Source organism: Spirosoma migulaei (genome assembly GCF_054776855.1).
Genome location: NZ_BAAHBG010000027.1, coordinates 404,014 through 634,699 on the forward strand (window position 1 = coordinate 404,014; position 230,686 = coordinate 634,699).

Here is a 230,686-nt window from a genome sequence, read left to right on the forward strand (position 1 = left end):
ATCAATGTTCGAAAGCCAACCCAGCTACCGGTGTGCATCAATACCTTCCCCTTCTCTTCAACCATCCACCCAAAGCCGTAGGGATAGGTGGTGGCATCATTCAGTTTGACGGGTGTAAAAGCCTCCTGGAGCGTACTCGCCTTCACCAGTTTTTCGGTATACAGCGCTTGGCTCCAGGTCAGTAAGTCGTCGGCGGAGGAGTACACATTACCGTCGCCAACAACGCCATCCAGCCGGATGAGGTCATTCGGAACGTTTTTCCCATTTTCGCGCCCGAAGCCAAACACCCGATTTCGGGGCGTAGTACTGCTTTTATGGTAATAGATGTACGTATTTTTCAGCTTAAGCGGGCGTACTATATTCTTGTCAAAAAATGTCTCAATGGGCATCCCACCCACTTTGGTAATGATCGAACCAAGTAGCACATAGCCCGTATTGCAATACTCCCAACGATCGCCGGGTTGAAAAAGAACAGCGGGTTGGTATTGATGAAGCAATTGAAGCATGCTATCGTTGGTCAGTGTATCAAGCGGCCCCGTGTATTTCTGCGCCAGGTCGAAATATTCAGGCAAACCGGATGTATGATTAAGGAGATCACGCACCGTGATTGTTACATACGGAAAGTCAGGCAAATACGTTTGAACCGGCTCATCGTACCCCAGTTTGCCCCGCTCCTGCAATTGCATAATCATCATGGCGATAAACTGCTTCGACACGGAGGCCAGGTTAAAGGCAGAGCTGGTTGTCAGGCGTTCATTGGTTGTGATGTTGGCCGTACCCAATGCTTTGGTGTAGCGCACTTTTCCCTGTTCAGCCACCAGCACGACCCCATTGAACATAGCCCGGTCATGGAGCACAGTGAGAGCCGAGTCGAGGGTTTTCAGGCGATTGGCTAAAGCAGGGCTACCCGATTGCCCATAAACGACCGAACAGCTGACCAGCAAAACAAGCGTGAGGAAGCGTAAAAAATGAGTCATAGTATATTGGTTTTGGCAGGTGTTGGCACAATGGTCGATTGTTTTACGGTGTATAGCGCAATGGCACTACTATGAACACGGACCATTGGAAGTGTAGCGACTTGTTGCAAAAACAGTGTGTATTCTTTGATATCCTGCACAAGCACTTTCAACTGATAATCAATGGTACCGGCCAGATGGTAGGCTTCCAGTACATCGGGCATCTGTCGAATGCTCTCTTCAAAACCACTGATATTGTCTGGCGTATAGTCGGGCATCGACACGTTGCAGAAAACTACCATGGGCCGACCTACTTTTTCGGGGTCGACTAAGGCTACATAACCGGCAATCACCCCGTCGCGCTCCATGCGCTTGATCCGCTCAAAAATAGGCGTCGTGGTCATGCCTAATTGTTCCGCTAACTCTTTAATGGTCAGCTTGGCGTTTTGCTGTAATAAGGTCAGCAAACGCAGGTCCGTATCATCCAGCATATCCAGTGTAGACTAGTTTTCTTTTCAATATACAAATCTGTCGCTCAAAAAGAATAATATTCTATAATTTCTGACAAGTCATTATTTTATTCAACTAATTAAACGATTATAAGAACGAATTCATAGATTTATCGAAATTTTTAGAACAATTTGGAGATGAGTAATCGGGCTATTCTACTTACGGATGGCATTTTAAGCACCCCGAATGCCAAAACGGCTCACGGACTAATTCGTGGATCGGACCGATATACCATTGTGGGTGTCGTGGATGCACCAACCGCCGGGCAGGACGCTGGTGCTGTCCTTGATGGACAAGTACGCAACATTCCCATATTCGCGTCGGTCGATGAGGCTCTTGCGCAGGTTGGGCCTGTGTCTTACGCCATTGTTTCGGTTGCAACGAGTGGGGGCGTTTTGCCACCAACCATGCTGACGGATATTCGTCGTAGTCTGGAAAAAGGATTGTCGGTTGTCAATGGCCTTCATGAATTCCTGAGCGAAAAACCCGATCTGGTTGCGCTATCCCAACAATTCGGCGGGCAGCTCATTGATGTTCGACGCCCCAAGACCCGCCAGGAGCTCCACTTCTGGACGGGCGAGATTAACCAGATAACCGCTCCAATTATTGCAGTCATCGGCACCGACTGCGCCCTCGGTAAGCGCACTACGACTCGCCTGATTCGGGAAGCCTGCGGACGGCAGGGTATCAATGCCCAGATGATCTATACCGGTCAAACCGGCTGGTTGCAAGGTGTGCAATACGGGTTTATTTTCGATTCAACGCTCAACGATTTCGTATCGGGCGAGCTGGAGCATGCACTGGTTTCCTGCTGGCGCGAAACTGGTGCCGATGTACTGTTAATTGAAGGACAAGCCGCCCTCCGAAACCCCAGCGGGCCCTGTGGCTCCGAGTTTTTAGTGTCGGGAAACGCCCGACATGTGGTGCTGGTTCATGCCCCCACCAGAATCTTTTACGACCATGAAGAACACTGGGGCCGTATACCACCCGTTGAAACCGAAATAAATCTGATCAATGCCTACGGCGCAACCGTTATTGCCCTGGCCTTAAATACCGAACATTGCAGCCGGGAAGAAGCCTTTGCCTATCAAAAACAATATGCAGACCAACTGGGTATTCCGGTGCTATTACCACTGGAAGAAGGTGTCGATGCAATTGTGCCTAGTATACAGACCTTAACTACCACCGTTCATGCGCATTAATGCCATTCGTGCCTATTGCCGGGATTTGACCCTAACCAAACCCTATACCATTGCTTATCAAACCATTTCGACCGTTGAGAACGTCTTTCTTGAAATTGAGCTGGTTCATGGTATTGTAGGCATAGGGGCATCAAATCCATCGCCCGAAGTAGTCGGAGAATCCCCCGATCAGGTTTTGCAAAATCTCCAAAGTGAGTGGGTAAACAGCTTAGTGGGGCGCGATATCCGGCTGTTTAATTCGCTGATCGACGAAGCCCGTCACCAGTTTCCAAATGCGCCGGGTACGCTGGCCGCGCTGGACATTGCGCTTCACGATGCGTTTGGCCAGTATCTGGGTGTCCCTATTGTTCAATTCTACGGTCAGAAAATCCGGTCGATGCCTACTTCCGTGACTATAGGCATCATGAACCTAGGCGATACGCTGGCCGAAGCAGCCGCATTTTATCAACAGGGGTTTCGTGTCTTAAAAGTAAAAACTGGCCTTAATGTTGACGAAGATATCGAGCGGATTGTCAAACTCCGTGAGATTTATGGAAAAAACCTAACCATTCGGGTTGACGCCAATCAGGGATATTCACTGGCTGACTTACAGAAATTTCTTGCTGCCACTCGTTTTGTCGATGTAGAATTAGTGGAACAACCCCTTCCTGTTGGGCAGGAGCTGGAATTATTGGCTTTACCCGATGAGACAAGGCGTTTATTGGCAGCTGATGAGTCGTTGAAAGGCCACAAAGCCGCCCTGAAACTGGCACATCAACCCCAGCCATTCGGTATTTATAATATCAAACTGATGAAGTGTGGAGGCATACGGGCCGCACTTGCCATAGCTATTATTGCTAAACCTGCTAACATTTCCCTATTTTGGGGATGTAATGACGAAAGTCGGGTGAGTATCGCTGCTGCCTTGCATGTAGCCTTTGCCTGTTCCAATACGCGCTATATTGACCTCGACGGTAGTCTGGATCTGGCTGAAGACATCGTAACGGGGGGCTTTATACTGAAAGATGGACTGATGCGCCCAACAAACGAACCCGGCCTTGGCCTTACCAGTCTGTCCTAGCTTCTGTATCTCTCAACCCATGCTCCCCTACTTCCCGTTTGGTCAACAGTTCAACGATAAGATGGGCACTTTCCCGCTGCTCGAAAGCGACCGGCTTGTGGAAGTCGATGAGCACTACCCAGCGGTGATTGCCCTCAAGCGGAAGCTTCTGACAGCGTTGCCAACGTACTACTACCAGGCGCAATCGGGTTATGAAACAGCCCAGTGGGAGGTTGTAAAGCTGATCGTTGAAAACCTGGTTCAGTTCTATCCTACTTCGTTTAGTCTTCGTCAGGAAGGCAATCGTTGGTATTGGCTAAACCTACGTTTGAACGAAGAAACAACATTTACATTTGGCGATAAACAAACCCTACCCTATGATCCATTGGATTGGGTGGGGCGGCAGGTTCAGGAAGATTTGGTTCTGCTGGCGGGCGACGATGCCCGATTAGTAGCGGGTCAGCTTTGTTTTGGGAACGACTGGAGTCTGGATGAGAAAATCGGGCTCCCTTTCTGGCAAATTCATGCACCCATTGTTTCGATAGTCGAGCCGATGATGCGAGCCGCCCAGCAGTTAATGACACGCCTGCCCGTGGGACGCCCGGTTTGGCGACTGAACTGGAGCGTGAAAGTAAGCGACCAACTGGATATGACAAGTCGACACAAGCCAAGCCTGGATCAGCTCCTTAGGGACACATTACCCTACCTAACCTCCGAAACGATTGGTGAGCAACTCTACCTGCGAATAGAACGGCAAACCCTTACCCGATTGCCCTTATCTGGAGCGGTCCTGTTTGGCATCCGAACCTACCAGAGCCTGCTTGCTCATGAAGCCAGCGACCCGGAGCGCGCCAGTCGTATGGCTAGTGTATTCAGCACTACCCCCCCAGCTATGATTGCCTATAAAAGCATGACGGACTTTTTACCCGCCTTGCTGGCTTATTTGGGCAAAACGTGTCGTAAATGACGTTTTTTATTCTTGTTATGGTGTCGGGTTCTCAAGCTTACGGTGTATACCCATCCTTGAGATGCCGTTAGGCATCAAATGTTTGTAACAAAACGGTCACATTCGACCATATGGGTCGCGTAGCGATCGAATCACACCCCTTGTTAGATCGCTACTCGATCAGAAAACAGGGTAAAATTCGGGTATCCCTACAAACATTAGATCGCTACGCGACCGAAAAAAGATGTGTATACACTGTAGGTTGAAGAATCCGACATTTTGTTCTAACTGTTATGTCGGGTTTGAGAACCCGATACTACAGAAACTAAATTAATCCGTATTATTACGATTTCATAAATTATTCTTTCGGCCATCTCCTCAAATAGCCAAATAATCGACATGAATAAACTTTCGCGCACAATCGAGTTACGTCCTGCCATTTTATTGGTTGTGAGCGGCATTGTCGGATCGGGAGTTTTCAAAAAGGTTGCACCCATGGCAGCTGAGCTAGGGTCCCCCCTTCTGGTTATGGCTTGCTGGATTGCCGCCGGGGTTGTTAGTCTGGCGGGGGCACTTACGTATGCCGAGATGGCAGGTATGTTTCCCCAATCGGGTGGCGAGTACGTTTATTTCAAGAAAGTGTACGGTCGTTTATTCGCTTTTATGTACGGATGGGGGGCATTCACGGTTATGCGAACCGCCACGATTGCTGCATTGGCGCATATTTTTGGTCAATCGCTGGTTTCCTTGATAGGGCTGGACAATGGAGTGGTTGAATTAGCGGTAAAATGTGTAGCAACTGGACTCATAACGTTTCTAAGCCTGATTAACTATAGGGGCGTCACATTTGCTGAGGGACTGAGCCGGGGACTTATTTATTTAACGTTTGGTGCCGTAGCCATCATTGCGGTTGTTGGTTTTGCGGCTAAAACGGGCAGTATTGCTAATCTGACAGAATCCATCTCTGTAAAAGCAACCACTGCTCACGGAAGTTTACTAGGATCTCTTGTCGTTGCATCGCTGGGTGCCTTTTGGGGCTACGAAGGCTGGAATCAGATTGCCTACATTGGCGAGGAGGTCAAAAATCCGCAACGAAACCTACCGATTGCCCTGGGCGTCGGAACGAGTATCGTTGTTGGAATTTACGTGCTGCTGAACATCGTTTACGTGTACGTACTCCCCATTGGCGACCTGGCAACGCTGGCCAGTACCCCCGGAAAAATTGCGGCTGTTGAAGTAGTCCGTCAGGCGGCTGGTTGGGCTGGTGCCCTGTTTATTTCCATCCTGATATTGGTCACCACATCCAACTCAACCAACGCGTCCATTTTAATGCCAGCACGGGTTTTCTTCGCCATGGCTCGCGACGGCTTATTCTTTAAAGCTGCTGCCGTTATCCATCCTCGTTATAAAACGCCATCGGTCGCCATATTGCTTCAAGCTGTTTGGTCGGTCATTCTGGTGTGGTCAGGTAGCTTCGATCAGTTAACAGACATGCTAGTGTTTGCCTCCTTTATTTTCTACGGTGCTACGGCCTTTGGTGTGCTGTTATTACGCTACAAACAACCCGATTTACATCGCCCCTACCGGGTTATTGGCTATCCCGTTGTACCTGCTTTTTTCTGTTGCTGCTGTATACTGCTGGTCGTGATGACCCTCATCAATCAACCCCGGGAGGCATTAACAGGGTTAGGCCTGATTGCCACCGGACTGCCCTTTTATTGGTATTGGCAATCCAAACCACCCGTGCCTGAGTCAGATCCCGTTGACATTATCGATATTGTTTAAGCGTATAACCATTAGACGAATCCGCTTCTTCTCTTTGTTACCAATCAGGGGTTTCGTGATTACGAGTTAGCCACCTGTTTCGGTTTTATGCAGCTTTCCTTGATAAACCCACTCCGCCTTCACCTTGCTGTGGTGGCACTGTTCCTAACGATCAATTCCCAGGCGCAATCGGCTTTGCCCCAAAGCCAGCGACTCCAGTGGTGGCGCGATGCCCGATTTGGCCTGTTTATTCACTGGGGACCCGTATCGCTCACCGGAAGAGAAATAAGCTGGTCGCGAAATGACTATGGCAAAAGCAAATACGACTCGCTGTATCGCCGGTTCAACCCCATACACTTCAATGCCAGGGAATGGGTGGCTCAAGCCAAAGCAGGCGGCATGAAATACGTAGTACTCACCGCCAAACACCACGATGGATTCTGCCTATGGAATACGCAAACCATACCCTATAACATCATGTCGACCCCATTTGGCCGGGATGTCTGCAAAGAACTGGCGGATGCCGTTCATGAAGCGGGCCTTTCCTTAGGGTGGTATTTTTCACCGGCCGACTGGAAAGATCCGGACTGCCGAAATCCGGTCAGTAACGATGCGTTTAACGCCCGCATGATGACTCAACTTACTGAATTGCTGAGCAATTACGGAAAGGTAAGCCTGTTGTGGTTCGATTATGAAGGCTCACCATCGCCTGCCAATCCGAAACCGATTTATGAACTCGCTCATCGACTTCAGCCAGGTATTATTCTGAACAACCGACTAGAAGCCTTTACGCCCGATGAATCACACAGTCAGCCGGGGAAGTATGGCGACTACACCACGCCTGAAGGGTTTGTTGCTGGGTTTGGACAAACACCCTGGGAAACCTGTACGAACATGGGGCATCAGTGGTCCTGGAAATTTGGAGATACCCCCAGGAGTCTACGCGAATCGGTCCATACGCTGCTTCGTTGCGTGGGTGGCAATGGCAATTTACTGCTCAATGTTGGTCCGGACAGTCTGGGGCAGTTTCCTCCCCTATTCGCGAACCGCCTGCACGAACTCGGGGCCTGGATAGCTCCCCGGTCAACCGCTATTTACGGTACCCTGGGCGGCCCCTATACACCCACCGGGTCCTACGTTTGTACCCGGAAGGGCAGCACCATTTACGTGCATATTTTGTCGGGTACGGATGGAATGATTACGTTGCCGCCCCTCCCCGCGATTCTAAAAAAGGCCACTTTGATGGATGGTCGTTCAATTGTTTTTAATCAGGGAAAGGAGAAGTTGCAACTTACGGTTCCGGCCGCTATGCGCGATTCTATTGCGACGATCATTGCGCTTACTGTAGATAGACCCACTGCGACCATACCATTGATTCGGCCGTTCACGAAAACGGGGTCACTTGCTTACACGAAGCCAGCCAAGGCCTCCAGCGAACTCAGTCATTTTTTACACGATGCCAGTGCTGCCCTGGACGATGACCCCAACACGTACTGGAAATTAGGTCGCCGGACAGACGCAAACTTTGAAGCAGCCTATGGAAAAGACCTCTCGTTTCAATCGGTAACAATACAGGCCATGTATAATCCGACTGGCTGGCTGGAAGTCGACCTGGTAAAACCGCAACGAATTGGGGAAATCGTTGTCAGCGATTTCTCATCGAAGCCCAATTCGAAGCCTATCGCTCAAATCGGACGATTTTCGATTCAGTATCAGCAGGGAAACGAATGGGTAACCCTATCCACTGGTCAGCAACCCGGCAGTAACTGGAGGCAGACAGTTTCCCCGGTGATGGCGCAGCGACTTCGGCTCGTTATTCAGGAGTCCACGGGCAGTATCGGCATCCGCGAATTTCAGGTGTTCCCACCTAAGGGCTCAAATTGATGCTATGGTTTCTCTCAATTACTCGATCACCGGATAATCTTTATCGATCCAGTCGGTTTTGAGGTTTTTGCTCACATTCAGCAGCTTGTGATTCTTGAACCCCAGTTCATTGAGCTTCGTAAACGCCGGGCGAACGTTTGGGCATTTTGCGAACGGGCAGCATCCGCAGTAGATCACTATATCGCGGTTCTTTGGCTCTTTGCTTAGCAATTTCTCCAACTTAGCCAGATTCTCAGCTTCGCTACCGGGTCCAACGCCGATTGATGTTTTAATAGTAGCCGCCGGGCCGATGCTGATAATGAGTGGCTTGGCCGCTTTCGCATCCGTAATGGTAGCCGCCAGATCGGCAGGTTCGAGCAGCTGTTCCGGGCGCCAGGGCTCGGCGTTTTTCCAACCTACCTGGGCAATAACGAGGCAGAGAATGAGGGCAAGGCCAACCAGTGAGGGTACTACTTTTGTAAGTTTCATAGCTATATAATTAACGCAATACGCGTCTGTTGACAATGTTCGACTAATGCGGGCCAAAAATACGCGAAATGCCCGGCAATCAAGTCATAATACGTTACCAAATCCTCGATTGCCGTATCTAATCCCGAGGGGTAAGCCGTTCGGCGGGAGACGCCTTTCAATGAGCGGTCAATGCCGTCAAGAAACTGATAACTCGTTAGCCAATCCTGCCGAATCATGTAATCGGCCATGCGAGCGGCACTAGGCGGTAGTACGAATCGATTTTCCTGTAATGTCTGATAGAAATACGGAATAAACTCCGCCAGCACCTCGCCTGTTAGCAACTGAAAATTGATGGCCAGAAAGTGGTCAAAAAAAATATCGACAGCGGCTCCCGCATATTTGTGGCAGCGCGGATGCAACAGATCCCGTACAGCCGCAACATCGGGATGGCCGTCCGTAAACGTATCAATGGCGCGGTGCAGACGAACGCCAGCAACTACACCCGCTGTCAGGTTATGACGCGGGCTGGCCGGATCACCTTTGATAAAATCACCACTAAAATTCCCGAGAAGTAATTCTGTTTGTCGGCCCGAAAGATACGCGTGCGCCAGAATGTTCATGCCGCCAATTTCTCTGTAGATGGCACCACACCAGATACATAGCGCTCCACGGTTACGCCAAACCGACGCAGAAAATCGACGCCCTCATCGGAAGGTATACCTTTGTATTCAGCGTAGGAGTTCAGGTAAACAACCCGGGCAATTTTCATACTGTAAATAATTCGGGCGCAGGCAATACAGGGCGATAAGGTCACGTAGATGGTTGAACCTTCAATTTCAGAGCCATTTTTAGCTGCATACAAAATCGCATTTTGTTCTGCGTGCAACGCCAGCGAGCAGGAGCCTTTCGAGTCGCGGGGGCAACCTATACCGGGAAATTCTTCATCACAATTGTGGGTACCCGCCGGAGGACCGTTGTAGCCGATGGAAATAATCCGGGTATCGCGGGTCAACACGGCCCCTACCTGCGCCTTGATGCAATGCGACCGTTTGGCCAGATTCACGGCCAGGTCCATGAAAATATCATCGAATCGCGGTCGGTCTACCGTTGGGTTGGCATGAGAAATTGGGGTATCCGTTGAGGGTGTCATCCCGTAAAGGTACGTGCGGATTCAGGTAAATAATAGGTTAAGGGAGCATTTAACTAACTAATGTCACTTATCTTGGTTTTAGTTAACTAAAGGCACAGTTTTTGTTCTTATTTTCAAGTATCCATACAACTCCTTCAGCTTGCCTTCATGAAGATTTTTTTTCTGTTTTTTTCCAGCCTGCTTATCTCCTTTGCCACCCATTCTCAACCGATTGTTCATGTTACACCATCTGGCGCTGGCGACAAGAGTGGTACATCCTGGTCGAACGCGATACCCGGTACGCAGTTACCAAACCAAGTAGCTACTGCATCTGCCGGAACGCAATTCTGGGTAGCGGCCGGAACGTATAAGCCCACTACTACAACCGACCGATCACCTTTTCAAATTGCATCTGGGGTTCAGTTGTATGGCGGTTTTAGCGGTTCAGAAACTAGCTTATCATCTCGTCGGCTAACACAGCCTTCAAGTACCACCCTATCAGGAGATATAGGTATATTAAATAATACTAGTGATAATAGCATTTCCGTAGTCGAGTTTGTTCAAGTATCTGAAAACACTCGTCTGGATGGTGTAGTCATTACCGGTGGGAATGCAAAAGAGACTTTTCCATATGGCGGTGGAATTTCCAATCGATCCTTCCCGAACCTTCCAGCTAATAATTATAGTGCCCCAACCATCAGTAATTGTACAATTACTGGTAATTCCGCCTATTTTGGTGGTGGCATCTTTAGTGCAACTTTTACTGACAACAGCAAGAGTCCTTCTATTATTAACTGCATCATAGAGAATAATACAGCAGAATACGGTGGAGGTGGAGTTGCCCTAATTCGGGGTAATCTTGCAATGGTTAACACCAAAATCGTCAATAATACGGGAGGTGGCTTTGTGAATGGCCTTGACGGGTATGACGGTAATCCTACTCTTGTAAATTGTCTAATTGCTGGTAATTCCTCCCTAAGTGGTGGTGGAATTGTTGACAACAATGGACATATGGTGCTCACAAACTGCTCAATCGTTAATAATCATGCTCAATTGTATGGTGGTGGCATAGTAAGTGATACCAGTGCTGCCAGAGCAACCCCGCATCTACTACTTACAAATTGCTTTATTTGGGGAAACACTGCTTTGTATGACAGAGGAATTCAAACGAATATAAGGCATTTTTCAGTTACCTATTCTATAATCCAGGACGGCTATCCTGGAATAGGAAACCTTACTACAGACCCCCTCTTTGTCGACAGAATCAACTACGATTTTCGACTAAACCCCAATAGCCCCGCTATTAACGCGGGTGATCCAACCAGTACAGGCCTTCCTATCACAGACCTTGCCGGGTTACCCCGCATACAAGGCGGACGAGTAGATATAGGTGCCTATGAGTTCACCTCCTGTTTCGGCTTTCCTTGTCTGCCTTTTTTTGTGGAGAAGAAAAAATAAAGCCATCACAACCTACCTAATAAACCTACAGAATTGCCCCTAAAAATTGTACTGAACACAAGGCTTCTTCTGTCAGCCTGTGTGAGCCGGATTACTAGCTGTTTTAATTGAATTCTCCACGTGGCCTGAGCAGCAGGCATACCTGCGATAGGCGTAAAAACTTGCTTTTTAGCGTGTAGCCAGCCCTAGGTGCATCGTTTCATGCATCGTGGATTTCGTCGAATCTCGCCCAACCATGTAATCCTATAAAGTTGTTTATCGGCCCAAAAAAGTAATTAGTCTAGCCTTGGATGTCCCAAACTTGTTAGCCTAACCGAGAAACAAAAATCGCCGTTCCCCTTGTTTTAGTATACCAAATAATCTAAAATTGCGACTTTATATTATTGTGTTAAGTGTGCACAACAGAATATGAGTTAAAGGCGGGTTGCCGGCGGCACAGTCACTCGTCTTGGTTAGGCTTTAGGCGCACATTTCCGAGCTACTTGTGATAGGTTGAACATTCTAGTTGAGCATGTTTTAAACGTAGAGCTCAGCTAGCAGAAAGAAAGTAAGTGCTCACAGTCTTGACTATAAGTCAGCTCGGTTTTAAAATTATGTCAGGTGTATATGAAAGAAAAATTATCGACTGCTTCTGAATTAATCATTTCTATTTTAAGTGTCTGTTATCTGGTGGGAATGATTACTACAAATTTTTATTTAGCTAAGTACAATATTTCCAATTCTGATTTTATAGAAATAAAATACTTTTTCATTGGCGGAATTTCACTCTACCCCTTTGTTATATTTATCATATTGCTAAATGGTTTTAATTATATAATATTTTATGACACATATAATCACTTCAATAATTATTATTTAAATTTATTAATTGTTATAACAAAAAAAATTATATTATTATTTTTTTTGTTTTTATTATCAATTGTTTCCTATCTATTTTTTGTTGGCCCTAAAACTATGGTAAAAAAAGTAGGCGAAACAGTAATGAGCTTCAATGAATTAAAAGCTTTATTGGTTCCTCAATTATTTTTCCTTGGAATACCAATGATAATTTTATATTTTTTATACAATGAATATTATACTGATAGAGAGTCAATTAAGAAATTAATTTTACTAAATAATAGTAAGATTGAAATTCCGGATTTCCTAATTACTGAAAAATATTCTGTCATAAACCTTTACATAAAAAACTTCACCAAATTAAACATAAATGACGAGAAAATAAGTGACTATACTCGAGTTATAGTATCTATTTTAATCGGCATTTTTGTGTTTTTCATGTTTAGCTATTTAGATTTTTTCGCTAAATTTATTATCCCTAATATTTCGCAGTCTTTTGGCGGTGCTTATCCAGTATGTGTAAGAATAATTAAGGATGATGCTTGCAAAGAAACTTTGCAAGGTACTTATAATAATATTCAAGCGAACGAAAGCGAAATTGCCGATACTTATCTGTTCATGGAGTTATCTAATAAATTGATAATTTCTGATAAAAAAAAGGATGAAAACCCTATTGCTGTTTATAAGGATGCTTGTGTCAAAGCAATAATTTTCGAGTAAATCATTAAATACCGTTCTATCAGAATTTAGGCCGTTGTGATTGAGCAACATCTAAGTTAGCCTGGCATGCGACAAGCTGCACGTCAATTTGGTTGGTTGCCGTTCAAGTGTTATAAGGCAGCCTTCGGACGGCAAACAGGGCAGCTTCGAAATTAGGCTTGGGCTCATTGGCCGGATTCCTATTGACAGATGTCCCACTTAGTTTGTGCCAGCACTTGCTTGATAATTTGGTGAAATTTAATCCTGGAATTGCAATTATGTATAAATGGCTGACATTATTTTTCTGGGTGATAATAATTGGGCAATCATACTGCCAGACTGCGATAATTCCTATCCGCCCTTGTAGTGATTTGATTAAAAATGACCCAGCTATTGGATTGTATATTTGCAAGAATGAAACTGCACAATTTTGTTTTGATGTAGTTTATAGTCAGATTTCTGACGCAAGAACAGGGACCATCACGTATGCAATTCCAACAATCGAGATAACGCCAGGATTACCTATAGATTTTTCTCCGGGGGTTGCCCATGTTACCCCATTAAATACGGTAAGCGGAAGGACGGTTTATTCCATTAGATTCACGACATCATATACATTGATTGATAGAAATGGAGCAATTTTACGAACTACACAAGGTTATGAAGGTAGTTTTAGTCTAACCGTTATTGACCCAAAACCCACGGTTATTTCCTCTAAAGGCCTCTTATTGTTGGATGAGACCGCTATACTTACTGGTGATGGGTGTGTTACAGATAATGACTACGAATGGAAAAACGATTGCGATAATTTCTGGACTAAATCATCCATAAATAAAATAACGGTAGGTGTAGGAACATTTAGAGTAAGGTGCGATACTAAAGTTTGCAATGTTGGTCAAAGTGATCCTAGTAGTCCAATAAATATAATTAGCGACACCCCTCCTCCAAGCACTCTTAATTGTCAAAATCCTTTAGCTGAAGATATTTATAACTTCACCAGGAATGGTCGGGATAATAGAAAAGATTACCATCAGTATAATGTGGTGACCTCTGTCTGTAAAACAAATTCAGGAAATTCTAAGTGCACGGTCGAAAATGTTTGGAAGTCATTGAAGGATAATGTCTGGAACAATGCACCAATTCCTAAAGATGCAATTCCTTATGGCGCGGGAGGTATGGCTTTGTCACAATTATTGTTTACTACGGTGGATCAAAAAGTTAATAACTGTGCTCGTGTCGTTTTACCAGCTGTTACTTCAGTTGCTATCAATCTGTTACTATTAAAGCAGTATGGCGGATCATTGGGAGGATTGTTCAGACGATATTTAAATCAAAACATCACAGGAAATCCTATAACTCAAATCATTGATGAACATACACATTCAATATCTAATTATACTGAAATAGGGCATTTTCTTTACCCCGGCAGAGTTGTTAGAACAATTGTAGAAGAATGCGGGGAAATTAAACTAAAAACGGTTGGCGTGGGACGTTCTTACTTAGGAGATACATCCGAAGGACAAGCAATGGGTGTGGCTAATACCACAGCAGGCGCATGGCTATTTCAACAAGTAGATTCAAGATTTTTAAAATCAATCAACAAGTAAAAAAAATGAGATTTATCGTTACTATATTTCTATTATTTTTTTCTTTGTCTAAGTCAATGGGGCAAGTAGAAAATTTACTAAACACAACATGGAAGTATAGTAGATTAATTTTAGTTACCTCTACTGACTCTTTAGATTTATATAATTCAGACTCTACAACTAATACCTATGATGTAAGGAATATAAAAATAACATTCAAAAATGAAAGTTTATATAGTGGAATCGATATATTCAATTCACCAAAGTCAGGTAATTGGTCTTTATATAAAGACCAATATTTAGTTATGGATGATGATACAAGTCAAATCCTGGATAATAGTTATAAAGGTCTGAAAATTAGAAATTCTTTGAACTATAGTAATGATGATTTAAATATTACCGGTGAACTTATAACCATACTTCATAAAATAGTGCCAGCAGTAAGCTTCTGTGAATCCCTTAAATCTGGGGACTGGGTTGATTCTTCCATTTGGTCGTGCGGACATGTACCAACATCAGATGATGTGGTAGTAATTAATTCTAATCATTCTATCACCGTTTCTACTACTTCAGCCCAAGCACAACGTATTATTTATCACGGCGGAATAATTAGATTTTCCTCCTCCGACAGTAAAATTTTTGTCAAAGGGATAGATTGAATAGGCCTTCATTGACGACTTACACATTCTGCAAGAGAACGGATTAGAACGTGTTTGAGACTTATTATAGGCTAAGCTCGAGCCATTTTTGTATCGACCAAGATGCACAAAGCACTAAACAACGGAAACTACTGAGCGACGCTCATTGGGCTGCAATTTCTCCTTTTTACGACTTGACGCCAACGGAGTTATGGTTTACGGCGAATCATCAACTAAAGGAACATTTCCTTGGCATGACCGCTTTCCAAATAAACCTGATAATCAAGTATTGCACTTAGCGCAGCTTATTCAAGTTGAATTTCCCACATATGGAGAAAAGCAAGTGAGTAGCAATGACACAATGGCTAATTTTTTATTCGCACGGATTAACAGGCGCTCATCAAGTTGTATACACCCATTCGTGAGATTCATAACGACAAGAATGCGTTTGAGTCCTTAACAATCGACAGCCGGAGCGGCATTTTTGACTTATCCTGTACCGATGAAAACGGTACTCAGTTCATTAGATGCAATTAGGATACGCGCCCTGCTTTATTCAACGCATTTAGTTTTATGCATTACACAAGTTTAATACTTCGGAGTGAGCAGGGTGAAATCATTTATACTCAAATGGCATTTATATCAACTTCTGCGAGCGTGGGGTTGAAACGGCCAAGTTGGGCGTGCAAGGCGGGTTACTGGCCAAAGGTTGCATATCCCTGCGGTAAGATACACATTCGGCAGATTGCGGCTGGTAGCGCGAATACCCCACAAGTCAAGGTTTGCTGGGTAGCATCTTTGCGACAGAGTTAATTGAAATGCCTAATTTAAGAGATACATGTTGGGTGTGCTGGTATTTATAGTTGGCTTAGGAAGCAAAACGTTCAACTCCCAACCTGGTCTATTAATGGAGCAGAATAACGACCATTTAGTTTCAAAAGGAAATCCTGGAAGAGTTTAAAAATATTAACCAAATTGCAAAATCGGATTAGCCAACAGGGTTTCTAGCTGCTCCGCTTGCGGTAGCTTTTGGTCGACAGGCTGCTCTCTCCCAAAGGTACGAATTCGGCAGTTCAAGAAGTTAACTTACTCGTAATCAATGCATTTAAATATAGAAACAATTAAAAAATAGCAGTATGAAACGTAAACTCGTATTCGTTTTATTAGTTCTGGGCCCATGTTTTTCAACATTTGCTCAACAAAAGCAGGCTCCTAAATCCGAAAACCAAGCGGACGTTGTCGAAAAAGGTCTGGTTAAGGTGTCCATTTTATACCCTTATGCAGAAGGTAAAACGTTCGATATGGATTATTACGAAAAAAGTCATATGCCATTTGTAGCAGGTTTGTTAGGGTCTAATTTGGTACGTTATACCATAGAAAAAGGTATTTCAAGTGGAATCCCCAACTCTCCATTACCATTCATGGCTATTGGAAGTTTTTATGTTAAGAGTCTACCTGATTATCAGGCGGCTATCGCCCCAAATAGAGAGGCTATACGGGCAGATTTTCCGAAGTACACCAATATCAGTCCTACAATACTGATTAGTGAAGTGGTAAAGTGATTTTTAAACTTTTCAGAAACGCCCGGTTTGTCCAGTTGGGATTTGCTCTTCGGCGTTGTGTGCGCCATAGGTCATGTGTTAACTAGTTCATGTTCATTGACTAACCAACATCCATACACTATGAACTCAAGCATAGAATTTCTGAACCCGGACCAATTACTAAAAAATCCTGCTTTCTCTCAGGTAGCCATTACAAAAGGAAATGGAAGTACAATTTATATTGGCGGCCAGAACGCAATAACAAAAGACCTGGAAATAATTGGGAAAGGTGATATAACCTTACAAACAGAGTATGTTTTAAAAAACATTGAAACTGCTCTAAATGCCTGCGATGCCACGATAGATGACTTGTTTAAATTAACAATTTATATTGTTCAAGGCCAGGACGTACGAAAGGGCTTTGAAGGCGCTCAGGGCTTTCTGAAAAAATTAAGTAATCCCCCTGTAATTACTGGAATCATTGTTGCCGGTTTAGCCAATCCCGACTATTTAGTGGAAATTGAAGCGGTTGCCTTCAAAAGAGAAAAATAGGTAAGGTGAACTGACCAAAATTGCCCTACAGCTACGATTGGTATGGGTGCAACAATACAGCACATGACATGCGTATACGGTATTGAAAATACCTAATCGGTCAAAACCAGGGCATTCCAGAAGGTCTGTCTTTATCAAACGATGCTGATCAGAAATCAGCGGTGGAAGAATCTAATCCTTCTGGTAATTCACCTAACGAAAATCATGAAAAAAAATAACCAGCTGGCATGGACACGGCGGACATTTATTAACACCTTAACCGGAGCAGGAACAGTACTGGCCATGAACCCGCTGCTGTCATGGGCTGGCGATGCAGCCCATCCAGATGAGATCGATCCACGGGTAACCACAATCGTAGCCAACACGATTGGCGTTGATACTCACAATCATATCGATGTTCCGCTAGATGCTGCCGAGTTGCCGGGTCCAACAGTCGATCTGGCGGGCGAGATGAAGAAGTCAGGCTTATCGGCTATCTGCATGACATTTGCTGTTGACTATCAACAGTTACGTAACCCTGGCGATGCCTATAATCGGTTCATAACCGGATTGGATGCAATGGACCAGATGCTGCAAAGCAACAACCTAAAGCGTTCAATGAATCTGGCCGACCTGCGTTCTGCTCATACGAAGCACCAGCCAGCACTTATTCAATCGGTTGAGGGTGGTCACTTTCTGGAAGGGCATCTGGATAGGCTTGGGGTAGCATACAGCCGAGGCTTGCGGCACCTTGGACTGCTTCATGACAACGATGCATCCGTGCCTTTGGGTGACGTTTACACAAAACCCGCTCAGTATGGTGGACTAACTGCGTTCGGTGCCGATGTCATCCGAGAATGTAATAAGCTCGGTATTCTTGTAGACCTTACCCATTGCAGCAATGATACAATAAATGCGGCCTTAAAACTCACAACCCACCCGGTGCTCATTTCTCATACCGGGCTCGATACACAACTGGGACAGAATGAAAATATGGCTAAAATGATGCGCCCACGGCTCATCAGTAAGGAACAGGCGAAACGGGTTGCCAACGCAGGTGGAGTTATTGGGGTATGGACACATCTGGCAGATTCAACACTAGCCTATGCCCAGAATATCAGAGCTTTGGTTGACGTCATCGGCGTTGACCATGTCTGCATCGGCACCGATACCAAACTGACTCCGGCTTACCGATCTGCCGCTAGCTTTGGTTCCAGACCGGGTGGCCTAGCTCCCCAACCGGGCGGAAGTAATCCCGGTACGCCACCTCAGGATGGTCGACCAGGTGCTAATGCTAGTCAAAATGGCCCCGGCGGTAGAAATAGCGGCCGAATTGGCGAACGTACGAACGAAGCCTGGCAGGATCAGCAGGCTGGTTTCTATTACGCGGTCGTTGATGCGTTACTTAAGACAGGCTTTAGCGAAGACGAAATTGGTAAAATAGGGGGCGGTAATTTTTGCCGGGTGTTTGATTCTGCCACTTCGGGTCATAAATAAGTCAACAACACGGTCAATCTGATGAAACCCTAACCGTATTTTTATACCCATGCAATCAGACGCCGAACGGATCAGTAGTTTATATCAACGGAATGCCTTGCAATGGAATAAGGAGCGAAGTCGTAGCCTGTTTGAGAAAGCGTGGCTTGATCGTTTTCTTGCGCTCAACCCACCCGGTGCTTCAATTCTTGATTTAGGATGCGGTATGGGCGAGCCGATTGCAAAATACTTACTTGAGCAAGGTTGCTCGGTAACTGGCGTTGATACTTCCCCCACGTTCATTGACCTATGCAGGAACCGCTTTCCTGAGCAAAACTGGATAGTAGCTGACATGCGAACCGTTGTTATTAAGAAGAAATTTCAGGGCATTTTAGCATGGGACAGTTTCTTTCACCTTACCCATGCTGACCAGCGTTGCATGTTCCCCGTTTTTCGAACGTACGCTTCCCAGGGTGCAGCCTTACTCTTTACAAGTGGTCCTGCCTACGGCGAAGCAATTGGCAACTATCAGGGGGAGCCGCTTTACCACGCCAGCTTAGATTCTGCTGACTACCAAGCCCTTCTTCAGGAACAAGGCTTTACCGTTGTCGAGCACATTACAGAAGATCCCACCTGCGGGTACCGTACGGTCTGGCTGGCCCGATTGAATGAACTGGTAGTCGATCTGGACTAAGGCCGTATTTTACCATTTATACCACGCTTCCTTGGCTGGCATACTTTTACCAGTAAATAGATTTTATCTATAGGTAGATAAAAACAATAGATGAAAACTATAGCAAAGATTAGTCTAGATTTGGCTCGTTAAACAATTAAACTCTACCGAAAATGGAAAATATCGAAAGGCAGGACACACAGGATCCATCCGTTTGGGACGTCAACGACCAAAGTAAAGTTAATACCGTAGGCAAATGCCCATTTTTGCATGGTGAGCTAAATAAAAGTGCTGGCGGTGGCACCCGAAATCGTGACTGGTGGCCAAATCAGTTAAAGTTGAATATCCTCCGTCAGCATTCGTCGCTGTCTGATCCGATGGGCGAGCAGTTTAACTACGCCGAGGAATTTAAATCGCTCGATTTGGCGGCCGTTAAGAAGGATATCGTGGAGTTGATGACCACATCTCAGGATTGGTGGCCAGCTGATTATGGTCATTATGGCCCTTTCTTCATTCGGATGGCGTGGCACAGCGCGGGCACTTACCGCATTGGCGATGGCCGCGGTGGCGCGGGCGCGGGTACGCTTCGCTTTGCCCCACTCAACAGCTGGCCCGACAATACAAACCTCGACAAAGCCCGCTTGCTGCTTTGGCCGATCAAACAAAAATACGGACGGAAACTTTCGTGGGCCGATCTGATGGTTCTCACCGGCAACTGCGCTCTTGAGTCGATGGGCTTGAAGACGTTTGGCTTTGGCGGTGGGCGTGAGGATGTTTGGGAGCCAGAAGAAGATGTATACTGGGGTTCCGAAACCAAGTGGTTGGGCGATACGGTTCGGTATGCCAACCCCCATGAGCGTACGCTTGAGCAACCCCTCGGCGCAGCTAATCTGGGTCTCATCTATGTGAACCCCGAAGGCCCGGCAGGCAATCCTGATCCGCTTGCCTCTGCTGTTGATATTCGTGAGACCTTCGGTCGTATGGCCATGAACGACGAGGAAACCGTTGCCCTTATTGCGGGTGGGCACACCTTTGGTAAAACTCACGGTGCTGCTGATCCCGGCAAGTACGTTCATTCAGAACCTGAAGGTGCAACCATTGAGGAGCAAAGTCTGGGCTGGAAAAACACATTTGGCAGTGGACATGGCCCCGATACCATAACCAGTGGTCTTGAGGTAACCTGGACCAAGACCCCCACCCAATGGAGCAACGATTACTTTGATCACCTGTTCAACTACGAATGGGAGTTGACGAAGAGCCCAGGTGGAGCGCACCAATGGCAGCCAAAGAATGGGGCCGGGGCTGGTACTGTGCCCGATGCCCACGATCCGTCAAAGCGCCATGCTCCCATGATGCTGACGAGTGATTTGGCGTTGCGGGCAGATCCTGCGTACGAGAAAATTTCAAGACGTTTCTACGAGAATCCGGATGAGTTTGCCGATGCGTTTGCTCGGGCGTGGTTCAAGCTAACGCACCGCGATATGGGCCCGATCGAGCGGTACCTTGGCCCGGAAGTACCTACCGAAGAGCTTCTGTGGCAAGATCCTATCCCCGCTGTGACCCATCAACTGGTGAGTGATCAGGACATCGCTAACCTAAAGGCTCAGATTCTTGCTTCTGGCCTGTCGGTGTCGCAACTGGTATCTACTGCCTGGGCTTCGGCGTCTACCTTCCGTAACTCTGATAAACGAGGTGGTACTAATGGTGGTCGTGTTCGTCTGGCACCGCAGAAGGATTGGGAAGCCAACAATCCGGCGCAACTGGCTACCGTGCTGGAGAAATTGACCAGTATCCAACATGAATTCAACAATGCGGCTGGTGACACGAAGATTTCGATTGCCGATCTAATCGTATTAGGAGGAAATGTAGGTATTGAGCAGGCAGCTAAGAATGCGGGTCACGAGGTAACGGTACCTTTCAGACCAGGACGTGCTGATGCATCGCAGGAACAAACTGACGTGCAGTCATTTGAAGCACTGGAACCAAGTGCCGATGGGTTCCGCAACTATCTGAATCCAAGACATAAGTCTGCGGCAGAAGACATGCTGATTGACAAAGCCCAACTGCTGACGCTGACTATTCCTCAGTTAGCAGTTCTTGTTGGCGGCATGCGTGTGCTGAACACGAACTTCGATCATTCGAAACACGGTGTCTTCACGCAACGTCCAGAAGCGCTCACGAATGACTACTTTGTCAACCTACTCGATATGGGTACCACCTGGCGGGCAACTTCGGATGCCCAGAACGTATTCGTGGGTAGTGACCGGAAGACGGGCGAACCCAAGTGGACTGGCACGCGTGTCGATCTGATCTTTGGCTCTAACTCCGAACTTCGTGCTATTGCGGAAGTATACGGCTGTGGTGATTCGCAGGAGAAATTCGTGCGGGACTTTATCGCAACCTGGGATAAGGTAATGAATCTGGGTCGATTCGATCTGGCCTGATTGCGAAAGCAATGGTTATTTGAATTCTAGTGAAAAAAGGTGGTCTGGCAACGGGCCACCTTTTTAGTTCCAGTAGCCTAGTTCACGTTCATACCTGCCTTGAGTTTAAAGGGGATGATTGATCGGCAACCTAATAAGAAACTCAGCACCTTCGCCTTCACGACTCGCTACACTCATCTCGCCACCATGTCCCTTGGTGACAATGTCGTAGCTCAAACTCAACCCTAACCCAGTGCCCTCGCCTGTAGGCTTTGTCGTAAAAAATGGGTGAAATATTTTCTGTAGTATGCTTTCAGGGATGCCCATACCGTTATCTGCCGTTCGAATTTCAACCTGCCCATTTCGAAAGCGAGTACTAACGGTGACTCTTGGATAATAGGCGCTCGCTTCTCCCCTTTGCTTAGCCTGATCCTGAACGGAATAAAAGGCATTGTTATACAGATTCAGGAGTACTCGGCCCATATCCTGGGCCACAATATCAACCTTACCTAAGGTAGGATCTAAATTTGTTACCAGCTCACAGGTAAAACCCTTGTTTTTGGCCCGCTGCCCCTGATAGGCCAGCCTTAGATATTCCTCGGCGAGGTCGTTGATATTCGTAGAAGTTCGCTCACCTGTGGAAGCCCGGCTATGCTCCAACATGCTTTTAACAATGGCTCCAGCCCGTTTGCCATGATGCGTAATCTTCTGGAGATTTTGGGTTAAATCGTCGCTGATATCCAGTGCATCATCGGTTCGTCCGGCCAGAATTTCTTCCCTGAGTTCATTCACTAATTCGGTGCTGACCTCCGAAAAATTGTTGACGAAGTTCAGGGGGTTCTGTATCTCGTGGGCAATGCCGGCCGTCAATTCACCCAGACTGGCTAATTTCTCTTTCTGGACAAGCTGGGCTTGGGTGGCTTTTAATTCTGTAAGCGCTTGTTCTGCTTTATCCCGTTGCAGATTGATTTCGTCGCGCTGGTGCTGAAGCAGCACATTGGCTTTTTGTTTATGGCGATTAGTCCGGTATAGCAACAAAGCAATGACTATAAATACCGATATAATGCCCAGCAACACATAAGTTATGATCCTGCTTCGATAAGCCTCCTGTGCCTGTAATAAATCCTGTTGCCTGAGTTTTTCAGTAAACTCAATGTTCTGAAAATTCCTGACTTTTTCTGCGCTCTCTAAACTGTCTTTAGCCACGGAGGCCAGTTTGAAGTAAACTAACGCCTGTTGCGGATTGGCGGTCTCATACAGCTCTGACAGTAGTTTGCCCGCATTGAGAATATTGACCGGTGTATTGGCTGCCTGCGCTAGTTGTAATGACTGTTTTGCGTAGCCAATTGCAGAATCTGGCTGATTGAGTTTTCGAAAGACCTCCGCCATTTCGAGATAGGTCAAACTGAGCGTGCGGTCATTTCTGACGGCAACAGACGTAGGGATACTTTTTTTGTAGTAGGTCAGCGCCAGTGCGTTTTTCCCCATCCGCTTGTAAATATTGCCCAGATTAATCAGCTCAATTTGAGCATCACTTGTGTTGAGTCGAAGCGTCAGTTCGTAGGCGGCCCGCGTGTAAACAAGAGCCGAATCCAACCGATTCAGGAAGGCATAGTCAGCACCAATGTTCGACAGCGCTGTGCGCGTCAAATCTGTATTGCCCAGTTGCTCGGCAAGTGCACGCGTCTTTTTAAAGTAGTCAATGGCTTTGCGCGAATCCTTCCGTTCAGAATATAAAACACCGATGTTATTATACGTTCGGGCTAGAGCGTCAATATCGTTGATTGCTTCGGCAACCTGGACGGACTCCAGATGGGCTTCAAGCGCTTTCGCATAGTTGCCAGTAATTCGTAAAATAGCTCCGATTCGATTCAGGATACGAGCCTCTCCTCGCTTAAACCCAATTTTTCGGGATATAGTAAGCCCGTCCTGAGCTAGCTGAATAGCCTCAAACGGTTTCGAATACATTAAGGAACGACCTAGTTGATCGAGTATCAGTACACGGGTAGTGTCGGCAAGAGGCTGAGAAAGTCGCTGCGTAAGGCTGTCGGATAGACTTTGCTGGGCAAAGGCTCCCTGACACCACAACCAGATAAAGACAAGGAATTTGATGGACTTCATACCCGCGAAGGAATGCTGCTTTATAAAGTTAAGCGAAGCAAGTTTCGGCTATTTTTACTGAAAATCAACCAGATCCATGAAAAGTAGTCTCCTGCTTGTACTTTTATTTTTTTATGGTCGCTCAGTTTCTGCTCAGAAGTCTACTAAGCCTTCCTCTCCGCCCAGACTGCACGTAATTTACATGCTCGAGCAGGAAGATCGTAATCTTGGTCTGATAAACCTTCGCAACGAAGAACTCATGAACCAGATCACCAAAACAGTAGAATGGGGATTGGGATATCCAATGAAACTAACCTACCTGTCGAAGAAAGATTTCACCCGTACCGCACTCAATAAAACCATTTCGTCGCTCAAGACGGGTGCCAAAGACATTATTATCCTATATTATTCGGGGTTTGGAATTATGTCGCCCCAAAACACGGGTAATTTCGCCAATTGGAAACTAAAGGACGCGGCTGTAGAAGGTTTATCAGTTAGCGAAGTACAAAAGTGGCTGTTAGCAAAGAATGTACATCTACGCCTGCTGATTGCTGATTGCAGTGCTCAATTCGTGATAAAAGACAATATTCAGGGTACTATTGGTTTAGACAAACGGGACCCAAGAAAGCAGATTATTCAACAATTATTTCTGAATAACTGTGGCCTGGTGAAAATGGGTAGTTCGTTACCTCTGGTTCCATCCTGGATGGATGACGAGGGGTCAGTTTTCACAAAATCATTAAATAGCGCCTTCCAGGAACTGTTATTAACCAATAAGCCAGCAGAAATAGCAACGGTTTCGTTTCAGCGGTTGATCACCCGTACAGAAAGCTATGTGCATGTTGGTTTAGCTGGAAAACCATTTAATCAGGCCCCCGTGCTGGAAATAAAATCGTGCCGTACCACTATTCTACCCATTGTACAGCGGGCGTCGATCGACCCAATAGCCACCGAAACGCTCAATAGCCTGCTGAATGCTATGGCAACGAATCGGGATTCACTCCAACGAATCCCGATTCGTGAGCAACTCCTGGGGCTGAGTCAGGTTGATGCTATGGTAGAAGTCGGTCGATTCTTTCTGCCTGATGATAGTTTTATATGGAAGGAAGAGGAAAGACTCCATAAAAAATGCACCCTGAACGAGTACCTGGATCAGCTAAACAAGCCCCTGAGTTACGTTGAGGATGGTAAATCAATTGAACTTATAGGCATATTGAAAACAATATCCATAACGACTAAAGAGGTCGATCCATCGGTGCCGAAGCCGATTAAAAGCTTGACAATTCGTGAAGAGTATATAAGATAGTCACGTCTAAACCTGCACCGATGAAATCAATTTTTCTGTTCTTGCTCTTACCATTCTGGCTGTATGGACAGGGGCTGCATAACGACGATACCAAGTACCAGAATTTACTTCAGAAGCGCTCTGGCCAGGCAATTAACAAACTACCGCCCCGGGTCGATTTGTCTGCGTATGTTCCCTCGGTTATTAATCAGGGAGAGAATGGAACCTGCGTAGCCGTATCAGTAGGCTACTACATGCGTACCCTGTTAGAAGCTCAAAAGAGGGGACTAACCGACAAAAAGGCGATTGATGCACTCCGGTTTTCTCCCTCTTATCTCTACAACAACGTCAAAGACGCAGGTGATACCGATTGCACAGGAGGACTCGATATTGGTGACGCTCTGGAGTATATTAAACAAAACGGCCTACCCTTACTGTGGGAGGCTCCTTTTCCGAACTGCCAGCAACCAACTGCCATGAAGGTTAACCCAGACTCCAGAATATTGGATTACGTGAAGTTGTTCGGGTTGTCGGATGAACAACAAGCGAAGACATTAGCTACCAAAAAAGCACTGTCGGAGCTTTCACCGGTTGTCGTCGGGATGCAAACGACTCCTTCGATGAATAACCTGTCCCTCCGTAATACGCTTGGGTCACGAACAAAGACCTTTTTACCCTGGGTACATTCGGGGAACGCACGAGCTAATTTTACGCGCTGGCAACCCGAATTATCAACGTCACTAAGCATTGGCCATGCCATGTGCATAGTTGGTTACGACGATACCATGTTTGGTAAGGGGGCGTTTAAACTGGTCAATAGCTGGGGAAGTACCTGGGGAGATAAAGGCTATTTCTGGATTACCTATGCTGACTTTAATCAATATGCCAAATATGGCTATCAGGCTTACCTACAACCCGCTGGCGACAAATCAAACATCATTCTCTCGGCCGATTTAACCATTTCGCTGGCTACGTTCGTGACCGGTACCGAAGAAGCTGTTGAGCGAACAAAAGCGGGTACAGAACTGGCAGCTTACTCGGTTATAAGACCTCAGCGAACAGGTACGCCGTTTATATTCAGTGTTGCCGTATCGAAGCAAACGTACCTCTATCTGATTACGGCTAATGCAACCGATAGTGTAACTACCAGGCTCTTTCCTGAAGATGGCTTTAGTCCGCTTATCGGTCGCGATACCCGGATGGATTTACCAAAAGACAAGCTGCTAAGGCTTGAAGGGAGTACAGGTCTGGAATATTGGCTGTTTCTGTTCTCGGAAACAGCGATCAACATAGATGACTATGTCAAAAAAATAAACGAACAAAAAGGATCCTTCTCCAGCCGTGTTCTGGCGGCTTTTGGGAGCGCCTTAACTCCTTATCAACAAGTTAATTACAAAGAGAAGAAAATGGGATTTTTCCTGACGAATCAAAATCGGGGCCGTATTGTACCGCTATTGGTAGGCATGAACCATATAAACTGATTATACCTTTCTGGCGCGGGAGCCAATCAAATAGCCAATGATGACTCCAATAACTATACCTATACCTACAGACAGGAAGTCAATTCCAGATGAATTTCCACTTCCGGTATCTCGGTGTGCCTGAGCAAATGCAACTACGGTTAGTAAAAAAAAGCAAGCCAGAGAGAGCGTTAATTTTTTCATAGTTTGATCGAGTTGATGTAACTGTGTCTTCCCAGGACAATAAACGAATTTTTTCTCTCAGTATACCTATCCATTAATTAGTTAAGCTAATCAATCCGCTGCCCCCGTGTAGGCGTAGATAGCTTACCATGCAAACAATTAAAATTATTTTGGTCGTGTTGGGGTGGTTGATTCCCCTAGTAGGTTTAGCACAACGCATCGACAATACGGCGTCGTTTCGGCAAATGGGCTCCGATAACTACTTCCGGCTACATTACGACAACGATTATTTCACGACCACTGACTATTACTATACACAGGGCTACAATTTTGAAGTCGTCAATCCGGCGCTCCGTAAAAATCCCCTTACGAAGCTGCTCATTAAAGCCAGAGCTAGCCACGTGCAGTACGGTCTGGCACTCGAGCATTTCGGCTTTACACCCACTACAATCCAAAGCGACGCCATCTTGGTTGGTGACCGTCCTTTTGCGGGCTGTATTCTGCTCAAAACGTTCAGTATAGCAACTGATACGTTGCGCCGGGTCAGAGTATCGTCGGTGTTGAGCACCGGAATGATTGGATCTGTTGCTTTTGGGGGCGAAATGCAGGCGGCTATTCATCGACTCATAAATGGTGTTGAACCCCACGGCTGGCAGCATCAGATTCGCAACGACGTGATTCTGAATTACAACCTCAATTACGAGAAACAACTCTATGCCTATCGGAATGCGCTGTCGGTCAGCGCTAATGCGCAGGCACAGGTTGGCACCTTCGCGGATCGGTTGCAAACGGGGTTTGTGGTGATGGCAGGTCGGTTCGATTCGTCGTTTGGTACTACCTCGACCCAAAGGCGGTTACCGCTTCAACTGTATGTATATGCCCAACCGCTGGTCAGTTTAGTCGGCTACGATGCCACTCTGCAAGGCGGCCTGTTTAACCGCACCAGCCCGTACGTGATTCCTACCGACCAACTGGCGCGCACTACCTTTCAGGCGAACTATGGAGCTGTGCTCCGGTACAAAAAACTGTATCTGGAATATTATCAGTCCTTGCTGACCCGAGAGTTTGAAACGGGCAAGCCCCACCGTTGGGGTGGTATTAAAATCGGTGTATCATTCGGTACATTTGCCCAATAGACAACCCTATTGAGTTCAACGGACTGCCCAAGGGCGAAAGTTAGTAACTCATTGTCTGGTACCTAACACGACATGAAGCCAACAACAGTGCTTATTTCCGGGGCAAGTATTGCCGGCCCCACCCTGGCCTTCTGGCTTACTCGTTTTGGCTTTCAAACCACCATAGTGGAACGGGCAGACTCACTCAGACTGGGTGGCCAGAATATTGACATAACCGGGGCCGCCCAAAAAATTGTCCAATTGATGGGTATCGAAGACGACATTCGTGCGGCAAACACAGGTGAGTTGGGCGTATGTTTCGTAGATGAACACAACATTAGTAAAGCCGAACTCCCGAAAGGTGAATCAACTGTAGGAACTCGTGAACTGGAGATTCTTCGGGGAGATCTGGCTAAACTGCTTTTCGACCTGACGAAAGATAAGGTCGAGTATATATTTGGCACACAGATCGTTCAGTTGACGGAAGGAAAAACTGGCGTTACTGTAGCATTTCAGAACGGTATTGAACGGCAGTTTGACCTTGTCATTTGTGCAGACGGCATCCGTTCAAAAACGCGTACGTTACTCTTTGGGGATGAACCCACTATTCGGCCGTTAGGTCTTTACATTTCGTATTTTACCATTCCACGCTCAGCAACCGATACGAACTGGGCACGTTGGTACAACGCACCAGGGTCACGGGTAATCTTCATTCGGCCAGACAACGAAGGCACAACCCGGGTTTCCTTTTCATTTTTGTCAGACCCGAAAGGATACGAACGATTGCCAGTTTCTGAGCAGAAGGAAATTCTAAAAAAGAAGTTTGCCGATGCAGGCTGGGAGGCACCCCGAATTCTAGCCGAACTCGATGCCAACCAGGATATTTATTTTGATAGCATCAGTCAGGTGATGGCCCCTCGATGGTCGGAGGGTCGATGTGCTATGGTGGGAGATGCCGCCTTTTGCCCTTCTCCCCTTAGTGGAATGGGAACCAGTCTTGCCATTGTAGGAGCTTATGTGCTTGCCGGTGAATTAGCAAGAAACGCCGATTACAGGCAAGCGTTTGCTGCCTATGAAAGCCTCCTGCGTCCCTATGTCAATCAGGTGCAGAAGTTGCCTCCGGGCGCACCCTGGGCAGCACATCCAAAAACCAAATTCGGCATCTCTTTATTTTACGCAGGAATTAGGCTCATTTCCAGCCGGTTGGTCAAACGAATTTCCGATTTGTTTAGTAGTAAAACTAAAGATCCAACCGAAGATAAAATCATACTCCCTGATTACTGGAAAAACACGAGCGTCTGACAATAAATTGACTCGGTAGTTATAAAAACTTACTAACCACTGCAATTTGGAGCTGGTTGGGCCATCCTCTCTTCCCGTATACACAACTTTATAAGGTCAATAATCGCATGACCTGAAACGATGCTCGTTTCATATAATCGGCGGCATTTGCGATGGCTTCTTCTAAACTGGCTGGGCCGGGCATGATGGAAAAGGCACTTGTCAAACCCAGCTCAACCAGTTCATCTGGCTTGAGTTGTAAAGAGCCACACAACGCTACTACGGGAATACCTCGTTCTCCCGCCAATCGGGTAATTCCTGCAATGAGTTTACCCTGTAAGGTCTGATTGTCGATCCGCCCTTCGCCCGTGAGAACGAGGTCTACGCCCGCCATTTTTTCGGCCAACTGGGTATCTTTCATCAGCAGATTAACCCCTTCGGTCAGGCGACCCTTCAGGAATAAAACAGCACCGGCACCTAATCCACCCGCGGCACCCGCACCAGGCATGTCGGCTAAATCAATGGCAAACTGGTCATGAACAATCTTCGCCCAGTGTTTCATTCCCGCATCCAGTCTGGGCAAATCAGCCGGTTTGGCTCCTTTCTGAGGACCGTATATATATGTTGCCCCTTGTGGGCCGACCAGCGGATTCGTGACATCACAGGCGACTTCGACCATTCCTTCCCAGGCAGATTCAGGTGGAATAATCGTCTGGATTTCGCCCAGATTCCCCCCACAGGGGCGTAATAGCTGGCCTGATTGATCAAGAAATTGCCAACCCAACGCAGCTGCCATGCCCGTTCCGGCATCGTTGGTAGCACTACCGCCAATTCCCAGCACAATTCGTTCAACCCCTTGCTGGATGGCGTGCGCGATCAATTCACCAGTGCCAAATGTATTGGCCTGAAATGGGTCGAGCTCTGCAAATTGAAGCAATCGCAGGCCCGATGCCTGGGCCATCTCGATAAACGCAGTTTTACCATCACCCGAAATACCGTAACCCGCTTCGACCGGATGGCCCAGCGGGCCCTGAACGGTTAGGGTATGCCATACGCCCTGGGTAACCTGTGTAAGTACATCGGCCGTACCTTCTCCCCCATCCGCCATTGGAACAGATAACACTTCGGCCGTTGGATTGGCCAGTAAAATCCCTTCGGCCATTGCCGCACATACTTCCGAAGCAGTCAGAGAACCCTTGAACTTGTCCGGCGCCAGTAAAATCTTCATTGTCAATAATTGTGTATCCTTTGGTTAGTGAGTAAGTTGGCAGCCAATTCGATTTACTGCCTTCTCTAGAATTATGTCCTTACTTAAAGCAGCCATTATTGGTGGTGGCAATATTGCCGATACGAATCATATTCCCGCGCTTAACCAGTTATCCGATCAGGTTGAGGTTGTAGCCGTTTGCAGCCGCGACTTAACAAAAGCCCGTGCCCTGGCCGACAAACATGGTATTACCAACGCCTTTGCGGATACTGGCGAACTATACAGTCAGTGCGCACCGGATGTGGTAGTCATTTGCACGCCCAACAACCTTCACTATCCACAAACGATGGAGGCCCTGAACCACAACTGTCACGTTCTCTGCGAGAAGCCCCCTGCTATACATGCTAAAAACGCCCGCGAAATGGCCGAACTGGCCGCTCAGAAAGGCCTTGTTCTGGCGTATAATTTCCAGCTTCGGCAAACGAGTGAATGGGCGTTATTGACGCGCTGCAAAGATGATGGACTGTTGGGCGAAATCTATCATATCAAAGCACATTTTCTTCGTCGGCGGGGAATTCCGGGCTGGGGTTATTTCACCAATAAGGCCATGCAGGGTGGTGGCGCATTAATGGACCTGGGCGTTCACGTGCTGGACTTGGCCTTGTGTGCTCTCGGTTACCCTACTCCCGATCAGGTTTTGGGGAATACATACGATTTTATTGGAAAAGCTGGTGGCAAAGGATTACTGGGTGCCTGGAATCCCGCTACGTTTGAGGTTGAAGATGCAGCAACAGCCTACATTTCGTTTCCCAACAAAGCGTCGATCATGCTGTCGGCTTCGTTTGCGCTCAATACGCAGGTGGATAAGGATCGCAATCTGGAACTGTTTGGCAGTAAAGGCGGGGTAAAGTTATTTCCGTTCAGCCTTCATACCGAAGTGGCTGGCGAGCTGGCCGATATTCAATTTCCGTATCTGGAGGAAGTTGATATTCAACTGAAAAACACAGCCGCTTTTCTGGATGCATGCCATGGCAAACCGTCAAACGTTTGTACGGCGGAACAAGGCGCCATTTTACAGGAAATCATCGAACGGATTTACCAATCGGCAGAGCGTTAATCGTATCTAGTCAAAGTGGTCGGAGATGGTCAGAGTAGTTCTTCTAACTATCTATAACTACTCTGACCATCTCCGACCACTTTGACTATCTATGACCACTTTTGACTACACCAGCTCTTTCTTCGAGCGTAGCCACTCGGGTTTGGTAGTCGTTACGCAGGCTTTTAATTCATTTAGCATGGCATACAGACCGTAGTAGGTTCGGTTCACGTACAGGCCGTCCTGGGATCCTCTGGCTACTTTTGAATTTTTCAATTCCTGCACATTGGTCAGCCCTTCGGCAAAGGCATAGACTTTCGTAAAGTACGAATCGTCGCCAAAATCAAAGGAATCGACGGCAAAGGGTTCAGCCAGCATGAGGGTCATTTCTTTAAATAAATCAGAGAAAAATACCCGCTCTTTCGGCGAATCAGCATCCGTCAGGAACTCCAGATTTTCAAAAATCTCTTCGGTGAGATCGGGGTCTTCGAGTGTATCAGGATTGACAAGCCGGAAGTAGTTATCGTAATAAAAATCCGGAATCACCTTTACACAACCGAAGTCGATAACGCCCATTGTCCCATCTGCCCGCATCAGGAAATTACCCGGATGCGGATCGGCATGAACCTGTCGGAGCGAATGAATCTGAAAATCATAAAAGTCCCACAGTGCCTGCCCAATACGGTTCCGAACAGCCTGAGAAGGGTTGGTTTTCAGAAACTCTTTCAGATGAAGCCCATCGAGCCAGTCCATGGTCAGGATCCGCTTGGAGGATAATTCGGGGTAGTATTTCGGGAATACCAGATCAGGAATATGCGCACAGGCCTCAGAAATATCAATTGACCGGCGAAGTTCCAGATCATAATCCGTTTCCTCCAGCAGTTTCGACTCTACTTCACCCATGTAGCGGTCAATATCGCGCTCATTCAAATTCAATAGTCGAACAGCCAGTGGTTTGGCAATCTTTAAATCAGAACTGACGGCATCGGCAACACCCGGATACTGGACCTTAACCGCCAGCTTTTTACCGTCTTTAAAGGCCTGGTGCACTTGTCCGATACTAGCCGCATTCACCGCCTGAATATCGAACTTATCGAATAATTGTGCGGGTGTCTTGCCAAAATAGGTCTTGAACGTTTTCACCACAAGCGGCCCCGACAACGGAGGAGCTGAGTACTGCGCCATGGTAAACTTATCGGAATAAGCCACGGGAAGCAGGCCCCGGTCCATGCTCAGCATCTGGGCCATTTTCAGAGCTGAGCCTTTCAGCTCACTGAGTGCGTCGTAAATATCGGCCGCATTGTCTTTGTGCAGTTCATCCTTCGACAAACTCGGGTCGAGTAGCTTTTTGCTGTAATGCTTAATATAATTCCCGCCCACTTTTACTCCGGCTTTCACAAACTGGCTGGCACGGGCAACTTTGGTGGTCGGAACGGAGGTTTGGCTTTTCATAATGTAAAATGATCAATGCATAATGTATAATGCACCGGGCTCTTTGCCATTGTCCATTTTACATTATGCATTACACATTAATTATTTATTTTGGTACATAAACTTGGCGAAATCGAACAGGGTATCCAGGGGCGAACGGCCAATGAGGTCGAAGGCGGTATTGACTGATTTTTCGATAGCCGAATCAGTTTTTTCAAAGTTTTTGCTCACATCGCGTACCCAGAAGTCCAGCAGGTAGAGGGTCTGGCCCCATAGTGCGTTCGGATAACGGTCGGTGATAAATGGGCGGGGTTCTACTTCTTTACTTTCCCGGCCTTCGGCCAGCAAATCGCGGGCATAATCAAAAAACTCCTCTTTGAATAAGCTAAGCACCTGCGATTGGTTCGTACGCCCAAAGCCTTGTACTTTCCTCCCCATGCTCCCTGTCCCTTGCTCCATGCCCATACGTCCATAGCTATATACGACAAAACTGCGCTGGGCTTTTAGTAACTCGATCCAGGTGTAATAGAAGGCCAGCAGTTTCTCCCGAACAGAGTAGCCCTGATAGGTTTCGTCGGCTTCAACAGTTGTTTTGGCTTCTTTAAACAAAGTAAGCCAGATGTCGGCTTCAATGGCATCAAAGGATGCATACTCGGTATAGAAGTCGGCTTCGGCAATTTTCAATTTCTTGACAAACTGGAAGACAGAGGTGGGTTGTTTCCCGTTTTCAAGTACGTACTCCGTGTAGGCTTTACGGATTTTTTCGAGCGTTTCCATATACAAGAGCAACGGTCTGTACATCAGAAAAGTTTGTCAACCTTTCCACAATATCCTACTGTTTACATCTGTTTTTCTTGTAAATTTCGGATACAATTTGTCCTATTGATTTTCGCATGAAGAACTGCTCTGTTTTCCTGCTTCTTTTATTGGGCGTTGGTCTGGTTTCTCCGGCAATTGCTCAACAAGCTTATGAAATAGCCATCAACAAACCAGCCGAAATCAATGGCATTGAATACGGCTATACAATTCGTAACGAATGCAAAAAAGAACTGAGTCACTTAGGTACGTTCAAACGGTACGAACTTACGGTCTATGCCACTAATAAAAGTGGAGTGACTAAACTCTTCAATCCCCGGCAAACGTCTTTTGGTGTGCGGGATCAGGACCTGCTGGCCCGGTTCGACTGTTTAAATGCAACGGGAGCGAAACTGACTTCGAAAACAATTACCCTCCGTGCCCGACCAACGTCAACCTCCTACACAGCCTCGGCTAAAAATATGGATGGAGGAGAGGGCAAAACCCTTTCGACCACGTTACCTACCCAGCCAAGTCACACCTTTGAAAATGGCGAAACGCTAACCAATAACATCGTTGTGATTGTACCCGATGGAGAAGAGCCTCACCTACAGGTTCGTATCAAGTCTCTCGATAAGTCCCCTATCCGATAGCCTGCTTTCGAAATTCTTTAATTTTTTTTCCGAACTTCGCCTTTCAGTTATCGTATTTGTCACTAGAAGCCGTACTCATGAACTTGTCAACCCGCTTTACTCTATTCTGCATTGTATGCCTGAGCACAGGTCTATTGATAAATAGCCAGTGTTTTGGCCAGTATGGGGGCTATGGAGGGGGTGGATACGGTGGTGGCATGGGGGGCCGGATGGGCGGTATGAGTGGTATGAATCAGCAGCAGATGCCCAGCAGCCCACGCTCCTCGGTACCGAATATTGCTGGTGATATGGCCATGAAGGAAACTAAATGGCTGAAAGATCACCTGTCTCTGACCAAAGATCAGTTGAAAGAAGTCAAACACCTCAACAATGAATACGCCAGCCAGCAACAGGATGCTATCAAAGATATTGTTGGTGCCAGTGGCGGTGGTCGGCCTTCTCCCGAAACGATCAAACAGATCCGGGAAGTGATGCTGATGTTCAATGAAGAAAAAGAAGAAAAACTAAAGCCTATCCTTACGCCCGAACAATGGACTATGTATCAGTCCCAAAAACCGGATATGCAGAAGGAAATTGGTGGATTCCGGCCACCCGCCCCTAAGAAAGACTCGCTGAGCAAGGCACCCAGCCAACCCTAGTTCCATACAATCATTTTTGCTGATCCAGGCTAATTTTCCTTAAGTCAATAAGTCTAATTGCTGATTTACTACGTAAGTGTGGCGGTAACCCTAATTTTACTCGCCCTGCTTATGAAACGCTTATTAATTTTACTTTTCCTACTCAGTTGCTCAAGCCATACTGGATTCTCGCAGAAAGCCACAAGTCTGCACCAGGCCATTCGGTATATTAAACTAGCCATTACCCTTCGGGAAGTCGATAAGCCGGATGCCTCCATCAACCTGCTCCAACGGGCTTTACCCGCAACAAAAACGAGTAGTTTGTATTGGGAAGCCGTCACCAATGAGCTATTAGGCCTTTCGTACCAGGATCTGAAGGATACAACTACAGCCTTACGCTACCTCGAACGGGCTGGTGCTCAGTATCTCAAACTCAAGTATGTGGCCAGTGCCTGGGGTGTCAATGAAATTGCCCGAAGTCTGTCGAATAAAAATCTGTATGCTGGTATCCAGATTGGTTTGTCAAGCATTAAACTGGCGATCCTCAAAACGAAATACGAAACTGATTTTTATGAGAAAGACATAAAGTCGATTGCGGATATTGCCAACCCTTCTCAAACGTTGTTCGCTGATGCATCGGGTGGGTTTCGGGCGGAGCAGGATGCGTTACGATCCTGTCTGGACTCCATTAAGCGGTACAACATTCCGAATGAGCGCGTCTTTATCGTTCTGAGTAACGACGTCCGGGAGGAATTGGCCCGCAACCCCGACAGCCGCCGAAAAGTGTACGATCAATTGTCGCGGGCACTTCCCAACAGTAATCTAAAAATCGACACCTCATTGACCGCCAACCGGGAAGCGGAGTTATTTACCACGGGAGCAATTCCACGTAAGGTATGGCCTACAACCTCGGCTCTGGACCTCGGCAAGAACAGTACCGTTGGCGGCTATTTCGAACAAGGCTCTACCCCTGCGTCCAAAACGTTTCATGGAATTAACCTCCCAGTTGGTACGAACTCGTTGGTTGCCCAGATCGAAGCCAAACGCTCACTGACTATGGATGCTTACAAAAAGGAAGCGCCACGGGTCATTAAATCAATGGCAGACTCTATTTTTAGCAACCGCTTTACCACCAACAACAAAGGGCTACAACAGCGGAATACAGTAGGCGTTGGTGGGGATATTGTTTGGGCACTGGTTACTTACCTTCATCCTGAACGAGCCAATGTTACGGCTGTCCCTATTACACTAGACGATGTAGAACGGTTTAAACGCCTGGTCCTGACAGACTACAAAGAGCTAACGAAACCTAATCTGAATGCCGTAATTGACCCGGCCACCCGTAGCAAAGTGGAGAAGGACGTAACCACCTTACAAAACTTGCTAACAGAGAAACAACTTATTGCTGGTGCCTTATGGCTGGACTCTATCATGAAAGCGTATTCGTCAACTTCAAGCCCAAAACGTTTCGTATTTGTCCGAAATGCGGATATTGGCTGGGTAACCGGCAAGTTTTTAGAAACGATCAATTATGAATACGAGTCTACCATTGCAAAAGGGGCATTGTACACACGATAGAATTAACTTACTGACCGAATTGAAAATATAAAGACGGGCTGCTTAACTAATTAAAAGCAGCCCGTCTCAGTTAAATCCAGCGTATGGTTGCTAACGTAGCAGTAATCGTAAATTAAATTCAAACCCTGGCAGTACATCTTCACCTGTAATAGGCTGCTCAAAGTTGGTATGCCTACTAATGGTACCATCTGCCCGATAAATCATTACTTCCTCATTTTTAGGATCAATAAGCCAGCCTAATAATACATTATTGGTAATGTATTCCTGCATTTTTTCTTTTGCATTCGCAATTGAATCCGTTGCTGACATTAACTCAACTACAAACTCAGGAGCAATTGGCGGAAACTTCTCTTGTTGACTAGCCGTTAGCGAATCCCAACGGGCATCACTTATCCAGGCAGCATCGGGCGAGCGTACTGCTCCATTCGGGAATTTAAATGCTGTCGATGAGTCAAATACGAGTCCACCAAACGATTCAGACCAAAAATCTAATCTAGATATAATTTTTGTATTTCGATTCCCAGTTTTTCTGCCTGTATTTGGCATAGCAGTAATAATTCCGTTGGGTTCGCGCTCAAATTTCAGATGTTCGTTTTGACGACAAAAATCGTAGAACGCATCATCGTCCATCTGATAATTGGCAAACTCGACGGTTGTAGGCCGTTGTTCTTCCGGTAAATTTGCAATACTGATTGTCATTGCCGTAGTATCTTAACATTGTAAATATAACCAAAATCAATCCAGATCGGCCACATACGCTCCCATTTGCCGTACGGAATAACAGGCAATTCCACGTTGCCTGGCCTCGCCTAAGAGCTTGTCTGTCAGAGGGGTTTTATTCGAATCATCAAAAATAATGTGCCGAGCTACAACGCGACCGTTGAGTTGATCCCAATGCTGTAAGGCATTTCGACGGATGATCAGGTAGTCCACCACAGCCGGTAATCGCCACCGATTTTGACCAGACAGTTTATTAACCAATAAGAGTGTCTTACCATGCCAAACCCACAACGCATACGCAGGTGTTCGGTAGTAGTTAGGTATGTCAGTCAGTGAGTCCACTGCATTGTCGGATCGTTTCACATGGGCAATCGTCAACTCCTTCACACCCCACTGCCCAAAGGTATTTTTGAGATAAAAATCAAACGAACGTGTATCGTTTGTATCCATATCGGTTAGCAGGGTGCTTCGATGGCCATAGGTCAGGCTCACAGCAGTTCGATGGGGTAAAAAATGAACAGCTACTTGTTGCTGATTTTGCTGACTATACTCCTCCCAACCGGTTATCATCGCCAGTAAAACCGCAGCCGCAGCCGTTGCCCAAACATAAACACGATTTCGGGTTAACAATAGAGCCGCACCACATAGAATAACCGTATAAATCAGGAGCATGGCTATAGGTGATAGCCAGAGCCCATCCCAGGCCGCACCGGGCAATTGACCCGTCTTGGTAACGGCGTAGTTGAGCAACCAGGCCGTTTTCTGCAACAACCACCCTACTGTATCATTCAGATAAGGAACCCAACTACAAGCTAAGGTAGCCATAGCCAATGGCAACAGAATCTCCGACATCACGATGACAATCGGATTCGCCACTAGAAAATACGTTGGAAACTGGTGAAAATAGAAGACACCTAACGGAAACGTAATTAACTGTGCAACAAGGGCAACCGCCGTTAACTCCCAAAGTTTATTTGCCCATTTATAACGAAAGGTTATTGACTGATAGAGCGAAGACTGCCAGGCACTAATGCCCGCCACAGCCAGGTAAGACAACTGAAATCCCGCCGAAAATAAGGCGTAAGGATCAAAGCAAAGGATGAAAAATGCGGATGCCCCTAACGTATTCGGGATCTGCTGTTGCCGACCCGACGCATTGGCCAGAATCACCATCGTAAACATGGCCGCTGACCGAAGCACAGGGGGCGAAAAACCCGTGACAAGAGCATAAAACCACAAAATGGCTAGTTGAAGGCCAGCCATCAGAAGTTTACCATGCCGTCGTTTAGCCAGAAAGCCAAGCAATACGGTTAGCACCTGAAACAGAATACCCACGTGCAAACCCGATACGGATAAAATATGTACGGCTCCTGCTGCCGAATACGCCCGGTAGAGCTCAGTGTCAAGGTCATCCCGACTACCCAGAATCATCGCGTTCACAATTCCATATTCGGCTCGGGCACCTACCTGATGGGTAAACACACTATCGGCCCAGCGATTCACACGGGTGGCCAGTTGAGTAATTCGGTTGGGAGGGTCCAGCCCCAGAATCTGCCGTTGGAAGGGGCGCAGGTATTGCTGGTGATAAATATTCCGGTAGCTGAGGTACCGTTTGTAATTAAACTCACCAGGATTCAGTGGCGGATCAATGGGCCGGGGTGAGCCTGATACCAGCCAAACCTCGCCATAGCGCGGCATAGGCTGGTCCGCCTTGTCGAGGTACACAATTACCCGACCACTTACAGGCTTCCAGGATGTAGTTGTTGATTGGCTAGACCTTGCAATCGGTTGTTGATCCAGTACCACTTGATGAACTATGGCCCGGCCAAACGTGGCCTGGCGAATTTCCAGTTCAACACGGTAAGTTTTTGACCGCTCCTCTGGCTGAGCCGAAACGACACCTTCGTAGGCTTGTAACGTATCAGCTAAGTGACTGATGTTATCGGGTCGGTTGCTGGCGGTTCGTTGATAGGTAATAGCCCAGCCTAAACCTGCCAGCATAAGTAATCCACCTATACCCGCCCATGATTGGATTGGCCTGCCTATGTTTCCGACTGTACGAAAAAAGCCAGAAATGAACAGTCCCAGGCCTATAACCAGCCCCCAAATGGGTAGCATTGGCCAATTGGGCAGGAACACATAGAGGCTAATACCCGCAATCAGAGCGGCTACATAGCGAACAAATGGCTGACCCTTCATTCCTTAGCATACGCAGAGCCCGGAAGTACCATTTTATAATGCTGGATACCCGCTTCTTCGAACATGGGGCCAACCGCAACGAACCCAAACCCACTATATAGCGGCATCGCTGTTACCTGCGCATGTAAGTAAATGCGCTCGATCGGTTCAGGCTGCTGGCTGAATACGTTATCCAGGACAGCTTGAACTAATGCCTTACCGACACCTTTCCCCCGAAAAGCGGCCAACACAGCGAACCGCTCTAATTTAACACCGTTCGATGTTCGACGCCAACGGGCTGTTCCGCAAGGGATACCTTCTGAAAAGGCTAGAAAATGAGTGCTACTCTCCTCAAACTCATCATATTCTTCCGCTGCCGAAACATGCTGTTCTTCCACAAACACCTTTCGGCGAATAGCAAAGGCAGTGTCAAGATCGGCAGGTGTTGAAATAGGTAAAACGTTAATCATAAAAGAAGTTTGTAGTTTGATGTCTGAAGTTTGACGTTAGCGCGAGTACTCGCTCAGTTTAATTCTTACAGATCCCCTCGGCTCTATATAGTACAAGATGAACAAGAGTATCTAGTAGAAACCAAAGAAGTTAGTTTGGCCAGGCACTAGTAAAAATAGTGTTTACTAATGCCTAAACTTCAGACATCAAACCTCACATGTTAAACACTACGGCACCAGCAAACGCTTACTGGCGATTTCGCTGTCGGTTTTTACCCGCACAATATACACACCTGTTGGTAATCCACTTACTGAAAGTGATACCCGTGTACTGGGGGAATCGGTATAAGCCGTTGTTCGTAACTGACGACCTGCTGTATCGTATAAATCTACACTGAATGACTGAAACCCCTTGAGCTGAACATCAACCGTAGGGTCAGTAGTGGCGGGGTTTGGATAAACCGTCAGGGTCAGGTTTTCTGTTTCGGGTAAGGGCGACTCAACCGATTTGATCAATCGGGCCCGTCGTGGACTCAGTGCCAGTACCGACCGCATCCGGGCGACCTGACCTGCCGTAAACAGATTCATGCAGGCATCTGGCCAGTAATTCATGTAGTCTTCCATCAAATCACGAACCTGTCCCTTCCCATCACAATTGGAATAGGTTTGCTTACAGGTCTGCTGAGCGGTTGATCCGTCAGCCATGGGGGGTGTATCGGCTACATAATCCTCATTGCATCCACTCCCATCTCCCCACGGATGGATCAATCCCAGCCAGTGACCGATTTCGTGCGTAACCGTTCGGCCCAGTAGGTACAATGACCGACTAACCGTACCTGTTTGCCGGCCAAACGTCCGGTGATCGATAATCGAGCCATCGGTGAGGTCATTCGCCGTTGTAGGCAACCCCTTCAGCGTGTCAGCCATTGTTGGAAACTGCGTGTATCCCAAATAATCATCCTGAAGGGTTGTCACCCAGATGTTCAGATACCGATCGCTGGGCCAGTAGGCAATTTGCGACAATAGCGAATCGTCGTTAAAAATATTGAACGATGCTTTTTGAGGGTAGTAATGTCGTGTAATACCCGTAGTTGGTTGCCCGTACGGGTCTTTGGTAGCCAGGAAAAACTCTATGCCTGCATCGGCCCCAATGGGGCTGGTGTTGTAGCCCTTAGTGCCTGCCTTACGTCGGTAGTCCTCGTTTAATACGGCAATCTGGGAGGCTATTTGTGCCTCAGAAATATTTCCATTGTTAGCTCCCCCAATGGCTAATGAGGCTGTGTTATGAACCACGTGCACAACAATCGGAATACGGTAAATCGTGTTGTCTGCTTGTTGACGAAGTGATTTTTGCTTCGCCAGTGCCTGCTCAACCCGATCGTTCAGCTCTGTCAGTTGCCGAAATCGGTTGGGGTCCCGTTGCTGTAAGATTCGTTCATGTTCGACCGTTGCGCATCGGTTAACGATCGGTTCCTGAAGGGACTGCGCCCCCACCCCAGATGTCAGTAAACAGAAAAGCGAACCGGCCAGCCAATGCCAGCCGGTTCGCCTGTTACTCATCAGGCTGTTATTGCCCTGCTTTATCATACGCTGTTATAATTTCACGAACGAGCCGGTGCCGTACCACATCACGTCCGTCCAGCTCAACGAACGAAATTCCTTTGATGTTTTTCAAAATCTCCACCGACTCAATCAAACCGGACTTTTGCCGGTTGGGTAAATCAATCTGCGACCGATCGCCCGTAATGATTGCCTTTGAGGTTGGCCCCATCCGGGTCAGAAACATTTTCATCTGCATCGGCGTCGTGTTTTGCGCTTCGTCGAGCAGAATAAAGGCATTGTTCAGGGTCCGTCCCCGCATATACGCCAGTGGTGCTATCTCAATGATCCGATTTTCGGTATAAAACTTAAGCTTTTCAGCCGGAATCATATCGTCGAGCGCATCATAAATTGGCCTTAGGTAGGGGTCAATTTTTTCTTTCAGATCACCTGGTAAAAAACCCAGGTTCTCCCCTGCTTCAACCGCCGGACGCGTAATTATAATTTTCTTGACTTCTTTGTTTTTTAACGCCCGTACCGCAATGGCAACCGCTGTGTAGGTTTTACCCGTACCCGCTGGCCCAATGGCAAACACCAGATCATGTGTTTCGGCAGCCTCAACAAGCCGTTTCTGATTATCGGTTCTGGCCCGAACCACAACGCCCCGATTACCATAAACCAGTACTTCATCATCATTGGGTATAACGGGTGGAGCTGTGCTACCACCATTAACGGGCTGCCCACTATGGCTGATGTAATTCTGGATATTTTCCTGGGTTATTTTACCATACTTCTGATAGTGTTCCATCAGCGATTCCAGAATGTCGCTGATGCGGCTAATCTCGGGTGTTGTCCCTTTGATTCGGATTTCGTTGCCGCGTGAAATAATTTTGCTCATGGGAAACGCAGCTGCCACTTCTTTAATATTGTGGTTTTCTACGCCCAGAAAGTCGATGAGCGATACATTGTCGAGGGTAATGACTTTTTCGACCAAACGATGAATAGGTTTACGTGTGATTTCCGAAAAGTAAGCGATTTCTTTGCTTCTACAACACGTTTTACCAAAAAATTATTCGCTGCTCTTATTTTCCTGCCGGGTACTACTTTTTTGTACAAAACCCATATTTACTGGTTATAAATACTTATCTTGCTGACATACAGTTCGCTGCTTAGTTTCTGTATCATGTACGCAAATCCCGCCCACAACCGTTGCTTAAAAAAACGAAAATTTTTTTGGCGTTATAGCATCAACATTACCAGAATGTTACGAACGTTTTGGTACAGTCGAGGTCTATACGTTGGCTTAACCGAAGTTGCCTTTTGCGAGGATGATTGCGTAAACTTGCAGTAAGTCATGGAGAACAACGCCCGCCCAAATCAACACCTTCGTAAACCATCGGCTTTCGCCGGAGGTCGGCAACAAGCCGGAAATCATTGGCTCGACACGGGTCTCGGTAAGCTTCCACCGCAGGCATTAGATCTGGAAGAAGCAGTCCTGGGTGCGTTAATGATCGAAAAAGACGCCCTATCCTCGGTTGTCGACATTCTGAAGCCTGAGACGTTTTATAAAGAGGCCCACCAGCGCATTTATCAGGCTATTCTGACCCTGTTCGGCAACTCGGATCCAATCGACTTATTAACGGTTACGAATCAGCTTCGTAAAACTGGTGAGATTGAACTCATTGGTGGAGGTGGTTTTGTGGCCGAACTTACGTTCCGGGTTAACTCGGCGGCCAACATCGAGTACCATGCCCGTATCGTATCGGAGCAGGCCCTTAAACGGGCGCTGATTGCCATGTCATCGACGATTTTGCGCGATGCCTACGAGGATACTACTGACGTATTCGAACTCCTCGACCGCACCGAACAGTCGCTCTTCAAGATTTCGGAATCGAACATCAAGAAGAACTATGCGGACATGAGTACCATTGTTCGGATGGCGCTTAATGAACTCGAAACCAAAAAAAATCAGGAAGGCTTAACGGGTGTACCATCGGGTTTCACTAATCTCGACCGTGTTACATCGGGCTGGCAACCTACGGAACTGATCATTTTGGCAGCCAGGCCAGCGATGGGCAAGTGCCTGGGCAAAGGCACCAAAGTTGTCATGTTCGATGGCTCGCTTCGTAAAGTTGAAGATGTTCGTGAAGGCGACCTGCTGATGGGCGACGACTCAACGCCCCGGCGAGTGCTCTCTATTGCCCGTGGTCAGGAACGAATGTACTGGGTAAAACAGAATAAAGGCATCGATTATCGGGTAAATGAAAGTCATATCTTATCACTGAAACGGAGCCGAAACGAAGGCGGACATACAAAAGGAGATGTGCTTAACATCACGGTTCGTGATTACCTGACGAAATCCGATAAGTTTAAAACCAACTATAAAGGCTATAAAGTTGCGGTTGAGTTTCCTGAGCAAACCGTTCCACTCGATCCCTACTTTGTAGGGTTATGGCTCGGAGATGGGCATGCCTATAGCTCTCGTATTACAAATGTAGATAGCGAAGTTGTTGATTACCTGCAAACCTACGCCGATGATCTTGGCCTGAAAATGGTCACATATCAGCAACCCAACCGGACAGCTAATTATGCGATTACGTCTGGCCAGCGTGGAGGTGCCCAATATGGACAGCGTCCGGCCAGATTCAATATACAAGAACAATTACGTGGCCTCTCCATCATTGAAAACAAGCATATTCCGCATAGATACCTCATCAATTCGACAGAAAACAGATTAAAACTGCTGGCCGGACTTGTTGATAGCGATGGTCATTATCAGGAAGAATTCAATTGCTACGAGATTACCCAGAAGAATAAGGAACTGGCTGAGCAGTTAAAATATCTTTGCGATACCCTTGGTTTTCGCTGCTCATTAAAGGAAAAACAAGCTACGATTGCCAAGATTGGCTATGCGTCAACAGTCTATCGACTCCGCATCTTTGGTAACCTGGATTCAATTCCGGTACGTATTGAGCGCAAAAAAGCTCGTCCACTTAAAGCAAGGGCCGACTGGCGCGTAACCGGCATTCAGGTTGAGTACGATAAGGTTGATGACTACTACGGTTTCTCAATCGACGGTAATCGCTTGTTTCTACTTGAGGACATGACCGTGACGCATAACACGGCTTTCGTCGTTTCGGCCCTCCGAAACGCGGCTGTTGACCACGGAAAACCAGTTGCGATTTTCTCGCTGGAGATGTCGTCGGTACAGTTGGTGAATCGTCTGATCTCGGCCGAAGCGGAAATTGATTCGGAGAAAATCAGGAAGGGTACGCTGGCTCCGCATGAATGGACGCAGTTGCACCACAAGATTCAACGACTGACTGAGGCTCCCATTTTTATTGACGATACCCCTGCCCTATCCATTCTGGAACTACGGGCAAAATGCCGACGTCTTAAAGCGCAGCACGATATTCAGATGGTCGTGATTGACTATCTTCAGCTCATGTCCGGCGATTCATCGGGCCGAATGGGTGGTAACCGTGAGCAGGAAATTGCCTCCATTTCGCGGGCACTCAAGAATCTGGCGAAAGAACTGAACGTACCGGTTATTGCCCTTTCGCAGTTGAGCCGGGCCGTTGAAACCCGGGGAGGTGATAAGAAACCACAACTTTCCGACCTTCGTGAATCAGGATCTATTGAGCAGGATGCCGACATGGTTTGCTTCCTGTATCGTCCTGAATACTACAATATTACGCAGGACGAAAATGGCAACTCTACGGTGGGTATTGGGGAAGTAATTATCGCTAAAAACCGGAGTGGCTCCCTTGATACGGTCCAGCTTAAATTCATCGGTAAGTTCACCAAGTTCTGCGACCTTGATTCCTACTTCGAGCCGGTTCAGGCGCAGGGTTTTGCTCCTGATGTGAATGGGCTAAGCAGTTTTGAGGCTCCACCGTCGGCTGGAAGTGTTTTCAAAAGCAAAGCTAACACGATGACAAACTTCGGCAATGCCGATCCAAGTCAGGAAACTCCGTTTTAAGAATCTGAGTTTTTTTAACCACAGAGGCACAGAGAGCACAGAGTTTTAATGTACTTATATTTTTACAGGTAAAACGCTGTGCTCTCTGTGCCTCTGTGGTTAAACTATTTTTAGTTTGCTCATTTCAAGCTATTCATCATTTTCTCTTCTCACTTACCATCTCACAAACATGAAATTAATTGGTGTACTCGCCTGCCTGCTTATCTGTTTCAGTACCACTACCGAAGCCCAAAAATTGAGAGGCCTCGACAAAAGTCCGATGGACATGGCCTATTATCCGGACGATTTTGCCCATGATCGCAAGTTTGCCCCAGCTAAAGTCGGCGATAAGGTGTTTGCCCGCGTAACGTATAGCCGACCGGCTAAGAATGGACGAGAGGTATTTGGCAAACTAACCCCGTATGGGAAAGTGTGGCGGGTAGGCGCTAATGAAGCTACGGAGGTGAAGTTTTTTACGGACGCCACCGTTCAGGGTAAAAAGATCAAAGCAGGGGTCTATTCGCTTTACGCGATTCCTACTGAAACCGAATGGACGCTTATCTTCAACAGTGACTTAGATCAATGGGGCGCCTATAGTTATAAAGAAAATCTGGACGTGTTGCGCGTAACAGCCCCGGTTAAAAAATCAGACGAGCTGGTTGAAAACCTAACGATCCAGTTCAAAAAGGCGGGCGAAAACGTCAAGGAATCAATTATGATGATTGCCTGGGACAATACGCTGGTTGAAGTACCAGTTGCATTCTAGGGTATTAAACACATTGCTTTATTGAACACAGAGCCACGGAGAACATAGAGAATTATCAATTGTATCTCTGTGTTTTCTGTGGCTCTGTGTTCAATAACATTTATCAGAAGTTTGGCTTCAGCAGATATTTGTTGTAGAACTCGTCAATGACTTTGACAGCCTCCGTGGGCGTATCAACAATACTGATCAACTTCATATCTTCTGCATTAATATTATGTTGCTCTTCCAGCATGACATTGGTAATCCAGTCGATTAGCCCCTGCCAGTATGACTTCCCAACCAATACGATTGGAAAACGGGCAATTTTTCGGGTCTGAATCAGGGTCATTGCTTCGAACAACTCATCCAGTGTGCCCATGCCGCCAGGCATAACAACAAAGCCCTGCGCATATTTGACAAACATCACCTTCCGAACAAAAAAGAAGTCGAAGTTGATACTCTTATCGGGGTCGATATAAATATTGCTATGCTGTTCAAAGGGCAGTTTTATATTTAGTCCAACCGATTTTCCACCCTGTTCAAAGGCACCTTTGTTCCCAGCTTCCATTATGCCGGGACCACCGCCCGTAATAACACCATACCCATGCCGAACCAGTTTGGCCGCTATTTCTTCGGTCATTTTGTAGTATGGGTTGTCAGGCTTGGTACGGGCTGAACCGAAAATGGACACGCAGGGTCCAATCTTAGCTAATTTATCAAAGCCTTCGACAAACTCAGCCATCACCTTAAAGATGACCCAGGAGTCTGCGGTTTTTATCTCATTCCAGTCGTGATCCTGAAAGGCTTCTTTAATGCGTTGTTCGTCGGGTGTTAGCAGTAACTCGTCGCGCTTGGGTAAATCATTGGCAATTCGTTCGGTGCTCTGCGTTTCAGAGCGATGAACATTCTCTTTCGTTTCGTCCATTTATGTACTAAAAAAGGCAGTGGGCGCGAATCGTACTCACTTATTTTAAGATATACCAGTCTCCTAAACTAATTAAAAATTTCGTTGTCAGCCATGCCAACGAGATTTATTACTGAGAAGGAATCTATTAACAGCTTTGTCAACAAAATCGTTTCATGCATTTATGAATGCCCTTTAGCCTCCCAACTGCAATGACCTGGCACACAAAAGGGCTCGACTAGTCGAGCCCTTTTGTGTGTAACTATACCTTATAGCCGCTTACTTTCGTCTGCTTTCCAGGAAGTGCTCGATTCGGTCCATGGCAACGGTCAACTCATCGATTGTTGGCAGACAAACAATTCGGAAGTGATCATTTTGTTTGTAATTGAAGCCATTTCCAGACACAACGAGCACTTTTTGCTCAGTCAACAGATTCAGCACAAAATCATCATCATCGTCCAGGCGGAACTGGCTCAGATCAATTTTCGGAAAAATGTACAAAGCACCTCTAGGCTTTACGCAGCTAACGCCCGGAATGGCCGTCATCCGCTCATAAGCGAGCATCATCTGTTTGTATAAACGACCCGTTGGAACCACCAGATCATTGATACTCTGGTAGCCTCCCAAAGCCGTCTGAATGGCATATTGTGTAGGCACGTTCGCACACAACCGCATACTGGCTAACAGGGTCAGCCCTTCAATGTATGATTTGGCTCGTTTCCGAGCACCGCTCAGAATCATCCAACCGCCCCGAAAACCAGCCGCCCGGTAATTTTTCGACAATCCGCCCATGGTGATGCAGAGCGTATCATTAATCATCTTGGAGATTGGAAAATGGACAGCTCCATTGTATAGAATCCGGTCGTAAATCTCATCCGAAAAAACGATCAGTTTATGCCGCTCGGCAATACGGGCGATTCCTTCCAATACGGCTTTGTCGTACACAGCACCCGTTGGATTATTCGGGTTTATGACAACGATAGCCCGAGTGCGGGGTGTAATTTTTTGTTCCAGATCAACCAGATCGGGGTTCCAATCGGACGCTTCGTCGCAGACATAGTGAACAGGCTTGCCTCCACAAAACGCTACAGAAGCCGTCCAGAGTGGGTAATCGGGTGATGGAACCAGTACTTCATCCCCTTCATTGAGGAGCGCCTGCATGGAGAGCATAATCAACTCACTTACCCCGTTACCAATGTAAATATCGTTGATTTCGATACCTGGGAGACCAATATTCTGGGTATGGTGCATGACCGCCTTACGGGCCGCAAATAGCCCCCGCGAGTCGGAATAGCCCTGCGCATTGCGGATGTTCAGAATTATATCGTGGACGATTTCGTCGGGGGCGTCGAAACCGAAGGTGGCAGGATTGCCAATGTTCAGGCTGATGATTTTGTAACCCTGACTTTCGAGTTCAAGTGATTTCTCGTAAATAGGGCCCCGAATGTCATATTTCAGATGGGTAAGCCGATCGCTTTTAAGTATTTCCATACCAGGCACTTCTACTACTTCGTCTATGCACGCTAATTCCATGCCGCAAAAGTACGGAACTGTCTGAGAAGTTTAGGTATGTCGCTCGTATAGAAAAAATTGCGTGCTGCCGTGGAGTCGGTTACTACTAACCGACTCCACGGCAGCACGCAATTTCAGATAGAAACCGTTAGTTAGGCACGAATAACACGGCGTCGGCCACTACAACTCCGTCGGCCTCTTTCGTTGATACCTCAACATAGCTTTTCTGACCCGGCGTTAGCGTAAACGAACCGAGTGGCACCCACTCACCCGATGTCTGGCCTTCGACCCGGATATCAGCCTCACGGATAGTTACGTCTTTGCGTTGTTTACCATCCGAAACGGTAATGGTTGTTTTACCAGATGCTCCCATAAGCTTCGGAAAATAAATATAGATATTGTAGTCCCCTGCTTTTGTTACAGCAGGGCTAAACTGAACTGTTTTCACCTCTCCATCAGCAGCTTTCGCGGTAAAATAACTTGGCCCGTAAGCGCCTTTAGGGTTGTTGTCGCGAGTCCAGTCACCCGTACGGGTTGTATGGGCTGTATCATCGTTATCCACCAAAATTTCTGACGTACTGCCATCCGCCAAAGGGTTGGTTTTTAATTCCGCCTGGAGCTTCTTCACATCAATGGCCTGTACCGATGTTTTTCCATCAATGGCCATGCTCGCTGCCACCGCCGACGACTGGGCCAGTACCATAAATACGGGTTCCATACGGATAGATCCATACGCAATATGCGTGGCTGAGAGGCAAACCGGTACGAGCAGGTTTTTACATTCGTTTTCTTTCGGAATCAGGCATCGGTACGAGATCGGATATGGAGGGAAACCGCCTACCTGAACATCGCCCTCGTTTTTAACCATTTTTAGTCCGTTCTTCTCGATCACGATCCGCTGGCAATTGTGTGAATCCATTGTGTACGCAGCCATTCCCACACCGTCTGTCACTACGTTGCGCCCCTGACAGTTGGCCTGGGTCATCACATAGTAGCCAATCATACGCCGGGCTTCCCGCACATACATTTGGGTTGACCAGTTCCCGCTGTCTGTATATTCGTCTTTAGGGTAGCCTAGTTTGCGCATTTCAGCCTGAATATCAGGGCGCATCCGTGGATCATGGCCGATAAAATAGAGTAAGCCTTTGTTATACAATTCATGCTGCCGCTGAATGTCGGCCCTACGCTGGTAACTGCCTTCGGGAAAGTCATAATTCATGCCGATCATGTCGGTCGAAAACGGGCCATTATTATTGATATCCGTTTTCTGATTCGGCATCCAGTCAGGCTTCAGGATGGTGTTAAACGCCAGCTTGGGGTTTTTCTCTATAGCCCGCAACAACAATTCATAGTGGGTTGAATCGTAGCCTTCTGGCTTCGTGATCGGGATCATGTTGGCCGGATTGCTGGTCAAACAGATACGGAAATTATAGGTCTGAACCTGTTTATTTCCGCTACCGATGGGCTGCAAAGCCGCCGGACTAATACCCCAGCATAAACCGCTCTCGGGTTTGCCGGGAATTTTATAGGGGTCTACCCCATCGGCAAATTGATGCTTGTCGAGCAGTTGAACACCGTTGTAGGTTTCCCCGTACAGCTTGTTGTCTTCGCGGCCAACGGTATAGCTAACGCCCGCCTTGGCCATCAGGTCCCCTTCGTAGGTACAGTCGAGAAACATTTTAGCCTTGATCACCCGATTCCCTCCACTCCCCGACGAGGGCTCCAGGGTTATGCTTTGAATCGATCCGTTTTGCTTCGTTGCCGACACGAGTCGGTAGGCATACAGGACGTTAACATCTGCCCGTTTAACGTAATCTTTAAACAGATCTTCCGCAACATGGGGCTCAAAAATCCACTGTTCAAACTTACCGTAGTGTTTACCGATCCGCCGGTAGTAATCCCGGGCAATACCCGAAATGGCGTATTTATTTCCAATGTCTGTATAGCCCAGTCCGCCCGTAGTCAGGCCACCCAGGTGCCGTCCGGGCTCAATCAGGATCACAGATTTCCCCATTTTCTTCGCCGTATAAGCTGCAATAACTCCCGCCGATGAACCACCATACACACAGATATCAACGGTAACCGGGGAATTCTGGGCAACTACAGTTCTAGCTACTAATGGAATGCAGACAAAGAGAATTAGTAGTTTTTTCATACTTGATTTGAAAGGGTTTATTGAACACAGAGCCGCAGAGAACACAAAGATTTTTTCAATTGAACGGAGAAATTATACTTCCTCAATCAATTAGAATCGTATCCTTTGTGTTCTCTGCGGCTCTGTGTTCACTATCTTTTGCGATTACTAATAACCCGGATTCTGGGTCAACAAGGGGTTGACATCCCGTTCGGTTTGAGGAATTGGGAACAGATAATGATGTTCGTCAACGGCAATCGTTGGATTCTGCTCTTTCATGGCGCTGATCAACCGTTTGGTTCGCGCCAGATCATACCAGCGATGCCCTTCGAAGGCCAGTTCCAGCCGTCGTTCCAGCAATAAACTATCCCGAAACTGAGCCTGACTCAGGTTGGCAGTCAGATTTGGCAAACCCGCCCGGTTCCGAATCCGGTTGATAGTTGAATAGGCATCCGTATTATTCGGTGTTTGCTCGTTCAGTGCTTCGGCATACATGAGCAGAACATCGGCGTACCGAATGATGGGATAGTTATTGCCACCGTCGTTGTTACCGGTAGCACTAGGATCTAAGTACTTGTAAACGTAGCAGGGAAACAACACACTGGCAGGAGCCGCGGGTGTACTCGTTGCCGTATATAGCTTAAGCGTTACATTTCGGCGTTTATCATCAGCACGGTAGGCCTTATACAGATTGTCGGTAGCAGGATCATCTCCGAAACCAGCTACCCCATTCACCCGATCGAAGTTGGGCCGCATATACCCCTGCATCCAACTTCCTTCATTGAAGCCACCACTCAACGCCTGCATTTCAAAAACCCCTTCTTTACCATTTTTATTGGCGATCAGAAACGCATCCGCAAAATTCGCCCAAAGGTCGTATACACCCAGCGCAATCACTTCTTTGGCTTTAGCCGATGCATTGGCCCAGTCCTGGCGTGTCAGGTATACTTTGGTCAGAAAGGCTTTTGCAGCCCCCTTAGTTGCCCGTCCTCTGTCGGCAGTAGAATAGGTCGTTGGCAAAACGGTTTCGGCTTCCGTAAAGTCCTGAATGATCAGTTTGTACACGTCATCCACAGATGCCCTGGCTACAGTCAGATTATTCAACGATGTCGTTTCGGCTGTTATCAATGGCACGCCCCCAAACAATCGAACCAGTGTGAAGTAATAGAACCCACGCATGAACTTAGCCTCAGCTATATAGCGCGCTTTCAGATCGTTGTCCATGGCTATGCCCGGTACAAGCGCAATGACCGTATTGGCCCGATTAATGGCTGAGTAAACCGTTGACCAGAGCGACTGAAACGTAGAGGTAGCCGGTGTAAACGTATATTTATCGAGATCGTTCTTGGGCTGATTAGCCGTCGAGCGACCGTTACCCCATTCGGCATCGTCGGTAGCCTGGTCCTGCAAAATCCACATCACCTGCCCATACATATTGGCGTTGTTCAGGGGATCATAGATTGCACTTACAGCCGCTTTGGCATCATCGGCATTCTTGTAAAAATTAGCGGGTGTAAAACTCGATTCTGGTGTTTGATTCAACACCTCACAGGAGGTCATGGCGCTAATCAGGCAAAGGAGGAATACTATCTTTTTCATTGTCCAATTATGAATAATGTAAAATGGATAATGAACAATTTATAATGTAAAAATCACAAATAACCCGGTAATTGATCATTGTACATTTTGCATTACACATTGTCCATTTGTTTAAAAACCCACGTTCAGGCCAAATAGAAGCGTTTTAGCTGCGGGGTAGCTGGCGTAATCGAATCCCTGACTCCGGCTATCCTGACCAAACCGGTTCACTTCCGGGTCGTAGCCCGAATAGCTGGTCCAGGTCAGGAAGTTTTGTGCCGTTGCATACACCCGAACCGATTGGATTTTCAGGCTTTTGAGAACCGACGCGGGCAGATTGTAGGCCAACTGAATGTTCTTCAGGCGGAGATACGACCCATCCTCAATCTGCCGGGTTGACACGCGGTTGGCAGGGCGGGTGGTAGACGCTCGTGGGATGTCCGTATTGGTATTGGTGGGCGTCCAGCGATTTAACACATCCCGGTCCTGGTTTGTAGTGGCGTTCAGGTATTCCAGTTCATAGCGGTTTGCATTCAGGATATTGTTTCCGTATACGCCCTGAAAAAAGGCGGTCAACTCGACTCCTTTGTACGAAAATGTATTGCTGATACCGCCAATGAATTTGGGTTGCGCCCGACCAATGATCGTCCGATCGTTATCGTCTATTTTCTTATCGCCGTTCAGGTCTAGGTATTTACGATCGCCGGGCTTTTTGGCCTGTGGATCAGCAAGCGCGGTAAGTTCATCGGTCGTTTGATAGAGCCCGTTCGTCACGTAGCCAAAGAATGACCCCAATGGCTCCCCTACCCGAATGATACCGGAGTTAAGGTTCTGGCCGATGTTGGCTACGTTGCCGGCAAAAATCTGTGGTGCACCGCCAATATCCAGCACTTTATTGCGGTTGAGGGCAAAATTCACATCCGTTGTCCATTTGAATGCGCCATCAATGTTACGCGACGAAATACTCAGTTCAACCCCTTTATTCTCCACCTTACCCAGGTTTTTAATGGCGCTTGAATACCCTGATGTGCTCGGCAGGGTCACATTCAGGAGCAGGTCTTTCGTACGTTTCAGGTATACATCGGCGGTCAGTGTGATACGGTTATTGAGGAATCCCACATCCACACCCATGTCGGCCTGGGTTGTTGTTTCCCACGATAAATCCGGGTTCGCAATCTGGTTTGGTCCCAGCCCAGTTGACACGGTATTACCAAAAACGTAATTCTGAGTTCCCAGCAGCGAATAGGCCGGGTAGTTGCCAATACCATCCTGGTTACCCGTCGATCCATACGTAGCCCGAAGTTTCAGGTCGTTGATAACGCGGTTGTTCTTTAAAAACGCTTCTTCCGAAACCCGCCAGGCCAGGGCCGCCGATGGGAAATAGCCATTCTGTTTGTTGGACCCAAAGCGAGAGGAACCATCCGCCCGGAACGAGGCTGTCAGCAAATATTTATCCTTGTAGCCGTAATTAATGCGGGCCAGGTACGATTGAAGCCCCCAGGTGCCAATACCCGATTCGGGAATGAGCGGTACCGAACCAGACGCCAGGTTACCTGATCCCAGGTTATCGTTCACGAAATTACGAGACTGCGCCCGGCTACTTTCCGTCCGGTTGGCCTGCTGCGTATAGCCCAGTAAGGCACTTATGTTATGGACCGTATTGAAGGTTCGCGTATAGGTCAACAGGTTCTCATTCAGCCAGGTCGTTGCCTGGGAATTATAGATCGACGCGGCTCCGCCCTGCGCCAACCCACTTGATACCGAGCGAGGTAGGTAAGAATCCTGTTTTTGCAGTATCGCATCTATGCCCAGCGACACCCGCAAGTTCAAGCCATCAATGATCTGATAATCGCCGAAGACACTGCCAAAAATACGATAAGCCGTTGTGCGGTTTTTATTATCACGGGCTAGTGCAACGGGGTTGTCGGCCGTGAAGGTGAGCGCCGGATCGGTTAGCAGATAGGTGCCGTCCGGATTCCGTACCGGCAATATCGAGGGAAATTGTAAAGCCGCCATCGTTACCAGACCTGCACTCCCTAAATCCCCATCCGAACGGGCCTGATTCGTAACGGTCCGGTTGACGGTCAGGCTATTCCCAATTTTAATTTTATTGGTCAGCTTCCGATCCAGATTGATCCGGAACGAGTACCGGTCAAAATCGGAATTGACAATAATGCCGTTCTGTTTGAAATACCCCCCCCCAATGGAATATTGGGTTTTTTCATCGCCCCCACTCATCGACAATTGGTAGTTGGCAATGGGTGCCTGCCGAAAAATCTCATCCTGCCAGTCGGTGCCAACGCCAAATGCATCGACCTGTGCCTGGGTATATACCGCCGGACGGCCCTCGTTTGTATTGGCATCGTTCACAAACTGAGCGTACTCCCGTGCGTTAAGCACTGGGTATTTCCGGCGTACCTGCTGAACACCGTAGTAGGTTTCGAAATTGATGGTCGATTTGCCCGCCTTCCCGCGTTTGGTTGTAATGATTACCACACCGTTGGCACCTCTTGACCCATAAATGGCCGTAGACGACGCATCTTTCAGGACCGAAATAGACTCAATATCACTTGGATTGAGGGTACTCAGGACGTTAAAATTTGACCCACTGTTGGCGCCATCATTTTTAAACGGGATGCCATCAATCACATACAAGGGTTCGTTATCTCCCTGAATGGAATTACCACCCCGAATCCGGATGCTTGTTGTACCCCCCGGAGCCCCCGAGTTCTGGGTAATCTGTACCCCGGCAGCCCGGCCCTGTAGTGCCTGATCGAGCGAAGTAACGGCTACTTTACGGATCTCCTCCACAGGCACTGTAGCAACTGAACCCGTCAGGTCACTCTTTTTCACCTGTCCATAGCCTACCACAACCACCTCATTCAGCGATTTGGTGTCGGGCAGGAGTTGAATATCAAGAGTCGATTGGTTGCGGATAACTTTCTCCTGGCTGGTATAGCCTACGAAGCTAAACACCAGTGTTATGCCTGAGCCGTCGATACGGTCGTTTGGTATAGTGAGCTGATAGCGCCCTTGTGCATCGGTTGTTGTCCCCCTCGGCGAGCCTTTCACTACCACGCTCACACCCGGCAGTGCCTCTCCGGTTTCGCCCGTTACGCGTCCTGATACCCGGATATCCGTTGGCACCTGCTCTGTCAACTGGGCGGCCGACAGATTAGTCAAACCGGATAACTGAACGGGGCCAGCCGTTGTTTGAGGTGGTAAGTCGGGCAGGCTAATGATGGCCCTATCGCTGTTTTTAGGCGCTAAAATCAAATAGGCTCCCGAACGCAGCTTCTTGAATTTCAACCCATTGGGCTTAAGTAATGCGTTTAGATTCGTTTCCAGGCGGGCATTCAAATCAAGCGGTTCAAGCGGACTTAGGTGGCGCGCTACTACGGATTCTTCAAATAAAATATCGACGCCGTAATGTTCTTTCAGTTGTAACAGGGTCTGTTTGAGCGGCTGATTTGCCATACTAAGACTTTTGGTCTTGCCCGGCTGCGTAGTAAGCGCTTGTTGAGTTGTTCGGGCAAAAGCCAGGGTTTGCGCTACGGTATGTCCGTAACCGACGCTGAGTAACCAACCGGTTATCAGTGTGAGTGGTACTGATTTTCTCATTGAGTGAGTTGGGGTTCGGAAGCAGTTGAAAAAATAAGGTTCTGGCCACGATGGCTAACTCGAAGGCCAAGGAGTTCGGCCAGGGCATCTGCCAGTTCATCGGAAGAGCCTGCGCGAATAGTACCGGTCAGGGTCCGTCGGGCCAGGGCTGGGTCGGTGAGTTGAACGTTAACGCCAAATACATACTGAATTTGGCTGGCGACTTCCCGCAGGGGCGTATTGTTGAAACTAAACAACCGATACCGCCATTGGGCAAACTGAGTCGTGTCGAGTTGGGTCTGGAGTCGTAAAGACCCTCGTCCATCGAGCGTGACCCGATCGCCGGGCTTCATGAGCAAGTCCTGAACAGGTTGATTATCGGTGGCATAATGCAGGTTAACACGACCTCGCTTGAGTACCACTTCGGCACGCTCAACTCCACTCCGAACGGAGAATTCGGTGCCCAGTACTTCCACATCCAGTCCATCCATAGCCTGAACAACAAATGTCTGATTACTAGGCAAATGCTGTACATCAAACACGGCATCTCCCGTTAAGGCAACGCGTCGGGAAAGCCAGCCATACCCAACACGGGGTACCCGCAACGTTGAGCGGCTATTCAGCGATACCAGCGAGCCGTCGGGCAATTTGAGCGACCGAAGCTGGTGTGGGCCGGTCGCCACGGTATAATACAGGACTGAGTCCCGGAAAAACCAGCCGCTGGTGAGGAAAGCCAGTGCAACCGTAGCGGCCACGAGCCAACGACCCCTATACCAGTTCCGGTCTGGCTTAGTCAACAGCAGTCGTTGTGATTGTAAGGGGAGGTCCGTTGGTGTGTCGAGTCGCTGACGGAAGCGGTCCAGATTCATCGTGACATCAGGCGTATATTGGGGGAAGCTTCGTTCCCATTCATCGAGCCATTGAAAATAAATTTCGCGGCTACCGGGTTGACTGAGCCACTCGCCAATCACTTTCTGCTGAACGGACGTAGCCCGTCCAGCAAAGTAGCTAAATACCAGTTCTTTAGGTGGTTCCATAAAATGGTGGATTTATCGTTGAGTTTTAGGAAAAGGCCATGACTACCAATAGGCCCCAGCTAATCAGCTTTTGTTGCCGGAGGAGTTGCCGAACCGTAGAAGTAGCCTTTAGCAGATGATTCTCCACTGTTTTAGGGGCCAGCCCCATTTCCAGGGCAATCTCTTTATACGATTTACCTTCAAACCGGCTGAGTAAAAACACGCGTTGTCGTTGGGTAGGCAACTGCTGAACCGCCAGTTCCAAGGCCCTGTAGAGTTCATCCTGTTGCAGAAGCCGGTCGGGTTGGGTAGTTTCCAGATCAGGCCGGTCAAGGTCATCCGGCAACGTTTCCTGCCGACTCAATTCCCAGCGCAGGCTGTTGTAGGACCGATTCCGAACCGCCTGATAGAGATACGCCCGATACGAGCCGGTGATTTGTTTGTACAGTTCCCTGGTATAAAAGGTGTAAAATAGATCGGCTACCAGGTCCTCTGCCGCCTGCCGGTTGTAAACAAACCGAATGGCATGGCTGCATAAGGGCGCAAAATACTGACGAAAGAGCAGCTCACACCCTACTCGTGGGTCTGTGGCAAACGCATTTCGGATAAACAGTTCACCATCCGGCGACATAGGTATAGGAGCGTCGGTATCACTACGAGGCAACGGGGTTGGCCCAACGGGTGTTGGATCGGTATGAGGGCGAAAAGAAATCACGTTAGCGGGCATCGAGTAGAAGGGTCTGGTATGACTAAGACAAGTTCGCCCGAAAAATCCCCCAATCCATTTTTATTTTTTATTTATAAAATGCAATAGCCCGCTGATTTTTTATAATGGTTATGATCAGGTTATGGTTTTCAAAACAGTAACTGGCCAATTAATTTCATCTCATTTTTAAAATCATAAATCAATCATAATCATCATAAAAATCCGCGTTCTATCATCATCAGGTAGGTAACCAACGTCCGTGAATGCCTTTTCAAGTAAATCAAATGACCAGCCTACCTAATCTCCATTCTCTTAGTATGATTTCCCAGTCTACGTTCCGAAACGCTAGTATCGTTTTAAGCTTTTTAGTTCTGTGTAGTTCAGGCGCATCAGCCCAATCGAAAACGCCCCAGAAAACCTACATGTACCTGATTTATCACAAACTGAATCCGGGCCTTACCATTCAGGATGCGTTACCTGTTGAACGGGAATGGAAAAAAGTAAATCAGGCCGCTGTTGATGAGGGTAAACTCGAGGGCTGGTACATGACTGTTAAGCAGTTTACATCGAACCCGAACCAGACCGAATACGACTATGTAACCCGAATTGTAACCCATGAGATGGCCATAAAAGGCGCATCGCCGGAAGCAATGGCCCGAATTTATGGCGATAGCGTCCAGCAGAAAATGGCGGATCTGCAACGGCGTGACCGCAACACGGCTCCCGTCGTTAAAATAGAAATCTGGGAAATCAATGACGGTACGTACGCACCAAAATTCGCGCCTGACGGTACGCAACTGATGGTGATCGACCGGATTCGTCGTCGGAATCCAGGTGCTGACTATGAGGGTACCGTTGGTCAATTAAAGCGACTCAGCGAAGAACGCATTAAACGAAACAACCTGCTCGGCTGGGATTTTTCGTCATTAATTATCCCCAATGGCAGCGAAAAAGGCTACGAATTCAGTATTGCCCAGTATGTAAGCAACCTTGGAGCCGTAGCGAATCCGGTATTAGCCGATACACCGAATCCGGTTATGCCAGCCCCGGCGTATAAGCAACTGCGTAACCAGACAGCCCAGGTATTTGACTTTGTACGGCAGGAAGTTTACCGATTTATGGAGTATACCACCAAGCCCGCCAACTAACAATTGACGGCGAAAATAGAGTTAACTGGGAGAAGAAATGGTTATGAAGGATATACATAAACCCGTTCTATCTAACGTAACGTATGGACGCTAAAAATGGAAATTTGCATGGAAATGTGCCTGATTCATCACCTGTAGCTCTGTTGATCATCGACATGATCAACGATCTGGAGTTTCCTGGAGGTGATACTCTTTTAGAACCAGCCTGCCGTGTGGCCGAAACCATTGCTGCCCTAAAACAACGAGCCAAATCCAGCAATATACCTGTCATTTACACCAACGATAATTTTGGTCGATGGCGGTCGAACTTCAATGAAGTTGTTGACCATGTGCTAACCGATCACGTTCGGGGACAGTATCTGGCCGTAGTACTCAAACCTGAACATGACGATTATTTTGTGCTTAAACCCAAGAACTCTGCCTTTTACGAGACGTCGCTGGACGTGTTGCTAACCTATCTGAAAGTAAAGCATCTAATCTTGACGGGTATCAGTACCGACTCCTGCGTACTTTTTTCGGCCAATGATGCCTTTATGCGAGATTTAACACTCAGCGTACCCTCCGACTGTGTGGCCGCTATCAAAGCAACTCATTCCTACGATGCCCTTGCATATATGAAGCGCGTTCTTCAGGCCGATACATCACCCTCTACTCAACTTGACCTGACAGGGCTGGCAAAAAATGTATCTACGGATACAGAATCGGTGATTTTGCGGTAACTAGTTCACAGAAGGAAGTAGGTCAACTGAGCTCCAGGATGCCAGTACCATCAGATTCTGGCCGAATTATTGATAGTGAGGTAATGATACCTTACCTCACTATCACTGATTCGTTACCTAACCAATGCGCTTCTCAGCTCTGTTACTTGGCTTTTTTCTTTGGCACTCTACTTCGTTCGCTCAGCGCGTGCACATGCCGGATCTGTTTCAATGCCTGAGTACATCTGCCGATAAGTTTGACGCCTGTATGTTTCGGGAGGGATTTGTTTGTTACAAAAGTTCGGGGGGATTAAACGGCTGGACCTGTTTGTTCGCCTACCAGCCAACGCCGTACATTCAGGATCCATCTCAGTCGCTGGCGCTCATTCAGTATGATCGCAATAGCCGGTCGGATATTCTGACGTATCAGGTTCAATCAAAAGAACAGTATGAAACATTACGGGCCGAATTAATTAAACTTGGCTACCAGATTGACCCTGTTACAACCGATCGTCAGTTATTTACGTCGGCAAAGGCAGCCAACACCATCGTTACCTGCCAGCCCGTCTGGAGTGGCAATGGCATGTCGGGCAATTATACAGGTTATCTGTTCACTTTGACCCATCGCCGGTATTAGTTACGAGTTAATTGAATAAAATAGAAAGCTTCGAGTAGAGAAATGTGCATTCAAGCTTAAAGGCAATAATGGTGTTCTTGTTTCGCAATTTCATTTTACTCATTCTCATAAAAATGGACCTACTAGAAATACTTGCAAAGTGGCTTTTTTGGCTTTTTGATGGTTTTGGCCTAAACCTTATTCTCAAAAAAATTGCTAAAGCTTTCGATAAAGAGAGTAGAGACAATACCAAATCAGACAGTAATCTACTTGCTTCTCCTAAGTTCCCACAGGTATAACGTACCGTTTAATCTTATTCCTGTATCCTTTTACTGCTACGTCGTACTGTCAGTTTTAAGAAACTGACATCGCAATAAGAACATGGTTCAATCGCTATGCGGCCCAAAACTGCATACGCTGGGTTCTATTTCTTTAACTATTAAATCGCTACGCGTTCATAAAGATCTGTTTATCTGTAGGGGAACATAAACACAGAAAACGATTTTTACTGCAACGGCTTCACGGTGTATCCTTTTTTACGCAGCAGATTCACAACTCCTTTTTCGTTACCCAGGTGCCCGGCCCCAAAGGCAAAAAAAGTGGGTTTTTCTTTCGCAGCTTTCTCAATAACTGGAATCCAGTTGCTATTCCGCTCGCCGAGTAGACTCTCTTCAAACTGCGAAAAATCCCCCCCGCTGAATTTGCTGGTTTTCATGGACCCCATCAGCTTGCCAAGGTCATGGGCTTTGTATGTGTCGATCAATTCAGCAAACTCCTTCTTCGCTTCATCGGGATTCTTCGCCATATCAACCAACCCTTTTAGCTGTTCTGTGAGCGGGATTTTATCTAAAGCAGCCATTTCAGCTTCAATGGTTTCAAGGCCAAAAACTTCCTTTTTATCAGCGGCTGCCATTTGTGCAAAGGTCATATCGTAGGACGCAGGTTGACAAGGCAGCATGGTCATGTACATCATCGACATTATCCCAATGGGTTTGAACATGCCCATTTGCGCCAGTCCCATACCCATTTTCTGCTTGAGGTAATTGTCTAATACGGTGTAATCGTCGGCAGACAGTAGTTCTTTAACCGACTTGCCGCCCGACATCATCACTGCCTTCTGCATACTTGCCATCATGGCAGGATCATCCATATCCAGTTCCAGATACACCTGCTGGGCATCGCCAACTGCTTTTTTAATCTCGTCGGTTATTTGGAGATCGTTGGGGCATATGAGATGGAAGGTACCGTAAAGGTATGATGGCTTCGTTAATCCAGGGCCTGTTACTTCATACAGTAATGCTTTGTCCTGGGCCTGAACTTGTGTAGTCAACGTACTCGTTGCGAGTAGGCCCGCCATGGCAATTTTAGATGCTATATTTTTTTTCATGTTCGTTATCGTATGGCACGCAGATTTTTAGGATCATTATGAGTTAAAAATACGCCTGGTAAAGCCTACCCGTTCTTACCAATCAGCGTTCCCAAAGCTACCAAATAACGTTCTTCTAAGCCAATCTAGTAGGGTCAGTGAGCTATTGGCTGGACGAACGGTGTATTTACCCAAACGAGGTTGCAATCCAGTTCGATTCGTAACTTTGGTGGACTAATTTCTATTCCTAAGCCGTAGTCAACAAACCAGTCCATGATTGCTCAGCACCCTAAATCAGTCCCTCCTCAACCGCAGGCATTTACGCACAAAATCCGCATCGTTACGGCGGCATCGCTGTTCGATGGGCACGATGCCGCCATTAACCTGATGCGCCGGTTAATGCAGGCTTCGGGCGCAGAGGTCATTCACCTGGGGCATAACCGGTCGGTGGCCGAAATTGTGGAATGTGCCATTCAGGAGGATGTGCAGGGCATTGCCGTGACAAGCTATCAGGGAGGCCACCTGGAGTTTTTCAAGTATATGCATGACCTGTTGCATGAACTTGGCGCAGGGCATATCAAGATTTTCGGCGGAGGGGGCGGCACGATACTTCCAGCGGAAATCAACGAACTTCATGCGTACGGCATCACACGTATTTATTCGCCTGACGATGGGAGAAGCATGGGTTTACAAGGCATGATTGACGATTTATTACGTCAATGTGATTACGAATTGCCGCCGATTGCCGCACCGAACGCCGGGCTACAAGCAGATCCATCACTCGCTAAAACGATTGCCCGGCTTATTACAACCGCCGAAAATCATCCTGATTCGTTTACGACCCCACGTCTCAACCAAGTAAGCACGCCTGTTCTCGGCATTACGGGTACGGGTGGCGCGGGCAAATCATCGCTGGTAGATGAGCTAGTCCTGCGATTCCTGCGAACCTATTTAGATAAAACCCTGGCAATCATCTCGGTCGACCCTTCGAAACGAAAAACGGGCGGAGCCTTGCTCGGCGACCGAATCCGGATGAATGCCATCAGCTCCCATGCCGGTGCACCAGGCCGTGTATATATGCGCTCGCTGGCAACCCGACAGTCAAATCTAGCATTGAGTCGCCACGTGCAGGACGCCATTAATGTTTGTAAAGCAGCTCCGTTCGATCTAATCATCGTTGAAACCTCAGGGATTGGTCAGTCGGATACGGAGATTACGGAGCATGCCGACAAGACCTTGTACGTGATGACGGCTGAGTATGGGGCCGCTACGCAGTTGGAGAAAATAGACATGCTTGATTTTGCCGACGTCATCGCGATCAATAAGTTCGATAAACGCGGCTCACTGGATGCGTTGCGTGATGTCCGGAAACAGTACCGTCGGAATCATAACCAATGGGATACGCCTGATGAGGCACTGCCCATTCTGGGCACGATAGCTGCTCAGTTCAACGACGAAGGCATGAACATGCTGTTTGATAAGCTGATGGGATTGGTTGGCGTGGAGCAGGGAGCAGGGAGCAGGGAGGAGCAAGGAACCCGTGCACCACGCGCCATGCCCCATACACCAACCACCATCATTCCACCCGACCGCGTACGGTATCTGGCTGAGATTGTGGAGGAAAGCCGTCGGTATGACCAGTTCGTAACTGATCAAACAACGTTGGCCCGACAGCTGTATCAGCTTGACGGCGCACTGAAATTACTGAAAAATACCCCCCGCCCCCCTGAAGGGGGAGTTAACGACACCAAACCAGCCAGGTCACCCCTCGGAGATGAATTAAAACGCATATATGATGAACTCGAAGCCCGACTTCAGCCTGATTGCCGTACCCTCTTGCAGCAATGGCCTTCTATTCAGAAACGCTACGCAGCGGAGTTCTACGAGTTTAAAGTTCGCGATAAAATCATCCGGCAGCCGCTGTATTCCGAAAGCCTATCACATTTAAAAATTCCGAAAGTCAGTTTGCCCAGGTACCACGACTGGGGCGACATCCTACGCTGGCTCCTGACGGAAAACGTACCCGGTGAATTTCCCTACGCGGCAGGTGTATTCCCACTCAAACGCGAGGGCGAAGACCCAACCCGTATGTTTGCGGGTGAGGGTGGGCCTGAGCGCACAAACCGCCGGTTCCACTATGTATCGAAAGGCTTACCCGCCAAACGACTCTCAACCGCTTTCGATTCGGTCACCCTGTATGGGGAGGACCCCGCTTTTCGGCCCGATATTTTTGGCAAGATTGGCAATTCGGGTGTCAGTATTTGTACGCTGGACGATGCGAAGAAACTCTACTCCGGCTTCGACCTCTGCGATCCGGCTACTTCCGTTTCCATGACCATCAACGGCCCTGCACCCATGTTACTGGGCTTTTTCCTGAACGCAGCCATCGACCAGCAATGCGAAAAGTGGTTGAAAAAGCAGGGAGCAGGGAGCGGGGAGCAGGGAGTCGCGGGGGTGTTCTCAGCTCAGAGCTCCTCCCTCCCTGCCTATAACGCCCCCCTACCCGATGGCAACGATGGTTTGGGATTGACGCTGCTGGGCACCACAGGAGATAAGGTACTGCCCAAAGACGTGTATGAACAGATAAAAGCTGAAGCCCTACGAAAAGTGCGGGGAACGGTACAGGCTGATATTTTGAAGGAAGATCAGGCACAGAACACCTGTATCTTTTCGACAGAATTTGCCCTTAAAATGATGGGCGATATTCAGCAGTATTTCTCGGATAATCAGGTTCAGAACTTTTATTCAGTTTCGATTTCAGGCTATCACATCGCCGAAGCCGGTGCCAATCCGATTTCGCAACTGGCGTTTACGCTTTCCAATGGGTTTACATTCGTTGAGTATTACCTCAGTCGGGGGATGTCCGTCGATTCGTTTGCGCCCAATTTATCGTTCTTTTTCTCGAACGGCATGGACCCGGAGTACACCGTGCTCGGGCGTGTAGCCCGGCGTATCTGGGCAAAGGCAATGAAACATAAGTACAAAGCCAACGACCGCTCGCAGAAGCTTAAATACCACATTCAAACCTCTGGCCGGAGTTTGCATGCACAGGAAATCGCTTTCAACGATATCCGTACCACTCTTCAGGCCCTGCTGGCGATTTACGACAACTGTAACTCATTGCATACCAATGCCTACGACGAAGCCATCACCACGCCTACCGAAGAATCCGTCCGACGGGCAATGGCCATTCAGTTAATTATCAACCGCGAGTTTGGTTTGACAAAAAATGAAAATCCATTGCAGGGTGCGTTTGTCATTGATGAATTGACGGACCTGGTTGAAGAAGCTGTTTATCAGGAATTTCTGGCCATCAACGAGCGCGGTGGTGTGCTGGGCGCGATGGAGCGGATGTACCAGCGTAGTAAGATTCAGGAGGAATCGATGTACTACGAAACGCTGAAACACAACGGCGATCTACCCATCGTAGGCGTCAATACATTCCTCGACCCAGCCGGTTCGCCAACCATAGTTCCGGCAGAGGTGATCCGCTCGACTGATGACGAAAAACGCTATGCGGTGGAATCATGCCGGGCTTTTCAGGAGCGAAACCAAACGGAGGCCGAGCTGGCTCTGGCAAATTTGCAGGCAACGGCCCTGGCCAATGGCAATCTATTTGAGAGCTTACTGGAAGCAACTAAAGTATGCTCTCTCGGTCAGTTATCGAACGCGCTTTACGCCGTGGGCGGCCGTTACCGGCGGAATATGTAAAGAAATCAGACTTTTATACTCAATGACGTATTATCAAATTAGAGGCAGTGTTTATCGTATCGGTTTAAGTGGGTTGATGGTGTTGTTCGCTCTGGGCTGTCAACAAAAAAAGGAAACGGCTAAGACTGAAACCAATGAACCAAAGCCGCCCATTGCATCACTGGGAAAAACGACCTATACACTCGGGGATACAATTACAATCCAGTTGAGTCAACCGCTGAATGAGGCTACTGTTTCACTGGATACCAACGCAGCACCCATTATTCAGAAGTCGGCAAATTCGCTTTCCATCCTGTCTGCCTCAGAACTGGTAGGGCTGCACCGGTTAATTGTCCGGGGTGTTATGGCTGATAAAACGATCCATTTAGATACACTAGGCATCGAATTCTGGTCTGATACGAAGCCTCGTCCTATTGCCTATTCGGTACTAACGACCTATCCGCATCAGGCGAGCAGTTTCACCCAGGGACTTGAGTTTCACAACGGTGTTTTATACGAAAGTACCGGGCTCAACGGGCAGTCTAAACTAATGCAGATTGATTTGCGAACGGGTACCATTCTTAAATCGGTGCCCCTGGCGAATCAATATTTTGGCGAAGGCATCACCATTCTGAACGACCGAATTTACCAGCTAACCTGGACATCGGGCGTATGCTTTCAATACAAACTAGATTTTACGCTGGAGAAGACGTTTAGTTATCCTACCCAGGGCTGGGGATTGACCCACACCGATTCAACGCTCATCCTGAGTGACGGCAGCAACCGGCTCTTTTTCCTTTCACCTGATTTTCATCGCAAACGAGAACTCGCCGTTTACGACAACATGGGCCCTGTTATGAACCTCAATGAGTTGGAATATGCGAACGGCTATGTGTACGCCAACGTCTGGAAAACCAATCGGATTGTGCAGATTGATATAAAGACCGGGAAAGTTGTTGGGGACCTCGACATGAAAGGGATTCTGCCCGCTGGCATCGATACGGAAGCCAATGTGTTGAATGGCATAGCCTTTCTACCTGCCGAAAACGCGTTTTATGTGACAGGCAAAAATTGGCCAACGCTCTACAAAATCCAGCTCAAAACGAAGTCGAAACAGTTAGTGGCACTGCGTTGACGTAAGAAAGTTAGACACAGAGACACAGCGTACACAGAAATTGAAAATAGGGTTTAAGTTTCTGTGTACGCTGTGTCTCTGTGTCTAAACAAAATAAGACGCATAATCCCTGGCGAAATCGGCAAAATTTCTGGGGAGTTTACCCGTAGCATCTTCTACCCCAGCCTCAATCGCCGACGCTTCATTCCGACTGTAGTGGGCATAGTCTTCAATCAATCCATCGGCTTGCCAGTCGGGAAACCCTACTCCAGCCAACGCTGCCCGCATAGCGGCTGGAGGAACATTAATAAACGTAATCTGACGTCCTACCGCTTTTGAGAGTTCATCCGCTATTTCAGCATGCGTTAGTGCCTGTGGACCAGTTAGCGTATAAATTTTTCCTTCATGGCCGGGTTCGACCAGAGCCACAGCCGCAACAGCCGCAATATCGCGTACATCGACAAGGCTGATGGTGGCATCACCAACAGCAGCAAAGAAGTTACCCTGCTCAACAATCGACGATCGAAAACCTAATAGCCCCTGCATAAACAGATTTGGGCGCAGGAACGTAAACGCCATGCCTGATTCCCGGATAGCCTGCTCAACAACCGCATGGTAACGCAGGAATCGTACCGGCGAATTGGCATCAGCCGCAAATTGCGATAGCTTTACGATATGTTGAACCCCAGCTCGCTGAGCTTCGGCAACAAAATCAAGTTGCTGTTTTTCGGCCTGTTCCGATGAATTAGTTAGCAGAAATGCCCGCTCAAATCCCTGCAAAGCCGTAGCTAACGAGCCAGCGTCATTAAAATCTCCTGAAACAACGTCAGCACCCGGAAGCGAAGCCAGCATCTGGGCATCTTTAGGTGACCGAACCATGGCCCGGAATGGCACCCCCTGCTCGGCTAGTAGTTTGGTGAGTTCGGTACCAATGCTACCCGTTGCGCCGGTGATGAGTAGGGTTGGTGTTTTCGCACCGGAGGGCGGTGATGTGGAATTTGCAGTCGTATTCATACGTTTGTCTTTTTAGTAAGGTTTGCCGGTTTCTGGCTGGTTTGTAAGACAAAGGTCTACCAGTGCGACTCCCAAAAATTGTAAGAAAACGAAACGGGCATTATTCATGAACAGCCAACTGGTAGAAGCCGATGAACGCCTGGCTACGGTATTTAGTCATTTTTACAGTGTTCAGCTTGACATATCAGAATCAGCGATTCAGCAGCAGTTACTACCAAATTATGAGCTTTTGCTGATTTTCAATTTTGGTCCTGATGTACCGTTTTTCCTTGGAGACAACCACCATACTATTCATCAGACAGCCGTACTTGGGCCCTTACAAAAGATGCTGACGTATACATTGCCGCCGGGTGCAGATGTTATTGTTGTGAACTTTACGCTCAATGGCTTCTATCGTCTTTTGGGCGTACCCATGCAGCAGATTAAACCGGGTGAGTTATATGATCCTGACATTCTGCTTGATAAATCCTGTTTTCAAGACCTTTGGAGCCAGCTTTCGGGTATGCAGAAACAAGAGGATAGGCTTGAGTTATTAACCGATTATGCGCTTACGTTTGTCAAGCCCTCAGAAGCAGGCGCATTGTCTCTACTGGACAGCGTTAACTATTTTAAAAACTTGGCGCTGGACCCCGTAAAGTTATTAGCTCAAACAAATCAGGTGTCCACCCGGCGTATCCAGACGCATTTTCAGACGTATTTAGGCTATTCAGCTAAAGAGCTTAGTCGTTTTCTTCGCTTCAAAAAAGTGCTTCACTTTCTTTATCAACAGCCCCCAACAACCATTGACTGGCACGATCTTGTGCTTACATTTGGCTATTATGACCATAGCCACCTCATCAAAGACTTTACCTACTTTCTCGGCATCAGCCCACGCAAGTTTCTTAAACAAATAGCCACCGGTGGCGTATGTATCAGCAAATCCGGCAAGTTTTATTGAATGATATAGGATAAATTTTCGACAGGATTGTCGTCCTGTTCATCCTGTCGAAAAAGTTTATTCTACACAGTATGTTTACTTATGGCAAAAACATCTCTAAGTTCCCTTCTTACCCGCGTTGGGCTCGACTGGTTTATTCTCGCTTTATTGGGCATGATTGGGTTAGCCAAGCTCTGGCCTGAACCGGGTATTCAGAAAGGTCTCTTCTCATTATCTTCCCTTGCCACTTACGGCGTTTCCCTAATTTTTTTCTTTTATGGATTGAAACTGAATTTTAGCCAGTTGCGTGAAGGATTACGTAATTACCGGCTCCATTTGGTTATCCATCTCACCACATTCGTGGTATTCCCAGCGGTTGTATTAGTCGCCCGCTCGCTGCTGCTCACGCCCGATACGGAACTCTTATGGCTGGGTATTTTTTATGTTGCCGCCCTGCCGTCAACGGTTTCGTCGGCGGTGGTGATGGTGTCAATTGCGGGAGGCAATATTCCGGCGGCTATTTTCAACGCTAGTATTTCCAGTCTGATTGGCGTATTCATTACCCCACTCTGGATGAGCTATTTAGTAGTCGCGACGACCGGACAATACGACCTGGCGGGTGTAATCTGGAAATTGACGCTACAGGTTATTCTGCCCGTTATATTGGGTCTTTTACTGAATCAGCGATTGGGTTGGCTGGCTGCCCGTTACAAAACAGCGCTTCGGTATTTCGATCAGTTCACAATTCTCCTCATCGTATACACCGCCTTCTGCGAATCATTTGCACTTCACTCATTCGAGAAGATTTCTGTGGATGATTTGCTCTGGCTGGCCGCACTGATGCTGGGTTTATTCTTTCTAATTTTTGGGATGATTACCCTTATCAGCCGGTTCCTGAATTTTAATCGCGAGGACCGCATTACAGCGTTGTTCTGTGGCTCCAAGAAATCGCTGGTGCAGGGGAGTGTAATGGCAAATGTGCTGTTTCCAGGAAGTATGGCGGGCGTTGTACTACTCCCGATTATGATCTTCCATGCCCTCCAATTGATCGTGGCCAGCATTATAGCCCAGTCTATGGCCAGACAGCTCGAAAAAACAAACGGCACTCAGGCCTGATTCTACCGGGTTCAATATGTACAAACTGGCATTCAGTAAAGTGGGCATAAAGCCAGATTAAACGCTGGTGAGCGGTTCGCTTCTAAGAATCAGTAACGCACAACTAAACAACTACTGATTATGAAAACGACACTCATTTCCGCTATTGCCCTGTTCAGCCTGGCTACTACAGTTACCTTCGCTCAGGGTGTTTATTCAAAACCGTTCGACAACAATCGTCCAGGTCAGGTCCAGTCTCCCCGGAATGCTTCCTACGACCAGCATCCCCAATATACCAACAATACCCCGTTTCAAGGCGATCTAACCGTTGATCAACTGAATGCGCTGGTAAACTTATCCCGTCGGCAGGAGAAAGACATTCGTAAGATTGATAACGTATACGACCGACTTCTGGCCAATCCTCGTCAATCAGCCGATATCAAACGGGAGCTACTGGCTCGTAAACGTCAGGAAACGCTGGCGGTCTTAACGGTACCACAACGAAATCAGCTGTTTGCCGCTCAGTATCAGCCAACCAATCGTTATAACAAAAACCAGCCGAACGTTCCTTACGGACGCCGGGGCTAATCCAGCCTGACCGAATTCAGTAAAACGATATAGGCCCTATCTCCACGATAGGGCCTATATCGTTTTACTGAATTCGGTCTCTGTTGTATGGAATATCGATGAGCCTGCTACTCTACACTTCCACCTGGTTTCAGCCCATTGCTGTATCCATAGTATTGAAAAAAACTATGGCATTCAGTTCTGATTTTACCAGTTTCAACATCCCAAAATTGGCATTCAGCCAGATGGGCCTATACCCAGATTAAACGCTGGTAATCGATTCGCTTCTAAGAATCAGTTACGAACAAAACAACTAAACACAACTGATCATGAAAAAGATACTTGCAACCGCTCTCACCTTATTCAGCTTAGCAACTACGGTTTCTTTTGCTCAAGGCGTTTATTCAAAACCATTTGACAATCGCCCTCCTCAATACGGTGGCTCTCGCTACGACCGCGACCAGTATCAGGATGACATTAAAATAGATCGTATCGACGCCATTGTCGGTTTGTCTCGCAGGCAGGAAAAGCAATTGCATAAGATCGAAGATAATTACGATCGCATCTTTGCAACCTCCCGTATGACGCCCGATGCCCTGCGTCAACTCCAGTTACGCAAACGTCAGGATATGCTGGCCGTGCTAACATCATCGCAACGCGACAGGCTGTTTGCCGCTCAACAACCGAATCGGTATAACCGAAATCAACCTGGCCCTTATGGTCGCCGGGGCTAATCCCACCAGATTACGAAGTGCCTCCCCAATCCGGTATGTTAAATTATCGGGTTGGGGAATTTTGCGTTCAGGAAGGCGGTACTTTTGCGTTCAAGATAGCCGCTCAACCAGTTGATAAACCAGCCTGATTCGTTACCTTTTGACCACAGTTCGTTCGGCCCTGATTTTGTATGGGGAACAGCTACCGCAGCTTACCAAATTGAAGGCGCTGTTGACCGCGACGGGCGGACACCCTGCGTTTGGGATACCTTCAGTCGACAGAAAGGCAAGATCAAAACCGGCGAAACAGCCGATGTAGCCTGCGAATTCTACGACCGCTATGAATCCGACCTACTGCTGCATAAAGAACTAGGATTCAATGCCTTCCGCTTTTCCATATCGTGGTCAAGGATTCTGCCCGAGGGCATTGGTCCGATGCATGGCGGGCGTATCAATGAAGCCGGGATTGCTTTTTATGATCGTCTGATCGACCACTGTCTTCAGTTGGGTATTACCCCATGGATCACGCTCTACCATTGGGATTTACCCCATGCGCTTGAACTGAAAGGGGGCTGGCCCAATCGAAAAATAGTGGACTGGTTCGCTGACTTTGCCGACGTTTGTACCAAAGCCTTTGGGCACAAGGTGAAGCACTGGATTATTCTGAACGAGCCACTGGCGTTTTCTGTACTGGGTTATTTTACGGGTCAGCACGCACCCGGTCGGCGGAGTTTCCGGAATCTGCTCCCGGTTATTCATCATACTGCCCTGGCACAGGCCGAAGGCGGACGTATCGTTAGACAGAACGTGCCCGATGCGCTGGTGGGTACCACGTTTTCCTGCTCGCCCATCGATCCATTTACCCCCAGCGATCAGGCGGCAGCCGCCCGCGTGGATGCGCTCATGAACCGGCTCTTTATTGAGCCTGCGCTGGGACTGGGTTATCCAACGAAAGAGCTACCTTTCCTGGCAGGTATTGCGAAAAAAGTGGCTAAACCAGGGGATATGGAACGGCTCGCCTTCGATTTTGATTTCGTTGGCCTGCAACACTATTTCCGGGCGGTGGTGGAGCAGTCTTATTTCATGCCGTACCTGTGGGCCAAAGATGTGTCGCCCCTCCGGCGCAATGTGCAGACCATTACCGAGATGGGCTGGGAAGTTTACCCCGAAAGCATGTACCGGATCATACAACAGTTTGCGCAGTACGAAGGCATCAAGAAAATCTACATAACCGAAAGCGGAGCCGCCTTTTATGATCGGGTTGAACGAGGAGAAGTAAACGACATTGCCCGGGTTAATTACCACCAGAATTACCTGCAACAGGTGTTACGGGCTAAACAGGATGGATTTCCGGTTGATGGTTATTTTGCCTGGACGTTTCTGGACAACTTTGAATGGGCAGAAGGGTATCGGCCTCGGTTTGGCCTGGTATATGTCGATTTCAGAACGCAACAACGAATCGTAAAAGCATCGGGACGCTGGTTTCAGCAGTTGTTGACAAACGTACAAATCAGGGGTAATGTCGGCCGTTAAGTATGCTTCCCGAATCGATACGCAATTCCCACGCGCCAGAAGTGAGCATAAATGAGGGCATCAGTACTCAATTGCTTCCCGGCATAATTAGATAACCCATGCGAATAACCGGCACTCAAACCGAACATCCGGTAATAGCCTGTCAGGTTCAGGCGAGGGCGTAAGTCGACGTCAGGAATCGGGCGTCTCTGATCCGACATTTGTAGAAATGGGTATTCTGGCTGGACTTTACCAAACTCACGACTGAGTAAACCAACGGCAATATCCAGGCCGACAGTTGCATCAAGACTAAACCGTTCGTTACCAAATCGCTTTCCGACAAATGGGTTCAGATTTAAATACTGATTTTGTAGGTTACCCTGGCCATTGGCTGGTGTAGGATAGCCAAAGTCGCCAACAATTGCCGTAATAGCCACTTGACTTGTTAGCTGTTCATAGCCTATCTGTAAGCCGTATAGATAGTTATTTTTGGTTGAATGCTGAACTTGCCCGGCAATACTATAACTAAATCCACTCTTGCGGCCATATGGATTAGTCAGGTAGCTAGAACCGCTCATACCGAGCCTTGTTTCATTAACCGCACTGGGCCCGTAAAACGAGAATAAACCCGAACCAGCCTGCAGTGAAAATTCAGTACGTTGGCCGTAAACAATCTGGCTAACAATACTGATAATGATGAACGTTAACGTGGTTCTCATGGTATTAAATGTACACTAGGATCAAAGCTAGTATTGACCAACTACTCATTTAGTACAAAACACTGATTAAACTCAGTTAACCAGCCAGAAACTTATCAATTTGCCGGGATACTGCACCGGATACTTTTGCGGTTTTACAAGTTACGTAGCTATCCAATCTACTCAATGTCCTTTCATCTTCCTATTACGAGTCCAGAGCAAGCCGTTTCGGCGATCCAGTCGGGCAACCGCGTATTTATCCATAGCGTAGCCCAAACACCCCACGTACTCATCAAGGCAATGGTGGCCCGTGCACAGGAACTTTCCAATGTGGAGGTTTGCCATATGCATACCGAAGGCCCCCTGCCCTATCTGGATGAACAATACCGCCATTCATTCCGCGCGAACTCGTTCTTCATTGGTGCCAATATGCGGAAGCAACTCAATCAGGGCATCGGCGATTACGTCCCCATTTTTCTGAGCGAAATCCCTCTGTTGTTCCAGCGAAATATCCTGCCGATTGATGTGGCCTTGATTCAGGTATCTCCCCCAAATGCACACGGGTTCTGTTCGCTGGGCCCTTCGGTCGATATTTCATTAGCGGCCATCCATGCTGCCACCTATGTAATTGCACAAATCAACCCCCGCGTACCCCGCACGCATGGGGACGGGCTCATTCCCGTTTCGATGCTGCATGCTGCAATTGAGGTTGATGAACCTATCTATGAAGTGCGGCCGGGTGAGATCAGTGCACTGGATCGTAAAATCGGGCAAAACGTAGCCAGTCTTGTCGATGATGGGGCTACTCTCCAACTCGGCATTGGCGGCATCCCAAATGCCACCCTGGCCGAACTCATTCATCACCGGGGGCTGGGTATCCATACCGAAATGTTCTCGGATGGGGTTATTGATCTGGTAGAGCGGGGGGTCATTACCGGCGAGAATAAAGTGATACTTCCCTACCGCATTGTTTCCTGTTTTGTGATGGGTACTAAACGGGTCTATGATTTTATTGACGACAATCCTGGCGTTGCCATGAAGCAGGTCAGCTTTACCAACGATACGTCCATCATCCGGCGCAATCCAAAGGTGACTGCTATTAATTCAGCCATCGAAATTGACCTGACCGGACAGGTTTGCGCCGATACCATCGGAACCTATCAGTATTCGGGAGTGGGTGGCCAGATGGATTTTGTACGGGGAGCCAGCTTATCGGAGGGCGGCAAGCCAATTTTTGCACTAGCCTCTACAACAACGAAAGGTCAGAGTAAAATTGTCCCGTTTTTAAAAGAAGGTGCGGGGGTTACAACCACCCGTGCGCACGTTCACTACATCGTAACTGAATTTGGGGTTGCGAATCTGTACGGGCAAAATCTGCGTCAACGCGCCCGCTCCCTCATCAACATCGCTCACCCCGACCATCAGGAAGAATTGGAACGACAGGCGTTTGCCCGCTTTGGAAGTTTATAGACTATTCTATTTTATCTAAGTAGTTTTTGCGCTGGTATGCTCAAGAGGTACTAGCTATTCATTAGATCAACGAGACAAAAATGATGCTTCAAGCCAGCAGTATTTGAATGGCTACTTTACCGGTGAAAGGCTGGTTATAATGAAACGGATAGAGAAAGGCGCCAACGATAACACCAGTGGCAAAAAATAAAAATCGATTCAACCACATAGACCCATTGAATCCTTCTACGCCTTATTTAGATGCTTTTATCCACAACCAGGTACAACCTAAAGCCAGCAAGTACGGAATAGGTGATCGAATCCAGTTGGGCGCTTTAAATTGCCAGTACATAATGTATCAGTGGCCAAAAGAACCGATTAAAAACAGGCCGATCGTTAGTAGTATTTTAGACCAATTCATTGGTTCAAAAATACTACTGCCAGATGAAGCGTCGACGCTTCATCTGGCAGTAGTTGAAAAATTCTTGACCCGACCAACGTTACACCTTCAATTTCTCCACATTCTTGTAGCTGATGGCAATCGACTCCAGGGGTGGAAGTTTGCACACATCCTGCTCCACAAAATAATGGGTCATACCTGCGGTTTTCTTGGCATCGAAAATACGCTGGAAGTTAATGGAGCCGGTACCCACTGGCGCAAACGCCCGTTCGGCTGTTTTTTCCATGTCTTTGATATGCCATAAGGGGAAACGACCGGGGTGCTTTTTGAACAAAGCAACGGGATCCTGATTGGCGAACGTAGCCCAATACAGATCAAGTTCAAGTTTCACTAAGTTCTTATCAGTACCGCTTAACAGCACATCATAGGGCAGTTTACCGTCCATTTCCTTAAACTCAAAATCGTGGTTATGGTAGCAAAACTGCATACCAGCCGCTTTTACAACTTCCGCCGATTTGTTGAATAGGTCGGCAAACTGTTTGTAGTCATCCAGTTTTTTCCGTTCGTCTGGGAATAAATAGGCGCAAACCATGTATTTCTGACCGAGTGTTGCGGCATCGTCAACAGCGCGCTTCCAGTCATTGGTAAGGGTTCCTTTGGCATTGGGCATCGTTTTACCCGTTGTGTAATGCCCACTGGGAACCGACAGACCCAGGCTTTTTAACTGGGCAGCAAACTCTTTAGGTGTTTTGCCAAAGAACTTACCATCCGAATACCCAAACAGCTCTACTTCTTTATAGCCTATTTCGGCCACTTTTTTCAACGTACTATCCGGGTCTTTTGCCATCAGATCCCGCAGGGTGTACAACTGCAATCCAACTTTCTTCGGTGAGGCTGCAAAGGCATCGAGTTGAGGCAATAAAGCTGCCGACGTAGCTAAAGCCCCCAATTTCAGAAACTGCTGGCGGGTAATCTTTTCGGAGTAATTCATAAAACAATAGGTCGGTTACCAGGCCACAGACGACCTGTCTGTGCGTTGGGTGTAAAGATAGGGACTGGCTTTGTTTACTGTTCTGACAGTTTTTAGCCAACTATCCAACGTAATGTTTCCGCATTTCGTACGGCGTTGCCACCACCGTCGTTATTGAAATAGACAAATACATCTTTCCCCATTCCAGCCCACTCCCGAATACGGTCCGCCCACCAGCGCAAATCAGTATCTGAATAAGAGCCGCCATACAGGTGTTCCGTATCGGGGCCATGAAGCCGTACGTACACAAATGGAGCCGTAGCCCGCAGAATACAGGGCAATTTTGCTCCGCTCATGATGCAATAGGCCACTTGGTGCTGCTCCAATAAGGCAAAAATGGATTCGCTCTGCCAACTCAAATGCCGAAACTCTACAGCAACACGCATCCAGTTAGGTACCTGGTCCAGAAAATAGGCTAACCGATCATAATCACAGGCCTGATTGGGTGATAGCTGTACCAGCAAAACGGCTCGTTTGTCGCGCAGTTCGTGCCAGCACGTTTTGATTCGCTCCATCCAGATTTCAGGCGCATAGAGCTTTTTGGCGTGGGTGAGTCCACGAGGTGCTTTGACTGTCAGTTGGAAACCATCAGGTAAGCGCCGTCGCCAACTGGCAAAGGTGGACTGCTTTGGCCATCGGTAGAAACTACTGTTGAGCTCCACCGTCTGGAAACGCTGCACGTAGTAGCCTAGCCGGTCGTGAACGGGCGTACTGTGCGGGTATAAAACGCCTTGCCAGTGATCGTAACTCCAACCCGATGTACCAATATGAATACTCATATCCAACTGCCTTAAAAACAAACAACCCTATAAGGCTATAAAACCTTATAGGGTTGAACTGTGAAAGAACCAGACTGTTATTACTTTTTCGAAGCCGTCATTTTCTGACCCTTTGCTGCGCTTTTGTAGCTAATTCGGAAGAGCGTACCGTTTAAATCGTCGGTCACGTAGATGGAACCGTCGGGTCCCTGAGCCAGGCCACAGGGGCGATGCTGCACTGGGCCAGATGGTTTTTCTAGGTCGATACCCGAAAAGTTATCGGCAAAAATCTCCCAGGGGCCTGCTGGTTTCCCGTTTTTAAACGGCACAAATCCTACTAAATATCCTTTGTGAATCGGTTGGTTTTGTGAGTGAAACGCGATAAAAGCGCCATTCCGATAGCGTTCTGGGAAGGCGGTACCTGTATAGAACAACAAACCGTTTGGGGCCATATGGGCCGGAAAAGCCACTGCCGGATTGATCGTTTTAGCACTACCCGTTTTTTTGCCATCACCTCCATATTCAGGGGCCAGAATTTTCTTCTTCTGAATTGGATCGTAATAAATATACGGCCAGCCTGCATCGTCGCCCTGATGCACTTCATACATGGTTTCAGCGGGTAACTCAGCGCTTTGCTGTGGGGTGTAATATTGCGGGTAAAAATCATCGAATTTACCACGCCCATGTTGCAGGACAAACAAGGAGTTCGTTTTCGGATTCCAGTCCAGGCCTACCACATTTTTAAGGCCGGTTGCATACCGGGTGCCACTCGCAAAGGTCTGATTGGCAACATCGGTTTTAAATCGCCAGATGCCCGCAGCCGAATCCAGGAGTGGGCAGGGCATCATGCCTTTTCCCGTTCCAGCTTCCCGGCACGCATCATTGTCCGACGCGATATTGACGTAAATATTCCCCTGATTATCAACGGCTATTGACTTCGATTTATCCCGATCTTTTTCCCTCAATCCAGACACCAGCAGTTCGGGTTGATCTGGGTTCGTGACCTCCTGACTATCGTTGAGTTTATAGCGATAGATGCCTGAGTTTGACGACGTATAGAGATAGCCATTTTTGATAAAAATCCCTGTTCCTGGGTAATCACCAAAGCCCGTTTTCTCGTCAATCAGTCCATCTTTGTCCGTATCCCGAAGTCGATAGATTCCTTTTCCGTCCTTTAGCTTGGCCAGTTTCACATATATATCACCGGTTTTTGTGATCGCAATGTGTCGGGCTGCTCCTAAATCCTGAGCAACCATAGTCCCCGAAAAACCTGCCGGGAGCTTTAATTCTAAGGGTGTATCTGCCTTCTTTATCGTACGTGCCAGTGCCTTTGGATGCTTGCCGTGATGGGTTTCGGCCTGGCTATCCAGTGCCACCAGTGAAGCCATCAGACAGGCAATCCTGAAAAAAGAGTTAGTCATGGTTTAGTAAACTTGGGATTTGATATTTTTTCGGTTTCCAACAAAAGTTAGCTAACCTTGAGAAATACTGTCTTTCATGGTGTGCTGGCGCGGGCATTCACCAATGAATACTGGCTAAATTAAACGACACGGGCAATTGCCCACGCCAGCCCTACAACCAATAAAGGCCAGTCGTGAGCACGACTGGCCTTTATTGGTTGTCAAAATAGTGGTTTACACCAACCCTTTCTTCATTGCCTTAACGGCATAATCGGCAGCACGGGCCGTTAAAGCCATGTACGTTAGCGATGGATTTTGGGTGCTGGTCGAGGTCATGCAGGCCCCATCGGTCACGAATACATTCTTCACCGCATGAAGTTGATTCCATTTATTGAGCATCGACGTTTTCGGATCTTTCCCCATCCGAACGCCCCCCATTTCGTGAATATCGAGGCCGGGTGCAGCATGGCTATCGCGTACGCGGATATTCTTGAACCCGGCTTCGGTAAACATTTCAGTCAGTTGTTCCTGATAATCTTTCACCATCTTATCGTCGTTATCGTCGTAAGCGATGGAGATTTTCAACTGGGGAATGCCGAATGGATCTTTCAATGAGGGATCTAGCGCCAGGTAGTTGGTTTCTTTCGGGATCGTTTCTCCCATCATGTGCGAACCCACATACCAACCACCCAGTTTCGGATTCAGCAGGTTTTCCTTCAAATCAGCACCTACGCCACTTTGGTCGGAACGCGAAATTCGGCCCGCAGAAAAACCGGATGCGTAGCCCCGCAAAAAGTTCGTTTCCTGCTTCAGCACGTTCCTGAAACGGGGAATATACGGGCTGTTCGGTCGTCGGCCATCGGTCGTCGAGTCGAGGTTACCATCGTATTCACCCGAAATACCCGCCCGATAGTTGTGGAAGGCAGCATATTTACCCAGTATCCCGCTATCGTTGCCCAAGCCATTCGGGAAGCGATTGGAGGTTGAGTTTAAGAGTACCAGGTTTGAGTTCAGCGCGGCAGCATTCAGGAAAATGATACGGGCGTAAAACTCCTGCATCTGTTTCGTGTTCGCATCAATTACGCGCACACCCGTAGCCCGGCCTTTCTTCTCATCGTATATAATTGAGTGCACAACCGAGTTTGGCCGAAGGGTCATTTTCCCCGTTTTGGCCGCCCAGGGTATGGTTGACGAGTTACTACTAAAATAGCCCCCAAACGGACAACCCCGCTCACAAATGGTACGATGCTGGCATTGCGCCCGTCCTTGCTGGAAATGGATCGGCTGCGGCTGCGTCAGGTGAGCTGCCCGACCCATGATTACATGCCGGTCTTTGTACTTGGCCGCTACTTTCTGCTGAAAATGTTTCTCCACGCAGTTCCACTCATGGGGCGGCAGAAACTCGCCATCAGGTAATGTAGCCAGCCCATCTTTATTGCCCGTAATACCAGCAAAGCGCTCTACGTAACTATACCAGGGAGCAATGTCAGCGTACCGAATGGGCCAGTCAACCGCAAACCCATCACGGGCAGGTCCTTCAAAATCGAAGTCGCTCCACCGTTGGGTCTGCCGTGCCCACATCAGTGATTTACCACCCACCTGATAGCCCCGAATCCAGTCGAAGGGTTTATCCTGAACGTAAGGGTGTTCGGCATCTTTCACGAAAAACTGCTCGGTGCCCTCGTAAAAGGCGTAGCACTTGCTGATAATTGGATTGGCTTCCCGCACCTCCTGCCTAAGCTGATTCCGGTGCTCAAACTCCCAGGGTTGTTTGTTTGTGGTTGGATAATCGGTTACGTGCCGAACATCGCGCCCGCGTTCGAGCACGAGCGTACGAAGGCCTTTACCCGTTAATTCTTTAGCAGCCCAACCCCCACTTATGCCTGAGCCAATGACAATGGCATCGTAGGTATTTTGGGCTTGTGCGTCTATGTTTAAATAGGACATTTTAGTTTGGGTTTGTCGATTTGGTTTACGGTAGCAAACCGCACTGGCGAAACCAATTTTGTACGTCAGTCGATGTAAACCGAATACCGTAAATCAGAACTTTATTTTCCTTGAGATACAGTTTTAGCAGGTACCGGAACACAGCCGTGATAGCGTCCCGGAATAAATTCATAGTGTGTGAGGTTAGTCATCACGTATTCTGAACTCATATAGCCTCGAATAGTGAGGTTCTTCACCAATGAGTAAAAATCTTTCTGTGCCGAATCGGTCGATTGCGACAATTGGGTTAAGAGCGCGGTCCGTTGAGCAGTATCTCCTCCGGGAAAGGGTTTACTGAACGACTTGTGGGCCAGATCATTCAATGAGTCGAGCCCTTTGCTGAGATTTTCCTGTGCCGATTTTGGATAGCAATCTGCCACCATTTTCTGTACAAACTGGTGAACATTCAGTGCCTTTGCACCGGGTGTGTTAGTAACCGGGATAATCGTTTCGACCATCTCAGCCAGAAGCTCAGTCTGACTTCCAGACAGGATTTGCCGGCTCGAGACAACTGTTTCGGTTGTCCAGCCGTTGGCCCAGGCAGGCAGGCTAATTAACCCACCAACGGCACCAGCCATTGTTTTTAAGGCATTACGTCTTTCCACAGGTGTTATTTACAACTAGTATTTTATTGAATCTACTATCAAAGATACAACATGAAAGCAACTACTTATCATATAAGTTAAGACCACTGGAAAGCAATTTTTCATCCGAATAAAACTGGGGAACTCCGTTTTATTCGGATGAAAAATCGTCAGAATCCGCAGTCAGCAAAGCATCAATGATCTGAATTAAATGGGTATTAAATTCCTACGGAAACATATACCTGTGCAACAAAGGGTATTTCTGCCGCGTATTCATTATAGAGTAAGACAGCTTTTTATTCAACTAACTCTATAGAACTAGAAAGATATGAATCATGCGTTTAAAGGAGCAAACCGATTACATCCCTCCCGAAATTGGTCAATTCAGTACCTTCTGATAGCCGGTTTCCTGCTCACACTGGCGGGATGTAAGAAAAGTACGGACGATGTTACCCCACAACCATCCGCATCAACCAGTGAGAACCAAACCATTGACTCCTGGATTCTATCGAACATGCGGGAAGTGTATTACTGGAACGACAAAATTCCAGCAAACCCAGATACAACGCTGGCACCCGATGTATTTTTCGACTCCATCCTGAATACCTACAACGCCACCACTAACCCTACTGGTGACCGTTTCTCGTGGATTGAAAACGATGCAAATACCTTAACGGCGGAATTAAGTGGGCAAACCACAACGACGGGTATGGAGTACAATCTTTACCTACGGGCAACGGGTTCTACGGGGGTTATCGCCCAGGTCCTGTACGTATTACCTGGTTCTCCGGCAGCACTCGCCGGAATAAAACGGGGTGACATCATCTCGAAAGTAAACGGGCAGTCCCTATCCACCACCAATTATTCGGATCTGTTGTTTTCTGGGACATCCTTTACATTTGGATTTGCCAGTGTAAGTGGATCAACGCTGGTTGATACGGACAAAACAATTAGCGTTACCGCGACTACATTTCAGGAAAACCCGGTATTTCTGGATTCAGTCTATACCGTTGGTAGCAAAAAAGTGGGCTATTTAGTCTATAATCAGTTTGTGCCGGGTGCGAATGGAAGCACTGCCGATGAATATGACAAGCAGGTCGATGCCGTATTTGCCAGCTTTAAAGCACAGGGCGTGAATGAACTGGTTCTGGACTTACGCTATAATCCAGGTGGTTATACCTCATCGTCAGCGAACCTGGCCAGCCTGATTGGCAAAGGCGTTAGCTCCAGCAAACTCTACTTCCGGGAAGAATGGAATACTACCATTACCCCCCTACTGCAACAGGAATATGGGGCTAGCTTCTTTGTGCAGAACTTCATCGACAAGTCACAGAATATCGGCAGCAATCTCTCGCGTGTATTTGTGCTCACCACCGACCAGACAGCCTCTGCCAGTGAACTCATCATCAATGGCTTACGTCCGTATATGACGGTAACAACCATTGGCTCAACAACCTATGGTAAAAACGTAGGCTCCATCACAATTACGGATGATACGGGCAAGATTAAATGGGGTATGCAGCCTATTGTGTTCAAATCATACAATAGTGCAGGCCAGTCTGACTATTCAACGGGCTTCACCCCCAATATACAAGTCGATGAACCCATCAATTTATTACCACTGGGCGACACGAATGAAGCATTGCTGACAACTGCCCTCGGTCAAATTTCAGGAAGTGTTGCTAGTGGGCGTCGGGCAACGGAAAGTGGGAATCCGCTCATAACTTTTGGATCATCCATTCAACGCAAGGCAGGTGGGCATTCGATGATTCGTCAATTGAAGAGTCTTAAATTTTAAGCTTTTTTAAGGAATCGAATTCCAACGACTATGATACAAAGCGAGTCTTTGTATCATAGTCGTTTCGATTTTATTCTACCTGTCTTTATATCACACTAACAATTAAGAATTTTTATGAGCCTAGCACGTTGGTAAGTAACACCCCTTTGGCGTAATTTTGCACGACCCATTTGATACACGACTTCGCCTGAGTTAGGCTCTCAATTCGCTAGCTCGAACTGGTAAGACTATCAAAATCATCGTTCTTAACGCAAATTACTATAACTTTACGTTTTAATTCGTTCGTTCACGCTCGTTTTTCATGATTCATTTACCATTTCGATTTCTTTCGGCTAAGTCCTCCCAGTCGAAATCTGTATCATCTGAGACTTCTCTCTCTAACGCTACCAAGAAGACCAAACGCGTCAACTGGATACTGGGTCTAATCGGCATAGGCTGGGCAGGACTCCTCGTTGGTTGCAACAACTCCACCACAGTGGACATTATGGGCGACTGGAATTCACGATCTGAACTAGAAGGTCCTGCCCGCTTTGGCGCTGCCAGTTTCGTTGTGGGCACAATTGCTTACATGGGAACAGGGACCGACGTCAGCAATAACCGTCTGAAAGATTTCTGGGCTTATGACGCGAGTCGGAATGCCTGGACCCAGAAGGCTGATTTTGCAGGTGTTGCCCGCAATCTAGGTGTTGGATTTGCTGTTGGCACCAATGGCTATATTGGTACAGGGCTTGATGCCAATTCTACCCGACTAAAGGATTTCTGGCAGTATAATCCAACAACCAACACCTGGAAAGCAGTTGCTGATTTTGGTGGAACGGCTCGTCAAACAGCAACAGCCTTTGCCATTGGCACCAAAGGCTATGTAACCTGCGGATTCGATGGTAACTACCTGAAGGATATGTGGGCGTACGATCCTACGGCTAATGCCTGGACGAAAGTAGCCAGCTATGGCGGCTCGAAACGTGTTGGTGCGGTTTCTTTTGTTATAAATAACATGGCTTATGTGGGAACCGGTAACAACAATAATTCAAATCAGTTGGATTGGTATGTATATGACCCAGCACAGGATTTGTGGACGCAAAAACTCAACTTCATTACCGACCAGACGAGCATTGCCCGTAGCTATGCCGTTGGGTTCGCTATTAATGGGAAAGGGTATATAACTTGCGGTGACGCATCTACCAAAGATGTCTGGGAATACGATCCAAGTACTGATACGTGGACCACACGCGGTGTATTTGAAGGGGCTACCCGAACCTATGCGGTGGGCTGGTCGATTAACAACAAGGGATATGTTACAACGGGGGCAAACAGCTCGAGTCGCTTCGACGATTTATGGGATTTTGATCCAACCGTTATCCAAGTTATTCCCTGACCTGCATACATGTTTGACTGACTCTCTCTTTTCAGGGTCAACAAACGTATAGTACAGTCAATCATGACGAACAATTCTCAACTACAGTCCCGGCCATCGTTAGTCCGGCTGGGTCTGATTCTGTTCCTGATTAGTTTAGCTGTTATGACTACCTACCTGGTCTATAAACGGCAGCCACATTATCAGGTTCAGGTCATTAAAACAGCTGGTGGTTGGGGCTATGATATATTGAATAACAATAAGCTGGTCATTCATCAACCTACTATACCGGGGCAACCTGGTCTAGTAGGCTTTCCCAGCCAGGAACAGGCTCATCGGGTTGGCGATTGGGTAGTTCAGAAAATACAGCAAACGGAGGCAATGCCTACGTTGACAAATGAAGACTTACGCCAGTTAGGCGTAACAATCCCCTGAATTCGTTAATTATGCGTACTCTCTGGTACGCCGGTTTGCTACTGCTGACCGGTATAGTGCTATTTTCCTGTCAATCGGGCGATCTCAGCGTGGGACAGTCGGTCATCAATCCTCAGGAACTGGTGGTGCAGTCTGTTGACACGTTGACATTACAAACCTCGACGGTGATGAGACCGGATTCATTCCTCACCTCTGGTGATAATAATATAGTGGTTGGTCGCTGGAAGGACCCACAAACCGGTACCATGACAGCCCGATGCTTTGCGGCCATTAATTACGCCAGCAATTCTTTTTTAGGACAAACCAACCAACAACTAGACTCGTTAGTGCTGGAGCTTACTTATGCTTACGTGTATGGAGATACGACCACTGCGTTTAATGTGAGTGTACATACGCTGAACAAGCCTCTGGTTTATCAGGCCTATTACAATACAAACTCGGTGGCATATGATAGTAAGCCCTATTTCCAGAAAACCGTTCTCCCTCAGCCACTGACACTCACCCGAAAAATATCATTTCGGATGCCTGCCGATATTTCACAGTCATTTTATAACAAGCTGGTCAATGGTGATATTGTAGATGCAACGACATTAGCCGAGTTCATACCTGGCTTTGCTATCAACTGTAATGCTTCGGGTAATACGTTTGCTGGTTTTGTAGCCGCTTCCAGCGGCTTACGGCTCTATTATCATGCTACTGACGTCAACCTAACACAGTCCAATCTCTTATTCCCAATGTCGGCTGGCTACTTTACCCAGCTAACGAATGATCTTAGTGGTACCCCATTAAGTGCCCTGAAAAACCGATCGGATGCTGTCAGTAGTCGTTTGACGAATAACACGACATTTATTGTTCCTGGTGCCTTTCTGCAAACCCGACTGGAGATTCCTTACCTGGATCAGTTTGCCAGACCCGATGGTTTTGCCGATCTTAATAAAGCCGTGCTGGTAATCAGCCCCATTCGAACAACCTTGAGGGATAATTCTACTCCTCCAACCAATCTGGCACTCTTTTTTACTAACATTCAGAATGATATTTTGCCGAGTGCGCTACCGGGCGGATCCGGAGGAACCTCATCGGCCATTGCCCAATATGGTCTACAAGCCTCTTCCATATATGGAATTGGCCCTGATCCGGGTGCTTTACCCCTTGTTGATTCCTACACATTCGATCTAACTTATTATATCGGTCAGATTATCAAGCGCAAACTTCCCAATCAGCCTCTACTAGTAACGATTCCGACAGATACCCAACTGGGAAGGTCGCTTACCTTACTAGATCGGCTCCAGCGGGTAACAATTGGCGACCAGCAGAAGGCAAACGATCAATTAAAAGTGCAGTTATTCCTGACGTCAGGATCGTAATCGGATAGCCAGGCTATTATTTAAACAGCGAGGGGGCAGATTTTTAAAATCTGCCCCCTCGCTGTTTAAACGAAACGTTGAACCAGTTTATAAACCCACTATCTCGTAGCCTCCCCCTTTTTGTGTAGTGAACGAAGTAATGTAGCCTACATTAGTTTGCTTTGACACAGCCTGAACACCCTTTATTTTCACGGGCCGGGCGGTTCTGATTGCACAGAGACCACCATTGAGCGCTTTTATAGTGGCCGTGGTCAGACGGTGGTTTTTCCAGCGAATACCAATTTCAAAGCCACCCCGAGCTTTTAGCCCTGTTACGTTTCCTTCTTTCCAGGCATCGGGCAGAGCCGCCAGCAAATGAATATCGTCCAGATGGCTCTGGATCAGCATCTCGGCCATGCCTGCTGTACCACCAAAGTTTCCGTCGATCTGAAAGGGAGGATGGGCATCAAAAAAGTTTGGATAAGTGCCCCCTCCACCCCTACTCGAATAATTGGTGGCTGTTTCACTGGTGTAATTCAGTAGTTCACGAAGCAGGATATAGGCATGGTTCCCATCTAATAGTCGCGCCCAAAAGTTTATTTTCCAGGCGCGGCTCCAACCCGTTCCGGCATCACCTCTAATTTCCAGCGTTTTCTTAGCCGCAGCAGCAAAATTGGGCGTCGTAACGGGAGCAATTTGTCGACCAGGATGTAAGCCAAATAAATGCGACACGTGCCGGTGTTGTGGGTCTACATCTTCCCAGTCCTTATTCCACTCCTGGAGGTTACCCTTATGACCGATGTGAAGCGGGTAAAACTTTTTTCGTTTCTCGATCAATAGCTGGCGGAATTCAGGCTCGATGTTTAAAACAGTAGATGCATCGATCAGGTTGGTGAACAAATCCCACATAATCGACATGTCCATCGTTGTGGCCACCGATATAGGGGAGTGTTGCCCCTTTGCATCAATGAAATCATTCTCCGGCGATACAGATGGTGATACAATTAAGTATCCTTCTTTATCTTCAATAAGCCAATCCAGATAAAACAGTGCAGCCCCTTTCATAATGGGGTACGCGCTTTCTTTCAGGAATTTTTTGTCGCCCGTAAATCGGTAATGCTCGAAAAGGTGCTGACTTAGCCATCCAGCTCCCTGATTCCAGTTCGCCCATTTCGGATCGCCCTGCCCTTTGTCTCCTACGGGGTTGGCAATGGCCCAGATGTCGGTGTTATGGTGAGCTACCCAGCCGTGCATGTTGTAAAACTCCCTGGCAACACCCACTCCATTCTTTGCCAGTGAACCTATAAAGCTCAGCAATGGTAGATGAAGCTCGGATAGATTAGTGACCTCCACCGGCCAGTAATTCATCTGGGTGTTGATATTGATGGTATAGTTGGAACTCCAGGGAGCGCGTAATTCTTTGTTCCAGATACCCTGTAAATTGGCTGGAACACCCTGCACCCGAGAACTGGAAATGAGCAGATACCGCCCATATTGGCAGTACAAGGTTTCCAGTCCGGGGTCATAAGCGCCCTTACTATAACCCTCTAAACGAAGGTCAGAAGGTAGCGTAGCATTAGCATTCATAGTTGTTGTATCGGTCAGCTGAAACGAAAACCGATTAAAATACGACTGATAGTCCGCAATATGACTACTTAACAGGGTTAAAAAAGGCGTTCCGGTTGCTTTGCGGATAATCTCTTCTGCCAGTTTATTCTCATCCTTTCCATCCTTATCCGGACACTTGTCATAGCCGTTGAAACTAGTGGTTGCCGCTACCAGTAGCACAACCTCCGATGCATTACGAACATGAATACCGGATGTATCGGTCTGCACTGTCCCGCCTTTATTCAGTGCTTTTATACGTAGCTGAAAGCGCATTCCTTTACACCCACTTACGTCTTCGTACATAACATGCTCCCGGTCTTTGGGACTGTAATAGTTGGGGTCGACCTGCGAAGGAGCTTTGCCTTTCATAATCCATTCACTACTTCCGTTGCGCACGTTCTGGAAACGCAACTGACTTTTTGTACTGGCATCGAACGTAAGCTGTCCGGGTTTGCTGGCCGTCAATCGAATCACCATGACCTGGTCTGGAGATGAACTAAAGATTTCCCGTTTGTATTCGGTACCGTTCACCGTAAAGCGTGTTGTAGAAATGGCTTTCTGAATATCCAGATCGCGGTAATAAGCGGAGGGTTTTGCCCCTTTAAGCTCTTGTTTCAAAACCAGATCGCCCAGTGGCATGTATGATTGGGTATACAGTCCCTGCATCTTTTTAGCCAGTGCAATAGCTTCTTTGTAGTCTTCCCGATCCAGTGCCTGCCGAACCTGAGGCAGATACGTTGGTGATTCTGGGTTAACAGGTCCACTCACGGGTCCACCGGACCAGAGCGTACTTTCATTGAGTTGGATCAGCTCTTCCTCTACCCGTCCGAAGACCATTGCGCCGATGCGTCCATTACCAACTGGCAAAGCCTCAGTCCAGATCGCAGCAGGCTGGTTGTACCATAGTTTGAGATTTGATTGAGCAAACAGAAGGAATGGAAAAACAAGTAAAAAAGTAAGCAGGCAAATTTGTTTCATGATAAAGTAGTGATTCATTTCGACAACAACACCTACATCAACCGATTGAAAGTTCGGGGTTATTGGACAGGTTTATTTTATAAAGCAATAGTAGCCTATTTTATCACGGCAATAGAACGCTGATTTTTATGATTGGTACGATTGCCCCTGATTGTTGGGCTAGAAAGAATTGTTTCCTGACCTGACTTCAGCCACGAAACATCTTGTTTTTCCGTATAGGTTAAAAGACGTCGAAAGAGCCTTTTTTGAAAAACAATTGGCCTTTTTTGGTTCTAAATGGTCCAATTAGCGTGTCTGTAAGCTTAATCAACGAATACGTTCACTTCTTAAAAAGTACTAAAAAGAGCCTTAAATCCGTCGCTGATGCCGTAGCTGTACGTTACCTTTTAAACCGTGAAACAGCGGATAACCTGAATGGCTCATACAATGCAGCGTACACACATAAACAACCTGGCCAATCAATCGCAGGCTCCAGTGCAGCCAGCCTTGCAAGTTTTAGTAGCACAGTCGGAAGATGGTTTCTACGGCAGTCTGCAGCGGATATGGAACAATGTTCTTCAACTGGAAGATATGGGGATCATTCAACAGGAAAATGACAAGTTCATGTATGCGTATCGTTTTGCAGAAGCCGAGCTTCAACGGGCTTATCGGGAACAGTTCACCCAACTCCCCTCACAAACCAATTAACTCCCATTTATACAATCGTTATGAAAACCTACCAGAATGAGCATGTTAGGGTGGAAGTTGATTGTAGTATACACCTGTTGCAGCAAACATGGTCAGGTTTACCATCCAGCGAAAATTTTCGGGACGGGTCACTGGCGATTATGGCATTAGCCAAACGACATCAAGTTAATCGGTGGCTGGTTGATTTAAGACAGTTGCGTTTATTCAATCCAGTCGATTTACACTGGTTCATTCAGCATTGGTTACCCCAGGCTACCGCTGAACATACGATGCCTCAGCACGCCAGGGTAGCGGTTATCCTGAACGCCGTTAATCAATTCGGGAAATTGGGCTCCGACCTGTTGTTAAGAGCCTCAGGCAACCAGAACGGATCAATGGCCAGCCGCTATTTTGTCGGGAACGAGGATGCCCGAGAATGGCTATTGATAAAATCCTGAAGCAATTTTATAATCTGCCTAACAACCTGGATTACAAACAATCGTTCATTTCCATACTCCTCATCGTATTTCCCGGGCTCTGGTTTTTGATTAAACCAGAGCCCGGCCTTATTTATACATGAACATTTTTACCTGTCATCTGCAACAGAAGAGGCTATTCTTACGTATGGCAAAGAAATAGGTAGTCTATGCATTCCTGAAAGTACTTCAAGCCATCTTATCGTTAAGTAATTCTGCTCTTTTCAGATCGTACAAATGCACTAATTGCAAAAGTCATAGTATCAACAATTTTCAAAAATTTGTACGCTTCTTTTTAAATTAATTCTTAATTTTTCGATACTGTTAACTAATTATTTGGCGTTATGGCCAATACTAGCGTCTTTTCAGATTAAAAGTCATTAATAAGGCAGTTAAAAAATTACCTATTGCCACGTTCCCGAATTGCTCAGCGTATAGCTTAAAAATACCCAGTTGCTTACCATCCAACTAAAGTTTTATGACTCGCTTCGAATTTCTGAAATCGATGGGCTTTACCGGTGCCGCATTGGTTGCGGCCATGACGTCCTGCATCCGGGAAGAAGATACCGTAGTTGATGCCCTGACACTGGCTGGCACAACTACACCTACCTCAACAACAACACCTACATCGACCACAACAACGTCAAGTACAACAACAACACCTACATCCGCAACGACGAACGGCACAGACTTAAGTAAAATCACCAATCGGCTTCTAACAATCGACCTCACCGCTTCAGCAGTTGCGGCTCTCAAAACAGTAGGTGGCTATATAGCCCAGAGTGGTATTGTGGTTGCCCAATCCAGTTCTGGTACCTATATCGCCGTAACACAAACCTGCAGTCATGAACCGAAGAAGGCCATTATTTTCAACAAAACTGAATTTTATTGTACGCAACACGGCGCCCGCTTTGATTTGACGGGTAAGGGTAAAAATAGCTTTGGCAGCAAAGGCCTTACCGTTTATAAGACGGCTACCGATGGCAAAACACTTGTTGTTTATAGCTAGAAATCAGCTTTACGAGAAATTAATCTAAACGAATATGAAACTAGTACTCACAGCTCTCCTGATTGGCCTGTTGACCAATCCGCTCAACTGGGAACTCAATTTTGATCAGGCGAAAACAGAAGCAGCCCAATCACACAAGTTCATTCTCCTGAATTTTTCGGGCTCAGATTGGTGCGGGCCCTGCATCAAACTCAAAAAAACTATTTTCGAATCGGCAGAATTTAACCAGTATGCAGCAGATCATCTGGTGCTCGTTCGGGCCGATTTTCCCCGGTTGTCAAAAAACCAGTTAGACGCCCGTCAAATTGCGCATAATGAAACACTGGCGGAGAAATACAATAAGCAAGGCAAGTTTCCGCTCACGGTTTTACTCGATGCGAACGGCAAGGTGCTGAAAGAATGGGATGGATACCCACAATCGTTAACCGTATCTTCCTTTTTGGAAACAATTGACTCCGTCACGTCGACCATAAAATGACCGCTCCCCTCCGTATCCACCAACGGGTACAACGGCTCATGGGCAACCGTTTTGAGCTCAGTGTTGTCAGTTCGGATGCTGATTGGGCGAGCACCTGTCTCGATGCAGCCATTGAAGAAATCAGACGCATTGAACGAAGCTTGACAACCTTTAGCGACGATAGCCAAACGAATCAGATCAATGCCAATGCGGGCATCCAGCCAGTTCAGGTTGACCTGGAGGTGTTTGCCTTGATTGAACGTTCGTTGCGATTATCGGCACTGACACAGGGGGCCTTCGATATCACCTATGGCTCAATCGACAAACGATTCTGGAATTTCGATACGACAATGACCGCATTGCCAGATCCCAAAACAGCCAAACGTATGATTCGGCTGATCAATTACCGAAACGTGATACTCGATGCTGATAAGCATACGGTATTCCTGAAGGAAAAAGGGATGAGAATCGGATTTGGGGGCATTGGAAAGGGATATGCTGCCGAACAAGCGAAACGTGTTCTGCGCGAGCGGGGGGTAGAAAGTGGTATAGTGAATGCCTCCGGCGACCTGACAACCTGGGGAATACAGCCCAACGGCCAGCCCTGGACCATCGGTATTGCCGATCCGAACCTGGCCACCCGGCAGGCATTCTCTTACCTGGCCATCAGCAATATGGCCGTGGCTACCTCGGGCAGCTATGAGAAATACGCCCTGATTAACGGCAAGCGATATGCCCATACAATTGACCCAAAAACGGGATACCCGGTATCAGGTATAAAAAGTGTAACCATCATTGCCCCCAATGCAGAACTGGCCGATGCCTTAGCAACGCCCGTGCTGATTATGGGAGTTCGTGTAGGGCTTGACCTCATTAATCAGATGAAGCACATTGCCTGTATCGTAATTGATGATAACGATGTGCTTCATACGTCAACCAATATCCGGCTTACAACACCAGTTGTAGCCTGACTAACTTGTACAAAACCGAGCGATGAACTTAACCCTATCAATTCCCAAAACAACTCTGTTAGCTGGCCTTGTCTTGCTTAGTCTGGCAGGTTGTACCACGGTAAAAGAGTATCAGAAGAGCCGGATCAACGATGCTGAAATGGAATTATCGGCTCGTAAATCAGAAAAATTCGAGCAGAATTTTTATCTCTATCGCGAAGGAGCTGCCGGGGCGAATGGTGGAAAAAGTGGAGGAGGCTGCGGCTGTAACTAACAAACGCGAACCATGAAAAGAATCTGTATATCTGTTGGCGTACTGCTAAGTTTATGGCGAGCGGGCTATGGCCAGACGACAACTGAACCTGCCTACGAAAAACGGAAACTCAAAGTTGAAGAGATTAATTTAGTATCGAGTTACTACCAACAGGATGGCAACAATTCTGCCGTAACGGGAGGTATTGGCACCGAACACCTGACCGATTTTGCCCAATCACTCGATCTGGTGCTCAAAACCACCGACAGTCGGAATCGGCAGCATACAATCGCGTTCGACTTTAACATTGACCATTATACTTCGGCGTCATCGGACCAGATTGATCCCTTGACCGTTTCCTCCGCTTCGCGCAGTGATACGCACATTTACCCGTCAATTGCCTGGAATGTACACAACGACGCCACTCGTACCACACGGGGTATCGCCTTGTCTTACTCGACGGAGTACGATTATAAATCCTACGGGATTAATGTCAATTTTGCGAAAGCATCGGCCGACAACAATCGGGAAGTCAGCCTGAAAGGGGGTGCTTTCTTCGATACCTGGAAAGCCATTTTACCACCCGAACTTCGGCCCGAAGGGTATGGCTCGGGTGCTCATGGCGATACCGATCCAGTTGACTATAAACCCCGAAACTCGTACAATATTAGCCTGTCCCTGTCGCAGGTAATTAACAAACGGCTACAAGTCTTACTGACCGTAGAACCCGCTTATCAACAGGGATTACTCAGCACGCCTTTTCACCGGATTTATTTTCAGGATGGTGCCGAAACCGTTGAAAAGCTACCCGGTAGCCGTATGAAACTGCCTATTGGACTGCGGTTACACTACTTTATGGGAGACCGGGTTGTTATCCGTACGTTTTACCGCTATTACATCGACGATTGGGGTATGCAGGCGCATACGGTTAACCTTGAGACGCCCATTAAGCTGACATCGTTTGTTTCCGTAAGTCCGTTTTACCGGTTTAGCCACCAAACGGCCGTTCGATATTTTGCGCCATATGGGCAGCACAAAACAACGGATAAATACTATACCAGTGATTACGATATTTCAGGGTTTACCAGCCAATTCATTGGAACGGGTATTCGTATGGCTCCTCCTGGTGGGTTATTTGGCATTGGTCACTGGCAGAGTGTCGAGCTTCGGTATGGGCATTATATTCGAAGTACCGGTATGGTAGCTAACAGCGTAACCCTACTGGCAAAGCTAAAATAAACATGAGCGAGCGAAGCGCGTAGATGACGCTTACTTCACGGAGTGCTTACTTTTCATGATACAAAGTGAATCACTTGTTAGTGAGCATTCCGTGAAGTTCCTAGGCAAGGTGTGCGTATATTTAAGTTGAATTTTACTTTATCTGGAACAGCACAAAACCAATGTTGCCAGACTCCCTTTGTAATTAGTAACTTGTAAGCCTTCTGGCATTTACCAAGTCTTAATGAGTAAATGTATCCCCATCACAGTCGTAATGAGCGTATGATCTGAAGATTTAGAACGATTGTCTATGAGGCTATTTACATTTCGATTTTTAGTCTTGCTGTTTGCACTGGGTTCACCCCTGGTTTCGTTGGCAACCCACCAGGTTGGGGGGCAGATAGAAATGCGTGCAATCGGCGATGTTCCCGGCCATTTCCACATCACGGTTACTAATTATCTGGAAGATGGAACCCGCGGGGCTGCCAATCAGGCTACTACCGGTGTTTTAGGCATCTTTCGTACCCGTGATAATACGCAAATGATGAGTTTCACGGTCCGGCAAACGGGAACCCGAGTGCCGGTAATTTACGCCAACGAGTTCTGTGCAGCCCAGCGCAATCTGAAATTCATTGTTCTTACCTACGAGGCAGACATTCAACTCAGTCCAACTCTTTATAACGATACGCAAGGCTACTACATGTCGTATCAGACACGGAACCGGAACGCGGGCATCAATAACATTAGCAGCCCCGATCAAACGGGTTTTACATTTTACCTTGAATTTCCAGCCATTCTGCAGAACGGGCAACTTTTCACGAACTCCTCCCCTCACTTCGGGCCGATCAACGGGGAGTATGTCTGTATAGGAGACTCTTTCACATTCCCATTTGGTGGTACCGACCCGGATGGTGATGAGCTGAGGTACTCCATGATTACCCCACTGAACCAGAAAGGCACGGGTAATACACAGAATGCGGTCTCGGCGGGACCCTACCCCGATGTAAGCTGGTTGTCTGGCTTTGGACCAACCAATGCCATACCAGGTAGTCCTTCGTTGGGTATCGATGCGCAAACCGGCCAATTATCAGTCACTGCCAATCAATTGGGCTTATTTGTCTTTGCGGTTCGGGTAGAAGAATATCGAAACGGCATAAAAATTGGTGAGGTAAGGCGTGATTTTCAGTTGCTGGTTATTGACTGTCCCCCCCAAACCACTCCCAATCCGGCCGTTCAGATCATGAACCTGCCCAAAGCAACTAAAACAACCATTTGTCAGGGCGATTCAACTATTCTACAAGCTACGGTAGATACCAGTTGGAACTACCAGTGGCGTCGCGATGGTATCAATCTGTCTGGCGCAACAAACCCAACCCTCACCGTGCGGCAATCTGGCGAGTATACATTGGTCGTTTCACCCAAGCAGGTTTGTAGTAAAGTCGGTAATTCAGGGATTCTGACGATTACGGTTATCGGAAACGAAGCGAAAGTAACGTCAACGGGTCATTTGTGCGCTACAACAGGAACCGTCACCCTCCACGCAACCAGCGACTCGAATGTGGTTTATCAGTGGTATCGCGATAAACAGTTGCTTTCGGGAAACCTTTCTGTCGACTCGCTTCAAACTAGTCAACCTGGCAACTATTGGGCGGTTTTAACCCACAAAACGCTCGGTTGCAAGGCCAATACAGATACCGCTACCATAACGCGTTCAGCTGCCGTGACAGCGGTTATCAAGTCGTCAACGGGATTCAATCGCATTTGTCCGCAGGATTCATTACGCCTTGATGCCAGTGGTGGTATTAGCTACAACTGGCAAAAAGACGACATAAAGGTGGGCACCAGCAGTTCGCAATACACGGCCAGCCAGGCGGCAACGTATGTGGTTATTGCGACTGACATTTTTGGGTGTGAAGGCACCTCGGCTCCCATGACGTTAACCCAGTTGATTGCACCAACGGTCACCCTGGATTCTATTCCGGGTGTTTGCGGGCCCGATGTTCCCGTCCATACACTTATTGGTAGCCCGCCCGGTGGCGAGTTTGCTGGTGCAGGTGTAACGGGGAGTGAATTTAGTCCCAAACAGGCTGGCATTGGCAATCATCCGTTGACCTATACCGTAAAGGCAGCGCCCGAATGTGCTGGCACAGTGGCTACTCGAATTGCCATCGTTGCGCCTATTCCAACGATTCAACTAACCGATTCCATGACGACGTACACAGGCAATACGTTTAGGATGGATCCAATCTATACCGGAAATCCGAATCAGTTCCAATGGGCATCGGCTACGTTCCTGGATAGCGCCAATGCCGCCAACCCGACAGTGATGGATATTCAGAACGATATCACCTACATCATCGATGTAAAAAATAGTACGGGCTGCGAAGCCAAAGACACCATTCACGTTACCGTTTACGCCCGAGTTTTTGTACCGGATGCGTTCAGCCCCAATGGCGATGGCCTGAATGACACCTGGGAGCTTTTCGGAATAGAAGCATTCCCGGATGCTATCGTGACCATCTTTAACCGATGGGGCGAAGTAATTTATTCATCCGGCAGGGGGTATACTCATCCCTTCGATGGTACACTTAACGGCACTTCTTTACCCGCGGGTTTGTACGCCTTTACGTTACGAACGGTACCCCAGAAGCCGATCATTCGGGGAAGTTTGATGTTGGTACGTTAGTAAACTCTGAACGGTGTGCCATACGCCCTATCTCCCAGATAGGGCGTATGGCACACCGTTCAGAGTTTACTACATGGCTACTTCTTGCGGCCCGGCCCCCAGATGGCCTTGCCAGGAAAAACGTTTGTGTGTTCGCCATCTTTCAACACCTGTTTGCCATTAACCAGTACATGCTGAACCCCTACCGCGTACTGGAACGGGGCGGCAAATGTAGCTTTGTCTGCAATAGTAGCCGGATCGAAGATAACCACATCAGCGAAGTAGCCTGGACGAAGAAACCCTCTACTGGGTAATTTGTGATTTGCGGCTGGTAAACTCGTCAATCGGCGAATGGCCTCTTGTAACGACATAACCTGCTCTTCCCGAACGTATTTCCCCAGTAAACGGGCAAAATTCCCAAACGTCCGGGGATGAACAATACCGTTGTCTTTCCGATCTTCGGATATAGATGCGGCATCGGAACCAAACGACACCCATGGCTGACGAATACCCTTCTTCACATTTTCTTCCGACATCAGGAAGTAGGTTGTCTCAACCCGGCTTTTGTCGGCAACGATCAGATCCATGACGGTTTCGATGGGGTCCTTACGCCAGATCGCGGCTAGCTGGCCCAGTGTTTTCCCATTGTACTTTTTCAGTGAATCCACCTCAAAAGCGGTCAGCAGAATATTATCGGTCGAACCCGCCAACTGAAACATATTTTCCCAATCGTTCCCGCTTTGGCGCACTTCGGCGGCTAACTTTTGGCGAGTAGCCGGATCTTGTAGCCGTTTCCAGCCAGCCATAAACCCACCATTGAACAAATAAGGTGGCAGGCAGGAGGTCAGGCCGGTGGCACCCGCCGTGTAGGTGTACATATTGGCGGTTATATCCTGTCCTTGCTCACGAGCCTTGTTGATCAGCGTAATGGTCGACTCCATACGAGGCCAGTTCCGCTGTCCAGACGCTTTGAAATGATACAATTCAACCGGCACGTTCGCTTCCCGTCCAATCTTAATGAGTTCATTGACGCCTTCTTCGAGCCGATCCCCTTCACTTCGAATGTGGGCAATATAACGCCCGCCGTAGCGACTCGCTTCTTTGCAAAGCGCAATGAGTTCGTCCGTATCCGCAAAGGAGTTAGGCGGATAAATGAGGGCGGTTGTGATCCCTAAAGCCCCCTCTTCCATTGCCTTGCGAACAATGGCCCGCATCTGATTTAACTGGGAAGGAGTCGGCTTTACATCGGCTTCACCCAATACAACCTGACGAACCTGGGCAGCCCCGAGGTAGGATGCAATGTTGGGTGTAATGCCTTTCTTTTGAAGCTTAGTTAAAAACTCGGCCAGCGTTTTCCAATCGCAGGTCAGGTTGTATGGTTTTAAATACAGGTTAACCTGCTCCCGTTGCGCTTCCGTACTAAGGGGTCCCCAGGAGTCTTCGCCAAAAACCTCGGTTGTAATTCCCTGTTTGGTATCGCTCATGGAATGGCCATCCCGCAGAAACTCAAGCCCTGTGTGCGACAATACATTTATGAAACCCGGAGCTACTGCTTTACCCTGCGCATCAATTACTGAACTAGCTTTTGCCGTAGCGAGATTACCAATCGCAACTACCCGGTCTCCACGAATGCCTACATCACCGGGCTTAGGGGGTTGTCCCGATCCATCGTAGATAAGTCCATTGCGGATGAGAATATCGAATCTATTGTTAGTAGGTTTGGCCGATTGAGCGAACACCTGGCCCGTATAGGCCATGAATAAGATAAGAAGATGTGTAAATCGCATAGCAGGTTGTTTATCAATCCAATATAGCGATTGACAGAAAACAACTGATTGATCATCGGTTATCTTCAAAAAATAAGTTCCGGTACAAGCTAAAGGATATAGCTTGTACCGGAACCTACTTATTCTCTTATATACTCAGAAGCCTATTAAGCCTGCTTCGTTAATTGAATATTCATGACCAGTTTAACATCGTCACTTACAACAACGCCACCCGCTTCGGTAACACCATCCCAGGTCAGACCAAACTCTTTACGCTTGATCGTGCCTACCAGCTCGAAACCAGCTTTAGTCTGACCATAAAAATCCTGCATCTGTCCACCGTGTTCAACCTTTAGGGTTACAGGCTTCGTTGTACCACGAATGGTCAGGTCGCCGGTAAGGGTATAGGTATCATCACCGGTTTTGGTCATCGAGTTTGATACAAAGGTCAGTTTAGGGAAGTTCTCGGCATCAAAGAAATCAGCTGATTTCAGGTGACCATCCCGTTGTTCCTGGCCCGTACTGATGCTGCTTATGTCTGCAGAGAAGGCGATTTTAGCATTGGTAAAATCATCACCGAATGTTTCAACCTGACCTTCATAGACCCCAAATGATCCCGTTACGGTCGAGATTACAAGGTGTTTTACTTTAAACTGCACTTCAGAGTGCGTAGGGTCAATGGCCCAGGTAGTAGCGGTGGCGGTTTCAGTTGCCATAGTTATAGTCGTTTATAAAATTTCGTGTTGACGTATTTGATGTATATACATTTAATTTGACTGAAATGTTTCAAATTTTTGAATTATTTTTTTCAAGCCCTACTGATACTCTCGCCCGACAGGCCTACCTGCCTTTCTGAGCGTCTTCCGGAACTTTAGTCAGTTCCATTCCAGCGCCCTTTACTAGTGCTACCTTCCCTTTTGTGTCAAGTATAAAGCTTAGGGGCTCTTTACCATTCCAGAACTGATCGAATACCATTCGGAAGGTATCGAAATGCCAGTGCTCGAGATAGCCAGTCAACAGGTTATTGATGGATGCATAGAGTTTCCCGTCTTTCTGCGTCACCACTACTTTTCCATACAGTGGGTCGGCATACGAACCTACGTACGCCGTTAAGGGCAGAGAGGGTTTTGTATTCAGTACACGGGTGCTATCTACTTTTCGCTCCGCCTGTTTGGCCCGTTGTTTTAATGCGCCATACAATTGCCGAAACTCTTTGCTCCAGTCGCGGTCAACGCCAAGCCGGGCGTCGGGCCGTCCAAACTCATCGAAGGCACGATACATGAGTGCATGGCGAAGTTCGGCATGGTCGAGATTTCCCTGCACATACACAGCTACTTTCTGATCCGGCAATTGTCCGTGAATGGCAACCATACCCGTCAGGCTTCCGGTATGGAAATTCACCCGTTGCCCGCGGTAGTCCTGCTGAAACCAACCCAGGCCATAGGTTTTCCAGACGGGTTTTGTCAGGTATTGGGTCGGGTAAAACTGACTGTCAGTCACCAGTGTCTGCGGTTTGAACAACTCAGCCCAGGTAGCCGGTTTTAATAAAATTTTACTCGTTCCACCAATTGTGTATCGGCTACTATCGAGCATACAGATCATCCAAGAAGCAACATCATCCGGGCAAGTCCAGATCGAGCCCGCCGGTCCAACCGCATCGACTAATCCCTCCTCAATCCGACTGTTTACAGCACGAATCGTATCGTTTATCTCAATATGGGGTTTTGCCCGATTTACTTCGTCCGCTACTTCCTTAAAGAGAGCCTTTGTTCTGCGCATGCCCAGTGGCTCAAAAATTCGGGTTCGAACGAAGACATCCCAGGGAATCCCGCTTACTTTTTCGATGACCTTACCCGCGGCCAAATACATAATATTCTGATAAATAAAGCTCGACCGTAGCGAATACGACGGTTTAATGAGCCGCATCCGATGCAGAATTTCGTCGGAGGATATCTGTATGCTTGCCCAAAGCACATCTGCATTACCTACGCCTGTGTTGTGAATCAGTAAATCCCGCACCCGTACCTCCCTCGTAACAGCCGGATCATAAAAAAGAAAATCGGGCAGGTAATTGACAACGGGGTCATCCCATTGAAGTTTACCCTCATCGACCAGCATACCAATACAGGCAGCGGTCATGGCTTTGGTTGTAGAAGCCATGGCAAAAAGGGTTTGTGTATCAACAGAGCCCGTGACTCCCATTTCCCGGACCCCGTAGCCCTTTTTCAGCAGCACTTTGCCATCCTTCACGACCGTAACCGTCAGGCCAGGCACCTGCCAGTCGCGGACAGCCTGCTGCACATAGGCATCGTAGCGGGCAACGGGATCAACCGTCTTTTTTTTGGATTGTGCCCATACGGGCTGATTCATACAGACACTGACAAGCAGCGTAAAAAAGAGGATAGTCTGTTTCATGGCAGGTTGTTTGATGCCCTAAGATAGCATTTTTCAGTTGTAGCGGTCGCACCGACGAGCCCGTCTGTACGTATATTTGCTTGTATCATCTCTTACCAATACAACCATGAATTACGTCAACAAACAAAAAATCCGGTCCTGGCTGTTTATTGCTTTCGCCTTGCCGCTACTTTTCTTCACGAGTAGTAGCTACGGTCAGTCGAAAACAAGCGCAGCTAAAGCGGCTAATGGCCTATCGGCGATCAAAGAAAGTGACATTAAGCGCGACCTATTTGCGCTGGCAGGCGATCATTTTCGGGGCCGCGAAGGCGGTTCACTCGACGAACTGAAAGCATCGGTCTGGATTGCCGATCAGCTTCGGGCAATGGGCCTGCAACCCGCTGGCGACGATGGTACGTTCTTTCAGTTTTTTCATATTCAACGCACACGCATTACGGAAACCAGCCGATTGATCATTGGCAGTCACCAGCTCACCCACGGTCAGGATGCATTTATTCTTGCCCCCGCCATTGCGTCGGTCGATGCGCCACTTGTGTTCATTGGCAAAGGCACCCCCGAAGACCTAGCGAAAGTTGATATTAAAGGGAAAGCGGTAGCACTAGAGTTCTCGGGAACTGGTCCTGCCGAACTCAGCTATCGTCGGTATTTATTCGGAACCATGAATCGCCGGGCGGCCGAACTGGTCAAAGCGGGAGCACTGGCCGTTATTTGGGTTTCTGATGCACAGGCTCAGTTTTATTTCGACCGATGGACAACAGGGCTCGAACGGGGTCGGTACGATTTACCGGGTGGAGCGAATACGCGCGTGTTTTCTCAGGCACCAACCGTCTGGCTCCCCGCGAATGCGCTGGAGTGGGTCAAACAGCCAAATCAGCAGTTTACCAATGTAGTCAACGTTGAGAGTTTCAATTATCCATCAGTCAATATCGTGGCCAAAGTACCCGGTATTGATCCCAAGCTGAAAGATGAGTATGTGCTTTTCAGTACGCACCAGGATCACGATGGGGTTCGGAAGGCTGTTGCCGGTGATTCAATCTGGAACGGAGCCGATGATAACGCCAGTGGCTGTGTCGCTACCATGGCTATCGGACGAGCTTTCGTACAGAAGCCAGGGAAACGTTCTGCGCTTATTGTCTTTCATGGTGCCGAGGAGCGTGGATTGTTGGGATCCCGTTACTACGTAGAGCATCCAACTGTACCGAAAGAATCTATTGTTGCCGTTTTAAACGCCGAGATGATTGGGCGAAACGACCCGGATAGTGCCGCCATTCTGGGCCAGCAACCACCCCACCGTAACTCAACCGATCTGGTGAATGCCGCCTTAGCGGTCAACCAGTCGGAAGCACATTTTAAACTGGATATGCTCTGGGACAAACCGGAACATCCCGAAGGCTGGTATTTCCGTTCTGACCACCTGCCCTACGCCCGTGCCGGTGTACCAGCCATTGCCTTCACAACCCTGCTCCACCCCGACTACCACACACCAAAAGACGAGCCCGACCGGATCAATACAGCCAAAGTGACACGGATTGCCCGATGGATTTACCTAACCGGTTGGGATGTTGCCAATCGGCCTAGCCGGGTGCGTGTGGACGAAGGGTTCAAATTGGAACGGTAAGATTTGTGCTGTCAGATGCTTACATCTGACATACCAGGTTTCTCAAAACCTATAAGTTGTACCAATAGGTTTTGAGAAACCTGGTATGTCGGTTATTAGTAACCGACACCACGGGCAGATCTGGCATCATGACCCTCACACTGAAAACCCCATTTTATCGTAATTTTTCCTAAGGTGCCCTTAAAACATAGCCCTCGCCAATCACAGTATGAATGAGTTTTGGCGCTCCGCCCTGATCAATTTTCTTCCGAAGCAAGCCCACATAGACTTCAATCGAGTTGCTGCTCATGGCATACTGCATATCCCAGACCTGCTCGGCAATAGTGACTCTGGAGATGACCCGCCCCTGATTGCGCATCAGGTATTCCAGCAATTGATATTCTTTGGCGGTTAGATTGATTGACCGATCTCCACGCTTAGCGGTTCGCTCGTCCAGGTTCAGTACCAGATCACTTACGGTTAGCGTAGATTCTGAATGCAGGTTTCCAATGTGTCGCCGGGTTAAGGCCCGTACGCGAGCCATCAGGATATCAAACTGAACAGGTTTAACTAAATAGTCGTCTGCACCAACATCCAGGCCCGTAACGATATCATGGGTTGCCCCCAGCGCACTCAACATCAGAATTGGGGTTTCAATTTCTTCTTTTCGGAGTGCGGCTACCATATCCTGTCCATTCTGACGCGGCAGGTTAACATCCGCAATAATCAGATCATAGGGGTAATCAAGCGCCATTCTCTGCCCCATAAGTCCATCCGATGCAATCTGCACATGAAAGCCATTCGCTTCTAATCCTTTCCGGAGAAATCCGGCAATTGAGGGTTCATCTTCAACGATGAGTATATGCATAGTGGTAAACGTTGGGGCGAAATTAGAAAAACTTCAGCACCCGCGTATCATGTTACAATAGCACGCTGATTTTTATGATAGGTATGATTTACACAGATTTTGTTAGAAACAAAGAAAATCATAACTCATCTTACTCATCATAAAAATCAGCGTGCTATAGACGTTAACATACTCATTATGTTACTACAACAAAGCCCCAATCCAGACGAATCGAGGCTTTGTCATGAACAACTAAACTACTCAACGTTAACACAAACCACTAATCTATCGACGGCCACCGCCACCGTGGAATCCACCACTACCGTGAAATCCACCGCCACTGAAGCCTCCTCCAAATGATCGCATACCACCGCCACCCCAGGATTGCGAGCGGTTTACACCGGGGTTAACTCCCTGATACCGACCAGGGGCGGCAATCCTGGCGGAACTGCCTGCGCTACCTACAGCTCCGGAACGGTTATATTGACCCGCATTGTTCAGCCAGTTACCCCGTCCGGCACTTGACCCGAACGTCCGTCGGGCCGCCGACATGAAGCCTGCATTGCCTGGTGTCAGGATGCGTTGTTGCCCCAAATTGTGGGTATAGTAGGTATTGAATCGGTTATACAAATGTGGATACACATACCGCCCTGATCCAAAAAACCAGTTTGAGAAACCCAGCGAAGGTAAACCAAACATAACCATGTTGCCACCCATGCCATAATAGAAACCGGTTCCAAACCACCAGGCCGATGGATACCATAGTGGGGATGCGTACCAGTATGGATAGCCAAACCAGAACGAATAGGGGTTTTGATAATAATAGGACGTATTTACCCAGGCAGGGTTTGGATTGATACTCGTGTTATACCCATTGGCCTGTGCGTACGCTTGCCCAGCCTGCTGCAACTCCTGTCTGGCCTGTGGATCGTTGTTCAATTGATTTTGATAATCAGCCAGTTCTTGCTGATTCTGAACTTGTAGGCTGTCGTGTAGCGCGGTCAAGTCTTTCGTAACCTGATCGGGGTTGGCCTGATAGGCTTCTCCTAAACGCGCTGTTTTATCAATCTGATCGGTGAGCTGGGTCATCACATCGGGCATTTCAATCAATTGACGAAACGCGCTTTGTGTTGGGCTATCCAAGGTGCTAATCACGTTCTCGAAAGCCTGTTGTGCCTGCTGGTTGATATTATCGACCTGAACCAGATCAGCATTGTGATGGCGGTATAATTTCCAGGCCGACACCTGTATAGTAGCGGGCATTGGTTTAGTCAGGTTATTTACCGTCTGCTCGTCTGAGCCAGTGGGTAAGGTTGCCAGCGCATGCAAAATATCGGGATACCGGGACAGATCATAAAACCAGCCTTGCTTGGTCTGTCCATAGGACTGAATCAGATTGGCAAACGCCTGTTCGCTGTTGGCCCGTTGCTGTGCCAGCGCCGTTAAAACCTGTGGTTGTACACTGGCCAGCAAGATCGACCGACGCACATCATCGCGATAAGGTGCAATGGCCGAGACAATAGTCTGGTCATTGATCGGAGCCGTTTGCTGGTCCTGATCTCTGGTTTGGGCTATGGTTGATTGCCATCCTGCCGACAACAGCCCAAGAGTTAGCAGCAGGGCTTTCGTTGGGATGAAATGGATGAACGTTTTCATAGGTTTGGTAAGGCAACTAACGCCTTAATTAACGATTACGGTTAGTGAATTCAAGGTCAGATGGCAGGCCTGATTTCGGCAAAAATCTGAAGCAAACTTTAGTCATTTCTACCTGCCTCACTGACTATACAAACAACGCTTTGGGGGCTTAAGAAAGGCTAAACTGGGGGTTAATGTTCGGTTAAAAATGTTTTTTCTGACAGGATTTACACGATGAAGAGGATGATTTTGTCGTGAGAAAAATCATCCTCTTCATCGTGTAAATCCTGTCAGAAAAAAAACCTGGATAGAATGTCCTAACTTCGACATCGAATACGCCTGTTTATTAAAAAACCTCCAGAACGAACTACATCAACAACCCATGACATCCTCTCTCCTGCGCAAATTCACCCTGTTTACGATGGCGTTGGCAACACTGCTCGCCTGCCATCGACCACCTACCCAACCAGCAACCTATTTTCCACCTAAAGGCGATAACTGGGTACACCTGGCCCCCGAAAAAGCGGGCATGGACGCAGCTTTGCTCGATCAGGCCATCGCATTTGCGAAAACACAGGAAACTACTCAGATGACTCCTAATTTTTCGACGCAGGAGGAAATCTTCGGTAAACTTCTTGGACCTATGCCCACCAGCCGGGCAGCCACAAATGGGCTTGTGTTACGGCATGGCTACATCGTAGCCGAATGGGGAGATACCCAGCGTCCCGACCCAACCTACAGCGTAGCTAAAAGTGTATTATCGACCGTAGTGGGCATCACTACCGAACGCGGTATGATTACCGACATTCACGATCCAGTAGCAAAACTCATTCATGACGGCGGCTACGATTCGGAGCAGAACCGAGCGATAACCTGGGAGAATCACCTGACTCAAACCAGCGAATGGGAAGGAGCCCTATGGGGAAAAAACAGCGATTTTGTTGGAAAAGAAGCGTTTGGGAAAGGCGAGCGTAAACCCCGCACGCTCCAGAAACCCGGCACGTATTACGAATACAATGATGTGCGAATCAATCGGATGGCGCTTTCCTTGTTACGCTTGTGGAAGAAACCTATCCCTGAGGTTGTCCGCGATGAAATCATGAATCCAATTGGCGCTTCGGATTCCTGGCAATACATTCCGTACCCAAACGCCGTTGCAGACGTTGGTGGGAAGCAAATGCCATCGGTGAGTGGCGGCACCCGCTGGGGTGGTGGCCTGCGGATCAGTGCCCGGGATGAAGCCCGGTTTGGTTACCTGTTTCTAAGGCAGGGTCGCTGGGGCAACCAGCAGATCGTTTCGGCCGACTGGGTCAAAAAAGCAACCCAACCCAGTCCGTTCGGTCCTGATTATGGGTATTTGTGGTGGCTCAATACGGGTACGAGTTCAACCGGCAAAAAAGCCTGGCCCGATGCCCCAACTACGAGTTACGCGGCCATCGGCGCGGGTTCAAATACGATCTGGGTAGACCCGGAGCATGACATCGTGATTGTGTGGCGATGGCACAACGGAAACCCCAACGAACTGATTAAGCGCGTATTGGCAGCGGTTAAAGAGTAATTGGAATGATGTTTGCCCCAATGTAACGCTATGATACTTAACCTGAATCTATACGCATGAATGTGTTCAAATTTACGCTACTACTCTGCCTAATTAACCTGGGGCAGACATTCGCCCAGTCCATTTATCAGGGTCCACAACCCGAAGCGCTATTTACAACAGCATCTGACAAAGCATTTCTGGCCGACTTCAGAACAAAGTTCAAGGCTGATTTTGATACAACCAGTCAGTATGCAAAGCTTCGGACTTCGGGCCTGGATGCCTGGGAAATGAGTCTTTTTGACGCTCGCAAAACTCAGTCGGCCTATTATAAATCATACCCGAAAGCCAGCGAACTGTCGGAAGGGTTCAAACAGTATGTCGAGGCCTGTATCCGCTGGAATTATTGGCACCTGCTGCTGGCTTATCCTATTCTCCGGGGGAATGCCCAGACGGCCCAATCTAGTTTGATGTCGCTTCCAACCGTTATGGTTGAGGACCTGGCAGCCCTAAAAGTGAATGACGAATCAGCTCTTTCGGCTGAGCCTTACCAGGATTTCCTATTTTTTTACGTCACCTACTTTAACTCTAAGGCCCGCAATTTTGCCAAGTATACCTCCACCGATATCCAGAACAGCCTAACTGACAAGGCTACTTTTGCCCGTCAACACCTAACGGGGAAACCTTATCAATACACGCTGGCGCGACTGTTAGTCGAAAACTGCGACAAAACCCCACCTTCGTCGGTTCGGGCTGTGTTTGCTATTCTTAGTGCAACCCCAAACGCAGTTGGTTATGTTAGCGTCGTCAAAGCCCGGTGTGGGGAGGTTATGGCCAAAAAGGATGAACCTGTTGTGGCCGCAGATGCCCAAAAGAAAACGATAGACCCCAAAGCATTCTCATTTGCGAATCAAAACGGCGAGCCGGTTACCCTTGACGAATACAAAGGGAAAGTTGTTTACCTCGACGTCTGGGCCAGTTGGTGCGGGCCTTGTCGGGCTGAATTTCCTTACTCCAAACAACTCCAGGAACGCCTGAGTAAAAAACAGAAAGAGCAGGTGGTTTTTCTTTACCTATCCATCGACGACACGGAGGAAGTCTGGAAAAAAGCACTGGCTACACTTCAGTTGCAGGGTGAACAGGGTTTATCGAAAGGCGGCTGGAAATCCAAAACGGTAAAGTATTTCGGCATTCAAAGTATACCCCGCTACATATTGATCAATAAAAATGGACAGGTAGCCGATGCCGATGCCAAACGCCCCAGCATGACCGACGCCATTTTACAGGATATTATTAAGCTTCTTGGCGAGTAAAGAAGAATTATAGAGAACACAAAATGATGAATTACTATCCTTTATAGTTTCTTTACTTTGGGTTCTCTGAAGCTGTGGTTAATTCTTTTTGCTATCAGTGATCTATCAGCTGTAGATATAGCTCTTCGACCTGCTTCCGCGCCCAGTCCGTTTTACGCAAAAACGTCAGGCTCGACTTAATACTCGGATTACTGGTGAAGCAATTAATTCTAATCTTCTGACCAAGCCGATCCCAGCCATAGTGAGCTACTAACTCCGTCAGAATAGCCTCAAGGGTTTTCCCATGCAGGGGGTTATTGGCCTGTGTATTCATACTACAAACTACGGTGAAAATAGGTATAGTCAGCAAACATAAGATTTAAAGGCAGAAGCAACTGATTTGGTGTGGCCTAAAAATAAATACAAAAAACAAATAGATTTCGATATGCTTTTACTATCCGGTTACTAGTAGCCAACTGGAGCAAAATACCCTGGAGTTGGATTACTAGCCTAAGGCCGAGAGTGGTTAATAAACGAAAATAGTTACCACAATTCAATTTCAGTAAATAATATCTTTATAAATTCTGTGACAAATTGGAAGGAGCATTCGTCTAAAAAAGCTGATCAGCAAAATTACGCATCGATTTACGGGGTTCTACTACCCTTTTTTGAGGCTGTATTTAACTGCATAATTGTTGATTAACAAAGTAATCACAGGCAAAATACAGGTAAGTGCAAATGAAATTTTACAAAAATACTCAGCACGCATACTATATTTGATGCTTGTAGTTAACTAAATTAACCATTCCTGACCACCGTAAGGGTAAAAAAATACTCAATACCATGCCGATAGCTGAACGCGAACGCATTTACGAACGAGCCGATAATAAAGGCTGGAAAAAATGGGGGCCTTACTTATCAGAACGTGCCTGGGGCACGGTTCGGGAAGATTATAGCCCGTATGGTGATGCCTGGAATTTCGTTACGCACGACATGGCTCGCTCCCGTGCCTACCGCTGGGGCGAAGAAGGTATCGGCGGAATTTCTGACAACAAAGGCCACATCTGTTTTGCACTGGCGTTCTGGAATCATAAGGATAACATTATAAAGGAACGCCTGTTTGGTCTTTCGGGACCAGAAGGCAATCATGGCGAAGACGTTAAGGAACTGTACTATTATTTAGACAGTACCCCAACTCACTCCTACATGAAGATGCTCTACAAGTATCCTCAACAGGAATTCCCCTACAATCGACTGGTTATTGAAACCATGCGCCGGGATCGTCAGGCACCCGAGTTTGAATTGACGGATACGGGCATTTTTGAGAAGGACGAATACTTCGATATTTTTATCGAATACGCTAAAGCCGATCAGAACGACTGGCTTGTTACCATAACGGCGCATAACCGCTCAGACAAAGAGGCTCCTCTTACATTACTTCCAACTATCTGGTTCCGAAATACCTGGTCCTGGGGCTATGAGCAATATAATACCCGGCCCATGCTCCATGGCATTGCCAATAATCAGATAGAGGTGAATCACAAGCAGTTAGGCAAGTATAAGCTTTACTGTGAGGATGCCGATACACTTCTATTCTGCGACAACGATACGAATACGGAACACCTGTACGGGCGACCAAACGTAGCGAAGTACCCGAAAGATGGCATCAATAATTTCATTGTATCGGGGGGTAAAAAAGGCTTCATCAATCCGAATCAGATTGGCACAAAAGCGTCTGCCCAATATGTAAAGAAAGTGCCGGCTGGTCAAAGCGTTAGTATCCGGCTTCGCTTCAGCGACCAGACGCATCTGGCACAACCATTCGGCGACTTTGACGAGATCTGGAACAAACGCGTTGTAGAAGCCAATGACTTTTTTGCCAACCTGCAAAAAAACGTCACGGACCCTGAACTGATGGCCATTCAGCGACAGGCTTATGCTGGTATGCTCTGGAACAAGCAGTTTTACTATTACAACGTAAATGAATGGCTTAAGGGAGACCCTAAAATGCCCGTGCCGTTTCAGGGACGGGTGTATGCCCGCAATGAATCTTGGCGGCATATGTACACGGCCAATATTCTCTCCATGCCCGATAAATGGGAGTACCCCTGGTTTGCGGCCTGGGATCTGGCTTTCCATACCCTGACGCTGGCCCGGCTTGACCCGCATTTCGCTAAGCGCCAGCTAGCTGTTATCCTTCGGGAGTACTACATGCACCCCAACGGACAGATACCCGCTTACGAATGGAATTTTGGCGATGTAAACCCGCCTGTTCATGCCTGGGCCACCTGGAAAGTTTACGAAATTGACCGCGACCTGAACGGGATTGGGGATGTGAATTTCCTGGAACGGGTATTTCATAAACTGCTGCTCAATTTCACGTGGTGGGTAAACCGCAAGGACGTCTCAGGCAATAATATTTTCGGGGGGGGCTTCCTTGGTTTAGATAACATCGGGGTTTTCGACCGTAGTCAACCCCTGCCCATGGGTGGTCGTATTGAACAGGCCGATGGTACAGGCTGGATGGCTATGTATACCCTCAATATGCTTCGAATTGCCTGTGAGATTTCGCTTACCCGGCCTAGCTATCAGGACATGGCTAGCAAGTTTTTCGAGCATTTTCTACATATCGCATCGGCCATGAACAACTTGGGCCGCCAGAATATCAGCCTGTGGGATGAGGTAGACCAGTTCTACTACGATGTACTGCACATGCCTGATAATAACGCCCGGTTGCTCAAAATCCGCTCCATGGTGGGTTTGATTCCGCTCTTTGCCGTTGAAATTCTGGACGAAGCTTTACTCTCAAAACTTCCTGATTTCAAACGTCGGGTGGAGTGGGTACTTACAAACCGTCCTGATCTGGCTTCGCTCGTTTCGCGCTGGCACGAGCCGGGTAAGGGCGAAACGCACCTGTTGAGTCTGCTTCGTGGTCACCGGATGAAGATGATTCTGAAACGGATGTTCGACGAAACCGAGTTCCTGTCTGATTACGGTATCCGGGCGCTGTCCAAATATCATGAAAAGACACCCTATCAATTCGAGTTGAACAGCGAAATATTCCAGGTGCGCTACGTAGCAGCCGAGTCTGAAATGAGCATGTTTGGAGGTAACTCCAACTGGCGCGGGCCCATCTGGTTCCCACTCAACTTTCCGCTGGTTGATTCGCTATTGAAATTCTACCAATACTATGGTGATGATTTCGAAGTAGAGTATCCAACTAATTCTGGTCAGGTGATGAGTCTTAAGGAAGCAGCTATGCATGTCACCGAGCGGATTATCAATATTTTTCGGCGTGACGAAAACGGGCAGATACCTGCTTATGGTCAGGACAAAAAAATGCAGAATGATCCCCATTTTCAGGGACTATACTTATTCTACGAGTATTTCAATGGGGACAATGGCATGGGCTTAGGGGCCAGTCACCAAACTGGCTGGACAGGTTTAGTGGCCGATCTGATCGAGTATTGGTACAAATACCAGTCCGAAACCGTAGCCATTCCCGCAGGGAAATAAACGTAAAACCAGCAGAAAGCCGGGCATATTGTCCGGCTTTCTGCTGGTTTATTGACCTACATATTTGCTGACAGCCTTAACCACTAACTGGTTCAGAGATATTCCTTTTTCGAGAGAAACAACTGCCGCCTTTCGATGCAATTCGGGTTGCATACGGATATTAAATGAACCGGCAAAACTCTTCTCTGGCTTCTTTCCAACCGCTTTACACAGTTCCAGGTAATCTTCGACAGCTTCTACAAAAGCGGATTCGAGTTCATTGACACTGGTTCCTTCAAATGTTACCAAGTCGGTTATGAAGGCAAGTTTTCCATGAAAAACTTTATCGTCGGAATTGTATTGAACGGAACCGACAAAATCCTGATAACGAAGTACATTTTCCATGTATCAATTGCTTAAGTTGAGTATGTACTGAATTTCTTTGAGCTGATATTGCTTTAATATACTACCAGGATGAGGTTTATGTAATCGAATAATCTTCTTTGTTTCCGGATTAACGAAGGCTTGTCGGCTACCTTCCGTTTTCCCTTTGCTAACTTCCTCATAGCCAAAATAGGCTAGTAAACTGACCAACTCATTCCAGCTAAAATCAGTCGGTTTCGCTTGAAAACGTTCAAGTAACTTCTCTTTTTTACTCATGTAACGCAAGCAACTGTTTTTCAGTTGCATAGCGTTTAGATGCTCATTAGACCCTTTTCTAAAAAGAAAGTATATCTACTGTAGCTACAATGCTCTAATCCTACTTCTGGTTAGTCACCTGATTTACAAAACCACTTGAATCCCAAAAAGGCTAAATAACTACTTCCGATAATCCAGTGGTGGTTTTCGATCTCCAGCCAACGATTTATAGGTAAAGGCCTCACCACCACGTGCTTTGTACAGTTCTGTTTTAGCCTGCTGGATGGTTGCGGGTTGTTGAAACAGGTCGATAGCGGTTAATGAGATCGTTTTCGCTGCGATCAGCATCCCTTTAAATCCAATGGACATCCCATCACAGGCAACGGCCTGCCAGCTATGCGCCGGAACACCGGGCACCCAGGTTGAGGTGGATAACCCTGCCGTAGGGAGAACCCAGCTTACATCCCCAACATCGGTGGATGCCGAGCCTACGCCATTCAATGCATACGGTTGAATCTCGGAAGCACGACTTAATGGTGGTAGGCTTTCAGAATTCACTGTCTTCCGGATTTTATCGGCAAATTCCGTTTCTTCAGGTGTATAGCGGTTACCGCCTACTTGTTCCAGATTTTTTTGCATCAACTTAGCCAGCGTTTCGTTAGGTAATAGATTATACAGGCCCGCCAGAACCTCGTAGGTCATCGTCGTTTCGGTACCCAGCGCAGCAGCCTGAGCAGTTTTCATCAGTCGGGCCCACACTTCTTCCAGCCCCTTTGCCGTCGGGTGTCGAATGGTATATTCCACTTCCGCATAGTCAGGAACGATATTGGAGGTAAGGCCACCCTTTTTAATTACGTAGTGAATCCGGGTAGTTGACGTCACGTGTTCACGCATCATATTGACCATATAATTCATTGCTTCCACAGCGTCCAGTGCCGAGCGGCCTTTTTCGGGAGCAGCAGCCGCATGGGCAGCGAGTCCATTGAACTGAAAATTAGCAACCCGGTAGGCAAGGGATGACGATGGACTTGCGCTGTTGCCATCACCTGGATGCCAATGCAGCACAGCATCAACGTTACTGAAAAGTCCCGCCTTGACCAGGTATGTTTTACCGCCACCGGCTCCTTCTTCAGCTGGGGTACCAATCAACTGGATCGTGCCGGATTTGCCCGATTGTTGCAAATAGTTTTTTGCCGCGATAGCCGCTGCTACGGAACCTACACCAAATAAATTATGGCCGCAGGCATGTCCGTATGCATTAGGAACCAATGGTTTACGAACAGGAACAGAGTCCTGAGACAAACCTGGCAGAGCATCCATTTCGGCTAAAATGCTGATCACTGGGGCACCATTACCATAGCTGGCCACAAATGCAGTTGGCATCTCTGCAACGCCGGTTGTAATACTAAACCCCTGGTCCTGAAGTTCCTTTTGTAATAGCTTACTGGTTTCAGTTTCCATATACCCTGGTTCAGCCAGTTTCCAGATGCGTTGCGCCAACGAAGCATAATGGGGATATTGCTTATCCAACTGACTAATAACCGCTGCTTTTTCTTTTTGAGCATAGGCAATCGTTGCCAATAGAAATACCGCTATTACAGAAAATACAGATTTTAATTTAAGCATAATAGTAGTTAAAGAAGTAAAGTTTGGAGAAATACAGAAAGGAAAAAATAAGCTCAAGCAAACCGTTGAATATACTAGTTGTGAATAAATTAACCAGCCTACCCGATAAACCTTTTATGCAGCTTACTTCTACTACATGCATTGACGGGGGCGTTACTTATCATTCTATCCTTTGTCTCCCTCATCCTTACACTGGCCATACACCTTGTGCCTAAAGCCTTAAACAGTTCAGCAGGTTATTCCATCTATTGAGAGGCTGTTATATACAGTTCAAAAGAATCACCTTTCCGAATCGGATGGGTTACCGGAGCTTTGGTATGTTACAATTAACGTATGATAACACAATAACCAGTTTATAGCCAGATTCTTGAGTACCTGTTTTCACAGGATTGCAATGTTCACATAGGGGAAAATTGCGTCTCAGGGGTCATAACTGTAATAAAGTGCAGTAAACAACACCATGAACGCTTTACTTTCAATCTCTCGATTTCTACTACTATTCATTTTTGTTGGCTGGGGTTCCGCTTTTGGGCAAACACGATCAAATTCGTTGCTTATTTCAGGAAAAATCACTGAACTGAATTCAGGACAGGGGATTCCGTTTGCCTCCATAGCAGTAAAGGGTAAGACGACGGGCGCACAGGCCGATGCCGATGGCCGATACGAACTGCATCTGCGGCAACCCGCCGACACCTTACTGGTATCAGCACTAGGTTATCAAACGATGCAGATCGCCGTTGTATCTTCAGCGCTTGATATATCGTTAACACCAACGGCTTCTGTGCTGAATGAAGTAGTTGTGCACGCGGGCGAAAACCCGGCATTTCGTATTCTCCGAGAACTGCATGCGCACCGAAAACAAAACGATTTTCGGCAGTTGGACAGCTATGACTATGAAGCGTATAGTCAACTAGCTATTACTATTAATCACTTGTCTGATCAATTCAAACAGCGAAAACCCATTCAGGCAATCCTGCACGCGTTGGAACAGAAACAAGGCAGATCTGCCCCTGAATTGCCTGTTTTTCTATCCGAAACCGTTTCACATTTGTACGCCCGACGACATCCGCAACTGACTAAAGAGCAGGTTCAGAAGACGAACATTACGAGTCTTGGAATAACCGATGATAGTTTCGTGGCACTGTTTACGGGAGCGGGTTTCAACACCTTAAATTTCTATCAGAATCAGGTAAGTCTTTTTAAGAAAGAATTCATGTCGCCCCTGGCCGAAGGAGGACGTATGGCGTATACGTATTTCCTGGCCGATACCGCGCAAATTGGTCAACACAGCTGCTATGGAATTGATTTTGACCCGAAAAATGAACGCGATCTGGTTTTTCAGGGACGGATGTGGATCGACACCCACAACTACGCGCTTGTTCGGATTGAAGCCCGTGTTGGTGATGCGGCTAATATCAACTTTATCAATCAGATAGACATCGACCAGACCTATGAACTTGTTCCCAATACTGACCATGCCTGGTTACCCGAAACGACGCATTTAACGGTCAGTGTTGGAGAGGTTGTAAAAAACACGTTTGGCGCATCGGTCGATTATACGACAACGATTCGTCAGCCAGTAGTCGGCAATCCGAAACCCGTCAATTTTTTTGACACCGATATTGCTCTCGCCAACGACCGTGCAGAATTCTCATCCGAGTACTGGAAGAATCAGCGTCAGCAAGCCGGTCAGTCTCAGAATTTCGATCAAACCCGCGCCTTACTGGATACGGTCCGGCATCTACCCATTGTCCAAACCTACACGAAGATAGCCCAGTTTGTACTTAATGGCGGCTACCTACCGCTTGCCCGAGGTCTTGACATTGGCTCGTTATTTTCTATGTGGGCCTATAATCCAGTTGAAGGTCATCGGCTCCGGCTAGGTGTGCAGACCAACAATGCATTTAGCCGTACCTGGCAACTAGCTGCGTATGGCGCTTACGGCACACGTGATCGAGTCTGGAAAACCGGCTTCGAGGTCAATTTTATCCCAACACGGAACCCGTTAACGTTGGTTACGTTAAAGCATAGCTACGATCTGGAGCAGTTGGGCTTTCGTACAGAAGACCTGGCCGACAACTCATTTTTTCGTGTCAATAGTCGGTTCGGGCCCTACCCGCGGGCATTTTATCAACGCGAAACGGCCTTGACTGCCCAGCGTGATTTAGGCACTAATTTCACTCAGACTGTCGGCGTACGTTACCGTAGCATGCATCTACTATTTCCTTTTTCAATCAATCAAGACATTGATACACAACAACTTAGTACTCTTATAACAGATTTACTGAGTAAAGAATACTTTCTGGAAACTCGTTACGCGCCAGGTCGACTACCGGCCCGGCGCGTAACGAGCCGTCGAATTCGGCGTCGGCCTTCTGAAACAGCGCCCATAGTAACTTTCCGGTACACGTTGGGAACCGGTTCATACCAGGGGCGCACTATTAAAGGCTATCATAAATGGCAGCTACAGTGGGATCATACCCTACGCTGGGGCCTGGTTGGCCGTACACAGTATACCGTTAAGGCCGGATACAGTCCGTCAACGATCCCCTATCCGTTACTTCAGGTGCATCTAGGAAATCAGACACCGTTTTATAACCGCAATGCCTTCAACCTGATGAACTATGCTGAGTTTGTAAGCGATCGGTATGTGTCGGTAGCGGTCGAGCACAAGTTTGAAGGGCTGTTTACTAATCGACTACCCCTGATCCGGCGGTGGGGATGGCGTTCGTTTGTAACCGGAACTATGTTGTGGGGACAGTTGAGCAAAGCAAATCGTGAGCTGATAGCTACACAGGATGCCACAGGAAAGCTTCTCCCACGCGTTCACTCGCTACATCAAATCCCTTATGTTGAAGTAGGATATGGTTTCGAAAACGTCTTAAAATCAATTCGAATCGAAGCTATGCACCGGCTCACATACCGGCAGAATCCAAACGTAACTCCCTTTGCTGTTAAGCTGTCGTTTCAGATTGGCTTATAAATGGTTCAGGGCATTAGAACGGGGGATCTGGAACAAACCAAAAAACAACGCGATCAGGATCGTCAAACTAAACAAATGAAAAGGGCATTCAGGAACACAGCACTAGGTTCGAAACAAAACCTACTGACCTACTCCATCTTTATAGCCATTGCATTAGCTGGCCTGGTTTATGGGAATGCAATCCTTTCTGCTTATAAATTCCTGAGGGTATGGGAGTTGGCTACTCTGCTCTTTTTATTCCTTGGCATTCCCTTCTTATTTTTCCAAACCCAAGCCAGGCTTCCTGATTTCTGGCAGGCAGATGTACCTACCAAACATAGGTTTCTTATCCCTGCCCTACTGGGAATCGGGTTTGGCCTATTGGATGTTTTGGTGGTTAAACTACTTCTTCATCCCGAGCCCTATCAGGAGCTTCCTCCCTTTCTTCAACCTTTCCCCTATTCGGTATTTCTTTACTTTTCGGGTGCCCTCGAAGTGGAAGTCTTTTATAGACTCATCCCATTAACGCTTCTCTTAGTCATTGCGAATAGAGTAAAAAATGGAAAATACTACATGACGTCCTTTTGGATAGCCTCTGTAGTAACATCCCTTAGAGAACCCCTGGAACAACTGTCGTCCGGAACGATCGGGTTTGTTCTTTATTCACTACTCAGTGGTTTTTTCATGAATTTTCTACAAGCTATGTGGTATAAAAAGGCGGGGTTTCTGGCTTCTTTTTCCATTCGGCTGGGGCACTATCTAATCTGGCATATCTTATTAGGTATTTACGTTGAATTTATTGAGCTAGCCTAAAAAATCACCTAACCTACTTCAGGGGATTTTTGGTATAGGACTATAACGAACGGGGGCGGCTAAAAATAGCCGCCCCCGTTCGTTACAAGATCAATCCACTTCGTCGGAGCATTGCTTTGGGCGATGGCTCACGACCCCGGAATTTTTTGTAGAGTTCCATTGGTTTTTCGCTACCCCCTTTTTCGAGTACATTCTTACGGAAACTATCGGCGGCTGCTTTATTATCCAGGCCACCTTTTTCCTTGAAGAATTCAAAAGCGTCGGCGTCTAAAACTTCACTCCATTTGTAGCTGTAGTAACCTGCCGAATAACCGCCCGCAAAAATGTGCGAGAAAGCGGGGCTAATGGCCACTCCCTCAACGTGTGGAAATAGATTGGCGACAGAATCCACCCGGCTTTCCACCTGAGAAATTGTTTCGCCCGTTGGCTTTTGGCTGTGGTAGTACATATCTACCAGGCCTAACCGCACCTGGCGCAGATTCGCCATACCCGCCATGAAGTTCTGGCTGGCACGAATTTTTTCGATCAACTCATTCGGAATAACTTCGCCGGTTTGGTAATGCTTGGCGAAGAGTTTGAGTGCTTCGGGATCGTAGCACCAGTTTTCCATTACCTGTGAGGGCAACTCCACAAAATCGCGGGGAACGCTCGTACCGCTTAGGCTCTCATAGGTTCCATTAGCCAACATGCCGTGCAACCCGTGACCAAACTCGTGAAACAATGTAGTCACTTCGTAAAAAGTCAGCAAGGAAGGCTTGGTATCCGTAGGACGAGTGAAGTTGCAGACGTTGACTATATGAGGGCGGATATTTTCGCCGTTTTCTACTTTTTGTCCCTGCACATCATTCATCCAGGCACCGCTACGTTTACCGGGACGAGGGAAATAGTCTCCGTAGAACACCGCCAGAAACTTACCATCCTTATCGAATACGTCGAACGTTTTTACTTCGGGGTTATAAACCGGAATGTCCTTGCGCTCTTTGAAGGTGATACCATACAATTTGTTGGCTACCGTAAAGGCACCGTTCAGAACGTTTTCGAGTTTAAAATACGGCTTCAGCGTTTCATCGTCAAGGTCGTATTTCTCTTTTTTCAGTTTCTCCGCATAATAGTTATTGTCCCAAACCTGTAGTTTATCGTCAGTAAAACCATGCGCTTTCGCATAGGTCGTCAGTTCGGCGAGTTGGCGTTCGGCAGCCGGACGGGCGTAGGTTACCAGTTCATCAAGGAAACTCTGTACTTTATCCTTAGAACCTGCCATGCTTTCTTCGAGTACAAAATCAGCGTGGGTTTTGTAGCCAAGTAAGGTTGCCCGCTCGTAGCGCAGGTTTACGATTTTCTGAATGATGGCTGAGTTATCGTTCTTATCGCCGTGGAAGCTGCGTCCATTATAAGCCATGTACAGTTTTTTACGCAACTCCCGATTATCGGCATATTGCATGAATGGCCCGTAGCTTGGCGCCTGTAACGTAAATACCCAACCTTCTTTTCCCTTTTGTTTGGCCGTCGCCTTTGCGGCTTCACGAACGTAATCGGGCAGACCGGCGAGGTCTTTCTCATCGGTCACGGGCATCATGTACTCGTTGGTTTCGTTCAGCACATTCTCGCCAAACTGTAGCGACAGCTGCGACAGTTCTTTATCAATGGCCCGGAGACGTTCCTTCCCTTTTTCGTCCAAATTCGCGCCATTGCGAGCAAACCGCTTGTAGCTTTTTTCAAGCAGCATCGCACTTTCCGGGCTGAGCTTAAAACTTGCCCGCTGGTCATAGACGGCTTTCACACGGGCAAACAGTTTCTCGTTCAGGCCAATATCGTTCCGGTATTCGCTCAGCATGGGCGATGCTTCCTTTACGATCTTCTGAAGTTCGGGAGTAGTTTCTGAACTGTTCAGGTTAAATAATACCGACGTTACTTTGTCCAGTAAGGCCCCCGAGTGTTCAAGTGCAACAATGGTATTTTCGAACGTCGGCTTCGCTGGGTTATTGATAATGGCAGCCACATCACTACGACCCTGAGTCATCCCCTCTTTAATAGCGGGCAGGTAATCGGCATTGGAAATTTTGTCAAATGGGGCCGTTTGGTGGGGTGTTGAATACGGTACCAGGAATGGATTTTGCGACATCTTAGGTTGAGGGGGCGATGGCTGAGCGAAGGTTGTCGACGCGACAACGGCCAGCAATACGCCCGTTTGTTTGATTCGTTGATGAGTAAACATAGCGATTTGCAAAATGAGTTTCCCGGAAAAATACGAAATAAAGACAATTTTGACAACGCGATGTTGCACAGGTGGTTGCCAATAGGTGTGAGTGGAAAGAACAAAAAAAGTCGACCAAGCTGGCCGACCTTTTCTACACTCCCTTCCTCTATTTTACTCAATATTAGTAGCGACCATAGCCCGGCCCATTTCCATATCCGCGCCCTCGTTGTGCTGAACGCGATCCGGGCGATAGCTCGTAAGGACGCATGTGGGCAATTACCTGATCGCGCTGTTGTGGGCCCAGAACTGCCATCATGTCGATGAACTGCCGCTGGCGAGCCTGACGGAAGAAATCGCGTTGACGGGGGTCCCGAAAATCGATGTTCTGCGTTTGCTGGTTGAATCGATCGCGAATCCGGCGAATCTCGCGCTCCTGCCGACGGGTTAGGTTTAACTCCCGATCCCACCACTCCAGGTGGCGGTCGAACTGGTTGTCGTCGTAATCGTAGTTGTAATTTGGCTGCCCGTACCCAGGTTGGTTATAACCGGGCTGATTGTATCCCGGCTGGTTATAGCCTGGCTGCTGTGGGTAGTTATTGGGAGAAGACTGTGGGTAGCCGTAACGTTGGGCAATTACGCTGGTCGAGAGAAGAACGACCAGCGTAGCGCCAGTCAGCAGGACTTTTTTCATGGTCGTGTATTGTTTTCAGGTTGTATTTATCCCTTTGAACAACCACGCATGAAATGGTTTAATTAATTCTCCTAAAAAGTATAAAAAGGTTTATGATATTCAGTTTACGGTTTGAGGTTTATGGTGGCTGGCGCGAGAACGTGCTTGCGCCAGCCACCATAAACCTCAAACCGTAAACTGAATACCATAAATTAGTACTTATACTCCGTCAATTCGTTTGCATCTTCCTGTTTCAGCACGCGTTCATACTTGGTACGGTCGAATTCACCCTCGTTGTTGGCAATGAAAATTGTGGCAACCGTATTCCCAATGATATTGGTAATGGAGCGGGCCTCAGACATAAACCGGTCGACACCAAGCAGCAACGCCAGCCCTTCAACCGGAATCACCTTGATGGCTGTTAGGGTACTAGCCAGCACGATAAATCCGCTGCCGGTTACGCCCGCTGCGCCTTTCGACGTTACCATCAGAATCCCGATAATAGTTAGCTCCTGCCCCAATGTAAGGTCAACCCCGAATACCTGCGCCAGAAAAATGGTTGCCATCACTAAGTAAATCGTGGTGCCATCGAGATTAAACGAGTAGCCCGCCGGAACAACCAACCCCACCACCGACCGGGAGCAACCCAGCGTTTCGAGCTTGTCCATAATTTGAGGTAAAGCCGACTCCGACGACGAGGTTCCCAGCACAATCAGCAACTCTTCTTTAATAAACTTGAGTACTGCCCACAAACTGATTTTATAATAGCGTAGAATCAGGTTCAGGATAACGAAAATGAACAGAATCATGGTCGCGTAAACCGTACCCATCAATTTAGCCAAAGGCAATAGTGTACTCAGGCCATATTTGCCTATCGTAAAGGCCATGCCGCCAAACGCGCCCAGAGGAGCCAGGACCATCACCACACCGAGGATATTAAAAAACACTTTCGATAGTCGCTCAAAGGTCTGAATCAGTGGTTTGCCTTTTTCACCCATGCGCGTCAGACCAACGCCGAACAGCATCGAGAAGACCAGGACCTGCAGGATATCTCCCTCCGCAAATGCTTTAATGGCGTTACTCGGAACAATGTGCAGAAAGAACTCTGTCCAGTCCATACCCGCCCCCTGCTCCGTGTATTTGCTAATGTCTCCCCCTTTCACAGCTGCGGTTTGAACACCATCGCCCGGCCGAATTACATTTGCCAGGATGAGCCCGATGGCTAGTGCGCCAGTCGTTACAATCTCGAAATAGAGTAGGGCTTTGCCTCCTACCCGGCCCACTTTTTTCAGGTCGCCCATATTGCTGATTCCCAGCACGATGGTCAGGAAAATTATGGGCGCAATGACCATCTTGATCAGATTGATAAAGAGGTCTCCGAGGGGTTTCAGTTTCGCGGCTGTTTCCGGGAAGAAGTAGCCCGTCAGAATACCCAGTGTAATGGCAAGTAGTACGCGAACGGTGAGATTGTTGAGGAGTTTCATTTAAAAATGGGGAATGAATAATGGAGAATGCACAATGAATAATTGGATGTAGGGGACTATGTACTAATGATCCGCTGGGACATTTTTAATTATACATTGTCCATTATTCATTCACTTTACAAAGCATGCGTCTGTACTACCTGCTGTTTGATTTCGTGGATACGATCGTTGAATCTGAGGCTCAGGAAATCCACGTTTGGCACCAGAATGGCTTCCAGTAATCCCATCACGGCCTCATCGTGGGGAATACGTTTGCCGGTGAGCACGCTCACGTACTTTGAGGTTACCCAGAGTACATTTTTAAGGTGCGTTTTTGCATCATCGGTCATAATGTATTCAGTCACGGTGGTGTCTTCATTCACATAGATCAGTCGCGACATAATGCGCACCCACTCGCTTACCTGCGCAGGCCGGACATAGGCAATCTGATGCTGGTAAACGACCCAGCTTGTTTTTAACTCCTTAAACAATTGGCCGGGGTTGAAGTCATACAGTTTTGCAACCTGGTCTTCCCGGGCATTGAAATAGTAATCGAAATACTTGGCGTTGTTGAGGTGCTGCAACGGATCGCAGTCCTGAAAGCGGATAATTACCCTCGATTCGGTTTCGGTTGGGTAATTACGAGTAGGGTCACGTTTAAACATAAATCTGAACTAGGATTCGTATGATTGAATTGATTCCTCTGATTGTAATTGGCACCTATCTTCGGCTATGGAATTTCTAACAATCAATTATAGCTAAAATCAAAGGAATCATTTCAATCAGATGAATCCCGGTTCAGACTATTTTGTGCAATATTTACGTTAGTTCAACAAATTTGCCGTTTTATTTCAATTCCTAAGCACATATGAAAGGTATGCGTTATCTATTGCCCATTATCGCACTGTTTATCGGTCTAACGGCCTTCGCCCCTACCGACGATTCTGATGCTGTTGTTGGCACCTGGCTAAATGGTACAAAAAAAGGACACGTCCAGATTTATAAACAGGGCGGTACGTATTTCGGTAAGCTCGTCTGGCTTGGCCAACCCACCGACCCCGCCACTGGAAAACCCCGCACCGATGAGAAAAATACTGATCTATCAAAGAGATCACGACCGCTTATGAACATGGTCCTGATGTATAATTTCAAATACGACGGTGGTGAGGTCTGGAGTGATGGCAAGATTTACAACCCCGAAGATGGGAAGGAGTATAATTGCAAAATGACACTCAAAGACCCAAATACGCTCCTCGTTCGTGGATACGTAGGCATTTCTCTCCTGGGTAAAACCCAAACCTGGACGAGGATAAAATAGTCATTCATGGTCAGGAATTGTTTTTATATTCACTACTTGCGATTCTTGACAATGTTTGACTATTCCTGACCATGAATGACGCAAAGCAGATGACAATTCCTACCCTAATCATCGGTGCTGGTCCGGCGGGGTTGGCGATGGCAGGCAGATTAGCCAAACTGGGTCTGCCGTTTACGGTTCTGGAAGCCAGCGACTACCTAGGATTCAGTTGGCGGAATCACTATGATCGGTTGCACCTACACACGGTTAAAGAGTATTCGGCTCTCCCGCACCTTCCCTTTCCGGCCGATTATCCGACTTATGTGCCCCGCCTGAAATTTGTTGAGTATCTGGAACGCTACGCCGAGCAGTTCAACATAAAGCCCCAGTTTAATCAGAAGGTGATTTCTATTCACCGTAGTCAGGATGGTCGCTGGCAGGTTCAGACCGAAACCGATTTGTTTACGGCAGAGCGGGTCGTTGTGGCTACGGGCTATAATCGCGTTCCCAATATGCCTGAATTGCCTGGTCAGCGAAACTTCAGAGGGGTCATCTGGCACAGTCACGAATACCGCAACGGAGCGCCTTTCCGGAATGAAAACGTATTAGTCGTTGGAATGGGCAATACAGGAGCGGAACTTGCGCTGGATTTGCTGGAGAATGGTGCAAAGCCCTTTATTTCGGTGCGGAGCCCGATCAATATTATTCGGCGCGAAGTGTTCGGTCGACCTGCTCAGCCCATAGCTATTGTATTAAGCAAACTCCCCAACTGGCTCTGTGATCGACTAGCCAAGTTAACCCAGCTAATCAGCGTGGGCGATGTATCAGCCTACGGGCTCGGCAAGCCGAAGCATCCGCCAACCTATGACAACCGACGCGGGAAAACACCCGTTATCGATATTGGCACCATCGACCAGATTAAGGCAGGTACCATTACTGTGGTTCCAAGTATTGACCGTATCAATGCCAAAACCATAACCTTCACGGATGGTCGGGAATTACCGTTCGATGCTATTGTTCTGGCAACGGGCTACCGAACAGGACTGGCTTCTTTTCTGGGCGATGGTTTATCCAACCAAATTCTGAATGAACGGGGTTATCCGAAAAAACTCTGGTTCGATGATGCGGCCTTGCGTGGGCTATATTTCCTCGGCTTTTCCGTCCCCGTAACTGGCGTCCTCAATCTCCTTAATAAAGACTCGGAGCGTATTGTGGCACACATTGCCGAAAACAATTCGATCCCGGCATAGTTCTATTAGTGTAATCACAATGATTACAGCAATTAGTCAACGTTATAAACACTACGATCATGAACGAGACAACCCTTAAAGGTGGCTGGAACGAATTAAAAGGCAAAATCAAACAAGCCTACGGCGACCTAACCGACGACGACCTAACCTATCAGGAAGGTCAGGAAGATGAAATGTGGGGTAAAATCCAGCAGAAAACTGGAAAAACAAAAGACGAAATTAATAAAGCAATCGCCGATTTATAATCCGATTGGCAACCCATAAAAAAAGCCGAAGCCCACAAGCTTCGGCTTTTTTGTGCCTTATTTTACAATTTTAGTTAATTGCCTTACTTTGCGGATGCATGAATCATCATCCAAAAAATAAGGCCATTTATACAGATCAGGGACGAGCGGAGATTTTCTTTCAAACCATTAACCTTGATCATTATCTGGAGAAATACCTTCTGGACCTAAGCAAACCTGACGATAAACGGTTTCACCGGCTCACATTCAGCGAAATCACCAGGGTACTGAACCAGGGGAACGTTTTAATTGAGAAATATGCTTATGCAAAAAAGAAGTACTATGCTATTTCCCGGTATGAGGGTCGCTATTACTACACCGTCTTCTACTTGGAAAAGCGGGAAGATTGCGATAAATTGTTTGCAATAATTGCCACTTGTTATGCCACAAACAACAAAGACATCCACCAACAGTACGAAGCGTACGTCCAAAAATCCAAAATCACCTTTGGACGATGAGTTAGGCATTAACGAGCCTTATCTTAATCCTAACCCTGATCCAACTACAATATTGGTTCGTTTTGAAGGGAAGTATTATAAATATGATGCAGATGGCAATCCGTATCGTTTTTACCCACCCGGTTTAAAACAACCCCGTTCCAAAACGAAGTCTCAACTATAGCCGGAGCCCACCGGCTCCGGCTTTGTTATATGGTCATTGCACTATTTCTGAGCAGTGGTGCCAGTTTTGAGAAACTGGCACCACTGCTCACTTTTATTCTCTACACACTTGGTTCCCAGCCCTTTTCATACTGTCGGCTCCAGAACTTCATCGCTTCAGCATCCTTGATATGCCCGTTTTTTGAGTCGACCGCAAACGATTTATTGGTCCGATAGGCGATGTTCGCCAGGTGGCACAATAGGGTGCTTCGGGCTCCCTGCTCTATGGTCGAATTCTGTTTGGCTTTCCCGCGAATCGCTTCGAAGAAGTTCATCATATGGCGGGTGGTCATATCTCCCCCACCGCCTAAAGCCGTTCCCGCTTCGGAAGTTTTCGACTTGCTGTCTTTAATAACTTTTCCATCCCGGCTGAACAATGTGTACCCATTGCGGTCAACATAAACTGATCCGTTGGTGCCGTAAATGATGGTTCCACGGTCGCTGCCATAGGTTTTATGACCGTTCCGGCTTTTGCCGTCCCATTTGATGATCTTGTCGCCCGGAAAGCGATAGGTTGCATCCATAGTGTCATACACATTCCAGCCATCTTCCGGAAAATGGCGTTTGGCGGCTTCTACGGTCACATACTCCGGAAATTCAACCTGAAGTGCCCACCGGGCAACATCCAGTTCGTGGGTAGCATTATTCCCCGCTTCGGCGGTTCCATAATTCCAGTTGTACCAGTGCCAGTTATAATCCCAGGTATTGTCGGTATAGGCCGTGCGCGGGGCGGGGCCCTGGAATAACTCCCAATCCAGTCCGTCGGGGACGGGTGCTTTCTTGGCAACGGGCACTTCTCCACGGGCATTGGCATAAAAGGCAACGGCTTTGTAGGCATGACCAATTACGCCGTTGTGAATCTGCCCGATGATGTCTATTGACTCCGGTGCAGAACGTTGCTGGTTACCCATCTGGATTATCTTACCCGATTTTTTCTGGATTTCAACCAGAATTTCACCTTCGCGGGGATTGTGACTACAGGGTTTTTCAACGTACACGTGCTTGCCGCCCTGCACAGCCAGCCAGGTGCCGGGTGCGTGCCAGTGATCGGGAGTAGCATTGATCAGCACATCGACGTTCTTATCGGCAATGACTTTCCGGATGTCATTTTCCAGCTTCGGCGTGTAGGTGATGTACTTCGAAAACTTTTGAACCGCGGCTTCCCGCTGCTTTTTCATTACATCACACATATACACCAACTCAACGTTGCTGTCCTTTCTCGAAATCGGGTCGTAATACGCTTCTAACCGCCGACCCAGCCCGGCAATAGCAACATTTAGTCGTTCATTGGCCCCAATTATTTTGGCGTAACTTTTCGCCGACATCCCATTGGCCAGTCCGCCAATGGTAACGCCCGCGGTACCCAGGGCGGCTGTTTTAATAAACTCTCTTCGTGAATTTTCCATTGATTGCAGGTTGTCTGTTTTTGGTTTAAGGTTTGTAGCGCGAGATTCATTGCTGTGGTGTCGGTTACTTATAACCGACACGATAGGTTTCTCAAAACCTATCGGTACAAACAGTAGGTTTTGAGAAACCTATCGTGGAAGATTTAAGAATCTTCCACCACAATCAACTTCAAACTTATTTTACGCTTTCCGTTTTCCTGATTTCGTTGCATCGCAAACGCCTTTGAAGTACCCGACGGATTCGGCGATGCCAGCGAGCGGGTCTTTCATGTCTTTTTCATATTCCAGGCTGCAACAGCCTTCGTATTTCACTTTACGCAGCATACTCACGAACGCCGGTATGTCAATCACACCACGCCCCAGCTCGCAGGTAGAACCGGCTTTCGAGGCCGCTGTAACGTTTTTCAGGTGAATATCGAAAATGCGTTTAGCATATTTCTCCAGATCGGCAATCGGGTCATCGCCATAGCGCTTATCGTGTCCCATATCAAAACAAAGTCCCATGCGTGGGTCCAGATCTTTCACTGCATCATAGACCGATTTGGCATTTGGGAACAATTGAATATCGGGTCCGTGGTTATGGATCGCATAGCGAAAATTAAACTCCTTCACTTTTTTGTCGATATACGGCAGATCTTCGGGGTTCGGAATGCCGATGATCATGTTTACGCCCACACGCTTGGCATAGTCGAATCCATTATCGATTTCCTGCTTGGTTTTCATGTAGATAGGCCCCACCGCATAGCCCGTTACGCCCGATTGCTTCAGCTTTTCATGAAAAGCGGCAATTTCATCGGCCGTGCTGGCGTAGGGAAGATGAAAATCCTTGATACACAAATAGTGTACATCCGTTCTGCGCATCATAGCCAGCGACTCGTCCAGCTTGAAATTAACAAAACTGAAACCAGCCATACCTAATTTGAATAGATCATCGCTGGCAGCAAGCTGAGCTTCCGCGGCATTGGCCGTTGCCATTACCGGACTTATACTGGCAAGGGCCATGGAGCCGCCTGCATTTTTCAAAAACGATCGACGTGAGGTCATGTTAATGACGAGTAAACTTGGTTAATCTCTATCTTAAAAACGAGTTAATGCCTTTTCTACTGACAAAAAAGCCCCTATGTTACCTCACATCGAATAAGATAATAATCAGGTCAAGGGTAGTAAAGAGGCTTCTTCGCGCGAAAAATCAGCAGGTTAAACCTGATTTTTATCAGGTTCATACAAACAGCCCAGCCCGCTTTTCATAAAATCTGTTCCTTTGAGCATCCATTCGCCTTACTCATGAATCGGTTTGTTCTTATTTTCTTAGTAGCCTACTCCATTCCAGTTGAGGGTCAAACGGTCGTATCGACGGTGCAGGAAGCGCTAACGCTGGCCCGGAGCCATAACCCGGATCTGGTCAATGCCCGCCAGAATCGGCAGGTGCAAGCCCAGCAGCAAACGGCTACCCGATCGGTTTTACTGCCCCAGGCTCGCTTCTTCACCAATTTCGATTACAACTATTCGCTTCCCGTGCAGTTGATCCCGACTGCACTTTTTGGGGGAGCACCCGGCGAATACCGTTCCATTCAGTTTGGCCTTCCCTACGTGCTGGCAGCGGGTGCCGAAGTAACCGTTCCTGTTATCAATCGACCCGCCCGTGCCGACTTAGGGATTGTGGACCAGAACTTACGCATTACCGATAATCAGAATCTGGTGTTGCAGGATGAGATTTCAACCCAAACCGCCCGTGTTTATCATGCGGCCCTGCTAACCCGATCGGCCATTGCGATTACCCGACGCAATTTAGCATCTGCCGATACACTCACCCAGATCGCGCAACAACGGCTCGATAAAGGGCTGATCGAACCTCTGGAATACAATCGGATTCGGGCCATCCAACTCACTACAGCGGATGTTCTCTACCAGAATGAACTGGCCTACATCCGCAACCTGAACCAGTTGAAACTGATGTTTGGCTTAACCCTTTCCGATAGTCTGGTACTCTCCGAGGAGTTGGCAACCCGACCCGCTGGCCAGCCTGTTTCGGCCACGGCAACCTACAATCTGGAACGCCCCCAACTAACGCTCCGGCAGTCGCGGATTGAGTTGGCTAAGCTTCAGTTGGAGCGGGAACGGCTCATGCGCTGGCCAACCCTCTCGGCCTATGGTCGATTTACGGAGCAGGCCCAGCGCAGTCAGATCAACTTCCTGAATACAAATGAGCCCTGGTTTCAGATCGGGGTGGCGGGTTTACAGTTCAACTGGCCGATTTACTCCGGTGGATTGCGAACCAGTAACCTGACCCGTGCCCGGCTTCAGTTGAAAGTGGCGGAGTCGGAACTGGCTTACGAACGCAACAAACAGATTACCGATACCGAAGACGTTCGAAATACGTATAATCAGGCCATTCGGTCGCTGGATCTGAACCGGCAGAATTATGAACTCAGTAGCCAGAATGTGCAGATTGCCCTCATCAAATATCGGTCGGGTCTGTTTGCGTATGACCAGTACCTGAACGTATTCAACGAAGTGCTGACGGCCCAAAATCGGTTCCTCAACAACCTGTCGAATGTGTTTATCAATCAAACGATCTTACAAATCCGAAACGGGCAATGAAAAAAGTTTGAAGTTCGAGGTTTGAAGTTCGAGGTTGGCTGGCGCGGGAATGGGCTGGTGCCAGTCAACTTCAGACTTCCAACCTCAGACTTCCAACCGAATACCGAATACCCAACCTACAGGCAACCCCATGAAATCTACTCGTTCCATTATTTTGGGTTTACTCCTTTTTACGGCCTGCCAACGCGGTAATGATGGCACCACACCGGCTTACAAGGAGTTGACCGAAGCCGTTTATGCCTCGGGCAACGTATATCCCCGCAATGAATATACCGTTACGGCCGATGCTACTGGCGTGTTGCAGCAGCGTTTGGTGAACGAAGGCGACTCTATCCACCGCAATCAATTGCTGTTTGTGCTGGAAAGCGCCACGGAAGATGCTCGCCAACAAGCTGCCGCCAACGCCTACCGACAGGCGCGAGCCAATCTGGGAGCTAACTCGCCCGTACTGGCCGAACTCGAAGCGCAGCTACGGAACGCCCGTACCCGACTCAGTAATGATTCGATCAATTACAATCGATTCCGTGAACTCTACCGACAAAATGCCACCTCGCGGGCCGAACTGGAACGGGCTGAGCTGAACTACACCCTGTCGCGTAATAACTTCCGTGCTCAGTTGAACACGCTGCAACGCAACCGCAACCAAATTCAGCTCGATGTTGCCAACAACCGAAGTCAACTGGTTAGCTCGGAGGTAGCCGGTCGTAACACCCGCATTCGGAGTTTCGTGGATGGCAAAGTCTATGAGGTATATAAAGATCCCGGCGAGGTGATCAAAGTGGGCGAGCAATTAGCGCTGGTGGGCAGTGGCAGTCAACTCTATGCGCAATTAGCTGTCGATGAAAGCGATTTCGGGCGGATGCGTGTTGGGCAGGAAGTTGTTCTGAAGGCCGACGTGTATCCCGACAAGGTGTTCAAAGCCCGCGTCAGTAAAATTTACCCGAAGCTGAACCGAACGGATCAATCCTTCCGGGTAGATGCTGAGTTCGTGGGCGAACGTCCTGCATCCTACTATGGCCTGACGGTAGAAGCCAACATCATTATCAGCCAGAATAAACACGTGCTTACCATCCCCAAATCCTACGTCATCGGCACCGATAGCGTTTGGGTGGAGCAGGATGGTAAAAAACAGAAAATCAAATTCCAGAAAGGTGCCGAAAACTTCGACCTGGTCGAGGTGAAAGGCGGGCTGAATGAAAAGTCAATTGTTGTGAGTGTAGAGTAAGGTTTAAACACAGAGAAAACGGAGGAAAATACAGAGCACACAGAAGCTCTTTTCTATCTCCGTTGTCTCCGTGAACCCTCCGTTATCTCTGTGTTTAAGAAAATTTATGAACCTTCATATCGCTTCCCAGATTGCCCAGACGCACTTGCTGGCCAAGAAACGCCAGACGCTCGTTGCCATGCTTGGCGTAACGTTTGGGATTGCCATGTTCATTACCATGATCTCGTTTATGCAGGGCGTGAATCAGTTTCTGGAAGATTCGGCCCTGGATGCCAGTCCACACATTCGGCTATACAATGAAGTGAACACGCAGCGACCGGGTCTGATCGAGCAACTCAACCCCGGCAACTTCAATGTCATCTATCATCAGAAACCCAAAGACGAACAGGCCCGGATCAAGAACGGAATGGCCATTGCCGAACGCATTGAGCGGGAGCCGGGCGTACTCGGCGTATCGCCACAGGTAGCGACACAGGCCTTCTACAACAACGGCCCTATTCAGCTGTCGGGAACGATTTCGGGCGTGGACATCGATCGTGAAAACAGGCTTTACAAACTAAACACGCGCCTAAAATCGGGTAGCCTGAGTACGTTAAAAACCAACCCCGACGGCCTGATTATGGGCAACGTCCTCGCCCGAAAGCTCAACGTTCGGGTGGGCGATAAAGTGACGGTAACTACGCCCAAAGGTGGCATTCGCGTGCTTCGGGTCGTGGGCACATTCGGATTTGGGGTTGGTACCGTGGATAACACCAAGAGCTACGGGAACCTCTCGACCGTGCAGGAAATGCTTCAGAAAGACCCGAGTTACATTACGGATATCCATATCAAAATGGTTGACCCGTTGCAGGCCATTCCGTTCGGAAAGAAGCTCCGGGCGATGTACGGCTATTATACCGAAGACTGGGCCACGGCCAATACGGCGATTCTGGCGGGTGAAAAAATCCGGAATATGCTCACCTATGTGGTGTCAATTACCCTGCTGGTAGTAGCCGGATTCGGAATTTACAACATCATGAATATGACCGTGATCAACAAAATCAAGGACATCGCCATCCTGAAAGCAACAGGTTTCGACGCCCGCGACATCATTGCGATCTTCCTGCTGCAAGCCGTATTTATCGGTTTCACAGGCGGGTTATTGGGCTTAGGCATCGGCTTCGGTTTGAGTTATCTGCTGTCCATTACCCCGTTCGACGCGGGCGACTTTCTGAGCCTTAAAACCTTCCCGGTCATTTTTGCCGCCAAGTATTACATTATGGGCCTTCTGTTTGGTGTGATCACCACCATTCTGGCAGGCTTTTTCCCCTCCCGAAAAGCCGCCCAGGTAGACCCAGTGGCTATTTTGAGAGGATAAATACTGATGTATGATATATGATGTATTGCGGTATAACGCTACCTCATCGACTCCACATTATACATCCTACATTATACATCATATATTTATGAACCCTGTCCTTTCCTCCCAGCACCTTAACAAATACTTCTACGACCCGGAGAAATTTCAGGTGTTGAAGGATATTACGTTCGATGTGCAGAAAGGTGAATTTCTGTCTATAGTCGGCAAGTCGGGTTGCGGAAAATCCACGTTGCTGTACTTGCTGTCGACGATGGATACCGAGTATGAAGGGCAGATTGAGATGGCAGGTACGAAACTAACCGGTCGCAGTCAGGATTATCTGGCGCGTTTTCGAAATGAGCATCTGGGTTTCGTCTTCCAGTTCCACTTTTTACTACCCGAATTTTCTGCCTTACAGAATGTGATGCTGCCGGGTTTGAAGCTAGGAAAATACCCCGAAAAAGAAGTGGAAGAACGGGCGATGGAGAAACTTCGGATCATCGGCATGGCCGATTTTGCCCGAAAACCAGCCAGTAAATTATCGGGCGGGCAACAACAACGGGTGGCAATTGCCCGCGCCCTCATCAACGATCCAACCATCATCATGGGCGATGAACCAACGGGAAATTTAGATCGGGCCAATACCGAGAACGTCTTCGAAATTTTTCGTGATCTTGCCGGAAAAGGCCAAACCATAATTGCCGTTACCCACGACCCCGATTTTGCCGCCGGAACCGACCGCGTTATCGAAATGTCGGACGGCATGATTATTTCCAGCCATGAAAATAAAGTTTAACAAATACGTCGAAGCCCTGCTCCTATGGGTTGCCTTAGGAGGCCTTGTTGTTCGGCAATGGCTAGTTCCGACTATTACCTGGCAGCTTCAGGCAGTACTGTTTGTGGTGTCGTTTATCATGCTAAACCTGGTTTGGTCCTTTCATTTTCTGTTCAATGAGTGGCTAAATAAACGCTTACCCTTTGAGACCAATACCCGCTGGCGCATTGTGGTTCAGGTGTTAGGAGGCTGGACGATTGTGAAGACGATATCGCTAACCGCTGGCTATTTTATTTCGACTCGCTTCTTCCCGCCAGTTTTATCCCAGATGAATAAGTTTACATTTATCATTGTTGGGATGATGATCTTTCTGGTCAATACAGTTATCTGTTTAGGGTTTATGGCCAACCATTTGCTGAAACGCTGGCAGGAAAATGCGGTACGGACGGCGCAACTGGAAAAGGAAAAAGTGCAGGTACAACTGGACAGCCTGAAAAACCAGATCAGCCCGCATTTTCTGTTTAATAGCCTGTCGTCGCTGGATAGCCTGATCGATGATAACCCGGTACTGGCACGTCAATTTTTGCAGCAACTATCGAAAGTCTTTCGGTATGTACTGCAACATAAAGACAAGGCGTTAGTGCCGCTCGAAACTGAACTGGCGTTCATCAAAAATTACATTTCCCTACTGCACACCCGCTTTGACGGTGCGTTTATTGTCAATTGCAACATGGAGGAAGCCGCTCTGGGTCAGCAAATTGTACCCGTTACACTACAAATCTTAATCGAGAATGCCATAAAGCATAACGTCGTGAATGAGGCCCGCCCGTTAACGGTTACAATCAGCACGCACGATGGCTATATTGAGGTATCGAACCCGATTCAGCAAAAACGGCAGGTAGGTACGTCGAATGGACAGGGGCTGGAAAATCTGAAACTCTTGTACAGTTATCTGGGGCCAAACCCGGTTGAGGTTGATGAAAAGGAAGGCATTTTTGGGGTACGAATCCCCTTACTGTCTGTACAATAAATAGGTTTACAGTATTCGGTTTACGGTGGGCTGACGCAACAAAAGGCTGACGCGCCAGCCCACCGTAAACCGAATACCGTAAACCGAATACTGTAAGCCGTAAACCTGTATGACCATTCTCCTCATTGAAGATGAACCGCTTATTGCCCGGCAACTCCTGAAGTTAGTTCGGCAGTTGGAACCAGGCGCTACTATCGAGGGCCCGCTGGCTAGCGTACAGGGGATTTGTGATTATTTCACTACTATCCGTTCATCAGGTAAGCCCTTTCCCGACCTCGTCATTTCGGATATCCAGCTTTCGGATGGTGTAAGCTTTGAGGCTTTTCGGCAGATCAATCTGAACATTCCCATCATTTTCACTACGGCCTACGACGAATATGCTATTCGGGCGTTCAAGCTCAACAGCCTCGATTACCTGCTCAAGCCCATTGATCCAGAAGAACTTAAAGCAGCTCTAACCAAATTCCATCGCTGGTCGGCAAATGGAATTGTTGGCTTTGACGATCAGTTCAGGCATTTCCTGAGTCAGCTTACCGAACAATCGCCTGTACCCCACTATAAACGCCGGTTTTCAGGGCATCACCTCCGTCAAATCATTTCGGTGCCCCAAGAACAGGTAGCCTACTTCCTGCGAAACGAGCTGATTTACCTGTTTACAAACGAAGGCAAAAAGCTAATCACCGATTACAAAACGCTCGATGAACTAGAGGAATTGGTTGATCCGGCCCGTTTCTTTCGAGCCAATCGCCAGTGCTTAGTCAGTCTCGATGCCGTATCGGGATACAGACCGCATGAAAGTCAGAAACTCATTGTCGTCCTTAAAAATCCGAACGACAAGCTTGAACTAGTAGTCAGCAAGGAGAAATCGGGCGCTTTCCGGCACTGGATTGAGGGATGAACGAACTGGGTACTAGTGCATATCTTAATTTTTGTTAATCTATTCAAAAGAAACGTTGACATTACTCTGATTTGTCAGTAACTATACGCCTAGTTCACCTTACCCTATCTAACCGTATAGTTATGCACACGCCCCTTTTCCCTACCACAGGGATTCAGGCCAGTTGGCACCGCATGGTTGCGCTGGCCGCTCTGTTGCTCGTTGGTAACAGTTCCCTTACTCCCGCACAAACGACTCCAACAGGGGTTGCCTTACCCGAAGGCATCACCAAAGTCGCATCCGTCGAAGGTATCACGGAGTATCAGCTTAAAAGCAGTGACACAAAAAACAGGATGAGCGGTCGTATGAATAACCGCTCATCCTGTTTTTTGGCAAATCCCTATAAAACCTCTTGATTGCTTTTTTTTTTATTCTTATCTATACAAGATTAGTTTTTTCAGTACCCCAACTAACTGTTTCTTATGCAAAATAAACTTACCCGGACTGGATGGTCCCCGACTGGAGGGTCCCCGACTGGAGGGTTCCGACCTGGCTTTGCCCGAGCGAGCGCACTAGCCGCTACGTTGCTGGTCGGGAGTCTAACGTTCTCCCCTGCGCAGGACAAGGCGGCAACCGTTACTATACCCGAAGGGATTACCAAGGGCGCGTCTGTAGAAGGCATTACGGAGTACAATCTCAAGAACGGCCTTAAAGTATTGCTCTTCCCGGACCAATCGAAACCAACCGTAACCGTCAATATCACCTATCTGGTGGGTTCAAGACACGAAGGACTGGGTGAAACGGGTATGGCCCACTTGCTGGAGCACATGGTGTTTAAAGGCTCCACCAAACACACCAACATTCCCCAGGAATTAACCTCGCACGGAGCACGCCCTAACGGATCAACCTGGCTCGACCGTACCAACTACTTCGAGACCTTTGCCGCTACGGATGAAAACCTGAAGTGGGCGCTTGACCTCGAAGCCGACCGGATGGTCAATAGCTTCATCAAGAAAAGCGACCTGGAAACCGAGTTTTCGGTCGTTCGGAACGAGTTCGAAATGCGCGAAAACTCACCACAAAATGTCCTGAATGAACGCGTTGTCTCGTCGGCGTATTTGTGGCATAACTACGGCAAATCGACCATTGGCAACCGCTCCGATCTGGAAAAAGTCCCCATCCAGAACCTTCAGGAGTTTTACAAAAAATACTACCAACCCGACAATGCAGTGTTGGTCGTTGCCGGAAAAATCGATGAATCGAAAGTACTGTCCCTGATCAATGAATACTTCGCTGGCATTCCACGGCCAACGCGGGTGTTACAGCCAACCTATAGTGTTGAGCCAATCCAGGATGGCGAACGGAATGTAACGCTCCGGCGCGTGGGCGACACGAAAGTTGTTTCGGCACTGTATCATATCATGCCAAGCTCGCACCCCGATTACCCGGCAATGGACGTGTTAACCGATTTGTTGACCGATGAACCAAGCGGACGCCTGTACAAATCGCTGATCGAAACCAAAAAAGCCTCACAGGAGTACGGTTATTCGTTCATGACGAAAGATCCCGGCTATGTTTATTTCGCGGCTGAGTTATTAAAAGAAAAATCGCTGGACGATGCTAAAGCTACTTTGCTCGGCACCCTTGACTCAGTAACGGTGAAACCACCGACCAAAGATGAGGTTGAACGTGCCAAAGCAAAACTGCTGAAAGATGTTGAACTGAGCTTTAAAGATGTTGAACGCTTAGGCCGTACCCTCAGTGAGTACATTGCTACCGGCGACTGGCGGCTTGGTTTTCTCTACCGCGATGCCCTTGAAAAAGTAACCCCTGCTGATGTGCAACGGGTAGCCAAATACTATTTCAAACCATCGAACCGCACCATTGGCGAATTCATTCCTGAAGCCGCACCCGACCGCGTTGAAACGCCGGAAGCCCCCAGCATGGAATCTCTGGTGAAAAACTATAAAGGTCGCGCTGTGATTGCCAGTGGTGAAGCCTTCGACCCATCGCCTGCCAATATTGATGGCCGTACCCGTCGGATTGAGCAGCCTAATAGCATTGAGCTAGCTTTATTGCCCAAAACAACCCGCGGCAACGAAGTAAACGCTCGCCTGACCATTCGTTACGGTGACCAGAAGAGCCTGATGAATAAGAGCGCTATCTCGGTATTTACGGCTTCGATGCTCGACCGGGGAACGACAACCCGCAGTCGTCAGCAAATTAAAGACGAGTTCGATAAACTCAAGGCACAGGTTGGTGTATTTGGTGGTGGCAATCAAGTGAACGTGACCATCAAAACGAACAAGGAAAACCTGCCAGCTGTATTGCGCGTTGTGGGCGATATGCTCAAACATCCGGCGTTTGATGCCAATGAGTTCGAAAAACTGAAGCAGGAACAACTGGCGCAGATCGAGTCGCAGCGGTCGGAGCCCCAAAGCCTTGCGTTCACGGCTTTCCAACGCCAGATGAATCCCTATCCGAAAGAAGATGTGCGGTATACCTCAACACCCGATGAAGATGTTGCGGATGTTAAAGCCCTCAAACTCGACGATCTGAAGCAGTTCCATAAGGATTTTTATGGTGCTCAGAACGCAACCATGTCTATTGTCGGTGATTTTGAGGAAACGCCCGTTCGGAAAGTCATTACCGATGAGTTTGGTACCTGGAAAGCCAAGAAACCGTTCAGCCGGTTAGTATCAGCCTACAACGATATCAAGGCGACACCTCAATCCCTCGAAGCACCCGACAAGGCCAACGCCTTTATGGTAGCGGGTGTAAACATCCCCCTGCGCGACGATGATCCTGATTATCCAGCTTTGGTATTGGGTAACTATATGCTCGGTGGTGGCTTCCTGAATTCACGTCTGGCCGTTCGTATCCGTCAGAAAGAGGGTATCAGCTACGGTGTTGGTTCGCAATTACAGGCTAACCCCTGGGATAAAACGGGGATGTTCATGACCTACGCCATCTACAATCCCGAAAACGCGGAACGCCTGGAAAAAGCCTTCCGGGAGGAAATGGAGAAAGTGGTGAAAGAAGGATTTACCGCCGACGAGCTTAAAGCTGCCCGCTCGGGTCTGTTACAATCGCGGATGGTAGGTCGGGCGCAGGACCCCGGTTTAGCAACGACGCTCAATAACTACCTGTACCTGAACCGGACGATGAACTGGGATGCCGATTTCGAGAAGAAACTGGAAAGTGTAACCCCTGAGCAAATCAATGCGGCCATGAAAAAGCACATCGATCCGGCCAAAATTTCAATCATCCGCGCCGGTGATTTTGCCAAAGCCGCCAAGAAAGCCGCCGATAAGCAACCCGCTTCGACGGTGAGTGGCGGAGCGAAAAACTAACAATTGTCTGAACCGGGATTACACTGATTAAAGGATTTGCAGGATTTTGTTTCCAGCGGAAACGACTAACAAAATCCGATTCATCCACAAATCAGCTAAATCCCGGTTCTTTTTTTGGTAGTTTAACTATAAATATCGTTATTCACCTAAAAATAACGTTGTGCTATGAAAAGGTCTCTATTGTTGTTCGTATTTGGGTTGATGGCGCTATCGGGAGTGGCGCAGGTAACGATTCGTCCAATGACCGACAGTCTGGTCAATTACAAAACGCTCCGCAAAAACTACCCCCCTGCGGTTGGCCCCCGCGAACAGGCAACTCTACGCGATCTGACCTTCCAGAAACTTACAGAGGATTACTGGAGCGATTTCCGGCGCTTTCTAAAAAAGAGAAACTTTCGACCTGATAGCTCCATTATCTGGAATACGGAAGTATTTTTCAAAGCCGATGGCCATGCCGATTGGCTGCTTTATCAATACCAGCGGAATAATAAACGGTTAGCACCCGAGAAGGAGGAAACGTTGATCGCTCTGCTGACGGAGTACCTGAACCAGCATCCGTTGCCGGTTTCATCAACGCTTGTCTGGTCGCCATTTCGGTTGGGTAGCGGCTTGTTTATTCTCGGTCCTGCCTCCCGAACAACCCCGAAAGGACCGGGTGTTATTGGCACGCTTGCTGCGGCCAGTCAGACAACACGCCCCGATACCGTGAAAACAATTGCCTTTTCCGGGCTTGAACTCGAACAAGTACCGGAGGTTATTTACCGGTTTACGAATGTGGAAGAAATTAACCTGGGGCACAATTACTTAACGGCATTGCCCGCCCGCTTAACGGCTCTTCCTAAGTTGAAACGCCTTAATCTGATGTCGAACCGACTTCAGGAAGATAGTGTGTTTTTCACTCGAAATAAGGTCGTAAAATCCATAAACCTACAACGAAATTCCTTAACAGACGTACCCGCTTCCGTTCGCCAAAATCGTCGGTTGGAGAGTCTGTGGTTGGGCAACAACGACTTAGCCAACCTGACGATCAAACCCTTACGCTCGCTGCATCGGCTCAATGATGTAAACTTATACAATGTGGGGTTAAGCCAACTACCTAAGGATATCGGGCGGTTAAAGCATGTGAAGGTGATGGATTTGTACTATAACAAATTCACTGAGTTACCTCGTCAGCTGGGTCGTATGAAGCGGCTTGAGCAGTTGGCCATTGCGCATAACAACCTGAAGGAAATACCCGCATCTTTGGCAAAATTACGTCGGCTGCAGGTGTTGTTCGCCCATCATAATCATATCAGCCAATTACCCACAAAATTCCAACGGCTTCAACACCTCCACGTACTCGACCTCGGCTACAACGAGTTAATCGTCGCACCGAATGTACTGGGAGCCCTACCAGAGTTGGAAGAGCTTTCGCTGAATAACAACAACCTTCAGGAGTTTCCGTCTGTTTTACTATCGATCAAAAATCTCAAGCGGGTGTATATGGGCAGCAATCCGCTCTGGGGCCGGGAAGCCATGACCAGCCCTTATGCCTCCCAAATCAAGCAACTGGAGGCCAACAATACACAAGTGACGTATTAAGTAGGTAGTCCTATTAACCACCCATCGCAAAACGGTCACGCATCAGTTAGGTAGTGTAACTAGTTTCAGCGATGTACTGCCAGCCACTGGTAGTGAAGCGGTGTACGTCAACTGGCGATTATTTTTCCAGTCGAGCCGGTTTACGAAATAAAAAATTTCCGTTGCCCCCGTTAACTGCCGGAGTTTTTCGGTTTGACGTTCATACAGCCAAATGGCGGTGTAACCCGAGCGGTTACTGATGAATGCCAGCCGGGTGCCATCGGGAGAGAAGGCGGGTTGTCTGTCCTGCCAGTCCGATTTCAGGATGGTGTGCAGATTCCCCCCGCCCGTCGGGATTCTCAGCAGTTCGGTTCCCACTTTTCCTTGTTGGGGCACTTCCTGTGAAACAACGACGGACTGGCCATCAGGCAACCAGTCCAATTGATCGGTTCGCAACTGGTTGGGGCCAGCGGGTGGGGTGTAGAGTTGTGTGCTAGAAGCTTCGGCCATTTTACGCAGCCAAACGCCCGTACCGCTTCCCAAATCGAAGGCTATAAAGGCGATTGACTGGCTATCGTTAGCCCATTCCAGGGAATAAATCGCTTGTTTGGTTTCCAATGACCGGGTAGCACCTGATTCCAGGTTTTTAACAACTAGTTGCGTTGAATACCCTGTGTTCGGATTAACGTTGGACAGGTAAGCAATAGACCGCCCATCGGGTGAGAGAAGCGCATTGTAGCCTTCCTGTTTTAGTGTGCGGATTGTGCCATCGGGAGACTGAATTACCCAGTTATCAGTCCAATTGGAATAAAGCAGCGTTGAACCGCCCCAACTACCAAATGTAATTGTTGGTGTGCCGGTGGGGAATAGTAAATCCGTAGTACCCAACGTCCCGACAGTAGTGGTAACGATAGGCGATTGGCTGCCTGTCAGCGTAGGGTGTATTGCTTTTATTTGTGCGTAAAGGGTTTTTCCCTCCGGCTGATTCGTTAGTACGTAATTCTGCACGGTACCATCGACGGTTGCTACTTTTTGCAGCGAATTCCCATTGGTTTCCGATACGTAAATCTCGTACTGGGATGGCGTCATAGGTACCGGGCCCGGGTACATGCCTTCCTCAAAAAAATATTGTGGTCCCCAGTTTAATGATAGGCCATTCGACCTGGGTTCTGCCAGAAGAAATAGTGGTTTAATGTACCCATCAGGTGCCACCTCTTTCCGCTGACAAGCCGTTCCGATCAGGACCACCAACCAAAAAGCTAGAACTCGTTTCATAAAGCTCGGGGAAATGAATTGATTACGACCCTATAGAGTGTAATCTAACGCAAACGGTTGTAACGGGCGAACTAAACTAATCGGCATCGCCCGCTAATTTCCTAAACTACCCGTACTCGAAAACCCACCCGTACTCTTTAAATGGTTTTTAAGCGTAGCAAACTGATCATGCATCGCTTGCGGTTTCGTAACAAAGAGGTGAATATAGTCGAACGTGCGGCAAAACCGGCTCATCCAGTAACTTGCTTGGGAGTCAAGTTTATCACTTCGTTTCTATTTTGACAACGAAAGCCTTTAATTCGACAATCTTGTCGTCATGAAAACGCCAGATATCACAGTATTCGTAATGAGTCTCTTGTCCGTCTTTGTCCTTCATGGTTAGGTAGCCAAGCACCGTAAGGAAATCATCTTCAGCGATTAAGGTAACAACCGTATTCGTAGGCGGCTCCACATATTCTGTTGCCATCCATTGACGAACGGCTTCTTTCCCTTTGAGGATCTTATCACCTACAAACGTCCATTCTGTATCGTCAGTGCAGAACGACAGGAACCCTTCGTTATCACCGGCAGCGATTGCCGCGTTGCCCTTTTCTAAGATTGCCTTATTTTTTTCTGCTGCCATTGTCTTGTGTTTACCTGGTAAACTACATAAGACAGTACCCGTTTTTTTTTACGAGCTGGCGGTCAAATCTATGGTCTCAAATCACCTCCGGGGCTTGCGGATTATCACCAGGACATTGGTTTGCCAATAGTGACGGAGCGACGAACGTGCTCCTAGTGGCAAGTGATCAAAAAACTCGTTTTTTACGCTTGTTTTGTTCAGACGTACTAGATAGCCTTGTCGAAACGTACGATTTGTCATACGAACGGCGACATTCACTCACTTTATGCTTTAGCGGGGCACCCAACACTCATGAGGGCTGATGGTGACTGTAGGGAGACTTTACACCCTCATAGGTGCTGGGCTGCACACACTCCGCATTCTCACCAAGTCGGCTGCTGGATTTAAACGGCATATAGCCGCTACACACCCCTTACCAAGTACCCTATAAGACACTCTCGCTAATGGAGCAATAAGACAATGGAAGTAGCAATTAATGAACTGGAAGGTACGGTACTTGGATTGTATACGCCTATGAAGAAAGAAGAATACGAACGTATCAGGGCGAATGTTGGTGAAGTGTTTAGGCAGTAAGAATGTGAGTACAATTTACTTACATTATAATATGTAATATTTATATTATAACAATTAGGTTTTTACATAGTAATGTGTGAATTTTGCAGCCGTTCTTAGCATTTAAGGTAGATTTTTAGCTGATTTTGCCTTATCGCAGAGTCTAGTACTATAAATATGTTTACCCCAAATCCATATAAAAGATACCAACCTGGAATGTCATTAATTGACTTATTCCCAGCAAGGCACGATGGGTTGTGTGCTTGTGGGTGCAATGAACAGTTAGGGCAAAGGAAGAAAAGGTGGGCTACGGCTACTTGTCAAGAAAAGGCAGTAACCCTTTTTTTTATTGTGAAAGGAGATACCAAGGCTATACGGAATGCGGTTTATAGGCGCGATGGTGGTATATGCGCTTGTTGCAAAAAAAAGACTGACGCGTGGCAGGCTGACCATATTTTACCGGTGTGTAAAGGGGGCGGATATTGTGATTTAGACAATCTACAAACCCTGTGCAGCGATTGCCATAAAAAGAAGGATCACTATACCTTATCCCACCACAAGGCATATTCTTCGCAAGCTGCCTGAACATCAGTACGCTTTCTTTTGTAGGATTTTGGCGCGCTTTCGGTTTTATGGGAAAAAATATCAATGCACAACGTAAACTCAACCGGAGCTATCTCATCTTCAGCCCTTATAATTTCTTCTACAAATTGGTGTAAAATTGTCGCGACAGTTTTTCTAGCATCTTCATTCAGGGTCGCCTTAATAATATGGAATTTTATTGCACCAACGATACTCTTTCCTTTATGTGTCCCTCGGAAAATTATATCAGGATTAACGCTTACATCAACGCCTGCTATGTCTATTTTGCCATTGCCCACAAACTGTGAAATATCAAAGTTTGCAATACTAGGAAAAGTAATATTATTGTAACAATCAAGGGATTCTATTGACGAAGACTTATCGTTTGCTTGAAAATCACTTGTTGTTTGTTTAGCAGTTAAACTCTCTCTTGCATTGGTAATTATTGATGCATCAAACTTTGAGACGACAAAATCTATATACGCTTGCCTCGCTTCTGTATATCTAGCAACAATAAAGTTGTCTGGATTTTTCTGATTTTGAACAATGCTCTTTCTGCGTGTTGGGCTTGCAGTAACATACTCTCCAAGCTTGTTAACTGAAATTCTAGGCTTTGACATTAGTATTATTTTATTGAATGGTGCGAATACTGGGTGTCACTTACTTTTTCTTCTTATTTAAAAGCTTATTGGCACTTTTAAGCTGCTTGTTTACTTCGTTTAATTTACGTTCTACTGGTAGATTTTCAGGATACACTCCTGTATTGTTCTTAACAACCTTCCTGATGTCCTCTCCCACATTTTTGTGAATTCTATTTGCTTCAAAAGCCCTATTTGTCCCTCTTTTTTTTAATTGCTCTTCCGTTAAGGCAATTCTTAATGCGTTAGCAGAAAGCTCAATTCGCCCCATATATTCATAAAGACTATCAGGAACTCCCTTGACTTTGCATAGTTTTTTCATGCCCATGTTATACATGCCTATGTATCCATGATCTTGAAATATAGCAAATTCAGTACTTGTAACTACTCCTGCTGCCTTTGCGGCAGCAGCTAGGGACTTATTGCCTGCTATTACTTCACTGCGAGTGACTAATCGTTCAACATCATTTGCCCCTTCCAATATTAAGCTTACCTGCTCAACGGTTTTTGCAAAGAAAGCTTGCGCCCCTGCAATTTGTGGCTTTTTGGTATCGCCATTCATGGCGATCATATAGCAAGCAAACCGGGTTAACCTATAGTCTACTGCCGACCGATCACCAATCTGTCGGGTAGTTTTCATGAAGTTGTCATGAGAATCTATTTTAGCTGTCAAACAAGCCTGCATTGCTCGATTTATCACATTAGCAAAGGAGGTCATGTTTGGATAGCCCAGCATGACCATATAATCAGAAGCCCACCAAGTTGTAGACTCATCACCCTCTCCAAATTGATCAAAATTAGAGCTAACAGTTTGAATATCAGTCATATTTCCTGCATTTGCGCTTACAGTAAATATACTTATTTTATCTATCATATTCACATTATTTTTATCAAATATAAGGATAGATATTGGGCAAATTAAGCTCGTGCTTCCCCTTTATTACTTAAGCCCGCGTTGTCGAAAAAAAACCTGCATTAGGCACAGAAAAGCTAACAAGGTGGCATACTTACCCGGCTTGCTGCTGGATTTAGCCCGCAAATAGACATAGAGATAGACGTACAATGATTTGTTGGGTGAGAATGAATAGCACGAATGATTCACCCAACATACTATTGTACGCAATAATGCGAAACTTCTTTTTACTAATTATCAGTCACTTTCCCCATTTAGGTATAGATTGATAGTGGCTAAAAGTAAAGCAATAGCCTATTCCTTACAATGGGGAAATTACGTGTCTTTTACGGGTAATTCAACGACAAAAGCCGACCGTTTCTGTCTTCTTTAAAAGGGTGTAAAGAAGGCAGAAACGGTCGGTTTCGGTTAACACGGCAACAGCTTCTAAATTGGCTACTCCGCTACAAGTTCCGCATGTTTGAGGCACGCAAAGACTTCGCGGTAGAAATCGGGATGTGATTGCCAGGTCTGGCCCGTTACAATATTCCGGTCGCGGATGGCCTGTTGGGTCGAATACGTGCCACCACCCATCTCGATTTCGGTGCGTACATGTTCGTAGGCGGTTAGATTTCGGTTGTTGGCTAAACCGGCCGTGACCAGGATCTGGATACCGTGGCAGATAGCAAAGACCCATTTGCCCTGCCGGTCAAACTCGCGCACGACCTCCAGCAGCACGGCATGGTTACGCAGGTATTCGGGGGCGCGACCGCCCAATAGCAGAATGGCGTCGTAGTCGTCTACGATCACGTCCTCTATAGCCAGATCTGAGGCCAGACAATAGCCGGGGCGCTCTATATACGTATCCCAGCCGATTTCAAAATCGTGCATCACCAGGTTGAGTCGGCGTTTGCTGGGTGCGGCAATCACGGCCGTGTCACCTTCTTCCTGAAAGCGGTGAACGGCGTAAAGGGTTTCGTAACTTTCGCCACCATCTCCGGTGACGATCAAAATTTTGCGATTCATGGATGTAAGAATTTAGAACCTACTTGTTAAAACAGCCAGTTTAGCCAGCTAAACAACCAGAAGCCAACAACCAGGCCCGTCCTACCTACCAAATAATATTCTGCTTAGATTTTTCATAACCAATCTTAGAAATAGCGAAATAAAACCGTGTAGCGGAGAAAAATGCCCGGTTTTGGTGTTACCTCAGCAGAAGTACCTCGTGTTATATGCAAGCCGTTTCCTCTCCTGTTACAAGTACCCCAACCCGCCTTACTCTTTGGGGGAATCTAGTCTCTGTGTATATCCTTTGGGGGTCGACCTATCTGTTCATTCATTTCATGACCGAACAGATGCCTCCCTTATACATGGTCTCTGTTCGTTATCTGATTGCCGGGTCAATTCTGTATAGCTATGCCCGACTAACGGGTACGCCTGCTCCTACCCGGCAGGAATGGCGATCGGCAGGTATTATTGGCGTGCTGCTGCTTACGATTGCCAATGGCTGTCTTTCGGTAGGACTTCAATATATTCCGAGCGGTATGGCGGCTCTGCTGGGCGGCCTATTGCCCGTTTACCTGCTTACCCTAAACTGGTTCGCGTTTGGGCGCCAACGCCCAAGTAATATGGCGCTGGCTGGCCTGGTCATTGGCCTGATCGGGATTTATCTGCTAATTAAGCCGGATAACTTACAGGGTGCAGGTGGTATGGACTCGAAACTGATTGGCGTAGGGCTCGTGGCAGCCGGCAACTTTGCGTGGGCCATTGGTACACTGATGGCTCCGCGACTTTCGTTGCCATCCGGCACGATTTCGAGTGGTATTCAAATGATTGTAGGCGGGGTTGCTACCTTGATTCTCAGCCTGCTACTTGAACCGGTTACCCCCTTAAGTATTCTGGATGCACCAGCCAAAGCAATTGGCTCAATGGTCTATTTAATCATTTTTGGCAGTATCATCGGCTTCTCCTCCTACGCCTGGCTGGCACGGAATGCCACTCCCCAATTACTATCAACCTATGCTTTTGTGAACCCCGTTGTGGCTATGCTTCTGGGCACCTTATTTGCGGGAGAAATCTTTTCAAGCCAGTCATTTATCGGCGCTATCGTTGCTCTAGTGGGGGTTGTTTTGATTACACTGGGGAGGAAGTAGTGAAGTGAGTGGAATAGGTGGAGTAAGTGGCTAGCCCGCATTAACTCACTTCACTTACACCACTCACTCAACTCACCCCACCTACTCCACTAAACCGGTGGCGGGCTTACACTTGTCCAGCCGCCATCAACAACCAGGCTTTGGCCGGTAATGTGTCGGGAAGCAGGTGCGATTAGAAACAGGGCCGCGTTTGTTATGTCGTCTACAGTGGCGGGTCGCCCCATGGGTGTAATTCTCGACCAGATGGGTATGTACGACGGGTCGTCCAATGTACGCTCGGTCAGTGTGGCACCGGGGGCAATCGCATTGACGGTAATACCGAGGGGCGAAAAATCAATGACTAATTGCTTGGCCAACATTTCAAGCCCAGCTTTCGTCATGCTATAAACCGGTAAACCCGGATGCGCCTGGTGCCCCACTACGGAAGACATAAACAACACACTCCCTCCTCTCCCCTGTTCGCGCATTTGTCTGGCTGCGGCCTGTGCCAGAAAAAAGCTACCTCTCAGATTCAAATCCACAATTTTCTGAAAGGCCTCCGGCGTCGTTGTGAATATGTCGCCGAAGATGGTGATCCCCGCGTTGGCAATCGCGATATCGACAGATCCGAACCGACTGACCGCCGTTTCGACCATCTGCTGAATAAACTGCACATTGGAGGCATCGCCGGGATACGCTTCGCACTGGCCCGATCCATTGGGTGGAATAGCTGCCCGAATCGTTTCAGCCGCTGTATAAGCTAGTGTGTCATCATAATCGTTGAGCAATACATTGGCTCCCTGTAGGGTTAAGGCTTTGGCAATAGCGAAACCAATACCGGTTCCGGCTCCGGTAATCAGAGCAGTCTGTCGGGCAAAATCAGTCATGCAACAAAAATCAGGGTTAAGGATGGATCGATGCGAAATTTAGGCGAAATTTCATCCTAAAGATGCATACTCAGCAGTGCTTCTCTTAAAACGATACACGCCCTCCACTACTCAAGGACAACTTCCCTCTTATTGTCAGCGACTTAATCTGAGTTGCCTGATTTACGGAAACGGTGTGCTCTGGCGAGATAATAACCTCATCCTCCATCGCTGGCAGGCAATTGCAGTTCCAGGTTGTTAAGCTGGTCCAGTTGCCACTCTGCCTGCTGGCAATTGGTTCATCGGTAAGATGATAAAGTACACCATCCGACATAGAGAGTACGTACAACTCGCCATTTGGCCCTTCGCCAAATGATACGGGACTTGTTAGTGTGGTTATCGGTTGGCGAATATTCTGATACGTACCATTACTCTCCCGTTTCAGGGTCCAGAAGGTGCCCCGTGCATAATCTCCATACACATACCAACCCTGCAAATTCGGATAGGCGCTTCCCCGGTAAACAAATCCACCCGTAATGGATGCAATTTGCCCTGAATTATGACCCGCATAGTCTAACAATGGCATATGGTAAGTTGCATTGGTAGAACAAGTTGAATTATAGGGATGGCTGCCTTCAAAACAAGGCCAGCCATAATTCTGCGGAGCCGGAGCGTTAGCCGCCGTAAAGTTCAGTTCTTCCCAGTCATCCTGCCCCACATCACCCAGCCAGAAATCGCCGGTTTGGCGATCAAAGCTCCAGCGCCATGGATTACGAAGGCCTAACGCATAAATCTCATCGGGTACGCCATCTGTCGGGCTGGCATACGGATTTGTGGGGGGAATTGCATACGGATTTCCATGATCCACATCGATACGAAGCAATTTCCCATACAGGTTTTGAAGGCTCTGCGCTAGTTTGTTCGGATCGCCGATTGATCCCACCAGACCGGGCGACGAATCGCCTGTTGTTATGTATAGATAGCCATCAGGGCCGAAACCAAGCCGACCCGATCGGTGTCCACCCAGCGGATTGGTATAAGGAACCGTAAAAAGAATTAATTCTGAAGCCGGATCGGCCTGATCGGGATTTGTGCTTTTTCGGGTATAACGGGCAAATACAGAAGCTCTGTCGCCAGTCCGACAATAGTGAACATAGATATAGCCGTTCGCGGCATAATTTGGATGCAACGTTATCCCAAAAATACCCTCCCAGGTTGCATCGTTAATTTTTGTATTGATATTCAGAAACGAGTTAGTCTGAATCACTCCATTGCGAATTAACCGTATCCTTCCATCTGTTTGTGACACCAGGAATTCCGTTGGACTTAGAACGACAACATCTGTGGGCCGATACAAGCCAGTGGCTTCCATGGATAACCGTAGCTTAGGTGTCTGGGCAATTAATTTTGAGCTAACCAGAATGATCAAAAAAAGACGCATGATCCAGGTATACAGTTGGACAGTTTGTTGAAATGCCCACAAGTTCAATGCCGGACGATAAGGCCATAAGCGTGATGTTTATGATTATTTAGTAGAAGGTATTCTTCTTTGTAAGCCATTTAAAACGGCTGCTTCGTCAACTCGAATGTTCAGCCACGTTCAGGTCATTAACCAATCCGGCGTACTTTTTGCTGCTACATAGTCACGAACAATCAGTGAATAAATCGTGCCAACTACCTTAAAGTTACACGACTCCTACCCGCTAAAAAGTAAGTCGATGGGTAGAAGTAGTGTCTATCTCATTTCCCTTCTCTGCCTCGCTATTGAAACAGCAATTGCTCAAACTTTCCCCAACAGCTTTACACAGGTAGCTGTAGCCTCCGGATTAACTAAGCCCACAGTTGTTCAGGCGGCACCTGATGGCCGACTTTTTGTTGCCCAGCAGAACGGCAATCTGCGCGTTATCAAGAATGGAGCCCTATTAGCCGATCCATTTTTACAACTCACCGTTGATTCAAATGTGGAGCGTGGGTTGCTGGGTATAGCGTTCGATCCTTCTTTTACTACCAATCAATACATCTACCTCTACTATACTGTACCCACTAGTGGAACAGTTGCTGCACATAATAGGATCAGTCGATTTACAGCTAATAGTGATGTGGCAAGTATTGGCAGTGAGCTCATTCTTCTAGACTTAGATCCACTTAGTGCAACCAATCACAACGGGGGTTCGCTGGCGTTTGGTCCCGATCAAAAGCTGTATGTAGGTGTAGGGGATAATGCCAATCCGCCTAATTCCCAGAATTTAGATAATTACTTAGGCAAAGTATTACGGATTAATCCAGATGGCAGTGTGCCATCCGGGAACCCGTTCTCAAGCGGTTCAGAAGCCAGAAAACGTATCTGGGCGTATGGCTTACGAAATCCGTATACACTAACCTTTCAGCCAGGAACAGGTCGCTTTTTCGTCAACGATGTTGGTCAGGAGAACTGGGAGGAAATCAATGATGCCACCACTGGAGGGCAGAATTTTGGCTGGCCAATCGCAGAAGGAATTAGTACTAATCCTGCTTTTTCAAATCCATACTATGTGTATCCGCATAGCGGCCCTGATATTGGCTGTGCCATTACAGGGGGTACATTTTACAATCCACCCATACCCGCCTACCCGTCTTTGTTCGTTGGCAAGTATTTTTTTCTGGACTATTGCATCAAATGGATCAGCGTACTGGATATATCAGGCCCAGCACCCGTTAAATCACCGTTTGCCGATTCCCTAACAGGCTTACTCGTGAGTTTAACCGTGGGTACAGATGGAAATTTGTATTACCTGAGTTACAATGAAGCCAAACTCTTTAAAATAATCTATAGGGGTGAAACCTGTCAGACTACTAAAAATGGCGACTGGCATGATTCCGCCATCTGGTCGTGCGGGCATGTGCCAATCATAAGCGATCAGGCAGTTGTACGTCATGCTGTGACTATAGGAACTGGTTTAACCAGCTTAGCCAGACAGATTACGTATGAACCAGGTGGGCAACTAACCTTTTTGAGCGGTCAGCAATTACGATTAGGGCTATTATAGTCCCACTGATTTGTAAACCAGTTAACGGTTAATAGGTAGTCTTACCCATGCAGAGTTTTTTATATTCGGCATTATTTGGCACCCAAAATTCAATCTTGTTTCCCATTAAAGGTTTTCGGTTTTCAGTTTATGGTTTTCGGTTGGCTGATGCGTTAGTTGCTGACGCGTCAGCCAACCGAAAACTGTAAACTATAAACGGTTAATGCGAATCCCGCTTTACTTCACTTCCAGAGCCACCGCGGAGAAAGTCAAAATCTGCGCCTTCGTGGGCCTGTGTTACGTGGCGGATATACAGGTTGACATAACCACGATCGTAGCCTAACTCGAGGGGCTTAAAATGAACCAATCGTCCCGCCAGTTCTTCATCGGACACATGCAGATGTAGACTCCGATTGTCAACGTCGAGCGTAATCAAATCGCCATTCTGCACCAGAGCCAAGTTCCCGCCAACCGCCGATTCGGGCGATACGTGCAGCACGACCGTTCCGAAACCAGTACCACTCATGCGACCGTCCGAAATGCGAACCATGTCGTGAACACCCTGTGCCAGAATTTTGGCCGGTAGCTGCATATTTCCGACTTCCGGCATGCCCGGATAGCCTTTTGGCCCTACATTTTTCAGAACCAAAACACAGGTTGGATCAACGTCCAGATTCGGATCGTCGATACGGGCTTTGTAGTCGTCGATATCCTCGAACACAACCGCCCGACCCGTATGCTGCATCAACGCGGGCGACGCAGCCGACGGTTTTATGACGGCTCCATTCAAACAGAGATTACCCCGCAAAACCGCTATCCCCGACTCAGGTTTAAATGGTTGCTCAACCGACGCAATTACGGCAGGGTCGTAGCATTGGGCTTCGGCGCAGTTTTCGCCGATTGTCCGGCCATTCACCGTCAACGCATCGTTATTAAGTACATTGCGCAGTTCACGAATAATAGCGGGCAGCCCACCAGCATAAAACAGATCTTCTACAAAATGCTCACCAGACGGTTGCAGGTTAGCCAGTAACGGAATTTTAGCCGATAAGGTATCGAAATCATCCAGCGACAAGTCAACGCCAACTCGTCCGGCAATGGCCGTTAAATGCAGGATGAAATTGGTAGAACCGCCCAGAGCCGCATTAATCATAATGGCATTCTCAAATGCCTGCCGGGTTAAAATCTGTGAAGGTTTTACGTTTTCTTTCACCAGCTCAACCATCCGTACACCCGTCATATGCGCCAGTACTTTCCGGCGCGAATCGGCTGCGGGAATGGTGGCATTGTCAGGAAGGGCCAACCCCAGCGACTCGACCATGGCCGCCATTGTACTCGCTGTACCCATTACGGCACAGTGTCCCTGGCTACGGGCCATACTGGCTTCGGAAGCCACAAAATCGGCCTGGCTCATTTCCCCCATTTTGTAGGCTTCGGCAAAACGCCATACATCGCTGGTACCAATTTTCTTACCCCTAAACCGACCAGCCAGCATTGGCCCACCCGATACCACCATTGTTGGAATATCGACACTACAGGCACCCATGACAAGCGAAGGCGTGGTTTTGTCGCAACCACACATCAGGATAACACCATCAATAGAATTACCCCGAATACTTTCTTCAACGTCCATACTGGCCAGATTACGGAACAGCATGGCGGTCGGCTTTATCTGACATTCGCCCAGCGACATTACCGGAAACTCCAGCGGAAAACCACCGGCTTCCCAGACACCTCGTTTAATGGCTTCGGCCAGCTCACGGAAGTGCGCGTTGCAGGGCGTTAGTTCCGACCAGGTGTTACAGATACCAATAACCGGTTTCCCCTCGAACTCATGATGCGGGAAACCCTGATTTTTCATCCAGGCACGATAAATAAAGCCGTCTTTTCCGGTGCGGCCAAACCAATCTCGGGAGCGTAATGGCATTTTTATGTAAGCAATGATTCGTGGTTAGTAAAGTCGCCTTTGCACCCATTATACTTTTGATAAGGCTTTTATCCTGCGATTAGTCAATGGGCCCAACTAAGCCTGTGTTACCAGCCTATATAGCTGGCTACTACTGCTGGAGTAGAGTATGTTAACGGTTAGATAGCAGTCCCAACTCGTCTATTTTCCTTGGCCTACCCGAGTCAAAACCAGGTCATACGCCCCGAACAAACGCTTATCTTTTCCAATTGTCAACCTGACAACTGGATAGTTTTGTTTCCTGGCCCAATCTTGCCAATACGACTCGTTCATGGCTGGGTCGCGTTCAAATACCATCTGTATGGCACGTGCGTTATAGCCCACTGCGTTCGTATTGATATGAATATGTTGCGGAGTCGTACATCCATTGTATTGGATAGGGTAGCTGGCGGGCCGAATCGTTTGAAACGAATAATTCCCTGATTTATCGGTCGTTATAAACCCAAAAAGGCGGGGGTCGTTTTCGCTCATCTTTTTCGAAACCGAATCCGGCGGTGCGTAGTAACCGTTATTATCGGCTTGAAAAATAGCCAGTTGAACAGTAGGAATTGGTTTGTTCTGCTCATCGACTACGCGTCCGCTGATGATGATTTTTTCGCCTTTTTCAGTATCTGTACAGAGTTTCTCCGTTGACCAGTGAGCGTGTTTTCTAAGGCTATCTCTAATCTTATTCCGTTCTTCGGCAGTTACTTGCAGATAGTGCTCAGTTATAATAAAATGGAGTGAATCATAAACGGCATGTGTGACGTGTGTGGTTAGTTGCGCCCTTAACGTATTGATTTTCTCTCCCCATTTCTGCGCCTGACAGACCAGAGGCAGGCAAATTGCCCAAACGAATAAATAGATGGTGGGCTTCATCATTCTCTCTTAAGGAATAAATTTCAGGCAAACGGGCATTGACACCGCAATCTCTTTCCCCGTGGGCGTCAATTTGCCGGTTTGTTTATCCCGTTTAAAAATGGTGATGTTGTCCGAATCCTGATTGGCCACCAGCACAAAGTTGCCAGTCGGGTCAATTGCGAAATTGCGGGGCGTTTTACCATTCACCGGCTGATGATCCACGAGGGTGAGTTGCCCGGTTTTGGGATCGATACTAAAAATCGTCAGACTCTCGTGGGCACGATTAGAGCCGTACAGGAACCTCCCATCAGGTGATATATGAAGATCGGCAGCCCATTTGCGACCAGTGTACTCTTCGGGAAGCAGCTTTATTGTCTGGATGGTTTCCAAGGCCCCACTTTTATAGGTGAAACCCGTAATGGTGGCACCCATTTCCTGAATAACATAGGCAAACTTCCCAGTCGGATGAAACGTAAAATGGCGCGGACCAGAGCCTGGGGTGACGGCCGTGAATGGTGGATTACCCGCTGCGAGTTGTCCCGTTTTTGCATCCAGTGCGTAGGTCACTATTTTATCGGTTCCCAAATCAGGTACAAAGACGTCTTTGTTATTGGGGGCAATATTGATGGAATGCACATAGGGTTTCGTCTGTCGTTCGGGGTCGATACTTTTGCCTTCGTGCTGAATAACCTGGCTCACTTTACCGAGAGAACCATCCGCTTTAGTAGGTAATACACTAACGCTACCGCTAGTGTAGTTGCCCACAATTACCCACTTGCCCGTTTTGTCAACGGCTATATGCGCTCCTCCTTTTCCGTCCGAAGCCTCAGAGTTGAGCAGGGTTAGTTTGTGTGATTCTTTATCAATGGAGAAGGCACGAACAGAATCACCGGTGTTACCCCCATTCGCATACAAAAAGCGGTGGTCAGTAGAAATTGCCAGGAAACAAGGATTTGTAACCCCTTTGGCAATGCTCACCGGCGTGAAATCGCCCGTTTGAGTATTGAATCGGAATACATAAATACCCTCGCTGGTTTTACGAGTGTAGGTACCCACATAGAGGTAGTAATCAGGACTTTGTGCGAAGTTAAACTGGCTCATCAAACACAAAAATCCAGCCAGCAGTACGTACTTTATAGGCATTGTATAGGTCTTAAACGGTTAAACGAACAGAATTGGCTCATTTAGTTTTTGCAGGAACAGCTTCCATTACTAAAGCATCTGCCTTGTTCAGAGCTACTCCTCCTTCCTGTGCGGTTTCACCCGGCTTTTCTATCCCTAAGCGGTTCAGGTTTACCAAATCCTCTTTTCTCTGCTGGCTTATGCTTCCCTCCTCAATAAAATCAACTGGTTCTGTTCAACACAGACCCTTATTTTCGATCCGAATGGCCGAGGTCTTTTTCAGGATTCACTACATCCCGAACAAGTTGTTTCAGTTCTTTTATCTCCGGGAACCGACCCGTTACTTTTCGATCAAAGATTGTCTGCTCATCGACCCGGACAGAAAAACGCCCACTACATTCAGAAGGGTGTAACAACACGCCGTGAATATCATCCGTGAACGTAGTCAGTAATTCCTGCGCCATCCAGGCTGACCGAAGTAGCCAGCCACATTTGGGGCAGTATTCCAGCGTGATCGTAGGTTTCATAGGCATATACGATCAAAGCAGTCGAATTCCCCCCTCTTCCAGCACAATTTTTCGCTCGCGGTATAGCGTTCCGATTGCCTTTTTGAACGTCTTCTTACTCATTTCCAGCGCGCTGTAAATAGCATCGGGCGGGCTACTGTCGGTGAGTGGCAGAAATCCATTTTCGGCTTTGAGCGTAGCCAGAATACGGCGGGCATTGGGCTCTACATTCTCAAAACCAGCTTTTTGCAGGCTTACATCTACGAGGTTATCATCACGAACCGTTTTAATATACCCAATGAGCGGGTCGCCCGGCCGAACGGTTCGAAAAATCTCGTTGGCGTAGATCAGACCTTTGTAACGGTTGTTGATGATGACATTTACTCCCAGATCAGTCGTTTCGAAGGCAAGCAATTGTACCTCATCTCCTACCTGTAAATCGCGCACGTCGGGGTCCAGAAATCGGTTTACTTTGCTCGATGCTACTAAGCGATTCGTGCTCCTATCCAGGTACATAAACACCACGTACCACTGGCCAACTTCCATAGGGCGGGCCTGTTCCCGATGAGGCACCAGCAAGTCTTTTTCTAACCCCCAGTCCAGAAAGGCCCCTGCCTTCGAAACGGCTACCACCTGTAAAGCAGCAAATTCGTCGCGCTGAATAGCGGGCGTTAGGGTTGTAGCAATGGGACGGTCTTCCGAGTCTGTATAGACAAACACGTCAATGTCATCGTCGACAGCCAGCGTGTCGGGAACATATTTATTGGGTAATAATATGTCGTTACTGAAATCCTGGGTTTTCCTGTCTGACAGGTCACCGAGGAAGAACCCAACGCTGGTTTCGCGAAGAGCCGTTAAGGTATTGATTCGTCCGATCTCAATCATAAGTACTAAACACGATCGCCACCCGTGTACCAGGGGCGAGAGCACAGCCGAAAGTTAGGAATTTTTAAGCGGGCCACCGTTGCCAAAGTTGAAGAAACGGTTTGGCCGTATACGTTAACAACTTTGGCTGGAGAAGCTATTGACCCTCAGTTGGTTCAGGTCAACAGACCTGGATTAGTTCATTCCGACAAAAAGGCAATTCAAGTATACGATTGATTATCAGGACACTAATACTCACTCAATGAACGTTATACACCCAGTACCATCCTGAATTGAGTTTTGTTTAAACGTATTGGATTTTCAGTTTTGATAGCCGCATTACGCCCGGCTGTTGCCATTGCCGCAAAGTTTATTCCCCTGCAAGTAAGCCCGGCCTCGCTCCTCAATCTCTCTAAAACCAGCATAGTCGCCAAATCGGATGCCACCTCCTCCGGTAATGACCGGTCAGCTTCATCATCAATGCTCAGACCAGTCATCACCACAGCCCCTGAACTACCGCTGCTCGATGTTGATTTCTGTGGAGAGTGCTTACCCCTCGATCAACTTGACGTAGTTGATCGCTGGAAACATGTTTTTACGTTGTTTCGTCCCCACGCCAGCGACCTTGGCGATCTCCGTCAGCGGGCCGATACGTTTTTCCCAATCATCAATCCAATTTTAGAGAAATACGGCATTCCCGACGATTTTCGGTACGTGCCGCTGGCGGAGAGTGCCCTTCGGCCCAGAGCTATTTCGCGGGCGGGTGCTGCCGGTTACTGGCAGCTCATGCCGGGTACAGCCCGGGACCTTGGCCTAAAAGTTGGCAAACGGATCGACGAACGGTTCAATGTTCAAAAAGCCACGGATGCGGCCTGTCGGTATTTACGGACATTGTATACGCAACTGGGGTCGTGGTCATTGGTAGCGGCTGCGTATAATGCTGGACCGGGTTTGCTTAAAAATCAACTCAAACGGCATGATCACCGGGATTATTACCGGATGAGTCTGCCCCGCGAAACCCGCTATTACCTTTACCGGGTATTGCTGTATAAAGAAGTGATGTCACGACCAAACGATTATTCGTCATTTCTGTCGCCGGCCCCTGCCACGCAAACGGTGTTCCGTCCCTGGCGGCCTACCGGATTTCAACAGGCTGCCTAAATAGTCTATGGATTCTAGTGGCCCAAAAGATCCTGTTGATTCTAGTGCCTGAAAAGAAATTTATTTTCGCTACTAGAATCCTATTTCTCAGTTCTGACAGTCAGGACATTAGTAATCTCAGGATCAAAGAAATATAAAGAATTAGCCCTGAAAATGCATAGCCTACCCTCAACAATATTGCTGAGGGTAGGCTACTTTTTATCAAATTAAAACCACTGGTTCGTAAATCAGTTTATAGGATACAGCCACTGGGTGCGTATCTTGTCGGCTCTTTCTCCATCCAGCGTTTGAATGCAGTCTGACACAACTAAACCGAGCAAATCGACATCGAACCGTGCTGTTATCACCCAACGGTTCGATAAATTCTTTCTTAACCTGGCCGATGTAGCGGCTTTTGTTGGCCGTTTCTTTCGGGAAGTGGGCCTCCCTCCATACGAATTCAAAGAAATTGTCCGACAATGCTACGAAGTGGGCTATCGGTCGTTGTTGCTGATTTCAACAACTGGCTTCATTACGGGTATCGTATTTACCAACCAGTCGAGGCCTTCGCTGTCTGAATTTGGTGCTACATCCTGGTTACCCTCATTAATTGCCATTGCCATTGTACGTGCCTTAGGTCCGCTTGTTACGGCCTTGATAGCCGCCGGTAAAGTTGGTTCGAGTATTGGGGCTGAGCTGGGTTCCATGAATGTAACCGAGCAAATCGATGCGATGGAAGTATCGGGCACCAATCCATTCAAGTTCCTGGTTGTGAGCCGCGTACTGGCCACGTCGATTACCATTCCAATTCTGACCATGTACACCATTTTTGTAGCGCTGATGGGGGCTTACATTAATGTTAACCTGAATGAACAGACAAGTTTTATCTCGTTTATCCAGGAGGTATTTGGTGCTATATCGTACGTCGACATTTTTGCCTCCGTAACCAAGTCGATCGTGTTTGGTTTTACGATTGGAATGGTGGGTTGTTACAAAGGCTACCACTCGTCGAAAGGTACTGAGGGCGTCGGTAAGGCGGCCAATTCATCCGTTGTGACAGCCATGTTTTTAGTTTTCATTGAAGAGTTGCTATCGCTTCAAATTATATCGGCTTTTCGGTAAGCAGAAAGTTATCGAATAATCTATGAGTAAGACCAATAAACCCACTGAACCTATTATTTCAATCCATGGCCTACGTAAGTCATTTGGCGATCTACACGTATTACGTGGTATTAATTTAGATGTTCAACAGGGTGAAAATGTGGTTGTACTGGGTCGTTCGGGTACAGGTAAATCCGTTTTGATTAAAATCATGGTCGGTCTGCTTAAACCCGATGCCGGAAGCGTGATGGTACTTGGCGAGGACGTGGAACAGCTGAAAGGAAAAGAGTTAGATGCATTCCGGCAGAAAGTTGGCTTTTCGTTTCAAAGCAGTGCCCTCTATGACAGTATGAGTATCCGGGAAAATCTGGAATTTCCGCTGGTTCGGAATGTTCGGGATTTGAGCCGGGCCGAAATTGATGAGCGGGTTGAAAAAGCACTAGCGGATGTTGGCCTTGCTCAAACCATCAACCAGATGCCGTCGGAACTATCGGGTGGTCAGCGGAAACGGGTGGGTATTGCCCGAACGCTGATTCTGAAACCAGAAATTATGCTGTACGATGAGCCAACGGCCGGTCTGGACCCAATTACAAGTATTGAAATCAATAACCTAATCAACGATGTGCGCAAACAATTGGGTGCTACGTCGATTATCATTACCCACGATCTAACCTGTGCCAAAAGTACCGGCGACCGCGTGGCCATGCTCCTGGATGGGAAATTTGAACGAGTCGGCACATTCGATGAAGTCTTCGCCGACCCTGACGAACGCATCCAACAGTTTTATAATTATAATTTCGTGAAGTAGTAGACTAGTGAAGTAGGTAAATTAAGTGGAATACGTGAAGTGGTCGATTTGGTGAAGTAAGGTAACTAAGTGGCGTGGTTATAGATGGATTTCTAAACATTTTACCCACTTCACCCATTACACCAACTGCACCTACTTCATGAACTACATCCACTACCCTTACTTCCCAACGCCTACTGCACTCACTATACGATTGAACCACTAAACGAATGAGTACCGAATCAACAAAGCGCTCCGTCATTGTCGGCATTTTTGTCCTACTGGGTATCTTGATTTTTGTCGCTGGCGTGTTTGTACTGGGCGGGCAACAGAAACGCTTTACCAGTAGCATCAAGGTCATTGCTATTTTCAAGGATGTAGGCGGGCTAAAAGCGGGTAATAACGTCTGGTTTTCGGGCGTAAAGATTGGCACAGTTAAACGCATCAGCTTCTATGGGACAGCCCAGGTAGAGGTCGATATGAATATTGAAGAAAGCTCACAGCAGTACATTCGGCAGGATGCCACGGCCAGCATTAGCAGCGATGGGCTGATTGGCAACAAAATCGTCGTTATTGCGGGTGGTACAACGAGCCATCCCGAAGTAGAAGACGGGGCCCGGCTCAAAACCTCGGAAGCCTTAAGCTCGGATCAGATTATGAGCACCTTACAAGAAAACAACAATAATCTGCTGAAGGTTACCAACGACTTTAAAGAGCTGGTGGGCAATCTTCGGAAGGGCAAAGGCACTGTAGGGGCCGTTCTGACCGATTCGCTGGTTGCCGAAAACTTCAAGAAGGCGATGAAAAACCTGGAACGTGCATCGGATAACACGGTAAAAGTAACCGGCTCAGTATCGCAGTTTGCGGCTAAGCTCAACACGAAAGGGACGTTGGCCAATGAGTTAGTTACCGACACTACCGTATTCAGGCGTTTAAGCCGATCGGCCTCCCGCTTCGAATCCGCCGTTACGGCTGCTGATCAGAGCGTGAGTACGCTTCGGCAAACGTCCGAAAACCTGAACAAGGCTTCTGAAAAACTGAATAATACCAATAGTCCGCTGGGTGTTCTGCTCACCGATCAGGAAACGGCGGGAAACCTGCGCACAACGATCCGTAACTTAAGTAAGAGTAGTGTGTTGCTTAATGAAGACCTGAAGGCCGCCCAGAGCAATTTTCTCTTGCGTGGATTTTTCAAAAAACAAGCGAAAGAAACTGCCAAACAAAAGGCTGATAGCGCAGCAACAGCAAAGCCGTAAGCGCTTATTGTCCAGGCTTTTATCGCTAAATCCCCTTTCCTGTAGTGGAGTTTGTTCACTACAGGAAAGGGGTATTTTCATTTCATCTATTCAGCTTGCACTGTACTAGCCCCACTCACTCGCTTTGACACCGCAGGCGTTCCTCTGTATCGGATCGTACTCGCCCCACTGGCCTCAACCACCAACGAGGCATTTACACTGACGTTTGCTTTACTTGCTCCGGATGCACCTACGCCTGCATTATCAACAGGGAACCCAAACGCCTGTAAACTGGATGCACCGGACAACTCCGCCGATAGCCATGTTCCCTGTCCACTCAATTGCAACGAAGAAGCCCCCGACAAGTCAACGGTTGTCCGGCTAGCCTGTCCAACAAACTGACACTCCGATGCACCGGATAAACTAATATCCAGATCAGTCAGGTTCGTAAATCCGGTAAGTGTAGAACGGCTGGCTCCCGAGAAATCAACACCACGCAGGGTCGGCATCGTAATCCGGAACGTGGTTGGGTAGTTGCGGCTGCGGGCAATCCGGTACTGGGCCTTGAGCGTTCCATTACGCGTATACACGTCCAGGTCATCCAGATTTCGGCGATCCCCTTCAACGGTAATGCTGAATGTAGGCCCTTGCTGTACAGTAATGATAAAGGCACTCCCCATATCAAGCCGGTCAAAATTGGTAAGCGCATAGGTTTGCTGATCAGGTTGATAGGGACCTACATCCTCCCGTAGTAAGGAGCAACCCGATAAGGTTAGCAGGAAGAAAAGTAAGTAAATGGAGCATACCTGGTGGTGTTTCTGCTTCAGGCTGTTGGTGGTGTTCATGTCGATTCAGTTGTTTTTTGGATCATGACAACTGGAAAGATGAATACCCCTATGGGAGAGAGCTTTTTTATTGTATTGCGTGATGTCGGTTACTTATAACCGACATTACGCAATAAGGCCCGTCACCCCTTGCAGCTTACGAGTTACCAAAACGCAGTCCGACCTGGAAGCCAATCCAGCCCCAGTGATGGGCATTACTGTAGGCATCTGTTCGGTCAGCGAAAAGCGAAACGTCAGGTTGTAGTAAAGGATGAGTTGTACCATCGGTACTAAAATACCAGTTGACCGATGGCCCAAATGCCAGCGACACATGGCGGCTAAGTTTCGCTTCGATTAATGTACTCAGGCGAATCTGATTGTTCCAGCCATTCGTTGCCTGATAGACTCTGTCGAAATAAAATAGATGGTGATAAGTACCCTCCAGATTTAGTAAGGTTGCCCGCGAAAGCGTAAAGGCAGTACCAAGTCCATATCCTGCACTCAGGCGAGGACTACCCAACCGATCGAAGCTATGACCTGCCGTCAGGATGTTGTATAGCCGTTTAGTACCTGTCCTCAACGTTACATTCAGTACGTTAACTTCAGTAGCCGCTACTTCAATACGCTGATAGCCACCCTTTCGTACGAAACTTAGCAAACCAATGGGAACGCTACCTACCGAATCCGCTATGTTAATCAGCCCAATCTGAAGGCCTTTAGTGACACGACGGGCACTGTTTAAAATCCCCCCTATCTGCCAGCCCTGTACATCAGCCTGCGCATAATTTACTAACCCCGCCAGCTGAATCCCCTCAACGGACCGACCAGCTATGTTGAGTAATCCACCGATTTGCCCGCCCTGTACCTCCTGATTGGCAAAGTTCACCAGGCCCGCTACCTGAGCGCCAGTGACTGTCTTTCCAGCCGTGTTAAGCAAGCCCCCGGCCTGTACACCAACGACCTCCCGATTCGTGTAATTAGCCAGCCCGCCCAGTTGTACACCCGTAACCTTCCCGCCTACTATGTTAGCCAGTCCACCCGCCTGAAAGCCCTGAACATCGGTTCGTACCAAATTCATCAACCCGCCAACCTCAAAAGCACGAACACCAAACGAGTAGCCCATCAGGATATTCACGGAAATACGATTGCTGATTCGTCCGCTCAGGCGATGATTGGTTCCTATAAAGGGCAGAAACGACACCTGCCAGTCTCGATATAGGGTATCGCGGTTGAGATTAACATCGTGAATAGCTTGTTGGGCTGATACAAAAAGCCGAGTGATACGCTGCCGTCCCTGATCAAGTACGGATACAGATTGTTGCTGTGAGGTTGAATCGGGCGCGACCGCTGGCAATTCAACGGGTACAGAAGCCAGTGTTCCTGCCGGTCTGATCGTATCTTCGGTTACGCGTATGGGCAATGTTTCCACGGCCAAACGAGCGGGTATGGGCGTCATCCGGATACTGATCGAGTGTGTACTTCGTGACCGAATCAGGACCGTTTCGCCAATATAGGCCTGCTTCCGAACATCCAGACGAACCGTTGGCAGATCTGTCGAAAGCCGAAGCCGGTAATAACCGAATGGATTGCTGACGGTTGACGCCAGGGTTGTTTTCTCGAATATACTGGCTTGTGCGATGCGTTCGCCTGTTTTTTCGTCCAGAATGTAGCCATCGAGCAGGAAGTTTTTCGGCGTAGCTTCGGGTAGGTCAGACCGAACGAGAATAACGTGATTGCCCCGCGATTTGTAGCTTACCTGATTCTGGAATACCCGATTGAGCACCTCCCGAACGGGTGTATTCACCAATCGCAGCGTTACAACCGCATTGCCGTCGATTCGGGTTGGGTTGTACGAAAATTCAAAGTGGCCGGCGCGACTAATCTGGCGAAGGGCACTTTCAATTTTTTCATTTCGAATATCGACCGAAATAACCCGGTCGAGGGGTGGTACCGATTGGGCAAACAGCCGTACGGATACGAACAAGTAAAGTAGAAAAATGAAATGGCGCATTGAACTGATTTCTGATGGTTTTAAACCAGGACAGTCATCTGGTCGTCTCCCCCTATTCATTGGCAACCAATACCCTCTAAAATAACCTGTTTTCCTTCGTGCCGTATCCGTAAACTGAGTGTTTCAGCCGTAACCGCCAATGCATCATCTAACGATGTTTTATCGAATCGGGTGGTTAACCGGCAGTTGCCCAACTGCGCATTCGCCAGTCGAACATCAGCATTGTAAAATTGATTAATGGCCTGAACCACATCGCGTAATGGCTCATTGTCGAATACGAGTTGCCCTGTTTTATAGGCAAAAGCATTGGGTGTTACTTGTGGCATCCGACGAATCGTATCAGCCGAAGACTCAAGGGTTGCCTGCTGATCTTTCGTGAGCAACACATTAGCTCGTCCGTGCGAAAATTTCACTTTCCCCGTCCGGACAGCCACGCTTACATTGGCATCATAGGCTTGCACACTAAAGGATGTTCCCAGGACTTGCACAACACTGTTACGAACCGAAATACGAAACGGGTGACTGGCATCGGGGGTTACGTCAAAGAAGGCTTCACCCGTTAAAGTAACCTCACGTCGGTCACCAGTAAAGGCAAGTGGGTAGGTTAAGGTCGAGTGTCGATTCAGGAAAACACGGGTCCCATCAGGCAATGTTTTGCTGATTTTGTTATCGTTGGTCACTAATGTCATCCGGTTCATGGCATGATGCTCCTCCCCCATAAAGCGGAACTTGTATACGATCCAGCCAAAGCTCAATACCAGCGCCAGTACAGCCGCCAGCCGATAAATTGGCTGGTTCCAGCCAGTCTGTCCTTCATTTCTCGGTGCAGGCAACGGTTTGATAATTGGCTCAGCGCGAGGTATGGCATTCCGGTCCGTCGTTCGCATCTTCTGCCGAACAGCCCGCCAGGCAGCATCGGTATCAACGGCCGGTTGTTCGTCCGGTTCAGCGGCTTCCCAGATGCGTTCAAAGCGGGCAAAGTCGTCTTGACTCGGTTCTGACTTATTGCCATTACGATTCGAAAGCCAGGCCCGCACCCGTGCCGATTCGGCTGGATCGGTTTCGCCCGCCAGAAACTTGCCCAGCAGGGCGTCGTCTATGGGTTGTTGATCGGCCATGACTTATAGATGAATAGATAATGAATAATGGATAATGGACAATGCCAAATGAGTAATTACTATCATTTGAAGCAATCCCTGACGGCCAAACCAGGGTACGTTATCCATTAGCCAGGGTACATTATTCATTATCCATTGTACATTATACATTACCACCAATACAATTGGTAAATAGTCGCTCAGTTCAGTACGTAAGATACGAAGGGCTTTCCCAATCTGGTTTTCAACCGTTTTACTGGAAATACCCAACTGGTCGGCAATTTCACCATAAGTCAACTCCTCAAACCGGCTCAGGGTAAACGCCAGTCGACACTGTTCAGGTAACTTCTTTATCGCCTGCTGTACCAGAACAGCCAGTTCGTCGCCAAGAAGCATCTGCATGGGCGATTCTGCGGTTGCCTCACCCAGATAACGCGTATGCTCCCGATGCTCCTCTCGAACGGACGCGTGTTTAATTCGATTCAGGCATCGGTTATGTACCGCCCGATACAGATATGACTTCAGGGAAACGGAAATGTACAAATCATCTCGTTTTTCCCAAACGGTCAGAAACATAGCCTGAACTTCTTCTTCGGCTTCATCGGAGTCGGGCAGAAACTGACGGGCATACCGGCACAAGGGCGCATAGTACTGTCGAAACACCGACTCAAATGCCCGCTCATTGCCGTCTCGGATGGCCGAAAGTATGTCCTGCTCAATCGGTGGCACTACTCTGGACTTATGGATGATAGGAGGCTGCAAAGCTATCATTTTTCGCTACACACACTTGATCAGCCCTATGACACCTAGTAAACGGTTTACCCCTATGGCCCTTCAAAATAAATAATTCATATGGGGGTGATTGGCAAATGGGCTGTCAGGAGGGCAAACCATCACAATCCCTCTAATCATGTCCCTCAGTCAACGGTTCGTCACTCTCGCTCTTTTTCTAATCTCATCCCTGGTCCACGCGCAACCCTTAACCCAAACCATCCGGGGTACGGTGGTTGATCAACGTTTACAAACACCCTTATCTGGCGCTACGATTGTGGTACTGACTAGCAGCCCCATCAAAGGAACCAGCACGGATGCCAGCGGACAGTTCCGGCTCCAACAGATTCCCGTAGGTCGGCAAACGCTGCAAATCAGTGTCGTCGGCTACAAAACCACTACGTTGCAACATATCACGGTCGATGCGGGCAAAGAACTGGTGCTGACGGTTTCACTCGAAGAAGCAGTTAGCCAGTTATCGGAAATAACAGTGAAGCCCACCCTTGAAAAAGACAAACCTCTGAATGAAATGGCAACCGTTTCCGCCCGGACGTTTTCAGTGGAAGAAACCCAGAAATTTGCCGCAGCCGTTAATGATCCAGCCCGAATGGCCACTGCCTACGCGGGTGTTGTTGGGGGCGATGATGGGGGTAACTACATCGTCATTCGAGGCAACGCGCCCAATGGACTGCTTTGGCGAATGGAAGGCGCCGAAATCCCGAATCCGAATCACTTCTCCAATCTGGGCACGGCGGGGGGTGGCATTTCAATCCTGAGCGCCCAATTACTGGCCAACTCTGATTTCCTGACCGGTGCTTTTCCGGCCGAATATGGCAACGCCTTATCGGGCGTATTCGACCTTCGGCTACGACGGGGCAACAATGCCAAACGGGAATACACTGTACAGGCTGGCGTATTGGGATTAGACGTTTCCGCCGAAGGCCCAATTGCTAAAAACTATACTGGGTCGTTTCTGATTAACTACCGCTACTCGACGCTTGGCCTGCTCTCAAAAGTAGGCGTCAATATCGGAACCGGGGAGAATGTGTTCCAGGACTTGTCGTTCAACGTGTATCTACCCACCCGGAAGATTGGCACGTTCACCCTCTTTGGATTTGGTGGGCTCAGTAACAGCAAGGTCAATGCCACGGCCGATTCCAGTAAATGGACAACCAATTACGACCAATACAACGATGATTTCAAGTCCAATACAGGTGCCGTTGGCGTAACGCACACCCTGCCCATTGGCCGAAAAGCCTTACTCAAAACAGTGTTGCTGGCTTCGGGCTATGAAAACCGGGATCGCACCGAACTACTGGACCCCGCTAAGGAATACGCAGCTTCGGAACGGGAAAATTATGCCTTCCTGACGCAAAAGCGCATTTTATCTTCGACACTAACGTACAAGATCAACCCCAGGCATACAGTTCGTGCGGGCCTGATTGGCACACAGTTGCTGTATGATCTGACCCAACAATCGTGGGAGCCGGAACCGCAACAGGTACTCACGCGGGTTCGGGTGAGTGACCAGACCAGCACCCTACAGGCGTTTGGCCAGTGGAACTACCGGCTGTCGGAGCAATTGACCGTCAATGCGGGACTGCATTACCTGCACCTGGCCCTCAATGGTACATCAGCACTGGAACCACGCGGTTCCGTTCGTTGGGCGTTCTCCTCAAACAAGTCGGTTAGTTTTGGCTACGGGCTACACAGCCAGCTACAGAATCCAGCCACCTATTTTGTGCTTCCCGCCGATCAAACCGGTACTACCGTGTCTGCCAACCGAAACCTGGGCTTTACGCGTTCTCATCATTACGTGCTCGCTTACGACCAGCGACTCAACAATCATAGCGATGGCGCTCCCCTCCGTCTGAAAGTTGAAACGTATTACCAGCATCTGTTTAACATTCCGGTGAGCGCCAGTCAGCGAGACGCCTTTGCCATCATCAACCGCTTCGATGGATTCACAGATAGAGCATTGGTCAATAGCGGTCATGGTCGAAATTACGGCCTGGAGCTAACCCTGGAGCAGTTCCTGAATCGGTCCGCATCGGGTAATAGTCTTTACTTCCTGGTATCGTCCTCGCTGTATAATTCGGAGTATCAGGGATCGGATGGGGTTTGGCGGAATACGCGATGGAATGGTCGCTATGCCGAAAGTCTGCTGATAGGGCAAGAGTGGGTATCAGGATCAAGCGTATTTGGCCTGAATCTGAAATTGAGTTACTATGGTGGATACCGCGACACACCTATTAATGTAGCTGAGTCGAAACGGTTAGGCGAGACCGTTTACCTGGACAATCAATCATTTACCGAACAACTCCCGGCCTATTTCCGGCCCGATGTGCGACTGAGCTGGAAGAAAAACCGGTCCCACTCAACCCGCACGCTCTCCCTCGATTTGCAAAACGCCATCAACCGACAAAACGTCTATAACCACTATTTCGATCCGGCGAGTGGCACCGTTAAATCCTACTACGCTACGGGTTTGATACCGGTGTTAAGCTACCGGGTTGTGTTTTAGCTATTTCAGTAACCACAGAGGCACAAAGAACGCTGAGAGCTCTATTTTCATCTCTGTGTTCTCGGTGCCTCTGTGGTTACTAAAATGTTCTTGGTTACAGCGCTAAATGCGATGACTGCACGGGTTGTCCGTAAAAGACCGTTGCCTGTCGGTCGAAGTCTTCGGTAGAGTCGGTGGTCAGGAAGGTTCGCTGGCCATGTTTACTGCACTGGGCTTCCAGTTCGAGGTGGCGTTGTAAATAGTCGGCAAGGCTGTCGGCCACAATACCACCCTGACTTAGAATCGTTGCGCCTTGCGGGGCAAATTGCCGAATCTTATTGAGCAATAAGGGATAATGCGTACAGGCCAGTAAGATTGTATCAATCTCCGGCGACTGAGCCAGTAAGCGATCTAGGTGTTGCTTTACGAAGTAATCAGCGCCAGGACTGGCATATTCGCCATTTTCGACCAACGGCACCCACATGGGGCAAGCTTCCTGAAACACCTGCAAGTCGGGAAAGAACTTCTCAATTTCAACTAGATACGACTCTGACGTTACGGTTCCACGCGTCGCCAGAATCCCGACGTTGCCCGTTTTAGAATACGTGCCAATAACTTCGGTTGTGGGACGAATAACACCCAACACGCGCCTATCCGGTGCCAATGTTGGTAAATCGAGTTGCTGAATATTTCGCAGCGCTTTGGCCGACGCCGTGTTACATGCCAAAATTACCAATCGGCATCCCGCATCGAACAGGTGCTGAACGCATTCGAGGGTATAGTGATAAACCGTATCGAAAGAGCGGGTACCGTAGGGCGTTCGGGCGTTATCGCCGAGGTAAACGAAGTCGTACTGGGGTAATTTCTGAACAATTTCACGCAGGACAGTCAGGCCTCCATAGCCTGAGTCAAATACGCCAATGGGTTGTGAACTTACTGACATTTTTACTTGCTGGCTTTCTTTTTGGCTTCGGCCAGTAACCCATCCAACGCCTTCCGATTGTACACAGTTCCGCGTAAAATGACCGTATGAATAGCCTGGGTGGCAGTAATGTCTTGAATGGGATTTCGGTCGAGTAGTACAATATCAGCACTTTTGCCAGGAGCAATATCACCGAATAAAGCCGTCTTGCCAAGAAAGAGAGGCCCTGGAATAATGGCCGATTGCAATGCCTGCAAGGGCGTCAATCCAGCTTTTACGAAGTAACCAAGTTCGTGGTGCAGCCCTAAGCCCGGATATACATAGGAATTCAGGAAACCGGCATCGGTTCCGGCCATAATCGTTACGCCCGCTTTATGTAAAAGGGGAAGCAATGAAGCTGATTTTTCATACACTGCATGCCGTTCGGCAATGGCTTCGGGGCCATCTTTCGCCACCCGATTCACCCGCCAGGCGTAGGTATTTTTCAAGCCCTGACCGATGTATTGTAAGTAGGTGTCGTTCTGGTGATTATCCTGATCCAGGTAATCAACGGTACGGCTGATGTTGAGCGTGGGCACCACGAACGTACCGTTTTTAGCCATCCGCTGATAAACGGCCAGAGCGGTTGCTTCATCAAAACTCTGGGCAATCATTGGCGATGCCACACGTGTTGTCAATTGCCCCGTTCTTACTTTGTCGGCCACTTCTTTGTCTCGCGTTGACCCCGCTTTGAACACATAGCTCATGTGCTCCACCGATCCCAAACCCGCCGACGAAACCTCATCCATCGTGAGTGCAAAGGGCACGTGGCCCGAGGTTTTCATACCCCGTTTTTTGGCCTCCTGCAAAATGTAGAGGTAGATATCGGGTTTAATAGCATTATCTGTAATCTTCACAAAATCAACCTTCAACCCCTGTAGCGAATCGAGCATTTTGTCTACTTCGGCGGGTGTACTGACTTCTATATCGCCGATCCAGGTCGACTTATAGCCTTCCAGTTTAGGCCCGGACGTAAACAGCGTTGGCCCAGCTAATTCGTCCCTCGAGATCTGATCACGCCATTTCAGTACGCTGGTACTTAGGTCGGCAGCAGCATCGCGAATGCCTGTAATACCGTGAGCAATGTAGAGCGGGAATAGATTTTTGTTCTCCTCAATGAGCGTATCGCCACCACCGAAGTGAACGTGCATATCCCAGAGACCAGGAATGATGAATTTACCCGTCGCGTCGACAATTGTTTTCGCCTGGAAATTCTTGAGTTGCGATTCATCGAAGACGCCAACAATCGTTTTCCCACGAGTAGCGATGATTTTCTTCGTCAGCATGTTGCCGGTACGCACATCAATCAAATTGCCTGATTTGATCAGTACATCAACGTTTTGTTTCTGGGCAATCAATGTGGCTGTTAAGCCAAGCGAAAAAATAGCCGTAAGAAGCAGGGTTCGCATAGGGAGTTGATGAATAGTAATCCGTTAAAGCCTTTCGGGAAGACGGTAAAACCGTTTTTGTCATTCCGACGCCAGGAGGAATCTCAAGTTTCGCAATGGTTAAGCTTGAGATTCCTCCTGGCGTCGGAATGACAAAAAATCGATTCAGTTTTAATTAAATCCAGGAAAGTGAAATAAGCATAAGACGAAAGTTTTCAACTTTCGGGAAGTTGAAAACTACATAATAGCCTCTAACGTTTACCCTAGCAATTCTTTCCCCTGCGCCAGCGCAGCATCCAGTCCTGACAAATCCGTACCGCCCGCTGTGGCGAAGAAAGGTTGTCCACCGCCACCGCCTTTGATGTTTTTAGCCAGCTCTTTTACCACCTGACCCGCATTTAGGTTTTTGCCCTGAATCAATGAGTCGGGAAGCATAACAGCCAGTTGGGGTTTGCCATTTATATCAGCTCCGAGGACAACGGCCAGATTATCGACTTTTGCTTTCAAATCATACGCCAGTTGTTTCAGCGCATCGGCAGAGGGAACGTCCACCCGTTCTACAAGGCGGGAGTGACCATTGACAACTTCCACCCTATCTAAAAGCTGGTTTTTCAACTGTTGCACCTTCTCATTTTGAAGGGCTTCGACCTGCTTTTGCAAAGCAGTCCGTTCGTCGAGTAAAGCCTGCACCGCTTTAACGATATCTTTGGGCGCTTTTAGTAGATCTTTCAATTCAGAAACTACCGCCATTTGCTCGTTCACCAGAGCTTCGGCACCTGCCGAGGTTTTGGCCTCAATCCGACGAATACCTGTCGACACCGAGCCTTCACCCGTGAACTTAAACAGACCGATGTGGCCCGTTGCCGGTACGTGCGTCCCGCCACAGAGTTCGACCGAGTAGTTGGGATCGAAGGTGATGACACGCACGAAATCACCGTATTTTTCACCGAACAGGGCGGTTGCACCTAACTGCCTGGCTTCTTCGATAGGTACGTTTCGTTTCTCGTCCAGTTTGATATCTTCCCGGATTTTCTCGTTGACGATTCGTTCCACCTCAGCCAGTTGTTCGTCGGTCACTTTGGCAAAGTGTGAGAAGTCAAAGCGGAGGGCATCGGGGCCAACGTATGAACCTTTCTGCGCTACATGCGTCCCTAAAACGTCACGCAAAGCCGAGTGGAGTAAGTGCGTAGCGGAGTGGTTACTGGCAATCAGGCCGCGACGGGCGGTATTAATAACAGCATAGACCGTATCGGCTTCTGTCATCAAGTCGTCAATGCCCGTTATATCCTGAACAATGTGAATGCTCAGGTCATTTTCTTTCCGGGTATCCAGTACAGTCAATGTGCCAATCTGGTCCGAGCCTTTGAAGAGTTCAAGAACGCCGGTATCGCCAATTTGACCGCCCGATTCAGCATAAAATGGCGTTTTGTCGAGCACGACCTGTACTTGCGTACCCTGCTTGTTCTGAATCCTGCGATACTTCACAATATGCGCATAGGCTTCCGGCTGGTCGTAGCCAACAAATTCCACCCGGTCGGTTTCGGCTAGTTCGATCCAGTCGCCTGCCGATGATGTAGCATCTTTCCTCGACCGGGTCTTCTGCTCCTGAAGCGCTTTCTGGAAACCAGCTTCGTCAATCGTCAGGCCTTTTTCGCGAGCGATCAACGCCGTTAAATCAGCAGGGAAGCCGAAGGTGTCGTTTAATTCAAAGACCGTTTCGCCTGGAATTTCTTTTGTTCCCTTACCGTCAAGGTCACTGATGATCTGGTCCAGACGACCCAAGCCCGTTCCCAACGTCCGCAGGAACGAAATTTCCTCTTCCCGAATTACCGTTGCCACGAAATCACGTTGGGCGTTTAGTTCGGGGAATACGTCGGCAAACTGCATGGCCAGCGTGGGCACGAGTTTGGTCATGAAGGGTTCTGTCAGGTTCAGGTACGAATAGCCGTAGCGAATGGCCCGGCGCAGAATTCGTCGGATGACGTAACCTGCCTTGGCATTCGAGGGAACCAGTCCATCGGCAATGGCGAAGGATACAGCCCGGATATGGTCGGCAATAACGCGCATAGCTACGTCGGCCATACTGGTGCTGGCTTCGTATTTCCGGCCCGACAGTTCTTCGATCACGTGAATGGTGCCGGAAAAAACGTCCGTATCGTAGTTGGAGCGTTTTTGCTGAATGGCCATGCACAGGCGTTCGAAGCCCATACCTGTATCGACGTGGCGGGCAGGCAGCGGCTCCAGTGAGCCATCCGCCTTGCGGTTGAACTGCATGAACACCAGGTTCCAGATTTCGACAACCTGCGGGTGATCGGCGTTGACGAGGTCCTTACCGGGTTTCTCAGCTACCTCTTCGGGCGAGCGCAAATCGACGTGAATCTCAGAGCAGGGACCGCATGGACCCGTATCGCCCATTTCCCAGAAGTTGTCTTTCTTATTCCCGTAGATGATGCGGTCTTCGCCGACGATGGGTTTCCAGAGGTCGAACGCTTCCTGATCAAAAGGCACATTATCTTTCTCATCGCCCTGAAAAACCGATACATACAGCCGATCTTTCGGTAGTTTGTACACTTCCGTCAGCAACTCCCACGCCCAGGTAATGGCTTCCTTTTTGAAATAATCCCCAAACGACCAGTTGCCGAGCATCTCGAACATGGTGTGGTGGTAAGTATCGAAACCGACATCTTCCAGGTCGTTATGTTTGCCCGATACCCGCAAACACTTCTGGGTATCGGCCACGCGCTTAGATGGGGGCGTACCATTACCGAGGAAAAAATCTTTGAACTGCGCCATGCCCGAGTTATTGAACATCAGCGTGGGATCATTTTTGGCAACAAGCGGAGCCGAAGCAACAATCAGGTGTTGTTTAGAGCGGAAGAAGTCGAGAAAATGTCGACGTATTTCGTGGGAGGTCATCTTTATGGCGGTTGTAGGCCGTTTGAAATTTGAAGTTTGGAGTTCGAGGTTTGGAGTTGGCTAACGCGAGAATCACCAATGCACCAGCCAACTTCAATCCTCGAACTACAAACCTCAAACTGAGTTAATTCAGCAAAATTACGCCAAAACTTGCGTTTATTCAGTTAGGTTTCCAAGTTTGCGGTATGGAAAACGGGAGCAAGCTGTATTACGGGATAAAGGAAGTAGCCGAGATGTTCGGGATCAATGCCTCGAAACTGCGGTATTATGAAAAAGAATTCTCGACCCTCCAGCCCAAGAAAAACCGTTCCGGCGACCGTATTTACACCCAGGCCGACATTGACCATCTGACCGAAATTCTGGACCTGATTGACCGACAGAAATACACCCTCCCCGGTGCCCGCGAGTTCCTGAAAGCCCGTGATGAACGACGTAAGGAAAACGCTCGCTACATTCATAAACTACAGCGGATCAAATCGTTTATGGAACGACTGCGTGATGGACTGGATAAGCCACAGACAGTCAAGAAAGAGAGCAGCGGTGACACCCTTTAGGGTTTTCTCGCGGTGATGTCAGATTATAAGAATCTGACATCACTGTATACGGATATCAAATTTTTGACGGTGCTACGCCGTATGTTTTTTTGAAGGCAAACGAAAAGTGAGATAAATCTTCAAAGCCTAGCTCCAGATACACTTCTGAAGGGGTTTTCCCTTTTTCTTTAATCAAATAATGGGCTTCCTGCAACCTTCGCTGCTGTAACCAGCGGCTGGGCGAACTATGAAATACTTTTTCAAAGTCACGCTTAAAGGTAGCCAGGCTCCTTCCGGTTAAATAGGCGAAGCGTTGAAGCTCCACATTGAAGTGAAAGTTCTTGTTCATATACGCTTCCAGGTCAATCTTCCCAGGCTCCGAAAAATCGAATAAGATATCTTTCAATTCGGGATTTACCTGTAGCAGAATCAAAATCGCTTCTTTCAGTTTTATGGCTTGCAGGTTTCCATTAATGGTCTGGTTTTGTTGCAGATACGGCAGTAACGAGTCCATAAAGCTTTTGTAAAGCGCATTCGGCTTTAGTTCAAGAATGGGATCGCCCTCCTGGTGCGGCTCCGCCGTATAGCCATATTCCAGACTAAACTTGCGCAACGTTTCCTGATCCAGATAGATGGACAGGGTTTTAAATTCGCCATCCGGGGGTGGTTGTTTAACAAATTTAATCAGTTGGTTTCTCCGGTTAATTCTAAACTCCCCTTCCTTAAAGGTGTAGTCTTTATGGCCGTCGTTCATGAAGAGCGTTCCGGCTATCTGATAGCTGAAAACATGCTCCGGCACGAATTGTTCGCCCTCCCGGCTCCGGGTGAAGTAGCAGGAATAGACTATTTTGGGTACTTGTTTATCGTCTCCTAACGTGAGCATAACGCTATAGATTTTAGCAGTTTTTGACAGTATTAACAAGATTTACAGGATTTTCTTTTACTATACATCCTGTAAATCTTGTTAATACTGTCAAACAACAATAGCTACGCTTTTGTGAAGGATTGACCCAGGGTTGTCTCCAGGAAATTGGTGGCTTCGTCGTGATCTGTGGAGAGACTAACAGGCATCCACTTCTCCATCTCCGCCTGCCTGGCCACATCAGCCTGTTTTAAAAGACCGATGGCTTCACTACCCAATACTAAATGAACGGGTGGCTCGGGATTATCGACCAGTTTGACCATCACCTTCGCAGCCTTATCGGGATCGCCCATTGGTACAAAAAAGCCACCTTTAATGAAATCGGCCCGCTGATCAACCGTTGTTTCATACCCTTCCACCTGTGGGGCAAAGCTCATGGAGGCACCTGCCCAATCGGTACGGAAACCACCGGGTTCTACGCAGGTAACACGGATACCAAGGGGGGCTACTTCTTTAGCCAGCGCTTCACTGAAACCTCCCAGGCCAAATTTGGCAGCCTGATACATGGTTAACCCTGCATTACCTACCCGGCCCCCTATTGAACTAATCTGCAAAATATGCCCGGAACGCTGATTCCGCATATGGGGCAATACAGCACGAGTTAGGTCGATTGGAGCATACAGATTCGTTTCCAACTGGCTGCGCACCTGCTCATCCGTAAACGCTTCAGCAGCACCAATGATCCCAAAACCAGCATTGTTCACCAATACATCAATGCGTCCAAACTGCGCCATAGCATGGGCAACCGCTGAGCGAATCTGCTCTTTATTGGTAACGTCCAACTGGACTGGATAAATCTGGTCAGGATAGCTGGAAACCAACTCATGCAGAGCTTCCGGATTTCGGGCCGTTGCAACTACCTGATCACCTTTTGCCAGTACGGCTTCTGTCAGGCTACGGCCTAACCCTCTGGAACTACCGGTAATAAACCAAACTTTAGTCATGTTCTTCGACTTTATTTTTTTGACAAAATTCGGCAGTATCGTTCCGGTCCGCTTTGTTGAAACGCTCAAGTTTAGTTTGTTGAAACGCTCATTAAGGGGTTTACTTGTAGTAGCCAGGATAAGCTCTAGAGGAGGACTATTGTAAGGACAATTCGGCGACTGATAAAACCTACAAAACCTTCATGAATGCAACCAATGCTTTTTTTTCAGACCCTGTCAGATTCAGTTTGTCGAACGGAAGCGTTTGATTGGGAAGATTGAATCCCAGGCCATTACCTCCACCTTTGTCATAGAAATCAATAACTTCGTCGAGGGTTCGATACACACCATTATGCATGTATGGTGCAGTTTGGGCAACATGACGAAGAGTGGGTGTCTTGAAAGCGTAGCGATGAGGCTCACGTTTGGTCATCATGAATTTGCCAACATCCGGGTCTACCTGTCTGCCGTCTATGGTGGCGGGTGTACCAATCACTTCACTTTCAGTTTCCTGATAGCCGGGTGGAACAGTGCCATTGAATAGCGGAAAGAAGTGACAGGTAGCACACTTAGCCTTCCCCATAAATAAATTAAATCCGTGTTTTTCCTCTGCGGTCAATGCCATTGTCTGGCCGCGAAAGTAAGCATCCAAACGCGAGTTTAGGCTGGTGAGTGAGCGAATATAGCTAGCAATGGCATTTTTAAGCGTCTGTTCTGTAACGCCCTCTTTATACGATTTGGCAAACAACGCCCTGTAAACAGAGTCCTGCTTTAACGCCCTCACGGCTTCGGGTAACGATCCGTGCATTTCCTGCTGATTCTGAATGACATCACTCGCCTGATCTTCCAGAAAAACAACGCGTGAATCTGCAAATTGTACTGCCTGTAAAGCTGTATTCAGGAGTGTAGGCGCATTTCGAGGGATTCGATGAGTCCGTAAATCCCGATTATCAGTACTCAGCGCCAGGCTTGTTGACTCGCCATCTGTAAATGCCTTTTCTGGCTGGTGGCAACTGGCACAGGTACGATTCCGATGCCCCGACAGGACTGGATTAACAAATAAACGTTTTCCTAAGACCACCCGGTCGGGAGTTGGCTGCTGCTCATTGAAGTTTATAAAATACGTAGGATTAAAAACCCCTGAGTCGGTAAGCGTACGGGCAAACGGCTCCAGTAATCGGCTCTCCGTAAAAACAGGAATAGCCAGCGCCTTTTGTGCATCCAGCAACAGGCCACTTAGTACGTTTGCGTGTTGGTTTATGAACCCGAGCCGGTCAAACGTATTGAAATCGCGTGCAGACCGGACGGTATAGATGGCCTTATCAAAAACCTGATTGAGTCGCTCGGCAAGAGACGCATCCCGTTTAGCAAGCTCATAATTTGCCAGTTGCTGTTGTAAGCGTTCGAGCGCACTGGCTGCTTCAGGCATGGAGTTAAACGCAACGGGTGAGTCGAAACCGGTAATACCCAGGGTAATAACCCGAAACACTTCGAGCCTCATCGCATCAAAAACATGGCTATCTGTCAACTCATTATTCTCTGAAATTTTACGCAGTCGGTTTACATTGGAGCGTAACATAGCCGCCTGTATGAGCGCTTCTGCCAAATTAGCCTCATCGACTACTGGAAATAACTGTTCTTCCAATACCTGAAATCCTTCGGGCGCATTTACCCGAAGGTCGTCATCTACCTCAGGAATATTCGGGCCATTGAGCGCACGAGTTGTTTCGGGACTATAATAGGCTGACAGGAATTCAGTCCGTTTATACGCGAGCCGTGCCCGGCGAAAAGACATTTGGATAATCAACGCTGACCGATGGGCCTTGATGTCCCACTGTAAATGACTGACTGCACTATCCAGATCGTTAATGTCCTGCATAAATGTCTGCTTCACCATTTGAGCGGGGATCCGTTTGGGATTACTCAGTAATTCAAAGGCTATAGTCCCCACTAATGAGCCTACCCCAATCAGCAAAAAAAGCCATTTGGGGTTGAAGCGAGTGTAATTAATTGATGACAGAGGGGGGTGTTGGCTGGAAAGCATAGAGATACTATGTAGAGAAAGACAGCTGACTATACCACGAACGCCCGGCCATAAACTAGGTTGGCCAGGCGTCCGCTGTATGGCTACTTACCGAGGCAACCCTTCAATCAGAATGAGTTGACTGGCCTGATTTTCGTCTCTACGTTTGGTTCCTCCATCAACGGCTTTATACTTATCGCCCCGCCATGTGTGCGCCTGTATACCCAGCATAAAGGTATTGGGTCGGCCCGTTACATCCGAAACATCAATCATACCGCTACTCTCCCAGGAGCCGAATTTTGATGTACCACCCACATTATACTTGGCGGCATCAGCTTCGGTCCGGCGATGGTCCAGTTCAATAATTGGCGTCAGTTGTTTTGTATTGATGTTGTACTGATAAACATACGAATCATGTGTTTCATCGCCATATTCATTGGGATCTTCCATGATGTACACGTAGTTGGTGGTTACGCATACGTTATCGGGGTCCTGGAATGTTTTAGCAATACCCGTGCGATCATCGCCATTCAGGATAACCTCCAGTTTACCCTTGGTTGGATCATTGGCATCCAGCGTAAGGCGATAAATACGACCGTACTTCGAGCGTGAATAATCGGCATTAACGCCAGTAGTAGCCTGGCCCGTTACAGCAAAGAATACTTCCCGGCCATTAGCACCACCCCCTTTCCGGTAATCTACATCTTCAACCCGACCAAATTTTATCCCTTTCAGATCATTTACCTGGGCATTAATCTGAGCGCCTGTCAGCGTTTTATGATTGTCTATTTTCGTAAAATTAACGTCATAGATTGTACCTGGATTCATATCCATTTCCCGTTGGTTACCATCGGGCCGTCGCAGCATGTATAGCGAGCCATTTTCCAAATCGCCAACCGTAGTTGACATATACATTGCCAGTTGGCCACCATTAGCATCCGAATCATCATCTCCTATAACAATGACGGTTTTACCAGCATACGCTGTTTTAGGTAAGGGCAAGGCATTTTCTGCACTCCACCGACCTAACCCTGCCACTTCACGAGATATAGCCGCCTGTTGAACATCGGCATCAACTCGCAGTGCGTGTGTGCGTGACTCCACACCACTTTCGCCACAGGTTAAAAAAACCGGACCAAAACCATGTTCAAGCGGTGTAGCTAATGTAGCCGAACACAAGCGCCATGTTCCTCCGTCTGAGTTAAGTACGTATTCGCCTTTAACAGGTTTGAACGACTTATCGAGTGTAATTCGGGATACAGCGAAATTGTCTTCATTATTGACCAGAATGGTATAGTTTCCATCCGGGTTCTGGAAAATCCCCGCCCCGTCTGCGGAGCCACCAAAGACATAGTTCGGCGACTGTTCCAGCTGATCATCACTACTGAGCAGTGAATACATCTTTAGGCCATCGGCACTAACTCGTCCACCTGCTGAACTCACCAGTAACTTAGCCAATACGGGCGTAACAGAACGATTCTGCACTGTAATGGCAGGGCTGTCTGGTGCACGATGATCATTGCAGCCAGATAAAGCAACCAAAGCAAAAAGGGCCGTTGAAGACAGTAGAATTCTTTTCGTAATCATAAGCAGAGGGTTGATGGCAAATTTTAAATGACAAAGGAACCGCTCTAGATTTACCTGAATATGAAGTGAATGTTACCAGATCAATAACATTAAAGAGCGATTAAAAACATAAAAACAATACGAGTAAACCAGGCTCCTTCTCTTGACCGAATCATGCTAAAACTGGCTTTTCCCATCAGAAATCAGTAAGCTTGCAAAGTCAACATTGCTTACCCATTTGTTTACAAATTCGATTTACCCAGTTGTGTCTACCTCTACCCAGCACCAAATTGCCCTGACGCTCATTCCCGGCGTAGGCAGCATTCTCATTCGGCAATTGATTAGTTACTGTGGCTCAGCAACGGATGTACTCCGTTCACCGCTGGCCCGGCTCATGAAAGTACCTGGAATTGGGGAAGTTACCGCCCGGGCCATTCTGAAATCAGATGTACTGACAGAAGCCGAACGGGTCGTTAATCGCCTGGAAAAAATGGGTGCAACGGCCCTTTTTTATACAGATAAAGCCTACCCAACCCGGCTTAAATCCCTTTATGATGCACCCGCGCTCCTTTATTTTCAGGGCTCTGGTAATCTGAATAATTTGCGTACAATTGGCATAGTCGGTACTCGGCAGGCTACCGACTATGGCCGACGGATTACCAACGAGATTATCGAAGCCATATCGCCCTTAGGCGTCAATGTAATTAGCGGTCTGGCTTATGGGATCGACATTGCCGCCCACCGTGCCAGTCTTGCCAATGGCTTACCCACTATAGGAGTCATGGCCAGCGGATTAGACATTGTTTACCCGAACGTGCACCAGAAAACAGCGCAGGAAATGCAATTGCTTGGTGGCCTGCTTACCGAAAGTCAGCCGGGTACCAAACCTGATGCACATTTATTTCCGGCCCGTAACCGAATCATTGCGGGGTTGAGCGATGTAATCGTTGTGGTAGAAGCAGCCGCCAAAGGTGGGGCCCTCATTACGGCCGAATATGCCAATAATTACCACCGCGAAGTGTTTGCCGTACCCGGTCAGTTGAATCAGGCTTTTTCGGCGGGTTGCAATAAACTCATTCGGGAAAACAAAGCGCAGATTTATACCAGCCCCAAAGACATTATCGAAACGCTGAACTGGGACCTACCATCCAGTCCAACTACAGAATCTAATCCGAGAAAAAAATCGATGCCTCCCCTACCCGTGGATATTACCGAAGAGGAAAGCCAGGTGGTGGCCCTGCTACGGCAATCAGACGATATTCATATTGATGAGCTAAGCTGGAAAAGTCAGATACCGATGGGGAGGCTGGCCTCGCTCCTGCTTAATCTGGAGTTCCGGGGATTCGTACGTTCACTGCCCGGCAAGAAATATGCGGTGGTGTATGTATAGGGATAATTACCTACTATATACTTAGCGGTAGGAGACTACGCAAAAGTTACTCATTTTTAATAATAATCAATATAATATTACCAATCATTGAATATCTTTACACAACAACAACCCATAAATATACCTATACTCAGGCTGTCCATTAAAGTCAACACTAGATAACTCATAACAATCAGCTGATATATAGCAAATTAATCACAAGGATTATCCACTAGTATACCCCTGCGATCACCGCTGTGTTCGGCTTATCCTTACCCAACAGGTAAGCCGGTAATCCACAGCGATCTATATCTATTGACTTTACCGGTTCATGACTATTTCGTTTATTAATAAGCTACATCTGGGTAGTATTTTTCTTATTCTGGCAGGCTCCCTGATTGGCATCTTATTTTTCCATACTATTCAGGACCAGCGACAAGAATCCCGTTGGGCACAGAGCAAAAACCAGCAAATCCAGCAAATTATACTCCTGGAAAAATTGCTCGATGATGCCGAATTAGAGCATCGGACATTCCTGTCTACGCATAATCAAGTCTCCATGCTGGATTTTTCAACAATGCAGGAGCAAGTCATCGATATTTTTTCTAAACTCAAATCAGAAGCTGACGAATCTCCTCGTCAAATTCAGCAATTACGCCGGCTCGAAGCAACCATGCAGAGCCTGATTCAACTATGGAGCAACCAACATAACAGTAGTAGTCCAGAGCAGGCAACTCGTTCCGGACAGCTGACTGAGCTGGAAGCCAGACAATTAAACACGAGTCGGCACCAACTCGATCAGTTACTCCGCGATACTCAGCAGGCGTTAGTGCAGCGGGAGGAGAAGATGAGGGCTCAAATCAAGATGCTTACCGAAGGAGCTGTTGGGGCAACAGTAATACTTTTTATAGTAGCCTTAACCCTTACCTATTTCTACGCCCAGGAGTTTAAACGCCACCGGGAAATGGCCGATCAGCTCCATGCCAACGTCAACGAACTGGAGCAACTCAATCTGGCCAGCGATAACCGGAACTGGGTACTCATGGGCACAACAACCCTCAACGAAGCCCTCCAAAATCTTCAGGACCCCGATGCTGTAGCAAAACAGTCAATTAAGACCATCAGTCAATACCTAAGTGTCCCCGCTGCGGGTTTTTATTTATGCTACGAACAGGACGATGAGCCCAGATTGAAACTAAGTGCATCTGTAGCACTACCAGCTACTGCGCCCAAATCGTATGCGCTTGGCGAAAATCTGGTAGGTCAGGCAGCTACCAGGCGCGAAATCTCCGTGATCAACGATGTCCCAATTTCGTATTGGCCTATCCAATCGGGTACTGGAGAGGCAGTTGCAGGACAGGTAGTTTGCGTACCGTTATGGTATGGTAATGAACTAAAGGGAGTCATGGAACTGGCTTTTTTTCAACCCAGTACCAATAACCATTTAACGCTCTTAAACGATGTAGCCAGCGATATTGCCATTGCCCTGAGTACCGTTCAGGCCCGGCAACGGATGAGTCAATTACTCCAGCAGGTACAACAACAGAAGGCCATTCTGGAGAATCAACAGGAAGAGTTACGACAGACAAATGAGGAATTAACCCTTCAGGCCGAAAGCTTACAGGCTTCGGAAGAAGAACTACGGGTTCAGGAAGAAGAACTGCGCCAGACCAATACCGAGCTGGAAGAACGGAACGAGGCCATTGAAATTACCCGGCAAACCTTAATTAGCCAGGCTCGTGAACTGGAAGAAGCCAGTCGGTACAAGTCAGAATTTCTGGCCAATATGTCGCATGAGTTACGGACTCCGCTCAACAGCGTGCTGATTCTGGCGTCGTTGATGGCCGAAAATAAGCCGAACAACTTAACCGATAAGCAAATAGAGTATGCCAATGTGATTCATAAGTCAGGCTCCGATCTGCTCCAACTTATCAATGATATTCTGGACTTATCAAAGATTGAAGCCGGCAAGGTTGACATACAGCTTGAGCAGGTGGCCGTTAGCAGTATTGTCAATGATTTACAGCAACTCTTTAGCGTAGTTGCGGAACAAAAAAGCGTTTCGTTGCATACGCAGATAGACGAAGCCGTTCCAGCAACAATCCGAACGGATAAACAACGACTGGAGCAGACCATTCGAAACTTACTGTCAAATGCCTTCAAGTTTACCCCACCCAAAGGATCAGTAACCCTCTCCTTCCGAATCGAAAAACCGCCCCTAAAACTAACCAATTCCTCATTGGCCCAGGCCGCACAGGTACTGGTTATTTCCGTGGCCGACACCGGCATTGGTATTCCTACCGATCGGCAACAGCTGATTTTCGACGCGTTTCAGCAAGCCGATGGCTCAACCAGCCGAAAATATGGCGGTACAGGCCTGGGGCTTTCCATAACCCGAGAACTGATCCGGCTCTTAAACGGCGAAGTTCAGCTCCAGAGCGAGCCAGGAAAAGGTAGCACATTTACGCTTATTCTGCCGCTTTCCGAAACCGACTTACCAATCTCAATATCACAGCCCAGTAATCAGGCTGCTGCTATCGCAACCCAGCCAGCTCGTTCGGCAGAAAAGCCCGTTAGTATTCAGGAACAAGACGACCGGCATACACTTCAAAAAGATGATCAGGTAATGCTCATTATTGAAGATGACCCAATCTTCGCCCGGATTGTCCGTGATTTTGCCCGGAGTCGCCAATACAAAACAATTCTAGCCACCCGGGGTGACGAAGGGCTGAAACTTGCCCGCACGTACAAACCGGCAGCCATTATTCTGGATATGCAGCTCCCGGTGGTTAACGGCTGGTCGATTTTGACGGAGTTGAAAAGCGATGAAGCCCTGAAGCAGATTCCGGTACACATTATATCGGGCATGGATGATCTTCGTCTTCCGAGCGATGGTGCCCTTACCTATATCCAGAAACCAGTTAGCGCCACTGATTTAGAGCAGATTTTCACGCTGATTGGGACGCAATTGAGCGGAAAGGTTAAAAAAGTACTTGTTCAGTCAGGTAATTTCCTGAAGGATGATGCCCTCCGCCATGTGATCGAACAGCGTCATCTTGAGCTGGACTGTGAGTACGTACTGACAAACGATGAAGTTGTCCAAAAAGCTGCTGAGCAGACCTACGACTGCCTAATCGTTGATATGGGACATGATTTGAAACACGGTATCAAAGAACTCCGTCAGCTACGGTCAGTGCTGATGCCCACTACAATGCCGGTGATTATTTACATTGATGATGACCTAAGCCCTGCTAACGAACTGAAACTCAAAAAACTGTCGGATGTCGTGATCCGCGAATCATCGCAGTCGATTGACCGGCTTATGGATGAACTGGAGCTGTTCCTCTACAAAGTTCAGGAGGATAAAAAGAAATCGCTCCCCCAACCCAATGTGGAATTGACGAACCACAAACTGGAGGGACGGAAAGTGTTATTGGTAGACGATGATATCCGCAACATTTTCGCCCTGAGTACGCTGCTGGAGCAATACCATATGCACGTCATAACGGCTGATAACGGCCGGGAAGCACTGGAGATGCTCCAACAGCATACCGACACAGACATCGTTTTAATGGACATCATGATGCCCGAGATGGACGGTTACGAAGCCACCCGACGGATTCGTGACGACCTGCGCCTAAGTCAGTTACCAATTATTGCCCTGACAGCCAAGGCCATGCCCGGCGACCGTGAAAAAGTCATTGAGGCAGGGGCATCCGATTACATTGCTAAACCCGTAGATAAAAGCCAGTTGTTCTCCTTAATGCACGTCTGGTTGTCCAAATAACCCAATGAGCCATCACTCCATCCTAACGGCAGATGAGCTGACACAAATCGTACACCTTATTCACCGGCAATATGGGTATGATTTCAGCAATTATGCGCGCACCTCGCTGGAGCGTCGGGTGGTTCGTTGTATGCAGCAGGCTGGCCTGAAAACAGCTTATGAACTAACCTATAGCCTTACAAATGACAACTCATTTTTTGACTGGTTCCTCCAGTCGCTGACGGTCAACGTAACGGAGATGTTTCGCGATCCGCTATTTTATCGGGATCTCCGCGAAAAAGTACTTCCCAAACTGGCCTCCTATCCAGTCATTAAAATCTGGCACGCGGGCTGTGCTACCGGCGAAGAAGTGTTCTCGATGGCTATTTTGCTGGCCGAAGCTGGCTTACTGGACCGCTCCCGCTTGTATGCGACCGATTTGAATCCAGCTAATCTGGAACAGGCACGTCAGGGAATTATTCCACTCCAGCAGATGAAGGCCTACACCGAAAATTACATGCAATCGGGAGGTAAAAACGCATTTTCGTCCTACTACACTGCCCGCTATGAGCATGCCATTATCCGAAAAGAATTCCGGACGAATATCGTACTGGCGCAGCACAACCTGGCTGTTGATCAGGTATTTAATGAATTTCAGCTGATCTGCTGCCGGAATGTCCTGATCTATTTTGATCGGAAATTACAAAACCGCGTTTTCCAACTGTTTCACGACAGTTTGTCCCCGCTGGGGTATCTGGCTATCGGCACGAAGGAATCAATTCAAATGGCGGATGTACGCACGCAGTTTGAAACCATCAGTTTGCCTAACCGAATTTATCGACGTAAAACATGATAACTGCTGACCCCATCGATATCGTAGTGATTGGCGGCTCGGCTGGCAGCATTCCGATTATCTCCGATCTATTGCAGGCGCTGCCAAAACCGTTCAGAAGTACGGTCATTCTTGTGGTACACCGATTAAAAAATACGCCCAGTGAATTGCATAAACTATTCCTCGGTGATCCTGTTAACAATGTTGTATGCGAACCCAATGACAAAGACCCCATTCGACCAGGCTATGTTTATTTAGCCCCCCAGAACTACCACCTCCTGATCGAAACCGACGAAACGTTTAGCCTGGATTATTCAGAACCCGTTCATTACAGTCGGCCTTCTATTGATGTTACGTTTGAGAGTGTAGCCCGCGTGTTTACAAACCGAGCCACGGCCATTTTACTCAGTGGCGCTAACCGCGATGGGGCAGATGGCATTGGCCGTATCCGTTCATTTGGAGGCATCGGTATCATTCAGGATCCCACTACCGCCGATTATCCGGCCATGCCTCTGGCAGCTGGCGAACAAAATCCTGGCGTACTCATTCTCAGCCCGGAGCAACTAAAGACATATCTGCAAACCTTAATTCAACCTGTATAGACCGAATGCTACCTACTCATCCTCCTAACGACTTTACGATTTTACTGGTCGATGACCGGGAAGAAAATCTGCTGGCCCTGGAAGATATGCTTGCCACGGATAACCGAATCTTTATAAAGGCCACATCTGGTAGCGATGCCTTACGAAAAGTGCTGAAAAATGAGTCGATCGGCTTGATTATGCTCGATGTTCAAATGCCGGAAATGGATGGTTTTGAAGTGGCTCAACTGCTTAAATCAAACCCCCGAACAAAGGACATCGCCATTATTTTCGTTACCGCCATCAGTAAAGATGAACAGTATGTATTGAAAGGTTTCGGCGAAGGAGCCGTCGATTATTTACAAAAGCCACTGGATATCAATGTGACCAAAGCAAAAGTAAATGTCTTTGAACGCTTGTACCGCTATCAGCAGGAACTAAAACAGAGTGTGCAGCAAATTGAACGGATCAATAAGCAACTTGAAAAATTTGTCTATGTGGTAGCACATGACCTGAAGTCGCCCTTAACAGGTATTATTGGCGCCATGTCATTGCTGGAGATGGCTTCCGAGAACCCGGCAGGTATTCATGATGAACTTCTGGACTATATTTCCCACTCAAAGCAAGCCTCTTACTACATGGCAAACATGATCAATTCGCTACTGGATTATTCGCGCAAAAGCATTGATCAGCAGACCATTGAAGACGTGGATGTTCAGGAATTGGTTGAGCAGATTGCCAAACTGCTGTTTCCACCCAAACATATTACGATTCAGATTCATGGGCCATTGCCCCTCATGCGTACGAAGAAATTAAAACTCCAGCAGGTATTACAGAATCTGATTAGCAATGCTATTAAATACAATGACAAACCCCAGGGGCTTATTGACATAGGCTATACCGACTTTACGAAGCATATTGAGTTCTATGTACGTGATAATGGCGCGGGAATTGCTGTAGATGAGCAAGACGTCATTTTTAATTTATTCCAAAAAACAGCGAACACCACAACTGTTGAAAGTAGTACCGGCGTTGGGTTATCCATACTGAAATTACTGGTTGAAGAACAAGGTGGCCGTGTATGGGTCAACTCAACCCCTGGCCAAGGAAGCACCTTTTATTTTGACTGGAGCAAGTAAGCAATAGGTACATATAAGTAGGTTTATTTTTCTACTTTGCCACTTTCTGTGTTGTTTACAGCAATTATCTGCCGTTTAATTAATTTATGATAGCTTCTGAGAGAAAACAGAGACCAGTTCCTGAAATTTGTTTACCTTATTAAAATAACATAACCATAAAGTTAATTTTCAAAAAGTAACAAATGATTATTTGTTACTTTTACTAAGCAAACTCACTCCCTATATGAAAAAACTGTATAATGTTCTGGTGATTGAAGATGATTCATTTATCCGTAAAGTTCTCCGCCAGACCCTGAAGGATGATTTTGAGGTAACCACCAAAGAAAATGGCATGGAAGGTATGGCCTGGTTAGAAGAGGGAAACCCTGTCGATATTGTTCTATCGGACATTCAAATGCCCCATATGGATGGTAAAAACCTGATTGCTATGCTAAGGGCCAGTCCGGTTTTCAAAAAGTTACCCATTATCATGTTATCGACCTTTGCCGACAGCGATACACGGATTGCCTGCCTAAACATGGGCGCCGATGATTACATCATCAAGCCGTTCAACCCGATGGAGGTAAAAACCAAGATTGCAACGGTATTACGTCGGACTGAAACAAGCAATGTTGGCCAAACTAACCCTGATTGACCTAGACCTCGACTATCCAATTAATCATGACGGCAGTGAGCGAGACGAATCAACCCTTTCGGGTACTCTTCGTTGATAACGATGAGCGACGAATCAAATCATTTGAGCGTGCATTTTATCCACAGGTCGCTGTAATTAACGTACCAGATAGCTGGTCTGCTATTTCGTATCTGGATACTAATGAGCCCGTTGATCTGATTCTGTTTAATGACAACCTAAATACCCGCGGCTTTATGAATGCCTTTAAGGCAAAACAAAGCCGGACCAAAATACCCATTATTCTGTTAACGGATAAGGAGCGGGTTGATTTAACAGCGGACCCCTATCATGGCTATGTTATTGATGCGTTCCCCTTCAATTATTCGGAAACTGCGTTTCAGATTCGGTTGAATTACCTGATTCAGAAACGTGATTACCAACGAGATGGGCATACACTGCATAAGCCGGTAACGGTCCGCATTCCCGTTGGGAAACGGGTCTTCGATATTGGCCTTTCGTTCATGATCCTTCTGATGATATCGCCCCTCCTGTTAGTGGTTGCGATTCTTGTCAAACTCGATTCGAAGGGGCCGGTTTTTTATAGCTCCAAGCGGGTTGGCATGGGGTTTAAAATATTCGATATGTACAAATTCCGCACCATGAGTACCGGAGCCGATAAGCTATTGGCAACCATGGCCTCGCAGAATATGTACAATAAGGTTGCAGAAAAAACCGAGGAAGAAGAGCAGTGCGATGAGTGTAAGTTAGCCAACATACCCTGCCAGCGACCACTCTATCTGGATCAAAAACAGGTTTGCGAAATCATTTATCAGCGTGAACAAAAGGCGAAAGCGATGTTCAGCAAGTTTAAAGAAGATCCCCGGGTAACTCGTCTGGGAAAAATCCTGCGGAATACCAGCATCGATGAATTGCCTCAGCTTTTCAATATTCTACGGGGCGATATGTCCTTTGTAGGCAATCGGCCATTGCCGTTGTATGAAGCAGAAAAGCTGACAAACATCGGCTACGCCCGCCGATTTGCGGCCCCGGCCGGACTGACTGGACTCTGGCAGGTAACGAAGCGAGGAAAAACGAAGGTATCCGATCAGGAGCGCATTCATCTTGATGTACTGTATGCCAAACGGTTCTCCTTGCGTACGGATATGCTAATTCTTTTGAGAACCGTAAAAGCAGTATGGCAGAAGGAAAACGTATAGATACGACGCCCCTGATTTCATTGATTACCATCAACTACAAACAGGCGGTGGTAACCTGCGATATGCTGGAATCGACCCGATCCCTGACGTATCCCCGTTTCGAAATTATCGTCGTCAACAATGGATCGAACGATGATCTTGCCGAACGGATTCAGCAAGGTAACTACCCCCATGTCACACTGGTTGAGAGTACCGAGAATCTGGGATTTTCAGGGGGGAATAACCTGGGGATTCAGCAGGCCAACGGCGACTATTTTTTCCTGCTTAACAACGATACCATTGTCACTCCGAATTTGCTCGAACAACTACTCATTCCGTTTTCGAAATACCCAGACGTAGGCGTTGTCTGTCCAAAAATTCGCTTTCATGATGAACCCACGATTATCCAATACGCAGGCTATCATCCGCTGAATCAGTACACCGGACGAACCTGGGCTATTGGCCTAATGGAGCCCGATAAGGGTCAATACAATCAACCCGGACCCACCTGGTTTGCCCACGGTGCCGCCATGCTGGTAAGCCGGGAGGTACTGAAACGGGCTGGATCACTTGACGATAGCTTTTTTTTGTATTACGAAGAACTGGACTGGTCGGCGCGAATCCGGCGGGCGGGCTTTCAGATTTATTACCAGCCCGATGCGCTCATTTATCATCGTGAATCCATGAGTGTGGGGAAGGCAAATGCCATGAAGGTGTATTACCACACCCGAAACCGTTTGTGGTTCATGCGCCGGAATGTTTCGGGCCTGCCACTGCTGATTTTTTACCTGTATTATTTTTTCCTGGCCCTCCCTAAAGCCCTGATTCAGTACAGCTTACCCTGGCAACCCACTTACCTCAAAGCGGTAAAAGATGCTATTGCCTGGAATTTGACACATACCACCAAGCCATTGGCATCCGTACCTATGCCAGTAGCCGTAGCGGGTAACTAACACGAAACAAATGGAAGTATTGCTCCTGATTTGTATAGGACTTGTGGTCTATACCTACCTCGGCTACGGTGTGGTAGTATGGGCATTAATTAAGCTGCGTCCCAAACGACCTGCGGTGCCGGATCTGTCGGCAGATTATACGCCCGAGGTAACGTTAATTGTACCTGCCTACAACGAACTCGATTGTTTACCGGCTAAAGTGGCCAACTCACTTGGACAAGTATATCCGCGTGATCGGATTCGGTTTCTATTCGTTACCGAAGGCTCAACGGATGGTTCTGACACCTGGCTACGGACGAACTACGGCGATTCAATCGAGATTCTGGGCGGCACCGAACGGCGAGGTAAAGTAGCAGCCATGAATATGGCGATGCAGCAGATCAAGACCCCGATCGTCATCTTTACCGATGCAAATACCCAGTTGAATCTGGAAGCGGTTCGGAACATTGTCAAACACTTTCGAGACCCGGAAGTGGGTGCAGTTGCTGGTGAAAAACGAATTCAAACGGCCGATAGTGAATCAGCTGCGGGCTCTGGGGAAGGTCTTTACTGGAAATATGAATCGCAACTAAAGCGCTGGGATGCCGAACTGCACACAATTGTCGGCGCAGCAGGCGAGCTGTTTGCCGTTCGCACCGAACTATACGAGCCGGTGTCACCGAACACCATCCTGGACGATTTCATGATTTCGCTGCTGATAGCCGGTCATGGGTACCGGGTTGCGTATGAGCCCGATGCATATGCGCTGGAACGTCCTTCTTTTTCCATTATCGATGAGCAGAAGCGTAAAATCCGGATTGCAGCGGGTGGCTTTCAATCGATCGTCTGGCTTAAACACCTACTGAATCCATTTCGCTATGGCGTACTCACCTTCGAATACGTATCGCATCGGGTCATGCGCTGGGCGGTAACGCCCATCTGCTTACCGCTGATTTTGCTGCTTAATGCCGGTCTGGTTTTCCGCGATGGCTGGAACTCAGCCTGGGGCTTGCTTTTATTGGCTCAGATCCTATTCTACGGAGCATCCTGGCTGGGGTATGTGCTGGAAAAACGACAGCTCCGCTGGAAGGCGGTTTTCGTCCCATTTTATTTTACGTTCATGAATGTGTGTGCGCTCGCAGGTTTGGTTCGCTATTTGCGGGGTAACCAATCAGGCACATGGGAAAAAGTCCGCCGGGCCAATGCGGTCAATTCTCTTACGTAATTAACGTTGTTGTTACTCAATCGTTATGGCACAATCAGCCTTTTCATTGACAGGTTCCTCAGGCCAATTTTGGCTGTATAGTCTCCTTGGAGGCTTATACACGATTGGTGCGGGCTATCTGGTCAGTACAATGGGGCCAGCCGGGGCCGGGATAGCGATTGTGTTACCGATCGTTATAGGTATTCTGATTGCCTTGCTGATGGAGCCTCGCTTTGGCCTGTTCCTGTATGTACACTTGAGTTTCCTGATTGGCTTCTCCCGGTTTATTTCACTACCTATTCCGCTTGGCCTCCTGGTCGATGGCGTATTGGCGATAACCCTGTTAAGTACCTTTTTGAACGGGCAGCGCATGGAATGGAGTCGGCTGAAAAGCCCCGCTTTTGCGCTGGTTGCCATCTGGTTTGCTTATACACTCATTGAATTACTGAATCCAGAAGCCCCTTACCGACCCGCCTGGTTTTTCCACGTACGGCCTTTTTCGATGCACTGGTTCATTGTCGCTATCCTGGTGCTGGTTATCCCTATTACCCGAAAAGATATTGGCATTCTGGTCGTTTCCTGGCTGGGGTGGTCGTTTCTGGGGGCGCTCTGGGCATTTAAGCAACAGTACATTGGACTCGCCCCCGCCGAAGTACAATGGTTGAGCGAAGGAAACAATGGTGTAACCCACATTCTGTTCGGTCAATTGCGGAGCTTTTCATTTTACTCCGATGCCGCGCAGTTCGGGGCCGAAATGGCGGGCGTTACGGTAGTAGCCGTCATCCGCGTTTTTGAAGAGAAAAAGATGCTTTATAAAGTAGCCTATATGGCGCTGGCGCTGGTTTTCTTCTGGGGCTACGCCGTTTCTGGAACGCGCAGTGCCCTGTTTGTCATGCTGGCCGGATTTCCATTCTACCTCCTGCTTAAACGCGATTTCCTTAAGCTCGTGATCGGTGTGGTTATGGCCGTTCCACTGGTATTAATTCTTATGTACACCAATGCAGGAAGCTCCAACTACCAGGTGCAGCGAATGCGTTCGGCATTAACTCCTATGAACGATCCCTCCTTCCTGCTGCGACTGCAAAATCAGCAGAAACTGAAGGGTTATCTGGAACACTATCCATTTGGAGCCGGTATTGGTACATCAACGGATATGGGCGCACGCTTCTCACCCTGGCACTGGGCCGCACAAACCCCACCTGATAGCTGGTATGTGGAACTCTGGATTGAAACGGGCCGGGTTGGAGTTACGCTCTATATTCTTATGCTTCTGGGGCTGGCAGGCCTGGGCGTTTATCAGGTCTGGCGATTAAAAGACCCCTGGATGATTAAAGTGATGTATGCGTTTCTGGCGGAGTTTGTCGGCATTGCGCTCATGGGTTATTCCAATCCCGTATTAGGACAATTTCCAACCGACACGATCATTTTCATCAGTACAATGCTGATTGTTACCTGCTATCGATGGGATAGTCAACCAAAAACGGAGTCTTCAGACGTAACCCTCTATTCACATCCCGTTGCTGAACTATGAAACAATTCGACAGCATCATCTGCATAGCTCAAACGTCCTGGAACGGCGATTTCCAGAAGGCAGTCGTACAACTCATGACCGAGCTATCCGCCCGGCACCGGGTGCTTTTTGTCGATTACCTGTACACGGTAAAAGATTTTGTGACGAGCCGAAACGATATGCCAGCGGGGGAAATCCTGTTTGGAAACCCGTTGACCAAAATAGACAACGGGGGTGGCGAAGATCTCTATGTTTGGGCTCCTCCCCTCATGTTACCTATCAACTGGTTATCAGCCAAACCACATGATCAGTTGCTTCAATTAAATACCAATCGGTTGTTAGGTCGACTGCGCTCAGTTATGAAGCGGCTGAATATGCACCGTCCGCTGGTGATCAATGCGTTTAATCCGGTGGTTGGGTTGCCTATGCTCGGGAAACTGAATGAATGCGCTACCCTCTACTATTGCTTTGATGAGATTACCACGGCGGGTGACTGGATGAGTCGGCATGGACAACGGTATGAAGATGCCTATCTCCGGCGGGTCGATGCCGTTGTAACAACCTCTGAAACGTTACGGCATGACAAATCCGCAGTACAGCCGCAGACCTACTGCGTAAAGAACGGTGCAAATTTTGACCTCTTCAACAAGACACGTCAACTCGCCCAGGAGCATCCGCCCGAAAAACCCATTGTGGGCTATCTCGGCTCTGCGGATAATCGGGTCAATATTGATCTGATGGAGCACTGCGCCCGAACCATGCCGGATGTTGAGTTTCAGTTTATCGGCGAGGTGCACGAACCCCTGTTACCGCAGCGGTTAGGCAATTTCCAGAATGTAACATTTATCCCCCCTCATCAACCCGCCGAGTTACCCCCGCTGCTGGCCAAATGGAGTGTGGGTGTCATTCCGTTTGTGTGTAATAAGCATACCTATACAATTTACCCGCTGAAAATCAACGAGTATCTGGCAGCCGGACTCGCTGTTGTATCAACTCCATTCTCAATCCTGGACGATTTTGATGGCGTTATTGAACTGGCCGATACGCCGGAAAAGTTCGCTCAGGCTCTCCGACGCGCGTTAGCTGACAAGGACCCTAAGCGTGTTCAACAGCGGGTCGATATGGCCCACCGCAACTCCTGGACCAAACGCGCCCATGAGTTTGAAGCGGTTATAAAGCAGGTTCCTAAAGCCTGGCGACAGGAGCAGCCAGCTTATTAACCAAGTGCGTTTTTATCCAATCAACCATGAAAGTACTAAGGCATCCAGACAGCATGAAGACGACCATAGCCAATCGATTTAGTCACCTTATCCTACCGTTCGCGTGGGTACTGACTTTATGGGCAGTAGGCTATGGCGTTAGTTATGGACAGGGAGCTGTGCCGCCGAAACCAGCTACTACTCAGCCACTTGCCGCTTCAGTAGCCGCAAGCCCCGTAGACTCCCTGACCTTTGATTTCAACCAGGATATTTCTGTCCAGCTCATCCCATTCGATGAGATGTTCAAAATAGCCCTGGCTTATTCGCCAGCCGTTAGATTTGAGAGTGCGCTGGCAACGGCCCAACAGGCAGCTTACCAGCTTTCCAAATTGCAACTCTTCCAAAATATTGGCGGATTTGCCAATTATTCATCTGGTAATCAAGCCATTCTGTCAACCGGCACAAATACCTCAGATCAGCTGGGGCAAATTTCCAACGGCTACCGGTATGGGGTAAATGTATCCTTTAGCATTCACAACATAATCGCCCGCCCTCAGGAGATTCGCCTGGCAAAGGCTACCTACGAAGCCAATAAGGAGCGCAGTCGAACCGCTGAGATTCAACTCAAGCGCGACCTATTCAACCTCTACCAGGACTTACTCTTGTCGCAGCGGGTGCTGCAGATACGTTTGCGCGATGATCAATCCTCGCTGGCGGCTTACCGGATTGCCGAGGTCGAGATGCAGAAGGGGAAAATCACGCCCGAAGCGGCTGCGAACAATAGCAGTCGATACGCTGAAAGCCGAACCACGGTTGAACAGGCCAAGACCCAGTTCATCAAAAATATTTATGCACTCGAACTTGCGGTTGGAGTGCCTATCCGTCAACTGAAACGCCAATAGCCATATGACTTTCCATGAATTTGGTCGGCTCCTGAAGCGGCATCTTATCTGGTTTATTTTGTTCCCCTGCCTGGGCGCTGGGGCCATTTATTATTTCATGCGCAATGAGGTCCGGACGTACAAGACCAAAGCAACCCTCTACACGGGGTTTACCTCAGGTTACTCATTGCGCTCGGCGGAGGAGAACTTCCATGTCGATTACTCTGGGGTTAGTAATGCGTTTGATAACGTACTGACCACCCTCAACTCCAACCAAACCTTGTATGAGGTTGGGGTCCGATTGTTGACTGAGCATCTGTACCTGACCAAGCCAACGGACCGTCAGCTCTCGGCAGCCAGTTTCCAGAAACTTCAACAGGCTATTCCGGCCAGCTTAAAACAGACCCTGATTAGCTCGGGTATCCCCGACTCTACCCGTAGTCAGATTAACCGCCTGGCCCAAAGTCAGACCGATAATCCCATCCGGCATTTGCTCTTTGGATCAGGTTCAGATTATTCGGCAGATGTCATTGGCAAAAAGTTGAAATCATCCCGGCGAGGGGGAAGCGACATGCTGGACCTGGATTACGAGGCCGAAGACCCAGCCATTGCCCAGCAAACCCTGAATTTGGCCATTATCGAGCTCAACGAACGGTACTCCTCCCTGAAACGGGCCGAAACGAACCCCGTTGTTACCTATTATGAAAATAATGCCAAGGAGGCCAAGAAGCGTCTGGATCAGGCAGAAGCTAAACTGAAGGCGTTCAACGTGCAGCACAATGTGCTCAACTTTGAAGATGAATTAAAAACCCGTTCCACTACGCGCGATGCACTGGTAGCTGAATACAATGAGGAAGTGATGCGAAACAAAGCGGCTAAAGCGGCACGGGATGCCCTGGGCCAACGCATGACGCAGGGCGGAACCTTGCTCAAGATCAATACACAGTTAACCGACAAACAAGCCGAATTGACCGCTGCCGAATCGCAGTTGATCAATGCTCGTGCCAATAACCAGCCCCAAGCGGTTCTCGACCAGCACCAAGCCAAAATCAATCAGGTATCCTCAGAGCTTAAACAGATTGCGCAGAATTATTTTGCTGCCGACAACTCTGCCGAATCGATTCCGAAACTAACCTTAATTAATGGTTGGCTGGATAAGGTGCTTGCCTATGAAGAATCGGCGGCACGAATGGATATCGTGAAGAAACGCATGGATGAGTACCAGGCCGAATCCTCCGCATTTCCTCCGCTGGAATCGGAACAGCGGCAGTTAACCCGCGACATGGATGTTGCCGAGAAAGAGTATATGACGCTGGTTCAATCACTGAATCAGGCCACTACCCATCGGCAGGATATTTCCATTGATGGTACGTTATCAGTTCTTGACCCACCTGTTTTTCCCATGACGCCCCAGGGGGCCAAACGCTGGCTCTTTATGGCCATCGGTGCGGGGGCAGGGTTAGTCATTGCCTTGATTCTAGCGGCTATCCGTACCCTGGCCGACAAACGCATCAATACCCTAGAACAGGCTGAGCAACGGCTGGGCAACCCCGTTTCGGCTTCGTTCCCAACTGTTAAGAAGTTTGCGGTTAATGTGAAGTCCAGTCGGGCGGCTACCAGCATGTTTGAGCAGTTAGCCAACTCGATCAATATTACAGTAGGGCAACGAAGTACGCCGTCGTATCCGCCCGTTATCACGCTGTTTAGTACACGGGGTAAACAGGGGAAAACCTGGCTGGCACACGGTCTCGCCCGTTTATATGCAGAATCGGGGGAACAGGTTGCGTATTATTACCCTCGCCTGGAGGCTTCCGATAAGCACTTTGAGCAGGAGGGCATTTATTTCTACCCCTATGAGGTAAACCCTGGTTTTATGAACGTGCGGGAGCCGGAAGATTTGCTTTCGGCCGAAGATCAGTTGCCTGCCACGGTGTTCAATAAAATTATTCTGGAGCTGCCCCCGCTCGTTAGTAGCCCTATCCCACTGCATCTGGTTAGCCGCAGTGCGGTTTCGTTACTGATTCTGTCGATGCATACCCTGTGGGGGCGTCGGGATAAACAACTGTATGCACAATACCTGAAGGCGGCCAAACAGCCGGTGCTGGTTACGCTGAACAAGGTTGAAGAGAGTAACGCCGACGCGCCAAGCCTCAACGATATGGAACAGGGCCTTACCCGTACCCAGCCGTACAATGCCCCAACCGCAGCATCCCGTACCACCAAAAAAGAGAAAGCCCTAAAATAGGTTGTCATTTGATAGTCATTGGGTTGTCATTGATAGTCATTGATAGTCATTGATAGTCATTAAAAGGTAACTGATTTTTCGTCAATTAATGACAACCCAATGACTATTAAAGACAACCCAATGACACTCTCTGACCAGACAAGAATAAGTACTTAATAGATAGTTGACATGAGTCAAAAGCAACAGGCAATTAGTGGTGGCAAGTGGATGAGCCTATCAACGGCTCTATCTACCCTGTTGCAGTTTGGGCAGGTAGCGGTACTGGCCCGCCTGCTTGAGCCGTCGGTGTTCGGTATTGTTAGCGTAAGCACACTTCTGATTGCCTTCTTCAGTATTTTCGCGAACCTGGGCTTTTCCAATTCCATCATTTACAAACAGGAAGAGGACCAACAGGTTCTCTCCACTATTTACTTACTGAACCTGGCACTGGGTTTAGTGGTGGGCGTGCTGGTTTTCTTTAGCTGGCCACTTGTTGTTGCCTATTATAAAGAACCCCGCCTGGAGCCAGTCATTAAATTATCGTCCCTGTATTTCGTCATTGTTTACGTCGGACAGATCTACCTGTTTCTGTTACAGAAAGAGCTACAGTTCAGGGCAGTGGCCACCATCGACATGGCGGGTACGCTCGTGGGTACCTTTACAACTATCCTGCTGGCTTATCTGGGTTTTGCCGAATTGGCTCTGATTTATGGCCAATTGGCGCAACAGACACTGAAATCGGGCCTTCAACTTATCTATGGTGGGCATTTATTTTCGCCCGTTTTAAAATTCGATCTGGCACTTATTAAAGATCATTTACGATTCGGTCTCTACAATGTAGGCGATGGAATTGTTGGGTTCATTCAAGCAAACTCCGACAATATTCTGGTTGGTGGCATGCTGGGTGTGAAGCAGTTAGGCTATTACACCCTGGCTTCGCAGTTGGCAGTCTTCCCAATTTCCAAACTCAGCCCGATTGTACTACAAGTAGCCTACCCGATTCTGGCCCGCCTGAAAGGCGATACCGACGAACTCAAAAAATCGTATCTGTCTATTCTGGATTTACTTAGCTACGTCAACCTGCCTTTACTGGCTGGTTTATTTATCACTGCCGATAGCGTAGTACCGCTTTTTTATGGACCAGGTTGGGAGCCTACGATTCAGCTCATCCGAATTTTTGTGTTCGTCAGCATTTTTACGTTCCTCAGCAATCCGTTGTTTACCCTGGCTTTTTCAAAGGGCAAACCCAAACTGCTGTTTATGCTCAATGTTGTTACGCTGTTCATTAAAATACCACTTGTTTATGTGCTTGCGCAGTACGGGGGTGTGGTCGGCATCGCGGTGGCGTTTATGCTGGCAACACTAGCTAATCTGATCCTGAATTTCCGAATTGTACATACGCTGATTGGCTCGTTCCTCAGCGAATTCGCACAATCCATTGCTAAGCCCGTCCTGTTCTGTCTGCTCATGGTCGGTGCCATTGCCCTCTACAAATCGTTCACGAATTCGGTCAGCGTAGTGCATACGATTGTGCAGATTGTGCTGGGAGGAGTGATCTACATTGGCCTGACACTCCGGTATAAATTCCCGCTGGCAGACCTGAAGGCATTGGGGAAAACGGTATGAGTACAGTTTGAAGTTTGGAGTTAGTGGTTTGAAGTTAGTTACTCATTGAGGTAATAGACTATCTCAGGAAAACGATACAGCCATGCTCAACATCAAAATAAATTACTACAAATCAGACACTTAAAAAAGCATAAACCTCAAACCTTAAACATCAAACTTTAAACTCTCTTATGCAACGGCTTATTTTAAAATCACTTTACGTAGTCGCTCTCCTGAAGTATCCAAAGATCCGTAAGGATTTGCGGTATTTCATCCGGGACAATTACTACTGCAAGCTGGTTCAGGGCCGTTTCCTGTTGCGCGATTACGTCCTGAAAGAAAAATATAAAGTCATCAGTTATCAGGGAGAATTTGACCAGGAAGTCCGGTATGTATTACCATTTGCTTACTGGCATTATTTAAATGGTACGCTAAAAAAGACTATTTCGGCCAAGGGTACAGCAGACTTTTATTTTTTCAGCCCGGAGCACGAAGAGCGATTCCAGAAACGAATCTGGACCGAGTCGTATACGCACTATGATGTGCCGAATATGACCCACAGCTACACCTATAGTTTCCGAAACTGGGCGCAGGTTCCGTACAAGGCCCATTACCAGAATGATGTTTTTGTGTTTGATAAGCCCCTGCTGGTTATTGCCAATAAGTACAACATCGAGTGGGATCAGCCGCCCATTAACTTCCTGGATATCCCTTCACTTGAACGTATTATTCGCACCTACGGCTCGCGCTATCAACTCATTTATAACCGACCATTGCCCAGCCAAATTGTAGAGGACAACAGTGAAACGATGTCTCTCCATGAACACAGCTGGCTTCGGGAAACGTACCCGGAGGTAATTCTGATGGACGATTTGTACGCAAAGTATCATCCCTCCGTAGTCAGGAATTACAATCATCTGCAACTGATGGTCTACGCCAACTGCAACCATTTCATTTCCATGCATGGCGGTACGGCAGCGTTGGCCAGTTGTTTTGGGGGAACAAACATCATCCTGTCAGACCCGAATTGGGGGTTCGAACACGCGTTCAATGAATACGAAACACTTTTTCCGAAACTGTCGGGGGCAACGATTCTGCATGCCCGAAAAAGGGAGGAGATTTTTACTTTTTTAAGTACCCATTTCTGAGACCACCCACCCGTACAGTGCATCCATAAACTAACAATTGCAATGATTATCAGCAGGATAACAAGTGGCTTGGGGAATCAACTTTTTCAGTATGCGGTGGGTCGTCACCTCTCCCTGAAAAACAAGACTCCTTTATACGCAGACTTAAGTTATTATTTACATCAGTACAGTGATGACACCTCGCGTTCGTTTAAGCTTGGCAACTTTTCGGCCCCCTACCGAATCCTCCAGGAGTCGCCGGTCGAGTATATGTCTAAGGCTACAAAACTCTTGCCAAACCGCAGCCTGAAACCTTTTTTTTTATTTCTGAAGGAGAAACAATTCCACTTCGACGAACAGGTACTCCGGTCTCATGCGGGTTGTCTTATTCTGGAAGGATTCTGGCAATCAGAAGCCTATTTTAAAGGCAGTGCCGATATCATTCGGCGCGATTTACAGTTGAGCACCACCCCCAGCCCTGAATTTGATCAGTACCTGCAGCAGATTCGGGCTACCCCAGCCCCAGTTTCCATTCACGTTCGTCGGGGGGATTACGTAAACCACCCTGAGTTCAGTAAAACGTTCGGCTTTATTGGGCTCGACTATTACAAGAAGGCCATTCGGCACATCACGAAGGAAATTAAAAATCCTCACTTTTTCGTCTTCAGCGACGATAAAGAATGGGTTCGGGAGAATTTGCCTTTACCGGGTGATAGCACATTTGTTCAGAACACCGGCCCAACCGGCGATGTGGCCGATCTGGTGTTAATGAGCCACTGTAAGCACCACATTATTGCCAATAGCTCATTCAGCTGGTGGGGGGCCTGGCTAAATCCTAACCCCGATAAACTGGTGATCACGCCCAGCAACTGGTATAAAGACAAACCCGACTGGGATACGAAAGATTTGCTACCCGCAACCTGGTTATCGCTCTAATCAAGCCGACTGTTTTACAACCACACGACTATGACTAAGGTATTCATCGATCACCAGAAATTTAGCACCCAAAAGTACGGCGGTATCAGCCGCTACTTTGCCAACATAATTGAAGGTATCAAGCACACTGAGGACATCACGTATCAGCTAGGGGTTCTGCACGCCAAAAATCATTATCTCCAGAATGAACCATTGGCCATGAAAGGTGCACTTAGCGACCAGATCATGAATAAACACGAGAAATTAGACATTCTGGCCAACAAGTTTTACTGCGAGCGAATCCTTAAAAAAAATGAGTTCGATGTGTTTCATCCCACCTATTATGACCCATACTTCCTCAACCTACTGAAAAAACCGCTGGTCATTACCATTCATGACCTGACCTATGAGCGCTTACCTGAGTATTTCTGGGCGCAGGACCCACTCACCCAGCAAAAGCGACTCAATATTGAGCGAGCAGATGCCATCATCGCCATCTCAAACACAACCCGGAAAGATCTGCTCCATTTTTTTAATGTCGATCCAGCCAAAGTATTTACAATCTATCACGGTATTGAGCTGGATACACCTCTTCAATTCCAGCCGGTACCTCATCTGCCTGAACGCTATGTGTTGTTTGTTGGCGACCGAAGCGGCTACAAGAACTTTTATTTATTTATGAACGCTATCCAGCCGCTGATGCTGGATATGCCCGATTTGAATGTAGTACTGACTGGCGGAGGGAAAGTAGAAGTTGCGGATCAGGAATTCCTGATGCGGCTCGGTCTTTCGGATCGGGTAAGGCACATCAACGCCACCGACGAACAGCTCAATTATCTGTATCAGAATACGCAACTGTTTGTCTATCCATCGCTGTACGAAGGCTTTGGTTTACCAATCCTGGAAGCCTTTAAAGCAAAGTGCCCTATCCTGCTAAGCGATACGGACTGTTTCCGTGAAGTAGCCGCTGATGCCGCCGTTTATTTTAAATCGACAGACCTGAACGATCTGACCAGCAAGCTTTCCAGCACATTGGCAGATAGTGCCTTACGTGCAAAGCTAGTTGAGCTAGGTTCGCAGCGACTGAAAAGCTTTCCATTGAAAAAGTCGATCGATAAAACACTGGACGTATATAGGTCTTTAGCCTGAACTGGAACCCGAAAACGCGTTATGATATGAGATTCCGAGCGGTTGATACATTTAGAGGACTGGCTGCCATTATGGTTATCCTGTTCCATTTGCAGCACCTGACAGTCTTATCGGGCATCGCTTTCATTATGAAAAGCGACATCTTTGTCGATTTCTTTTTCGTGTTATCGGGTTTCGTAATCACCTATAGTAATTACGATAAGATTACGAATATGGCCAGTATCAAACCGTTTGCCATCAAACGATTCAAGCGTTTGTATCCGCTCCATCTGTTTACGTTGCTGTTAGTTCTTGCCTTTGAACTTTTTCGCTATGGGGTTGATCGCTATGTAGTTAAGCTCTCGAATCCGATTTTTTATGCGGACAAGACGTTCGCTTCATTCCTAGCTAATCTTACCCTAACCCAGTCGCTGAATTTGTTTGACCGTATTACCTGGAACGGGCCTAGCTGGAGCATTAGTGTTGAATTTTACACCTATCTGGTCTGGGCATACTGCCTGGTGATTTTCCGCAAGAATTTACTAATTATTTGTAGCCTCAGCTTCGGTTTGATTGCCTGGTTTATTGTAAGCCACCACGGCAACATCATCTACAACTACGACTATGGTCTTGTTCGATGCTTGTACAGTTTTCTCATTGGTATGCTCACGTACCGACTGAGTCGGCGGTTGCCTTCTGTGGGTAACTATTGGCCCGCTACTGTATCAGAAGCGCTGTTACTTGGGCTGACCATGTACTTTGTGAATGAGTTTACCCATTCGCAGAGTTGGCTAATGCCTTTTTTGTTTGCGCTGGTTATCCTGGTTTTTTCCCGGGAAACCGGAGCCATTGCGAAGGTACTGGCTCAGGATCGCTTTGAGTTTTTGGGTAAACTCTCGTACTCCTATTACCTCAATCACCTGATCGTACTGAATGTCATGGATCTGCTCCTTTTCAAGATAATTAAGCTGCCTGCAACGGCCATTGGCGAATCAGTGTATATCCTTGTTTGTCTGGCCTGTGTTCATCTGCTGTCGGTCTTTACCTACCGGCATGTTGAACTAATCCTCCAGACGCCTTCATCCAAACGATCGGTAAAGTCAGCAGCCGAAGCAACGGCTTTTTAATACAACTCATAACTAACTTCCTCTATGAATATCGTAAGTATACCCGCCTGGATAAGTCAATTTAACTTCCCCTATGCCTCGTACGATGCAATTCCTGATTCGGTATTTGACAAAATAAACCGTGATCTGGAAACGCTTCAGCATCCAGATCCACTCGTTAGCATTGTCATTCCATCCTGGAATGAGGAAGTGAATGTGCTCAAGAGTATTGCGTCTCTGGCAAAATTAAAAACAACGATACCCCTTGAAATTCTGGTAGTTAACAACAACTCGACCGATCAGACGCAGAAAACGCTGGACCGTCTTCGGGTTCGCACCGTCTTTCAGCCCATTCAGGGTTGGGGGCCAGCCCGGCAAATGGGCCTGGAGCACGCCAAGGGCAAGTATATTCTCACCGCCGACTCGGACTGCCTGTACCCACCCGACTGGGTCGATGAGATCATGGCCGTCTTGCAGCAGCCTGGGGTTGTTTGCGTGTATGGCCGTTATTCATTTATTCCATCTCCTGGATTTCCACGCTGGAAACTCTCACTTCTGGAAACAATGAAAGATGGCATTGCGGAAATTCGGCATTTAAAGCGTCCCCATTTGAATGCCTATGGAATGAGCCTGGGGTATTTACGCGAACCTGCCCTGAAAATAGGGTATGTGATGCATAAAATTCGGGGCGAAGACGGCCGTATGTGCTTCGATCTGATGAAGTATGGCAGTATCAAACAGGTAAAATCGGATAAATCCCGTGTGTGGACAGGCACCCGAACCCTTGAAAAAGATGGCAGTTTTTCACGAACGGTTTGGCTGAAAATCGGGATCGAATTACGGCGTTTCGGCAGCCTGTTCGTCTCGCAGCGCCCCCACGATACCAAGACATCAACGAATCCGTAGGTTTAATAAATTGTCATATATGGCCATTCATAGTCATTCGTTGTCAGGTATTGTCATTGATAGTCGGTTAGTCAATAAATAGCTAACACCAACACAGATTATGTCCGGGCATGAATCAGCTCTTTACTGGATTTCCTTCGTATTGATTCTGCTAACCAGCAGCGCAGTATGTCAGGCACAATGCAGTGTTGGGTCGATTATTTGCGAAACGTTTGGCACCGGTGTACGCGGTGCCTTACCAGCAGGACAAACAAACTTTACGTATAGACCGATTACGTGCCCAGGCGATGGCGAATACAACCTAATGGACACGGTATCTGGCGGTTGCCATGGTGATGCCTGGCATCAGGTGAGAGAAGATCACACAGCAAATGATGTTCGGGGTAATATGTTTGTCGTCAATGCGTCCTATCAGCCCAGCGCATTTTATAGCCAGCAGGTGGCGGGTCTTTGTCCGGGCGTTACATACGAGTTTTCACTTTGGGCCTTGAATTTGAATAAGATTATGGAAGCAGGCGACTGTGATGGATACAGTCTTCGTAATCCAATTATTGTTATGCGGATTGAACAGACAGACGGAACGCTTATTAAAGAAGTTACCCAGCCAGCTGTTCCTCGCACAACAACAGCTACCTGGGTTCAACTAACTATGCAATTCGCGATTCAGACAAATACGGATGCTATTGTTGTCAAACTGATCAACAATGGTCTCGGCGGATGTGGCAATGATCTGGCAATTGACGATATTGGATTTCGCCCGGTTCATCCAGACCTGACAATTCAACTTCCAACGACAACGGCTACTCAAACCACCGTATGCGCTGATACACGCCTAACCTTAACTGTAGGTACGGCTACCGGTTACCCGAATCCAGTTTATTTATGGCAGCAAAGTCGGGATAATAGCAACTGGACAGCCGCGCCGGGTTCTGGTCAAACTACCTATACCATTAATCCGGTTCTGGCGGGACGAACCTATTATCGGCTTCGTAACACGCAGCAGATCAATGAGTCGGCCGTGGGGCGGGCGCAGTGTTCGGCGGAATCAAACGTATTGATTGTTGATGGTAGGCCGGATGCGCCATTTAATCTGGGAGATGATTTGCCCCTTTGTGAGGGAACTTCGCTGACGTTAACGGTTCCGGATGCCTTACCCAACGGAACCACCTTTGTCTGGTCAAACCAAAGCACTAACCGGCAAGTAACGGTCAATTCAACTGGAGCTTACTGGCTCGAAACGAATCTGGCGGGTTGTACCTATCGGGATACAGTTTCGGTAACGGCCCAGAACTGCCACCTGGAAGATATTTATATTCCGGATGCCTTTTCACCAAACGGCGATTTACTAAACGATCAGTTAGTTGTTCGGCACGCAGGCCGGTTTACTTCCTATCTGTTTCGGGTCTATGACCGATGGGGAAGTTTGATTTTTGTAAGTAGAGATGCTGATTACTCCTGGGATGGAACATTTCATAACCAAGCCTGTATATCAGGCATTTATGCCTGGACCATTCAGTATAGTATTCTAAATTTAGTAAATCAGGAGCGTTATTTCACCCGAAGTGGTCGGGTTATGCTGGTTCGTTAGGTAGGTGTAGTTGTCTGCTTATATCCTAAATTTCTAAACACGGTTGCCATGAATGCCATTTCCTGTAGTGTATTAGTAGCTACCTATAATCGCCCAGCTGCACTGGAACTGTGTTTAGTGAGCCTGTTTGAGCAGCGTCAGTTACCAACTGAAATCATTGTCTGCGACGATGGGTCTGCCATACAGACGGGACAACTCATTGAACGACTGAAACGGTTAAGTCCCGTTCCCCTGCTGCATGTATGGCAGCCCGATGAGGGGTTTCGGCTTGCCCGGATCCGTAATCTGGGCTTTGCGATGGCTAAAGGCGCTTATATTATTCAACTGGATGGTGATGTGATCTTACATCCTCTTTTTGTGCAGGATCACCTGTATCATGCCCAACCCAGTTACTTCTTTTCAGGAAATCAGTTCAAGTTATCTGCCGATAGTACCCAACAACTATTAACAGAACCATCCTTATCCGTTAACGCTTTGTTACGTCAATCTCATTGGCACTGGAGTAGTCTACGCGTATTGACACTCCAAAAATTCATAGCCCGATTTTATCATTGGGGCACGCACTATAAATACGTGCTGGGCTGTAATATGGGATTCTGGCGACAGGACCTGGTTCGGGTAAATGGCTACGACGAACAATTTTTAGGCTGGGGTTGGGAAGATACCGAACTCGCCCTGCGGTTGATCAATCGGGGAATTAACCTACGTTTTATCCGGCTTGGTGCTATTCAATATCATCTATACCACCCAACGGCCTCACGTGGTCAGGAAGATATAAATCGAGCCCGAGCCATGCAGACACTCCACCAAAAACTAACCGGTTGTCAAAAAGGCTTACAGCAACATCTGCAACAGCTAGAATCGCCTTTAAGCAATGAGGCAGAATTAGGGTAGAATCGATAGACCTATCCCATCAATATTGTTCCAGCCCTTACCATCAAAACGATCCGCATGTCTTTCTTTTCAACGGCTATGCTACAGAGTTATCACTTTCCGGACGTCACACTGTTGATCACCCATTATAATCGAAGCCATTCGCTGGAAAATTCGCTACTAACTTTTCAGCGACTGAACTGTCATTTTGGTAGTATAGTGGTGTCGGACGATGGCAGTAAAGAAGTCCATTTAGCGCACTTGACTCAATTGCAGCATGATTTTGGCTTCCAGCTCATTACTACACCCAAAAATCGGGGTTTAGGTAATAACATCAACAAAGGCCAGGATGCCGTAAAAACGCCGTATACCCTCTATGTTCAGGAGGATTTTGAACCTACCGCCGAATTTCCTGATCGGCTGGTGGAGTCGCTGACTATTATTAAAGAGCATCCCGAGTTCGACATTATTCGCTTTTATGCCTATGTGCGCTATCCATATTTAAAGCCTTACAACCAAGGTTTTTCGGAGATGGTTATCCCTCCCTGGGCAACCAGGTACACCAAAATATACGCCTACAGTGATCATCCTCATCTGCGACACAGTTCATTTTTAGAGAAATTTGGCCGCTATGCAGAAGGGCTTCGGCCCGATAAGACAGAATACTGGACGTGTATTTCCTTTGTTCAGAAAAAAGGGAAGGGGCTATTTTATAACGACTTCAAACAACTATTTCACCAGAAAAATAGCCAGTCAGAGCCCAGTACGTACAAGCAGGAACAGTGGTCCGTTAGTAAAAACTCACTACTCGTTTTTGTCCGGCACATTTATCGACAGGTCAAGTACAATTACGATATCTATTTCAGATAGCGGCCTACCTAACTTACCAATGACACAGACCTACGACTTCCCCAATGTCACGCTGCTGATTACCCATTACAATCGTAGCCACTCATTGGAAAACCTATTAACTTCTTTCAACAGGCTCAACTGTTGCTTTGGCGATATCGTTGTGTCGGATGATGGTAGTAAAGAACCGCACGTAACGCACCTAACCCAGCTTCAAAAAACCTTTGGTTTTCAACTCATTACAACGCCCGTAAACCGAGGATTAGGCAATAACATCAACAAAGGGCAAGACGCCGTTAAGACCCCGTATACGCTGTATATCCAGGAAGATTTTGAGCCTATGCCAGAATTTCCGGACAAGCTGGTCGACGCACTGGCCATTATGACCCAACAACCTGGCTTTGATATTATCCGGTTTTACGCCTACATGCGCTACCCATATATGAAACAGTATGACGCTTCGTTTTCGGAGATGTTCATTCCGCCCTGGGCAATCAATTACAAGAAACTCTACTTTTACAGCGACCACCCGCACCTGCGCAGAAGCTCTTTCTTTGCCAAATTCGGCCGGTATGTGGAAGGTATCCATCCTGACCAGACCGAATACCGAATGAGTATTTCCTTTATTCAGAAAAAAGGGAAAGGGTTATTTTACAACAACTTCAAGCAACTATTTCACCAGAAAAATAGTCAGGAAGAGCCCAGCACCATCCATCGAAAGCGATGGACCTTTAGTAAAAATCCGTTTATAGCAACCTATCGTTACCTATACCGCCATTTGAAATTCAATTACGATATTCACTTCATGCGGCTCGACTCGAACAAAGCGAAGTGAGTTTTATTTTTTTAACCACAGAGGCACAGAGAACACAGAGTTTTAAAAGATTGCTTTTTATCTCTTAAACTCTGTGTTCTCTGTGCCTCTGTGGTTAAAATTTTTACCCTGTTACGTCAATTAACCTTCAGCACTTTCTGTAATACCCGCTCGCCGTCCTGTTTAATTTCCAGTATATAGACGCCACCCGCCAGTTGCGACAAATCGATCTTTTCTGAGAAGACATTTCCGGTTTTAGAAATTTTGGTTGTCTGATGTAAGCGCCCCAGGCCCGCATCGAACAGGGTAACTTCCAAAGGCGTATCACTTACCCGTTCGGCCTGAATGCTCACATAACTGGCCGTTGGGTTCGGGAAGACCCGAACGGACTCAGCCAGGCTTTTCCCCTCGGTTGGTGTTGTAGCCGCAATTCTGGCATTCGGTGCTACCGTTCCGGCCACAACAAACATCGGCGTTTCAGTCACTGTAAGGAGTAGTTTACCCTGATCTGTACTGACCGTTTGCAGCTCCATGTCATTGCTACCTACTTTAGGCCTGTAAATTTGTGCCTGTGTAGCAGTACCCAAATCCAGTGTATACAGGGCTGTACGGCCAATTTCATCCGGAACGACCAGCACATAGGCCGATTTGCCATCCTTCTCGTACCGGTCGACAATTGGATCGCTGTGGGTAGTTTCTTTGTAGCTGTATTCGCCGAAAAGTTTCTTGGTTTGATACAGATAATCGGCGGCTGGCCGGCGGCTTACATCATCCCCATTGGCCAGGCCGGAGGTTCCGAACATGCCACCCGTTCCGTTGTCATCGTAGAGTTGATAGAAGAATAACTTCTCGATTCCCTTCCTGGCGTAGAGTAAAGCAGTCCGTAGAATCCAGTCGCCCTGGGTTTCGAGAGCGGATTTAGTACCAATTGGAATGGCCCGTATTGGGCTTCCCTGGTTGACATCATAACCAGCTTCCGTAATCCAGACGGGCATATCGTACGATTGCCGATGGGCCGTTTGCCGGAAGTCATCGGCTATGCGATCAATCGGTGTCACCTCGGGCGCAGCTCCCCGAGTCGATGTTCCGCTCTGCGACGACGATGTATTATCGGAATACATGTGGTAGTTAATGATATCCCAGCATAAGTTAACGGTGCCATCTGGCTTATAGCCCCGATACTGTTTACACCAGTCGATCATTCCCTTCACATAGTCAGAGCCGCTGGATGCTGACGCCAATCCGCCAATGACCACTTTCACACTTGGGTCGGCATTTTTCACACCCACACCAGGTCCCATTGTGTTTTTATGACCATCGTAAAAAGCAGACAAGTTAGCGGCATATTCACGGGCGGTCTGATACGCTTTCCTGCCTTTCCACCACTTATCGCGTTCGTTATCGCATTCGATGTACTTGATCAGGCCCAGCCCTATTTTAACGGTATTGGGGTTATCACCCGTCCAGCGTGGTGTTGTGTTCACACTCACCAGAGCCGGGTTTACGTTGGTATTACTGCCATACCTAGCCATGTACTGAAAGCCCGCTTTGGCCTGTTCCAGATAGGACAAGGGATCGGAAAAGTCCTTCCCATAGCGCAACGGAACATTTTCGCCATCCCGCTGATCCTGTGGATAGGTGTTCGCCATCCAGTCCGGAATCGTTTTCAGACAGGCCAAAACTTCGATACCCTCGGCCTTACAGCGTTCGTAAATGGCGTCAAAATTCCAGCCACCGCTTAGGGTTGGATTGTAGGAATAGTCGCCTTCGTTGGCTTCCAGCTTGTTCCAGTCCATATAATGCCGGATGCCCGAGAAGCTTTTCACAACATTCATTTTCGATTCATTAATCTGCCAGGGCGTATTGCCATCTTCAAAGTTCCACTCGTAGGCATTGACCCCTAACATATCCTTTAGCTTCACCGATTTGGCCAAAGCTGGTGTAAAGGTTTGCCCAGAAGGGGTGTAGGAACCATACAATTCCATTTCTGTTGGGAAAGCCCCGTAGGTATTGATAACCAGATAACGCGCATTCGTAATGGGTTGATCCAGTTTAAACCTGGCGTCTCCACTTGTTGACCGATCCGGATAAGGGCCAACCCAGCCGCCATACTGATCGCCGGTGAAGGTGGCAATCTGAATCCGCTCCCATTGATCGGTAATGATCGACAAGGTCATTGGGTTACTCGTAAAGTCGCCTGTAAAGTCGTAGAATTTAAGACTGGCAATCGTCATCGACTCGCCCTCCAGCAAGGGGTAATACGCATCGTACCTGGGTAATACCTTTCCCCAACCGGTTTCAACGTTCACGTCCGTAATCCCATCGAACAAGCCATCCAACCCGTTGCTGACGTTATTGAGCTGATACCAGCGTTTGGCATCAATCGGAATTTTCTGGTTAGCTGTTACAACCGTAGAAGAAGTTACTGTTGAAGAGGTAACCGTTTGCGTTTGGGCAACATTGGCAGCCGCCAGATAGGAGGCCGAAGCCGCCTGCGACGCTGTAATGACCGACGATCCGGCACCCACAACCGAGGCTTTCCAGGCACCACTGGTATTGGAAACGGCAATAACAGATGGATTAGACGACGTAAAGGTGACTGGCACTTCGGCGTTGTTCGTTGTTGCCACCAGATTGAAATCCGCATCGCCAACTGTTTTATTTGGCAGTGCTCCAAACGTTATAACCGCAGGACTTAGCACAGCGCCCCCTTGCGTAACCGTAAACCAGTTGAAATTAAAGGCCCCTGGATTGGTGTAGATGCGCAACACCTGACCACCTGCGGGTAAGGTAGCTGTGGTACTAACGGTAGTCCAGTTCTGCCAGCCATAGGTACGAGGTACGCTTACACTACCCAGCGTGTTGCCATCTTCTGATTTAATATAAATGATCCCATTACCATAGCTATTGGCCACCCGGAACTGGAAGGTATATACCCCGGCCGATGCCACACTGACGTTATAATCCATCCAGTCGCCATCATCAATATAGGCCAGATTCTGCCCGCCCCCGTCATCGGAGGTGGTTTCTGGCCGAACATCACTGGCTACGTCAAACGTCTCGGCTTCAATTTTACCCGGTAAACTCCGGCTAGTGGCGGCCTCAAACCAGTTCAGATTCCAGTTACCTTTTACCACATACAGCCGCAATTTCTGACTCCCGGCCGTCAGGTGAGCCGTGGCTCCAAGAGTTTGCCAGTTCTGTAAACCGCCCGTACGGGGCACATCGACAGATGTTAAGACTGTACCATCGGTTTTGCGCAGCTCGAACTTGGCACCATCGCCCCACCCATTGGCGACACGAAATTTAAAGGAATAAATGCCTGACGACGCTACCGCTACGTTATAATCCAGCCAATCGCCATCGTCAATGCTACTTATATTCTGTCCACCACCTACGTCCGACGTGGTTTCTTGCTGCGTTCCTTGCATGGCGGTGTAATCCTCAGCTTCTACATGACCGGGTAGCGCGGACCCGTTTTGCGTAACGCTGAACCAGTTGAAGTTCCAGGTACCTGGATTGGTGTAGATGCGCAACACCTGGCTGCCCGCGGGTAAGGTAGCTGTGGTACTAACGGTAGTCCAGTTTTGCCAACCATAGGTGCGGGGTACACTCACGCTGCCCAATGTGGTACCATCCTCGGCTTTGATATAAATGACACCATTGCCATAACTGTTGGCTACCCGGAATTGAAAAACATACTCTCCCGCCGAAGCCACACTGACGTTATAATCCATCCAGTCGCCATCATCAATGTAGCCCAGATTCTGCCCGCCCCCGTCATCGGAGGTGGTTTCTGGCCGAACATCACTGGCTACGTCAAACGACTCAGCTTCGATTTTACCAGGTAAACTCTGGCTTGCCGATACCTCGAACCAGTTCAGGTTCCAGTTGCCTTTTACCACGTACAGCCGCAGCATCTGGCTACCGGCCGTCAGGTGAGCCGTTGCTCCAAAGGTCTGCCAGCTTTGCAAACCGCCTGTGCGTGGAATGTTTACGAACGTAAGTACCGTACCATCTGCTTTACGCAGTTCGAGCTTGGCACCATCGCCCCAGCCATTGGCGACACGAAACTTAAAGGAGTAAACGCCATCCTGAGGGACACTAACTGAGTAATCCAGCCAATCGCCATCGTCGATACTACTGATGTTCTGCCCCCCGCCTACATCCGAGGTTGTTTCAAGTTGAAGTCCCTGCATAGAGTCGTAACTCTCTGCCTCCACATGGCCCGGTAACGAACTAACAATAAACTGGTTACCGCGTTCAACCAGCCCAAGCATCTCTGCTAGTTTGTTTGGAACTAAGGTCCACATCCGCCCGGACGACCGGGACAGAACTGTAAAAGTTGCTGTTACAAAGAATAGGCTAATGAAAAATAGAAGTTTTTTCATTCTTATGGTGTTTTGTTGAACTGGATGGTATGAATTACATCTTGATTCTCTGGCACTTTTATTGCCGGAGACAACGTCTAGAACGAACCTAAGCTGCTGACTTGCAGTCAGTGCCCTTTCAATCAACTGTTTGTGTAAAATCCTCGTAATTTACAACTTAACTTCATTATTACATAAGTCCATTCGAGTAACTTTTTATTTACTCAACTAAAAAAAGATAAACTAAGATTAGTTTATTGTAATTTTGTATCTTAAATTGTCTTTAAATAGTAAAAAATTACCAGACACGCGGAAAAAGATAGACTATGATTAATTTCATTTTACTTATCATTACTAGTTATCTGTTATTCAACGTTTTATACATCTTCGTTTCAGCAGTTGCGGGCCGTCTGGGCCATGCAGATGACTCGATGATCACTGAGGATAATCCACTACGGCGTATTGCTGTACTTATTCCAGCCTACAAAGAAGATAGTGTTATTTTAGGGTCAGTAGTTGCCAATTTAAAACAATCCTACCCTACAGATTGGTATGATCTAATCGTAATTGCGGATTCCTTTCGCCCTGAGACCCTGGAGCAATTGGCTACCTATCCAATTAAAGTAATACCCGTGCAGTTTGAGCAATCGACGGTCCAGAAATCTATTACGTATGCGCTAAATTCGCTTCCGGAAGGGCTTTATGATATCATTGTTATTTCTGATGCGGATAATCACATGGCGCCTGATTTTTTACAGCGCATAAATCAGGCTTTTTCGGAAGGCTGGCGGGCCATACAGGGTCACAGGGTGGCCAAAAATACCAACACGAGTGTGGCTATTTTCGATGCCATGAATGAAGAGGTAAACAATAACTTATTTCGGGCAGGTCAGCGGGCACTCGGTCTATCGGCTACCCTTATTGGCTCAGGCATGGGTTTCGAGCCCGCGATTATGAAGCGAGCCATGAATCAGATACAGACCGTTAGTGGCTACGATAAAGAATTGGAGATGCTTCTTCTGGTAGCTGGCATCAAAATAGGCTATTTACACAAAGCCTTTATATTTGACGAAAAGGTCCAGAATATTGCCGTGTTTGAGCGGCAGCGTACGCGCTGGACAGCCGCTCAGGTTTATTTTATTAAAGAATATTTTGGGATAGGCATGCGGCAGTTGGCACTTGGCAATATACATGCCTTCAATGCTCTGGTTAAATCATTATTATTACCCAGAACCCTCCTGCTCGTTTCGGTATTTTTGCTGTTCCTGATCAACCTGGTCGTTGCCAATCCCACATTTATAGGGGTATCTGCTGGACTGATTGGTCTGCTATCATTTAGCTTAGCCGTATCTATACCCCTTTATTTGTGGCGCAAAATTTCCATACGCGACTTCTTTGTATTACCTGCTCTGATCTTTAGTATGATGCGCAGTTTATTTAAAATTAAACAGGCTGGCAAAAAATTCTTACATACACCACACACAGAAACGCCAGATAAGTCAAGTATAGAAAGTCAAGTGGCTAAACAGTCATAGCCAGCCATGGCAGGAAATTAGCTAGTCAATTTAACTAACTCCTGGCGAATTAGGGGTATAGCCTGATTAAGACCGGTTTTAAATTGATTCCAGGTAGCCAGAATCTCTTCTTTACCAGCGCCATCTGCCACTTGTGCTTCTATACTCCTTAGGTTGGTTTCTAATGTAGTTAAGCCAACCATACCCACCCAGGGCAATAGTTTGTGAGCTTGGCTGGCAACTTCAGGCCAACTATGTTGATCTATTTTAGTGTCAATATCCTGGAAATCCGGGAACGTTTCGTCTAGAAAAAGTTCAAATAGGCTGGCAATCTGCTCAGTGTCTCCATCGTACAATTCATTAAGGCGTTGGTAATCAATAACATGAGAAACAACTGAATCAGAATCTGCCATACTAATCAACTACTCTGGTTAACTATGAATTAAATAATTTCAACTTTTCTGGCTTAAACGATTCTGTGGATTTTGTAGCTGCTTTTGGGCTCTACAAAATCCACAGAATCGTTTAAGCCAGCGTATGTAAGTCACTAAATATTAACCTGGCGTTGGCTGTATTTAGCGATCTTATTAAATAAATCCTTTGGGTTAAACGGCTTTGTAACGTAATCATCCATACCCACAAGAACTGCTCGATCTCTGTTACTAAATGTAGCGGATGCGGTCAGTGCAATAATTGGAATTGTTGCATTCATTTTTCTGATCTCTGCCGCGGCTGTATACCCATCCATGACAGGCATCTGCAAATCCATTAATACCAAATCAAATTGCGTGTCCCGGCATTTGTTGACCCCTATAAGCCCATTTTCTGCGGTATCCACTTCAATCCCCCACTTATTTAAAAACTTTAAAGCCACTTTCACATTAACGGGGTAATCTTCTACCAATAATACCCGTAATCCTTTCAGGGTTTTATCATCAACAGCATCCGTTACAGATATGATTGGAGCCGCGGTTGTACTAATTGGCAAATTCAGCGTAAACGAGAATGTGGCTCCTTTACCTTCCTGGCTTTCTACCTGAATGGCGCTTCCATATAGCTCCAGCAGTTTTTTAGTAATAACCAGACCTAACCCTGTTCCACCAAACTTACGGGTCGTTGCTGAATTGGCCTGCGTAAACATAGTGAAGATAGCCTCCTGTTTGTCTGGTGCAATACCAATCCCTGTATCCTGTACAGACACATAAATAGAAGCCTTATCGTCTGTTCGGTGCTCAAGCGCCAGTTCAATAGAAATGGTTCCCTGCTGGGTAAATTTAATGGCGTTCGATACCAGATTTGTGAGTACCTGACCAATCCGAAGTGAGTCACCAACGAGGGCATTCGGTATGTCATCGTCAATCATCAACCGAATCCGATTCCCTTTCTCCTGTGCTTTTGCCTGCTGAGCCCGTTTAATGTTTGATACAAGTTGCCGGAAGTCAAACGTAATCTCTTCCAATTCAACTTTGCCGGCTTCTATCTTGCTAAAATCCAGAATATCGTTGATTAAAGCCTGAAGATGTTCGATTGAAAACTGGAGCGTTTTCAGATTTTCTGTCATTGACGGAGGGACTTCTTCCTGCAACATCAGGTACGTCATACCCACAATTCCGTTCAGCGGTGTTCGGATTTCGTGGCTCATCATCGACAGAAAATCCGACTTAGCCTGCGTAGCATTTTCAGCTACTTCTTTAGCTTGCCGCAATTCGGCTTCAATTGTTTTTCGGTACTCAATCTGACGCTGCAGAAAATTAACCAAACCGACTAGATTATTAGGGTCAAAATCAGCAATGGCATCCCCTTCCGGCACTTCAATTAACTCAATTGCGCCGATCAGTTTTTCGACAGATTGACGTCGCTGACTAACTTCTTCCTTAAGCTTCTGATTTATTTCTGTGTACTCCCGATCGTTCACTAAAGCTGAATGTTCCAGCAATTCTTTGTCACGATCAAAACTCTGGTAAGACTCATTGACCGCCTGTATAAACTGTTGTAAGTTCTTGTCCTGCAAACTCTCTTCTGTCAAATGCCGGTGAATTTGGCGTGCCAGTGTTTTATGTAACTTACTTTCTTCCATAATTTACTGCTCAGAAAGGATAGTTATAGTCATGGTTTGATTATGAAGTTCTCCTGGTGATGCCGGTCCGGCTGGTGCGATTTCGCCATACGAATAAAAGCCCGTCATATAGAGTTGATTACCAAAAATATCACTTGCAACTTCCACTTCTTCTTCTGTACGTTGCCCTAATACCAATTTACGCCCAACACAGCTAATGAGTATAGCCAGTTCGGGCGTTTTTCCTAATTGAGTAAGCGCATTCTGAGCGGCTAGCGCCGAGGCTTCCACCAGTCGGTCCAGGTTAGCCCGCATAAACCGAACACAGGCCCCTTCTGGTATATCGCCAGCGAATGTCATACTTTTTGTGGTTTCGTTAATCGACAGAATCGTTCGCACAAGCGGCTGAGAATCGGGCGAGATACGAATAGATAAGGGGAAAAGCAATGCTGTTCCAGGTAGTCCTTCAGCATATCTTCCCAGGTAATCTTTATATAAGTCCAGGGCATCCCGGTCATCAATCTGATACAATTCATTATAAACGGACTTCGTCACTTCACGTTCGGGGCCAAATACATCCCATCCGCCCATTGTGCCATGACCGATTTTCAAGTCATTACCATACAGCCCAATGCCCACTACTTTACCAGATACCGGATTCTGATTGGCCCCAACCAGGGTTCGCTCGAAACGGCCTGCATCACCAGCGAGACCGCCTATAACAGGAACTGGGTGGCTTAACCATCGATTACTCGCTTCAATTAACTCACTTCCATTCACAACACCACCATCCGATATGAGAATAATGGCTAACAAAGTTTCCTCATCCAGAGCGCGGGCCAGTTTTTCGCCGACCGCATAGCTTTCCTTATGATTACTAATATCAAACTGTACAGTCCGGACCGTTGTCTTTTCAAATTCAATGGCCGTAACAACTATCGTATCATCATAAACCTTTTCACCTATAATTTCTCCAGATGTAGAGTTAATGATAATCTGAGCATTGGGGTATTGCTCTTTTAAATACTCATGTGGATCTGTCTTTTCTAACAGCTTTCGCTCACCGAATGCCAAAACTAATGATGCTTTCTCAGGCAGAAAGCCAGGAGTTTCAGAAATTGCGTCCCAACTAGTATTCGAAAACTTCGCTTGCCTTATTTTCATAAAAATCGCTTATAGCAAATTCAAGACAATATATAACTCGATTTCATTTATTAACAAAACTACCAAAAAAAGTAAATAAATTATTTAGTAGAAGGCCCTACAGCTATTTATTTTTCCTTTCTTGATAAATGGAATACAAAAACAATGAAATTGACAAGTTTACTTATTCTTCATAAACTAAATGTAGCTATACTACAAATTTATCTCCCTAAAAAGGCGAATCCGACATACTTTGCTAAGTTACTTAGATGGTATTTGAGTACTTACTTCACGCGTAAAGTAAAACAAGCCTACCCTGTATTAACCATAATCAGTTCTCATAATAACCAGCCTAAACCAAAGCGTGATTATCAGCAAGGCACACGATAGGTTATAAGTAAGTACTTTATGCCTTACTGACTAGTTGACCAATTATAATGCCACAAGTTTCCGATTCAGTTTTACTTTTACAGATCAGTTTTCAATTTATACCGTATGTCGCTTTCACGATTCTGCATTCTCCTTCTTTTATCAATTCTATGCACCACATTTTCATTGGCTCAACCCGCAAAGTCGTCGGTAAAACGAGCGGGCAATCCAGTTTTCCCGGGCTGGTACGCTGATCCTGAAGGAGTTATTTTTGGAAAAACTTACTGGATCTACCCAACTTACTCAGCACCCTACAACCAGCAGATATTTTTCGATGCCTTTTCCTCCTCGGATTTAGTCACCTGGACCAAACATAGCCGAATTCTGGACTCAACGGCAGTAAAATGGGCAAAACGAGCCATGTGGGCTCCAGCCATTATCGAAAAGGGAGGTAAGTATTTTTTATTCTTTGGGGCCAACGACATTCATGATGATAAAAAAGAAGTGGGTGGCATTGGGGTGGCCGTTGCAGACAACCCAGCTGGCCCATTCCGCGATTATCTGGGCAAACCTTTAGTTGGACAGATTCATAATGGTGCACAACCCATTGACCAGTACGTATTTAAAGATAGAGACGGTCAATATTATCTGCTGTATGGTGGATGGAGCCATTGTAATATTGCCCGCTTAAAAGACGACTTCACGGGTTTGCTTCCATTCGCTGACGGGACACTATTTCGAGAAATAACGCCTAAAGGATACGTTGAAGGCCCCACCATGTTCGTCCGGAATGGAAAGTATTACTTTATGTGGTCTGAAGGCGGCTGGACTGGGCCGAACTACTCTGTTGCTTACGCAGTCTCCAACTCCCCCTTTGGCCCGTTTGAGCGGGTTGGTAAGATTTTGCAACAAGATCCTACTGTAGCCACCGGAGCAGGCCACCATTCGGTTATTCAGGTACCCGGAACGGATGAGTGGTACATCGTTTACCACCGGCGTCCGTTAACCGAAACGGATGGGAACCATCGTGAAACGTGCATCGACCGTATGTATTTTGACGACCAGGGCGCTATTAAACCCGTCAAAATTACCGTTGAAGGCGTTGAGGCTCGAGCGCTAAAATAACCAGTTCCTAGTTCCCAGAATGAACGAACGGGTAGGTTTACACGTAGTAACCAGATACGGTAAACTAAAGCCGGTTAAATTATGGGTAAAGGCGATATAAAGTCCCGCAAAGGAAAGATTGCAAGAGGTTCATATGGCATTAGTCGTCCTAGAGTTGTTGCCAAAACAACAGCACCAAAATCGGAGATTTCCAAACCGGAACCAGAGGCCCAAGCCTAATACAATACACATCAACAAAAAAGCATCGCTATTGAAAACAGCGATGCTTTTTTGTTGATGTGTAAACTTCAGTATGTTACTCAATCAACGTGTTCTCGCACCGCCCGTCTTGCGTTGTGGTGGCGTCGTTTTTGCTGGCTGCGGAGTAGCTATGGGCAGTTCTGGTACAACAGGTACAATTGGGTCCGACTCAGGTATTGATTCAGAACGTCGGCTACGGCCCTCATGGAAAATAACAAAGCCGATTAGTAGAAGTAATAACACATTGCATACCAGATCTACGGTATCGCCAGTACGGGCTAAGGGCGGATCAAACCGAAACTCAATCGTGTGTTTACCCGCTGGGATTCGCATAGCTCGTAACACGTAATTGGCCCGAAGATGCTGAGCAGGTTTACCGTCAATAAAGGCCTGCCAATCCTCATTTCCTCTATAATAAACTTCCGAGAAAACAGCCAGCCCATCGCGGGTAGCATTGGTTTGGTAAATTAACTTGTCAGGGCGATAGCTCGTCAATTGAATTGAGCTACCCGTATGATCCATCGTAGCTGGTAAATTACCAAGCTCGGGAGCAAATCGTTTATCAACCACGGCCGAATCACGTGGGTTCAGTGTTTTCATGGCCGCAATTTCTTCGTCGGCATTAGCTACCTGTTGTACGGTTCCTACAAACCAGGCCGCCCCCAACACTTCGGGATTGGGAATAACAACGGGACCGGCAGGCTGTTGCTGTGGATTGGCCGGATCCGGTTGCCCAGGCTGAATAACATACTTTGCATTCAGCATATTCAGGATATTCAGCGTATTTGGTTGAAAAGCGAAGTTGATCAACTCATTATAGCGCCGTAATCGGGTCGTATTATACCCCCCAATGGATCGGTGAAAATACGACGTTCGGTTGGTTTCCATAAAGGAGCCTGTCTGATCAAATACGCGGTAATCCAGGGATTTATCCTGCAAAATCTGCTGATCGGCAGCTGTTGGTTCAAAGAGAACGCTGGCTACGGTTTTTGAGATAAAATCGGCACTGTTCAGAAAGCGTTTATCGACCGAGAACAAATCAAAAACAACGATTGTCAGCACCAGCGGATAAAAGATTACTGACTTGATTTTATCGGTAATAAACAGCCAGACGGTGCCAGCGGCCAATAAAATCAGGATTATAGACCGGAATGCATCGGAGCGTAGAAGACTCTGCCGGTCGCTAATAAGAGCACCCTGAAACTCCTTACCTGCTTCACCGAAAATACTGGATAAAATTCGGCTGTCATTTGGCGACTGGAACGAAAAGAATGCCCCCCCGGCTATTGCTAAAACAAGCGCAACACCCGCCGTTAGTCCGAGACTAATCAGCAGCGGTTGCCGCAATTGAGCAAAGGTCAATTTCTGATTAACTATCGTTTGAAGCCCTAATGCAGCACCGGCGGCAAAAAATAACTGGGCCAGACAAAGAGCCATGGTCATGGCTCTGAACTTGTTCAGATAGGGCAGATTATCAAATAGAAATTCATTAAAAAACAGCAGATTTTTACCCCAGGCCAGCATAATCATCAGTAAAGCTGCACTGATGAGCCACCAACGGATCGACCCACGAATAACAAACATCCCCAATACAAACAGGAACAACAACGCTGCCCCTGCATAGGCAGGTCCGCCTACAATGGGTTGGTCGCCCCAGTAGGTTGGTGCGCCCAGTTCGGCCATTTGTTTTGCAGCTGATGGATCAATACCTCGGCTCGTCATGGCCTTATAAAATTCCGAATCCGTAGACAACCCTCCCCCGGACGAAGCTCCTCCAGCGGCATTTGGGATAAGTAATGTCAATGTTTCGGCTTTACCGTAACTATAACTAAACGCATAGTCTTTATCCAGCCCACCTTTCGACTCACTACTTGGTGCCTTACCATCTGGATTGGTTGTCTTAGCGGTCAGTTCTGACTTTCCCCGAATTGTTTCTTTCGTATACTGATTCAGCACCAGCAAACGCTTGCCAAAGCTCCCGGCTCCCAGGGCAACAGCCACTGCCAGCGTTGCCAAACCAAAAGCAAGCTGACGGCCTTTCCCCGCCCGAATCAAAGCAATACTCTCAATGAGTACATACAGCCCAATCGTCATAAATAGGTAATAGGTGATCTGAATATGATTGGCCCCCAGTTCCATACACATAAAGAAACCCATGAGTGCAGCGCCAACCCAGTACCGCCCCCGAAGCGCCAGAATCACACCCGCCAGCATGCCCGCTCCGTAGCCTAGCGCAAAGAGCTTTGAAACGTGCCCTGCTTCCAGACTAACAATACTGAATGTTCCAAATCCGTAGGCAACGGCTCCAAGTACCGAGAGCCATGAATTACAGCCAAGGACCACTAATAGAATATACATACTCAGCATCACCACGAAGATGATGCTAGCCGTGTTTGGCAGTATGTTAACGACGCCCATTACGGCTTTATAGACCAGAATATAGGGGTAATTAAAGTCGATCATGTAGCCTGGCATGCCGCTAAAAACAGCATCAGTCCAGAGTGGCTTCTCGCCCGTTTGCTGCGTGATTTCACGAATTTCGCGCGCTGATGCAGACGCTTCCTGTACGTCGTGCATAGATAGCGTCTTCCCTGATAAAACCGGCGAGAAGTACATAATAGCCAGCACGAGTAATCCTAGTACAGCAATCAGGTGTGGGCGCAGGCGGGTCTGCCAACGCGGTTGGAAAGGGGTAGTTTGGTTCATAAAATCAACTGATACATAGTCCAAAGATACGGCTTTGTAGCAAAATGGACAGGGTAAGCAGAGATTGTTAGCGGCTAATAATGCCAGTTGATAGGATTAAAGGGCATTAAAACTTCGATAAACTACCTACCGCTTAATCAATTTTGGATTTTACTCAGTTTGACCCTACCCGATGAGTGGGCCAACCGTAATGGCTTACAAATTGCTACCAACACAACAGTTAGTAGTCTAATTATCAGCTATTTATTTTAATAAAACATAATCCCAACCGACTTTCATTAACTGCTTATTCAGCCTACATGGCCGGTATGGTAAGTGTTGATGTGGCGGTTTTTTTTAGTATAAAAAGTAACCAGCGATTTGCCACCTAGTCTAAAAATTCAAAATCTAACCCATAAGTAATTTTAAATATTAATAAAATGAACGCCAAGCACCACTTACTTATCGTGGACGAAAATCCATACGTGGTTGATATACTTGTACAGACGCTTACTAAAGATTTTAAGATTACAGTGGCTAGTACCGGGCAGGAAGCAGCCCGCCTGTTAATCCAGGGTAATCGATTTGACTGTGTACTTACAGAGCTGGACCTGGCATTCTTTAATGGTCTGGAATTAACCAAGCTTATTCGGATGAGCCGATTAGCGTCTCAAACGCCTGTGGTTATTCTCTCAAATGTACCTGACAGTGCTACTCGAATTCAGTGTCTGGAGCAAGGTGTTGATGCTTTTCTGTCAAAGCCATTTAATCCGCTTGAAGTTAAAGCCAAACTACACGCTCTATTACGGCGCGCAGATTCACCGATTGAGGAACCTCAGAGACGATTAGTACCTGCACCGGTACAGTCCGACGCTAAGCCATTCTGGCAACAAAAATCCCGGATTCTTTCTATGCTGTTCGGCAGCTACGCACTACCGCAAAGCGCCTAGTTTTATTGATTAATTGAGATGGTATGCTGGCTCAACTCAGCTACCTATTCACTCAATTAATCATGAAAGCGTATGTCAGCAAATTAAGTCAACTCACAAAAGCACTCCCAAGCTGAATCTGATCAATACACCTCTACATTTCTGGGATTTTTTTGAGAAAAAATAAGAATTAATACATGTCACCTTGAGAGATTCTTAAGGTATCATCGGTTATTTTCTGTCTGGTAACAACTCGTTACACAGTGGAGGATACTACCACCGAATCGGCAATCACCGGACGTTCATACAACTCAATTTTAAGTAAAACGAATGCCATTGTTTTGTGTCTTATTAGTCATGGAAGACGATCTGATCGCCAACCGGCTTGCAACCATTGTTGGGGCAACCTGTTCAATAGTGCGATTTAGAGAGGGGAAAGATGCAGAAAAATGGTTAACCGATAGCCAGAAAGTAGACCTAATCATCTCCGATAAAAATAGCGGACAAGCTATGGTAACAATCGTCCGGAATAAGGATGATTACCGCTTGGTTCCTTTTCTGGTTACCTGTCGCTTTGGAGAGACCCACTTACTAAAGACAACGCTGGTGGCAGGCGTTACAGATATTTTGGTCATCAATGAAGAGAACTACAAGCTTCAGTCAAAAATAGACTATTACCTTGGTTTAAATAGCCAGGTTCGGGCCTTCCGTGAAACTGGTACTTCTCCCACCGTTGTTCATCATTTCCGCCTGCCCTGGTGGAAACGCTTCATCGATATCAGCGTTTCGCTGACGATCCTGATTCTGTTATCTCCCGTCATGCTGCTGGTCTCACTGATTATTTTCCTGGATTCCAGAGGTCCAATCATTTACAGATCAAAGCGAGCCGGAGCAAATTTTCATGTCTTCGATATGTACAAATTTCGAACCATGAGTGTTAAAGCTGACCAGCTGCTTAACGAATTAGCCTCTCAAAATATTTATACCCAGACTAAAGTCGAGGGCGTACATCTCAACGGGGCAGAAAAGCTATGTAGCACCTGTAAAGAGCAGGGCCTGTCTTGCCAACGGTTACTGATTGACCATAATCGGTCGATCTGCGAAAAAATATATCTGGAGGAATCAGAAAGTTCAGCAAAGTTCATGAAGTTCCGTAATGACCCCCGCGTTACCCGATTTGGTGCCTTCCTGCGGAACAGTAGCATTGACGAGCTCCCCCAATTAGTCAATATTCTGCTGGGCGATATGTCTTTAGTTGGCAATCGTCCATTACCGCTTTATGAAGCAGAAAAGCTGACCTCCGATGAATTTGCGAAACGATTTGCGGGCCCAGCTGGCTTAACGGGCCTGTGGCAGGTAAAAAAGCGCGCAAAGGGTCAGGGGCTAATGTCTGACCGGGAGCGAACCTTACTCGATATTGAATACACAAATAACTTCTCCTTTAAAACAGACCTTCAGATAATCTGGAGGACTTTTTTCAGTTTATGGCAGAAAGAGAACGTATAGGCGATGGCGGGCAGCACATCGGCGAGTCGGCTCTCGTGTCGATCATTACGATCAACTACAACCAGGCTGAACTAACCCGCCAATTTCTGGAATCGGTAAAGGAGCTAACCTACCCTAACTATGAACTTATTGTAGTCGATAATGCCTCTGTCCAGCTTTTAAGCGATTATCTTGATCCGGCTGAGTATGCGCACCTCCGATTAATTCGAAGTGAAGTCAATCTAGGTTTTACGGGTGGAAACAATCTAGGCATACAGGAAGCAAAAGGTGATTTTTTCTTCATTGTCAATAATGATACTGAGCTGGCACCAACAGTACTAGAGGAACTGCTAACGCCATTCCGTGAAAATAAACAGGTTGGCGTTACCTGCCCTAAGATCAAGTTCTTTGATGCACCTCAGTTAGTACAGTATGCGGGGTATAACCCGATAAATCTGTATACAGGTACGGCAACAGCTATTGGTTTTAATCAGAAAGATGACGGCCGATTTGACCAGCCCCACCCAACTTACTTTGCTCATGGGTGTGCCATGCTGGTAAGCCGACAGGTTGTGGAGCAGGTGGGCCGCTTTGCCGAACGTTTCTTTCTGTATTACGAAGAACTCGACTGGTCGCAGCGTATCCGAAATGCTGGGTTTGTTATTTATTACCAACCAACCGCATCTATTCTGCATAAAGAATCGGCTTCGGTTGGCCAGAATAGCACACTTAGAACCTACTACCTAACCCGCAATCGGATCCTGTTTATGCGACGGCACTGCTCGTCATTTCAGCGGTTGGTCTTCTACTTGTTCTTTGGCGTTTTCGTGGTTCCCAAGCACATGTTTACCTACGCGATAACCGGGAAATTAAAACACGCAAAAGCCTTTATCCGGGGTGCACTCTGGAATGTAACATCCACTAGTGTATCAGCGGTATAAACTCTAACCACAGCACAGGCAATGACACACAATCACAGTAAGGCTTTCGTTCAGGCAATTAAATCACTCATGTTAAGCAGTACGCCTATTGCCCTACATGCGTTGGGACGTATCTGTTTGCTTTTCCCATCGCTGATTTTTCTATCAACGGTCATCTGGTCCACGCATTTAGGAAGCCCAGAAAGTGTATTGGTGACTCCTCTTTTCCACTTGAGTCTAATAAGTATACTTCCTGTTTTTTTTCTCAATGCCCTGATCGGGTTCTATGCAAATCGACAGGTTTCAGAGAAAAACGCTCTGCAACCTGTACGAGCCAGTAAATAAGCTAGTTAAACCTCAGGCATAGTAGCTAAATGACGAGTTAATGAAGACCACGCTTGACCATACGATTTTTACCACGGACCCATGGCGCGAAAACCGTTGGGTTTTACCGTTGCTGGGTCTACTGTTTGCTCTACTTGCAGGCTGGCTGATTGGTTCGTGGGGCGTTTTGGGTGCTCTGATGACGGTGGGTGTACCTGTTGGGTTGATTTTGGTAGTGGCTATATTGCTTGAACCGCGAATCGGGCTGCTGGCGTATGTAAATTTTAGTTTTCTAATCGGCTTTACTCGGTTTCTTACTGTCGAGCTTGCCGTTGGTACGGCACTGGATGGAATACTCGTATTAACCTTATTGAGTACGTTCCTGAATGGAAAACGAATGGATTGGACGCGGCTCCGGCGGCCCGCGTTCTGGATCTTGATCGTTTGGCTGTCGTTTACCATTCTGGAGTACTTTAATCCGGAACATCCGCACCCCTCCTCCTGGTTTTACCACGCCCGTTCCTTTTCATTAAGCTGGTTCCTGATCGCTATTATCGTTTCGGTGAATCCGATTACAAAAAGAGACATTAAATGGCTTTGCATCCTATGGCTTGTGTGGTCGTTTCTGGCGGCTTTATGGGGATTCAAACAGCAGTACATCGGCCTGGAACCCGCCGAACTCCGATGGCTGGCCGCTGGTGCTGAGAAACAACACATTCTATGGGGTCAACTCCGCAGTTTCTCCTTCTACTCCGATGCGGGTCAGTTTGGTTCTGAAATGGCGGGGGTAACTCTTATTTGTCTTATCTTCTTCTTTGAGACCAACTCCTGGTTGAACCGTATTATTTATGTAGTCCTGGCCCTTATTGTTTTCTGGGGGTTTGCCGTTTCTGGAACCCGGGGAGCCTTATTTGTCATAATAGGTGGTTTCCCTACGTATTTCGTTCTGAAGCGAAATCCTCTACACATTCTAAGAGGGCTTATGGTAGCCGTACCCGTGCTTTCTATTCTGCTCTTTACACACATTGGCGACTCTGTTTATCAAATCTGGCGTATTCGCTCGGCCCTGCACCCTACTGAAGATGCCTCGTTTTTAGTGCGCCTGGAAAACCAGCAAAAGCTTCGGAACTTTCTGAAAGACAAGCCATTCGGTGCGGGCATCGGTACCTCATCCGGTGCCGGGCAACGCTTCTCACCTAACCACTTTGCGTCCCAGATACCTACCGATAGCTGGTATGTTCAAATCTGGATTGAAACGGGTGTTGTTGGCCTTACGGTTTACTTACTCATGCTTTTTGGTTTTATTCTCATTGGCACCTTAAAAGTCTGGCAGCTCAAAGACCCGTGGGTGGCCATGATCATGATTGCCCTCCTGGCCGAATTCGTTGGCATTTGCGTCGTGAGTTACACCAATCCGATCCTGGGTCAGTTTCCAACCAGTACCATTTTGTTTATCAATTCATTTCTATTTACCACCTGCGAACGGTGGGACACACCAAAGCAACTAGCATGAGAATCGGCATCGAAGCACAACGTCTCCTACGACCCCATAAACACGGAATGGACATCGTAGCGCTCGAAACGATTCGAGCGTTAGCCACTTGTTCACAACACGAGTTTGTTGTTTTTGTAAAGCCTGATGCCGATAGGGATGGGTTACCAAGTGCGCCAAATATGGAAATTGTAGAACTGCCTGGTGGCCCCTATCCGGTATGGGAACAATATGCATTGCCCAGGGCAGTGAAACAATATGGGATTGACTTACTGCATTGCACGGCCAATACAGCTCCGCTACACTGTTCAGTACCACTGGTGCTAACCCTTCATGATATTATTTTCCTGGAAAACCAACCGCTGCGGGCTGGTAGCTGGTATCAACGGTTTGGAAATCAGTACCGACGCTGGAATGTGCCACGAATTGTAGCGGAGTGTGAGCGTATTATAACCGTTTCTCATTTTGAACGACAACGTATCGTAGAACACCTTCACCTGTCTCCAGAACGGGTAGTTGCCATTTGGAATGCGGTGAGCAATCAGTTTCATGTCATTGATGATGTAGAACAGATTGACATTGTCCGATTAAAGTATAAACTGCCCAAAGAATTTATTTTCTTCCTGGGCAACACAGATCCTAAAAAGAATGTCAAGGGCGTATTAAAAGCGTTGTTGGGGCTCAAACAACAGGGTAAGCTTTCGCTTCCAGTCGTGATCTCAAATTTACCTGCTGCCAGCCTGACTGATTTGCTTAGCGAGATTGACGGAGAATCGCTGGCCAACGACATTATTTTGTGTGGCTATATACCAAATTACATTTTACCACTGGTCTATAATGCCGCTACAATTTTCTTATGCCCCTCATTGCGGGAAAGTTTTGGCCTGCCAATCCTGGAAGCTATGGCCTGTGGCACACCGGTATTAACATCCTCAACATCGTCGATGCCCGAAGTAGCAGGTGATGCCGCTTTATTAGTTGACCCGAATTCGGTAGAAGAGATGATAAGAGGCATTGATCGGCTGATCAAACAGCCAACTCTCCGTGCTGAATTACGCGCCAAGGGCTTGAAACGAGCCGCCTTATTTTCATGGGAGGCCACTGCAAATAAGCTACTCACGGTGTATGCCAATTCTCTAAATAAATAACAAATTCCTCTTACTCAATAGTATAACTTATACATGCAATATTCGAAGGGATCAGAATACACCTTTGAGTATACAAGCACCTCCTTTGGCAACGTTAAAAAGATTCAAAAATTAAGTATAATTGCTTATCTGTATTAAGCTCGTAAAGACGTATTTTTACCATACAGAATCTTGCTCACGTGTGTGTTGGCATAGCGTAATCCAAACTTGTCTACTCCTGTTGATTTTGTTGAATGCTCTCGTCCATCTGAAGAAAGGCCGTTATTTCTTGCGTACATGCAACAGTTTGATAGTATAGTTTGCCTCGGCCAGACAACCTGGGAGGGTGATTTTCAGAAAGCTGTGGTGCAATTGATGACCGAATTATCGGTTCGGCACCGGGTTTTGTACGTCGATTATCAATATACCCTTAAAGACTGGGCAATGGGTGTAGCTGGTCGTCAGGATATGCCCGTCCGGCAAACCGTTCGCTTAAAGAATCCGCTCCTCAAAAAAACCTTTGCCAATGGTAGTGAGGTCTATGTATGGACCCCTCCGTTAATGTTGCCTGTCAACTGGATGTCTCCCAAAGCACACGACTTACTGGTTCAGCAAAATGTAAACCGATTGATAAAGGGGCTTCGACGTGTGATGCGTCAGTTGAACATGACCCGCCCACTGGTCATTAATGGACTGAATCCGGTGTTTGGGCTTCCTATGCTACACCAGCTTAACGAGTGCGCCACTATTTATTACTGTTTCGACGAAATAACCATTATTAACTGGATGAGTCGGCACGGGAGCCGTTACGAGCCAGACTATCTCCAGGAAGTCGATGCTGTCGTTACTACATCCGAAACCCTTCGCCGGTCCAAGTCACTTCTGCAACCGAATGCCTATTGTGTAAAAAACGGGGTCAATTTTGAGTTATTTAATCAGGCTTACCAATTAGCCCAACAGGAACCTGTACCTGAAAAACCAATTGTGGGTTATCTGGGCACCGCCGATAATCGGATCAACCTTGAGTTGGTCGGATATTGTGTGCGTACGATGCCAGATGTCACCTTTCAATTTGTTGGCGAAATTCACGAGCCCAGTTTAACGAAGCTATTAGCCGTTTATCCAAACGTTGTTTTCACTCCTCCTCATCAGCCAGCCGAGCTTCCTCCATTGCTGGCGAAGATGAAGGCTACTATGATTCCGTTTGTTTGTAATGAGCATACGTATACCATTTACCCACTAAAAATCAATGAGTATCTAGCGGCTGGTTTACCTGTTGTTTCCACTCCGTTTTCACTACTCGATGATTTCGCTGGTGTAGTTGAACTAGCTGCTAGTCCGGCAGATTTCGCACAGGCGCTACGAAAGGCCCTGGCTGATGATGCGCCCGAACGCGTACAAGCACGAATTGCCATGGCAAAAAACAACTCATGGGCAAGGCGGGCAGAAGAGTTTGAAGCCGTTATTCAAAAGGTACCGGCAGCCTGGGCAACTGAGTCTGTGTCTGGTTAATCCCGGGTAGCCTGTTTTAACACTAAACGGTAGTAACACAGCGAGGTCCACCATATCGGTGGACCTCGCTGTGTGTATGACTCCAGATCTACAAAAGTCCCTTCCTCATTTCTTTCACGGCATGATCAGCCGCGCGGGCTGTAATCGCCATGAATGTTAGAGATGGATTTTGAGTAGATGTAGACGTCATACAGGCGCCATCCGTAACAAACACGTTTTTGCATGTATGAAGTTGGTTCCACTTGTTTAGCATCGACGTTTTCGGGTCTTTCCCCATCCGAACACCACTCATTTCGTGGATATCCAGCCCCGGCGCTTTATCGGGTTTGTCGTGGGTTTCAATATTTTTGAAGCCAGCCACTGTCAGCATTTCAGACATTTGCTCGTGAAAATCCCGAATCATCTTCTCATCATTGTCATCATAAGCTACTGAAATTTTCAATTGAGGGATTCCCCAGGCATCCGTCAGGTTTGAGTCGAGCGTCACATAGTTGCTTTCCTTTGGAATCGTTTCACCCATCATATGTGAACTCACACGCCAGTTACCGTATTTGGGCTGCATCAGGCTCGACTTCAGGTTTTCGCCCATTGCCGATGTATCCACGCTGGTCATGCGACTAGAACCAAACCCGGCTGCGTACCCACGCAGGAAGTCTGTTTCCTGTTTATACACATTGCGAAAACGGGGAACATAGCTGCTGTTGGGTCGAATCCCTTCGGTAGTGGTGTCCTGAAAACCTTCGTGTTCAGCCGAAATAGTGGTACGGAAGTTATGGAAAGCTACATATTTACCCAGAAGGCCATTGTCGTTGCCTAAACCGGTTGGAAATCGGTTTGATTTTGAGTTCAACAATACCAGGTTTGAGTTCAGACAGGCCGCATTTACAAAAATGATCCGGGCGTAATACTCTTTCATTTCTTTGGTATGCGCATCAATCACCCGAACCCCTGTAGCCTTGTTTTTCGTATCGTCAAAGATTATCGAATGCACGACTGAGTCAGGACGAAGGGTCATCTTCCCCGTTTTGGCCGCCCAGGGTAAGGTTGATGAGTTACTGCTAAAATAACCGCCATAAGGGCACCCCCGTTGGCAAAGCGATCGGTTTTGGCATTGAGCTCTACCTTGCTGATAGTGAATAGGCTGAGGTTTTGTCAGGTGTGCACAGCGACCAATGATAATGGGGCGAGTACCGTTATAATGTCTCGCTATTTCACCGGTAAAATGTTTCTCAACACAGGATTGCTCGTGTGGAGGCAAAAACTCGCCATCGGGTAATGTAGCGATCCCGTCTTTATTCCCGGAAATCCCCGCAAACTTCTCAACATAGCTGTACCAGGGTGCCAGATCAGCGTAGCGAATTGGCCAGTCTACAGCAAAGCCATCGCGGGCAGGTCCTTCAAAATCAAAATCCGACCATCGCTGCGTACCTCGTGCCCACATCAGCGACTTCCCTCCTACCTGATAGCCTCGAATCCAGTCGAAGGGTTTTTCCTGCACATAGGGGTGTTCATTATCTTTAATGAAGAAATGCGTGGCATCCTCCCGAAATGCATAGCAGCGGCTGGCAATCGGGTTTGCCTCTCTCATTTCTTTGGTTAACTGACCCAGGTGCTGAAACTCCCAGGGCTGCATCATTGTGGTTGGATAATCGGTAATGTGCTTTACATCGCGGCCACGCTCCAGAACCAGCGTACGTAATCCTTTGCCGGTTAGCTCCTTAGCTGCCCAGCCACCGCTAATACCTGAACCAATGACAATGGCATCGAAGGTGCGGTCTTTAACTGAATCAATATTCAAAAACGACATGGAATAACGAGGAAAAAGGTAAGCGGAAAATTATACTATCGGCTACCATCGGCAGCTAGCTTAGGCACAGGTACACAGCCATGATAAAAACCAGGTGCCATCGTAAACTTCTCGACATTGACCAGGTAATATTCCGAATTCATATAGCCCTGAATCGTCAGTTTTTTAATCATATCGATAAACGGCTTACCTGTTGGGTCTGTCGATATAGCCATTTTAGACAGCACATCCATGCGTTGTGGAGCGTCGCAGTCTGTAAATGCCTTCGTATACGTTTGTTGAGCCAATGAATCTGCCTGGGTAAGCCCCTGTGTTAAAAGTAATTGAGCAGGTTCACCCAGACAATCCCTGATCATGCGCATGGCAAACTGATGAACTTTTAGCGATTTAGCACCTGGGGTAGTAGTTTCAGGAATAATTGTCCCTACAATTTCACCTAAAAGTGCTTCCTCATCGAGAGACAAGCTAGAAAAATGGCCAATCGAGTCGGGGGTCCAGCCCGAAGCCCAGGCCGGAAGGCTAGCTAAGCCCCCTAGTGCCATAGCTAAGTTTTTAACTGCAGAACGTCGTTGCATACTATACGTATTGTAAGATTTAAATTCGAATGGGTCTGCTCAATTAGTTCATCAAGAAGTGAGTTGACCTACCCGCTCTAGTAATAACTTTGTGGCACGAATGCCCTCATCTTCGCTAAGGCGATTGCCCGAATATTCGATGCCGGCATACCCGTTGAAAGCCGAAGTCCTGCCTTTTTTAACAATCTGAAGCAAGCGCCTGTAATCAATGGTCGTTTCATTTCCCTCCGCATCAAAGTCCCGCGCCTTGGCGCTAACGCCTTTGGCATAGGGCATCATCTCTTCTACGCCTATATAACGATCATATACCTCCGTTTCTGTTAGCTTGAAATTGTCGAAATCAGGCAACGTACCCGCGTATGGGTTATTCACCTGACGCATCACACGGCTCAGCCATTTTCCATCTGATGAATAGCCTCCATGGTTTTCAACCAGTACGCCAATTTTGTTTTTAGCCCCATATTCCGCTAAACGGCCCAATCCATCTACACTAGCGTTGGCTACTTCTTCGGCGGTGCCTTTTCCTCGAAGGTTAACCCGTATGGAATGACATCCTAAAAAGTTGGCGGCATCAATCCACTGGTAGTGGCTTTCGACACCCTGTTTTCGTTTGGCATCATCCAGGTCAGCCAGCGGTCCAGCCGTATCGACCATGATCAATACGTTTCTTACCCCTAAGTCGTCGGAGCGTTTCTTTAGCTCGCTCAGGTAGTTATGATCGTTGGCTTTGTCCTTGAAAAACTGATCTACGTATTCCACCGCACTAATCCCAAAATCATTTTTGGCTTTCGCCGAAAAATCCATATTGGTCAGCTTACCAGCCTGCAATGTTCGGTGTAACGACCATTCCGCCAGAGAAATGTTGAAGAACATTTTTTTAGCTGGAGATGAGCTAGCTCCCTCTACCGGAAAGCCGTTTAAGATACCGAGTCCGGCAGTCGTCAGGCCCAGATTTTTAAGGAAGTCACGTCGTGATGTATTCATGGCAAATCGACTGGTCAGTAGCTATTTCGGCTGGGATTTATCGTCAGACAGGCTCAGTATGTAATTAACAATCTTAGTAGCATCGGAGAATGAGAGAGTAGGATGAGCACTCATGCTTGATTCACCCCACACGCCATTGCCACCTGTAATTACTTTCCTGGCGAGTCGTTCCGATGCGCTCTTATCTCCTTTGTATTTCCCGGCTATTTCCTTGTAGGCGGGCCCTACCGCTTTCGTTTGCAGGTTATGGCAGGCTCTGCAATCACTGGATGCGATTAGCTGCTTCGCTACGGAAATTTGGTTCGCGGTTGTGTCGGTAGCGTGATGATTTGTAACCAGCTCTTCTTTAACTAAACCCGCTGAACCACTATGAGCTTCCTGTACAGCTACGAATGCCCTTGAACCGGCTAATACAATACCAACGAATAAATTGAACGTGAGTTGTCGCATTAGAAAACCTACGGAATAAAAGGTATCAAGTAGTCAAATCAACAAACTTCAAACCTAGTAAGGTACGTATTTCCCAAGGCGAAGTGGGTTCAATAATACTCATCCAGATAGCTAAATACAGCCTCCGTATTTTTTGCGTGTAGGATTTGGGCTCCAGAAAGGGCAGGAAAAATAGTGGCGTATTCGTTGAAATGATGCTCCATTCCTCCACCTGGATGCGACAGAATAATGTTTATGCCGCCGAAATAACTGGCCAAAGCTGCCGTGCCACCATGCATCGAAATAAAACGGTCGGTATTGGCATACACCAGTAGTTGAAGATGATTGAAATTATTGACCTTATCCCGATACTGTTCGTGCAGGTCGTGCATCAGAATTACCTCAGGGTGTTGTTTTCGAATCCATTCATGTTCATTCAGATCCATAATCTCGCTGTTATCCAGCACAATCTGCGTCGACAGCGGTCGGTTGTAGATGATCTGATACGTTTGTTTATAGGT

The 230,686-nt window shown here is 47.5% G+C and carries 186 protein-coding genes (2 of these 186 running past the window's edge); 107 read left to right on the forward strand and 79 right to left on the reverse strand.

Features of this window, described 5'->3' with window-relative positions; genetic code table 11:
• Both ACYVGO_RS26570 and ACYVGO_RS26575 read right to left on the reverse strand, forming a co-directional pair.
• A protein-coding gene (locus ACYVGO_RS26570) for a serine hydrolase (RefSeq protein ID WP_460971866.1) crosses the window boundary here: on the reverse strand, positions 1-977 show its beginning. Its footprint begins 1,549 nt before the window's first position; only the first 977 of its 2,526 coding nucleotides appear in the window; the start codon lies at positions 975-977; its stop codon lies off the left edge, out of view.
• Positions 974-1,447: an Lrp/AsnC family transcriptional regulator gene (locus ACYVGO_RS26575; protein WP_460971867.1), complete on the reverse strand. Its 474-nt coding sequence runs from the start codon at positions 1,445-1,447 to the stop codon at positions 974-976. Before ACYVGO_RS26575 ends, ACYVGO_RS26570 begins: the two co-directional genes overlap by 4 nt.
• 156 nt (positions 1,448-1,603) lie before the next feature.
• On the opposite strand from ACYVGO_RS26575, the gene ACYVGO_RS26580 reads away from it, so the two are divergent.
• From ACYVGO_RS26580 to ACYVGO_RS26600, 5 genes are all read left to right on the forward strand, one after another.
• Positions 1,604-2,668: a DUF1611 domain-containing protein gene (locus ACYVGO_RS26580; protein WP_460971868.1), complete on the forward strand. Its 1,065-nt coding sequence runs from the start codon at positions 1,604-1,606 to the stop codon at positions 2,666-2,668.
• Positions 2,658-3,728 (forward strand): mandelate racemase/muconate lactonizing enzyme family protein, encoded by a 1,071-nt coding sequence (locus ACYVGO_RS26585; protein WP_460971869.1) that lies wholly within the window; start codon positions 2,658-2,660, stop codon positions 3,726-3,728. The genes ACYVGO_RS26580 and ACYVGO_RS26585 overlap by 11 nt, the downstream gene beginning before the upstream one ends.
• Positions 3,729-3,747: 19 nt before the next feature.
• Positions 3,748-4,674: a heme-dependent oxidative N-demethylase family protein gene (locus tag ACYVGO_RS26590; protein WP_460971870.1), complete on the forward strand. Its 927-nt coding sequence runs from the start codon at positions 3,748-3,750 to the stop codon at positions 4,672-4,674.
• Between the two features lie 378 nt (positions 4,675-5,052).
• On the forward strand, positions 5,053-6,438 hold the full coding sequence (locus ACYVGO_RS26595; RefSeq protein ID WP_460971871.1) for an APC family permease: 1,386 nt from the start codon (positions 5,053-5,055) through the stop codon (positions 6,436-6,438).
• Positions 6,439-6,525: 87 nt separating this feature from the next.
• Positions 6,526-8,301 (forward strand): alpha-L-fucosidase, encoded by a 1,776-nt coding sequence (locus ACYVGO_RS26600; RefSeq protein ID WP_460971872.1) that lies wholly within the window; start codon positions 6,526-6,528, stop codon positions 8,299-8,301.
• Positions 8,302-8,319: 18 nt separating this feature from the next.
• Here the strand turns inward: ACYVGO_RS26600 and ACYVGO_RS26605 are convergent, their stop codons facing one another.
• From ACYVGO_RS26605 to ACYVGO_RS26615, 3 genes are read right to left on the reverse strand one after another with little or no spacing between them, the layout of a single operon-like run.
• Complete coding sequence (locus tag ACYVGO_RS26605; RefSeq protein WP_460971873.1) at positions 8,320-8,769, reverse strand: rhodanese-like domain-containing protein; 450 nt, start codon at positions 8,767-8,769, stop codon at positions 8,320-8,322.
• A gap of 2 nt (positions 8,770-8,771) precedes the next feature.
• On the reverse strand, positions 8,772-9,371 hold the full coding sequence (locus tag ACYVGO_RS26610) for an acyl carrier protein phosphodiesterase (protein ID WP_460971874.1): 600 nt from the start codon (positions 9,369-9,371) through the stop codon (positions 8,772-8,774).
• Positions 9,368-9,901: a deoxycytidylate deaminase gene (locus tag ACYVGO_RS26615; protein WP_460971875.1), complete on the reverse strand. Its 534-nt coding sequence runs from the start codon at positions 9,899-9,901 to the stop codon at positions 9,368-9,370. The genes ACYVGO_RS26610 and ACYVGO_RS26615 overlap by 4 nt, the downstream gene beginning before the upstream one ends.
• A 147-nt stretch (positions 9,902-10,048) precedes the next feature.
• Here ACYVGO_RS26615 and ACYVGO_RS26620 point away from each other — a divergent pair, with 147 nt between their 5' ends.
• The 9 genes from ACYVGO_RS26620 to katG all read left to right on the forward strand — a co-directional run bounded on the left by ACYVGO_RS26620 (position 10,049) and on the right by katG (position 21,763).
• The gene (locus ACYVGO_RS26620; protein ID WP_460971876.1) at positions 10,049-11,338 is read left to right on the forward strand and encodes a choice-of-anchor Q domain-containing protein; all 1,290 of its coding nucleotides are present in this window, start codon (positions 10,049-10,051) and stop codon (positions 11,336-11,338) included.
• A 606-nt stretch (positions 11,339-11,944) separates the two neighbouring features.
• Positions 11,945-12,895, forward strand: a complete 951-nt coding sequence (locus ACYVGO_RS26625; RefSeq protein WP_460971877.1) for a hypothetical protein — start codon at positions 11,945-11,947, stop codon at positions 12,893-12,895.
• A 215-nt stretch (positions 12,896-13,110) separates the two neighbouring features.
• Entirely contained in the window at positions 13,111-14,481 is a 1,371-nt protein-coding gene (locus ACYVGO_RS26630; protein WP_460971878.1) for a hypothetical protein, read from the forward strand.
• Entirely contained in the window at positions 14,430-15,119 is a 690-nt protein-coding gene (locus ACYVGO_RS26635) for a hypothetical protein (RefSeq protein ID WP_460971879.1), read from the forward strand. The genes ACYVGO_RS26630 and ACYVGO_RS26635 overlap by 52 nt, the downstream gene beginning before the upstream one ends.
• 1,115 nt (positions 15,120-16,234) lie before the next feature.
• On the forward strand, positions 16,235-16,660 hold the full coding sequence (locus ACYVGO_RS26640) for an EthD family reductase (protein ID WP_142772890.1): 426 nt from the start codon (positions 16,235-16,237) through the stop codon (positions 16,658-16,660).
• A gap of 120 nt (positions 16,661-16,780) precedes the next feature.
• Entirely contained in the window at positions 16,781-17,191 is a 411-nt protein-coding gene (locus ACYVGO_RS26645) for a RidA family protein (protein WP_460971880.1), read from the forward strand.
• A 204-nt stretch (positions 17,192-17,395) separates the two neighbouring features.
• Positions 17,396-18,667 (forward strand): dipeptidase, encoded by a 1,272-nt coding sequence (locus tag ACYVGO_RS26650; RefSeq protein ID WP_460971881.1) that lies wholly within the window; start codon positions 17,396-17,398, stop codon positions 18,665-18,667.
• A gap of 49 nt (positions 18,668-18,716) precedes the next feature.
• Positions 18,717-19,340 (forward strand): class I SAM-dependent methyltransferase, encoded by a 624-nt coding sequence (locus ACYVGO_RS26655; protein WP_460971882.1) that lies wholly within the window; start codon positions 18,717-18,719, stop codon positions 19,338-19,340.
• 152 nt (positions 19,341-19,492) lie between these two features.
• The gene (gene katG, locus ACYVGO_RS26660) at positions 19,493-21,763 is read left to right on the forward strand and encodes a catalase/peroxidase HPI (protein ID WP_460971883.1); all 2,271 of its coding nucleotides are present in this window, start codon (positions 19,493-19,495) and stop codon (positions 21,761-21,763) included.
• A gap of 105 nt (positions 21,764-21,868) precedes the next feature.
• Here the strand turns inward: katG and ACYVGO_RS26665 are convergent, their stop codons facing one another.
• On the reverse strand, positions 21,869-23,863 hold the full coding sequence (locus ACYVGO_RS26665) for a tetratricopeptide repeat-containing sensor histidine kinase (RefSeq protein ID WP_460971884.1): 1,995 nt from the start codon (positions 23,861-23,863) through the stop codon (positions 21,869-21,871).
• 181 nt (positions 23,864-24,044) lie between these two features.
• Between ACYVGO_RS26665 and ACYVGO_RS26670 the strand changes: the two genes are divergently transcribed.
• Complete coding sequence (locus tag ACYVGO_RS26670) at positions 24,045-25,148, forward strand: caspase family protein (protein WP_460971885.1); 1,104 nt, start codon at positions 24,045-24,047, stop codon at positions 25,146-25,148.
• Positions 25,149-25,168: 20 nt separating this feature from the next.
• Positions 25,169-26,608 carry a C1 family peptidase gene (locus ACYVGO_RS26675; protein WP_460971886.1) on the forward strand — a complete coding sequence of 480 codons (1,440 nt, stop codon included), beginning with the start codon at positions 25,169-25,171 and terminating at the stop codon, positions 26,606-26,608.
• Here the strand turns inward: ACYVGO_RS26675 and ACYVGO_RS26680 are convergent, their stop codons facing one another.
• Positions 26,609-26,791: a hypothetical protein gene (locus tag ACYVGO_RS26680; protein ID WP_142772882.1), complete on the reverse strand. Its 183-nt coding sequence runs from the start codon at positions 26,789-26,791 to the stop codon at positions 26,609-26,611. It abuts the gene before it with no gap.
• Positions 26,792-26,919: 128 nt separating this feature from the next.
• Between ACYVGO_RS26680 and ACYVGO_RS26685 the strand changes: the two genes are divergently transcribed.
• Complete coding sequence (locus ACYVGO_RS26685; protein ID WP_460971887.1) at positions 26,920-27,906, forward strand: lipid A deacylase LpxR family protein; 987 nt, start codon at positions 26,920-26,922, stop codon at positions 27,904-27,906.
• Between the two features lie 72 nt (positions 27,907-27,978).
• Complete coding sequence (locus ACYVGO_RS26690; protein ID WP_460971888.1) at positions 27,979-29,187, forward strand: FAD-dependent monooxygenase; 1,209 nt, start codon at positions 27,979-27,981, stop codon at positions 29,185-29,187.
• An 88-nt stretch (positions 29,188-29,275) separates the two neighbouring features.
• On the opposite strand, the gene ACYVGO_RS26695 is transcribed toward ACYVGO_RS26690, so the two are convergent.
• Positions 29,276-30,394, reverse strand: coding sequence for a glycerate kinase (locus ACYVGO_RS26695; protein WP_460971889.1), 1,119 nt, complete (start codon positions 30,392-30,394; stop codon positions 29,276-29,278).
• Between the two features lie 73 nt (positions 30,395-30,467).
• On the opposite strand from ACYVGO_RS26695, the gene ACYVGO_RS26700 reads away from it, so the two are divergent.
• On the forward strand, positions 30,468-31,490 hold the full coding sequence (locus tag ACYVGO_RS26700) for a Gfo/Idh/MocA family protein (RefSeq protein WP_460971890.1): 1,023 nt from the start codon (positions 30,468-30,470) through the stop codon (positions 31,488-31,490).
• Between the two features lie 105 nt (positions 31,491-31,595).
• Here ACYVGO_RS26700 and ACYVGO_RS26705 read toward each other — a convergent pair whose 3' ends face one another.
• Positions 31,596-32,921, reverse strand: a complete 1,326-nt coding sequence (locus tag ACYVGO_RS26705; RefSeq protein WP_142772877.1) for an ABC1 kinase family protein — start codon at positions 32,919-32,921, stop codon at positions 31,596-31,598.
• A gap of 81 nt (positions 32,922-33,002) precedes the next feature.
• A complete protein-coding gene (locus ACYVGO_RS26710; protein ID WP_142772876.1) occupies positions 33,003-33,677 on the reverse strand; it encodes a TetR/AcrR family transcriptional regulator in 675 nt (224 codons plus the stop codon).
• A 116-nt stretch (positions 33,678-33,793) separates the two neighbouring features.
• Here ACYVGO_RS26710 and ACYVGO_RS26715 point away from each other — a divergent pair, with 116 nt between their 5' ends.
• The 3 genes from ACYVGO_RS26715 to ACYVGO_RS26725 all read left to right on the forward strand — a co-directional run bounded on the left by ACYVGO_RS26715 (position 33,794) and on the right by ACYVGO_RS26725 (position 36,543).
• Entirely contained in the window at positions 33,794-34,348 is a 555-nt protein-coding gene (locus ACYVGO_RS26715) for an ABC transporter permease (RefSeq protein WP_460971891.1), read from the forward strand.
• A gap of 77 nt (positions 34,349-34,425) precedes the next feature.
• The gene (locus ACYVGO_RS26720) at positions 34,426-34,986 is read left to right on the forward strand and encodes a hypothetical protein (RefSeq protein WP_142772874.1); all 561 of its coding nucleotides are present in this window, start codon (positions 34,426-34,428) and stop codon (positions 34,984-34,986) included.
• Between the two features lie 111 nt (positions 34,987-35,097).
• Positions 35,098-36,543, forward strand: a complete 1,446-nt coding sequence (locus ACYVGO_RS26725; protein WP_460971892.1) for a tetratricopeptide repeat protein — start codon at positions 35,098-35,100, stop codon at positions 36,541-36,543.
• A 90-nt stretch (positions 36,544-36,633) separates the two neighbouring features.
• On the opposite strand, the gene ACYVGO_RS26730 is transcribed toward ACYVGO_RS26725, so the two are convergent.
• The 5 genes from ACYVGO_RS26730 to ACYVGO_RS26750 form a co-directional block, all read right to left on the reverse strand.
• Positions 36,634-37,242, reverse strand: a complete 609-nt coding sequence (locus ACYVGO_RS26730) for a Uma2 family endonuclease (protein WP_460971893.1) — start codon at positions 37,240-37,242, stop codon at positions 36,634-36,636.
• Between the two features lie 36 nt (positions 37,243-37,278).
• Positions 37,279-39,462, reverse strand: coding sequence for a ComEC/Rec2 family competence protein (locus ACYVGO_RS26735; RefSeq protein ID WP_460971894.1), 2,184 nt, complete (start codon positions 39,460-39,462; stop codon positions 37,279-37,281).
• Positions 39,459-39,911: a GNAT family N-acetyltransferase gene (locus tag ACYVGO_RS26740; RefSeq protein WP_460971895.1), complete on the reverse strand. Its 453-nt coding sequence runs from the start codon at positions 39,909-39,911 to the stop codon at positions 39,459-39,461. The genes ACYVGO_RS26735 and ACYVGO_RS26740 overlap by 4 nt, the downstream gene beginning before the upstream one ends.
• A gap of 207 nt (positions 39,912-40,118) precedes the next feature.
• Positions 40,119-41,477, reverse strand: a complete 1,359-nt coding sequence (locus tag ACYVGO_RS26745; RefSeq protein WP_460971896.1) for a M43 family zinc metalloprotease — start codon at positions 41,475-41,477, stop codon at positions 40,119-40,121.
• A complete protein-coding gene (locus ACYVGO_RS26750; protein ID WP_142772868.1) occupies positions 41,458-42,423 on the reverse strand; it encodes a PhoH family protein in 966 nt (321 codons plus the stop codon). The genes ACYVGO_RS26745 and ACYVGO_RS26750 overlap by 20 nt, the downstream gene beginning before the upstream one ends.
• A 360-nt stretch (positions 42,424-42,783) precedes the next feature.
• Here ACYVGO_RS26750 and dnaB point away from each other — a divergent pair, with 360 nt between their 5' ends.
• Both dnaB and ACYVGO_RS26760 read left to right on the forward strand, forming a co-directional pair.
• Entirely contained in the window at positions 42,784-45,411 is a 2,628-nt protein-coding gene (dnaB, locus tag ACYVGO_RS26755) for a replicative DNA helicase (protein ID WP_142772867.1), read from the forward strand.
• 169 nt (positions 45,412-45,580) lie between these two features.
• Entirely contained in the window at positions 45,581-46,156 is a 576-nt protein-coding gene (locus ACYVGO_RS26760; RefSeq protein ID WP_460971897.1) for a DUF2911 domain-containing protein, read from the forward strand.
• 103 nt (positions 46,157-46,259) lie between these two features.
• On the opposite strand, the gene ACYVGO_RS26765 is transcribed toward ACYVGO_RS26760, so the two are convergent.
• The 7 genes from ACYVGO_RS26765 to ACYVGO_RS26795 all read right to left on the reverse strand — a co-directional run bounded on the left by ACYVGO_RS26765 (position 46,260) and on the right by ACYVGO_RS26795 (position 57,606).
• On the reverse strand, positions 46,260-47,060 hold the full coding sequence (locus ACYVGO_RS26765) for an LOG family protein (protein WP_142772865.1): 801 nt from the start codon (positions 47,058-47,060) through the stop codon (positions 46,260-46,262).
• Positions 47,061-47,318: 258 nt separating this feature from the next.
• Complete coding sequence (locus tag ACYVGO_RS26770) at positions 47,319-48,530, reverse strand: pyridoxal phosphate-dependent aminotransferase (RefSeq protein ID WP_460971898.1); 1,212 nt, start codon at positions 48,528-48,530, stop codon at positions 47,319-47,321.
• A gap of 169 nt (positions 48,531-48,699) precedes the next feature.
• Entirely contained in the window at positions 48,700-50,706 is a 2,007-nt protein-coding gene (locus tag ACYVGO_RS26775; RefSeq protein ID WP_460971899.1) for an FAD-dependent oxidoreductase, read from the reverse strand.
• A gap of 147 nt (positions 50,707-50,853) precedes the next feature.
• The gene (locus ACYVGO_RS26780) at positions 50,854-52,284 is read right to left on the reverse strand and encodes a RagB/SusD family nutrient uptake outer membrane protein (protein ID WP_460971900.1); all 1,431 of its coding nucleotides are present in this window, start codon (positions 52,282-52,284) and stop codon (positions 50,854-50,856) included.
• Positions 52,285-52,395: 111 nt separating this feature from the next.
• Positions 52,396-55,884, reverse strand: coding sequence for a SusC/RagA family TonB-linked outer membrane protein (locus tag ACYVGO_RS26785; protein WP_460971901.1), 3,489 nt, complete (start codon positions 55,882-55,884; stop codon positions 52,396-52,398).
• A complete protein-coding gene (locus tag ACYVGO_RS26790; RefSeq protein ID WP_460971902.1) occupies positions 55,881-56,900 on the reverse strand; it encodes a FecR family protein in 1,020 nt (339 codons plus the stop codon). The genes ACYVGO_RS26785 and ACYVGO_RS26790 overlap by 4 nt, the downstream gene beginning before the upstream one ends.
• Positions 56,901-56,925: 25 nt before the next feature.
• A complete protein-coding gene (locus ACYVGO_RS26795) occupies positions 56,926-57,606 on the reverse strand; it encodes a sigma-70 family RNA polymerase sigma factor (protein ID WP_246859565.1) in 681 nt (226 codons plus the stop codon).
• Between the two features lie 296 nt (positions 57,607-57,902).
• Between ACYVGO_RS26795 and ACYVGO_RS26800 the strand changes: the two genes are divergently transcribed.
• From ACYVGO_RS26800 to ACYVGO_RS26810, 3 genes are all read left to right on the forward strand, one after another.
• Positions 57,903-58,733 carry a hypothetical protein gene (locus ACYVGO_RS26800; protein WP_460971903.1) on the forward strand — a complete coding sequence of 277 codons (831 nt, stop codon included), beginning with the start codon at positions 57,903-57,905 and terminating at the stop codon, positions 58,731-58,733.
• A gap of 83 nt (positions 58,734-58,816) precedes the next feature.
• On the forward strand, positions 58,817-59,452 hold the full coding sequence (locus ACYVGO_RS26805; RefSeq protein WP_460971904.1) for a cysteine hydrolase family protein: 636 nt from the start codon (positions 58,817-58,819) through the stop codon (positions 59,450-59,452).
• 124 nt (positions 59,453-59,576) lie between these two features.
• A complete protein-coding gene (locus ACYVGO_RS26810) occupies positions 59,577-60,068 on the forward strand; it encodes a hypothetical protein (protein ID WP_142772858.1) in 492 nt (163 codons plus the stop codon).
• Between the two features lie 484 nt (positions 60,069-60,552).
• On the opposite strand, the gene ACYVGO_RS26815 is transcribed toward ACYVGO_RS26810, so the two are convergent.
• Positions 60,553-61,434, reverse strand: a complete 882-nt coding sequence (locus ACYVGO_RS26815) for a TraB/GumN family protein (protein WP_460971905.1) — start codon at positions 61,432-61,434, stop codon at positions 60,553-60,555.
• A gap of 252 nt (positions 61,435-61,686) precedes the next feature.
• On the opposite strand from ACYVGO_RS26815, the gene ACYVGO_RS26820 reads away from it, so the two are divergent.
• Positions 61,687-65,124, forward strand: coding sequence for a methylmalonyl-CoA mutase family protein (locus tag ACYVGO_RS26820; RefSeq protein WP_460971906.1), 3,438 nt, complete (start codon positions 61,687-61,689; stop codon positions 65,122-65,124).
• Positions 65,125-65,146: 22 nt separating this feature from the next.
• Positions 65,147-66,238: a glutaminyl-peptide cyclotransferase gene (locus ACYVGO_RS26825; protein ID WP_460971907.1), complete on the forward strand. Its 1,092-nt coding sequence runs from the start codon at positions 65,147-65,149 to the stop codon at positions 66,236-66,238.
• Between the two features lie 84 nt (positions 66,239-66,322).
• Here the strand turns inward: ACYVGO_RS26825 and ACYVGO_RS26830 are convergent, their stop codons facing one another.
• Complete coding sequence (locus ACYVGO_RS26830) at positions 66,323-67,231, reverse strand: SDR family oxidoreductase (protein WP_460971908.1); 909 nt, start codon at positions 67,229-67,231, stop codon at positions 66,323-66,325.
• A gap of 106 nt (positions 67,232-67,337) precedes the next feature.
• On the opposite strand from ACYVGO_RS26830, the gene ACYVGO_RS26835 reads away from it, so the two are divergent.
• From ACYVGO_RS26835 to ACYVGO_RS26855, 5 genes are all read left to right on the forward strand, one after another.
• Positions 67,338-68,168 (forward strand): AraC family transcriptional regulator, encoded by an 831-nt coding sequence (locus ACYVGO_RS26835; protein WP_460971909.1) that lies wholly within the window; start codon positions 67,338-67,340, stop codon positions 68,166-68,168.
• 81 nt (positions 68,169-68,249) lie between these two features.
• Positions 68,250-69,263 (forward strand): bile acid:sodium symporter family protein, encoded by a 1,014-nt coding sequence (locus tag ACYVGO_RS26840; RefSeq protein WP_460971910.1) that lies wholly within the window; start codon positions 68,250-68,252, stop codon positions 69,261-69,263.
• Positions 69,264-69,383: 120 nt separating this feature from the next.
• Positions 69,384-69,830, forward strand: coding sequence for a hypothetical protein (locus ACYVGO_RS26845; protein ID WP_460971911.1), 447 nt, complete (start codon positions 69,384-69,386; stop codon positions 69,828-69,830).
• A gap of 308 nt (positions 69,831-70,138) precedes the next feature.
• Positions 70,139-70,543: a hypothetical protein gene (locus ACYVGO_RS26850; RefSeq protein ID WP_142772851.1), complete on the forward strand. Its 405-nt coding sequence runs from the start codon at positions 70,139-70,141 to the stop codon at positions 70,541-70,543.
• Positions 70,544-70,654: 111 nt separating this feature from the next.
• Positions 70,655-72,055 carry a GH1 family beta-glucosidase gene (locus ACYVGO_RS26855; protein ID WP_460971912.1) on the forward strand — a complete coding sequence of 467 codons (1,401 nt, stop codon included), beginning with the start codon at positions 70,655-70,657 and terminating at the stop codon, positions 72,053-72,055.
• Here the strand turns inward: ACYVGO_RS26855 and ACYVGO_RS26860 are convergent.
• The gene (locus ACYVGO_RS26860; RefSeq protein WP_460971913.1) at positions 72,052-72,753 is read right to left on the reverse strand and encodes a hypothetical protein; all 702 of its coding nucleotides are present in this window, start codon (positions 72,751-72,753) and stop codon (positions 72,052-72,054) included. The genes ACYVGO_RS26855 and ACYVGO_RS26860 overlap by 4 nt on opposite strands.
• 165 nt (positions 72,754-72,918) lie before the next feature.
• Between ACYVGO_RS26860 and ACYVGO_RS26865 the strand changes: the two genes are divergently transcribed.
• Positions 72,919-74,202 (forward strand): acetyl-CoA hydrolase/transferase family protein, encoded by a 1,284-nt coding sequence (locus ACYVGO_RS26865; RefSeq protein WP_460971914.1) that lies wholly within the window; start codon positions 72,919-72,921, stop codon positions 74,200-74,202.
• A 479-nt stretch (positions 74,203-74,681) separates the two neighbouring features.
• On the opposite strand, the gene ACYVGO_RS26870 is transcribed toward ACYVGO_RS26865, so the two are convergent.
• The 5 genes from ACYVGO_RS26870 to ACYVGO_RS26890 all read right to left on the reverse strand — a co-directional run bounded on the left by ACYVGO_RS26870 (position 74,682) and on the right by ACYVGO_RS26890 (position 80,333).
• Positions 74,682-75,572, reverse strand: a complete 891-nt coding sequence (locus ACYVGO_RS26870) for a sugar phosphate isomerase/epimerase family protein (protein WP_460971915.1) — start codon at positions 75,570-75,572, stop codon at positions 74,682-74,684.
• Between the two features lie 92 nt (positions 75,573-75,664).
• The gene (locus tag ACYVGO_RS26875; RefSeq protein WP_460971916.1) at positions 75,665-76,390 is read right to left on the reverse strand and encodes a DUF72 domain-containing protein; all 726 of its coding nucleotides are present in this window, start codon (positions 76,388-76,390) and stop codon (positions 75,665-75,667) included.
• An 80-nt stretch (positions 76,391-76,470) separates the two neighbouring features.
• Positions 76,471-77,790, reverse strand: coding sequence for a PQQ-dependent sugar dehydrogenase (locus tag ACYVGO_RS26880; RefSeq protein WP_460971917.1), 1,320 nt, complete (start codon positions 77,788-77,790; stop codon positions 76,471-76,473).
• A 213-nt stretch (positions 77,791-78,003) separates the two neighbouring features.
• Positions 78,004-79,716: a GMC oxidoreductase gene (locus ACYVGO_RS26885; RefSeq protein WP_142772844.1), complete on the reverse strand. Its 1,713-nt coding sequence runs from the start codon at positions 79,714-79,716 to the stop codon at positions 78,004-78,006.
• Positions 79,717-79,817: 101 nt separating this feature from the next.
• Positions 79,818-80,333, reverse strand: a complete 516-nt coding sequence (locus ACYVGO_RS26890; protein ID WP_460972113.1) for a gluconate 2-dehydrogenase subunit 3 family protein — start codon at positions 80,331-80,333, stop codon at positions 79,818-79,820.
• A 334-nt stretch (positions 80,334-80,667) separates the two neighbouring features.
• Between ACYVGO_RS26890 and ACYVGO_RS26895 the strand changes: the two genes are divergently transcribed.
• The 4 genes from ACYVGO_RS26895 to ACYVGO_RS26910 all read left to right on the forward strand — a co-directional run bounded on the left by ACYVGO_RS26895 (position 80,668) and on the right by ACYVGO_RS26910 (position 85,290).
• The gene (locus ACYVGO_RS26895; RefSeq protein ID WP_460971918.1) at positions 80,668-82,137 is read left to right on the forward strand and encodes a S41 family peptidase; all 1,470 of its coding nucleotides are present in this window, start codon (positions 80,668-80,670) and stop codon (positions 82,135-82,137) included.
• A gap of 301 nt (positions 82,138-82,438) precedes the next feature.
• Positions 82,439-83,512 (forward strand): Kelch repeat-containing protein, encoded by a 1,074-nt coding sequence (locus tag ACYVGO_RS26900; RefSeq protein ID WP_460971919.1) that lies wholly within the window; start codon positions 82,439-82,441, stop codon positions 83,510-83,512.
• Between the two features lie 63 nt (positions 83,513-83,575).
• A complete protein-coding gene (locus tag ACYVGO_RS26905; RefSeq protein ID WP_142772841.1) occupies positions 83,576-83,926 on the forward strand; it encodes a DUF4907 domain-containing protein in 351 nt (116 codons plus the stop codon).
• 11 nt (positions 83,927-83,937) lie between these two features.
• Positions 83,938-85,290, forward strand: coding sequence for a DUF4270 family protein (locus tag ACYVGO_RS26910; RefSeq protein ID WP_142772840.1), 1,353 nt, complete (start codon positions 83,938-83,940; stop codon positions 85,288-85,290).
• Positions 85,291-85,377: 87 nt separating this feature from the next.
• Here the strand turns inward: ACYVGO_RS26910 and ACYVGO_RS26915 are convergent, their stop codons facing one another.
• A complete protein-coding gene (locus tag ACYVGO_RS26915) occupies positions 85,378-87,855 on the reverse strand; it encodes a glycoside hydrolase family 95 protein (protein WP_460971920.1) in 2,478 nt (825 codons plus the stop codon).
• 414 nt (positions 87,856-88,269) lie between these two features.
• On the opposite strand from ACYVGO_RS26915, the gene ACYVGO_RS26920 reads away from it, so the two are divergent.
• From ACYVGO_RS26920 to ACYVGO_RS26955, 8 genes are all read left to right on the forward strand, one after another.
• Entirely contained in the window at positions 88,270-88,542 is a 273-nt protein-coding gene (locus ACYVGO_RS26920) for a hypothetical protein (protein ID WP_168207796.1), read from the forward strand.
• A gap of 20 nt (positions 88,543-88,562) precedes the next feature.
• Positions 88,563-88,979: a hypothetical protein gene (locus tag ACYVGO_RS26925; protein WP_460971921.1), complete on the forward strand. Its 417-nt coding sequence runs from the start codon at positions 88,563-88,565 to the stop codon at positions 88,977-88,979.
• 496 nt (positions 88,980-89,475) lie between these two features.
• Positions 89,476-90,006 (forward strand): Rieske 2Fe-2S domain-containing protein, encoded by a 531-nt coding sequence (locus tag ACYVGO_RS26930; RefSeq protein ID WP_460971922.1) that lies wholly within the window; start codon positions 89,476-89,478, stop codon positions 90,004-90,006.
• Positions 90,007-90,040: 34 nt separating this feature from the next.
• Entirely contained in the window at positions 90,041-90,484 is a 444-nt protein-coding gene (locus ACYVGO_RS26935) for a thioredoxin family protein (RefSeq protein ID WP_460971923.1), read from the forward strand.
• Positions 90,481-91,434 (forward strand): FAD:protein FMN transferase, encoded by a 954-nt coding sequence (locus ACYVGO_RS26940; RefSeq protein WP_460971924.1) that lies wholly within the window; start codon positions 90,481-90,483, stop codon positions 91,432-91,434. The genes ACYVGO_RS26935 and ACYVGO_RS26940 overlap by 4 nt, the downstream gene beginning before the upstream one ends.
• A gap of 22 nt (positions 91,435-91,456) precedes the next feature.
• A complete protein-coding gene (locus ACYVGO_RS26945) occupies positions 91,457-91,687 on the forward strand; it encodes a DUF4266 domain-containing protein (protein WP_142772833.1) in 231 nt (76 codons plus the stop codon).
• 12 nt (positions 91,688-91,699) lie between these two features.
• Positions 91,700-92,905: a DUF3570 domain-containing protein gene (locus ACYVGO_RS26950; protein ID WP_460971925.1), complete on the forward strand. Its 1,206-nt coding sequence runs from the start codon at positions 91,700-91,702 to the stop codon at positions 92,903-92,905.
• Between the two features lie 289 nt (positions 92,906-93,194).
• Positions 93,195-95,570 carry a gliding motility-associated C-terminal domain-containing protein gene (locus ACYVGO_RS26955; RefSeq protein ID WP_460971926.1) on the forward strand — a complete coding sequence of 792 codons (2,376 nt, stop codon included), beginning with the start codon at positions 93,195-93,197 and terminating at the stop codon, positions 95,568-95,570.
• Between the two features lie 77 nt (positions 95,571-95,647).
• On the opposite strand, the gene ACYVGO_RS26960 is transcribed toward ACYVGO_RS26955, so the two are convergent.
• The 3 genes from ACYVGO_RS26960 to ACYVGO_RS26970 all read right to left on the reverse strand — a co-directional run bounded on the left by ACYVGO_RS26960 (position 95,648) and on the right by ACYVGO_RS26970 (position 99,730).
• Entirely contained in the window at positions 95,648-97,336 is a 1,689-nt protein-coding gene (locus tag ACYVGO_RS26960; protein ID WP_460971927.1) for an N-acyl-D-amino-acid deacylase family protein, read from the reverse strand.
• Between the two features lie 146 nt (positions 97,337-97,482).
• Entirely contained in the window at positions 97,483-98,031 is a 549-nt protein-coding gene (locus tag ACYVGO_RS26965) for a YceI family protein (protein WP_142772829.1), read from the reverse strand.
• Between the two features lie 124 nt (positions 98,032-98,155).
• Positions 98,156-99,730, reverse strand: coding sequence for a serine hydrolase (locus ACYVGO_RS26970; RefSeq protein WP_460971928.1), 1,575 nt, complete (start codon positions 99,728-99,730; stop codon positions 98,156-98,158).
• A 106-nt stretch (positions 99,731-99,836) separates the two neighbouring features.
• Here ACYVGO_RS26970 and ACYVGO_RS26975 point away from each other — a divergent pair, with 106 nt between their 5' ends.
• Entirely contained in the window at positions 99,837-101,348 is a 1,512-nt protein-coding gene (locus ACYVGO_RS26975; protein WP_460971929.1) for a M28 family peptidase, read from the forward strand.
• 169 nt (positions 101,349-101,517) lie between these two features.
• Here the strand turns inward: ACYVGO_RS26975 and ACYVGO_RS26980 are convergent, their stop codons facing one another.
• Together ACYVGO_RS26980 and ACYVGO_RS26985 are read right to left on the reverse strand one after the other, a co-directional pair.
• Positions 101,518-102,195 carry a response regulator transcription factor gene (locus ACYVGO_RS26980; RefSeq protein WP_142772826.1) on the reverse strand — a complete coding sequence of 226 codons (678 nt, stop codon included), beginning with the start codon at positions 102,193-102,195 and terminating at the stop codon, positions 101,518-101,520.
• Positions 102,196-102,459: 264 nt separating this feature from the next.
• Entirely contained in the window at positions 102,460-103,830 is a 1,371-nt protein-coding gene (locus ACYVGO_RS26985) for a hypothetical protein (protein WP_460971930.1), read from the reverse strand.
• Between the two features lie 361 nt (positions 103,831-104,191).
• On the opposite strand from ACYVGO_RS26985, the gene ACYVGO_RS26990 reads away from it, so the two are divergent.
• Both ACYVGO_RS26990 and ACYVGO_RS26995 read left to right on the forward strand, forming a co-directional pair.
• A complete protein-coding gene (locus tag ACYVGO_RS26990) occupies positions 104,192-105,367 on the forward strand; it encodes a serine hydrolase domain-containing protein (RefSeq protein ID WP_460971931.1) in 1,176 nt (391 codons plus the stop codon).
• Between the two features lie 56 nt (positions 105,368-105,423).
• Positions 105,424-106,659: a TlpA family protein disulfide reductase gene (locus tag ACYVGO_RS26995; RefSeq protein WP_460971932.1), complete on the forward strand. Its 1,236-nt coding sequence runs from the start codon at positions 105,424-105,426 to the stop codon at positions 106,657-106,659.
• A 94-nt stretch (positions 106,660-106,753) separates the two neighbouring features.
• Here the strand turns inward: ACYVGO_RS26995 and ACYVGO_RS27000 are convergent, their stop codons facing one another.
• On the reverse strand, positions 106,754-106,972 hold the full coding sequence (locus tag ACYVGO_RS27000; RefSeq protein ID WP_142772822.1) for a VF530 family protein: 219 nt from the start codon (positions 106,970-106,972) through the stop codon (positions 106,754-106,756).
• A 509-nt stretch (positions 106,973-107,481) separates the two neighbouring features.
• Between ACYVGO_RS27000 and ACYVGO_RS27005 the strand changes: the two genes are divergently transcribed.
• Positions 107,482-110,154 carry an MGH1-like glycoside hydrolase domain-containing protein gene (locus ACYVGO_RS27005; protein ID WP_142772821.1) on the forward strand — a complete coding sequence of 891 codons (2,673 nt, stop codon included), beginning with the start codon at positions 107,482-107,484 and terminating at the stop codon, positions 110,152-110,154.
• 48 nt (positions 110,155-110,202) lie between these two features.
• Here ACYVGO_RS27005 and ACYVGO_RS27010 read toward each other — a convergent pair whose 3' ends face one another.
• The 3 genes from ACYVGO_RS27010 to ACYVGO_RS27020 all read right to left on the reverse strand — a co-directional run bounded on the left by ACYVGO_RS27010 (position 110,203) and on the right by ACYVGO_RS27020 (position 112,398).
• Positions 110,203-110,538, reverse strand: coding sequence for a type II toxin-antitoxin system HicB family antitoxin (locus ACYVGO_RS27010; protein ID WP_460971933.1), 336 nt, complete (start codon positions 110,536-110,538; stop codon positions 110,203-110,205).
• A 3-nt stretch (positions 110,539-110,541) separates the two neighbouring features.
• Complete coding sequence (locus tag ACYVGO_RS27015) at positions 110,542-110,823, reverse strand: type II toxin-antitoxin system HicA family toxin (RefSeq protein ID WP_460971934.1); 282 nt, start codon at positions 110,821-110,823, stop codon at positions 110,542-110,544.
• A 129-nt stretch (positions 110,824-110,952) separates the two neighbouring features.
• The gene (locus tag ACYVGO_RS27020; RefSeq protein WP_460971935.1) at positions 110,953-112,398 is read right to left on the reverse strand and encodes an amidohydrolase; all 1,446 of its coding nucleotides are present in this window, start codon (positions 112,396-112,398) and stop codon (positions 110,953-110,955) included.
• 460 nt (positions 112,399-112,858) lie between these two features.
• On the opposite strand from ACYVGO_RS27020, the gene ACYVGO_RS27025 reads away from it, so the two are divergent.
• Positions 112,859-115,381, forward strand: a complete 2,523-nt coding sequence (locus ACYVGO_RS27025; protein WP_460971936.1) for a DUF5686 and carboxypeptidase-like regulatory domain-containing protein — start codon at positions 112,859-112,861, stop codon at positions 115,379-115,381.
• A 75-nt stretch (positions 115,382-115,456) separates the two neighbouring features.
• On the forward strand, positions 115,457-116,173 hold the full coding sequence (locus ACYVGO_RS27030; protein ID WP_460971937.1) for a hypothetical protein: 717 nt from the start codon (positions 115,457-115,459) through the stop codon (positions 116,171-116,173).
• 82 nt (positions 116,174-116,255) lie between these two features.
• On the opposite strand, the gene ACYVGO_RS27035 is transcribed toward ACYVGO_RS27030, so the two are convergent.
• The 4 genes from ACYVGO_RS27035 to ACYVGO_RS27050 all read right to left on the reverse strand — a co-directional run bounded on the left by ACYVGO_RS27035 (position 116,256) and on the right by ACYVGO_RS27050 (position 121,168).
• Positions 116,256-118,295, reverse strand: coding sequence for a M3 family metallopeptidase (locus tag ACYVGO_RS27035; protein ID WP_460972114.1), 2,040 nt, complete (start codon positions 118,293-118,295; stop codon positions 116,256-116,258).
• A 256-nt stretch (positions 118,296-118,551) separates the two neighbouring features.
• Positions 118,552-119,061, reverse strand: a complete 510-nt coding sequence (locus tag ACYVGO_RS27040; protein WP_460971938.1) for a hypothetical protein — start codon at positions 119,059-119,061, stop codon at positions 118,552-118,554.
• Positions 119,062-119,252: 191 nt separating this feature from the next.
• Positions 119,253-120,524, reverse strand: coding sequence for a dicarboxylate/amino acid:cation symporter (locus tag ACYVGO_RS27045; RefSeq protein WP_460971939.1), 1,272 nt, complete (start codon positions 120,522-120,524; stop codon positions 119,253-119,255).
• 116 nt (positions 120,525-120,640) lie between these two features.
• A complete protein-coding gene (locus tag ACYVGO_RS27050; protein ID WP_460971940.1) occupies positions 120,641-121,168 on the reverse strand; it encodes an acyl-CoA thioesterase in 528 nt (175 codons plus the stop codon).
• 203 nt (positions 121,169-121,371) lie between these two features.
• On the opposite strand from ACYVGO_RS27050, the gene ACYVGO_RS27055 reads away from it, so the two are divergent.
• The 4 genes from ACYVGO_RS27055 (at position 121,372) to ACYVGO_RS27070 (ending at position 123,792) form a co-directional block, all read left to right on the forward strand.
• Positions 121,372-121,821, forward strand: coding sequence for a DUF2147 domain-containing protein (locus ACYVGO_RS27055; RefSeq protein WP_460971941.1), 450 nt, complete (start codon positions 121,372-121,374; stop codon positions 121,819-121,821).
• A 71-nt stretch (positions 121,822-121,892) separates the two neighbouring features.
• Positions 121,893-123,050 carry a flavin-containing monooxygenase gene (locus ACYVGO_RS27060; RefSeq protein ID WP_460971942.1) on the forward strand — a complete coding sequence of 386 codons (1,158 nt, stop codon included), beginning with the start codon at positions 121,893-121,895 and terminating at the stop codon, positions 123,048-123,050.
• Positions 123,051-123,109: 59 nt separating this feature from the next.
• Positions 123,110-123,295, forward strand: coding sequence for a CsbD family protein (locus tag ACYVGO_RS27065; RefSeq protein ID WP_142772811.1), 186 nt, complete (start codon positions 123,110-123,112; stop codon positions 123,293-123,295).
• 98 nt (positions 123,296-123,393) lie between these two features.
• On the forward strand, positions 123,394-123,792 hold the full coding sequence (locus ACYVGO_RS27070; RefSeq protein ID WP_460971943.1) for a hypothetical protein: 399 nt from the start codon (positions 123,394-123,396) through the stop codon (positions 123,790-123,792).
• Between the two features lie 263 nt (positions 123,793-124,055).
• Here ACYVGO_RS27070 and ACYVGO_RS27075 read toward each other — a convergent pair whose 3' ends face one another.
• Together ACYVGO_RS27075 and ACYVGO_RS27080 are read right to left on the reverse strand one after the other, a co-directional pair.
• Positions 124,056-125,399: a Gfo/Idh/MocA family protein gene (locus ACYVGO_RS27075; RefSeq protein ID WP_142772810.1), complete on the reverse strand. Its 1,344-nt coding sequence runs from the start codon at positions 125,397-125,399 to the stop codon at positions 124,056-124,058.
• A gap of 180 nt (positions 125,400-125,579) precedes the next feature.
• Positions 125,580-126,443: a sugar phosphate isomerase/epimerase family protein gene (locus tag ACYVGO_RS27080; protein WP_460971944.1), complete on the reverse strand. Its 864-nt coding sequence runs from the start codon at positions 126,441-126,443 to the stop codon at positions 125,580-125,582.
• Positions 126,444-126,683: 240 nt separating this feature from the next.
• Here ACYVGO_RS27080 and ACYVGO_RS27085 point away from each other — a divergent pair, with 240 nt between their 5' ends.
• The 9 genes from ACYVGO_RS27085 (at position 126,684) to ACYVGO_RS27125 (ending at position 138,180) form a co-directional block, all read left to right on the forward strand.
• Positions 126,684-128,000 (forward strand): TolC family protein, encoded by a 1,317-nt coding sequence (locus tag ACYVGO_RS27085; protein WP_460971945.1) that lies wholly within the window; start codon positions 126,684-126,686, stop codon positions 127,998-128,000.
• 130 nt (positions 128,001-128,130) lie between these two features.
• The gene (locus ACYVGO_RS27090) at positions 128,131-129,225 is read left to right on the forward strand and encodes an efflux RND transporter periplasmic adaptor subunit (RefSeq protein ID WP_460971946.1); all 1,095 of its coding nucleotides are present in this window, start codon (positions 128,131-128,133) and stop codon (positions 129,223-129,225) included.
• 106 nt (positions 129,226-129,331) lie between these two features.
• Positions 129,332-130,582 (forward strand): ABC transporter permease, encoded by a 1,251-nt coding sequence (locus ACYVGO_RS27095; protein WP_142772806.1) that lies wholly within the window; start codon positions 129,332-129,334, stop codon positions 130,580-130,582.
• 88 nt (positions 130,583-130,670) lie between these two features.
• Positions 130,671-131,360 carry an ABC transporter ATP-binding protein gene (locus ACYVGO_RS27100; RefSeq protein WP_460971947.1) on the forward strand — a complete coding sequence of 230 codons (690 nt, stop codon included), beginning with the start codon at positions 130,671-130,673 and terminating at the stop codon, positions 131,358-131,360.
• A complete protein-coding gene (locus tag ACYVGO_RS27105) occupies positions 131,344-132,369 on the forward strand; it encodes a sensor histidine kinase (protein WP_460971948.1) in 1,026 nt (341 codons plus the stop codon). The genes ACYVGO_RS27100 and ACYVGO_RS27105 overlap by 17 nt, the downstream gene beginning before the upstream one ends.
• 109 nt (positions 132,370-132,478) lie before the next feature.
• Positions 132,479-133,267 carry a LytR/AlgR family response regulator transcription factor gene (locus ACYVGO_RS27110; protein ID WP_460971949.1) on the forward strand — a complete coding sequence of 263 codons (789 nt, stop codon included), beginning with the start codon at positions 132,479-132,481 and terminating at the stop codon, positions 133,265-133,267.
• Positions 133,268-133,389: 122 nt separating this feature from the next.
• Positions 133,390-133,662: a hypothetical protein gene (locus tag ACYVGO_RS27115; RefSeq protein WP_460971950.1), complete on the forward strand. Its 273-nt coding sequence runs from the start codon at positions 133,390-133,392 to the stop codon at positions 133,660-133,662.
• A gap of 66 nt (positions 133,663-133,728) precedes the next feature.
• Entirely contained in the window at positions 133,729-136,599 is a 2,871-nt protein-coding gene (locus ACYVGO_RS27120; protein ID WP_460971951.1) for a M16 family metallopeptidase, read from the forward strand.
• Positions 136,600-136,764: 165 nt separating this feature from the next.
• A complete protein-coding gene (locus tag ACYVGO_RS27125) occupies positions 136,765-138,180 on the forward strand; it encodes a leucine-rich repeat domain-containing protein (protein WP_460971952.1) in 1,416 nt (471 codons plus the stop codon).
• A 42-nt stretch (positions 138,181-138,222) separates the two neighbouring features.
• Here the strand turns inward: ACYVGO_RS27125 and ACYVGO_RS27130 are convergent, their stop codons facing one another.
• Both ACYVGO_RS27130 and ACYVGO_RS27135 read right to left on the reverse strand, forming a co-directional pair.
• Complete coding sequence (locus ACYVGO_RS27130; protein WP_460971954.1) at positions 138,223-139,434, reverse strand: TolB family protein; 1,212 nt, start codon at positions 139,432-139,434, stop codon at positions 138,223-138,225.
• 262 nt (positions 139,435-139,696) lie between these two features.
• A complete protein-coding gene (locus ACYVGO_RS27135) occupies positions 139,697-140,056 on the reverse strand; it encodes a nuclear transport factor 2 family protein (RefSeq protein WP_460971955.1) in 360 nt (119 codons plus the stop codon).
• Positions 140,057-140,824: 768 nt separating this feature from the next.
• Between ACYVGO_RS27135 and ACYVGO_RS27140 the strand changes: the two genes are divergently transcribed.
• Positions 140,825-141,193, forward strand: a complete 369-nt coding sequence (locus ACYVGO_RS27140) for an HNH endonuclease (protein ID WP_460971956.1) — start codon at positions 140,825-140,827, stop codon at positions 141,191-141,193.
• On the opposite strand, the gene ACYVGO_RS27145 is transcribed toward ACYVGO_RS27140, so the two are convergent.
• The 3 genes from ACYVGO_RS27145 to ACYVGO_RS27155 all read right to left on the reverse strand — a co-directional run bounded on the left by ACYVGO_RS27145 (position 141,148) and on the right by ACYVGO_RS27155 (position 143,746).
• Entirely contained in the window at positions 141,148-141,810 is a 663-nt protein-coding gene (locus tag ACYVGO_RS27145; protein WP_460971957.1) for a hypothetical protein, read from the reverse strand. The two genes, ACYVGO_RS27140 and ACYVGO_RS27145, sit on opposite strands and share 46 nt — an antisense overlap.
• A gap of 40 nt (positions 141,811-141,850) precedes the next feature.
• Complete coding sequence (locus tag ACYVGO_RS27150; protein ID WP_460971958.1) at positions 141,851-142,702, reverse strand: hypothetical protein; 852 nt, start codon at positions 142,700-142,702, stop codon at positions 141,851-141,853.
• Positions 142,703-143,176: 474 nt separating this feature from the next.
• Positions 143,177-143,746, reverse strand: coding sequence for a DJ-1/PfpI family protein (locus tag ACYVGO_RS27155; RefSeq protein ID WP_460971959.1), 570 nt, complete (start codon positions 143,744-143,746; stop codon positions 143,177-143,179).
• Between the two features lie 206 nt (positions 143,747-143,952).
• Here ACYVGO_RS27155 and ACYVGO_RS27160 point away from each other — a divergent pair, with 206 nt between their 5' ends.
• Entirely contained in the window at positions 143,953-144,873 is a 921-nt protein-coding gene (locus ACYVGO_RS27160) for an EamA family transporter (RefSeq protein WP_142772794.1), read from the forward strand.
• Between the two features lie 89 nt (positions 144,874-144,962).
• Here the strand turns inward: ACYVGO_RS27160 and ACYVGO_RS27165 are convergent, their stop codons facing one another.
• A complete protein-coding gene (locus tag ACYVGO_RS27165) occupies positions 144,963-145,739 on the reverse strand; it encodes an SDR family NAD(P)-dependent oxidoreductase (RefSeq protein WP_460971960.1) in 777 nt (258 codons plus the stop codon).
• 85 nt (positions 145,740-145,824) lie between these two features.
• On the reverse strand, positions 145,825-147,159 hold the full coding sequence (locus tag ACYVGO_RS27170; protein ID WP_460971961.1) for a PQQ-dependent sugar dehydrogenase: 1,335 nt from the start codon (positions 147,157-147,159) through the stop codon (positions 145,825-145,827).
• 226 nt (positions 147,160-147,385) lie between these two features.
• Between ACYVGO_RS27170 and ACYVGO_RS27175 the strand changes: the two genes are divergently transcribed.
• A complete protein-coding gene (locus tag ACYVGO_RS27175) occupies positions 147,386-148,744 on the forward strand; it encodes a PQQ-dependent sugar dehydrogenase (protein ID WP_460971962.1) in 1,359 nt (452 codons plus the stop codon).
• Between the two features lie 199 nt (positions 148,745-148,943).
• Here ACYVGO_RS27175 and ACYVGO_RS27180 read toward each other — a convergent pair whose 3' ends face one another.
• The 5 genes from ACYVGO_RS27180 to ACYVGO_RS27200 all read right to left on the reverse strand — a co-directional run bounded on the left by ACYVGO_RS27180 (position 148,944) and on the right by ACYVGO_RS27200 (position 154,042).
• Entirely contained in the window at positions 148,944-150,650 is a 1,707-nt protein-coding gene (locus ACYVGO_RS27180) for an IlvD/Edd family dehydratase (RefSeq protein WP_142772791.1), read from the reverse strand.
• 180 nt (positions 150,651-150,830) lie between these two features.
• Entirely contained in the window at positions 150,831-151,550 is a 720-nt protein-coding gene (locus ACYVGO_RS27185) for a dioxygenase family protein (RefSeq protein WP_460971963.1), read from the reverse strand.
• Positions 151,551-151,556: 6 nt separating this feature from the next.
• Positions 151,557-152,672 (reverse strand): lactonase family protein, encoded by a 1,116-nt coding sequence (locus tag ACYVGO_RS27190; RefSeq protein ID WP_460971964.1) that lies wholly within the window; start codon positions 152,670-152,672, stop codon positions 151,557-151,559.
• Between the two features lie 227 nt (positions 152,673-152,899).
• Positions 152,900-153,178 carry an Rdx family protein gene (locus tag ACYVGO_RS27195; RefSeq protein WP_460971965.1) on the reverse strand — a complete coding sequence of 93 codons (279 nt, stop codon included), beginning with the start codon at positions 153,176-153,178 and terminating at the stop codon, positions 152,900-152,902.
• Positions 153,179-153,190: 12 nt separating this feature from the next.
• Complete coding sequence (locus ACYVGO_RS27200; RefSeq protein ID WP_460971966.1) at positions 153,191-154,042, reverse strand: CvfB family protein; 852 nt, start codon at positions 154,040-154,042, stop codon at positions 153,191-153,193.
• Positions 154,043-154,348: 306 nt separating this feature from the next.
• On the opposite strand from ACYVGO_RS27200, the gene ACYVGO_RS27205 reads away from it, so the two are divergent.
• From ACYVGO_RS27205 to ACYVGO_RS27220, 4 genes are all read left to right on the forward strand, one after another.
• Positions 154,349-155,182, forward strand: a complete 834-nt coding sequence (locus ACYVGO_RS27205) for a lytic transglycosylase domain-containing protein (RefSeq protein ID WP_460971967.1) — start codon at positions 154,349-154,351, stop codon at positions 155,180-155,182.
• A 291-nt stretch (positions 155,183-155,473) separates the two neighbouring features.
• Positions 155,474-156,283: an MlaE family ABC transporter permease gene (locus ACYVGO_RS27210; RefSeq protein WP_142772786.1), complete on the forward strand. Its 810-nt coding sequence runs from the start codon at positions 155,474-155,476 to the stop codon at positions 156,281-156,283.
• A gap of 22 nt (positions 156,284-156,305) precedes the next feature.
• Positions 156,306-157,070 (forward strand): ABC transporter ATP-binding protein, encoded by a 765-nt coding sequence (locus tag ACYVGO_RS27215; protein ID WP_142772785.1) that lies wholly within the window; start codon positions 156,306-156,308, stop codon positions 157,068-157,070.
• A 209-nt stretch (positions 157,071-157,279) separates the two neighbouring features.
• Complete coding sequence (locus tag ACYVGO_RS27220; RefSeq protein ID WP_460971968.1) at positions 157,280-158,305, forward strand: MlaD family protein; 1,026 nt, start codon at positions 157,280-157,282, stop codon at positions 158,303-158,305.
• An 86-nt stretch (positions 158,306-158,391) separates the two neighbouring features.
• Here the strand turns inward: ACYVGO_RS27220 and ACYVGO_RS27225 are convergent, their stop codons facing one another.
• The 4 genes from ACYVGO_RS27225 to ACYVGO_RS27240 all read right to left on the reverse strand — a co-directional run bounded on the left by ACYVGO_RS27225 (position 158,392) and on the right by ACYVGO_RS27240 (position 162,987).
• Positions 158,392-159,129, reverse strand: a complete 738-nt coding sequence (locus ACYVGO_RS27225; protein WP_460971969.1) for a head GIN domain-containing protein — start codon at positions 159,127-159,129, stop codon at positions 158,392-158,394.
• Between the two features lie 136 nt (positions 159,130-159,265).
• Complete coding sequence (locus tag ACYVGO_RS27230) at positions 159,266-161,119, reverse strand: STN and carboxypeptidase regulatory-like domain-containing protein (protein WP_460971970.1); 1,854 nt, start codon at positions 161,117-161,119, stop codon at positions 159,266-159,268.
• A gap of 56 nt (positions 161,120-161,175) precedes the next feature.
• Positions 161,176-162,237 carry a FecR family protein gene (locus tag ACYVGO_RS27235; RefSeq protein ID WP_460971971.1) on the reverse strand — a complete coding sequence of 354 codons (1,062 nt, stop codon included), beginning with the start codon at positions 162,235-162,237 and terminating at the stop codon, positions 161,176-161,178.
• Positions 162,238-162,240: 3 nt separating this feature from the next.
• On the reverse strand, positions 162,241-162,987 hold the full coding sequence (locus ACYVGO_RS27240; protein WP_460971972.1) for an RNA polymerase sigma-70 factor: 747 nt from the start codon (positions 162,985-162,987) through the stop codon (positions 162,241-162,243).
• A 139-nt stretch (positions 162,988-163,126) separates the two neighbouring features.
• On the opposite strand from ACYVGO_RS27240, the gene ACYVGO_RS27245 reads away from it, so the two are divergent.
• Positions 163,127-165,511 carry a carboxypeptidase regulatory-like domain-containing protein gene (locus tag ACYVGO_RS27245; protein ID WP_460971973.1) on the forward strand — a complete coding sequence of 795 codons (2,385 nt, stop codon included), beginning with the start codon at positions 163,127-163,129 and terminating at the stop codon, positions 165,509-165,511.
• A gap of 94 nt (positions 165,512-165,605) precedes the next feature.
• On the opposite strand, the gene murI is transcribed toward ACYVGO_RS27245, so the two are convergent.
• From murI to alaS, 3 genes are all read right to left on the reverse strand, one after another.
• Positions 165,606-166,433, reverse strand: coding sequence for a glutamate racemase (gene murI / locus ACYVGO_RS27250; RefSeq protein ID WP_460971974.1), 828 nt, complete (start codon positions 166,431-166,433; stop codon positions 165,606-165,608).
• Between the two features lie 2 nt (positions 166,434-166,435).
• Complete coding sequence (locus ACYVGO_RS27255; RefSeq protein ID WP_460971975.1) at positions 166,436-167,860, reverse strand: amidohydrolase family protein; 1,425 nt, start codon at positions 167,858-167,860, stop codon at positions 166,436-166,438.
• A 237-nt stretch (positions 167,861-168,097) separates the two neighbouring features.
• Positions 168,098-170,755, reverse strand: a complete 2,658-nt coding sequence (gene alaS / locus ACYVGO_RS27260) for an alanine--tRNA ligase (protein ID WP_460971976.1) — start codon at positions 170,753-170,755, stop codon at positions 168,098-168,100.
• A gap of 185 nt (positions 170,756-170,940) precedes the next feature.
• On the opposite strand from alaS, the gene ACYVGO_RS27265 reads away from it, so the two are divergent.
• Positions 170,941-171,309: a MerR family transcriptional regulator gene (locus tag ACYVGO_RS27265; RefSeq protein ID WP_460971977.1), complete on the forward strand. Its 369-nt coding sequence runs from the start codon at positions 170,941-170,943 to the stop codon at positions 171,307-171,309.
• Between the two features lie 55 nt (positions 171,310-171,364).
• Here ACYVGO_RS27265 and ACYVGO_RS27270 read toward each other — a convergent pair whose 3' ends face one another.
• From ACYVGO_RS27270 to ACYVGO_RS27285, 4 genes are all read right to left on the reverse strand, one after another.
• Positions 171,365-172,171, reverse strand: a complete 807-nt coding sequence (locus ACYVGO_RS27270; RefSeq protein WP_460971978.1) for a helix-turn-helix domain-containing protein — start codon at positions 172,169-172,171, stop codon at positions 171,365-171,367.
• Between the two features lie 104 nt (positions 172,172-172,275).
• The gene (locus tag ACYVGO_RS27275; RefSeq protein ID WP_142772770.1) at positions 172,276-173,154 is read right to left on the reverse strand and encodes an oxidoreductase; all 879 of its coding nucleotides are present in this window, start codon (positions 173,152-173,154) and stop codon (positions 172,276-172,278) included.
• Positions 173,155-173,323: 169 nt separating this feature from the next.
• The gene (locus ACYVGO_RS27280) at positions 173,324-175,177 is read right to left on the reverse strand and encodes a cytochrome-c peroxidase (protein ID WP_460971979.1); all 1,854 of its coding nucleotides are present in this window, start codon (positions 175,175-175,177) and stop codon (positions 173,324-173,326) included.
• Positions 175,178-175,264: 87 nt separating this feature from the next.
• Positions 175,265-176,743, reverse strand: a complete 1,479-nt coding sequence (locus tag ACYVGO_RS27285; protein ID WP_460971980.1) for a hypothetical protein — start codon at positions 176,741-176,743, stop codon at positions 175,265-175,267.
• Between the two features lie 244 nt (positions 176,744-176,987).
• Between ACYVGO_RS27285 and dprA the strand changes: the two genes are divergently transcribed.
• From dprA to ACYVGO_RS27400, 23 genes are all read left to right on the forward strand, one after another.
• Positions 176,988-178,112, forward strand: a complete 1,125-nt coding sequence (gene dprA, locus ACYVGO_RS27290; RefSeq protein ID WP_460971981.1) for a DNA-processing protein DprA — start codon at positions 176,988-176,990, stop codon at positions 178,110-178,112.
• A 310-nt stretch (positions 178,113-178,422) separates the two neighbouring features.
• Positions 178,423-181,878 carry a GAF domain-containing hybrid sensor histidine kinase/response regulator gene (locus ACYVGO_RS27295; protein ID WP_460971982.1) on the forward strand — a complete coding sequence of 1,152 codons (3,456 nt, stop codon included), beginning with the start codon at positions 178,423-178,425 and terminating at the stop codon, positions 181,876-181,878.
• 4 nt (positions 181,879-181,882) lie between these two features.
• Positions 181,883-182,710, forward strand: a complete 828-nt coding sequence (locus ACYVGO_RS27300) for a CheR family methyltransferase (RefSeq protein WP_460971983.1) — start codon at positions 181,883-181,885, stop codon at positions 182,708-182,710.
• Complete coding sequence (locus ACYVGO_RS27305) at positions 182,707-183,291, forward strand: chemotaxis protein CheB (protein ID WP_142772764.1); 585 nt, start codon at positions 182,707-182,709, stop codon at positions 183,289-183,291. The genes ACYVGO_RS27300 and ACYVGO_RS27305 overlap by 4 nt, the downstream gene beginning before the upstream one ends.
• A gap of 5 nt (positions 183,292-183,296) precedes the next feature.
• Entirely contained in the window at positions 183,297-184,409 is a 1,113-nt protein-coding gene (locus tag ACYVGO_RS27310) for a sensor histidine kinase (RefSeq protein ID WP_460971984.1), read from the forward strand.
• Between the two features lie 223 nt (positions 184,410-184,632).
• The gene (locus ACYVGO_RS27315; protein ID WP_142772762.1) at positions 184,633-185,043 is read left to right on the forward strand and encodes a response regulator transcription factor; all 411 of its coding nucleotides are present in this window, start codon (positions 184,633-184,635) and stop codon (positions 185,041-185,043) included.
• 26 nt (positions 185,044-185,069) lie between these two features.
• Positions 185,070-186,239 carry a sugar transferase gene (locus ACYVGO_RS27320; protein ID WP_460971985.1) on the forward strand — a complete coding sequence of 390 codons (1,170 nt, stop codon included), beginning with the start codon at positions 185,070-185,072 and terminating at the stop codon, positions 186,237-186,239.
• The gene (locus tag ACYVGO_RS27325; protein WP_460971986.1) at positions 186,218-187,171 is read left to right on the forward strand and encodes a glycosyltransferase family 2 protein; all 954 of its coding nucleotides are present in this window, start codon (positions 186,218-186,220) and stop codon (positions 187,169-187,171) included. Before ACYVGO_RS27320 ends, ACYVGO_RS27325 begins: the two co-directional genes overlap by 22 nt.
• Before the next feature lie 10 nt (positions 187,172-187,181).
• The gene (locus ACYVGO_RS27330) at positions 187,182-188,375 is read left to right on the forward strand and encodes a glycosyltransferase family 2 protein (protein ID WP_460971987.1); all 1,194 of its coding nucleotides are present in this window, start codon (positions 187,182-187,184) and stop codon (positions 188,373-188,375) included.
• A 25-nt stretch (positions 188,376-188,400) separates the two neighbouring features.
• Positions 188,401-189,885, forward strand: a complete 1,485-nt coding sequence (locus tag ACYVGO_RS27335; protein WP_460971988.1) for an O-antigen ligase family protein — start codon at positions 188,401-188,403, stop codon at positions 189,883-189,885.
• Positions 189,882-191,084, forward strand: a complete 1,203-nt coding sequence (locus ACYVGO_RS27340) for a glycosyltransferase (protein ID WP_460971989.1) — start codon at positions 189,882-189,884, stop codon at positions 191,082-191,084. The genes ACYVGO_RS27335 and ACYVGO_RS27340 overlap by 4 nt, the downstream gene beginning before the upstream one ends.
• 26 nt (positions 191,085-191,110) lie before the next feature.
• Positions 191,111-191,965 (forward strand): TolC family protein, encoded by an 855-nt coding sequence (locus ACYVGO_RS27345; protein WP_460971990.1) that lies wholly within the window; start codon positions 191,111-191,113, stop codon positions 191,963-191,965.
• A gap of 4 nt (positions 191,966-191,969) precedes the next feature.
• Positions 191,970-194,189, forward strand: a complete 2,220-nt coding sequence (locus ACYVGO_RS27350; protein WP_460971991.1) for a GumC family protein — start codon at positions 191,970-191,972, stop codon at positions 194,187-194,189.
• 168 nt (positions 194,190-194,357) lie between these two features.
• Positions 194,358-195,794 (forward strand): MOP flippase family protein, encoded by a 1,437-nt coding sequence (locus tag ACYVGO_RS27355; protein ID WP_460971992.1) that lies wholly within the window; start codon positions 194,358-194,360, stop codon positions 195,792-195,794.
• A gap of 170 nt (positions 195,795-195,964) precedes the next feature.
• Positions 195,965-196,921, forward strand: a complete 957-nt coding sequence (locus ACYVGO_RS27360; protein ID WP_142772754.1) for a hypothetical protein — start codon at positions 195,965-195,967, stop codon at positions 196,919-196,921.
• A gap of 42 nt (positions 196,922-196,963) precedes the next feature.
• Positions 196,964-197,836 (forward strand): alpha-1,2-fucosyltransferase, encoded by an 873-nt coding sequence (locus ACYVGO_RS27365; protein WP_142772753.1) that lies wholly within the window; start codon positions 196,964-196,966, stop codon positions 197,834-197,836.
• Positions 197,837-197,866: 30 nt separating this feature from the next.
• Entirely contained in the window at positions 197,867-198,964 is a 1,098-nt protein-coding gene (locus ACYVGO_RS27370) for a glycosyltransferase family 4 protein (protein ID WP_460971993.1), read from the forward strand.
• A 26-nt stretch (positions 198,965-198,990) separates the two neighbouring features.
• On the forward strand, positions 198,991-200,070 hold the full coding sequence (locus ACYVGO_RS27375) for an acyltransferase family protein (RefSeq protein WP_460971994.1): 1,080 nt from the start codon (positions 198,991-198,993) through the stop codon (positions 200,068-200,070).
• A 24-nt stretch (positions 200,071-200,094) separates the two neighbouring features.
• Positions 200,095-200,955 carry a glycosyltransferase family 2 protein gene (locus ACYVGO_RS27380; protein WP_142772750.1) on the forward strand — a complete coding sequence of 287 codons (861 nt, stop codon included), beginning with the start codon at positions 200,095-200,097 and terminating at the stop codon, positions 200,953-200,955.
• A 100-nt stretch (positions 200,956-201,055) separates the two neighbouring features.
• Entirely contained in the window at positions 201,056-202,543 is a 1,488-nt protein-coding gene (locus tag ACYVGO_RS27385; protein ID WP_460971995.1) for a T9SS type B sorting domain-containing protein, read from the forward strand.
• A gap of 48 nt (positions 202,544-202,591) precedes the next feature.
• Positions 202,592-203,437, forward strand: a complete 846-nt coding sequence (locus ACYVGO_RS27390) for a glycosyltransferase family 2 protein (protein ID WP_460971996.1) — start codon at positions 202,592-202,594, stop codon at positions 203,435-203,437.
• A gap of 57 nt (positions 203,438-203,494) precedes the next feature.
• Positions 203,495-204,286, forward strand: coding sequence for a glycosyltransferase family 2 protein (locus ACYVGO_RS27395; protein WP_460971997.1), 792 nt, complete (start codon positions 203,495-203,497; stop codon positions 204,284-204,286).
• Between the two features lie 19 nt (positions 204,287-204,305).
• Positions 204,306-205,100 carry a glycosyltransferase gene (locus ACYVGO_RS27400; protein ID WP_460971998.1) on the forward strand — a complete coding sequence of 265 codons (795 nt, stop codon included), beginning with the start codon at positions 204,306-204,308 and terminating at the stop codon, positions 205,098-205,100.
• A gap of 116 nt (positions 205,101-205,216) precedes the next feature.
• Here ACYVGO_RS27400 and ACYVGO_RS27405 read toward each other — a convergent pair whose 3' ends face one another.
• A complete protein-coding gene (locus ACYVGO_RS27405; RefSeq protein ID WP_460971999.1) occupies positions 205,217-209,470 on the reverse strand; it encodes a carbohydrate-binding protein in 4,254 nt (1,417 codons plus the stop codon).
• Between the two features lie 305 nt (positions 209,471-209,775).
• Here ACYVGO_RS27405 and ACYVGO_RS27410 point away from each other — a divergent pair, with 305 nt between their 5' ends.
• Positions 209,776-210,984 carry a glycosyltransferase family 2 protein gene (locus ACYVGO_RS27410; protein ID WP_460972000.1) on the forward strand — a complete coding sequence of 403 codons (1,209 nt, stop codon included), beginning with the start codon at positions 209,776-209,778 and terminating at the stop codon, positions 210,982-210,984.
• Between the two features lie 17 nt (positions 210,985-211,001).
• On the opposite strand, the gene ACYVGO_RS27415 is transcribed toward ACYVGO_RS27410, so the two are convergent.
• The 3 genes from ACYVGO_RS27415 to ACYVGO_RS27425 all read right to left on the reverse strand — a co-directional run bounded on the left by ACYVGO_RS27415 (position 211,002) and on the right by ACYVGO_RS27425 (position 214,183).
• Positions 211,002-211,376: an Hpt domain-containing protein gene (locus tag ACYVGO_RS27415; RefSeq protein ID WP_142772743.1), complete on the reverse strand. Its 375-nt coding sequence runs from the start codon at positions 211,374-211,376 to the stop codon at positions 211,002-211,004.
• Between the two features lie 134 nt (positions 211,377-211,510).
• A complete protein-coding gene (locus ACYVGO_RS27420; protein ID WP_460972001.1) occupies positions 211,511-213,040 on the reverse strand; it encodes an ATP-binding protein in 1,530 nt (509 codons plus the stop codon).
• A gap of 3 nt (positions 213,041-213,043) precedes the next feature.
• Positions 213,044-214,183: an FIST signal transduction protein gene (locus ACYVGO_RS27425; RefSeq protein WP_460972002.1), complete on the reverse strand. Its 1,140-nt coding sequence runs from the start codon at positions 214,181-214,183 to the stop codon at positions 213,044-213,046.
• Positions 214,184-214,657: 474 nt separating this feature from the next.
• Here ACYVGO_RS27425 and ACYVGO_RS27430 point away from each other — a divergent pair, with 474 nt between their 5' ends.
• Positions 214,658-215,656, forward strand: a complete 999-nt coding sequence (locus ACYVGO_RS27430) for a glycoside hydrolase family 43 protein (protein WP_460972003.1) — start codon at positions 214,658-214,660, stop codon at positions 215,654-215,656.
• Positions 215,657-215,737: 81 nt separating this feature from the next.
• Positions 215,738-215,875, forward strand: coding sequence for a 30S ribosomal protein THX (locus tag ACYVGO_RS27435; RefSeq protein ID WP_460972004.1), 138 nt, complete (start codon positions 215,738-215,740; stop codon positions 215,873-215,875).
• An 84-nt stretch (positions 215,876-215,959) separates the two neighbouring features.
• Here the strand turns inward: ACYVGO_RS27435 and ACYVGO_RS27440 are convergent, their stop codons facing one another.
• Positions 215,960-218,602: a hypothetical protein gene (locus ACYVGO_RS27440; RefSeq protein ID WP_460972005.1), complete on the reverse strand. Its 2,643-nt coding sequence runs from the start codon at positions 218,600-218,602 to the stop codon at positions 215,960-215,962.
• A gap of 419 nt (positions 218,603-219,021) precedes the next feature.
• Between ACYVGO_RS27440 and ACYVGO_RS27445 the strand changes: the two genes are divergently transcribed.
• The 6 genes from ACYVGO_RS27445 (at position 219,022) to ACYVGO_RS27470 (ending at position 226,370) form a co-directional block, all read left to right on the forward strand.
• Positions 219,022-219,531 carry a response regulator transcription factor gene (locus ACYVGO_RS27445; RefSeq protein WP_142772737.1) on the forward strand — a complete coding sequence of 170 codons (510 nt, stop codon included), beginning with the start codon at positions 219,022-219,024 and terminating at the stop codon, positions 219,529-219,531.
• A 336-nt stretch (positions 219,532-219,867) separates the two neighbouring features.
• A complete protein-coding gene (locus ACYVGO_RS27450) occupies positions 219,868-221,016 on the forward strand; it encodes a sugar transferase (RefSeq protein ID WP_460972006.1) in 1,149 nt (382 codons plus the stop codon).
• Positions 220,995-221,936, forward strand: coding sequence for a glycosyltransferase family 2 protein (locus ACYVGO_RS27455; protein WP_460972007.1), 942 nt, complete (start codon positions 220,995-220,997; stop codon positions 221,934-221,936). Before ACYVGO_RS27450 ends, ACYVGO_RS27455 begins: the two co-directional genes overlap by 22 nt.
• A gap of 364 nt (positions 221,937-222,300) precedes the next feature.
• Entirely contained in the window at positions 222,301-223,752 is a 1,452-nt protein-coding gene (locus tag ACYVGO_RS27460) for an O-antigen ligase family protein (protein WP_142772734.1), read from the forward strand.
• 47 nt (positions 223,753-223,799) lie between these two features.
• The gene (locus ACYVGO_RS27465; RefSeq protein ID WP_460972008.1) at positions 223,800-224,879 is read left to right on the forward strand and encodes a glycosyltransferase family 4 protein; all 1,080 of its coding nucleotides are present in this window, start codon (positions 223,800-223,802) and stop codon (positions 224,877-224,879) included.
• A gap of 276 nt (positions 224,880-225,155) precedes the next feature.
• Entirely contained in the window at positions 225,156-226,370 is a 1,215-nt protein-coding gene (locus ACYVGO_RS27470; protein ID WP_460972009.1) for a glycosyltransferase, read from the forward strand.
• Between the two features lie 88 nt (positions 226,371-226,458).
• Here ACYVGO_RS27470 and ACYVGO_RS27475 read toward each other — a convergent pair whose 3' ends face one another.
• The 5 genes from ACYVGO_RS27475 to ACYVGO_RS27495 form a co-directional block, all read right to left on the reverse strand.
• Positions 226,459-228,177, reverse strand: coding sequence for a GMC oxidoreductase (locus tag ACYVGO_RS27475; protein WP_460972010.1), 1,719 nt, complete (start codon positions 228,175-228,177; stop codon positions 226,459-226,461).
• 35 nt (positions 228,178-228,212) lie between these two features.
• Positions 228,213-228,752 (reverse strand): gluconate 2-dehydrogenase subunit 3 family protein, encoded by a 540-nt coding sequence (locus tag ACYVGO_RS27480; RefSeq protein WP_460972011.1) that lies wholly within the window; start codon positions 228,750-228,752, stop codon positions 228,213-228,215.
• A 51-nt stretch (positions 228,753-228,803) separates the two neighbouring features.
• Entirely contained in the window at positions 228,804-229,736 is a 933-nt protein-coding gene (locus tag ACYVGO_RS27485; RefSeq protein ID WP_460972012.1) for a sugar phosphate isomerase/epimerase family protein, read from the reverse strand.
• Positions 229,737-229,757: 21 nt separating this feature from the next.
• Entirely contained in the window at positions 229,758-230,186 is a 429-nt protein-coding gene (locus ACYVGO_RS27490) for a c-type cytochrome (protein ID WP_142772728.1), read from the reverse strand.
• Positions 230,187-230,275: 89 nt separating this feature from the next.
• Positions 230,276-230,686: the 3' end of a hypothetical protein gene (locus ACYVGO_RS27495; RefSeq protein WP_460972013.1), read on the reverse strand. Its footprint extends 543 nt past the window's final position; the window shows 411 of its 954 coding nt (coding positions 544-954); its start codon lies beyond the right edge, outside the window; it ends in the stop codon at positions 230,276-230,278.

What these genes read in the sequence shown, in the direction of transcription:
- ACYVGO_RS26575 (WP_460971867.1), bottom strand. Translation starts at nt 1,447, where the DNA reads ATGCTGGATGATACGGACCTGCGTTTGCTGACCTTATTACAGCAAAAC.
- ACYVGO_RS26800 (WP_460971903.1), top strand. Translation starts at nt 57,903, where the DNA reads ATGATTTCCCAGTCTACGTTCCGAAACGCTAGTATCGTTTTAAGCTTT.
- ACYVGO_RS26610 (WP_460971874.1), bottom strand. Translation starts at nt 9,371, where the DNA reads ATGAACATTCTGGCGCACGCGTATCTTTCGGGCCGACAAACAGAATTA.
- ACYVGO_RS26840 (WP_460971910.1), top strand. Translation starts at nt 68,250, where the DNA reads ATGGCAAAAACATCTCTAAGTTCCCTTCTTACCCGCGTTGGGCTCGAC.
- ACYVGO_RS27490 (WP_142772728.1), bottom strand. Translation starts at nt 230,186, where the DNA reads ATGCGACAACTCACGTTCAATTTATTCGTTGGTATTGTATTAGCCGGT.
- ACYVGO_RS27385 (WP_460971995.1), top strand. Translation starts at nt 201,056, where the DNA reads ATGTCCGGGCATGAATCAGCTCTTTACTGGATTTCCTTCGTATTGATT.
- ACYVGO_RS26900 (WP_460971919.1), top strand. Translation starts at nt 82,439, where the DNA reads ATGATTCATTTACCATTTCGATTTCTTTCGGCTAAGTCCTCCCAGTCG.
- ACYVGO_RS26810 (WP_142772858.1), top strand. Translation starts at nt 59,577, where the DNA reads ATGCGCTTCTCAGCTCTGTTACTTGGCTTTTTTCTTTGGCACTCTACT.
- ACYVGO_RS26955 (WP_460971926.1), top strand. Translation starts at nt 93,195, where the DNA reads ATGAGGCTATTTACATTTCGATTTTTAGTCTTGCTGTTTGCACTGGGT.
- ACYVGO_RS27060 (WP_460971942.1), top strand. Translation starts at nt 121,893, where the DNA reads ATGAATGACGCAAAGCAGATGACAATTCCTACCCTAATCATCGGTGCT.
- ACYVGO_RS26805 (WP_460971904.1), top strand. Translation starts at nt 58,817, where the DNA reads ATGGACGCTAAAAATGGAAATTTGCATGGAAATGTGCCTGATTCATCA.
- ACYVGO_RS27390 (WP_460971996.1), top strand. Translation starts at nt 202,592, where the DNA reads ATGAATGCCATTTCCTGTAGTGTATTAGTAGCTACCTATAATCGCCCA.
- ACYVGO_RS27070 (WP_460971943.1), top strand. Translation starts at nt 123,394, where the DNA reads ATGAATCATCATCCAAAAAATAAGGCCATTTATACAGATCAGGGACGA.
- ACYVGO_RS27270 (WP_460971978.1), bottom strand. Translation starts at nt 172,171, where the DNA reads ATGCTCACGTTAGGAGACGATAAACAAGTACCCAAAATAGTCTATTCC.
- ACYVGO_RS26815 (WP_460971905.1), bottom strand. Translation starts at nt 61,434, where the DNA reads ATGAAAAAAAATATAGCATCTAAAATTGCCATGGCGGGCCTACTCGCA.
- ACYVGO_RS27075 (WP_142772810.1), bottom strand. Translation starts at nt 125,399, where the DNA reads ATGGAAAATTCACGAAGAGAGTTTATTAAAACAGCCGCCCTGGGTACC.
- ACYVGO_RS26635 (WP_460971879.1), top strand. Translation starts at nt 14,430, where the DNA reads ATGGCTATTTCAACAAGTAGATTCAAGATTTTTAAAATCAATCAACAA.
- ACYVGO_RS26760 (WP_460971897.1), top strand. Translation starts at nt 45,581, where the DNA reads ATGAAATTAATTGGTGTACTCGCCTGCCTGCTTATCTGTTTCAGTACC.
- ACYVGO_RS27110 (WP_460971949.1), top strand. Translation starts at nt 132,479, where the DNA reads ATGACCATTCTCCTCATTGAAGATGAACCGCTTATTGCCCGGCAACTC.
- ACYVGO_RS27050 (WP_460971940.1), bottom strand. Translation starts at nt 121,168, where the DNA reads ATGTTTAAACGTGACCCTACTCGTAATTACCCAACCGAAACCGAATCG.
- ACYVGO_RS26705 (WP_142772877.1), bottom strand. Translation starts at nt 32,921, where the DNA reads ATGAAAAGCCAAACCTCCGTTCCGACCACCAAAGTTGCCCGTGCCAGC.
- ACYVGO_RS27415 (WP_142772743.1), bottom strand. Translation starts at nt 211,376, where the DNA reads ATGGCAGATTCTGATTCAGTTGTTTCTCATGTTATTGATTACCAACGC.
- ACYVGO_RS26910 (WP_142772840.1), top strand. Translation starts at nt 83,938, where the DNA reads ATGCGTACTCTCTGGTACGCCGGTTTGCTACTGCTGACCGGTATAGTG.
- ACYVGO_RS27455 (WP_460972007.1), top strand. Translation starts at nt 220,995, where the DNA reads ATGGCAGAAAGAGAACGTATAGGCGATGGCGGGCAGCACATCGGCGAG.
- ACYVGO_RS27055 (WP_460971941.1), top strand. Translation starts at nt 121,372, where the DNA reads ATGAAAGGTATGCGTTATCTATTGCCCATTATCGCACTGTTTATCGGT.
- ACYVGO_RS26745 (WP_460971896.1), bottom strand. Translation starts at nt 41,477, where the DNA reads ATGATAAAGCAGGGCAATAACAGCCTGATGAGTAACAGGCGAACCGGC.
- ACYVGO_RS27100 (WP_460971947.1), top strand. Translation starts at nt 130,671, where the DNA reads ATGAACCCTGTCCTTTCCTCCCAGCACCTTAACAAATACTTCTACGAC.
- ACYVGO_RS27015 (WP_460971934.1), bottom strand. Translation starts at nt 110,823, where the DNA reads ATGCAACTGAAAAACAGTTGCTTGCGTTACATGAGTAAAAAAGAGAAG.
- ACYVGO_RS26670 (WP_460971885.1), top strand. Translation starts at nt 24,045, where the DNA reads ATGCTCGAGCAGGAAGATCGTAATCTTGGTCTGATAAACCTTCGCAAC.
- ACYVGO_RS26935 (WP_460971923.1), top strand. Translation starts at nt 90,041, where the DNA reads ATGAAACTAGTACTCACAGCTCTCCTGATTGGCCTGTTGACCAATCCG.
- ACYVGO_RS27235 (WP_460971971.1), bottom strand. Translation starts at nt 162,237, where the DNA reads ATGGCCGATCAACAACCCATAGACGACGCCCTGCTGGGCAAGTTTCTG.
- ACYVGO_RS26675 (WP_460971886.1), top strand. Translation starts at nt 25,169, where the DNA reads ATGAAATCAATTTTTCTGTTCTTGCTCTTACCATTCTGGCTGTATGGA.
- ACYVGO_RS26765 (WP_142772865.1), bottom strand. Translation starts at nt 47,060, where the DNA reads ATGGACGAAACGAAAGAGAATGTTCATCGCTCTGAAACGCAGAGCACC.
- ACYVGO_RS27435 (WP_460972004.1), top strand. Translation starts at nt 215,738, where the DNA reads ATGGGTAAAGGCGATATAAAGTCCCGCAAAGGAAAGATTGCAAGAGGT.
- ACYVGO_RS27215 (WP_142772785.1), top strand. Translation starts at nt 156,306, where the DNA reads ATGAGTAAGACCAATAAACCCACTGAACCTATTATTTCAATCCATGGC.
- ACYVGO_RS27410 (WP_460972000.1), top strand. Translation starts at nt 209,776, where the DNA reads ATGATTAATTTCATTTTACTTATCATTACTAGTTATCTGTTATTCAAC.
- ACYVGO_RS26665 (WP_460971884.1), bottom strand. Translation starts at nt 23,863, where the DNA reads ATGAAGTCCATCAAATTCCTTGTCTTTATCTGGTTGTGGTGTCAGGGA.
- ACYVGO_RS27465 (WP_460972008.1), top strand. Translation starts at nt 223,800, where the DNA reads ATGGACATCGTAGCGCTCGAAACGATTCGAGCGTTAGCCACTTGTTCA.
- ACYVGO_RS27150 (WP_460971958.1), bottom strand. Translation starts at nt 142,702, where the DNA reads ATGATAGATAAAATAAGTATATTTACTGTAAGCGCAAATGCAGGAAAT.
- ACYVGO_RS27335 (WP_460971988.1), top strand. Translation starts at nt 188,401, where the DNA reads ATGGCACAATCAGCCTTTTCATTGACAGGTTCCTCAGGCCAATTTTGG.
- ACYVGO_RS27375 (WP_460971994.1), top strand. Translation starts at nt 198,991, where the DNA reads ATGAGATTCCGAGCGGTTGATACATTTAGAGGACTGGCTGCCATTATG.
- ACYVGO_RS27255 (WP_460971975.1), bottom strand. Translation starts at nt 167,860, where the DNA reads ATGCGAACCCTGCTTCTTACGGCTATTTTTTCGCTTGGCTTAACAGCC.
- ACYVGO_RS26735 (WP_460971894.1), bottom strand. Translation starts at nt 39,462, where the DNA reads ATGAAGGGTCAGCCATTTGTTCGCTATGTAGCCGCTCTGATTGCGGGT.
- ACYVGO_RS26700 (WP_460971890.1), top strand. Translation starts at nt 30,468, where the DNA reads ATGTCCTTACTTAAAGCAGCCATTATTGGTGGTGGCAATATTGCCGAT.
- ACYVGO_RS27130 (WP_460971954.1), bottom strand. Translation starts at nt 139,434, where the DNA reads ATGAAACGAGTTCTAGCTTTTTGGTTGGTGGTCCTGATCGGAACGGCT.
- ACYVGO_RS26795 (WP_246859565.1), bottom strand. Translation starts at nt 57,606, where the DNA reads ATGCCCGCTAACGTGATTTCTTTTCGCCCTCATACCGATCCAACACCC.
- ACYVGO_RS26710 (WP_142772876.1), bottom strand. Translation starts at nt 33,677, where the DNA reads ATGGAAACGCTCGAAAAAATCCGTAAAGCCTACACGGAGTACGTACTT.
- ACYVGO_RS27330 (WP_460971987.1), top strand. Translation starts at nt 187,182, where the DNA reads ATGGAAGTATTGCTCCTGATTTGTATAGGACTTGTGGTCTATACCTAC.
- ACYVGO_RS26590 (WP_460971870.1), top strand. Translation starts at nt 3,748, where the DNA reads ATGCTCCCCTACTTCCCGTTTGGTCAACAGTTCAACGATAAGATGGGC.
- ACYVGO_RS26980 (WP_142772826.1), bottom strand. Translation starts at nt 102,195, where the DNA reads ATGCATATACTCATCGTTGAAGATGAACCCTCAATTGCCGGATTTCTC.
- ACYVGO_RS27440 (WP_460972005.1), bottom strand. Translation starts at nt 218,602, where the DNA reads ATGAACCAAACTACCCCTTTCCAACCGCGTTGGCAGACCCGCCTGCGC.
- ACYVGO_RS26655 (WP_460971882.1), top strand. Translation starts at nt 18,717, where the DNA reads ATGCAATCAGACGCCGAACGGATCAGTAGTTTATATCAACGGAATGCC.
- ACYVGO_RS27450 (WP_460972006.1), top strand. Translation starts at nt 219,868, where the DNA reads ATGGAAGACGATCTGATCGCCAACCGGCTTGCAACCATTGTTGGGGCA.
- ACYVGO_RS27370 (WP_460971993.1), top strand. Translation starts at nt 197,867, where the DNA reads ATGACTAAGGTATTCATCGATCACCAGAAATTTAGCACCCAAAAGTAC.
- ACYVGO_RS26835 (WP_460971909.1), top strand. Translation starts at nt 67,338, where the DNA reads ATGAACAGCCAACTGGTAGAAGCCGATGAACGCCTGGCTACGGTATTT.
- ACYVGO_RS27160 (WP_142772794.1), top strand. Translation starts at nt 143,953, where the DNA reads ATGCAAGCCGTTTCCTCTCCTGTTACAAGTACCCCAACCCGCCTTACT.
- ACYVGO_RS27400 (WP_460971998.1), top strand. Translation starts at nt 204,306, where the DNA reads ATGACACAGACCTACGACTTCCCCAATGTCACGCTGCTGATTACCCAT.
- ACYVGO_RS26860 (WP_460971913.1), bottom strand. Translation starts at nt 72,753, where the DNA reads ATGAGAACCACGTTAACGTTCATCATTATCAGTATTGTTAGCCAGATT.
- ACYVGO_RS27245 (WP_460971973.1), top strand. Translation starts at nt 163,127, where the DNA reads ATGTCCCTCAGTCAACGGTTCGTCACTCTCGCTCTTTTTCTAATCTCA.
- ACYVGO_RS26825 (WP_460971907.1), top strand. Translation starts at nt 65,147, where the DNA reads ATGACGTATTATCAAATTAGAGGCAGTGTTTATCGTATCGGTTTAAGT.
- ACYVGO_RS27325 (WP_460971986.1), top strand. Translation starts at nt 186,218, where the DNA reads ATGGCAGAAGGAAAACGTATAGATACGACGCCCCTGATTTCATTGATT.
- ACYVGO_RS27185 (WP_460971963.1), bottom strand. Translation starts at nt 151,550, where the DNA reads ATGATGAAGCCCACCATCTATTTATTCGTTTGGGCAATTTGCCTGCCT.
- ACYVGO_RS27165 (WP_460971960.1), bottom strand. Translation starts at nt 145,739, where the DNA reads ATGACTGATTTTGCCCGACAGACTGCTCTGATTACCGGAGCCGGAACC.
- ACYVGO_RS26990 (WP_460971931.1), top strand. Translation starts at nt 104,192, where the DNA reads ATGACATCCTCTCTCCTGCGCAAATTCACCCTGTTTACGATGGCGTTG.
- ACYVGO_RS26970 (WP_460971928.1), bottom strand. Translation starts at nt 99,730, where the DNA reads ATGAAACAGACTATCCTCTTTTTTACGCTGCTTGTCAGTGTCTGTATG.
- ACYVGO_RS26650 (WP_460971881.1), top strand. Translation starts at nt 17,396, where the DNA reads ATGAAAAAAAATAACCAGCTGGCATGGACACGGCGGACATTTATTAAC.
- ACYVGO_RS26690 (WP_460971888.1), top strand. Translation starts at nt 27,979, where the DNA reads ATGAAGCCAACAACAGTGCTTATTTCCGGGGCAAGTATTGCCGGCCCC.
- ACYVGO_RS27300 (WP_460971983.1), top strand. Translation starts at nt 181,883, where the DNA reads ATGAGCCATCACTCCATCCTAACGGCAGATGAGCTGACACAAATCGTA.
- ACYVGO_RS27065 (WP_142772811.1), top strand. Translation starts at nt 123,110, where the DNA reads ATGAACGAGACAACCCTTAAAGGTGGCTGGAACGAATTAAAAGGCAAA.
- ACYVGO_RS26950 (WP_460971925.1), top strand. Translation starts at nt 91,700, where the DNA reads ATGAAAAGAATCTGTATATCTGTTGGCGTACTGCTAAGTTTATGGCGA.
- ACYVGO_RS27470 (WP_460972009.1), top strand. Translation starts at nt 225,156, where the DNA reads ATGCAACAGTTTGATAGTATAGTTTGCCTCGGCCAGACAACCTGGGAG.
- ACYVGO_RS26680 (WP_142772882.1), bottom strand. Translation starts at nt 26,791, where the DNA reads ATGAAAAAATTAACGCTCTCTCTGGCTTGCTTTTTTTTACTAACCGTA.
- ACYVGO_RS27120 (WP_460971951.1), top strand. Translation starts at nt 133,729, where the DNA reads ATGCAAAATAAACTTACCCGGACTGGATGGTCCCCGACTGGAGGGTCC.
- ACYVGO_RS27115 (WP_460971950.1), top strand. Translation starts at nt 133,390, where the DNA reads ATGCACACGCCCCTTTTCCCTACCACAGGGATTCAGGCCAGTTGGCAC.
- ACYVGO_RS27025 (WP_460971936.1), top strand. Translation starts at nt 112,859, where the DNA reads ATGAACGCTTTACTTTCAATCTCTCGATTTCTACTACTATTCATTTTT.
- ACYVGO_RS27485 (WP_460972012.1), bottom strand. Translation starts at nt 229,736, where the DNA reads ATGAATACATCACGACGTGACTTCCTTAAAAATCTGGGCCTGACGACT.
- ACYVGO_RS27240 (WP_460971972.1), bottom strand. Translation starts at nt 162,987, where the DNA reads ATGATAGCTTTGCAGCCTCCTATCATCCATAAGTCCAGAGTAGTGCCA.
- katG (WP_460971883.1), top strand. Translation starts at nt 19,493, where the DNA reads ATGGAAAATATCGAAAGGCAGGACACACAGGATCCATCCGTTTGGGAC.
- ACYVGO_RS27365 (WP_142772753.1), top strand. Translation starts at nt 196,964, where the DNA reads ATGATTATCAGCAGGATAACAAGTGGCTTGGGGAATCAACTTTTTCAG.
- ACYVGO_RS26905 (WP_142772841.1), top strand. Translation starts at nt 83,576, where the DNA reads ATGACGAACAATTCTCAACTACAGTCCCGGCCATCGTTAGTCCGGCTG.
- ACYVGO_RS27005 (WP_142772821.1), top strand. Translation starts at nt 107,482, where the DNA reads ATGCCGATAGCTGAACGCGAACGCATTTACGAACGAGCCGATAATAAA.
- dnaB (WP_142772867.1), top strand. Translation starts at nt 42,784, where the DNA reads ATGGAGAACAACGCCCGCCCAAATCAACACCTTCGTAAACCATCGGCT.
- ACYVGO_RS26960 (WP_460971927.1), bottom strand. Translation starts at nt 97,336, where the DNA reads ATGCGATTTACACATCTTCTTATCTTATTCATGGCCTATACGGGCCAG.
- ACYVGO_RS26780 (WP_460971900.1), bottom strand. Translation starts at nt 52,284, where the DNA reads ATGAAAAAGATAGTATTCCTCCTTTGCCTGATTAGCGCCATGACCTCC.
- ACYVGO_RS26595 (WP_460971871.1), top strand. Translation starts at nt 5,053, where the DNA reads ATGAATAAACTTTCGCGCACAATCGAGTTACGTCCTGCCATTTTATTG.
- ACYVGO_RS26605 (WP_460971873.1), bottom strand. Translation starts at nt 8,769, where the DNA reads ATGAAACTTACAAAAGTAGTACCCTCACTGGTTGGCCTTGCCCTCATT.
- ACYVGO_RS26850 (WP_142772851.1), top strand. Translation starts at nt 70,139, where the DNA reads ATGAAAAAGATACTTGCAACCGCTCTCACCTTATTCAGCTTAGCAACT.
- ACYVGO_RS27105 (WP_460971948.1), top strand. Translation starts at nt 131,344, where the DNA reads ATGAAAATAAAGTTTAACAAATACGTCGAAGCCCTGCTCCTATGGGTT.
- ACYVGO_RS27355 (WP_460971992.1), top strand. Translation starts at nt 194,358, where the DNA reads ATGAGTCAAAAGCAACAGGCAATTAGTGGTGGCAAGTGGATGAGCCTA.
- ACYVGO_RS27135 (WP_460971955.1), bottom strand. Translation starts at nt 140,056, where the DNA reads ATGGCAGCAGAAAAAAATAAGGCAATCTTAGAAAAGGGCAACGCGGCA.
- ACYVGO_RS26925 (WP_460971921.1), top strand. Translation starts at nt 88,563, where the DNA reads ATGAAAACCTACCAGAATGAGCATGTTAGGGTGGAAGTTGATTGTAGT.
- ACYVGO_RS27340 (WP_460971989.1), top strand. Translation starts at nt 189,882, where the DNA reads ATGAAACAATTCGACAGCATCATCTGCATAGCTCAAACGTCCTGGAAC.
- ACYVGO_RS26875 (WP_460971916.1), bottom strand. Translation starts at nt 76,390, where the DNA reads ATGAGTATTCATATTGGTACATCGGGTTGGAGTTACGATCACTGGCAA.
- ACYVGO_RS27225 (WP_460971969.1), bottom strand. Translation starts at nt 159,129, where the DNA reads ATGAACACCACCAACAGCCTGAAGCAGAAACACCACCAGGTATGCTCC.
- ACYVGO_RS26620 (WP_460971876.1), top strand. Translation starts at nt 10,049, where the DNA reads ATGAAGATTTTTTTTCTGTTTTTTTCCAGCCTGCTTATCTCCTTTGCC.
- ACYVGO_RS26615 (WP_460971875.1), bottom strand. Translation starts at nt 9,901, where the DNA reads ATGACACCCTCAACGGATACCCCAATTTCTCATGCCAACCCAACGGTA.
- ACYVGO_RS26830 (WP_460971908.1), bottom strand. Translation starts at nt 67,231, where the DNA reads ATGAATACGACTGCAAATTCCACATCACCGCCCTCCGGTGCGAAAACA.
- ACYVGO_RS27305 (WP_142772764.1), top strand. Translation starts at nt 182,707, where the DNA reads ATGATAACTGCTGACCCCATCGATATCGTAGTGATTGGCGGCTCGGCT.
- ACYVGO_RS27145 (WP_460971957.1), bottom strand. Translation starts at nt 141,810, where the DNA reads ATGTCAAAGCCTAGAATTTCAGTTAACAAGCTTGGAGAGTATGTTACT.
- ACYVGO_RS27080 (WP_460971944.1), bottom strand. Translation starts at nt 126,443, where the DNA reads ATGACCTCACGTCGATCGTTTTTGAAAAATGCAGGCGGCTCCATGGCC.
- ACYVGO_RS26785 (WP_460971901.1), bottom strand. Translation starts at nt 55,884, where the DNA reads ATGAGAAAATCAGTACCACTCACACTGATAACCGGTTGGTTACTCAGC.
- ACYVGO_RS26790 (WP_460971902.1), bottom strand. Translation starts at nt 56,900, where the DNA reads ATGGAACCACCTAAAGAACTGGTATTTAGCTACTTTGCTGGACGGGCT.
- ACYVGO_RS27275 (WP_142772770.1), bottom strand. Translation starts at nt 173,154, where the DNA reads ATGACTAAAGTTTGGTTTATTACCGGTAGTTCCAGAGGGTTAGGCCGT.
- ACYVGO_RS27140 (WP_460971956.1), top strand. Translation starts at nt 140,825, where the DNA reads ATGTCATTAATTGACTTATTCCCAGCAAGGCACGATGGGTTGTGTGCT.
- ACYVGO_RS26695 (WP_460971889.1), bottom strand. Translation starts at nt 30,394, where the DNA reads ATGAAGATTTTACTGGCGCCGGACAAGTTCAAGGGTTCTCTGACTGCT.
- ACYVGO_RS26820 (WP_460971906.1), top strand. Translation starts at nt 61,687, where the DNA reads ATGATTGCTCAGCACCCTAAATCAGTCCCTCCTCAACCGCAGGCATTT.
- ACYVGO_RS27380 (WP_142772750.1), top strand. Translation starts at nt 200,095, where the DNA reads ATGAATATCGTAAGTATACCCGCCTGGATAAGTCAATTTAACTTCCCC.
- ACYVGO_RS26625 (WP_460971877.1), top strand. Translation starts at nt 11,945, where the DNA reads ATGAAAGAAAAATTATCGACTGCTTCTGAATTAATCATTTCTATTTTA.
- ACYVGO_RS27345 (WP_460971990.1), top strand. Translation starts at nt 191,111, where the DNA reads ATGAAAGTACTAAGGCATCCAGACAGCATGAAGACGACCATAGCCAAT.
- ACYVGO_RS27030 (WP_460971937.1), top strand. Translation starts at nt 115,457, where the DNA reads ATGAAAAGGGCATTCAGGAACACAGCACTAGGTTCGAAACAAAACCTA.
- ACYVGO_RS26585 (WP_460971869.1), top strand. Translation starts at nt 2,658, where the DNA reads ATGCGCATTAATGCCATTCGTGCCTATTGCCGGGATTTGACCCTAACC.
- ACYVGO_RS27405 (WP_460971999.1), bottom strand. Translation starts at nt 209,470, where the DNA reads ATGAAAAAACTTCTATTTTTCATTAGCCTATTCTTTGTAACAGCAACT.
- ACYVGO_RS27045 (WP_460971939.1), bottom strand. Translation starts at nt 120,524, where the DNA reads ATGAAACTCCTCAACAATCTCACCGTTCGCGTACTACTTGCCATTACA.
- ACYVGO_RS26975 (WP_460971929.1), top strand. Translation starts at nt 99,837, where the DNA reads ATGAATTACGTCAACAAACAAAAAATCCGGTCCTGGCTGTTTATTGCT.
- ACYVGO_RS27155 (WP_460971959.1), bottom strand. Translation starts at nt 143,746, where the DNA reads ATGAATCGCAAAATTTTGATCGTCACCGGAGATGGTGGCGAAAGTTAC.
- ACYVGO_RS26645 (WP_460971880.1), top strand. Translation starts at nt 16,781, where the DNA reads ATGAACTCAAGCATAGAATTTCTGAACCCGGACCAATTACTAAAAAAT.
- ACYVGO_RS27285 (WP_460971980.1), bottom strand. Translation starts at nt 176,743, where the DNA reads ATGATTACGAAAAGAATTCTACTGTCTTCAACGGCCCTTTTTGCTTTG.
- ACYVGO_RS26915 (WP_460971920.1), bottom strand. Translation starts at nt 87,855, where the DNA reads ATGAAACAAATTTGCCTGCTTACTTTTTTACTTGTTTTTCCATTCCTT.
- ACYVGO_RS27035 (WP_460972114.1), bottom strand. Translation starts at nt 118,295, where the DNA reads ATGTCGCAAAATCCATTCCTGGTACCGTATTCAACACCCCACCAAACG.
- ACYVGO_RS27220 (WP_460971968.1), top strand. Translation starts at nt 157,280, where the DNA reads ATGAGTACCGAATCAACAAAGCGCTCCGTCATTGTCGGCATTTTTGTC.
- ACYVGO_RS26930 (WP_460971922.1), top strand. Translation starts at nt 89,476, where the DNA reads ATGACTCGCTTCGAATTTCTGAAATCGATGGGCTTTACCGGTGCCGCA.
- ACYVGO_RS26600 (WP_460971872.1), top strand. Translation starts at nt 6,526, where the DNA reads ATGCAGCTTTCCTTGATAAACCCACTCCGCCTTCACCTTGCTGTGGTG.
- ACYVGO_RS27460 (WP_142772734.1), top strand. Translation starts at nt 222,301, where the DNA reads ATGAAGACCACGCTTGACCATACGATTTTTACCACGGACCCATGGCGC.
- ACYVGO_RS27085 (WP_460971945.1), top strand. Translation starts at nt 126,684, where the DNA reads ATGAATCGGTTTGTTCTTATTTTCTTAGTAGCCTACTCCATTCCAGTT.
- ACYVGO_RS26730 (WP_460971893.1), bottom strand. Translation starts at nt 37,242, where the DNA reads ATGACAATCAGTATTGCAAATTTACCGGAAGAACAACGGCCTACAACC.
- alaS (WP_460971976.1), bottom strand. Translation starts at nt 170,755, where the DNA reads ATGACCTCCCACGAAATACGTCGACATTTTCTCGACTTCTTCCGCTCT.
- ACYVGO_RS27265 (WP_460971977.1), top strand. Translation starts at nt 170,941, where the DNA reads ATGGAAAACGGGAGCAAGCTGTATTACGGGATAAAGGAAGTAGCCGAG.
- ACYVGO_RS27395 (WP_460971997.1), top strand. Translation starts at nt 203,495, where the DNA reads ATGTCTTTCTTTTCAACGGCTATGCTACAGAGTTATCACTTTCCGGAC.
- ACYVGO_RS26580 (WP_460971868.1), top strand. Translation starts at nt 1,604, where the DNA reads ATGAGTAATCGGGCTATTCTACTTACGGATGGCATTTTAAGCACCCCG.
- ACYVGO_RS27230 (WP_460971970.1), bottom strand. Translation starts at nt 161,119, where the DNA reads ATGCGCCATTTCATTTTTCTACTTTACTTGTTCGTATCCGTACGGCTG.
- ACYVGO_RS27200 (WP_460971966.1), bottom strand. Translation starts at nt 154,042, where the DNA reads ATGATTGAGATCGGACGAATCAATACCTTAACGGCTCTTCGCGAAACC.
- ACYVGO_RS26885 (WP_142772844.1), bottom strand. Translation starts at nt 79,716, where the DNA reads ATGTCCTATTTAAACATAGACGCACAAGCCCAAAATACCTACGATGCC.
- ACYVGO_RS27180 (WP_142772791.1), bottom strand. Translation starts at nt 150,650, where the DNA reads ATGCCATTACGCTCCCGAGATTGGTTTGGCCGCACCGGAAAAGACGGC.
- ACYVGO_RS27475 (WP_460972010.1), bottom strand. Translation starts at nt 228,177, where the DNA reads ATGTCGTTTTTGAATATTGATTCAGTTAAAGACCGCACCTTCGATGCC.
- ACYVGO_RS27295 (WP_460971982.1), top strand. Translation starts at nt 178,423, where the DNA reads ATGACTATTTCGTTTATTAATAAGCTACATCTGGGTAGTATTTTTCTT.
- ACYVGO_RS26640 (WP_142772890.1), top strand. Translation starts at nt 16,235, where the DNA reads ATGAAACGTAAACTCGTATTCGTTTTATTAGTTCTGGGCCCATGTTTT.
- ACYVGO_RS26945 (WP_142772833.1), top strand. Translation starts at nt 91,457, where the DNA reads ATGAACTTAACCCTATCAATTCCCAAAACAACTCTGTTAGCTGGCCTT.
- ACYVGO_RS26715 (WP_460971891.1), top strand. Translation starts at nt 33,794, where the DNA reads ATGAAGAACTGCTCTGTTTTCCTGCTTCTTTTATTGGGCGTTGGTCTG.
- ACYVGO_RS26775 (WP_460971899.1), bottom strand. Translation starts at nt 50,706, where the DNA reads ATGAAAAAACTACTAATTCTCTTTGTCTGCATTCCATTAGTAGCTAGA.
- ACYVGO_RS27040 (WP_460971938.1), bottom strand. Translation starts at nt 119,061, where the DNA reads ATGAAAAAAGTCCTGCTGACTGGCGCTACGCTGGTCGTTCTTCTCTCG.
- ACYVGO_RS26890 (WP_460972113.1), bottom strand. Translation starts at nt 80,333, where the DNA reads ATGGCTGGTGCCGTTGGTGGGTTAATTAGCCTGCCTGCCTGGGCCAAC.
- ACYVGO_RS27350 (WP_460971991.1), top strand. Translation starts at nt 191,970, where the DNA reads ATGACTTTCCATGAATTTGGTCGGCTCCTGAAGCGGCATCTTATCTGG.
- ACYVGO_RS27000 (WP_142772822.1), bottom strand. Translation starts at nt 106,972, where the DNA reads ATGAATACACAGGCCAATAACCCCCTGCATGGGAAAACCCTTGAGGCT.
- ACYVGO_RS26770 (WP_460971898.1), bottom strand. Translation starts at nt 48,530, where the DNA reads ATGGAAATACTTAAAAGCGATCGGCTTACCCATCTGAAATATGACATT.
- ACYVGO_RS27425 (WP_460972002.1), bottom strand. Translation starts at nt 214,183, where the DNA reads ATGAAAATAAGGCAAGCGAAGTTTTCGAATACTAGTTGGGACGCAATT.
- ACYVGO_RS27420 (WP_460972001.1), bottom strand. Translation starts at nt 213,040, where the DNA reads ATGGAAGAAAGTAAGTTACATAAAACACTGGCACGCCAAATTCACCGG.
- ACYVGO_RS26965 (WP_142772829.1), bottom strand. Translation starts at nt 98,031, where the DNA reads ATGGCAACTGAAACCGCCACCGCTACTACCTGGGCCATTGACCCTACG.
- ACYVGO_RS26740 (WP_460971895.1), bottom strand. Translation starts at nt 39,911, where the DNA reads ATGATTAACGTTTTACCTATTTCAACACCTGCCGATCTTGACACTGCC.
- ACYVGO_RS27190 (WP_460971964.1), bottom strand. Translation starts at nt 152,672, where the DNA reads ATGCCTATAAAGTACGTACTGCTGGCTGGATTTTTGTGTTTGATGAGC.
- ACYVGO_RS27430 (WP_460972003.1), top strand. Translation starts at nt 214,658, where the DNA reads ATGTCGCTTTCACGATTCTGCATTCTCCTTCTTTTATCAATTCTATGC.
- ACYVGO_RS26725 (WP_460971892.1), top strand. Translation starts at nt 35,098, where the DNA reads ATGAAACGCTTATTAATTTTACTTTTCCTACTCAGTTGCTCAAGCCAT.
- ACYVGO_RS27445 (WP_142772737.1), top strand. Translation starts at nt 219,022, where the DNA reads ATGAACGCCAAGCACCACTTACTTATCGTGGACGAAAATCCATACGTG.
- ACYVGO_RS26995 (WP_460971932.1), top strand. Translation starts at nt 105,424, where the DNA reads ATGAATGTGTTCAAATTTACGCTACTACTCTGCCTAATTAACCTGGGG.
- ACYVGO_RS26685 (WP_460971887.1), top strand. Translation starts at nt 26,920, where the DNA reads ATGCAAACAATTAAAATTATTTTGGTCGTGTTGGGGTGGTTGATTCCC.
- ACYVGO_RS27315 (WP_142772762.1), top strand. Translation starts at nt 184,633, where the DNA reads ATGAAAAAACTGTATAATGTTCTGGTGATTGAAGATGATTCATTTATC.
- ACYVGO_RS26865 (WP_460971914.1), top strand. Translation starts at nt 72,919, where the DNA reads ATGTCCTTTCATCTTCCTATTACGAGTCCAGAGCAAGCCGTTTCGGCG.
- ACYVGO_RS27125 (WP_460971952.1), top strand. Translation starts at nt 136,765, where the DNA reads ATGAAAAGGTCTCTATTGTTGTTCGTATTTGGGTTGATGGCGCTATCG.
- murI (WP_460971974.1), bottom strand. Translation starts at nt 166,433, where the DNA reads ATGTCAGTAAGTTCACAACCCATTGGCGTATTTGACTCAGGCTATGGA.
- ACYVGO_RS26845 (WP_460971911.1), top strand. Translation starts at nt 69,384, where the DNA reads ATGAAAACGACACTCATTTCCGCTATTGCCCTGTTCAGCCTGGCTACT.
- ACYVGO_RS27210 (WP_142772786.1), top strand. Translation starts at nt 155,474, where the DNA reads ATGCAGTCTGACACAACTAAACCGAGCAAATCGACATCGAACCGTGCT.
- ACYVGO_RS26870 (WP_460971915.1), bottom strand. Translation starts at nt 75,572, where the DNA reads ATGAATTACTCCGAAAAGATTACCCGCCAGCAGTTTCTGAAATTGGGG.
- ACYVGO_RS27360 (WP_142772754.1), top strand. Translation starts at nt 195,965, where the DNA reads ATGCAACGGCTTATTTTAAAATCACTTTACGTAGTCGCTCTCCTGAAG.
- ACYVGO_RS27170 (WP_460971961.1), bottom strand. Translation starts at nt 147,159, where the DNA reads ATGCGTCTTTTTTTGATCATTCTGGTTAGCTCAAAATTAATTGCCCAG.
- ACYVGO_RS26920 (WP_168207796.1), top strand. Translation starts at nt 88,270, where the DNA reads ATGGCTCATACAATGCAGCGTACACACATAAACAACCTGGCCAATCAA.
- ACYVGO_RS27020 (WP_460971935.1), bottom strand. Translation starts at nt 112,398, where the DNA reads ATGCTTAAATTAAAATCTGTATTTTCTGTAATAGCGGTATTTCTATTG.
- ACYVGO_RS27480 (WP_460972011.1), bottom strand. Translation starts at nt 228,752, where the DNA reads ATGCAACGACGTTCTGCAGTTAAAAACTTAGCTATGGCACTAGGGGGC.
- ACYVGO_RS27095 (WP_142772806.1), top strand. Translation starts at nt 129,332, where the DNA reads ATGAACCTTCATATCGCTTCCCAGATTGCCCAGACGCACTTGCTGGCC.
- ACYVGO_RS26880 (WP_460971917.1), bottom strand. Translation starts at nt 77,790, where the DNA reads ATGACTAACTCTTTTTTCAGGATTGCCTGTCTGATGGCTTCACTGGTG.
- ACYVGO_RS27320 (WP_460971985.1), top strand. Translation starts at nt 185,070, where the DNA reads ATGACGGCAGTGAGCGAGACGAATCAACCCTTTCGGGTACTCTTCGTT.
- ACYVGO_RS27010 (WP_460971933.1), bottom strand. Translation starts at nt 110,538, where the DNA reads ATGGAAAATGTACTTCGTTATCAGGATTTTGTCGGTTCCGTTCAATAC.
- ACYVGO_RS27195 (WP_460971965.1), bottom strand. Translation starts at nt 153,178, where the DNA reads ATGAAACCTACGATCACGCTGGAATACTGCCCCAAATGTGGCTGGCTA.
- ACYVGO_RS26720 (WP_142772874.1), top strand. Translation starts at nt 34,426, where the DNA reads ATGAACTTGTCAACCCGCTTTACTCTATTCTGCATTGTATGCCTGAGC.
- ACYVGO_RS27280 (WP_460971979.1), bottom strand. Translation starts at nt 175,177, where the DNA reads ATGCTTTCCAGCCAACACCCCCCTCTGTCATCAATTAATTACACTCGC.
- ACYVGO_RS26985 (WP_460971930.1), bottom strand. Translation starts at nt 103,830, where the DNA reads ATGAAAACGTTCATCCATTTCATCCCAACGAAAGCCCTGCTGCTAACT.
- ACYVGO_RS26895 (WP_460971918.1), top strand. Translation starts at nt 80,668, where the DNA reads ATGAATCATGCGTTTAAAGGAGCAAACCGATTACATCCCTCCCGAAAT.
- ACYVGO_RS26940 (WP_460971924.1), top strand. Translation starts at nt 90,481, where the DNA reads ATGACCGCTCCCCTCCGTATCCACCAACGGGTACAACGGCTCATGGGC.
- ACYVGO_RS27310 (WP_460971984.1), top strand. Translation starts at nt 183,297, where the DNA reads ATGCTACCTACTCATCCTCCTAACGACTTTACGATTTTACTGGTCGAT.
- ACYVGO_RS27090 (WP_460971946.1), top strand. Translation starts at nt 128,131, where the DNA reads ATGAAATCTACTCGTTCCATTATTTTGGGTTTACTCCTTTTTACGGCC.